Here is a 218,042-nt window from a genome sequence, read left to right as displayed (position 1 = left end):
GAAACCTCATCTGCACATGCCCTCCCATGTCAGAATACGAAGACGCCGCTGAGTAATACTCCTCAACCCCGCCCAATAATGGGCGGGGTTTGCCATAACCAATGAGAGCTCCGTTTCCGTTGTAGTTCGAACCAAGGTGATTGAGTCAGATGAAACATTATGTTGTGCGGAATGTTCATTCAAACTTGGCTGAGGTCTCTGCGGCGGCGGCTGAACGTACCCGGTACATCGACATCATTCTTCGGCACAGTGCCGACAAGGCTTCGGCGGAAATCATTGTAGAATTCTATCGCGCTTTGAACACGCTGATGGATGCACATTCCTATGTCGTCAATTTGCGCGTTCTGGCGGAGGAAAAGGTCGGGGGGCCACTCTACTGGGGTGGGCGAACGGCAATATTTTTGGGTGATTGGGAAAGCAGTTGGTGCCCGATTGGTGAACAAAGGGCCTGGGTTGCACAGGTGATGAACCTCTCTCCCAGAATACTCCTTGTCGGTGGTGCTGCGATGCTATTGGCCCAAACCAGCGATTCAGAACGAAAGGTGGCCGCCATTCACCCAAGTTTCGAGTCGGCGGCATGGGAACATGGAATAGTCAGCTGTGGACAGGCAACCTGTATTTCGGCCAACGGGCGTTTGCATAGTGCCATTACCTGCATCAGTGCCCTTCGATTGCTTGCCGAATTTGTCTCGATGGATCACGGAGAGCATCTTGCGGATGCGTTGTGCAGGTTTGTTGGCCTCAAAGAGCCAGAAAAGGCAATCGAGAGCCAGATCACCAACCGGCTAATTCGAAAAGCGAATGGGGATGAACTGGTCTCTTTCACGCTGGCGACCATGCTTGAAAATATCGAAGAGCCTTTGAAGATTTCCGAACTGTCCGAGGCGGTGGGCGCATCCACCCGCCAGCTTCAAAGAAGATATCTGTCCAAGACGGGCGCCAAGCTTTTAGACACATACAAAGAACTGCGTTTGGAACGAGCCCATAGCCTGCTGAAACACACTGATATGCCGCTTGCGGAGATTGCTACCGCGACTGGCTTTACCTCTCGTTCTGCGATGTCGCGTGCTTTCTTCAAATACTTTAAGATCAGACCGGAAGTGAGCAGGAACCAGCGATATCTCGGAAATGCGCCTGTTTAGCTTCTGATAACCGGATCATGTGTTTTCAGCGCGTTATGCAAAAATCACCAACACGCTAGGCGATCCATCCCTGGGCAACCTCATGTCGCCGTGCCAGATCCGCTGCCGTATCTTGTGCCATTTTTTTGCATTGAGTGAGGTCTGGGTAAGTTTGGGCCTGACGGGACAGCCAATTACCGCGCGCGGAAAATGAGGTCATTTGAGATGGGACAGGTCGGGCCAACTCAGAGCGCCCTGGCGCTATAGCGTAATCGGCCCTCAACAACCTGACAAAGCCGCGCGGGTGACCCATCGGGTCCGGATTGCATAGGAATCACAATTTAACATACTAACATATTAGTTGACATAAGAGGTGCGCCGCCTTAGCAACATGGGCTAAGCAGGCGGTGATGTGATGCAAGCACAAGGCGGCAAAGATGTTGTGGAAGGGGCGGCGCGCCACCGCGAGCCGCAAGGCAAGATTGTCGTGGCTCTGCGTGGCCAGCAGGCGAATGACCAACCTGCGCGTATTCCGGAAACTTCGTCTGAACCTGTTACGTGCGCTCACAGGTCTGGATTGGCGCAAATCCATGCCGGTCAGACCGTCGTCCGTTACGATCAGATCATCGAGCAAACCAAAGACGAGGTACTTGCCTTGAGGGGCGTCGCGTTTGCACCAATGCAGATCGAAGCCGTGATGTAATCTGCATGTGGCCCAGGGGAGAGGGGCAAATGGGAGATACTATTTCAAAGATGGTCGAAATGACCGGGATTGATAAGTTTTTTCCTGGCGTACACGCATTGAAATCCGTGCAGTTCGATCTTGAGCCGGGCGAAGTTCACGCACTTATGGGCGAGAATGGCGCTGGAAAGAGTACGTTGATGAAAATCCTGTCGGGCATTTACCAGCGCGACGGTGGGGTCCTGAAGATCGAAGGGCGGGAGGTCAGCCCGACAACGCCAAGAGAGGCTCAGGATCTGGGCATCGGCATCATTCATCAGGAGTTAAGCCTGATGAATGATCTGACCGTAGCGCAGAACATTTTTATCGGGCGCGAACCCCGCAAGAGCTTTGGTCGGCTGGACGAGGCCGCTCTGAACGCACAGACTGCCAGAATTTTTGCTGCGATGAACCTGAACCTAGATCCCAGGGCGTTGGTTGGGAGCCTGACCATCGCGAAACAGCAGATGGTCGAAATTGCAAAGGCTTTGTCGTTTCGATCCAAGGTTTTGATCATGGACGAGCCCACAGCGGCGTTGAATGATGCAGAGATTGCCGAACTTTTTGTCATTATCCGTCGTCTCAAGGCCGAAGACGTTGGCGTCGTTTACATCAGCCACAAGATGGACGAGCTCAAGCAAATTTCAGATCGTGTTACGGTGATGCGGGATGGCGAGTATGTTGGCACCATCGGCGCTGCCGAAACACCTATCAGCCAGATTATCGCGATGATGGTTGGCCGAGAGGTTAATGAAGAGCCTCTGGAAGTGCCTTGCCTGGGCGACGCAGAGGTATCGTTGCAGGTTACCGGGCTTAGCCGCAGCACCGAAATTCACGATGTCAGCTTCTCGGTCAAAAAGGGGGAAATTCTCGGATTTGCTGGCCTTATGGGTGCAGGACGAACCGAGGTTGCGCGCGCCATTTTCGGAGCTGACCCAAGAGACAGCGGCGAAATTCGGGTGCATGGCAAGGCGGTCTCGATCAGATCGCCCGCTGATGCGGTCAAGGCGGGGATCGGATATCTTTCAGAAGATCGTAAGCATTTCGGCCTCGCCACAGGTATGAATGTTCGGGACAACATCGCCTTGGCATCGATGGATCGCTTCACCGGTTCTGGCGGAGTTCTGAAGGACAGCGAAATCAGCGCGACTGCTAAAAGCTACATCAAACAACTGGGTATCCGAACACCTTCGGACGTTCAGGAAGTCCGGCTTTTATCGGGCGGCAACCAGCAAAAGGTCGTGATTGCCAAATGGCTTTTGCGCGACTGCGACATCCTGATTTTTGACGAACCCACCCGCGGTATCGACGTGGGCGCCAAATCCGAGATCTATAAATTGCTGGAAGAGCTTGCAGGGCAGGGAAAGACGATCATCGTAATTTCGTCTGAGCTGCCTGAGATCATGCGCCTCAGTCATCGCATCGCAGTGATGTGCGAAGGCAGGCTGACCGGAATTCTGCCCGGCGGCAAAGACACCACTCAGGAAGACATAATGCATCTGGCCACGCAACGGGCAGCGGCGATGCAGGTAACGGGGGCAGCACATTGACAACAGTATCGGATATCGAAAAGAAAAAGCCGCTCTCGGGCCTTGCGGATAGCGGCGCGTATCAAAAGCTGTTGGCTTTCGCCAGTTTGATTGTGCTGCTGATCGGGTTTTCCATCGCTTCACCCAATTTCATGCAAACATCCAATATGATCGCCATTCTTCAGGCGACATCGGTCAATGGTGTGCTGGCAGTGGCCGCGACTTTGGTCATTATTACCGGCGGTATCGATCTGTCGGTTGGAACATTGATGACGTTCTGTGCCGTGATCGCCGGCGTGGTCCTGACATATCTGGGGATGCCCCTGCTGTTGGGCGTGATAGCTGCCATTGCCGCCGGTGCGTTTTGCGGCCTGTGCTCGGGCACTTTCGTTGCCAAGATGAAAATCCCGCCCTTTATCGCCACGCTTGGCATGATGTTGATCCTCAAGGGCCTGTCGCTGGTCATCTCGGGTACGCGCCCGATCTATTTCAACGATACGCCCGGGTTCGATCAGATCTCGCGCGGGTCACTGATCGGAGAGATATTCCCCGCATTGCCGATCCCGAACGGTGTACTGATCCTGTTTCTGGTCGCTATTGCCGCTTCGTACATCCTCGGGCGTACAGTTCTGGGTCGCTACACCTTTGCGCTTGGCTCGAACGAAGAGGCCGTACGTTTGTCGGGCGTGAACACCGACATGTGGAAGATGCGCATCTATGCGTTGGCCGGAGCAATCTGCGGTGTCGCCGGTATTCTGATCGCCTCGCGATTGAATTCGGCACAACCCGCGCTGGGGCTGGGATACGAACTGGAAGCAATCGCTGCGGTGGTGATCGGCGGAACGTCTTTGTCCGGCGGGCGCGGCACCATCCTTGGTACGCTGATCGGCGCGCTGATCATGGCTGTGCTGACCAACGGCCTGCGCGTTTTGTCCGTAGCACAGGAATGGCAGACCGTCGTGACCGGCGCAATTATCATCCTGGCCGTCTACGCCGATATGGCACGACGTAGGAAGGCAGGTTGATCAAGTTCATTTGAGCAAAGACCAAAACGACCAACTGGAGGAGAAAACATGTTTTCACGTCGTTTCATTCTGGGTGCGCTGAGCGCCGCAACCCTGACAGGATCCGCCTCGATGGCGGTAGCAGAAGAAGTTTATATCCCGATGGTTTCCAAGGGCTTCCAGCATCAGTTCTGGCAAGCGGTGAAATCTGGTGCGGAACAGGCGGCCGATGAGTTCGATGTCAAGATCAGTTTCGAAGGCCCGGACAATGAAACAATGGTGGACCGCCAGATCGATATGCTGGCCGCTGCCCTGGCCAATAATCCCAAAGCGATCGGTTTTGCCGCTTTGGACAGTCAGGCTGCAATCCCGCTTTTGAAACAGGCGAATGAGAAGGGCATACCGATCATTGCATTCGACAGCGGCGTTGACAGTGATATTCCGGTTTCCACTGCTACCACCGACAATCTTGCAGCCGCTGGTCTGGCCGCGGACAAGATGGCCGAAAAACTGGGCGGGAAGGGCAAAGTGGCCGTTGTGGCACATGACCAGACCAGCCGTACCGGCATCGATCGTCGTGATGGCTTCGTCAATCGCATGGCCGAAAAGTATCCGGACATCGAGGTTGTCACGGTTCAATATGGCCAGGGTGACCATCTGAAATCGACCGAAGTCACCAAAGCGATCCTGACGGCAAACCCGGATCTGAACGGGATCTTCGGAACAAACGAGGGCTCAGCCATCGGCGTTGTAAATGGCGTACAGGAACTGGGCACCGAGGGGCTGGTCATCATTGGCTATGACAGCGGCAAGGCTCAGAAAGACGCGATCAAAAGTGGTCTTATGGCGGGTGCGATCACGCAGAATCCTGTGGGTATCGGTTACGAGACCGTGAAGGCTGCGGTTGCAGCTCTGAACGGTGAAGAGGTTCCGGAACTGATCGACACAGGTTTCTACTACTACGACGCCTCGAATATGGACGACCCAAAGATTTCGGCTGTTTTGTACGACTAAGGATATTCACCCATATCGACCAATCTGGCCCGCCTTTTCGGGTGGGCCAGACATGGATGCAGAATTTTCGAAGCATTCGGCCAACGTCCATTGCAGATGGCGTGATGCAAGAAGTGATCCAGCTTCGCAGGGCAGAAACCTCCCACCTGAAGTTGACGCGAAAGTCGCACTGAATGCAGACCCCTATTGAGATGGTGCTGTCGGGGAAGTTCTGGGCATACCGTGTTCTTCCTTGCATGGTCGGCACATGGAAGCGTATCTCTGCGAGGCATCGTTGGGTCTGCCAATTGTCAGTGTCGATCCCAAAACGGTCCGATGTGAACGCCCGCCGGCGCATGTCGGCTAACCGTCGTTGGTCTGAGGCCAACAGCTGGTTTGGGTGCGTAAAGAGATGCAGAAGATCGCAGCCAAGCGGTGCGGGTGTGATTTTGCCGGATTGACGTAGTACGTGAACGCAAAAAAACGTTATGATCCACTAATATTCTCGATCGCCTTTGCGGCAAGGAGAAGCTGAGCGTCTCACGATGAAGCGAGAGGGAGCGAGGCCCGGCCAACACTGGCTTGCGGACTACCTGACCAACACGTTCGAGGCTTGGATCAGCAACAGCCTTGTTTTGATTCTACATTTCAATTCAACTGCCAATAGGCTTGGAAACCTGGAAGTGGTTATTTGCCAGATTTTCCGGGCTTGCCAAATGGAGCGCGCAAAATGAACCAATCCGACGATCGTCGTGTGACATTACCGGCTGGAACGAAATGGGCGTTTCTTGAGGAAATTGCGTCTTTCACGTCTGATACATCGGACCCAGATCGTGTGCTCTGCGAGATTGTGAGCAGATTGAAGGCAGCGTTAAATATAGAAGACTGCAAATTGGCCATGCTTAGCGAAGGCGGGGCCTTTTACTATGAAGGCGCGTTGCAGGATTCTCAAAACGATCGGGTTATCTGGAACGGCACCCTTGTTCCGGTCTCGCATGGCTACGTCGGCGAGGTCTTGCACAGTGGAAAACCGGGGCTGTTTCGCGACACGCTGAGCGACGAAAGTTCGGATGAAACCTCGGTTTCTGTTGTGCGTGTGGTGTTACCAATAAAGGCTCTTGGCAGGGTTGTGGGGGCCTTCTCATTTCGCGCCGGTCAATCTGCGGATCTTGCAGAGGATGTTATTGACCTTGCTGAAAGCGCTGCGGCGCACTGCGCCATAGCCATCCTTGACAAGCAGATGGAACAAACGGCGCATGGCGGGATCGTCGATGCCATAAACACAATTCCAGAAGGTTTTGCCCTGTACGATTCCAGTGACCGGTTGGTTCTGGCGAACCAAACCTATCGAAAGATGCTGTATCCGGGACATGAAGATCTGGTAAAACCGGGGATGACGTTCGAGCAAGTCGTTCGAAAGGCCCTGTCACTCAACGTCATCTCGGATGCCATCGGTCGTGAAGAAGAATGGCTGGCCCAACGGCTGAAACGTCATGACAATCCTGAAGGCACCCAGATGCAAAGCCGGACCTCCGGGGGTTGGATTAAAATCAGTGAGCGTAAGACCCGAGATAACGGAACCGTCGCGATTTACAGCGATGTGACTGAACTGAAGAAAGTCGAAGCTCGTAATGCCGAGCTTGCTCAGATACCGGAAGAAAACCCGAACCCGGTAATGTGTATCAGCAGTGACGGCAAGTTGCTCTTTGCGAATAAAGCGAGTGACCCCATGCTGGATGCCTTGGGTCTAGAGGTCGGTGCGGATGTCACCGAGGAGTGGTTGGCCCGCGTCAAGACAGGGCTAAAGGAAGACAAACGGCAGGACTTTGAATGTCACGCCGATGGATTGGTCTACGCATTGCTGCTCTGGCCGGTGCCTGATGCCAAGCACGTCAACCTTTATGGGCGGGACGTCACGCAACTGAAGCAGGCAGAAAAGCGGATGCAAGAATTGGCGCGTATCCCTGAAGAGAACCCCAACCCGGTGTTGCGCATCACCGATCAGGGCAAATTGGTATATGCCAATAGGGCAAGCGCTCCATTGATCAAAGCGCTGCAGCTGAAGGTTGGCGATCGTGTAGGAACAGGTTGGCGCACGCGTGTCGCTAAAGGTTTGCACGAAGATCAACGGCAGGATTTTGAGTATGAGGCCGGTGGTCTGATCTATGCCCTTTTGCTGTGGCCCGTTCCGGAGGGTGGTTACGCGAATATTTACGGCCGCGATATTACCACTCAGAAGCAAGTCGAAAGCGAACTCCGCGTGGCGAAGGATATCGCGGAAACTGCGAACAAAACCAAAAGCACATTCCTCGCCAATATGAGTCACGAGCTTCGCACGCCATTGAATGCGATCATCGGATACAGCGAGTTGATGCTCGAGGAAGCCATTGACCAGAATGATGAGGCAAACCTGAGCGATCTTCGAAAAATTCAGTCTGCTGGTAAACACCTGCTTGCGCTGATTAACGACATTCTGGACCTGTCCAAAATCGAAGCCGGCAAGATGGAGTTCAATCTGGAAACCTTCGACGTCTTCCAGATGATCATGGACGTTAAAACCACCGTCCAACCATTGGCCGAGAAGAACGGCAATGCGCTTGAGATAGCATGTCCCGATGATATCGGCGAAATGGTCTGCGACCTGACCAAGGTGCGTCAAGCGCTGCTCAACCTGTTATCCAACGCATGCAAATTCACTGAAAACGCGATGATCACACTTTCGGTTCGTCGGTCGAATGAACCAGATCATCTGGAATTTGCGGTCACCGATCAGGGTATCGGAATGTCGCCAGAACAAGTCGACAAGGTTTTTGACGTATTCACACAGGCGGATTCCTCCACGACGCGCAACTATGGCGGTACGGGATTGGGGTTATCGATCACCAAGGTCTTCTGCGAACAATTGGGCGGCAGCATTCAATGTTCGAGCACGCTTGGCGAAGGGTCGACTTTTACAATTCTTCTTCCAGGTATCTGCCGCGATCCGTCAACCGATCTGTTGCAGGACACGGGATATTCTGAAGACGATCCTGACAGCGATCCAAATGCTCCATTGGTTCTGCTGATTGATGACGATCCGACGGTACATGACCTTTTGGGCCGGCGGTTGCGCAGGGAAGGATATCGTACGCTTGCCTCGACTAAAGGCGAGGATGCGTTGCGGCTGGCCCGAAAAGCCAAGCCCGATGCCATTACGCTGGATGTATTCATGCCCGGGATTGATGGCTGGGCCGTGCTTTCTAAACTGAAAGAGGATCCGGAACTTGCTGGCATTCCGGTCATCATGCTGACATTCGCAGAAGATCGCACCAGGGGACTGTCGCTGGGCGCCAGTGATTATCTGGGCAAACCCATAGACACGATCGAACTGCTGAACGCCCTGAAAGAACATTGTCCGGCCCTGCCGACCCATTGCGCTCTGGTCGTGGAAGATGAGGCTGCAACGCGTGAAATGCTCTGCCGCGTTTTGGGGAAGGAAGGCTGGCACGTTAAACAGGCGGTTAATGGGCTGGATGCACTTCAGCATCTTTCCAAAGCGGTGCCGGATGTCATTTTGCTGGATCTCATGATGCCCGCGATGGATGGGTTTGAGTTTCTGGCGCGGATGAGGAAAAACCCGGAATGGAAGGGCATTCCTGTCATTGTGGTCACCGCGAAAACCCTCTCAAACGATGATCGCGCGCGTCTGAATGGCTCTGTCGAGACGCTGATTAACAAGGACGGAGATGAAATTGAAACCATTCTTAATCAGTTGAACGAAGTCCTCATTGCGTCCCGATCTGCATCCGCATGGAGTCCTAAACTGTGAATGATGGCCCGGAAATCGAAGCGCAACACGAACAGGCGGTGTGGTTGGCGAATTTGCGCCAAAACCTGATCTCTCCGGTAAGCGTTATCGTCGGTCTAAGCGAAATGCTTCAAAGCGAATCCGGGTGTCAGGCGCATGAAGAGTTGACCTCGGACTTGAACAAAATTTCCCAAGCTACGACCGAACTGAACGCTTTGGTCGACCAGTTGTTGCATCCTGAGATGGCCCTGAAACTAACGGTTAGCGTTGATGAAGGCGTGAAACGGCTGCGTCACGATTTGCGTACCCCGATGAACGCGATCAAAGGCTACAGCGAGATGTTACTTGAGGATTTGGATGACCTGAATGCAGAACATCTGGCGCCGGACTTGCTTGGGCTTTTGGAGCATACCGAAAACCTTTTGCAACACATCGATAGGCTTGCGGCTTTGTCCGGCGATGACCTCAGGATGTCTGACACGCCACGGGAAACTGCGGCAATGTTTGCGAGTCTGGTTCAGAGTATGCAGCCCCTCGCACCAATCGCCGATAATGTTGCACTAACCGGCGACATTCTCGTCGTCGATGATATTGGGGCCAACCGGGATTTGCTCGCCCGCCGGTTAAAGAGGGACGGGCATCGCGCCTGGACCGCTGACAGCGGCTATACCGCTCTTGAAATGATGTCCCGACAATCGTTTGATCTGATTCTGCTTGATCTGATGATGCCGGACATCAACGGTTTTGATGTCCTGGCACGATTGAAAGAGGATGACGGCCTGCGCGATATACCCGTTATCATGATTTCGGCTCTGGACGAGATCGAAAGCGTCGCGCGCTGCATTGAGGCCGGTGCCGAGGATTACCTGCCCAAACCTTTCAATCCGATCCTGTTGCATGCCCGGATCAGCGCGGCGCTCGAGAAAAACCGGTGGCGGGAACGCGAGCGCCACTACATAGAGATGATGGAAGCGGAGAAGCAAAAGTACAAAGATCTTTTGCTTAGCATTCTGCCACAACAGATCGTGACCCGGCTGAACGACGGTGAAGCCACAATCGCCGACCGCCATAACGATGTCACGGTCCTCTTTTCCGATATCGTCGGTTTTACCGAGATGTCCGCCAAGCTGCCCCCGGCACAAGTGGTTTATTATCTAAACCGGATATTCTCGGGTTTCGACAAAACGGCGACAGAGCTTGGCGTTGAAAAAATAAAGACGATCGGCGATGCGTACATGGTCGCTGCCGGGGTGCCAGACGGTCGTGATGATCATGCTGAAGTGATCGTCGAGATGGCCCTTCGGATGCTTGATCAGGTCGAGGCGCTGAATCTCGAAGCGGACCACCCGATGCACATCAGGATTGGCGTGCATAGCGGGCCGGTGGTTGCAGGAATAATCGGGTCGCATCGTTTCCTGTACGATGTCTGGGGGGATACCGTTAATTTCGCCAGCCGCCTTGAATCAACAGGTGCGCCTGGTCGGGTACAAGTGTCCGAAGCTACCGCCGGACTGATCCGGCATCGTTTTGAAATCTCTGAACCCATCGACACAAGAGTAAAGGGCAAAGGTCAGGTCAGAACCCATTATGTCGCCCGTCGCAAAACCGCTGTGGAATAAGCGGTTCTCTATCAGGGCGCAGGTAGCAATCTTCCCATTTTTTCCAGCAAACGGCTCAGTTCAACGGGTTTGGTATCGAAGTCATCACAACCGGCTGCAAGCGCCTTTTCCCGATCGCTGGCCATCGCATGCGCGGTCAGCGCAACCACCGGGATCGAGGCCGTCTCGGGCGTTGCCTTGATACGCCGCGTAGCTTCCCAGCCATCAATTTCCGGCAGGCTCATATCCATCAAGATGATATCCGGAGATTCGCTGCCGGCCATAGAGACACCCTCTAACCCATCCCTCGCAGCAACGACCTGAAACCCTTTGCGTGTCAATCTGCGTGAAAGCATGTCGCGGTTCATTTCGTTGTCTTCTACCAACAGAACTTTAGTCAATATTTCCCCCTCGCGCCTTTGCGCGTGTTGACTGCCTGATGGTTGAGCACGCATCGCGACTTGTGTTCGAAGCGCGCCCTGCCGCCGAGGCGTGCAAACCTTACCGGTCGGTGCATTCTTTCATCAATTCAACATCGCGCAAAGAAAATTTGGAGAACCGGCGTCGCCGCACATTCCCTGGGTGTAGTGATGGGCATGATCCATAGCGTCTGGATGTCAAAACTGCTCCAGTTTCCTTCTCGCCATCGGGTAGCAATCTGGGCCTTCTGGGCGGATATCTTGCCCAGAAGACGCAGTTTCTCTCCGCTCTGGTTTGCGATGAATGCGGTCGACAATTTCAGGCCAGGCTTGGTGATATCTCGCCTTCACGGCGAGCGACAAACGCGTCGAGTTCTTCGATCCGAGCAGAATCCAACGTGGGAGACTGGTAATCCGCAAGCAGCCGTTTCGCCTTTTCCGCAGCGCGTTCGGGCATGCTTTGGCAGCCTTGGGCCTGCCATTGCTCGAACGCTTCGTAGTCCAGAACCTCAGGGGCGATAAAAGCGTCCTCGAAATGTTCCAGCGTGAAGGCGTCGCCCAGATAATGCCCGCCGGGGCCGACGCGGCGTACCGCCTCCATCGCCTGACCCAGACGGTCGAAATTCACCCCTGCCGCGTATTTCGCCATCAGCAGGTTCTGTTCGCCGTCCGCCACCAGTTTGGCGATGCAGTGCACCATGCCTGCTTCGTCCCAACCGCCTGCGTGCAGCAGGAAATTGGCGTTCGAGGTCAGCGCCGCCATATAGGATGTGGCCGATTCATAGCCCGATTGCGCATCAAATGTCTTGGACGAGGCTTGCGAGGCGGTGGTGCGCCATGGGATATTATAGCGGCGCGCCAGTTGGCCCACGATGGCGTTGATCTGGCTGACCTCGGGCATCCCCGACATCGGCGCGCCGGATTTCATCGATACGGACACGGAATACTGGCCGTAGATCGTCTTGGTGCCGGGTTTAACCAGCTGCGTATAGGCGATGGCGGCAATCGCCTCGGCGTTCAGTTGCGCAACTGTCGCCACCACATCGGCGGGCGTGTTGGCCGCGCCCAGCACGAAGGGCGAGCACAGAACCACTTGACCGGCTTCGGCATAGACCCGCAGCCCTTCCAGCATGGTGGAATCCCAGACCAGCGGTGAGTTGCCCGAGATCTGCCCCATCAGCACCGCGTTGTGGCGCAGGAACTCGTCGCCATAGACGATCCGGGCCATGGTGATGGAATCCTCAGCCCGTTCCCGCCCGGTGGTCAGGCCGAAAGTGGCCAGATCGGTGTCGACCAGATTGGTGCGGTTGATATGCAGGTGCCGCCAGGGCACGGCGATATCGGTGGGCTCGCAGGCGAAACCGGTGGCCATGTGAAAGCCGGGGCTCATCTGGATGATCTTGTTGAGCCGTTGCAGGTCCGCGAGGGTGGAAAACCGCCTTGTGCCGTCCAGATCGCGAATGTTCGGCGCGCCCTGCATCGGGCAGAAGCTGACGGTGTCGACGCCGATCTCGAAGCGGGTGTTTTCGCCCCGCCCGGTCATTTCGAACCGTTCGGGAGCCTTGGCCAGCAAGCTGTCCACCAGTTCACCGTCCAGATGAACTCGTTCGCCACGAACATCGGCGCCAGCGTCGCGCCATTGACGCAGGGCGACCTCATCGCGGAAGTCGATGCCCACCTCTTTCAGAATCCACAGCGAGGCCCGATGGATACGTTCCAGCTCATCAGCGCTGACCAGTTCGGTGGGCTTCAGCCCATAGCGGATGGTGCTGAGGCGCGGGGTGATCTCGGTCTCGCGGTGGGTCTTGCGGGCGGCGCGGCCACGACGGGCAGGACGCGGAGCGGTCATGACGGCCTCTGGCTTACCAATGCGGTGTGACGCAGCCCACCTGCATCGGTCCGGGCAAAGGTGATGGCGTTGTCGATCTCGGACAGATCGAAATGGGTGGCGGCAAAGCGCGACAGGTCCAGCGCGCCGCTTTCGATCAAGGCAAGCAGCCGTAGCAACATGTCGGGCGTGAACCAGAACGAGCCGGTCAGCGTATTACCGTTCCGCATCAGTGCAGCGGTGTCCACCGGCAGCGGCGCGGTCAGCGCGCCGACGAAGCTGGCGCAGCCATAACGGCGCAATCGGGCGATCAGGGCGGCGGTGGTTGCGGTTTCGTCGCCTCCGGCGCAGTCCAGCAGCATGTCCAGCGGGCCAGTGTCCGAGACATCGCCGATGCGCACACGGGCGGGATCAAGCGCCACCAGTTCACGCAGGATTGCATCGCGGCGGCCAAAGACCTGCACCACGCCCGCACCCATGGCTAACGCCAGCGCGACTGCGCCGGATCCGACCAGACCGGCGGCACCGTTGATGGCCAGCGTCATGCCGGGCTGAAACCCGCCACGCTCCAACCCCGCCAGCGCGGTGCCGAGCCAGCCCAAACGGCACAGGATATCGGCGGAAGCGGCGATGGAATCAGGGATCGGGGTGAAACAGGTTTCGGGGGCGTGGATCAGCTCGGCAAAGCTGCCATCGGGCCAGTCGGCCATGGCGGGTTGTGCGTCAGGCGCGACGGCAAAGCAGCCCAGAAAACCGTGATCGGCCTGCGGCAGGGTGGGGTCATTGCTGCCGGTATAGGCATCGAAATAGACGCGCTGACCGGGTTGCAACCGGTCCGAGCCCTGTTCCACCACACCCACAGCACATTGACCCGGCACGAAAGGCCGGGGCGGCGTCATCCACGCGCCCGAGGGCAGCGCCGCCATGTACGAGGCCACCAGCGCCGCCTGCATCCGCACAACGGCCCCGCCCGCGCGCAGGTCGGGCGCGGGGATGTCCTGAACCTCGAACCGGTCCGAGCCTTGGGTGATCCGCACCGCGCGCATGTCAGGCGTCCAGCGGGGCAAGGGTGGCGATCATTGCCGCCTCGGCCTCGGCCGATAAGGGGCGTAGCGGGCGGCGCACATTGCCCAGCCCGAAGCCACGGTGTTTTGCGGCCACCAGAACGCATTGCATGTAATCATGGGTCCAGATGTGCAGCAGCGAGGGCAGCATTTTTTTCCACAGCGCCAGCGCGCCGTGCAGATCGCCTTCGGCCACCAGCGCATAAAGCCGCACCGCCTCGTGCGGCATGTAATTCGCGCCGCCCCAGATGCAGCCATGCGCACCGGCCATCAACGCAAAGACAGTGGTGGTGTCACACCCGTTCAGCACCTTGCAGCCATCGCTCAGATACTGCTGATGCACGGTCATGTCGCCGCCGCTGTCCTTGATGTAGTTGAAGTTCTGCAACCCGCTCAACCGGCTGAACAGCGCGGGCGAGACCGACAGACCGGTCGCTTGCGGAATGTTGTAGCCGACGATATCGATGCCGACCTCGGCGTCGATCTCGCGGTAGAATTCGAATAGCCCGTCGTCATCCACCGGACCTTCCAGATAGGGCGGCAGGATCATCAGCGCATCGGCGCCTTGTTCCTGCGCGTGGCGTGAGCGGCGGGCGACCTCCTCCATATTCAGGGCCGAAGTCTGGCAGATCGCATTGCAGCGTCCATCGATATGAGCGATGCCCGCCTCATAGAACCGGTTGCATTCCGCTTCGGTCAGATAGGGGTGCTGGCCGGTGCCAGAACCCAGAACCAGCCCCTGCACACCCGCGTCGACATAGGCATCGATCAGGCGTTTGACCTCGTCGAAATCAATGCTGCCGTCATTGGCAAACGGGGTCTGCATGGCCAGGTTGATGCCTGCGAGATCTGCCATTCCTTGCTCTCCTGTCAGGTTTCTTTTCCGGCCCTGAGGAACCGGTACTTGGTGGTTGCCCGCACCCCGATCTCGGTGATCCAGTCGGGCAGGCCGCGATTGGGTTTGGGGCGGCTGTTCAGAATGTCGATACTGCGCGAAGTTTGTCCCAATGCAAGCTCGGCCAGCGCCTTGCCGAAACCGGTGCCGCGTGCGACGCCAGTGCCATTGCAGAAGGCGGCGCCGAACACGCGGTCGCCCAGTTCGCCAAATACCATGCCGCCGTTATGGGCCATGGTCAGCAAGCCGCCCCAACTGTGGTCGTAGCCGATATGTGACAGCTCGGGATAGCGGCGGTCAAAGGCCACCTGATGGTGTTTGCGGGCGTAATCCACGTCCGACAGATGCGATTTGAATCCACGTGCGTAGGAATAAACGTTGCGCAGAAACAGGCGGTTGTCATGGGTCAGCCGCATGGTAGTGCCGAAGCTTTCCGCCGGGATCACCCCGAACGGCCCGCGCGCGCCGACCTGTGCCAACTCGTCCGTGCTCAGCACCCGTGTCATCGAGCCATAAGTGTAGACGGGAATGGCGGTGTGATCGAAGAACCCGCATTTGGTCAGATAGGCGGCGTTGCACAGCAGCACGTGACGGGCGCGGATCACTCCGCCGGGCGTTTCGCAGACATGATGCTGGGGGGAATAAGTAATGTCAGTCACGGGCGACTTTTCATGGACGCAGACGTTTTCAGGCAGCGCCTGCATCAGCCCAGTCAGATATTTCGCCGGCTGCAGCAGCACCGTGCCCGGCGTGTGAATCGCCGAGTGGTAATGGCGCGATCCGGTGATGGCCTGAATTTCATCCTCGCTGACCCATCTGTGGTCCTTGCCGATCTGGGTCAGGGCCTGAGACATCTCCTCAAGGCAACGCTGGCCGCGCGGGGTGGCAGCAGCGTGGTATTTGCCGGACGGGTCCCAGTCACAATCGACGCCCAGCTCCTCGACCGCCGATTGCATATAGGCGATGCCTTCGGAATTGATGTGGAACTCTTCTTCGTTGCCCTTGCGGTCTTCGGCGAAGTGCTTGTTGCGGGGGTTATGCGCCAGATCGATGGCGAATCCGGCGCAGCGCCCGGCGGCATTGTCGCCAATCCGACCCGCATCCACCAGCGCGATACGGGCGTCGGTTGCCAAATCTCCCAACCGCCGCGCCGCATGCAAACCCATCCATCCGCCGCCGACCACGAGATAGTCACAGGTAATGTCAGTATCCAACGGCTGAGCGGCTGGTCGCGCCCCCAGCGCGGCGTACCAGCCGGACCGGGTTGGCTCCATATGGACAGGCAAAATGTTCATGCGGCGACACTTAGGCGATTACTCTGCAAGGCTGTAGATACTCGTTTCTAATATAGCTATAAGCATGAGTTATGTCAGGACTTCGCAAACTCCTCCCGTCACCGAATGCGCTGATCGCTTTCGAGGCTGCCGCGCGGCTCAGCAGTTTCAATCTGGCGGCGGCGGAACTGGGCATCACTCAACCAAGCGTCAGCCAGACCATCAAGGCGATGGAGGCGCAGCTGGGCGTGCAGCTGTTTGAACGCGGCAACCGGGGTGTCCGGATGACGTCGGCGGGGGCCGAGTTGATGGCTGATGTCGAACCGGCGCTGAAACAGATTGAGACCCGGCTGCGCGCGCTGGCGCGACGCAACAGTCATACGCTGACGGTGGCGGCTTCGACCTCGGTATCGGCGCAGTGGCTGCTGCCGCTGACAGCCGCCTTTCAGCGCGCGCATCCCGAGGTGCATGTGAAATTGGTCACCACCGACCGCAATATCGAACCGGGGGACGAGATCGACCTGACCATCCGGCGTGGCCCGCTGAACTGGGACCGCCCCAACAGCTGGCACCTGTCGGACGAGGTTCTGTATACGATCTGCAGCAACGCTTATCTTGAGCGAAAAGGCCCGGTGCGCGATCTGGATGATCTGGCCAATCACGACATCATCCACAATGCCGAACCGTTCCGTAATCGCATGAACTGGCAGGAATGGCTGGCCTCACAGGATCGTCCCGAGCTGCAGATCCCACAGACACTGGTGCTGGATGATTATCAGTTGGTGATTCAGGCTTGCCTTGCCGGGGAAGGCATTGCTCTGGGCTGGTCCTTTACGACCCGGGCGCTTGTCGATCAGGGCATTCTTGTGCAGCCCTTGGCACACAGCGTGCGCACAGATCATGCGTTTTATATTCTGGGGCCAAAATCGACGGAAATGTCGCGCCGCAAAGCCAACTATATTGATTGGATCAAGGCGGGCGTTAATCAGGGCTATGGCGTAATCTCAGCGACACCGGATCTGTTGCAAAGTTCCGACCAATTCGCTCCGTGCAGCGAGAGTAAGTGCGACTGACAACGGTTATCAACTAAGGCCGGTGTCCGGGAGCGCTCCGATTACAAGGGTCACATGGTTCAGACGACGAATTTCGCTTCGCTGCCATCGCCCGGAACCTTAAGAAATTGTTCAGAAATTTTCTGGCGCTGTGGCACCACGCAAAACCTGATCAGAAAGACATTCGCATCGCCATAAAATCACTGCTTCCTGTGCCTGTAAGGCTTTGATCATAAGCAATATTTGTGAACTTCGCGCGATTGACATCAATGTCAGGTTGTATTCCCGAACAACACGCTTCGCTTAAGTTTTGCAATCCGACACTGCGCAGACCGATTGACATGCCCACGCTGTTGGTATGCTATCCCCAACCATAACGTTCACAGAAATTTGCGACATCGTATCGCGGATTCAATGCAGTTAACCGACTGCAAAAAAGGGAGAAAATAATGAACAAATCATTGCTCGCGCTGGCGTTGCTGATGTCTTCAACAACGCTGGCACAGGCCGAGACTCTGCGCTGGGCCCGTGCCGGTGACGCGCTGACGCTCGACCCGCATTCGCAAAACGAAGGGCCCACGCATACCGTGCGCCATCAGATGTATGAGCCGTTGATTATTCGTGACACGACCGGCGCTTTCGAAGCTGCGCTCGCCACCGATTGGGCACCCAGCGCCGATGACCCGAATGTCTGGGTGTTCAACCTGCGCCAGGGCGTGAAGTTCCACGATGGCGCGGAATTCACCGCCGAAGACGTGGTGTTCAGCATCAATCGCGCCAAGCAGCCGAACTCGGACATGAAAGAGCTGATCAATTCGATCGTCGAGGTGCGCGCGGTCGATGACCACACGGTCGAGATTGTGACCGACGGCCCAAACCCGATCCTTCCGGCGAACCTGACGGACCTGTTCATCATGGACAAGGGCTGGACCGAGGCAAACAACACAGTCGACGTTCAGGACTTTGAAGGTGGCGAGATCACTTTTGCGACCACCAATGTGAATGGCACAGGTGCCTACAAACTGGTCAGCCGCGAGCCTGACGTAAAAACGGTTATGGAGCGGAATGAGGACTATTGGGGTCGCGATCAGTTCCCCATGGCGATCAGCGAAATCATCTATACCCCCATCCAGAACAACGCGACGCGCGTTGCGGCGATGTTGTCGGGTGAAGTGAACTTTCTTCAGGACATGCCGGTACAGGATCTTGAGCGGGTCAATGCGGCGGACGGGCTGGTTGTCAAACAGGCACCGCAGAACCGGGTGATCTTCTTCGGGATGAACCAGGGCGGGGACGATATTGAAGCCGATAATGTGGATGGCAAGAATCCTCTGGCCGATGTGCGTGTGCGTCAGGCCATGTCCAAGGCGATCAACCGCGATGCGATTCAGCAAGTGGTCATGCGCGGTCAATCACAGCCTGCCGGGATGATCGCACCACCCTTCGTGAACGGCTGGACGGCTGAGATGGACAGTGAAAGCAGCACGGATGTTGAAGGCGCAAAGGCGTTGCTGGCCGAGGCGGGCTATCCAGATGGATTCTCGATCCGGCTGGATTGCCCCAATGATCGTTACATCAACGACGAAGGCATCTGCCAGGCTGCTGTCGGCATGCTGGGTCAGATTGGCATTACCGTGAACCTGGATGCCAAACCCAAAGCGCAGCATTTCCCGCTGATCACCGATGGCAAGACCGATTTCTACATGCTGGGCTGGGGTGTTCCGACCTACGATTCGGAATACATCTTCAACTTCCTTGTCCATGGCCGTGAAAGCGACATCGGCACCTGGAACGGCACTGGCTTCGACAATGACGATCTGGACGCCAAGATCAAATCGCTGGCCTCGAACACCGATCTGGATGCCCGCAATCAGGACATCGCCGAGATCTGGCGTGTGGTGCAGGACGAACAGTTGTACATCCCGATCCACCACCAGGTGCTGAACTGGGGTATGGCTGAAAACCTGGCCATCGAGGTTGATCCCGAAGATCAGCCCATGGTGAAGCACTTCGGTCTGAACTAAGCTGAGTGGCCAGGCCCCGGAATACGGGGCCTGCCACCAAAAAAGTGGGAGCTATCATGAAACGTCTGACCACTGCCGCGCTGTTGGGCGCGCTTGCCTTACCTGTCGCAGCCGAAGAGTTCACGTTTGCCGTCACAACCGACCCGCAAACGATGGATCCTCATGCGGTTAACTCAGCCCCTGTTCTGGGTTTTCTGAACAACGTCTACGAAGGGCTTGTTCGTCGCGGCAAGGATATGACCATCGAACCCGCTCTGGCCACCAGTTGGGAAACAATCGATGGCGGCGCGGGCTGGAGATTCAAGCTGCGCGAGGGGGTGACATTTCATGACGGGTCCGAATTCAACGCTGATGACGTTATCTTTTCGTATCAGCGCGCTTCGGATGAAAGTTCGGATACTCGCAGCTGGTTCGCTCCGGTCAGCGAGGTGGTGAAGGTTGACGACTATACCGTCGATGTGATGACCACTGCGCCGAACCCGATCTTTCCGGACAGCATCGCCAACTGGATGATCATGGACAGCGGCTGGGCCGAGGCAAACGACGCCGCTCTGCCCGACAAAGAGGCCGGCAACTATGCGACCCTGAACGCCAACGGCACAGGCGCGTTCCGCGTCTCCGCGCGCGAACCGGGCCTGCGCACGGTGCTGGAACCCTTTGATGCATGGTGGGGCGATGTCGAACACAACCTGACCCGCGCCGAACTGGTGCCGATCCAGAACCCGGCGACCGCTCTGGCGGCGCTGCTTTCAGGCGATGTGGATTTCATCAACCCGGTCCCCATTCAGGACGTCGCCCGCCTGCAGGGCAACCCGGATGTGAAGGTTATTCAGGGGATCGAAGCGCGTGTGATCATGTTGGGTTTCGATCAGCAGGAAGGCGCAAGCGAGGCCGGGCAGGGCAGTTCCGATCTGTTTCTTGATCTCCGTACCCGCGAGGCTGTGGCCAAGTCGGTCAACGTACCGGCCATTCTACAAACCATCATGCGCGGCAATGCCGAAGTGGCGAGCCAGCTTGTCAGCCCCGCAATGCGCGGGTTCTCGGCTGTGAATGCAGACCCTTATGGCTATGACCCCGAAGGTGCGAAGGCGCTGCTGGCCGAGGCTGGGGCAGAGGGGGCCGAGGTCAGCTTCAAATGCTCCAACAATCGGTATCTGAACGACGAATCCGTGTGTCAGGCGATTACTGCCATGCTGACGCAGGCCGGGCTGAATGTGACGCTTGACGCGATGCCGGTGCAGAACTACTGGCCGGAACTGCGGGCCGACAATTTCGACATGTATCTGCTGGGCTGGTCGCCCGGCACCTTTGACGCCGAACATCCTGTGCGCTTTCTGGCCTCGACCCCGAACGAGGAAAAGAAGCTGGGATCATGGAACTTTGGTGGCTATTCCAACGCGCGTGTGGATGAACTGCTGCCGATGATCCAGTCCGAGATTGACGAGACCAAGCGTCAGGCCATGCTGGACGAGGTTGCAGGTATCCTGCAGGAAGAGGTCGCCTATGTGCCGCTTTACGTGCAACCGCTGGTCTGGGGCGCGCGCAGCGATATCGAGCTGACGCAACGGCCCGACAATTTCTTCCTTCTGCGGTGGGTTACGGTCAACTAAATGCTGTCATACATCATCAGGCGGGTGGCCCAGTCGGCGCTGGTTCTGTTCGTCGTGGGCCTTGTCGCCTTTTCCATGTTCCGCTTTGTCGGCGATCCCATCGACAACATGTTGGGGCAGGAGCGCACCATGGAAGACGTGGAACGCCTGCGCACCCAGTTGGGCCTGGATCAGCCATTTCCGGTGCAATATGTGAAGTTCCTGCAAGAGGCCGCGCAGGGCAATTTCGGTGTCAGCTTCCGTCAGGGTCGCCCGGTCGCCGAGATTCTGGCCGAGCGCGCTCCGGCTACGCTGGAACTGGCGATGGTATCGGCGACATTCGCCATCATATTGGGCATCGCGCTGGGCGTCTTTACCGCGATCCGACGAGACGGGTTCGCGGCGAATTTCATCATGTCGGCCTCATTGATCGGGGTATCGCTGCCCACTTTCCTGATCGGCATTCTGCTGATTTACGTCTTCTCGGTCGAACTGGGCTGGCTGCCCAGCTTCGGACGGGGCGAGGTCGTTGATCTTGGCTGGTGGAACACCGGGTTCCTGACAGCGAGCGGTCTCAAGGCGCTGATCCTGCCGTCGATCACGCTGGGCCTGTATCAGATGACCCTGAACATGCGGCTGGTACGCTCTGAAATGCTCGAGGTGTTGCGGCAGGATTATATCCGCTTTGCCCGCGCCCGCGGCCTGAGCGACCGGACCATCAACTTCCGCCACGCGCTGAAAAATACGATGGTGCCTGTTATCACCATAATCGGCCTGCAGCTGGGGGCCATCATTGCCTTCGCCATCATCACCGAGACGGTGTTTCAATGGCCCGGCCTTGGCCTTCTGTTCATCAACGCAATCCAGTTCGTGGATATCCCTGTCATGGCAGCCTACCTGATGATGATCTCGGTCATCTTCGTCACCATCAACCTAGCGGTCGACATTCTTTATGCGTTCATCGACCCGCGCCTGAGGGTCAGCGCATGAGCCGTCTGCAAACCATTCTGGATAGCGATCAGTTCTATGCCTTCCGCCGCTCACCCGTGGCTATGGTGTCGGCAACGGTGGCGTTGGTTCTCATCCTCGCCACCATCCTTGCCCCACTGATTGCGCCAACGAACCCGTTCGACCCGGCCAGCCTGAACCTGATGAATGGGTTCACCCCGCCGATGGCACCAAACGCCTTCACCGGCGAAAGCTTTTTGATGGGCACCGACGATCAGGGGCGCGATGTGTTCTCGACCATTTTGTACGGAATGCGGATCTCGCTGTTTGTGGGTGTGTCCGCGGTTCTGTTTGCGATGGTGCTGGGCATCATTCTGGGCCTGCTGTCGGGGTATTTTGGTGGTTGGACCGAAACCATCATCATGCGCACGGCAGATGTGCAACTGACCTTCCCGTCGATCCTGCTGGCCATGCTGATCTTTGGTATCGCAAAGGGCGTGACCCCGGTGGAATATCGCGATCAGATGGCAATCTGGGTGTTGATATTGGCGATTGGTCTGTCTGACTGGGTTCAGTTCGCCCGCGTCGTTCGGGGCGCAACGCTGGTAGAGAAGAACAAGGACTATGTCGCCGCCGCGCGCATCATCGGGCAAAGCCCGCTGACCATCATGCTGCGCCATATCCTGCCCAACGTGCTGTCGCCGGTATTGGTAATTGCCACCATCTCATTGGCGCTGGCGATCATCGCCGAGGCGACGCTCAGCTTTCTGGGCGTTGGGGCACCGCCCACGCAACCGTCGCTGGGCACGTTGATCCGTATCGGGCAGGGGTTCCTGTTCTCGGGCGAATGGTGGATTCTGTTCTTCCCCGCCTGCACCCTGCTGGCACTGGCGCTGAGTGTAAACCTGCTGGGCGACTGGCTGCGCGATGTTCTGAACCCGAGGCTGAAATGACCGACCCCGTTCTTTCGATCCGCAACCTGACGGTGGAGATTCCCACGCGTCACGGCATTTTCAAGCCGGTGGAGCATGTGACCTATGACCTCCTCCCCGGTGAAATCCGTGGGGTCGTGGGGGAAAGCGGTGCTGGCAAATCCATGACCGGCAACGCGGTGATCGGCCTGCTGGACCCGCCTGCGCATGTGTCCGAGGGCGAGGTCTGGCTGAACGGCCGCCGAATTGACGTGCTGGATGCTGAAGACAAGCGCAGGATTCGGGGCAAAGAGATCGGGATGATCTTTCAGGACCCGCTGACTTCGCTGAACCCGCTGTTCACCGTGGGTGAGCAGCTGGTCGAGACGATCCAGCTGCACCTTGGCCTGTCGGCGTCCGAGGCGAAAAAGCGCGCCATCGCCCTGCTGGACCGTGTGTCGATCCCCAACCCGGCAGAGCGATTCAATCAGTATCCCCATCAGTTTTCCGGCGGGATGCGTCAGCGGGTGGTGATAGCGCTGGCCTTGTGTACCGAACCCAGCGTACTGATTGCGGACGAACCTACCACGGCTTTGGACGTATCGGTGCAGGCGCAGGTACTGGATCTGATCAAGGAACTGGCCAAGGAACGGCAGGTCGGCGTGATCCTCGTGACGCACGATATGGGCGTCATTGCCGACACCACCGATACCGTGACCGTCATGTATTCCGGCCATGTGGTCGAAAGCGGCACCACCGATCAGATCCTCGGCGCGCCTACGCATGATTATACCAAATCCCTGATCGCCGCCGTGCCGCGCCCACACACACGGGTCGAACGCTTTCCGGTCGTCAGCTATGGCGAGCGGGAAAGAACCTTCAAGATCGACGATCTCGCGGCGCATTGGGACAAGACCGATCTGTCCAAATCCGGCAAGCTTCTTGAGGTCGAAAACATAACCAAGACCTTTCTGGAAAAGGGCGGCCTGCTACCGTCGCAGCGGCAATACTTTACCGCCGTCGATCAGGTCAGCTTCGACATCCGCGACGGCGAGGTATTCGGCCTTGTCGGCGAAAGCGGGTCCGGCAAGTCTACTGTCGCGCGGATGATCGGCACGCTTTATCCGGTGGACGGTGGCCGCGTGATATTTGACGGGCAGGATGTGACGGCTATGGGCACGGATGACCTGCAAGCCTATCGCCGCCAGATTCAGATGATCTTTCAGGACCCGTTCTCCAGCCTCAACCCTCGCATGAGGGTCGGAGACCTTGTAGCAGAGCCGATCCATCATCACAAAATCCTGCCCAAGCCTGCCATCGAGCCGCGCGTGCGCGAGTTGCTGGACTGGGTCGGGTTGGCCAAGGATGCCTGGCGCAAATACCCGCACGAATTCTCGGGCGGGCAGCGACAACGGATCTGCATCGCCCGCGCGCTGGCCACGCAGCCCCGGTTCCTGATCTGTGATGAGCCGACAAGCGCGCTGGATGTCTCGATTCAGGCGCAGATTCTGAACATCCTGAAGGACCTGCAGGATCACCTGGGCCTGACAATGCTGTTCATCAGCCACGACCTGCCGGTGGTGCGGCAGATGTGTGATCGCGTGGGCGTCATGCGGCAGGGCAAGCTGGTCGAGGTTCAGGAAACGGACGCGTTGTTCGCAGACCCGCAGCATCCATACACCAGAGAGCTTCTGGATTTGATGCCAAGGCTTAAGCAATTGGCGTAGCCGGGCTGCCTTAACCAGATGTAGGTCTTTTTATAGGAGCTGAATTTGAGGAGTAGGCTTCTCTTCACCAGCGCTTGCGTAATGCATGGCGAATTCTGTGAGAGGGTCCTGACCTGCTATTTGGGTTTATTCGTACCTGTGTTTGCATTTGTCAGGTTTGATTGACGAACTGACAAGTTGCGCGTCCTTGCTGATGCTCATGTCAGATGCAGTGAAGCGTCTACTGTCGCTTCAGTTTGGTGTAGTTGCACTTCCGAAAACGGCAATACACCGGATGCAACCTTTGCAAGCACATCCTTGTAAGGTCAACGTCCTGGTCAAGGGTGCTGCTTGTCAGAAGCGTAAGGTCATTTGTTTGAGGCAATCGGTGAGAAACAAGTCAATCGGGCAAATGCCAGGAGTCGAAATGCTCCAGCCCATCAAAGGTGTCGCTGTAAAAAATCATCGCACGGGTGGGAATTCCCTTGAGCAGATGCGCAGCAACCATGTGCGGAATTGACTGACGGCCCGAGAGCCATCCGCGCGAAACGAGGTTACAAGATAATAGGCATTGCCGGTGGGAATGCTCAGATCAAGCGGCGCAACGAGATGCCCTTTGCGCCGCCCTTCTTCACCAAAGGGCCGGCGGTCCATTGCCCAGCCCAACCCGCTCTGTGCTGCTTGCAACGCGTTCGAACGATTGTCCATGTCGGCTATCGGTTTCCATGGGGTTTCGCTCAGACCCGCAGCCGAGAACCATCGGTTCCATTCATTTGCATGATGGCGGCTGCGGATCAGAGGTTCCGACAACAGCTCTTCGGGTTGGGGAACCGATCCGCGTGCCGCGAGGTATTCCGGCGCGCAGACCGGTTGGATTATCTCATCGAACAGCTTGATGCAGCGCGCCTCTTGCGGAGGTTTGTCAGCATATACGATGGCCATATCTATATCACTGCCGCTGAGAGTGATCTCTTCGGGCATAGTCACGACATTGACCGTTACATTTGGGGCAGCTTCTCGCAATTGCGGCAGTTTCGGAATCAGCCACATATTGGCCAGTGATTGATACATGTGTACCGAAACCGACTGATCGCTGTTCTTGTCCGTGTACTGGGCAAATGCCGCATCAAGCGTGTCCAGAGCCTGACGCAGCGGCTCATAGAGTGCTTTGCCGTCATCCGTCGCTTCAACCAGTTGGTTGGTTCCGCGCTGCAATAGCGTTGTACCTACGAAAGCCTCCAGCGATTTTATCTGATGACTGATGGCCGAGCCTGTAACGTTGAGCTCTTGCGCGGCTTCAACATTGCGACCCAGCCGGACAACGGCTTCGAACGCACGAATGGCGGCAAAGGGTGGGATTTTCCGTGACATCTGAAAACTCGATGAAAGTCCAACGCGCTGACGGTATGGTAAATGTCCCGTTTGTCCCAGCCTTTTCCTGTCAGACACTTGCCGTGCACAGATCGAACAGGTGCTGAAGTTCGCGTGCGTTCAGGTGATCGAATTGTTCCGACAGGTGGCGAATGTCCTCTGCCCGCTTGGAGCCCAGAACCGGATCGGCCAGCATGTGGAATTTGTCGGTGATCTGCGCATCGGACAACGGCATGTCAGCATCTCCGCGTGGGGTGCGGGGGGCATCCTCGATCCGGCGACCGTCTTTCAGGGTTATCGATACCTGTGCCCAGCGTTTGTCGGTGCTGATACGGGTCATTTCCGCATCATTGATCAACCGGGTGGCACGGCTGATGCGCAGGATATCGGGGTCGCATAGCGCGTCATCTGTCAATTCAGACACACCGACCTGACCGCGCACGATCATCGCTGCCACGGGGAAGGCGATGGCATAGGTGAACTCATCCAGATTCTGCGGCTCATGCCCGGCCAAACGGGTGGCATAGTGGAAGGTGCGGATGTCCACGCTGTTCACCTGATCATGGGTGAAACCGTGCTGCTGGATCATGTCGTGAACAGAATCGAGCGACGGGTGCGCCCAGCGACAGCACGGATAGGCCTTGTAATGCGTGTGCTCGATCAGTCGCCAGCCGGAACCCAGATCGGCCCAGTAAGCTGCACCTACTTCACCTTCGCAGGTCAGAGCCGGCGCGCCGGTGAACCCCTCGGTCGCAAGATAGGCCGCCGTCACACCCGAGGGCGCGCCCCAGCCTACGCCATCACGCAGCATGGTCGGATGGTCGATGCAGCGCATCATCTGGCTGCGGGGGCCGTGATATTCACCGATGCCCGCCGCGTGGCGAATCTGTTCCGCGCTGCCGCCCAGCAATTTTGCCCCGGCGGCGGCCACGCCCACGGCTGTCCACGCGCCCGAAGTGTGATAATCGGCACAGGTTGCGTGCTGCACCAGACCCGCACGGTACGAAATCTCATAGGCGGCGGCGAGGATTTCAGCAAAGCGTTTGCCGTCGATATTCTCTCCGCTGGCTTGTGCCATGGCGATCATCGCCGGAAAGATGGCTGATCCCGCGTGCCCCTTGCAGGGGGTGGTGCCGTCATGGGCATCGATGCTGTCTACGGTGAACGCCCCGGCCATGGCCGCGCCGACGGGGCTGACCGTGCGTCCGTCCATCAGCATCCGCGCGCCGCCCGCAGCACCTATGCCAAAGATCAAGGGCGCGGTGCGGCGCGCAATTTTGGACAATTCGGTTGTCGCACCCACGGCGGCTACGCCCATCGTGTCGACAAATGACCGGCGCAGCGTCCACAGCGCGGCCTCGGGCAGGTCATCATACCGCAGATCGGCGGCGAATTGATCAAATCCAGAGGACATCAGCTCAGTTTCTCCACGGCAGATTTCATGCGCTCTATCCCTTCGATGATATTGTCTTCCGAGGTCGCAATCGACATGCGGAAAAACGGATCGCAGGAAAACCCGGGGCCGGGCACCACAACGGCCCCATGACCCATCAGATAAGCGGCCAGATCGGTTGAACTGGTCAGTTTGTTCCCGTCCGATGTGGTCCGCCCCAAAAGCGCGCCGCAATCCGGCATCAGATAGAATGCGCCGCCCGGTTTCTGTGTTTTCAACCACTCGATCTCCGCCAGTCCGGCCAGTGCCACATCCCGGCGGTGCTGATAGGTGGCGCACCAGTCACCAAGAAAATCCTGCGGGCCGGTCAGCGCAGCGATGGTGGCCGCCTGAGAGATCGAGCAAGGGCCGCCATTGGTCTGGCTGAACAGGCTGCGAATGCCGCCGGTCCACCAGTCCGGCCCGCCAGCAAAGCCGATGCGCCAGCCGGTCATGGCATAGGATTTGGAAACCCCGTTCACAGTCAGGATACGGTCACGCAGATCGGGCGCAACTGCGGCCAGCGTGGCGAATTCAGCCCCGTCAAAGATGAGGTGCTCATACAGATCATCCGAGATCACGTTGACCTGTGAGTGCCGCCGCAACACCTCTGCCAGTGCCTTCAGCTCGGCCGCCGAATAGACCGCGCCGGTTGGGTTCGACGGCGAACAGATCATCAATAGCCGCGTGCATGGGGTGATGGCTTTTTCCAGCGCCTCGGGCGTCAGCTTGAACGCGGTCGCGGCGGTGTCGACCAGAACCGGCCTGCCGCCCACGGCCTGCACCATCCCCAGATGCGACGCCCACAGGGGCACGGGCAGGATCATCTCATCGCCGGGATTCAGCACCGCCTGAATCGCCGAGGCCAGCAGAGGCTTGGCCCCGGAACAGACGATGATCTCGGAAGGTGAATAACTCAGCCCGTTGTCGCGGCGGAATTTCTCAATCACCGCTGCCTTGACTGTGCCCGTTCCGTCGGTGGGGGTATAGCGCGTATTGCCTGCGCGTATCGCGGCAATGGCGGCCTCGCATATATGGGCGGGCGTGTCGAAATCGGGCTCACCTACGGAAAAGTCGATCAGATCGGCGCCCGCCTGCCGCATCTCGAACGCTTTGTTGAACACGCCGATGATCGGCGACGGAGGCAGTGCCTCTATGAGGTTGGACAGCATCAGGATGCCTCTGCCAGATCGGCCAATGTTAGGTTGGGGCCAAGGCTGTCTGGTCCGACCAGAACATGGATGACCGCCGCCTTGCCCGAGGCCATCGCACGTTCCAGCGCTGGGGCGAATTCGGCGGTGGTTTCCACCCGTTCGCCATGGGCACCAAAGCCTTGCGCCACCACCGCGAAATCGGGGTTGGTCAGGGACGTGCCCGAGACGCGTCCGGGATGTTTGCGTTCCTGATTGGTGCGGATGGTGCCGTACATGCCGTTGTCGACAATGATGAAAATCGGGTCGAGCCCGTATTGCACCGCTGTGGCCAACTCCTGCCCATTCATCAGGAAATCGCCATCGCCCGCAATATAGACGGCGGGGGCATAAGGGCGCGCCACCTTGGCCGCCACCGCAGCCGGAACGCCCATACCCATCGCGCCCGAGATCGGGGCCAACGCCCCAAGGAACTGCCGATAGTCGTAGTGAATGTTGGGCCAGTCCGCCGCGTTGCCCGCCCCAGTGGTCATGGTGGCCCCGGCAGGCAGCGTGGTGTTGAGAACGCGCATAACCTCGGCCATATCGACCGGACCGGATTGTGCAGGCAAAGCACGCATCGCTTCATAGTCTGCACGGGCATCTTTGGGCGAATGGCGCTTGGCCACCGGCAGCAGAGCCAGAGACTTTGCAGCCTCGTTCGGGTCTGCCAGTATGGGCAGATCGGCTTGATAGAGCCGCCCCAGATCTTCGGGTCCGGGCAGGATATGGACGAGTTTACAAGCGGGCTGTGGAGCCTGAAGCAGGCTGAATTTCAACGTGGTCCCGTCATTCAGCCGCGCCCCCAGCGCGATCACCAGATCGGCGGATTTGGCATATTCATTTGGCATCGGATTGCCGCCAAAGCCCAGATTGCCGATGAAATTCGGGTGATCATGCGGGAACAGCCCCTGTCTGCGAAACCCGACGGCAACCGGCAGCCCGTGGTCCTCGGCAAAACGGATCGCTGCGGCGTGCCCTTCCTCGGTCCAGCAGGTGCCGCCCAGCAGCAGCAGTGGACGTTCGGCCCCAGCCAACAGTTCAGCCACCTGCTCCAGATCGGCAGGCGTTGGTGCGGGCGGGGTCAGTTTAACGGCAGGCAGATCGGGCGTGTCGGTCAGCTCGGCCAGCATATCTTCGGGTAAGGCCAGCGCCACCGGACCGGGCCGCCCTGACAAAGCGGTGCGGAAGGCGCGGTTGAGGTATTCGGGAATGCGCGCCGGGTCGTCGATCTCGGCCACCCATTTGACCATGTGGCCCAGATAGCGGCGATAATCGACCTCTTGAAACGCTTCCTTATCGCGATGGGCGCGCGGGATCTGTCCGATCAGCAAGATCAGAGGGGTCGAACCCTGCTGGGCCGTATGCACCCCGATCGAGGCATTGGTCACGCCGGGCCCGCGCGTCACGAAACAGACACCCGGTTTGCCCGTGGCATCCGAATAGGCCGCCGCCATGAAGGCCGCGCCGCCTTCCTGCCGCGTGGTGTAGTATTTCAGTGTGTTCGAGCAATCATGCAACGCATCCAGCGCCGCCAGATAGCTCTCACCGGGGACGCCGAATATGGCCTCGACCCCATTGACCCGCAGCATGTCGATCAGCACCTGTCCGCCTGTCCGCATCCCGATCACTCCTCTTGTTCCGTATTCGTATTTTCCACCGGCGAAGGACGCTGGAAACTGAAAAACTCACACCGGGGTTGAAGCGATTTCACCCGGATACTGATAAAGCCCGGCAAAGCAATGTGCGACCGGGCCGGTCATCTCGGCCACGTGGTCGGGCCGGATGCGGATGGTCACTTCGCCCGCTGGCATGTGAGCCCGCATCTCGGCCTGATCGGTCCGCCTCGACAGGCGCGCCGCCTGAACCGCGGCACAGGCGCCCGAGCCACAGGCCGTGGTCAGAACACCCGGGCGTTCATAGACGGAAAGCCGCATCTCGGACGCCGACAACATCTGGACGACACTCACATTGACGCTTTCGACAAAAAGCGGGTCCGCCATGATTTTCGGAGCCAATGTAGGCAGGTCCACTGTGTCCAGATCATCGGTAAAAAATACCGCATGAGGATTGCCGATGCTGACACCTATCGGATTTCGCAACGCTGCATTGCCAACCGGCAGCGCCATCATGTCCTGCGGTCCGGACAAAGGCATGGCTTGCCAGTCCTGTGTCAGCACGCCCATTTCCACCTGAACCAGATGGTCGCCCCGCCGTTCGGCGCGCAGGGGGCCGACCTGTGTTTGCAGGGAGATCTCATCCGCCGCAGCCTCTTCCAGCAACATCCAGGCCACGCAGCGTGTTGCGTTGCCGCAGGCCTGCACCTCGGTCCCGTCAATGTTGTAAATACGCAGGCTGGCACGCACATCCGGCAGGTCCGAAGGTTCCAGCACAACCAGCTCATCCGCGCCAACACCAACCTTTGGGTCACACACCCAGATAATTTCCTCTGGTGACGGGCGGTAGGGAGCGTTTCGGGCGTCAACAATCACGAAGTGGTTGTGAAGCCCCTGCATCTTTAGGAAGTCTGGCATGAAACTAGTGCTGCAGAATCTGGCTCAGGAACAATTTGGTGCGGTCGCTTTGTGGGTTATCGAAGAAGCTCACCGGGTCGTTTTCTTCGATGATTTGTCCTTCGTCCATGAAAATCACACGGTCGGCCACGGCCTTGGCAAAGCCCATCTCATGGGTGACGCAAACCATCGTCATCCCGTCGCGGGCCAGACCGACCATTGTGTCCAGAACCTCGGACACCATTTCAGGATCAAGCGCCGATGTCGGCTCGTCAAACAGCATCACCTTGGGGTTCATGCATAGGGATCGCGCAATGGCAACACGCTGCTGCTGGCCACCCGACAATTGGCCGGGATATTTGTCTGCCTGTTCGGGGATGCGCACACGTTCGAGATATTTCATCGCGGTTGCGCGCGCCTCGGCCTCGGGCACGCCGCGCACCCACATGGGCGCAGCCGTCAGGTTTTGCAGAACGGTCAGGTGTGGAAATAGGTTGAAGTGCTGGAAGACCATGCCAACCTCCATCCGCACCTTGTCGATATCTTTCATTTTGGCGTGCAGGTGCAGCCCGTCGACAATGATCTCGCCCTCCTGATGCGCCTCAAGCCAGTTGAGGGTGCGGATCATGGTGGATTTGCCTGACCCGGAGGGCCCGCAGACAACAATCTTGTCGCCTTTGTTGACGGTGAAGTTGATATCGCGCAGCGCGTGATAACTGCCATACCATTTGTTGACGCCGCGCATTTCGATGATCGGTTCAGCCATGACGCGGTCTCCTTAATGGCTTTTGGTGCGGAAATGACGCTCGATCCGGCCCTGAATCAGTTCAAGGCACATCGACAGCATCCAGTAGATCAGCGCAGCGGTGATCAGCATTTCCATGTGCTGAAACGTCTTGGTGCCCAGCGTGCGCGCCAGAAACATCAGCTCCCACACACCGATGACCGACACCAGAGAGCTGTCTTTCAGCATCGCAATGAACTGGTTGCCGGTGGGCGGGATGATCAACGGCAGAGATTGCGGCAGGATGATCCGGCGCATGGTCAGGCCGAACTTGAACCCCAGCGAGCGCGAGGCTTCCCACTGGCCCTTCGGGATCGACTGGATGCCTGCCCGGAAAATCTCGGTCATATAGGCGCCATAACACAGGGTCAGCGCCAGGATACCTGCGGGCACGGCGTCGATCACATAGCCCAGCTGGGGCAAGCCCAGATAGATCAGATAGACCTGCATCAGCAGCGGCAGGCCCCGGAAGAACGAGGTATAAAAACTGGCAATCGCAAAGGCGAAGCCGTTTGACGACAGTTTGGCTACGGCTCCGATGATCGCCAGTATAGACGCCAAGGTGATAGAAATGGCCGAGACATATAGCGTCGTGAAGACGCCCTGACTGACCATGAACCAGACCTTCGACCGGATGAAGACGAAATCCAGATCGAAGCCATAGAAGAAGGCAAGGAACAGGGCCAGCAATTGCAGCCAGACGATGGCGACCTGAAGCCGGAACTTGAGAAACCCGATCAGAACGATGTTCAGCACGAACAGAATGCCCAGCAACAGTCCGGTGGCAAAGCGCCCATAGAACCCGGAATCGGCGGGTTCATCGATTACCGTGCGCATAAGCTCGCCGATGATTGATCCCGTGGTGTCGATCAGCGCAAAGAATGCTGTTGCGACCACCAGCATGATTGCGATTACTTTGGGTTTGTGGGCCAGCGGATCGTTGACCACCGTATCAGCGTAAAGCATCACATGCCTCCTGCTTCAGATGGCCCGCACGGGTGCGGGCCAACCTGTTTTATCGTTATTTAGTAGAGGTATAGTCGACGCCGTACCACTTCTCGCTGAGTTTGGTTAGCGTGCCATCTGACCGCATTTCCGCCACGATACCGGCGAGCTTGTCATTGAGTTTCTGGTCGCCACGATCGATGGCGATGGCCAGCGGCTCATAGAATACCGGGTCACCGATCACCTTGAAGGGATAGTTATTCTTGATGCCTTCCAGAATGGCTGGCAAGGAACCGACCATACCATCCAGACGGGTGCCATCACCCAACCGCAGATCGTCCATCACAGCGGTCGAGTCCTTGTAGGATCGGATTTCGCCCGGTTCGACTTTGTAGTCAAAAGCCGGGACACCTTCGGCATCAATTGTCAGATCATGCTGCAGGTACAGTTCGAATGTGCAACTGGTGCAGGCCCCCATGACTTTGCCATTGAGCCCGTCAACCGACGTGACCGAGCTGTCATTGTGCACCGCGACAGCTGCCGGGGTATAGTAGTAGACGGCCGGAAAGCTCAGCACTTCGGCCCGCGCTTTTGTCGGTGTCATCGAGCCCACCGATACATCCCAGCGCCCGTTCCAGTTGCCTGCTGTGATGATATCCCAGGCGGGTGTCACAAACTCGACTTCGACGCCCAAGCGCTTGGCGATCTCGCGTGCGACATCGACATCAAAGCCATCCATTTCGTTGTTGTCATTCAGAAAGCTTTGCGGGGCCCAGTTTGCATCCGTCGCGACTTTGAGCGTGTTGTTCGACATGATGCGGTCCAAAGCGTCACCGGCAAAGCTCATCCCGGTGGATGCGCAAAAGGCTGCTACGGCGGTGGCGATGGTGAAAATTCGTCGTGTTTGTGTCATGCATTCCTCCCAAGCTGGATACGCGTTGGGAAATCTGCACTGCGAACGCAAATCCTCTGAGGGAAATATTTTTTGGCCTTGTGAATATTTTTCATTATCCGTCGGCCGCGCACATATCTGCAATTGCCGAAATTACGGGAGAGAGGCGACCGAAATCGGCAACGCCATTTAGCAGTTGCCGACTTGGGCCTTACCAGCTTCTAAAGCTTAAAAACTACCCTCCGTTAGAGTTTGCCAATGCCGGTTGGGCAAAGTCATTGGCGGGTGGGGTCAGGTCTTTGGCGCCAGTGCCGGGCATCAACTCGAACCCAAGGTCGAACTGGTCGAGCGTTGAGGCAAGTTGTGCCACAACCTCGGTATTGCCCTCGGATTGCGCAGTGCCGTCAGCCAGCATCTCAGTCAGCTTGCGTTCGCCTGTCATGACCTTCTCCAGATCGGCGCGGTTCAGGCTGACCGACAGATCGGCGTCTTCCGCTACCTGATCGACGATGTGGGTCAGGGTGGCGTTGCTCATCTCGACCACGATGTTCTCATCCCGGTCGGGGATCGACAGGTTGATGGTGAACTCCATATCGGCGGCCTTGGCGCTGTTGACGCGGATGGCCAGGAAATCCAGCCACATGGTGGTCTGCATCGCCTTGATGGTGTCCGGACCCGTGGTCTCGATGGTGGCGCCCTGCGGGATACCGTTGCGCAGTTCGAACGCCGCGCCCAGGAATGAGTTACGGACCGAGGGGCTCTCCTTCTGGTACCCGATCTGTTCGACCGCATCGGCCAGCAGGTCTTTGGCGGCCTGGTTCTGCGGCTCGGCATAGACCAGTTTGTTCAGAATCTCGGTCGCTTGCAGATATTTGCCTGAATCCACCAGTTCCTGACCTTTGGACAGGATCGGTTCGGCACCACCCATCATCTCGACAAACAGCGGCGCGCTGTCTTCGGGTGACAGGGGGGTCAGCGTGGTCGGGTTGGCATCCCAATAGCCGAGATAGCGGTTGATCACCGCCCGGCTGTTATGCTCGACCGAGCCGTGATAGCTGCGCGCCGCCCATTGCTGCTGCAGGCTTTCGGGCACGTCATAGACATTGTGGACCTGATTGATGGTCACACCCTTGTTGGCCAGATTCAGCACCCCGTTGTTAAGGTTGGCATAAGTGTCGCGCTGCGCCCGCATCACTTCCTGAATGCGCTCGTTGCCGTAACGGGGCCAGGAATGCGAGGCGAACATCAACTCGGCATCCTGCCCGAACTTGTACAGCGCGTCGTTGACATGCTTGGACCAGCTCAGCGCATCGCGTACCAGCGCGCCGCGCAGGGTATAGATGTTGTGAATGGTGCCGGTGATGTTTTCCGCCACCCAGAAAGCCTTGAGATCGGGGAAATAGGTGTTCATTTCCGCCGGGGCCTCGGTGCCCGGGGTGTTCTGGAAGATCATGCGCACGCCGTCAACGGTGATCTCTTCGTAATCGTCCGAGACATAGCGCGTCGGCTCGATCAGGCCCGTGGTCCCTGCCGAGATGTTCTTGCCGATGGACTGGTCCACATGGCCGTAGGGGCTGCGCGGCAGCAATACGCCGTATTGGAAAAACAGGCGGCGGTTCATCACGTTGCCGGCATAGACGTTTTCGGATACCGCATGTTCCATGAACCCTTCGGGCGCGATGACCTCGACCCCATTGGCCACGTCCTCGTCGGTGATCACCCCGCGCACACCGCCATAATGATCGGCGTGGGAATGCGAATAGACAACCGCCTTGACCGGCAGTTCACCCACGGTTTCATTCAACAGCTTCAGCGCGGCGGCGGCGGTTTCCTTGGAGGCCAGCGGGTCAAAGATAATCCAGCCGGTGTCGCCGCGAATGAAAGTGATGTTGGACAGATCAAATCCGCGCACCTGATAGATGTTGTCGTCGAGAATCTCGTACAGGCCGAAATTCATGTTCAGGATCGCCTGGCGCTGCAATGACGGGTGGATCGAGTCGAAATCGTAGCCTTCGAGCAGATAGTCATAGCTGCCGATGTCCCACGCGACAGTGCCGTCCTCGGTCTTGATCTGCCGGTAATCCGGCGTTGCAAGCAGACCTTTGCGGCTTTCTTCAAAGTCCCGTTCGTCGTCGAAGGGCAGGGCTTTGCGCTGGGCGTTCTGGAACTCGATCGTGTAATCCGATGGCAGCTTGCCCTTGGGATCAAAGTGCTGATGCCCATGATCCTGCGCAAGGGCAAGACCGGAGGACAGCGTCAGAAGGGCGGCGGTCAAGGGTAGGGTGGTTCGACGTGCCATATATAATCGGTTCCTATTATGAGGGCTTCAACAAAGTCGGCGGCGCAGACGTCGTGACGGGACGAACCACGAGGCTGAAATTCGTCCCGCCGGATGCATCGGCACCGGAAGTTGATGTGAAGTGCCGTCCTTCCGAAGCCGGATACTTGTCTGTGCGACCAATGGTCTGGCCCTCATACCCGCAGAAATTGTGTGGAGAAGTGCAAACATGTTGCCACCTGCCCGATAACCCATGTATCAACAAAGCCAACATAATGTTTTACTTGGGTTTTCCCGAGGCAGAGGGATTTTTTGGAGTGGATATTACCGAGCGCGACATTCGGATCCAGATGCAGCGCCTTCTGGATCACCCCGATTTCACAGCCAGCCTCAGACGTCGCGCCTTTCTGAGCTATATCGTCGAAGAATTCCTGGCCGGCCGTGCCGATCAGATCAAAGGTGTTTCCATCGCCATGACGGTCTTTGACCGCGACGAAAGCTTCGATCAGCAGGTTGATCCGATCGTCCGGCTCGAAGCGCGGCGATTGCGGCAGGAGATTGACACCTATTATGCCGGGCCTGGCCGGGATGACCCGGTTCGTCTGACCATCCCCAAAGGTGGCTATGCCCCGCGATTTGAAAGCGCCGCACCGCCGGCAAAGCCGACTCCACCCGCGTCTGTCGAGGCTCCGCGCCACAGCCACAGGCGTTTTCTGAAAATCGGGGTCGGTATCATGTCTGTCCTGGTGATGTGCGTTTTGGTCTGGGTTCTTCTTCTTGGGGCGCCCGTTCGTCAGCGCCTGGCTTCTGACCAATCCTTGCCGCGAGGACCTGTGGTCGCGGTGCTGCCGTTTGACACGCTGAGTGATGGACCGGGCTATTTTGCCGAAGGCATAACGCAACAACTGACCAGCGAGGTGGTTCGGTTCCGTGACCTCTGGGTTCTGCCCTTAAGCAGCGTCCGGCGACCGGGGGATAGCGGCAACACTCTTCAGGGTCTGCACTCGGACTACGGCGCGGATTACGCCCTTGAGGGAAGCGTCCTCGACAAAGGCGACACTGTGGTCCTGTCCGCCCGCCTGATCGACCTGAACAGCCAGCGGTACATCTGGGTGAACGACTATGCCGTCGGCAGCTCTCCCACCGAGATTTATGCTGCACAAGACATGGTCATACAGGATGTAATTGGAAAACTGGCCGGAAAATACGGCGTCCTTACGAAAGACGCGATGAGACTGGCCGAGCGCACCCCGCCCAGCAGTCGTGATGCGTATGATTGTGTGCTGAGTTACTACAGCTATCAGATCACGATTGATCTTGAGCGGCACCCGGAAGTGAAAGCCTGCATTCTGAGAGCTCTGGAACAGAGCCCGAACTATGCCGAGGCATGGGCGGTTTTGTCCAATCTCTACCTGCAACAGATCCGGTTTGGACTTGGAGGGGATCATCAAGAGCTTCTGACCGCCGCAGATGCGGCTGCGCGCCGTGCTTTGGAGATTGATCCGAATCTGGCCGCCGGACATCTGATGGTGGCCAACATGCGGTTTGTTCTTGGTGACATTCAGGGATTTCGACAGGCTGGCGAAGACGCCGTCGCCCTAAGCCCGAATGAGAGTTCGGTTCTTGCCCATTACGGTATGCGGCTGGCCTTTAGCGGCGCATGGGACGAGGGCCTGAGCAATGTGGACCGGGCGATCGCTTTGAACCCAGTACATCCGCACTGGTACCGGTTTCCGCGCGTGTTTTATGAGTATGATCAGGGAAACTATGAACGCGCGCTGGCTATTCTGCAGCAGATTGACATGCCAAACTTCCTCTGGACCCATTTGTGGGGCGCGGCCCTGAACGGAGAATTGGGGCACCGGCAGGCAGCACAGGTCTCTCTGAAAAAGCTTCAGGCACAGCAACCGAATATTGCAACAGAAGCGTCAGGGATTCTGTCAATCTGGCAATTGGATGATGCCTTTCAAAGGAAACTGCTGAACAGTCTTCGCAAAGCTGGCCTGAATGCCAAGGCCTGAAGGTATATCCTCTTGTCTTGTACTGAATGCTACTGCCATCGTGATGACTGTGCCCAAACTTCGCGTGGCCCGCGTCGATCTAAGCCGGGCTTTCCTTCTCGCTACGGCACGTACGGCTTACTGGCCTTCATGCAGCACTCAGATGCTGCGTCTGATGCCATCACGGTACCTTGTTGTCAGATAATCAGTTAGTAAAACTTGTCTGATGACGGACAGTCATCGACTACTTTGGCTCCAGGGCATTCCTAAGCGGTTCTTCCTTTGCTGCGGGGATGTTTGCCGGTTGGATTACGTTTGGCAGGTTGAATGATTGGGGTCTGGTTTCAGATCGAATAGCATATACGCAAGGCGTCGAGGATCGCCGCGTGCATGTTTCGGCCTGCGACCGCATCGCCAATTCGTGCCAGGTAGAACTGGCAATTCGGGTTTGTGTTCTTGAACGGATATGCGCCCTGAATCAATGCATTGTGGTCCAGCTGCCCAAGGTTTCGCGAGTGCGGCTTAAGCGCATGATATAGGTCGTCCGCCGGCCTCAGGCCATGCTCGACAACCACATGATCGACAAGGCGCACCGAGCATTCATGCGTTAAGACGTGACGCAAACTGGCGCGGATCTTGTTTCCTTCGCGGGTCAAAGAACAGAGTTCTCGGAGGCAGGTAAAGATAACTCCCCTGGCGGATAGATCGCGCAACGCGACAGCAGATGTCGTTGGGCCAAGGTCATGCAGAAGCGTTCTGTCCGGGGTTGCTATTTCGACGGCATGACCAGCGTTCGCCAGTACATCGGCCGTGACTGCGGCCGGGTGGTCGCCGACCTCGTCAAACAAAAGCACGTCTCCCGAAACGCGCGCTTCTCCTGAAAGCACCACCCAGCTTGAGACCGCTAATTCGTTACCGGGAATAGTCAACGGTTCGGGCCAGCCGCCGGTTGCGATTATGACCAGATCCGGTGCCTCGGCGAGCACATCCTCGGCTTCCGCATAAGTATTCAGACGGATGTTGACGTCGAGATTGTTGGCCTCGGAAATCAACCAATCGGCTACGCCCCGGATCTGTCTGCGCGTTAGGCCTTTGGCGGCCAGAGAGAGTTGCCCGCCAAGCCGATCCGATGCCTCGAACAAGACGACATCATGCCCCTGCAGGGCGCTGACCCGTGCGGCTTCCAGTCCGCCGGGTCCTCCTCCAACGACAACTACTTTCTGTTGAGTTTTACTTTGCTGAATAACATGGGGCAAAATCTGCTCACGCCCGGTGGCCGCGTTATGACCACATACAGCGGGCTTGCCCTGATTGACCCGGTCTACACAATAGCCAAGCCCGACACAGGGGCGAATACGTTCTTCTTCGCCACGCACGAGTTTCGATACCAGATAAGGATCGGCCATCTGCGCACGGGTCATACCCACCAAGTCGACATATCCTCCGGCAACGGCATGACGTGCCGTCGCAATGTCTGCTATGCCACCCGCATGGAGGATTGGCAGTTTGACGGCTTCACGGATACGCCCGGCCACTGTGATATGCGGGGCGGCAGGCAGACCCATGGGGCGCACCCATTCAGCAAGCCCAAGGTCATCGTAAGGTGCGCCGGCCAGAATATTGAGAAGGTCGACATGGCCGCTGCTCTCCAGCATTCGGGCGATGGAAACGCAATCTTCGCTGCTCAGTCCACCCTCGGTCAGTTCATCGCCAGTGATACGCATGGACAATATGAAATCGGGGCCAACCTCGGAACGCACGGCATCTAATACCTGAAGGGTCAGCCGCATGCGGTTTTCCAACGAGCCGCCGTAGTCGTCATCACGTAGGTTGGTGAGTGGCGATAAGAACTGACCCAGCAGGTGAGAGTGGGAAAGCAGTTCAATACCATCGAACCCGCCCTGCTTACAGCGCCGCGCCGCAGCGGCGAAATCATCGATAACGCGGTTGATATCCTCTTGTTCCATCACCTTTGGAAAAGCGCGGTGAGCGCGCTCGCGAACACCGGACGGTGCCAGAACCGGTAGCCAATGACCGTCATCCCAGGCAGTTCGTCGCCCCATATGGGTGATCTGGCACATCACCGCTGCCCCGTGCTTGTGAACGCCATCCGTGAGCTTTCGAAACCACGGGATGACACTGTCGTCGCCGGCATAAAGCTGGCCAAACACCGAGGGGCTGTCTGGGGCGATATTGGTCGACCCGCCTATCATGGTCAGGGCGACGCCACCTTTGGCCTTCTCCTCGTGATACAGGCGGTACCGGTCTCTCGGGTGACCATTTTCAACATAATTGGGCGCATGCGCGGTGCTGACGATACGGTTTCGAAGCACCAAGTGCCCGAGCTGAAATGGATCGAGTAGTGTGGCCACGAATTTTCCCTTCGCTCAAAACGACGGCACGAGAGTGGCTCCTATGGGAGCACATTGGTCAACTTGCATGTCTGAAAGCGTTTGTTGTCGAGAGCATGATACCGCCAAGAACAGAGAAAGGTTTCACTACTTCCGACATCGGTCCACAAAATGCCGACCATAAGGTTCTGTCGCAATCGTTGTCCCCGGCTGTTGGTTCAGGCGCAGCTTTGATCGTGCGTGATCGAGAACCAGGAGCAGTCTGTGTTGATCTCATTCAAGGGCGCAATGTTCCGAATATCAGGATCTTGTTCTCGGCTTTCTCATATCGCCGCTACGGAGTGTCATTTCGTGATCTGGACAATCTAATGGATTAGCTGGGACTCAAGCTGGATCACGCGGTGCTATTGGGTGCGCCGATCCTGTGATCACACCGCAAAAAAGTTTGATTTCATGAATTCAAACCGTCCGAGCAAGGCTGGGACACCCAAGTTCTTCATCCGCCGCCCGCGTTAGAGCCTGCCAGTCGTCCGAATACGCATCCGTTGATCAGGCCGGTTCCGCCGGGGTAGTTGAAGAAGAACACGCCTCCCACCAACTCTCCTGCCGCATAGAGCCCCGGAATCGGGGCAAGATCATTGTCCAGCACCTGCGCCGTGTCCGGGTCGATGCGCAGCCCGCCGAAAGTGAATGTGATGCCGCAGCCGACCTGATAGGCCTCGAACGGGCCTTCATCGATGGTGTTGGCCCAGTTGGACTTTGGCACGGTCAGACCTCTGGTGCCGCGCCCGTCTTTGACGTTGGGGTCAAAGGCCGTGGCGGTATCCACCGCTGCGTTAAAGGTCTTGACCTCATCCAGAAATCCCTGCGGATCAACGCCTTCCAGCTTTTGGGCCAACGCCTCAAGGGTTGGAGCGGTCACTTTGGTCACCCGTTTGATCCGGTATTCGTCGCGCAGCAGATGCGTGACCTTGGAATCGAACACCTGCCAGGCGAACTGTTCGGGCTGGTTCAGGATCACCCGGCCGTATTTGGCGTACGTGTAATTGCGGAAATCCGCGCCCTCGTCCACGAACCGACGACCCGTCGCGTTCACCATGATGCCCCACGGGTAGGAGTGTTTCTGGAACCCGTCGCCCACTTCCAGATCGCCGAATTCGGGGGCGTTGTAATCCCACCCGACCGCATGGCAGCCGGACCAGTTGCCATAGGTCGAGGCGCCGATCTCTATGGCCATCTTAAGGCCTTCGCCAGTGTTGAAGCGCGAGCCGCGCACCCGCGCCATCTCCCACCCCGGGCCCAGGTAACGTGTGCGCATTTCCGGACTGGCCTGAAAGCCGCCGGCGGCCACGACCACAGATCTGGCACTGATATCCTCAAGCTGACCTTGGTGGCGCACGCGGACTCCAGTGACCGCGTGACCGTCAGTCAGCAGTTTGATAGCGCGGGTCTGGTACCGGATTTCTATGCCGCTCTTGCGGGCGATGCTGGTATGAGCGTCCACCAGACCTTCGCCGCCGCCCCAGGCTTCAAGCGTCAGGCCACCCCAGAATTTGAACCGGCCATCCACCTTGAACGCCTGACGGCCATAGATCGGCATGAATCGGATACCTTTGCTGCGCATCCAGTGCATCGTTTCGCGCGAAGAGCGCACGATGCGTTCGCACAGCGCCGGATCGGTGCGGTACTGCGTGACACGGAACATGTCGTCAAAGAACTGCTCTTCGGTATAGGTGCCGAAATCGGTGATGGCGATCTGGTCCTCGGACAAATCGGGGCAAAGCGCCCTGATATCGTCGACCCCGTCATAGGCAAAGCGGATGGCACCGGCGGTAAAACGGGAATTGCCGCCGTTCTCCGCCTCAGGCGCGCATTCCAGCATCAGCACGCTGGCCCCTTTTTCCCGCGCGGCATGGGCGGCGCAGAAGGCGGCGTTTCCGGCGCCGATGATGATAGTGTCCCAGGTGGCCATGCCTATTTCCCCTCCTGCGGTGCCTTGAACAGGTCCTTGCGCAGCGTCATCAGTGCGCCGGGATCGATTTTCGCCTGAATGACGGTGGTTTGTCCGGATGCAATCGCCTGCCGCAAGGCGGGGCCCATGCCGCCGGGTCCGTCGACCCAGATGCCTGTGCCGCCGCAAAGTTCGGCAAATTTGTCAAAGCGCGGCGACTTGATTTCGGCCCCCAGCAGACGCCCGCCATAGAATTCCTGCTGATAGGCTTTCTCGGCCCCCCAGGCCTCGTTGTCCAAAACGACAATGGTGATGGGCAGATTGTGTGAAACGGCGGTCTGAATCTCGATCATCGTATAGCCCACGGCCCCGTCGCCCATCACTGCCACAACCGGGCGTTCAGGCGCGGCGGCCTTGGCCCCGATGGCAGCGGACAGGCCAAAGCCGACCAGCCCGAAATCGAGCGGTGTGATCAGCGACATCGGAGCGTAATGCGCCAGCCGGTCGGCGGCCTGAAGGCAGGTATTGCCGGTATCCAGCGTGACGATGGCGTCCTCGGGCAGCGCAACGCGTATCTCGGCCAAGGCGCGGCGGGGATGTAAGGGCAGGGTGCCGATGGAGGCTTCTTCCGCACGCTCGGCCCAGAGGCTGTCCATATCCGTGCGGAAAGCATCGCGCCACGGCGTGCAGTCGGGTTTCGGGGTCGCTTCGGCCAGTGCCTCGGCGGTCAGCCGCGCATCGCCCTGCGCCGCGATTTCGGCCGGGAAGTAGCGCCCGACAGCCGCACCCTCGACATCCACATGGGCGATCCGTGTATCAGAGCCAATGTAATCGTTGCTGTGAAAGGTCGAGTTGAAGCCCAGCCGTGCGCCCAGCACAACCATCACATCCGCCTCTTTGGTCAGACGGCTGGCCACCCGGTTGCCGCGCGGTCCGGCCTGACCGGCGAACCATGGATGCCGGTGGCGCATGACATCGGCATGGCCGGTTGAGGCCACCACCGGCACCTCCAGTTTTTCCGCCAGCGCGGTCAACGCATCCCGGCCCGCGCTCCACTTGAAACCGCCGCCTGCAAAGAGGACCGGGCGTTTGGCCGCACCCAGCAGATCGGCAATCGCGGCGACATCGTCCGGGGCGGCAGGTCCCGGACGGGCAGTGTTGACGGGTTCAGGCGCGATGGCGGGGATGTCCGCCGCGAACAGGTCGCGCGGAACATGCAGCACCACCGGACCACGGCGGCCCGTATTGGCCAGCCGGATTGCATCCTCCAACATCGGCACCAGTCGTGACGGATCGGTCACCATGACCGAGCGTTTGCTGATCGGTGCAAACAGCGCGACCTGATCGACCTCCTGAAACGTATCCTTGCATTGATCGGCGCGGGTGATCGCCCCGGCGATCACCACCATCGGGGAATAGGTCAGATGCGCCTCGGCCACGGCGGTGACGATGTTCACCACACCCGGCCCGGCCTGTGCGCCCAGAACCACACCCGGTTTGCCGGTCATCCGCGCCCAGGCATCAGCCATATGTCCCGCCGCCCGTTCATCGCGGGCCCCGACATAGGCGATGCCACCGCCCTGATACATGGCATCATAGAGTTCCAGCATCGAGCCGCCGAGCAGCCCGAAGACGGTATCGATTCCGTTCGCTTTCAGCACACGATAGACGGCTTCGCCGCCGTTGATTGTGGTCATGGTCTCAATCCTCGGATCGGGGCCGCAGGTTTTGCGGGTCATAAATGGCGTCGTGATGGACGGTGACGGAAATGTCTCGGTTCAGGATCTGCACGCTGAGGCCTTCGGGCGGTGTGCCGCGCCGCACGAACAGCCATCCCAGCGACTTGCCAACAGTATAGCCATAGCCGCCCGAGGTGGTCAGCCCGACAGGCTGGCCATTCAGCAGCACGGGTTCACCGCCATGAATATCGATGTCGTCGGCGTGGAGTTCCGCGTAGAACAGTTCCCATTCCGGGTCACGGGACAGCAGAGCTTGTTTGCCCAGAAACTCCCGACCCACGGCTGCGACGAAACGGTCCAGCCCGACATCCAGCGGTCCGACATCGGTGGTTAGCTCAGCGCTGGCACGATAGGCCTTTTCCATGCGCATTCCATTGAAGGCGTATGAGCCCAGATCGGTCAGCCCGTGCGCCGCACCCGCGTCGAACAGCGCGTCGTAAACTTCGGCAATACGGTTCAGCGGGGCGTGCAGTTCCCACCCCAACTCGCCCACAAAAGACACGCGCAGGGCATAGCAAGGCACGCCCGCGATAGCGATCTGTTGCCCCGAAAGCCACGGGAAAGCGGCGCTGGACAGGTCCGCATCGGTCAGCTGCGACAAGATACGACGCGAGGCCGGGCCGGACAGCGCCAACATCCCCCAATCGGCGCTACGGTTGATCATCCGGACGTCTTCACCGGGGCGGATATGGGATTTGATCCAGCCGAAATCCGGATTGGCGCGGGCAATCGCCGAGCCGGTGAAATAATGATTTTCGGCGATACACCAGATAGTGATCTCGGTCTCGAACCGGCCCTGTGCGGTCAGCAGGTGGTTCAGGCTGATCCGCCCGTCTTTGCGGGGAATACGGTTGGCCGACAGGCGGTCCAGCAGCGCCGCCGCATCCTTGCCGGTGATCTCGAACTGGGCAAAGGCGCACAGGTCGATCACCCCCGCCGCGGTGCGCGTGGCCTTGGCCTCTGCCATGGCGTTGGCGTGCCAGTTCTGATGCCCCCAACCTATCCGCTCAACCTCGCCCACTTTGCCGAAATAGCGCGGGCGCTCCCACCCGGCGATCTCGCCAAACACCGCGCCCTTGGCGGCCAGCCGGTCATAGAGCGGATGCCGTTTGAGTGGGCGCAGGCTTTCGAACTGTTTTCCGGGGCGGGGCGTGTCGTGGCGGCGCATGAATTCATCTTTGGTGCGCTCGACAATGAAATGATCGGTGGTGAAATCGCCATAGCGGCGCGGGTCGAGCCCGCGCGTGTTGATTTCGGCCGCGCCATGCACCATCCAGTCGGCCAGCACCTTGCCAGCCCCGCCACCCCAGGCGAGGCCGATGGACGAGCCGCAAGACAGCCAGACATTGGGTACACCCGATGGCCCCACCAGCATCCCGCCATCCGGCGTATGCGTGATCGCGCCGCGCACCACACGCTTGATGCCCAGATCGGCCAGCACCGGCATTTTGCCAAAGGCCACCATCAGGAAATCGCCTATCGAGTCATAATCGGCCTCGAACAGCTCATTTTCCGCAGCCCAGGGCGCACCTTGCGGCATCTCCCAGACGGTGGGGCAGACATGGCCTTCGTAGATGCCAATCAGGCCGGATTTTTGTTCCTGCCGGATATAGCCGCCATAGGCATTGTCGCGCATCACCGGCAGTTCCGGGCGGCCTTCGAACTCGGGCACAGTATCCGTGACGAGATAATGATGCAGGCACGACACCGAGGGGATTTTCAGCCCGAACCATTCCCCCACCTGATTGGCGTAGGACCCGGCGGCGATCACCACGTGTTCGGCCAGCACATCGCCTTTTTCGGTCGTCAGCAGCCACATATCGCCCTTGCGGCTGGCCCCTAACACCTGATTGTGCCGCTCGATTTTAGCCCCGCGCGCACGGGTCGCCGCCGCCAGCGCCATGGTGACGCCCGAGGGATCGATGTGCCCGTCCTGATAGGTGCGCACCGCCGCCTTGATATCGTCGGTTCTGTAGAACGGATTTACGCGAGCAACCTCCTCGGGCCCCACCAGATCCATCGGCAGGTCCAGCAGTTTGCCCACACCCATGATCGACTTCATCCAGTCGACCTCATCGTCGGTGGTGGCAATGCGGAACCCGCCGACCTCGTGCCAGCCGATGCTTTGACCGGTTTCCGCCTCAACGCGTTTGTAGGTCTCGATCGAGGTTTTGTTGATCCAGCCCGCGATCCGGCTGCCCACCGCATGGGCAATCTGCCCCGCCGCGTGCCAGGTCGATCCGCTGGTCAGTTCGGCCTTTTCGAACAGGATGGTGTCGGTCCAGCCGTTTTCGGCCAGTTGAAACTGCGCCGCGACACCCATGATGCCGCCGCCGATGATGGCGACACGGGTGGTGCGGGGGATGTCCGACATCAGAACGCCTCCTTCGCGGGTTTGAGAGTGGCGCGGGCGGCGAAGCGGGCGCAGGCGATTTCAATTTCGAAACCGGGCAGAATCGTTTGTTCGGCCAATTGCCCAAGCGGAGCGCTAACCATCGCAAGGGCAAGCGATCGCCCGAAGCGATAGCTCCACGCAGCCGAGGTGATCTGGCCGACGACCTTTCCATCATAATAGACCGGTTCGTCATGGATCGGGATCGCATCCGGATCATCGAACAAAAGCGAGACGATGCGGCGCGTCGCGCGGCCCGCTTTTTTCAATGCCTCTTCGCCGACAAAACCGCTGCCAAAGGCGCAAAAGCCATCCAACCCGGCCTCTTGCGGTGTGGTGCCCGGAGTCAGTTCGTGACCAAAGGCGCGGAACCCGCTATCGATGCGCAGGCTGCCGCTGGCATAAAGCCCCGCATGGGTGGCACCCGCAGCCACCAAGGCCTCATGCGCGGCCATCGCCATATCGGCGGGGATATACAGCTCATAGCCTTCTTCCCCGGTGAAGCTCAGCCGCCCAACCCAGCCACGCGCCAACCCGATCTCGACCGGGGCGAAATGAAAGCGTTTCAGATCGGGAACGGGCACGTTCGTGGTGGCCTGCAACACGTAGCGCGCTTTGGCCCCTGCCAGCCCCAGAATGGCGTAGCCGCTGGTCACATCGGTGAATTCGACGCGGAAAGTACCTTTCGTTTCGCGCATCCGCTGCATGTCGCGCGCAACCTCACCGGCACCAACGATCAGCAAATAGGTCTGCGGCCCATGGCGTTGCACGGTCAGGTCGCTTTCCACGCCACCTCGCGTGTTAAGGATTTGCGTATAGGCGATGCGTCCCACGGGGATATCCATTTGCGCCGCACAGAGCCGGTTGAGAAAAGCTGTAGCATCCGGCCCCTGCACCATGATCTTGCCAAAGGCGCTCTGGTCCAGAATGGCGGCACCTGTTCGACAAGCCTGAACTTCTTGCCCGACCTGATCGCGCCATGCGGGTATACCGAAGGTCAGTGGTAGATGCGCAGCGTCCCCACCGAAATGCACCGCGCGTTCCCAGCCGCCACGCGCCTCGAAGCGCGCCCCGGCGGCCACCAGTCCCACATGGATGGGAGAGCGGCGTTGGCCGCGCGCCGTCTCCATCGACCGGCCCGGATAGGGATTGTCGTAATGGCGGCCCAGCACTTCGGGGATGCGCGCCTCAAGCGCGCCCATCACGTTCATTTCCGGGCTGAAACGGCGGATATCGGCCTCGTTCAGCTCCATCGTCGGTTCCCCGGCGATGATCCATTCGGCCATCGCCTTGCCCGCGCCGCCCGCCAACGCGATACCGGTCGAGTTCATGCCGCCCATGAGAAACAGGCCCGGCACCTCGGGGCTTTCGCCCAGCATGAACTGGCTGTCGAGCGTGAAGCTTTCCGGCCCGTTCAGCAGCATCCGCACCTCGGCAGTTTCCAGCGCCGGAATGCGGCGCAGGGCGTTTTCCATCATCGGCATGAAGTGATCCCAATCTTCATCCAACAGATCGAATGAGAAATCGGCGGGCAGATCGCGGGTCGAAATCCCCTTGGCATGAGGTTCGAACGAGCCGACCAACAGCCCCTCGACATCGTCGCGGGCATAGAGATAGGCGTCTTGGTCGTTCAGCGTGGGCAGATGAGCGCCCTTGCCAAGCGCCTGCACCTCGGCCAGCGGTTTGGTCAGGATGTAGAAATGTTCGCAGGCATAAAGCGGCATATGCGCCCCGGCCATCTCGGCCACTTCGCGCGACCAGAGACCGGCGGCGATCACCACTTCTTCGGCCTCGATCACATGATTGCCGATCTCAACCCCGGAAATGCGCCCGTCTTTCTTTTGCAGCCCGGTAACGCGGGTGTCTTCGAAAATCTGGACCCCGCGCGCTCTTGCGCCCTTGGACAGGGCCAGCGCCACGTCCGACGGGTTGACCCGGCCATCCGCAGGCGACCAGACCGCACCGATCACATCGTCCACCGTGATCAGTGGCCACAGCTCCTGCGCGCGGGCGGCATCGACCACCTCGGCCTCCAGTCCGAAAGCACGGCCCAGCGACACCTGCCGCTTGATATTGGTCAGCCGGTCGGGGTTGGTCGCCAGTGTCAGCGAACCGGTCTGGGTCCAGCCGGTGGCCTGCCCGGTTTCACGCTCCAACTCGCCATAGAGATCAATGGAGTAGTTTATCAGCTTGGTCAGTGTTGCCGAGGGTCGCAGGCGGCGCACCAGCCCGGCGGCGTGCCATGTGGTGCCGCTGGTCAGTTTTGAGCGTTCCAGAACCACGATGTCCCGCCGCCCCTCACGCGCCAGATGATAGGCGATGGAACAGCCGATGACGCCACCGCCGATGATGACCGTGCGGGCGTGCGAGGGCAGGGTCATGGCAGCACCCTGTCACTGATCATTTCGGACAGGGTCGCGCGAAACGCTTCCAACGCTTCGTCGATCAGTTCTGGTTCATGCGCCGCCGATGTAACGCCCGAGGTGTAGGACATCATATCCACCCCGCGCGCCAGCATCCCGTCGCGATAAGCTTTGACCGTGGCTTTGGGCAGCCCGCGTATCTGCGCGGGGCCAAGGCCATCAAGACCGTTGGCGCCAAGATACAGATGAAAGACCGAGCTTTCGCCATAGGCCAGCCCCGGCACGCCCAGATCGGTCAGCGCGGCGTTCATGCCGTCGCGCATCCGCGCGGCCATTGCATCGGCTTGAGTCTGCGCCTCACCACTGGCGAGCACGGGCATCGCGGCGCAGGCCGCCGCCGCGACCAGAGGCGAGGCATTGAACGTGCCTTTGTGGCTGACCGCTGGCGCAATGCCGTCGCGAGCGGTTGTATTGTTCATCAACTCCATGATCTCGGCCCGGCCGCAGACCGCGCCGCCGGGCAGGCCGCCGGTGACGATCTTGGCCAGAGTCGTCAGGTCGGGCACGATACCATCGCGGGCCTGCCGCCCGCCCGGAGACCAGCGGAACCCGGTAATGATCTCATCGAAGATCAGAACCACACCCGCCGCCCGCGCCACGTCGTGCAGCGCCTGCAATGTCCCGGTCGGTAACGGCACACAGCCGTAATTGGCCCCGGACGCCTCGATGATGACTGTGCCGATGCGGTCATCCTGCAAGGCGTATCCCATGGCATCAGGGTCCGCCGCGCAGACATGGATCAGGTCACTCACCGCCTCCGGGACGCCCAGCGACGCGACTTGATCGGTTCCGGGTTTGGCCCCTTTCAGCGCATGGTCGTGCCAGCCGTGATAATGCCCGTCCACCCGCAATACATGGTCTTTGCGGGAGTGCGCGCGGCCCAGACGCAAGGCCAACATGGTCGCCTCGCTGCCCGAAGCAGTAAACCGCGTGCGCTCGGCGCAGGGATAAAGATGATTGACCCATTCGGCCCACTGGATCTCAGCCTCGTGACAATCGGCGCTGAAAATCGCCTGCCCGGCCTGATTTTGGATCGCCTCGACAATCGCGGGATGGCCATGGCCCAGCATCTGGCTGGCGCTGCCCATCTTGAAATCGATGTACCGCCGCCCCTCGACATCCCATTTCTCGGCCCCTTGCGCGCGGTCGATGAAGACGGGATGCGGGTCGCGATAGCGCAGTTCGTGACTGACGCCGCCGGGCAGAGCCGCCCGGGCGCGTGTGTTGAGGTCAGACTGTCTCATTCCGGTCGTCCGATCTGGGCCCGTGTGAGGCGAATGTCGAAATGGTCCCGCAGGTCGCGGTCGATGGTATCGGGGATATGCGTGGGGAAGTGGCTTTGCAGAATGTCGCGCGCTCGTTCGCGCGCCACATCGCCGATCCGCTGCCCGCCTTGTTCTTCCCAGTCGCGGGGGGCGCGGCGATCACCGATATCGGGGTAGAAATAGTCGGATTTCATCCGGCTGAACGTGTGCAACTCACCCAGATAGTGCCCCTCACCCCGACACACATCCGCGATGATATCGGCGGCGATGTTCTCGGGCGTCGCCTCGATGCCGCGAATGGTGCGCAGAATGTTGCCCAACAGGTCATTGTCGCTGACATAGGCAGCATGGCTGACGCCCAGAAGGCTGGACATCATGCCCGCCGCTTGCGTCACAATATTCGACCCGGCATGGGCGGCCATAGTCACGGCCAGCGATTTCTCGGCCCCGTATTGCGCATCCAGCCGCTTGGCATCGGTGATCCCGGCAATCGAGCTGGTGGGCAAATCCCAATGCCGCCCCATCTGCGCGGCGCCTGCCATCAGAATGGCCTGTTCGCCGCCGCCGCCGCTCATCGAACCGGTGCGCAGATCGGCCACCAGCGGTTTGGGCGCAAAGATCGCCCGTGCTTCGGGATCGACCAGCCGCGCAAAGACCAGTCCGGCCAGCGTTTCGGCCACCGCCTGCACCAGCGAGCCCGCAATTGTCGCAGGGCTGGTCGCCCCGGCCTGACCGGCGCTGATCAACTGAACCGGAAAACCCGCCCCGATCGCCAGTTCCAGCACTTCGCAGGCCTCTTCGGCAAAGCGCATCGGCGGCACCACGTGGCAGACCATGACCGTCAGAAAGGGTCGGGCGCGAAACGCAGCCTCACCGCCTGCGATGCGATAACAAAGCTGGGCAATCAGGGCGACGTTCTGCGGTTCGGTGATCGAAATCGACACATGTTTGGACGTGCCGGTCAGACAGGCATAAGCGGTGTTGAGGTCCATTGTGGTGGTATCTTCGATATCGCGCGCCACCACCGACCGGCTGAAATGGTGGATATTGTCCATCCGATCCACGATGCGCGCCGCGTCATAAAGGTCCTGCAGGGTGGAATCGCGATAATAATGCGTATCAAGATCGAACACCCCCGGAGCCGCCCCGCCGGTCGACATATGCACGCGCGCGCCTTCGATCTTCAGGTCGTGTTCGGGCCGCTGCCCGCACAGAGTAAAACCGCGTTGCGCCCCATCAATCGCCCAGCGGACCAGCGCTTCGGGAAACAGTAGCCGCCCGTCATCGGTCAGCGCGCCACCCGCCGCGATCACCTTGTCGATCATCGAAGGGGTGGCCTGACTTAGGCCAAGCGCCGCCAGCAGGGAGAATGCAGAAGCCTCGACCCGCTGTACCTCATCCAGAGCAAGCGGCTTGAACCGCCCGGCAACCACGCCCGGCCAGACCGGCGGGGCAGCATCGTCCTGAGCGGTGTCTTTCAATCGGTCTTTGCGACCGCGGCGTCGGCTGGAATGGACCATCAACTCATGAGTTTTGCTATGCGTTATTGTAGTTTTCCAGAGAGCTTTGCCATTTACAAAAGCAACTTTCTCAGCAACCAATGAGAAAAACTAATCAATAGTCCTGTGATGAAGCCCTCACTTCCCGCTTTGCGCGCCTTCGAAACCGCGGCCCGGCAGGGCAGCTTCCGCGCCGCGGCCGAGGCGCTGTCAGTCACGCCGACGGCCATCAGCCACCATATTCGCGGTCTGGAGGATCAGCTCGGTACGCAGTTGTTTGTCCGCAGCGGTCGAAATGTCACGCTGACCGAAGACGGCGAAAGGCTGGCTGAGGCCACCGCACAGGCCTTTGGAATTTTGGATGACGCGGTGCGTACGCTGCACCGCCGGTCCCGCAAAGTGGTGCGTCTGGCCGCTGGTCCGATCCTTACAGCGCGCTGGTTGATGCCACGGATCAGTGATTTCTGGGAAATCCACTCCGATACCGAGCTTGAGGTCGTGCCATCATTCGAACCCGGAACGCGCACGCATGAAAACGTTGATATCGTGATCCGTTGGGACCGCATGTCCGAAGCATCGGATGACGCGATCAAACTGCTGGAGCTCAGCCCCGTTGCCATTGCCTCTCGGTCTTTTCTGGCTGCCCATGGACCGATTGAGGATCCAAAAGATCTGCTGCACCTGCCTTTGCTGCATCAAAGGAACCATTGGGGGTGGCTGGATTGGTTTTCCGCTATGAATGTGGCGGTTTCAGACCGGCTGCGCGGTGCGATATTTCAGGACGCAAACGCTCTGTTGCGCGGCGCGGCGCAAGGGCAGGGGATCGTGATCGGCTGGTTGCCTTTGATCGATCAGGACCTTGCCGAGGGCCGGGTCGTTCGGCTGTTTGATGAGGTCATTCCCCCGACACATGGCTATTTCATTGAGGTTCGGGGAAGCCGCCCCGTGCGACGAGAGGTGCGGCAGGTTATGGAATGGCTTACGAGTTGACGCATCCCATTTGACTGTAATTAAAAGAGTTTTAGGAGCTTTGAGTTGGTCGGGCGAAAATGCGTGTTTCGGCAAGCGACGTCCAATGCCGATCATGGGCAGGCGATAGAGTGATCTCGTTCAAAGATATTTACTTCTGCAGATAATAAAAACAGACGTGTATGTTTTTTATTTGACGGGGACGTCCGGGTCATCCTAACGTAAACCAACCTCGACACCGAGGACGATTCGAAGGCCCATGACCCAGAGTAGACAACAACAAAAAAGCGAAGAGATGCGTGCCAGATTGCGGCGCGCCACCTTGCTGACGCTGATGGAGAAGGGCTTTCGCAATGCCGGGACGCCGGAAATCTGCCGTCAGGCCGGTGTCTCGCGGGGGGCGATGTTTCACCACTATCCCAACCGCAATGCGCTGCTGCTGGATGCGGCGCTTGATCTCTGGCAGGAGGTCCCCGAGCGTTTGCGTGGGCTGGTTGCTGATCTCAAGGACGGCGCATTCGACGTCGACGCCTTTGTCGACGGCGCGTGGGAGAACATGTTTGCCGATGATGTTGTTCTGCCTTCACTGGAGCTGACGCTTGCAGCGCGCAATGACGATGAACTGGCCGAACCCGTGGCCAAGGGGCTGCGCGATCTGTTCAACAGCTATTACACCATTTTGCACGACACCTTCGCCGCGCAAGGCTGGGACGAAGGTGCCATCCGCGATTGCATCAATCTGGTGCTCTGCGCGCTGCGTGGGCTCAAAGTGCAATCACTGGTCTATCACAGTCCGCAATTTGAAACCGAGATGATGGCGTCCCTCAAGAACGCTTTCAGACACGCGATCCAGGCCATGGCCGAGGACGCAAACTAGAAAAAAACAGGAGAAATATGTCAGCAATTCGGAATGTGCTGCTGGTCATTGCCGACCAGTGGCGCGGGGATTCTATTGCCGCATGGGGGCATCCGGACGTGAAAACGCCGCATCTGGACGCCTTCGCGGCCGAGGCGATGTCGTTCCGCCGGCACCACGCGCAGGCCGCGCCCTGCGGGCCGTCGCGGGCGTCGCTGCTGACCGGGCTGTACCTGATGAACCACCGGCAGGTCAGCAATGAAACTCCACTGCCCGCCTGCGTTCCGACCCTTGCGCATCTGGTAGCGGACAGCGGTCGCACGCCGGTTCTGTTCGGTTATACCGATACCCCCAACGACCCCGATAATACCGCGCAGCTGTAGCCCTGGGTCTGTCCCGGGTTCGAAACGCGCGCGGGGTTCTTCTACCATGACGGCTTTGCCGCGTGGCGCGATTGGCTGGATGGGCGGGGGGTCGTGATCGAGCAGGGCGACGATCCCGAAAGTATCTTTCTGCCCAAAGGCGGCTATGATCCGGCGCAACCCGATGCACCCTGCCAGTACCCGGCGGAATTCAGCGATACCGCCTTCATGTTTGGCGCGGCGCGGGATTACATCGTCGAGATAGGGCCGCAGCCTTGGTTCGTGAACCTCAATTGCCTGCGCCCGCATCCGCCGATGGTCGCACCCGAACCGTTCAACCGAATGTTCGACCCCGCGGACCTGTCAGTCCCGGCGCGGCCCGCTACGCCTGCCCAGGTTTCCGACAGCCACCCGTTTCTGGCCGCATCCCTCGAGGCTTACGGGTCCAAACGCTATTTCCGCGCTGATCGCCGATCTCAAGGCCAGCGGGCGGTATGATGAAACGCTGATCATCTTCACCTCGGACCATGCCGACCAGTTGGGCGACAATTGGATCTACGGGCGGCGCGGGCCGTTCCCGGGCCTGTTCCACGTGCCACTTATGATCCGAGATCCGCGCCACGCCGTCAGCCACGGCACCGTGAGCCACGCCTTCACCGAAACCATCGACATCCTGCCCACCATAGCCGAGGCTGTGGGCCAGCCTGCGCCGCATTGCGACGGTCATGCCCTGACCCCGTTCCTGCGGGGTCGCGCGCCCAAGAACTGGCGCTGGCATACGGTGTGGGAAACCGATTTCCGCGAGCTGCGCCTGAACCCGGGTTTGGCTCATCTACTGCCGGATCACGTAGACGATTGCTGTTTTACCGCGCTGATGTCGCGGGACTGGCTATACATCCATTTCCCTGCGCAGTCCGCGTTGCTGTATGACCTGAACGCGGACCCGCACTGTCATGACAATCTGGCCGGTGATCCGGCCCATGCAGCCGCCCTGGCCGCCTGCGCACAGGCGTTGCTGAGCCACCGCATCAAACACACACCCAAGCAATTGTCGGATTACTGGTTGCCCTACGCAACCGACGGCAAGGCGCAGAAAATCTGGAACACGGGAGGGGACGCGTGCTGAAGATTTCAGGCCTGACCAAGAAACTCGGGGCCTTTCAGGCGCTGAATGTCGGGCAAATCGACATACCCACCGGGCAGGTGACCGGGATTGTCGGCCCCAACGGGGCGGGCAAGACCACCCTGTTCAACACCATCGGCGGCGCGTTCCGCCCCGACAGCGGGCAGGTCACGCTGGACGGCACAGACATCACCGGCCTGCCGCCGCACAAGCTGGCCGAACAGGGGCTGGTGCGCACCTTTCAGATCAGCTGCGATCTGGGCGCGCTGACCATTCTGGAAAACCTGCTGCTGGCACGCCCCGGACAACTAGGCGAAGGCATCGCCGCCTCGCTGTTTTCCCGCGCCCGTATCCGCGCAGAAGAAGAGAAGGCCATCGAACAGGCCCGCGCCCTGCTCGAACGGGTCGATCTGTGGCGACTGGCTGATCAGTCGGCGGCGAACCTGTCGGGTGGACAGAAAAAACTGCTTGAGGTTCTGCGCGCCATGATGCTGTCGCCCAAGGTCATCCTGCTGGACGAACCCGCCGCGGGTGTTGCGCCGACGATGGAGGGCGTGCTGGCCGATTTCATCCTGTCGCTCAAGGCCGAAGGCGTCACATTCGCCATCGTCGAACACGACATGGAGATGATCGAGCGCCTGTGCGACAGCGTCTACGTGATGACCGAAGGGCGCGAGATGATGCACGGCTCGTTCGCGCAGATCACTACCGACCCACGCGTTCTGGAAGCCTATCTGGGGAGCATGGTGTGATGAGCAATCCGATCCTGACAGTCGATTCCTTACGCGCCGGTTACGGCAGCGGCGGCGATATCATCAAGGGTGCGGGGTTCACCGTGTCCGAAGGCGCGATCTCGACCATCGTGGGGCCCAACGGGGCGGGTAAGTCGACGCTGATCAAATCGCTGGTTGGCCTGCTGACGCCGCGCGCGGGCACGATCACGCTGAACGGCGCCGATGTGACCCGGCTGAACGCGCCGTCCAAGACCCGCGCCGGGTTGGGGAACGTGCCTCAGGAACACAACGTGTTCCGCAACATGTCCATCGGCGAGAACATGAGGCTGGCCTATGAGTTCATCGCCAAAACCGCCAAAGGCCTAAAAGTCGCGCGCGAGCGTGTGTTCGACATCTTCCCCGACCTTGCCCATCGCGAGGGCGACATTGCGGGCAATCTGTCCGGCGGTCAGCGGCAGATGCTGGCCTTTGGCTGCGCGCTGATGCCCGACCCGTCGCTGCTTTTGCTGGACGAACCCAGCGCCGGGCTATCCCCGAAATACGTGGCCGAGATGTTTCAGGCCGTAAAGGCCGTGAACGATGCGGGCGTTTCAATCCTGATGATCGAACAGAATGTGAAAGAGGCGATGGTGATCTCGGAAACCGCCATCGTGCTTGTCTCGGGTCAGGTCCGGGCGCAGATGCCCGCCGCCGATTTCCTCAACCATCCGGATATCCACGCGCTCTATATGGGTACGGCGGATGCCACAGCGGCGGAGTCTGTGTGATGTTGCAAATCCTGCTGAACGGCGTGGTCTCGGGGCTTTTGGTGGCCCTGCCCGCCATCGCGCTGTCGCTGACTTACGGTGTTCTGAACTTTCCCAACTTCGCCATCGGGTCGATGATCACGATGGGGGCCTATATCGCGCTGTTTTTCAACGTCGATATCGGCGCGCCGCTGCTGCTGGCCGCAGGGCTTGGGGCGGTCGGGCTGGCCTCGGTCGCGCTGCTGACGGACCGGCTGGTCTATAGGCCGCTGCGCAATTCGGACCATGTGACGCTGCTGGTGGCGTCGATGGGGGTCTATTTCGTGCTGGAAAATGTGGTGCGGTTCCTTTGGGGGTCGGACATTCGCGGCTATGACATCGCGGTGGCGCGCCCGCATCGCTGGATGGGGATGCGCGTCAATAACGAACAGATCACCATCGTCATCGTTGCCCTGCTGGCCATGGTCGCAGTGTGGTTCATCCTGATGTGCACGCCGCTGGGCCGCGCCATGCGCGCGGTGTCGGACAACCCCGATCTGGCGGGCGTGCGGGGCATCAACCGTAACTACGTCATCGCAGCGGTCTGGGCGATTTCGGGCGTGCTGGCGGGTTTTGCCGGGGTGCTGGTGGGCATGGACGGCGTGGTCGATCCGCTGATGGGCTGGAACTATATCCTGCCGGTTTTTGCCGCCGTCATTCTGGGCGGCATCGGCAACCCGCTGGGGGCTGTCGTCGGTGCGCTGCTGATCGGCGTGGCCGAAGAGCTGTCGACCCTGATCCTACCCACCACCTATCGTCAGGCCGTGGCCTTTCTGATTATCGTGCTGGTGCTGCTGCTGCGCCCGCATGGATTGTTTGGCAAAGCGAGGATCAGCAGATGATCGGCTATCTCACCGCAATTCTCATCTTCGTCATCATCTCGGCCCTGATCGGGCTGGCGCTGAACCTGCAATGGGGTCAGGCCGGGATGGTCAATTTCGGCATCTTCGGTTTCTTCGCCGTTGCCGCCTATGTCGCGGGCCTGTCGGCGCTGGCCGGGGTGCCCGCGCTGATCGCTGCCGCGCTGGCGGTGATCGTGACTGTGATCCTGTCGGCGCTGGTGGCGCTGGTCTCGGCCCGATTGCGCGAGGATTATCTGGCTATCGCCACACTCGCCTTTGCCGAGGCCGTCCGCCTGTTCCTGCTGAACGAGACCTGGCTGACCGGTGGTGCCAACGGCTTGCCCGGCATCCCCAGACCGCTGTCCGGCATTGCCTCGGGCCTGAACTATGAGTTGATGTTCCTCGCCATTTCGGTCGCGGTCTTCGCCTTGTGCTTTGTCTTTGCACAACTGCTGACGGTCTCGCCCTTCGGACGCGTGTTGCGGGCGCTGCGCGAGGATGATCTGGTCGCTTCGACATTGGGCAAGACCACGCTGTCCTTCCGCGTCCGCGCCTTTGCCGCAGGCGGGGCCATCATCGGCGCGGCGGGCAGCCTGCACAGCTTTTACTTCAGCTATATCGACCCCACACAATTCGGCGCTTTCGTTACCGCCTATGCCTTCATGGCCGTGATTGCGGGCGGGCGCGGATCGAACACCGGCCTGATGATCGGCGCTGTATCGGTGATGGTGCTGCTGGAAGGCACCCGTTTCCTGAAAGACCTCATGCCGTTTCTGGACGCAGGACAGGCCGCATCACTACGCCTGATCCTGATCGGCGTGGGCCTCATCCTTCTCTTGATCTACCGCCCGCAGGGTTTCATGCGTGAATACCGCCTGCAGGCGAAAGACGGAGAACTGTCATGAGCCGGATTTCTCCCCTCTCGGCTGACTCTCTTCCGGATGAGGCCCGCGCCGTCTTTGATGAAATGAACCGCTATGGCCCGTTCGGCAATCTGGTCGGTGCGATGGCGCATCGCCCAATGATCCTGAAGCACCTGTTCGGCATGTTGCTGGACCTGCGGGACGAGGCGGTGCTGCCCCGCCGCGCGCTGGAATTGGCGCTGGTGACGGTGTCGAAGCTGAACGAATGCACCTACTGCATCTCGCACCACGCGCCGATGCTGGAGGTTGCGGGCCTCAGCCCCGAGGGCATCGCGCGTCTGCCAGATGTCGAGGATCACCCGGAACTGGACGAGGTCGACAAGATGGTGGTGCGCTATGCCGTGGCCGTCACCACCCGCGCCAACCGGATGCGGGATGCCGAGGTCACTGACCTGCGCGCCCATTTCACCGATGCGCAGATCGTCGAGCTGACCTGGCGCATCGCGCTGTGCGGGGCGTTCAACCGCTTCAACGACGCATTGCAACTGACGCTGGAAGATGGGGTCGAGGAGGTCCCCGCCAGCACATGACCACTCAGAGGAGGACAGAGTGATGACGAAACTGATCATGAACCGCAGGCGGTTTCTGGGCACGACGGCGGCGGGACTTGCCGCCACGAGCCTGCCGCTGCCCGCGCTGGCGCAGAACGCACCGGTCAAGATTGGCATGATTTCGCCCCTGACCGGCGGCGGGGCCTCATACGGGCCCAACATCGTCAAGGCGGCGCAGGTGATCGCAGGCCAGATCAACGACGCGGGCGGCATTCTGGATGGCCGTCAGATCGAGATCATCGCCGAGGACAGCGAAACCAACCCCACCTCTGCCGTGCGCGCCGCGCGCAAGCTGCTGGACGTGGATCAGGTCAGCGCCATTGTCGGCATGTGGGGGTCCGGCCCGACGCTGGCGGTCAAGCCGCTGGCCATCGAAAAGGGCGTCTCGGTCAGCTGTCTGGGCGCGGCGGATGCGATCACCGAGGGCGACCATGGCGGGTTGATCTGGCGCTTTCAGGCCACGGGCCGCGAGTGGGGTGTACCCCCGGCCAAGGCAATGCTGGCGGCAGGCCACAAAAAGGTCGGTATCCTTGCGGTGCAGACCGCGTTCACCCAGTCGATGATCGGCCCCTTCATCGAGACCATCGAGGCCGGTGGCGGCGAAGTGGTGGTGCAGGCCGAGGTAAAGCCCGATCAGCCCAGCTTCCGTGCCGAGGTCGACAAGGTGATGGGCGAGGATGTGACCGCCGTCTTCCTGCCCGCCTATGTCACCCAGTTCACCTCGATCGCCAAGGAATGGTTCCGGGGCGGTTATGAGGCCGAGCTTTACACCCTGACCATCGCCGCCAGCGCCGGTGTTAACGGCGGCGGCAAGTTCATCGAAGCAGTCGGCACCGAGGTCGGCGAGGGTATCAACCACCTGCAGGCCACCAATGACAGCTCTTCCGCTGCTTACAAAGAGTTCGAGGGCCTGATGGGTGTCGAACCCGGCACCTTCCTGCCTTTCTCGGCCCTGTGCGCGGATTCGATGGCCGTGCACGCCGCCGTAATGGAAAAGGCAGGCACGCCGGACGCGACGGTCTATACCAAGGAAATCCTGAACATCACCAATGGCGGTGGATCAGATGTCGGCGGGGCGGTTTCGTTGCTCGAAGCTGTCCGGACCGGCAATCCAGTCAACTATACCGGCTACGGCATGGACGTAGCCTTTCATCCGGATGGCAATCTGAAAGACCGGCCTTTCGCGCACTTTGTCATCAAGGATGGTAAGGACGTCGAGCTGGGCACGATCTGAACCGGTCTGAGTCACGGCAGCCCCGAATTTCGGGGCTGTCTATCAAGCAACACCGAATTAAGCGTTCCAAATGGCTGAAAATGATAACATCACGGTTCTGGGTGCCGGGATCGTGGGGATATGCTGTGTTCTGCCCCTTGTTCAACGCGGCTTCGCAGTCACGCTGATAGATCGGGCGGCGCCCGGGCAGGCCACATCCGCCGGCAATGCGGGGATCATCTCACCATGGTCCAGTGTTCCACAGTCTCTTCCAGATATGTGGAAAAAAGTGCCCGGCTGGCTGCTTGATCCCGATGGGCCTTTGACAGTGAAACCTTCTTACCTGCCCCGATTGCTTCCCTGGGGCCTGAGGTTCTTGCGAGAAGGGCATCCCGACCGAATTGGTCCGATTTCGGGCGCGATGGATTTCCTGAACGGCGACTGCATTAGCTTATTCCGCCGCCATCTGGCGGGAACCGGTCATGAAGACCTGATTGCGGACAGTTATTATGTGCACGCCTTTCGAAACGCCGACTCTGCCAATCCTGAAACGCTGGATTACAGTATGCGCCAGTCTCGCGGCGCAGAAATCGAACGGATAGACGCAGGCGAGCTTCGCGAATTGGAGCCGCATCTGACAACTGAATTTCAAGCTGCCATTCTGATAAAGGGGCAGGCGCGGGCGGTGTCTCCGGGCCGGATCGCCACTGTTCTGGCCGAGAAGTTTCAAACCTTGGGCGGCACTATTCTGCGCGAAACTGTGCATGGTGTTGGACCCACTCCTAACGGTGATTGGCTTTACACCACCGATCAGGGCCAGAGAACGGTGGCAAAACTGGTCATTGCAATGGGCGTATGGTCTGCGGAATTTTTGCGACCATTGGGACTAAAAATCCCGATGGAATCCGAGCGTGGATATCATGTTTCATTCACCGATCCGGGCGTCACGCTGACTCATTCGGTCATGGATATGGACATGAAATTTGTCGCATCCTCGATGACCGAAGGGTTGCGCGTTGCCGGTACTGCAGAATTCGCGAGGCTTGACGCACCCGACAACCCGAAACGCCTTGAGGGTCTGGCTACACTGGCTCGTGCGTTGTTGCCCGATCTTGACGGCAGCAACATGTCCACATGGTCCGGTCAGCGGCCCAGTTTACCCGACAGCCTGCCTTGTATTGGCGAGATCGAGGGGTTTCCCGGCCTGATCGCAGCGTTTGGCCACAGCCACTATGGCTTGATGATGGCCCCAAAGACGGGCGAGTTGGTTGCGGATATCGCGGCGGGTACACCGATGAACCACGATCTGTCGGCCTTTAGGGCCGCCCGGTATCAAAGGGTGTAAGTGACATATTCCGCCCGGGAAGGGATTATCTGCAAACCCATTGCGGCAAATCGAGATCAGTGGGCGCGTCTACGCATCCCCACCCATCAAAAGTCCAGCCCAAGATCGACACAAGGATAAGAATGGGTCAGCGCCCCGGACGAAATGTAATTCACACCCGTCGCCGCCACGGCTGCTACCGTGTCGATGTTGATGTTGCCCGAGGCCTCGATGATCAGTCGACCGTCGACCAGCGCAACCGCTTCGGTCAGAATATCGGGTGACATGTTGTCCAGCAAGACGACATCGGCTCCGCCCACCTCATGCACTTCGGCCAATTGATCTAGCGTGTCCACCTCGATCTCGACCTTCATCATGTGCGAGGCGCGGGCCTTCGTCGCCTCCAGTACCGTGCGTACACCTCCTGCCGCCGCGATATGGTTGTCTTTGATCAGGATCGCGTCGGACAGGGAAAACCGATGATTGAAACCCCCGCCATGCAGAACGGCCTGTTTTTCAACGATGCGCAGACCGGGTGTGGTTTTGCGCGTGCAGGTGATGCGTGCCCTGGTGCCCTCGGTTTCCGCCACCAGTGCCGCCGTCGCAGTGGCCACACCGCACAGCCGTCCAGCAAAGTTCAACGCCACGCGCTCTCCTGACAGGATCGAGGACGCCTTGCCCCGGATCTCCATCAGCGTATCGCCCCTGGCGCAGCGCTGCCCGTCCGCAATGTGTGTCGAGATCTCCAGCGAAGGATCGACCAGCCGAAAGGCCAATGCAGCAATCTGCATTCCCGAAACCACGGCATCCGCGCGGGCGTTCAGTCGTGCGGCATAGGTTGCATCCTCGGGGATCACGGTCTGGGTTGTGATATCGCCATAGGCACCCAGATCCTCCATCAGTGCCGATCGCACCAAAGGCTCCAGGATCAGGTCGGGCAAGGCCGGATGGGTCATTCTGCGTCCTTTGCAATACGGTCCCGCAAGGCCAGAGCATCGCCCAGCATCAGGGCAGAGCGTTGGCCGGGTCCGGGATTAAGATCAGGAAAATCAGAGCGGTAATGCGTGCCGCGGCTTTCCTCGCGCAGCAGCGCGGCTGCCGCGATCAGGGTGGCGGTGGCCGTCATGTTCAGGAACAGGTCGCAGCCCGTGTGCCGGGCCTCAAGCGTTGCGATATCGGTCAGGGCATGGTGCAGACCATCCTGATCACGGACCACGCCAACAAATTTGGTCATGGTGTTGCGCAGAGCGGACAAATCGGGGTGTTGCTCGGCAGAACCATCGGGCACCAGAGCGATGTCGACTTCCGGCGCGCTCCGTTCGGAGACAATCGTCGCAATGTCTCGCGCACAGGCGCGTGCAAACACCAAAGCCTCAAGCAAACCGTTCGACGCCAGTCGGTTCGCGCCGTGCAACCCGGTCGAGGCAGCCTCGCCACAGGCCCAGAGCCCGTTCAATGAGCTTCGACCGGCCAGATCGGTTTCGACACCGCCCATGTGGTAATGCGCCGAGGCCGTCACCGGAATCGGATCGTGTACCGGGTCCACACCATGGCGTAGGCAGGCTTCGGTCACGGTCGGAAAGTTGTCCCCGATCGCGGCGCCGATGGCCTTGCGCGTGTCCAGAGCGGGACGATTGCCCAACTGCGTCTGCTGGTAGACGGCACGCGCAACGGTGTCACGCGGGGCCAGTTCGGCGTCGGGATGGATATCGGGCATGAACCGATGTCCAGTACTGTCGATCAGAGCGGCACCTTCGCCCCGCAATGCCTCGGTCGCCAGCGGCGTGGGATCTTCGCCGACGTCGATTGCGGTGGGGTGAAACTGAATGAATTCGGCATCCGCAATCCGGGCACCTGCACGGGCGGCCATGCCGATGCCTTGTCCTCGGATACGTGCAGGATTGGTGGTTTGAGCATAAAGACCTGCCGAGCCACCAGTTGCCAATACATGCGCCGACCCGCGCAACAAGACCTGAGGTCCGCCCGGTGCCTCGGCACTGGTCAGATAAACACCGCTGACCTTCTTACCATCGCTTTCCAGCCCGACCGCCAGCGCCCCTTCTATGACCTGAATTGACGGGGTCTGGCGCAGGGCGACGATCAGCGCCCGCATGATCTCGGCCCCGGCCTGATCGCCTTTGACCCGGACCACCCGCGCGGCGGAATGCGCCGCCTCGCGTGATTGGACAAAGCCCCCATCGGCAGTGCGGTCGAACCCGGTGCCCAGATCGGACAGATCAAGGATATGCTCCGGCGCGGCCTTGGTCACAAACTCGGCCACTTCGCGCAGAACCGAACCGGCCCCGGCGCGCATGGTGTCTTCTGCATGCGCCTGCGGGCTGTCTGTGCGCGCCATTGCCGCTGCGACGCCACCCTGCGCCCAGGCCGAGCTTGCTCCAAACCCAAGCGGTTCGGGTGAGATCATCACGACGGGGCAGGGGGCCAGCTTCAGCGCGGCATAAACCGCCGCCAGTCCGGCCCCGATGATCACCACACGTGGCGTCTCGACAGTCTGCATGTCGCCGATCAAATACCCAATTGGCGCGACAGATCGATCATACGCTGCACCGACAGCCTTGCTTTGCTGGCGATTTCGGCATCCACCTCGACCTGTCCGGTCATGGTGTCGAGTGCGTAGAGCACTTTTTCAAGTGTGATCTTCTTCATGTACGGGCACATGTTGCAGGGGCCGACGAAATCGACCTCGGGCAGCGCGTCGGCAATGTTCGAAGCCATCGAACATTCAGTGATCAGCAGCGCCTTTTCCGGTTTCTCATCGGTGACATATTTGATGATGCCGCTGGTGGAGCCCGAGAAATCGGCCTCGACCACAACATCCGGCGGGCATTCAGGATGCGCGATCAGACGCGTGCCCGGGTTCCATTCACGGAAATCGCGCAGGTCATTGGCACTGTACTGCTCGTGCACAATGCACGAGCCTTCCCACCAGACCACGTTTTTCTGCGGCACGTCGCGCGCGACGTTCTGCGCCAGATACTGATCGGGGGTCATGATGACAGTGTGGCTGTCCTGCGCCGCCACGATCTGTGCCGCGTTGGACGAGGTACAGCAGATGTCCGAGGCCGCTTTGACCTCGGCGGTGGTGTTTACATAGGATACGACGGGCGCGCCGGGATAGCGGCGGCGCATCTCGGCGATACCCTCAGCGGTGATCGATTCCGCCAGAGAGCACCCGGCCTCCATATCCGGCATCAGCACGATTTTCTCGGGGCTGAGGATCTTTGATGTCTCGGCCATGAAATGCACACCGCATTGGACGATCACATCCGCCTCGACCTCGGTCGCTTTGATGGCCAGTTGCAGACTGTCACCGCCAAAATCTGAAATGCCGTGGTAAATCTCGGGCGTCATATAGTTGTGACCCAGAATGACCGCATTTCGCTCGGTCTTCAGATCGTTGATCGCCTTGACGTATGGCGCGTACACCGCCCAATCCACCGGCGATACCACACGGGACATCCGGTCATAAATATCGCTCATGCTTGCGGCAAGCTCGGGCGACGGGGCAAGGTCATACTTTTCGGAGAGATGCGCGCGCTGCGCGGGAAGGTCGAACACGGGACTGTTTTTCTGCCTGATAAACGCGTGACACTCCTAATATGGGTTCTGAAGCGAATTGACCAGCACCTATCCTGGACGAATTTCCCAAAGTACGGATCGAGTTTGAAACAACTGGTTTTTTTGACCTGAATTTCAGGGTGGCCAGAGCTGTTAATGCGGTTTTGGCTGTGACGTGCGGTCTAACGGCGTTAGTAAATGCAGTAGAAAAATGAGTGAGACTTGGCGCTAGGTCACTTGCAACTCGCTTCATTATAGTATACCACGGCATACAAATAAATTTGGTCAGGTGTTCGTTACACTTTGAGCATCTGCCAGCAAGCCACAATTGCCGGAATGAGCCATGAGCCTGTACACAGAATACCTCGACGAAATTGAAACCCGCAAAGCGCAGGGCCTGCACCCCAAGCCCATTGATGACGGCGCGCTTGTCAGAGAGCTTGTTGATCAGATCAAGGATGTCGATCATCCGCATCGGGCGGAGTCGCTGAACCATTTCATCTACAACACGCTGCCGGGCACGACCAGCGCCGCCGGTGAGAAGGCACGATTCCTGAAGGAGATCGTTCTGGGCGATGCGGTGGTTGAAGAGATTTCGGTGGCCTTCGCCTTTGAATTGCTGTCGCACATGAAGGGTGGCCCTTCAGTTGAGGTACTTCTGGACCTGGCCTTGAGTGACAACGCCGAGATCGCAGCGCAGGCGGCAGAGGTTCTGAAAACGCAGGTCTTCTTGTACGATGCCGATACTGATCGCCTGAAAGAAGCCTTCAAGGCGGGCAATTCCAAGGCGCGCGAAATCCTTGAAAGCTATGCCCAGGCCGAGTTCTTCACCAAGCTGCCGGATATCGATGAAGAGATCGAAGTTGTGACCTATGTTGCCGCCGAAGGTGACATTTCGACCGATCTGCTGTCGCCGGGCAATCAGGCGCATTCGCGTGCAGACCGGGAACTGCACGGCAAGTGCTTTATTTCCGAGAAGGCGCAGCAGGAGATTGAGGCGCTGAAGTTGCAGCACCCCGGCAAGCATGTGATGCTGATTGCGGAAAAGGGGACCATGGGTGTAGGCTCGTCGCGCATGTCCGGCGTTAACAACGTGGCGTTGTGGACTGGTAAACAGGCCAGCCCTTATGTGCCCTTCGTCAACTTCGCCCCGATCGTTGCGGGCACCAACGGCATCTCGCCGATCTTCCTGACCACCGTGGGCGTAACCGGTGGCATCGGTCTTGACCTGAAAAACTGGGTCAAGAAGGTGGACGAGGATGGCAAAGCGATCCTGAACAACGACGGCAACCCGATCCTTGAAGAGAAGTATTCGGTCGCAACCGGCACCGTCCTCAAGATCAACTCCAAAAACCGCAAGCTGTTGAGCGAAGATGGAGAGGAACTGGTCGACGTATCCTCGTCCTTTACCCCGCAGAAAGTGGAGTTCATGAAGGCCGGGGGCTCGTACGCGATTGTCTTCGGCAAGAAACTTCAGACATTTGCGGCTGAAATGCTGGGAATTGAAGCGCCTTTGGTTTTCGCGCCATCCAAGGAAATCAGCCACGAAGCGCAGGGCCTGACTGCCGTTGAGAAGATCTTCAACAAAAATGCACTGGGCACAACGCCAGGCAAGACACTGCATGCTGGTTCTGATGTGCGTGTAAAGGTCAATATCGTTGGCTCGCAGGATACCACTGGCCTGATGACCATGCAGGAGCTTGAGGCGATGGCCGCCACAGTTGTGGCGCCCAGCGTTGATGGAGCCTATCAGTCGGGGTGTCACACCGCATCGGTCTGGGATGCCAAGGCACAGGCCAACACGCCGCGCCTGATGAAGTTCATGAATGATTTCGGCCTCGTCACCGGACGTGACCCGAAAGGCGTTTATCATTCGATGACGGATGTGATCCACAAGGTGCTGAACGACATCACCGTGGATGACTGGTCTGTCATCATCGGCGGCGACAGCCACACCCGTATGTCAAAAGGCGTGGCCTTTGGGGCAGACTCGGGCACCGTGGCCTTGGCGCTGGCGACCGGTGAAGCATCGATGCCGATCCCGGAATCGGTCAAAGTGACCTTCAAGGGCAAGATGGCCGGGCACATGGATTTCCGCGATGTGGTCCATGCCACACAGGCGCAGATGTTGGAACAGCATGGCGACAACGTGTTCCAGGGCCGCGTGATCGAAGTACATATCGGAACGCTGCTGGCGGATCAGGCCTTCACCTTCACCGACTGGACGGCTGAGATGAAGGCTAAGGCCTCGGTCTGTATCTCGAATGACGAGACCCTGATCGGATCGCTGGAACTGGCCAAATCGCGCATTCAGATCATGATCGACAAAGGCATGGAGCATGAAAACGGCATGCTGCAAAAGCTGATCAACATCGCTGATGCGCGCATTGCCGAGATCAAGTCGGGTGAGAAGCCGGCGCTGCGTCCGGATGACAATGCCACATACTTCGCCGAGGTTGTCGTTGATCTGGACCAGATCGACGAGCCGATGATCGCCGACCCCGATGTCAACAACGCCGATGTGTCCAAGCGATATACGCATGACACGATCCGTCCGATCTCTTATTACAATGCTGAAAAGCAGGTGGATCTGGGATTTGTCGGCTCGTGCATGGTGCATAAGGGAGACATCAAGATCGTCGCTCAGATGCTCAAGAACCTTGAGAAAGAGACTGGTAAGGTCGAGTTCAAGGCACCGCTGGTGGTCGCGGCGCCGACCTACAACATCATCGACGAATTGAAGGAAGAGGGCGACTGGGAAGTGCTCGAAAGATACTCGGGCTTCGAATTCGACGACCTGTTCCCGAAACAGAAGGCGCGTACCGAGTACGAAAACATCCTGTATCTCGAACGCCCAGGCTGCAATCTCTGCATGGGCAACCAGGAGAAAGCCGCCAAGGGTGATACGGTTCTGGCCACGTCGACCCGCCTGTTCCAAGGCCGCGTCGTGGCAGATGCACCGGACAAGAAAGGCGAGAGCCTTCTGGCATCGACCCCGGTTGTGGTATTGTCCGCCATTCTGGGACGCACACCGAAAATAGAAGAATACAAGGCTGCGGTCGAAGGCATTGACCTGACCCGCTTCGTGCCATCGGCGGTCGATCCGGCGACTTCCAATTCAGTGCATTTCTAAAGATGCCGGGCCGGTCGTCGCTCTGACGACCGGCCCGCGCGCTCGATCTTGCCTGCGCAATTCAGCGATTGTCACTGAACGGACCGGATCGAATGAATGTTGAACAGCTCCAACACAACAGACGATCCGGCGTGAAGTCGGTGCCGGGCGCTAGTTCAACCGTTCACCGGTTTCCTTCGCGAAATATGATACTTTGCTCATGTCGATGGCAAAATTCAGCACCTCACCAGCCTTGGCACTGGTTTCGGCGTGCAGCCGTGCGGTGACCTGTTTGCCGCCCAGTTCTGAGACGACATAAGTATCAGCCCCGGCGGGCTCGACCATGTCGACCATGCATTCGGCCTCCTGTACACCGGCTCCGGCACGGAAGCCGGCCTCGGCGATGTCTTCTGGGCGCAAGCCCAGGATCACATCCTTTGGCAGAGACAGATTGCGGGCGTCGTTCAACACCAAAGTCTCGCCCGAAGGCCGTGAAATGGCAATCTGCGTCGCCGAACCGTTTTGACTTGCCTGCGCCGGGATCAGGTTCATCGCGGGTGAACCCATGAAATCGGCCACAAACAGGTTGGCCGGATTGTTATAGATCTCGGCCGGGCTGCCGATCTGCTGCACGATCCCGCCTTTCAGAACGACGATCTTGGTGGCCAAAGTCATCGCCTCGATCTGGTCATGGGTCACGTAGACGATTGAGGCATCCAGCGTCTGGTGCAGCTTCTTGATCTCGGTGCGCATTTCGACCCGCAGCTTGGCGTCGAGGTTCGACAGCGGCTCGTCAAACAGGAACAGCTTGGGATCACGCACCAGCGCCCGACCCATCGCCACCCGCTGACGCTGACCACCTGACAACTGGCTGGGTCGGCGGTTCAGCAACTGCTCAATTTGCAGCAGTGAGGCGACCTGGTTCAGCTTGGCCTCCTGCGTCGCCTGATCCACACCGCGCACCTTCATGCCGAATGTGATGTTCTTGGCGACCGACATGGTCGGGTACAGAGCGTAGGATTGAAACACCATCGCGATGTCGCGATCCTTGGGGCTGACATGTGTCATGTCGTTGCCACCAATCGAAAGCGTGCCGCCTGTGATCGGTTCCAGCCCCGCAATGCAATTCAGCAGCGTGGACTTGCCGCAGCCTGAGGGGCCGACCAGCACCAGAAAATCGCCCGGATCAATCGAGATGTTGATGTCTTTCAGAATCTCGGTTGCGCCGTAGTTCTTATAGAGATTGTTGATATCAAGGATGGGAGCCATGGGTCTTATCCCTTCACTGAGCCAGCGGTCAGGCCGCGGATGAAATACTTACCGGCAACGACATAGACGAGCAGCGTCGGCAGCCCCGCGATGATCGCGGCGGCCATGTCGACGTTGTACTCTTTGACGCCGGTGGTGGAGTTTACGATGTTGTTGAGCGCCACGGTCACGGGCTGCGTCCCCGCCTGACTGAACGACACTCCGAACAGGAAGTCGTTCCAGATCTGGGTGAACTGCCAGATCACAGTCACCACGATGATCGGCAGCGACAGCGGCAGGAAGATCGACCAGAATATCCGCAGGAACCCGGCCCCATCGACACGGGCCGCCTTGGTCAGCTCGGCCGGAATGGTGACATAGTAGTTGCGGAAAAACAGCGTGGTGAAGCCCAGACCATAGATCACGTGGACAAAGATCAGGCCCGGAATGGTCCCTGCGATCCCCATCATGCCCAGAAGACGCGCCATCGGCAGCAGAACAACCTGAAACGGGATGAAGCAGCCGAATAGCATCAGCGAGAAGATGATGTTGGCCCCTTTGAACCGCCACTGTGCCACGACATAGCCATTCAGCGCACCCAGCAGGGTGGAGATGGCGACCGCAGGCACCGCGATCAAGACCGAGTTCCAGAAGTAAGGCCGCAGACCTTCGCACTGGATACCGGTACAGGCCCCGGACCATGCGGTTTTCCAGGCGTCAAAGCTGACCTCGCGCGGTAGAGAGATCAGGCTGCCGGTACGGATTTCCTCAAGACTCTTCAGCGATGTGGTCAACATCACGAACAGCGGCATCAGGTAATACAGCGCGAACAGGCCCAGCAGGACATACAGCAGCCAACGCAGGGCAATCTTGCCGGCGGCGCTTTGTGTGCGGGTTTGGGTTTGGGGCATCGACAGATCAGTCATTTTTCGCCCTCAGCTCTGAATAAAGATAGGGAACCACGATGGCAAAGACGACCAGCATCATGATCATCGCGGACGAGGCCGCCTGACCAATATCGCCGCGCGAAAACGCCATGGCGTACATATACGTGGCCGGCAAATCAGTCGCGTAACCCGGACCACCACCCGTCAGGGCGATGACAAGGTCAAAGCTTTTGATCGCAAGGTGCGCCAGCACGATGAAGGCAGACAGGAAGATGGGGGCCATCGAGGGGATGATGATCGCCGAATAGATGCGCCAGGTGGGAATTCCATCGACCTGCGCGGCCTTGATGATCTCTCCATCCACCGATCTCAGACCAGCCAGAAACAGCGCCATAACGAAGCCCGAGCTTTGCCAGATCGCGGCCATCACGATGGTGTAGATGGCGTAATCTGGGTTCACTAGCCAGTCGAACTCGAAATTGGTAAAGCCCCAGCCTTGAACCATGGATTCGATTCCGAGACCCGGGTTCAAAATCCACTTCCACGCCGTGCCGGTCACGATCATCGACAGCGCCATGGGGTACAGGTAGATCGTGCGGATCGCCCCTTCGACACGGATCTTCTGATCCAGCAGGATGGCCAGCAACAGGCCCAGCACCATCGCGATCACGATAAACAGCGCACCAAAGATATACAGGTTGTTGATCGCCGTATCCCAGCGGGGAGAGTCGAACAGGCGTTCATACTGGATGAAGCCGTTGATTTCGTATTTCGGCAGTAGTTTCGATCGGGTCAGCGACACCCATGCGGTCCATCCGATAAATCCGTAGACAAAGATCAATACGGCGATGAACGACGGTGCCAGCACCACCTTGGGCAGGTGGTTTTCCAGCCATTCGGACATTTTAGCCTCCGGGGAAAGATGCTCTGCCCCGCATTATAGGGGGCAGAGCGTGTTGGATCAGTAGCTGTTCGCCACTGCGTCCGCCAGTTGCTGAACCGCGTCAGCCGAGGACATATCCGAGTTGAAATGCGCGGTCACAACATCGGTGATCGCACCGGATTGCGCACCGCGCAGCGCCATGCCATGGGCGTAGGACGGCAGCAGCGAGCCACCTGCCGAGGTTGACCCCATATCTTCGGCCGAAAGGTTGGCGCAGATGTCAAAGTCTTCCAGACCAACATCGGTCCGCGCAGGGATCGAGCCTTTGTTCAGGTTGAACACTTTCTGGAAGTTTGGCGCGACGATCAGCTTGGCCAGCAGGTCCTGACCGGCTTTCTTGTCGTCGCCTTCCACGTCAAACATGGCAAAGCTGTCGACGTTGTACAGATAGCCGTCACCGGGGGTCGAGGCGCACAGGAAATCTTCGCCGGGTTTCTTGCCAGCCGCCAGGAATTCGCCTTTGGCCCAGTCACCCATGATCTGGAACGCCGCTTCGCCGTTCATCACCATCGCCGTGGCAAGGTTCCAGTCACGGCCCGAGAAGTTTTCATCCACGTATCCGCGCAGGGTGCGCATCTGGTCAAAGACCTGAACCATGGTGTCCGAGGTCAGCGCCTCGGGGTCCAGATCGACCAGTGCTTTCTGGAAGAACTCGGGTCCGCCAATGCCCAGAACCACGGTTTCAAAGACGGTTGCGTCCTGCCACGCCTGACCACCATGGGCCAGCGGGATCACACCAGCGGCTTGCAGTTTATCGGCGGCGGCGTTGAATTCGTCCCATGTGGTCGGCATCTCGATGCCGTTTGCGGCCAGAACGTCGGCGTTGGCCCAGATCCAGTCGACGCGGTGAACGTTAACCGGAGCCGCGCACCAGGTACCTTCGCATTGCATGTGACCAGCAATCGAGGCGGGCAGCACATCTGCCCAACCTTCGGCCTCGGCAACGCTGGAGATGTCGGCCAGAACGCCTTCTTCATACCATTCCTGAATGGCGGGGCCTTTCAACTGAACGGCAGTTGGTGCGTTGCCGGCCAGAACACGTGCGCGCAGTGCGGTCATCGCCGCATCACCGCCGCCGCCTGCAACCGGCATGTCGGTCCATGTACCGCCGTTCGAGGCGAATTCTTCCTGCAGAACGGCTACCGATTTGGCTTCACCACCCGATGTCCACCAATGCAAAACTTCAGCCTGCGGCTCGGCCACAGCGGACGACGCGGCCGCAACGGCCAGTGTCGAAACGGTGGCAAATGCAAAACGATTCATATCTTGTCTCCTCCCAAGATTGTATTTTGACTGCCGGAGCAGCGATGCCCGCAATACTGCGACTAGATCAGCGTCTGGCAACGCGGAATCCGTACTGTGCATCTTTCGAGGCCCAGTTTTTCACTGCTTTTGTTACAGCGTGTTACGTTGACATTGAATCTGTTTCCGTTCGTTACAATGGATGATGCCAGAGGTGCAAAGATTGGGAGGACATACCGCGTGAGCATTCCGCGACTTTTGGTGGTGGATGACGACCCCGAAATGCGGTCGATGATGACCCAATTCCTGCAACAGAATGGGTTCATCGCCTTGCCCGCCAGCACCGAATCCGAGGTCCGGTCACACCTGACCGCGGGCCGGATTGATCTGATCCTGCTGGATGTGATGCTGGGCGATGAGAATGGTGTCGAGATCTGCGCCCGCCTGCGCACCGAACAGGATGTGCCGATCATTCTTGTCTCGGCGCTGTCTGCCGACCATCAACGGATGGCAGGATATGAAGTCGGCGCCGACGACTATATTGCCAAGCCGTTCAACCCGCAGCTCTTGCTCGCGCGTGTTCGCGCGGTGATGCAGCGCGCCCGACGCACGCCGTCTTTGGCCTATCGCCGTCGGACCAAGAGCTTTCGGTTCAATGACTGGAGTTATGATGGCAAACGCGACGAGGTTCATTCGCCCGAAGGTTATCTGGTTTCGCTGTCGCAACGGGAAACCGCGCTGCTTAAGGTTTTGCTGGCCAACCCGCATATCCCGCTAACACGGGATGAAATTGCCGCTGCGCTGGATGTTACAGGTGAAGCAGACAAACCCGAGGCGCAGGGCCGCGCCATCGACATGCTGGTCGGTAGGCTGCGCTCGAAGATTGAGGTTAATCCGAAAGACCCGCAAATGCTGCGCACGGAACGCGGGGTCGGCTATGTCTTTGCCGCCGAGGTGTCGGTGGAAGAGGACGCATGACACCGCGCCTGCGCAGCCTGGGATGGATCTGGACTGGGGCGGCCTTTACCACCGGCCTGCTTGCTGCCGGATTATGGTTCGCCTCGGCGCGCGCATGGGATAGCTTCCTGACTCGCGCCTATGTCGCCGGATTCACCGTGTATGAGGATCTGCGCGTGGCTCAGACACCGCCGCCGGGGATCAAAATCACGCCGCTTCCACCCGAGATCTCTCGGCTGGCCGATGCCGGGGAATTCGAACAATTGCCGGGACTGTCGGATCGCAGCTTTGTGACAAACCTCTCGATCCTCACGGACAGCACTGCGCCTTTGGCTGGGCGCGAACTGACGCTTGCGGTGATGTCCGATCGGTTGGTCTATCCAGTCTCGGATATCATGTCACGCATCGATCAGACCGGACCCGAAAAGCTGGGCAACCTGACCCGGCTGTTGGCAACCTATTGCAGTGAGCCCATCCTGATCGCGCAATTCGGGCGCAGCCCCTGGCAACGGGTGGATGGCACCGATGTCTGGGGCTGCAGGGCTGCGCCCACTGATCTGCGCCTGCCCGCCATTCTGGCGGCAGTTGTGGCGCTGGCGGTCATTCTCGGATCGGTCGGCAATGTGTCCGACAGCTTCACCCGCTTTGCCACTGCTCTGCGCGACCGCAAACGCCGGGGGGGGCCGAACAGCTATGAGGCGGACGGCCCTGCGGAACTGCGCGAGATCGTTCTGGCCGTGAATGCGCATCTGGATGACGAACGGATGCAACTGGAAAAGCGCGCTACGGTTCTGTCGGGCGTCAGCCATGATCTGGGAACGCCAGCGACCCGTGTGCGCCTGCGCGCCGCGCTGATCGCCGATGATGAACTACGCGAAAAGCTTGAGGCCGATGTGGACCAGATGACCGGCATGATCGAAAGCGTGCTGACCTACACCCGCTCAGAACTCAGCGTTGAGGAACCGCAACAGATTTCGCTGACCGCCTTGGTTGAATCGCTTGTCGCCGATTACCAGGATATGGAAAAGCCGGTCACGCTGCAGAAAATCGCCCCGGTCGAGATTGAGGGCGCGCCTTCGGTTTTCATGTCCCGTCGCGGGCACGGATCTTTGACGGAAACTCGGCGAATGCTTGTTGTGGGGCGGCCAATCTCGCTTAGGCGGGCCTTGACCAACCTGATCGACAACGCGCTGAAATACGGCCGCTGCGCCGAGGTCCAACTGGAAACCGACGCCACCACTGCGACCATTATGGTGGAAGACAAAGGGGCAGATTTGTCTGTCGCGGATATCGAGTCGCTGATGGCGCCCTTCCGGCGAGGTTCGAACACAGGGTCTTCCGATGGGTTCGGTCTGGGCCTCACGATTGCCGCAACGATTGCCGAACAGCACGGAGGTGCGCTGAGTTTCGAGGTCGGAGATCAGGGCCTGCGCGCGCGCCTGCGGATCACGCGGCAATAACTCATCGACGAGACCCGCATCACCAGAAGGTCGCTGGCTCCTGATGCGCTCGCCTTGCCCCGTTGTCCCAGTTTCGTTTACTCATTGCCATGTAGGCACATTCAGAGAGACTGCCATGCAAAGGGACATTGGCCGGCCCAACGGCCCGATTGGTTTACTGATTTTAATACTGGTTTTGGTTTTCGGGGCCGTCCAAATCTACTTCTGGACCGACCGCAGTATCTGGATAGATGAAGTTTCGCAGCTTCTGAATTTTCCGCTGGACAACTTGGCCCAGGCCTTCGGCCCTTTGCCCGAGGCGCAGCAGGCAGGGCCGCCGGTATTCAACCTGCTGCTTCACTCCATCTCTGGCCTGTCAATTCACACCATGCGTCTGGTCATAATCCTGCTGACGCTGTGCGTGATCTCGGCGGCACTTGTCGGCGCTTTTGGCAAGCGCGCTCTGCCGCTGGCGGCAGGGTTGTTCGTGTTGCTGTCGCTTCCGTCATTTTTGATCAACGGCTCGATGCTGAAATTCTATGCCTTCGATGCAGCCGGGTTCGCCATCTTCGCGGCCTGGATCTACGCGAAAGACCGGAGCGCGACACTCAATTTTTGCGACATTGCGATCCTTTTGGCGGGTCTTCTTCTGGGCGTTTCGACCATAGTAGGCTCTTGTGTCGTGGTGGGTGTATTTCTGATCCTACGGCTGCTCAGGCGTCAGCTTGAGGTCAGAGAGATCACGCTGGCTGGTCTGATGATTGTGCTGGCTCTGGCCTACTATCTTCAGATTGATCATGCGACAAAAATCCAGATCACCGCATTCCCCGACGCTTATGGGGGGCTGGGATTGGAGGCGTTGTACCGGTTCGGCAACGCCGCGCAGGAGCTGTTTCAGACCAGGGGCGCAGCCATACTGCTATTGGTGTGTCTGACCGCTTTGGCCGCACTTGCGTTCTTGAAAGGGTCAGAGCAATCGCAGCTAGCGGGTCTGGTTTTGTTTGTCACCACCATTACGGCAGTCTTTCTTGGCCTGGCCGCAATTGGCAAATATCCGGCGGTCAGTTCGCGCCATCTGGTTTGGATGTTGGGGGTATTCCCCGTATTGTCCGGGGCGGTGCTCGATTGCCTTTTACGCTCCACAAGCTATCGCCGTCCCTTTGCATTTGCGGGGTTGGCTGTGCTGTGCTGCGTTTTCGCAGCGACCGGGGTGCGCGTGGTGACGAAATGGCCGCCGCGTCTTGTCGAAGGATCAGGCAGTCAGGTGATCGAAACATTGGCGGACCTGCCACCATCGCAGGTATTGCATTATTTCGGAACATTTCGTCTGATCCCGCTGATGATCGAGCGCGGCGCACCCATATCGCATCACAGCTACGCGCCATCTTTGTCGACCCAGAGCGTTGCGATTGATCCGTCTTATTTCGACCCAAAATGGAACGGGATGGACGCCGAGCGATATTCCAAAGCGATCGAGGATATGCTGCATAATGACCCTACGGCCTGGTCGAAAATGTACATCATGCTGCGGTTACGCGGCGATTTTCGCCCGCTGGCGCGGTTTGTTCTGGATGCGGCGCCCCGCGATGGCAGCACGTTTTATATTAGCTCGATCCATGCAAGCTGGCCCGGAGAACCGGGGCGGGCGACCCACGGGTTGCGACAAGTGCTTGACGAAAGGTCCTGCGACTATGAACCGGTTGGTGTTTTTAGAACGCTGCTCAGTCCCGGTTACGTCCTGATGGTCAAATGCCCGGAATCTTCCGGGCCCTGAACGCAGTGGGCAGCGATCTCATAGTTTCAGTTTCTTGAACACATTCTCTGGAATGTTGCAGATGATCGTCATGATGAGCCACCAGATCGAACGGACATAAACCACGTTTTTACCACGTTCGACTGCTGTGGCGATCTTGTCGGCAACCTCCACGGGTTGTGCCGTCAACCGCTCAGGCAAGTCCATGTTTTCCGTCATCTGCGTGGCGACAAAACCGGGCAGCACCGTCACCACATGCACACCCTTTTTTGCCAGCCGGTTCCTTAGACCTGACAGGAAGGCGGTAAACCCGGCTTTGGCCGAACCATAGATATAGTTTGTGGCGCGCCCGCGCAGACCGGCGACCGAACTGATACCGACCAGCGTGCCGGAACCACGCGTCTCGAACCGGTTGGCGAGTTCCGCCAGAATGCCCGCCGGACCTTCGTAATTCGAACGCATGACCAGGCTGGAGGCTGCTAGATCCTGTTCGTTCTGCGATTGCTCACCCATGAACCCGACGGCGCAAACCGCGATCGTTGGCAGGTCTGGCAGGCCGTCAACGAAGTCTGCAAAACCATCGGGCTGCAGCGCGTCGAACGTATGAAGTGTAACGTCGACGTTGTAGCGCGTAGTGATGTCGGCGCGATTGGGTTCCAGAGTTTCGAAATTGCGCGCCGCAAGCTGGATCGGATGGCCGAGGCTTGCGAACTTATGCGCCACCGCGAGGCCGATGTCCGAGCGTGCACCAAGAATGAGAACGGAATCTTTGCTCATAGCGCGAGCCTTTCGGATTGGGAGGATTGAAAAGTATCAGAGGCGCCGCTGTCCTTACGTTGCGCGACGAACCGCGCTACACGCGGATCACTCTCGATCAATGTCTGTGCGGTCATCCGGGCATCTTTGGCCAGATAGAAGCGGCCCCCGTAGTCGATGGTAATCTGGTCGAGCCGTTCCAGCAGCCTGAGGTTTTTGGCGGTGGCAGGAAAGTCCAGTGCCAGTGTATAGCCGAGCATGGGGAACGAAAACCTGCTGGATTGTTCGCCAAACCGTTTCAGAACAGCCAGAAATGACCCGGCGCCAGCCTCGGAAATAGCCTCAAGCAGAGCTTCGAGACCTGCTTTGGATGCCTCAAGCGGTAATGCGCATTGGAATTGCAGAAACCCTTTGCGACCGTAGACCCGGTTCCAGTTCAAAATCGCATCCAGAGGATAAAAATAGCTGTCCCAATCCACCAGGCTGTCGCCAGCCTTGCGCAGCCCGGCGCGGTAGTAGAGCGCGTTGAACGCCTTCACCGCGGGGCCTGACATGGCAAAACCCGGAAAGTCAAAGGACACACTCTTTTTTCTTTTGGGGCGCAGCGCGTACCGGTCAACATTTTCCCGAGAACCCAGCATGTCGCGCGGGGCGTGTTCGCCCAACATGACCAAAGACCGGCCCCGGTTTGCGCCGCCTTTGAGACAATCGATCCATGCGACTGAATACGGGCTTGCGTTGGAGGACTCGAAAACCTCCATCGCTTCCGACAGGTTCCGGGCTGGGATCGTGGTTTGCCTGATCCAGCCGGTCTCGACCGGTTGAAGCCGAATGGCGGCCCGCAGGATTATTCCTGTCAGCCCCATACTGCCGGGTACCCAGTCAAACAGATCAGGGTTTTGTGTACGGGATGCCCGGTGAACCTGACCGGAGGCATCAATGACATCGACCCATTCAAGAGCCGCCGCCATCGAGCCGTCACGATGATGGTTCTTGCCATGCACATCGGCGGCGATCATGCCGCCCAGGGTCACGAATTTGGTTCCCGGCGTGATCAGAGGGAACCAGCCGCGCGGCAGGAAAGAGGTGATGACATCCGCCAGCAACACACCAGCCTCTGCAACCAGAATTCCGGTTTCCGCATCGAACGAGATCATGCGGTTGAAGTGACGCATGTCGATTGTGCCACGACGGCTGATGGCGCTGTCGCCATAGGCACGCCCATTCCCGCGTGCGATGACGCCGCCTTTGGCCAGGGCCGCGGTCAGGTCGGCCTCGGATCGCGGCCTGTCAACGACCGGTGCATAGATGACCGGAAACCGACCCCAGCCGCTGAGCATCATGTGGCACGCCCCAGCGACAGCATCGCGTCGGTGAACACGTAGCGCCGGTCCAGATTGTATTTCACCACATAGCCGATGGTCAGGCCGATCACGGCACCAATCTCTCGTGCAATATCGGTTTTCCAGATCAGCCAGCTGGCCGTCTCGGAACCCCAGAAGATTGCCGTCGTGGCCAGCCCCATGATGGTATAGAGTGTGAACTTCTTGCCATGCGCTGCAGCACCCGAGGACAGATCATAGAAGATCCAGCGTTTGTCCAGAAGGTACTTTATGACCAGTCCCACAAATGTACCTGCGCCCATGGCAATGATGAAGTGGCCCAAACTTTCGCCCCAAAGCAAAACCAGCCGTTGGGTCGTCAGGTTTGCAATCGTCGCAATGACTGCGAACGCGCCATAACGCAGGACCAATCCTCCTAATGTCATAGCAGCGCACCCCAGACGGCGCAGAACAGAATGCCCAGAAAACACAGTTGGCTGGTACGGTCCTTGGCGGCAAACACGACCGGGTCGTCATGCATATGTCCTCGATGGGTGATCATGATAATGCGGGTCAGCCAATAGAGCAGGATCAGGCACACCGCCCAAAGCGCAGTAGGTGACCGGTAGAGCTCTACCACAATGGGAGAGTTGATATAGAGCGCCATCACCAGCACAGACACATAACCCGATGAGATTGCCACCTGACTGATCAGCGGCAGATCGTCGACCTGATATCCGCGACCCGCAGCCTCCATCGCGCCACGTTTGGCGGTGTCTATCAGTTCGGCCTGACGCTTGACCGAGGCCAGAGACAGGAAGAAAAACACCGAAAACGCCAACAGCCAGACCGACAGGGGTATTTCGGTTGCGTATCCACCGGCGATGATGCGTGTCGTGTACAATCCTGCCAGCATCATGATGTCGATCACGATCCGGCGCTTGATGTTCAGCGAATAGGCGGTCGTCGCGCCATAATAAAAGATCATCGCCCCCAATAGGGCGAGATTGACACTTGCGGCGATGACAATGCCAAGCGCCAGCATCCCAATTGCCATCCAAGTGCCATATGCGATCGGAATCGCCCCTGACGCAAAAGGCCGTTTGCATTTGCGCGGGTGGGCCCGGTCGGCAGCGAGATCCAGTAGATCATTTGTGACATAGGCGCTGGATGCGATCATCGAAAAGGAGATGAACGCCATCAGAGCTGCTAAAAACGTACCCCAGTCATATTGATGGGCCGCCAGCATCGGCAGAAATACCAATATGTTCTTGAGCCACTGATGCGGACGAATTGCTTTGATGTACGGCTTGATAGAGTTGGGTTGGGTTTGAAGATGATCAACCTGCGTGCCCAGATTGTCCACAGTGCTGCGCAGCGAAGCAGAGGCGTTGACGGTGATCGCACGTTCCGCCTGTGACCATACAGGAATATCGGCATGGGCATCGCCCATATAGGCGAAGCCGCCCTCGAAGTGATCCTTCAGAAACGAAGCTTTTGCAGGACCTTTAAGGTTGCGTACCCCGTCCGATCCGTAGACCTCGTCGAAAATACCCAGATGGTCGGAGACGCTCCGGGCGATGATTTCGTCACTGGCTGTTACCAGCGCCGTCTGGCCGCCCTGGTCCCGCCAATTCTTTACATAGGTTATGACCTCTGGGTCGTAGGGAAGTGTCGCCACATCCAGTGGGCCGGATTGGGCGAGGTCCTGCTTCAGCTTTGCCTTGCTTTGCATCAATGCGCCGACAGCCTGAATTGGCGTCTGCCAGTTTTTCCCCAATGCACTCCAAAAAGTCTCAAACAGAATATCGGAGCGCAACAGCGTTCCGTCCAAATCCACCACCAGAACCGGTATAGGTGTTTCACTCGTCATACGAACAATTGGCCGAAGCCCCTCAAACTATCAGTTATACAACGCAAACATATATATTTGCCTGAGTATGGATATAATACGGCGGATGTATATCTGGCGAGGCGCTATTTCACACATACGTTGTCAATGTGCCTAGTTTGCCCTGTCAGACGATCCAGGGGCACATTTTCATGAAAACTGCGAACCAATCTTTGTTTCGCCATTGAGGACAATATGGTCAACTGGCTCGATTAGTTGTGAGTGCGCGAAAAAAATTGATTGTAAGATGTATTTCGCAAATGCCCACGATAATCTGAACCAAAGAGTCACCCTTTATTGGAGTTAATGCAGTGCGATTTTTGAGTGCAGCCCTTGTTTCCCTGATCACCGTTTCATCGGTACCAAGTCTGGCTCAGGCCGAAGTTTTGCAGCGACGGGCAACCGGCGCATATATGAACAGCCTTTATGATTTGGTTCCCCCGATGATGAAATTGTTGGTTGAGGCGAATGGTGAACAGTTTTTCGCGGCTCAGGGCAGCTATGATATTACGCCGCCGGTAGCGTCGCCCAACTGGAAAGAAAACTGGATTCGGCTCGGAGTTCCGTCGTCAGGCGTCGCCAAAACCTGGCGCTCACTTGAATCGGCGAATGTCACGGATGTCATCATCGTCACGGATAACTTTTCAGGCCCGCCCGTATACGAGTCGCAAGGGTCCGACCCGGACCCGGTGGTTGGCGGTCCGATCCCCAGACCGCCGCTAGACGGTAAGGCGCTTACCTGGGGTGATGAGGTCACCGATATTATCACAGCCCATGAAGAAAACGTCACCGACACGCCGATTTATTGGATTTACGAAGGTTGGGCAGATGCCGGTCGGATTCTGGACGAAAATACCGGTGCCGGTTCGGACAAAGATTTTGCTGATTGGCGCGAAAGAACGACTACTTTGCTGAATTACACGGGCTGGTTCGACAATCTGCTGGAGCATGCCAGAGAAAGTCATCCCGAAGTGGCCTCTCGCATTCGGATGATCCCGGTCGCCCGTACAATGGTCTCGGTCATGGAAAACACACCGGCTTCAGCGCTGAAGGCCGGTGATTGGTTTATCGACGATGCACCGCACGGGAACGACACGTTGCACCTGTTGGTGGCAATGATCGTTTATTCGGCGATGTTCGAACAGGAGGCGCCAAAACCGGATGTATCGACGAAGAACATTCATAGCGCCTTCATGGACAACTACGAAGAAATCTCTGCGTATGTGTTTGAGGCTGTGCGCCCATATATTCCGTCCTGACGCCTTTACTTCGTTTTGTCAGAGCCAAAGGTAATCTCGCAACGGGATCACCTTTGGCGAATACTCAGGGGTACAAATCAGATTTGCGAGGCGCGGGTGACTCTTATCATCCTGTGGCTGGGTAAAGTATGCCATTTACTGCTTTCCAGGCCATGCCGCCCCACAGCACGTCGACGAAATGTGAGAAGCCCACGATCAGGAAGAAACCGAGCAATATGTTGAATAACCGAGGCGGAAGCTCGCCGCCCGGGTCGCTTTTCGCGTAGCCGAGGCTGAGGGCGATCAGCAGTGTAAAGATAGCGGCTGTGGTGTGGAAACTGACCCACCGGCCCCAGTCTACGGCGACGACGTAAAGAGGCAGAAACAGGAAGGCCGAGGCCACGTAGGCCCCGGTGAACATTCGGCCATCCATCAGGTGCCTGCCGATGAGGAGTATCGGAATCGCGGTTATCGCGTATAAGAATACGAAGGACAGAACGAGGGGTGAGAAAAACATCCAGAACGTTGCTGTCACATATTCCCCGAGTGGAATTTCAAGCGCTTTGATCGCTCCGGCGCAAATCTCGGCGTCAACGCCGGCTGCCAATACAGGTCGGCAGACCGTCCTATAGTCGGTCACGGTATCGAAGCTGATAGCGATGACGACGGAAGCGATGCAGGACCCTGCAAGGATCACCAGTAGTGCAACGAAGTCCCCGCGAGACATCGCAGATTTCGAAAACAGCAGATAGTAGCCGAAGGCGAAGAAGGGCGCGAAGAACAGGTTGCCTTCGTGGCACAGCACAGCAAAGCCAAACACAATGGCCGAGGAATAGATCGCGAGACGCCCGGGAGCCGGACGACTGGAGGCAAAAAGCAACAAAGCGAAAGCAAGAAACGCGATCAGTTCCTTGCGCAGCCCTCCTTGATCGTCAAGCGACCAGAAACTGATGAAAAAACCGGGTGACAGGATAAGGAGCCAGAGTGTTGCTGGCGTGTCGGATTTTCTAACCGACAGGGCAATCAGGCCTACTGTTGCCACCAAAAGCGAGATTTGTAACAGCACGACCAAAAGCACGAGGTCGATGGACAGCCCTTGAGAGACCCTTAAAAGCAGAGATCCCATAATGCCCCGACGGATCGGCGCTTCCATACTGTTGATCAGCCAGTCACCCTGTTTCCAGGAGTTTCCGCCCAGAAGGAAATCCTGATAGGCAAGCACGGCAATATAAATTGCAAAAGCCCATATCAGGAATTTGGGAACTGAATAAATGTATCTTTGCAAGAGCAACGGGCCCAATAGAACAGAAGTCGGTTATGGACGCCAAACGAATTCCCGCCCGATCGACAAAAACGCAAGTGGGCTATCGGCCCGCCCCAGACCTTCTTCGTCACGGACTCGGTAATTCAGCCCGGCGTTGACAATCCATTCGGTTTCCAATTCGTAGCTGTATACGGCGTTCAGGTCAGTGCGCTCGACGCGAGGGTCGACAGCAGTGGCTTCTGTCAGGATGTGTGTCGCACCAAGACCCAGTCGAGAAGAGGGGCCTAGCCCGAAGATATAGCCGACATCAAGAATATATGCTGTCTGAAAGACGTCATCTTCGGTTGCGACGATGTTGCGATCGAAGAACACCTGTAGTTCGTTAGCGCCAAATTCCTGCGAATAGATCAGTGTTCCAATGGGTTCTATGTCGTCGTCGCTGGTGTAGGCAAAGCCAAGGTTGGCCGAAAAGTCGCCATTTGCGACAACGAGATTTCGGCCCAGACGCAGGCGGTTGAGGCGCCCTGCGGTATCGAGCTCGGACTCGGCCGAAAAGAAAACATCACCGTTTGGCAGATCGCGCTCGGCGCCGATACTGCCGATAACGCCTTTTGTCAGAATATCCCCCAATATGTCGCGTTGTTCGTCAATATCGGTGTAGCCCAGTACCAGATCAATGCGGGTGTCTGCGGACAATTCTTGTGTCAGGCCGAAATTGATCTCTTTGGTCCGGCGGTCCGTTTGATCGGGATCATCCTCATCATATTGTTCTGCAAAGACCTCAATGCTTGCAGTTGTTCGCGGCGATAGGATAAAGCCGATCCCTGCTGTCGCGCTGACGGTTTGTTCATCAAACAGGTCGGGGTTTGTCTGGTCGATATAATCGAGATTGTATGACTCGACCTGAAAGAAATAGTTCACCAGATCCTGACGCCCGAAATCCATCTGGAACGAGAGCCCATATTCGCGCCGCGTCCCTTCACCGGTCAGGTCGTCGAAATCCGGCGGCAGATCAACGACACCTTCCTCATCGATAAAGTCCCGCAACGAGCGCAGAAAACCGATATCATAACTTAAAAAATCAGCCCCTAGCGTCAGACCGGCATTGGCACTTTCACGGCTGTAGTCGAGATCGAATATCGAATCCCCGATATCGAACTCGCTGCCTCGATCTGGCAAGTTGGACCAGCGTAACGCTGTCACTGCGTCCAAACTGAAGCTTTGAATTGGGGTTTCGCTCGAGATGCCAAAGGACAGCGGGGTTGAGATGATCGTGCCATGGCCTTCTTCCGGGAATTCGAGCCCGAGATTGCGACCAGATTCGATCCTTTGACCAATGCCGAAGGTGTAAATCGTGCCACTGGTGTCCAACGGTGCGCGCTGCGCCTCGGCGTGATGACCCGCTGTTGCCACTATACACACGGCACCAATGAATACCGCAAATCGGACAGGGTTGAGTTTCACGTCCCGGCCACTTTCTTGATTATTCAAACAGACGACGCTGCGGGATCACGATCACGTCGCCATCGATCAGCTTTGTGCTGCCTCCGGTACCGGTGCCATCCAGCATCGCATCATAGTTGAACTGATAGACGCTTTCCTTACCAGATCTGTCGGTTCGGCGCAGCATGACCCGTTTGGTGGCGGCAAAGCGCGAGAACCCTCCCATCTCACCGAAGAACTGCATCAACGTGGTCCCGCGCACTGGCGCATGACGCCCGGGCGAGCCCGCCTCTCCAATCACATATACATTGATCGTTTCGTCGGGAAGCGGCGGAATCGGTACGTTCAACGCGCCCAGCGATACAAACACGTTGGGCGTAGAAGCGAAGTTGGGAGCGAGCAGTTCGGTCAGATCGGACCTGACCTGCTCAACTGTACGCCCTCCGGCTCTGATGGTGCCCGCGAGCGGTACGTTTATCTGACCGTCAGGGGCCACAAGAATGTCGCGGTTGAGGCTCTCATCTTCAAGCACTTCGACACGCAGCGTATCGCCTGACTGAATCCGATAGCCCTGCGCCAGCGCCGGCAGCGCCAGAACGCTGATCAATGCCGAAATAAGCAATGTGAAAATTGATCTCATGTCCAAACTCTTCCATCCCTGCATTGCAGTATCGCTCGGCGCTGCGCCGAATACTCTCTATCCTGTTTCGGCGATATCTTGCCAAGCTTTCAAGTCAGTTTTCATGATTTCTTGCAGACTGTGACGTCGTTACCCTTTGTTAACCGGATCTTCCTAAACTGATCGGCGAATGACCGCTGCCCTCGTGCGCTGGGTGAAGACATTATTGTGACACAATTGTATTATTTGCTGGCGCGGTGCCCGGACAACCGCGCGCCGGGACACCTCAGGGGATGAAGTGTGAAATGATAGTCGGATTGATCTTGCTTGGAATGATGGCCGGGGGCGCGTTAAGCGTCGGTGCGCTGATTTCAGGCGCCTCATTGGGCACTGCGATCCTGATCTACGCAGCGACCGGCGGTATAGTCGGTCTGGTTTTCTGTGCCATCCTCATGTACCGTGCCCTGCTTGTCGAAGAGAACCGTGTCGAACGCGTTCCGGCCCAGCAGGTGAATTGACAATGGTCCGCGCGTCGGTCACCGGGTGACAGACAATTGCTGCAACAATTCTTGCGTCCTTTGCAACTGAGAGAAGTCGTGTTGCGCTGAAAGCGCGATAGCCCGGTTCAAAACACTTTGTGCATCCTCCCCACGCCCTGCTGCGACATAAGCCTCACCCAGATGATATTGAACCGTCGGATCGTCGGGCAATCCCTGCGCCGCAGCTTCGAGATGGCTTATCGCTTCATCCAGTTCGCCCTTTCGAAATGCAATCCAGCCATAGGTGTCTCGAAAGGCAGGTACGTCTGAACGCTGAAACCGGCGGGCGACCGCAAAGGCACGCGACAGGCTTTCGGCGTCATCGCGATGGATGCTGATCAGGCTGGCCAGATTGTTGGCAAATACTTCGATGTCAGAGTTTGATGTATAAAGCGCATCATAAGCGGCAATCGCTCCGTCGAAATCCATTTGACGTTCAAGCTGCTCAGCCCGCAGCGCCTGCGGCAACATCGCGTTGGGATTGGCGTCCGACGCAGTATCGAGCAGCTCCGTAAGCTCTGCCTCGCGCCGTTGCCGGGTCAGAAGTCGGGCCAGTTGGCGCACGGATCTAAGATCTGTCGGGTCTTGTGTCAACAAAGCTCGATAGATGGCTTCGGCCTCGTCATCCTGACCTTCGGCCTGGTGCAGCCCTGCGCGTAGATAGCGCAAAACCGGGTCGTCGGATGCGCCCTGTAACCGGCTTTCGATCAGGGCAACAGCCGCATCGGTTTTCCCGCTCTGAACCAAGGTTCTAATCAAGTCGGTCAAAACATTGAGGTCGGCCGGTTCTGCAGCGCTCAGGTCGCCCAGAAATCTGATGGCCTCGTCGATGCGGCTCTGTTGTACCAGCGCTGCTGCTTCGATTTGATCCGCAGCCGTCAGCGCGGAGGGGACGTCCTGGGCCCGGAGGCGCCAGATAAGGCGCTTCACCCGAACCCAGTTCTTCTGTCGCAATTGAAGTTCGGCCATCGCGGTCAGCAATTCGACATTGCCGGGCGCGATACCAAGTGCATCCGCCAGGACGGTTTCGGCAACGTTCAGCCTGTCATCCTCCTGCAGGAACGCAGCATAGCGCAAGGACTCGTCCGGTGCACGACCGGCGGCTTCAACCGCCAGGGCATAGCGCTCACCCGCCAGTTCCCGTGCGCCGGCGCGTTCATGGGCCTGACCCATCAGGATCAGAATGTCGGGATCGCGCGGTGCTCCGGCCTGAGCGGTGCGTAGTGTCAGAATTGCCTCTTCAGGATGATCGTCGCGGATCAGCCAGGCCGCGTGCATTTTCAGCGCCTCGGTGTGGTTCGGAGTTTCTGCCAATACCTCATCAACCAGCGCTTCGGCGGCAGGTACTTCTCCGCCGCTGATCAGCATGCGCGCCAGATTGATCTTCAGATTTGCCGTCTCTTCCGTGGCCTGAGCATCCGCCAGCAACTCGTGCATCATTTCGATGGCGGCTGCGGTTTGGCCCGCCTCGTAGTTCAGTGCCGCCAATGTGGCTTGATAGCTTTTGTTTTTGGGTTGCGCTGAAATCAGGCTGTTCAGCTCCGAACGCGCGGCCTCCGTACCCCGGGTGCGTTTGAGAAAATCGACCACTTGCAGATGTTCGTCCACGCCTGCATCGGGCGCATTTGCAAGTTGACGCAGAAATTTTTCGCCGCCTGCGATATCCTCTTGTTCCATGTGCCAGGCCAATCGCATGTTGCGTGCCAGTCGCTGGTCGGGAAAGCGATCGGTCAAGTCCCGCAACGCCTCCCCCACAGCCGCCATGTCCTGTCGGTCGGACAGAATTCGCAGTCGGGCCAGATGGAAGTCGTATTCATCGGGAAGATACGTCAACGCTGTTTCGATGCGATGCAGGGCCAGATCTGGCTTCCCGGTCGTTACCGCATGATCGATGATCAATCGCTGGGCCAGACGATCGGTGGGATGATTCACCAGCCTGTTCTGGGCGACCTGCAATGGTGTGTCCAGCGCAGCAATATCATCGGCCTCGATCCCCTCGCGATAGTCCAGTACCGCGTTTAGAAAGCGGACTTCAGCATTCTCCGCAGCCAGATCGCGCGCAGTACGACCATGGCGCAATGCGTCTTCCCATCGGTTCTGGTCCAATGACATTCTGGTCACAATGAGTCTGGCGTCCAGCCGGGCCGGCTCCTGCTCGACCACGCGCAGATATTGGTTCAGCGCTTCGCCGCTCTCACCTTGCTGTGCCAGTGTCTGCGCAAACAGGAGACGCCCCTGCGTATGAGAGCTGTCGAGCTTCAGTACATTGCGCAGCTCAAGCAACGCCCGTTCCGGGTCGCCCGCATCCAGAAGCTGAAGCGCCGAATTGTAATGCCGTTCGGCCCGTTCTTCTGAGGACTCGCATCCAGCCAGAAAAAGGGCCGCGCAAAGCGCGATGAGGGGCGGATGAAACAGATGTCTGAACATTGCTTTTCGGGTTGAGAATTCGATCAATGCGATACTGCCTAATAGCAGATGATGTTACCAGCGCTTTGGTTGCGCTTAATGTTCGCGTAAATTCACAGCTTGGTGCTTTTTGATGTTGAGCGCGCGAGGTTAGTCCTCCGTCACTCCATAGCTGCGGCGTGGATTTTTCCCTTTCCGGACAAAAAAACGGGGGCCCCCATTCGTATTTATCACCACTTACTTTATAAAACCCTCGAAATTGACAAAATCCCGGTTTACGCAGGGGGTTGATTTGGTCTCTTTGTTGTCAGGTTTGTTGGTGTTGTGCGGTTAAGAATTCGTTTGAAAATCAAGTACCATAGGACGCCCGGATTGTGTTAACGTCATGGCTGGGTTGAAGATATTGATCACTGGCGCCAGCGGGTTCATCGGACGCTACGCAGTCGATGCGGCACGGGGCGCAGGTCATGAGGTGGTGGCACTGGTGCGCTCCGAAGCGGCTGCGCCTGCCGCGTGGGCTGCTGATTCCGGTATTTCCGTGGTTGCGGTTGAATTGACGGAACCGGATGCAAAAAACAGGCTGGCGAAACGATTATCTGATGTGGGTGCGATTATTCACGCTGCGGCAATAATGAGCGGTGCAGCCGATCGTCAGATTCGCGATACACAGGCGGCAACTGAAACCGTCCTTGATGCTATTCAGATCTGCTCGTCTGCGCCTCGGTTGGTATTGGTCAGTTCTTTGTCCGTCTATGATGGATGTGCGGTGAAAGCCGGTGCACTGCTGACCGAGGATTGCCCGCTCGAACTTTCGCCTCAGATGCGTGATGCCTATTGTCAGGCCAAACTGATGCAGGAGCGGCAATCCCGCGCCGCTGCCGAAGCTCAGGGTTTCGATCTCTGGATCATGCGGCCCGGGGCGGTGTTTGGACCGGACCGTTTGTGGAATGCGCATTTAGGGCATCCCGTCGGGCCGCTGCTGATTGCGATGGAGAGTGCCGGGGAGGTCCCGGTCAGCTATGTCGTGCACACGGCGCAGGCGCTTGTGCAGGCTGCACAGACTTCGGCCAATGGGATCGAAGCGATCAACGTTTTTGATGATGACCGCCCGGATCGCGCCACCTATGTCGCAGAGTTGCGCCAGTCCGGGTGGCCACGCGTGGTTATTCCAGTCAACTGGCGTTTGTTCAGCTTCATCGGTGCCGTCTTGAGCAAGATACCGGGTTTGGCTGACAAGTTACCGGGTCTGTTGCGCCCGGCCACGTTACAGGCCCGGATGAAACCCCTGCGCTTTGACACCACCCGGCTTCATGCGCGGCTGGATATCCCACCGCAACTGTCCTTTTCCGAAGTTATGCATCAGGCCCAAATCGAAGGTCATTCGACATGAGCCAACCAGCACCAATTGCGTATCTGACCGGGGAATACCCCCGCGCCACAGACACATTTATCCAGCGCGAAATCTTCGCCCTGCGTGCGCAGGGGATTGAGGTCGAGACCTGTTCGATCCGTAAAACGGGCGCCGAGCACCACGTGGGGCCCGAACAACAGCAGGAATTCCAGAAGACCTTCTATGTGATCGCCGCGGCGAAATCTCCGCTGCACCTGATCCAGTGCCACCTGAAGGCACTGATGCGGGCGCCAAGTCGATACTTTTCGGCCTTTGGGTTGGCGTTGAAGACCCGTCCGGCAGGGTCGAAGAGATTGCTGTATCAACTGTTCTATTTTGCAGAGGCTGCGGTACTGGCCGAGCATTTGCGCCAGCGCAAAGTGCGCCATCTTCACAATCATATCGCAACGGCCACCTGTACGGTCGCAATGCTGACCAGCCGGATCAGCGGTATTCCTTTCAGTTTCACAATCCACGGGCCGGATATCTTTTTCGAACCGAAACACTGGCGCATCGATGCCAAGATCGCGGAAGCCCGGTTTGTGGCCTGTATCAGTGATTTCTGCCGCAGCCAGTGCATGATCTTTTCGGATCCCCAGCATTGGAAGAAGCTCAATATCATTCATTGCGGTATCGATCCCGAGAAGTATCAAGCGACCAGCACCACTGATCCTGACAGGCCTCATCTGGTCTTTGTCGGTCGGTTGGCTGGAGTGAAGGGCGTGCCGATCCTGCTTGAGGCACTGTCGCGGCTTGAACAGGACGTGCCCGGATTGCGTGCGACACTGATCGGGGATGGGCCAGAACGCGCAGACCTTGAAGATCAGGCGAAACGCCTGAAACTGGATGGGGTGGTGCATTTCGCCGGATACAAATCGCAAAGCGAGGTGGCCGAGATTTTGACCGGGGCCGACGCGCTGGTCCTGCCCAGTTTTGCCGAGGGTGTCCCGGTGACGCTGATGGAGGCGATGGCCAGTGGACTGCCAGTTCTGGCGACTCGCGTTGGCGGCATTTCGGAACTGGTCGAAGATGGCGTCAGCGGCTATCTGGTGCCGCCCGGCAATGTCGATGCGTTGACCGAACGCCTGCGTGATTTGCTGAGCAATCCCGATTTGCGCGCCCGTATGGGTCAGGCGGGCCGGGCCAAGGTGACCGCCGAATTTAACCAGAAAACCGAGGCGGAGCGTCTGGCGCAACTTATCCAGCCAGAGTGTCAGGGGGTGCGGAATGCCGAATGATACCCTGATCCCGGCAATCGGTCTGGTCCTGATTGGCCGAAACGAAGGCGAGCGTCTGGTCCGTTGCCTGGCTTCGATTCCCGATGAAGTGTCCGCCGTGGTCTACGTGGATTCGAACTCTTCCGATGACAGCGTACAGCAGGCCCGCAATGCCGGGGCACATGTGGTTGAGCTGGACCTGTCCCGCCCGTTCACCGCAGCGCGGGCACGCAACGCCGGATATACTGCATTAAAGGCGATGGGTGTGCCACTAGACTTTGTTCAGTTTGTTGATGGCGATTGCGCCATCGTCGATGGCTGGGTCGCTGCCGCGTCTGAGGCGCTGGCCGCCGATCCCGGGCTTGGCATCGTGACAGGTTGGAGGGCTGAGATTCACCCCGACGCAAGCGTCTATAATGCGCTTTGCGATTTCGAATGGCACCGCCCGGCGGGTTCGATCCTGACCTGCGGTGGCGACATGATGGTGCGGGTTCCGGCCTTTGACGGGGTCGGCGGCTTTGATGACACCGTCATCGCGGCCGAGGATGACGAATTCTGCGTGCGCATTCGCAAAGCGGGTTGGAAAATCGAACGCCTGCCCCTGGACATGACCCGTCACGACGCTGCCATGATGCGTTTTTCTCAATGGTGGAAGCGGGCCGTTCGCACCGGGCATGGCTTTGCCCAGGTGGGTGATCTGCACGCCGACTATTTCACGCGAGAGCGCAAACGGGGCTGGTTCTATGGTGCGGTCTTGCCAACCGTAGCGGTTATCGGGTTGATCGTATATCCATGGATTATTCTGGCCGTTCTGGGCGTCTACGCGATGTCCTATCTGCGGACTGCGCAGGGGCTTATGCGGGATGGCCTGCCACGTCCTACAGCGATGCGGCAAGCCGTGTTGCTGACCCTGTCCAAACTTCCCAACGTTATCGGTATGCTGACATACCTGTGGCGCCGCAAGCGAGCGGCGCCGATGAAAATCATCGAGTATAAGTAGTCATTCGTGTTGAAAAGAATATGTCTCAGAACCCAATTCGCGTCGGCCTAATCGGAGCCGGATACATCGCAACCTGGCACGCAAACGCGCTGCGGGCCAGCAAAGGCGTTGATCTTACGGCAATCTGCGATGTGTCGCCCGCTGCGGCGTCGGATTTCGCCGGAACCTATGGAATTCAGTCCTTCACCTCGATCGAAGAGATGGCGGCCGCCAATATCTGCGACGCGGTCCATATCCTGACCCCACCGCATATCCATGCAGATCTGGCACAGCGCTGCCTTCAGGCGGGCTTCCATGTGATGGTGGAGAAACCCTTTGCGTTGTCGCATGCCGATTGCAGCGCTGTCGCGGCTGCAGCAGAAGAGGCCGGGCGGCAGATTGCCGTCTGCCACAACTTTTTGGGTGTCCCGTCATATGAGCAGCTGAAACAAGCCTGCCGGTCTGGAGCGTTGGGCAGGATCAACAGCGCCGAGTTCAACTGGCGCTTTCCCCTGGCACCTCTGCGATCCGGTCCCTATGGCCTGTGGATGTTACAAGAGGCACGCAATCTGCTTTTTGAACTGGGGCCGCATCTTTATGCCTTTGCCGTGGATCTGTTTGGTGAGCTCAGCGATTTCAGACTGGAAGCAGGCAAGCCCGTCACTCTGCAAGGGGGGCAGGTCCGCCCGCAAAGCTGGCAGATCCGGGCGCGGGCCGGTCATGTCGATCTGACGTTCAATCTCGAATTGGTTGAAACCATGGATGACCGGTCTGTCGTAGTGCATGGATCCTCGGCGATGGCGCGGCTGGATTATGCTGCAGACACGCTGACGATCCGACGCGAGAACACATCCGACATCGTCGTAAACCCATTCCGTCAACAGATGGGGCTGGCGGGTCAGCATTTGCGAGAGGGTGTGGTCAACGGCGTGAGACAACTGACATCGTTGAACCGCAAATCCCCCTATGCGCTGAGTTTTCTGGGGGCGTTTGGTGCGTTTTACGATGCGATCCGCACCAACAACCGGGTGGACGACCGTTTTTCGGCCGCTGCTGCCGGGGCCGTCATCGGAGCCATTGAACAAACCGCCGAATTGATACCGGATAAATTCACCGCGAAGCCTGCCCCGGTCGTGCCTGCTGCAGCATTGAAGCCTACGGTTATGGTGATCGGGGGCACTGGTTTCATCGGTCGCTATCTGACACGCGCATTGGTCAAAAGCGGACGTCAGGTGCGGGTCCTCAGCCGTGGACGGCATGGGCCTTTCGCCGACATTGCTGATCAGGTCGAAACTGTCGCTGTTTCGTTGCGGGATAAAGAGGCGCTGACCGCTGCCATGGATGGGATCGAGGTCGTCTATAACCTGGCCAAATCCATGGACAGTACCTGGGAAGGGTGCCTTGAAAACGACGTCGGCGTGGCTGTGCGCGTGGCGGAGGCGGCGCAAGAGGCCGGGGTCAAGCGGTTGATCTACACCGGAACCATTGCCTCATATGACATGTCCGATCCAGCGCGCACGATCACAGAAGACACCGGATTTGGCGAGGATATGAGCGACCGCAACCTCTATGCCCGCTCAAAGGCGGAATGCGAGAAGCGACTGCTTGAAATGCACCGGACTCAGGACCTGCCTCTGGTAATTGCGCGGCCCGGCATTGTCATCGGTGAGGGCGGGCCGCTGCAACATTGGGGCATCGGGCGCTGGCATGGGGCCGGGGCGGTGCGGATCTGGGGAGACGGGAACAACATCCTGCCCTTTGTCCTGATCGAAGATATCTCGGATGCTCTGATCGCAATGATCGACAATGAGGCTGCCGTGGGACAGTCATTTAATCTGATTGGTGAGCCGATGATGAGTGCGCGGGATTATTTTGACGCGATACATGAGGCTTTGGACGCGCGGATCGAGGTCAAAAAAGGCGCTTTCTGGATCTTCTACCTGTCGGGCAGCATCAAATACCTGCTCAAACGCTATGTCGTCGGGCTGCGTGATTTGAAGAACCAGTCCTATAGCGATTGGAAATCCCGAGGCCATCTGTCACCTTTCAGCAATGCCCGCACCAAAGAGGTTCTGGGTTGGAAGCCCGAAGCGGATCGGGATGAATTTGTCCGCAAGGGCATCACCCAGGCCAATCTGTTCGGCTTTTAGGATGTGGTGGAGTCAGACCATGGCTGAACCGACATGAAGTTCATAAGCCAGCGCATATCCGGGCTGATGTCCGACCGCGACAGTCTGCGGCGCAAGATCATGGCGTCGGCCGCGTTATCGACAATGGTCTTCGTGATGCAGGTAATGGCGCGGATCGTCTCAACCATCGTGCTGACCCGCATTCTGACGCCCGAGATATTCGGGGTCTTCGCCGTCGTCATGACCTTCATCTTCGTGCTCGAGATGTTTTCCGATCTGGGCGTGCGCTCGCTGATCCTGACCCGCGAGGGCGAATTGGATGACGGGTTTCTGCGCTCCTGCTGGACGGCACAGATTCTGCGCGGAGTTCTGATCTTGCTGGTCTGTATCCTGCTGGCGTTTGGCATATCGTGGGGGCAGGAGGCAGAGTGGTTCGATCCAAAGTCAAGCTATGGTGACCCGACGCTTCCATTTGCAATCGCTGCCATCGGTGGGTTTTCCATCATCAGCGGTTTTGCCTCACCAGCCAAGTTTGTCTATGAACGCGAAATGAAGTTCCGTCAGGTCAGCAAAGAGACGCTGATCAGAGTGGTTCTGACAACGGTCATAACAATAGGTCTGGCCTTCTGGCTGCGTAATATCTGGGCGCTGGTTCTGGGCAATCTCGCAGGCGCCGTTATCATGGTTACGCTTAGCTATGCGATGTTTGCCGGTCCTGCGATGCGACTGAGCTGGAGCATTGATGATTTCCGGGTGATCACCGAGCGCGGCAAATGGATTATTGGTCATTCGGCTTTGTCCGCCGTCACCGTAATGGCTGACCGCTTTGTTTTAGGCTTTGCGATGTCGGCAAGCTCGTTTGGATTCTATTATATCGCCCGTCAGATTGTGGATCTAGTCGAGACGTTCCTGAACACCGTACACGCTCAGATGGGTTTGCAGGTGTTTACCGAACTGCACAAAGACGGTGAAGAGGCGTCCCTGCGCCGCCGCTATTATCGTTACCGTATTTTGTTTGACAGTTTGGCGATGTTCGGAGCCGGAGCCCTGATGACTTTTGCTCCGACATTGGTGGGTATTATTTATGATGACCGTTACGCGGATGTGGCGGGCATGATCCAGATTCTGGCCGTGGGTCTGATCCTGATTGGCCCGCGCCTGTTGCGCGAGGCTTATAGCGCACAACGGCGATTCCGCGAAATGACAGTCCTCAGCCTCGTGAGTGCCGCAACGATCTGGATCGGGCTGTTTATTGCGATTTGGGGTTTTGGATCAACGACGCTGGCGTTGTTCGTTGTCGCGCTGCATCGCATCCCAGAGGTTACCATGCTTTTGGTTATGGGGCGCCGGGAAGGCTGGGTGTCCCTGCTGCATGAAGTCCGGCTGATGCCGTTGGTGCTTGTCGGAGCAGCGGTGGGCTGGGGAATGGCCGAGCTTTGGGCCGCAGTCACATAATGTTGGCCGAAGGCATTGATCTCTGGTCAATACCTTCGGCGCGTTTGTCACTTATCCCCTGAAAATGTCCAATTGCTTTCGCACATGTCTCTGAGACTATGCTTCGCCTCGAATCCAAGGACCTCGCGCGCCCGATCTGTTGCTGCATAGGAAATTGGCGGGTCGCCGGGGCGACGATCCACGATGCAATTGGGGATTTTGCGATTGATCACGTCCGAATAGGTATTCAGCACCTCGAGGACCGAGTTTCCGCGCCCGGTGCCGAGATTGACGAGATGGTTTTCTTTCTGATTCAGAAGTGCATCAAGGCTCAGCACGTGACCGCTGGCCAGATCAAGGACGTGGATATAGTCGCGGATGCAGGTGCCGTCGGGGGTGTCGTAATCGCCGCCGAAGATGGAAAGAGCCTCGATTTCGCCGCGCGCGACACGGGCGATCACCGGAACCAGATTGCCGGGTGGCTGCGACGGGTCTTCCCCGATCAGCCCGGATGGGTGGGCCCCGACGGGGTTGAAATACCGCAATATTCCGGTTTTGACATTTGGATGTGCCTTGGCGACGCGGAATAAAAACTCCTCTCCGAACAGCTTGGTGGCACCATAGCAACTGTCCGGTGCGCAGGGGCTGATTTCGGTCAAGGGCATTTGCGCGGCGCTGCCATAGACCGCAGCCGACGACGAGAAGACGATATTATCGACGCCGCTGGTCTGCATGGCGTCAACGATATTGATCAGACCCAAGCAATTGGAATTGTAATAGCCGACGGGATCGGCCTCGCTGTCTGGGACGGATTTCAGTGCGGCGAAGTGCACTACGGCATCGAAATCATTGCCATCAAACGCGGTATTGATGGCATCTCGGTCGCGAATATCTGCTTCGATGACCGGCACGGTTTTGCCGGTGATTTGGGACAGCCGGTCCGGCACGTCACGGCGGGCGTTCTCGAAATTATCCAATATGGTGACCGCGTAACCGGCATCCACAAGGGCTGCATAGGTGTGCGAGCCGATGAACCCGGCGCCGCCGGTGAGAAGTATGTGCTTTGTCATGATCTGCTATTTTGCAGGAACAGTGCGAGAGAACCAGCCATCGCAATTTTCCATATCAACCTTCGCAACAATAATTCGTATCCTATCTGATTGTCCTCAGTCTCGTAGTGCCTTCTTTGGGTGGAAGAACCACGCATGTCACTGCAACTACAGCTAGAATCCAGCGTGGACACTGTGCCACAGGTAACGACAACTGCAACAGGAATCTAGCATGGACACCAAGTCCCTGCTACGAGTCATTTACGTGCACAACCCGCGCCGTCCGGTGGCAGTTGTTCCATCTTTAAGAGATTTTGATTTAGGCCCCGAGAAGGAGATGGGCAGAGAACCGTTGCCCAGATTTTTGGACATGAATGAAGAAACCGACCAACCGATGAAGATCGCGATTTACGTCTCATCTTGGCCGCCCGGACGTGTTGCGTCCGGAATTGTCACTTATACGTCTCAGCTTGTGTCCTCGCTCCGGGCATTTGGTCATGAAGTATATATTTTGACGCCTGACGCGGGTGATAAAGACCCGTATACGATTGACCTGCAGGAAGTTCAAATTCCCTTAATCTCAAGAGTTTGGCAGAAGATTCAGTCGAAGCTGACTGCGCGACCCTACGATGCGTTGCGGCACTCGGCCAAGATCGCGCTGGCCATTCGAAAGCTGGTGGCTGAAAAAGGGGTCGAGGTTTTCGAGATCGAGGAATCCTTTGGTATGGGTGCCGAAGTTGCGATGATGAACATCGTTCCCGTATCGGTGCGTCTACATGGCCCATTTGTCCTGACCGGTGGTTTCAACGACGCAATGTCTGCGTTGTCCATCAATGATGGGCGCGCGAAGTATGAAGGGCTAGCCATCAAATCGGCGCATTATGTGACGGCGAACTGTAACGACACGCTGAATACAATTCGTAATCACTACGATTTGGGGATTGAGAACAGCACCATTATTCCGACGCCAATTATTTCGGCATCGGAAAATGAAACCTGGGATGTTGATCGGTGTGACAAGAACAAGATGCTTTTCGTCGGACGTTTTGACAGCATCAAGGGGGGTGATCTGGTTCTGCGGACCTTTGCGCGGCTTGCCGAGGCGAACCCCGAACTGACCTTGACCTTCATCGGTCCGGACCAAGGTATCCAAACCGAGAGCGGCATTGTCTATTTTGAAGAGTTCTTCGAGCAGAACTTCACACCGGAGTTGCGCGATCGTGTCGATTACCGTGGGCAAATGACTCATTCCGAGCTGATGAGTCTGAGAACAAGCCACTACCTGACCCTGATCGCGGCCCAGTACGATACGATGGGGTATATGTTGCTGGAACCCATGTCTCTGGGCTGTCCGCTGGTTACCACGGCGGTGGGTGGCATTCCCGAAGTCATCGAAGATGAGCGAAACGGTCTTTTGATCCCCAGTCAGGACCTTGAGGCGATGGTTGCGGCCTGTCAGCGCCTGTTGGATGATCCGGACCTCGCTGCGCGTCTTGGGCGGCAGGCCTGGGCGGATTGCAGCGAACTTTATAGTCCCGATGCAGTCGCGACCAAAACCGTTGAAGGATACAAGGCTGCCATCCGTGCCTTTAAAAGTTGACGCAGATTTCAACCCGACCTGAAGAACTCATTTGAACGTAGGAACTTGCACATGGAAAAGACCCAGACGTTGATCATCGGGGCCGGCATTAGCGGCTTATCCACTGCTGCGGCCCTTGGCGATGCCGACTACCTCGTCATTGATGCGGACAGCGCCATTGGCGGCTATTGCAAAACCATCAAGAAGGATGGGTTTGTCTGGGACTATTCCGGTCATTTCTTCCACTTCAAGAACCCGGAAATCGAAGCCTGGTTGCGTGAACGGATGCAGGGCCAGCAGATTATCACCTGCGAAAAGAAGTCCTTTATCGCCTATGGCGGTGACTGGGTTGATTTTCCATTTCAGAAGAACATCCACCAATTGCCCAAGGCGGATTTCATCGACTGCCTGCATGATCTGTATTTTGCCAAACCGAACGAGCAGGCAGAGGGCAGCTTTCTGGACATGATCTATGGCCGTTTTGGTAAAAGCATCAGCGAAAAATTCCTGGTTCCGTATAACGAGAAGCTTTACGCCTGCGACCTCAGTTCGCTCGACAAAGACGCCATGGGGCGGTTCTTTCCGCATGCGGATGTGGACGACATCATCCGCAATATGAAGACGCCCGACAATCAGAGTTATAACGCCACATTCACCTATCCCGAAGGCGGTGCCATAGAATACGTGAATGCCATCGCCAGCGCGGTAAAACCTGAAGCGATCTGTCTGGACGAAGCGCTGGTCGGGATTGACCTTGATCGCAAGGTGGCGCGCACAACACGCCGTGAAATTGGCTTTGACCGGCTGGTGTCGTCCGCGCCGTTCAACCATCTGGCCAGGATTGCCGGTCTGGAACATCAGGAAGAGGCGTTTACCTGGAACAAGGTGCTGGTCTTCAACCTGGGTTTCGACCGGAAGGGGCCGCGCGATGTGCATTGGGTTTACTACCCGGATCGCGAGCGAGTGTTCTACCGCGTTGGGTTCTACGACAACATTTTCGACGCCGACCGGATGAGCCTTTATGTTGAAGTCGGCCTGACAAGCGATGCAGAGGTTGACGTAGAAGCCACCCGCGCCCGCGTGCTTGATGACCTGGCCCGCGAAGGTCTGATTGATGACCATGAGTTGGTGGCTTATCACGCCTTGGTGATGGACCCGGCCTATGTCCATATCAACCAGCAGGCCAAATCCGAGGTTGAGCGCCTGAACAAGGTCCTCAATGATCGTGGTGTCTATTCCATCGGACGGTACGGAGGTTGGACCTATTGCTCGATCGAGGACAATATGATCGAAGCGCGGGAACTGGTTGCCTCATGGCAAGCGGACTGAACCTTTGGTATCGCGGTGGCTTCCAACTCACCGCGCCACGCGCTTGTTACGAAAGGCGTAGCGGGATGCGCTTTTTGCCGGTGATTTTGTTCAATATCTTCCGTTTCAAAGAGATTGGCTCCAGAAACTCGGTGTCCTGATCAAACAGGCGTCCGGTGAGCATCGGATCATGCCACAATGCCAGTTGCACGCCCCATTTGGCGGCCTGTGCCGGTTCGATGCCATCGGGTATGCCCATCCGGGTTTTCAGCGCGCCGGGGATCCAGTCATTGATGACGATATCCGGAAAACGATCGGCAAGATCGGCCACCAGTGATTTGGTCAATGTTTGCGCGGCCCCTTTGGTTACCGAATAGGCCGCGGCTGTAGGCGCTGGTGCGATATGTGCAAAGGTGCTGAGGTTGACGATCCGGCCATAGCCACGCTCGACCATGCCGGGCAGGACTGCGTGGCAGCAATAGAAAACGCCGCCCAGATTGATGTTGACCGATTGCATGAAGCTTTCCGGAGTTTCATCAAGGATGTCCCGGCGTGGATAAACAGCTGCGTTGTTGATCAGGATGGTAGGTACGCCTGAGGCGGCTGTGATTTCTTCGAATGCCCGTGCGACGGCCTCTGGGTCTGAAACATCGGCCGTGACGGGCATGAACCCATCCCCCAACTCGGTCGCAAGGGCCGACAACTGTTCGGGGTTGCGACCGATGCCCGCGACACGGATGTTTTCTGCAATCAGAGTGCGACACAGTTCTCGTCCCAATCCCGCGCCGGCTCCTGTGACGACGGCAATACCTTCGCGAATTCGCTGGCTTGTATCTGTCATGACGCCTCCGTGGGTTGTTTAGACTGGCTTGTCCGATCAGCAATGATGTCTGCGACCCGCAATGCATTGGCGGCGATGGTCAGGCTTGGATTGACCCCCATGGATGTCGGCATGAATGAGCCATCGGCGACATAGAGGTTCTGTAAATCATGGGCCTTGCAATCGGGGTCGAGCACTGACGTGGCGGGATCGTTTCCAAAGCGCAATGTCCCCAACGGATGACCTACATTGACGATAGGCTTGATTGACAGAAACATCATCCGCCACCGGCCGATTGCACGCCGGATGGCCCGCCGCAGTCCGGTTTGACGGGTGAAAACGTCGCGTGCGACTGTATATTTGAATGTAAAGACTTCGGGATCTTCCTGATTCAGCAGCACCCGGTTTTCGCGGACGGGGAAGTCCTCCATCTGGGCCACGAACACATCGGCGTTTCCGAACATCTTGGCGGCCAAAAGGGCGGGAATGTTCAGAAGGCGCCGCAGCTTTGCGTATTTGGCAAAGCGTGAGCGTTCGAGCTGCATGAGCAAAAAACGCAGGATCGTTCCGTAATCCGCCTCGTATCCCATGGATTGCGTCAGGCCCATGCGCTCGCCTTTGACGACATAAAAATCTCGGGTAGATACCGCCCGGCTTCTGCCGATGGGCTTTGCTCCGCGTCGCGGCCAGACAGCAAAGAAATTATCGATATGGAACATCAAACCGCGCCCCACCCAATCGCTTGAATTGGCACATCCTGTTGCCGATTGGTCGGTGGACCGCAGCAACAGCGTGGGTGAGCCGAATGAGCCTGCAGCCAAAACGTAGGTCCGGGCGCGCAGAGTGTGTGACACATCACCATGGCGCACCCGGACGCCGGTGATCTGTCCGGGCTGATCTTCTGCCAGCGCTTCGACATCGCATTCGGTGATCAATGCGGCGCGGCCGCTGGCCAGCGCCGGTTCAACGCCGGCTGAGCGGCCATCCATCTTGCAGGCGCGCGGGCATTTGCCGCCAAGGCAGTTGGTACACCTCTCGAGCCCTTTCCGTGCGATATGCGAGTAATACGGGTGCAGACCCCGATCACGGAAATCGCTCATCATCGCTGCTTCTTCGGGAGTGAATTCAGGCGGTGGGCGCAGTTTGTCCGACGGTATGTCCGAGAGCGGATCGTCGCCGCCATGCACATAGAGTAGGTCCTCGGCCTGATCGAAATAGGGAAGAAAGGCGTCAAACCCAACGGGCCAACCGCCGGTCGGGTGCGCAATGCCGGGTGCTTCGTCCAGATCGTGCGGTTCGGGACGCTCCAGTGCCGCCGCATAAAAAACGGATGAGCCGCCAACCCCGCTGCCCAATGGCGCAAAATAGCGCGTAATTGTACCGCCATCATGTGCTTCAACCGGTTTCGGCCAGAATCCCCGCAGACGGCGCGCAAACGGGTCGACAATATCGGGAGTATAGGACTGACGCTCGCTCCGATAACCCGCCACGCCTTTCTCCAGAAACAGAACCGACAGTCCGCGCTCTGTCAGACGCCGTCCGGCCATGCCACCCCCCATACCGGCTCCGATGACGATCACATCCCACGATTGCGACTGCGCTTCTGCCGGAGTTATCACCCGAACCCTCCTTTCGCCGAGTTGCTAAGGGCCTGAGGTTTGCATGATTGACGCATTATGCTTCCAGTCAAATATATCTCCACCTTGCACCTCATTATCGACCCCGGCTCCAAGCGGAGTCTCTGCGGGTGCGGACGGACAGGCTGACAGCGACATAGACCCCGAATCCAACCGGGTCTGTCACGGCAAGGCGCAACAGATGCCCAGCTGTAAGTGGGGCTTTGCCTTCCTGGTCCAGAATGCCCGGATATAAACGCGCAAGCTCGGCCACGCCCGCATCCTGCCTGCGCCGAACGCGCACAAGTGCCTGAAATCCTTCGACCAGCGGCCAGGAGTATGGGGCCGCAACCGGCAGCCGTTCATCTGGCGTAAATTGCAGTCTTACAAAGGTGTCGTCCGAGATGATCTGCGGAAAATCCTCCCAACGTGCGCGGCCCGCCGCATTGACAGCAAACAGCCCGGCACCGGGCACGCCCTCTGTCATAAAGGGCAATCGGGTCCAGATCCTGCCATAGGCCCGTGTAATCCAGCTTTGCGCCGGGCTGACCTTCAGGTCACCGCTGGAATAGGCCGGTTCAGGACGGTCCAGTACCTTTGCCAGCGCGTCCAACAACAATGGTGACATGACGACATCCGCATCCAGATAAACCCGCGTGCCACCCGTCGCCGCAGCGTCGGCGCGGTTGAGCGCCGCGGGTTTGCCACCTTCCTCTGAATCCAGAACCACCAGATACCAATCCCGCTGCGCAAAACGCTGCGCATAGCTGCGGGCAATATCTGCTGTCCTGTCTGTGCAGGCATTGGCCGACACGATCACCTCGGCCCGGCGTGCGGTGACCTGTGCCAATACGGCTTCGAGGCAAGGGCCGATATAGGCTTCTTCGTTGTTCGCAGGAATGATGACCGAAATCTCATACATGGTTCAACGTGCCAGATTTTCGGCCCAGGGCATGGGCGCAACAGGATCGAAGCGGGTTTGCATTTTAACTGCGCCGCCGAATTCTCCGGCATTTTGCAAGGCCAGGGTGACTTCGTTCATATGCAGTGACAGGTCGGAGGACAGACGGCAGGGCCGGTCTTCGTTGATTGCATCCCGCATCTCGACCACGCCCAGGGCAAAGTTCATTGATGCAGCCCCCTTGCGCCCAAGTTTTTCGTGGGTCGGCCCCTTGAATTTAAGACGCCGGGCCAGTGGTGCATTGACCAGCCTGCGGCGCATCGAAAAGCGTCGGCGCAAGCGGACCGGTGCGGCGTTGTTCCAGCACTCATCCATCTCGATCACACCCGTATCGCCGATGATCCGAAGTTCGTGGTTATGTCTGGCCAAAATGGAACAGGTGAGCCGTGCCACCACGCCGCTTTCGAAAAAGAGCGTCCCGACCGAAAAATCCGGTGCTGCCCCGGCGGTCACATCGGACACATCTGCCAGCGCCGCCGAAGCCGCGACAACCGTGCGGACCGGGCCGAACATGGGCAATAACCACGCCAGGTAATAGCCTGCATGTTCCAGGGTACATCCCACTTCGAACTCGTCTTTGGCCGGCCACGGCGCGCCGCTTTCCGAGAACCATTTTTGATAGGGGGCTTGCGAGATAAAATCGTCATCCATCTCGGCATAGATCAGGCGGGTTTTGCCGATTACACCGGCACGCAATCCGGCCCAGATCGTTTGCGGGGCTTCGCCAAGAAAGCTGCAGGGCGCCGAGGCAAGGCGCAGCCCGCGCTCAGCGGCAAGATCAGCCAGCACCTGGGCCTGATCCATCTCCATCGCCAGCGGCTTTTCGGAATAGACGTGAAGCCCGGCTTCCAGGCCCTTACGCGAAACATCGTAATGCGCGGACGGATTGGTCAGGTTGAGCAGAATATCATCTGGTTTCGCCAGATTCAGCAATGCCTCAAAACTGTCCATCGCGGGCAGTGACCAGTAGGTACAGAACTGAGACAGCCGCTCGGGATTGCGATCATAGCACCCGGCAATCTCGATTTCAGGATAGAGCTTGAGGGAGCGCAGATACAAATCCGCGACATATCCGGTACCAATAATCAACAACCTGGGCATAAAGAGAATGGTCTCTTATTCGACGGGCGGGAACTCATAAACAACGAATACTGTAATATGGGCAGAATTGCGGATGTGCCACTGTAAATTGGCCGATGCCCTGCAAATCGTTCAGGCATTGCGCAGGATGACCCTGTTCTGACCGGAGACTCGGTGAATTCACCCCGTAGAACGCCAAGCTTCATTGTCGCAAAACAAGAGACTTTCCGGCCGAAGCGATCCTATTGATCCCAATCATGTGTTTGTCAGGCGTGGTTGGATATGTCACATTGAGAAATGGGGAGAATACCCCCATTTTTCTGTTAGAAGATCTTGATCCCCACCTTGCTCTGCCGCTGCAGAAGCTGGCCGGTAATTCGAGTTGCGTTATTGTTAAGATAGGAAAAGAAGATGGCGATCTATCAAATTGATCCCGAGCGTCTGAGTATCAGTGTCGAAAACGCCCGTGCGGCGGCGGCCCCATTTGCCGAGGAATATCAGAGCGGCGAACCCTACAACCATATTTGTATTGATAATTTTCTTCCCGAAGAGGTACTGCGCCGGGTCCAGAAAGACGTGGCCACGCTTGAAGAAAGCGAAGACAGTGACACGTTCGAGCGGGCGCAAGAGAACCTGAAAACCCAGTACAATCCCGAAAGACTGCCGGTCTATTCGCGCGAGCTGTTCCATGCTTTCAACTCCCGCCCGTTTATCCTGTTTCTCGAGGAGATGACTGGTATCAAAGGGTTGATCCCCGATCCCTACTATATCGGCGCAGGTATTCACCGAGTAAAAAACGGCGGCCATCTGGATATCCATGCGGATTTCAATCTGCACAAGCAGATGGTCGTCGAACGGCGTCTGAATGTGCTGATTTATCTGAATGACGACTGGCGCGCGGAATGGGGTGGTTCGTTCGAGATCTGGAGCAACGATATGAGCACTAAGGTCAAGAGCTTTGCGCCAACCTTCAACCGCATGTGCTGCTTCTCGACCGGATCGAACACGTTCCACGGAAACCCTGAAAAAGTGAATCACCCCAACGGTGAGCCGCGTCAGTCCATCGCGCTCTATTATTACACCGCGACCTGGGATCCCAGCCGCAAGGCGCATTCGACAATTTTCAAGCCGCGCCCCGGCACTGAAGACCAGTTTGATCGCCAATCGCGCCGGCAGGAAGTTCTTGAGAACTGGTTGCCGCCGGTTGTTTACCGCAGGGTCTATCCGCGTCTGGCACGTTTGGGATTCTGAGGAACACCAATCGCGCCCGATGCCAACAGCTCGGGCGCGCGACAGGTTGAAAAGATCGGATCCATGCAAGGCAATATCCAGGAAACGTCACTCGCCGAGCCTGAGCAGGCGCTTGTGATCTCAGCGACAGTACCGGACTGGTCCCGCGAAGAAGTGCGGCAATTCTGGGATCCTGGCTACAAGCTTTTGCGCGCGATACGGCGGTATCAGGCGGCCAAGGCACGGGGTGGCCCGATTGGGTGGTTGTTCAGCAAATACTGGACCCTTGTACATCGGTTCTGGTCGGTGATCACACAATCCGAGATTCATCTGAATACACATATCGAAGGTGGGCTTCGATTGCCGCACCCGACCGGCATTATCATCCATCCCAGCGCTCGGATTGGTCCGAACTGTATGATATTTCATCAGGTTACGCTGGTTTCAACTGTTGTTCTCGGAGGGCATGTGGACCTTGGGGCAGGTGCCAAGATCATCGGGCCGCTTACAATTGAAGATCACGTGACGGTGGGCGCCAACAGCGTCGTCACCCGTGATGTCGAAAGTGGTGCGACCGTTGCAGGTGCCCCCGCGAGAAGACTGAACACCTAGGTGTTGCTCTGCCTGGGTCGTCGTCTGTTGTTCGGCCTCTCTGTTTGAACAGACTCCGCATCTTGTGCCTGCCCGCGGGGTTTCCGCACATGAGCCGTACGGGTCGGATTCGGCTGGGGGACAGTTTCGTCAGGCTCGTCGGCCTCGACCTGATCGGTCACTGTGGATTTGGCCAAAAGCATACCCGCCATAATCCAAGTCAAGTTGTTGATGGATGCGTTGGGTATCAAGTCCACAAGATTGATACTCATCATCAGGGCAATACCATTCGTCACGAATACGTCGGGTGAGCCGATACATTTTTTGCGTCTTGCCCAAAGCCGGAGAAGGGGGAAAGTCAGCAGCCCGAATATGCAAATATACCCAAACCACCCCAGCACCCCGATGATAAGAACCCAATAGCCGTCCGGGACTGTCAGAACGCGGCCGGTGTCCGGATCCATGTTCCGATTGCGGTTCCAGAATGCCCAACCGGTGAGCGGCTTTTCTGCGGCGCGTTCCAGCAGCATGCTCTCATTTTCAAAGCGAAAGCCCAGAGATTGGGCGCGTTCCGCCTGAATCATTCCAGCGTAGCCGAGAAGCCGCTCAACGGGTATTGCGTCCGCTGCGCGCAAGATCGGATAAGTTAGCAGAAATACCGCGCAGACCAGCATAACCCACCGCTGCAAGCGGGAACTTGCAAACAACACGATGGGTGCGAACAGGGCGGCAAACACAACCGCACCGACTGTTTTGCAAAGAATGAGTATGGCGAACAGATACACGAGAATGCCGAACTTGTGCCCCCGATCATTGCCCAGAGACCCCCTCAACAGCGCGGCAGTTGCCAGAAGAGACATCATGACAAAAAATGCCACCAACAACCCATGGCCAAGAAACACAGTAGGCCGAAAGCCGCCAAATCGGACTTGTTGTGAGAAGAGCTGAGGAAAAAATCCATAAACCCAGTTGTTGAGCTGCGGACTCAGCCGGACTTCGAGCAAGATCGGGACCGAGTAAATCAATCCGATGACCATGTAGAGCGTCAGGAATTCTCTTTTATTGTCGGGTGTTGAGAGAAGGTTGAAGCCCAGAATAAAAGGGATCAGGATAAGCACATGCTTCAGAAATTCTGAAATCGCGTCGCGGGCAGTCATGCCCGGTAGTACGACAGGTCCGGCAAAAACCGGTTCCAGATTGCCCAAAGCGGCGACAATCGGGCTGAGCAGGAACCCCAGCATCAAGATCGAAACCAGACGGGATTGCGGAAAAAACCTGATTTTCTGATCCACCATGGTCAGGCACAGGACCAGTGCAGCCAAACTGGGGACTGTGTGTTTGTCCAGCGTCGGTATCAGCGGCAAATCAAAATATGTGTCTGGGGGCAAAACGACGTAGCCGCCCAATATCGAGATCAGCAAAGCGCGTGACGCCGGAAGTTTCTTGAACAAAACGACCATGATGATCGGCCAGGCCATCAACATCAGATAGGCGAATGAATTGGGCATATATCAGGTCGCGGTGTTAGCAGGGTTAGGTGTTGGGTATCACGTCAGCAACGATTTTGTCCCGAGCGTATCAATCCGGCAAGATGGTTGTTTGCCCTAATGCCAGCCCGGTAGGCCGGTAATTGGACACTACATCCCAGACGATCTGTTGCATTAAATATGCGGCTTCGGGGCCTGGGTCGTCAGCAGATGTACCGTCGGCTTTGATCAATACATGCGGCAATCCGATCGGCGAGGTTTGGTACAACACCGCGTAATGGGTCAGTGCGATCAGATAGGCGCCATAATCGCTCAGGTGGATCGTGTCGGTGAACAGATCGCTTCGGTCGGCAATCGGTCCGACGCCGCGACGGTGCTCAACTTCACGCACGAAACGCGCCATGACCTGCCCGGCGGGGATGACATAGACCGGGGCCGGTGTTTCCTCATAACCCAAAGCAACCCGAAGGATGCCATTGAGCCAATAGCGCTCAAGATCCTTGTCGATCCGCTCCAGCCAGCCTTCCGTGTCGTCCAGATTGTGCCATGTCTCATAAAAGAAGATGCGCATGTCCGGATTGGACTGGCGGCCAAGATGAATCCATTTGTGCAGGTATTTTGCGCTATTGAAATATTTGATGGCGGCCCGGATTTCGACCATCTCGGTCAGGATCAGCGTGTTGTATTCGCCAGATGAGAGCGCCTGTTTTGCATCCTCATATTCAGGTCGGGCGTTTCTCAGTTCAAACCCGTTGATGGTTTCTACGGGGGCCCAATGCGCCCGCAACGGCGTACCCCAGCCCAATTGGCTACTGTAATCGTGCCCCTCTCCTGCCAGTTGCTTCAGCATTTCAGGGATGTCAGGGCCGACCAGACTGTGCCCCAGATGGAAAACCTTCTGAGGAAGAGCGGGGGCAGGACCAGGCTTGTCATAGAGCGCCTCGAATGTTGCGGCCTCGATTGGCCTTGCACCGTTGAGGCCAAAAACACCGGCAAGGGCGGCGGCGGCCACCCGGATTCGACCGGGAATATACCGCCTGATCACGAAACACTCTCTGGGCTGAAAAGCGATATGGCTGGCATGTAGTCAATTGCCGCGAAGCTGATGATTTTATCACCGAGAGCCTGGCTCATCAGTCTGAGCTCCAGCCTGGTTGTGCGATCACCAATGGTCAGCGCAATGGGGCTGTCGGGTTGCAAGGGGTGCAGGATTTCGACGTCCTTAAATTCGATCATTTGCCCAATCAGTGGGTAGAGCGCTTTGTAAATGCTCTCTTTCATGCAGAAAATCTGTTTTGCCAGATGGCCCCGACGCGCTGTGTTCTGGGCGTTCAGCCATGCCCGTTCAGACGGGGTGCAGATCACCTCTTCAAGGTCGAGGTCCAGCGGTTGGTCAGCCTCGATATCAATACCGATACTGCATTCGCGGCCTTTGCGAGCAACGATTGCGATGCAGATGTCATCGCAATGAGTGATCGACCCGATCACGCCGTCAGGCCAGACGGGACTGCGATCCTCAGCCATCGGGATTGCGACGGGGCTGAGGTTTAGTTCTCTCATCGCCTGTCGCGCGGCGCTGCGTCCGGCGGAAAATTCCAATCGACGCGTTTCGACCGCGCGTTTCATTGCGGGAATTTCCCCGGGCAATAATGCAGCGCCCGAAGCTTTGGGATCGGTCACCCCGATACCTATCTCCGGGCCGAGCATCTTGTGAAGCTCGGCCTTTATCGCTGTAAACCTGTTCACGCCGACCGTCTGCGCGCCCGCATCTCGCGCCTGCGCGCCATGGCATCGCCGCGGCTGCTGGCTTTTTCTGGCGACGGCTGCGTCGGGCTTGCTTCGGCAGGTTTGGAGCCTGATTTCTTTTCGACCGTTTCGGCAAGGGCGGCCAGCGTCGGGCACCGGAAGATATCCGTAATGCTGAGCCCCGGCACATTCAGTTCCGTACGAATTTCACGGTGCGCCTGTACCGCCAGCAAGGAATGCCCGCCCAGATCGAAGAAATTGTCCCGCCCGCTGATGTCTGAAACACCCAGAATCCGTGACCAGATCGCCGCAATTTTCTGTGTGGCGGAACCGCCCGAGGCCGGCTCAGATACGGTGGGTTCGGTACGCGGTTTCTGTGCTGCAGGTGCAGGCAGGGCCTTGCGATCTACTTTCCGGTTCGGTGTCAGCGGGAAGCTGTCCAGCGTTACAAAATGCGTTGGCACCATGTAGTCCGGCAGTTGCGCCGCCAGCGCCTGACGCAATGCCTTTTCATCCACAGCGTGATCGACGGTCATATAAGCCGCGAGTTGCACCAGATTGGGCGTATCCTCGCGCGCGATGACAACCGACTGCCGTACACCGGCTTGCGCGTCCAGCAGGCTTTCGATCTCGCCCAACTCGATACGATATCCACGCAGCTTGATCTGGTGATCCGCGCGGCCCAGGAAATCGAGCCGTCCGTCCGTCCGCCAGCGCACCAGATCGCCGGTGCGATAGAGCCGCGCCCCGGGGGTGTCTGAGAATGGATCGGGCACGAAACGCTCGGCCGTCAGGTCTTCGCGCTGCCAATAGCCGCGTGTCACGCCTGCGCCTCCGATATAAAGCTCTCCGGCCACGCCGATGGGGGCGGGACGGTTGCTTTCGTCCAGCACATAGACCTGTGTGTTTGCAATTGGGGTTCCGACATTGACCACGCCGTCCGCAGCGGTTGCGGTCTCGGTTGTCGACCAGATCGTTGTTTCTGTGGGCCCGTACATGTTTTCGATATGTGCAGGGGACAGTTTGTTGATCTGCTTGACCAGCGAGCCGGGCAGGGCCTCACCGCCGATCATCATGTGCTTGATCTTGGACAGGGCAAACCGCGCCTCGTCGCTCATCAGGATCATCTGTGCCATGCTCGGGGTACATTGCAGATGGCTGACCTTATGGCGAATGATCTGGGCGGCGATGGAATAGTCATCCTCGGCCAGTTCCGTATCCTGATTTGACATGCGAAGAACTTCGGCCAATGGTTTCAGCCCTTCCATGACCTGATCCACCGAGATGCCATAGTCGATCAGGCAGGCGATCTCATCGACGCCGATCCGCTTCAGCTCTTCGACCCGGTTCAGGCAATCCCCGACGGTGCCGAACAGGCCGGAATCCTCGAAGTAGCGCAGAAAGGCGAAATCGAGGATGCCTTCCAGTTCCTCGTCGGACAGGCTGCCCAGATCCAGTTGGAACGGGTTCGACACACCTTTCGGTTTCTTGAAGGCCGGGAACGCCCAGGCATATTGCTTGATCAGCCCGGCGGCCGAGCGCAGGTAATCCTTCATCGGCTCGCGGGCGACTTCGCGCACTTCTTCCCGGTCCTGACCCACATAGGTATGCAACATCAGGGTTACTTTGTGATCATCAGGGTCATGTCCCGCTTCACGCAACGCGGCATGATAGATGCCGATCTTGTCGGCGACTTCCTGCACGCTTTGGCCCAGCAGGTGGGTCAGCACGTTGGCCCCGATGGCCCCGGCTTCGCGCCAGGTATCCGGGTTGCCAGCAGTGGTGACCCAGATCGGCAGTTTTTTGGAGACCGGGCGCGGCTGCGTCACGACGCCATGCATGTCGCCGGATTTGGTTGGAAATTCAACTGTTTCCCCGGCCCAGAGCTGGCGCAGCGTTCCGATTGCCTCCAGCATGGCAGGTTTGTTTTCGGGCGGTGTATTTTCGGGCCGCAGAACGAAATCGTCCGGCTGCCAGCCAGAGGCGATGGCAAGGCCCGCGCGCCCGTTGGTCAAGTTGTCGATCACCGCCCATTCCTCGGCAATGCGCGCCGTGTGGTGGAGCGGAGCGACACAGCTGCCCGCGCGCACGCCAATATTTTCGGTCACAGCAGCAACGGCTGCGCCTGTGACCGACGGGTTGGGGTAGGGGCCGCCAAAGGCGTGGAAATGACGTTCGGGCGTCCAGACAGCGCAGAACCCGTTCTGATCCCCGAATTTCGCGCCTTCCAGCAGTAATTTGTACTTGTCGCGCCCAACACCATCGTCATTGCCCCAGTAGAACAGGCTGAACTCCATCCCTTTGCCGGTGATGGATTTTCCGGGGGCCGAGTCGCCTGCGACCAAGGCGCGGTTTTCATCATCGCTGAGAACGATCTTGAAGCCGCGCGCGAGGGTCCAGAACAACTCGAGTACCGAAATATCGAAGGACAGGCTGGTCACCGCCAGCCAAACCCCGACCGGATCATGGCTGATGCGGTCGTCCATACCGGTGAAGAAGTTCGACACATTGCGATGTTCTACCATCACGCCCTTGGGCCGCCCGGTCGAACCAGAGGTGTAGATCAGATAGGCGAGGTTGTCTGAAGTCACACCGCTGGCGACATTGTCGGTCGCAGCCGTTCCCAGCCGCGGGTCCGTATCCAGCAGCAGAGCCTGTGCGGTGTGTTCCGGTAACTCGGGTGCCAAGGCGGATTCGGTCAACAATACCTTCGCGCCGCTGTCTTCAAGATAGAGCGCGGTCCGATCGGCGGGATAGGCTGGGTCCATCGGTACATAGGCCCCGCCTGCTTTCAGGATACCCAATGCGCCGATCAACAGCAGTGGCGAGCGTTTGACATGCAGGCCCACGAGCGTGTCCGGACCAACCCCCATCTCACGCAGAATATGTGCGACCTGGTTGGCCCGTGCATTCAGTTCGGCGTAAGTGAAGCTGAGGTTTTCAAAGACCAGTGCTGGCGCATCGGGAGTGCGTTCAACCTGGGCTTCGAATTGCTGGTGAACGCAGGCGACGTCATCATAGGTGATAGATGTATTGTTCCAATCCTGCAGGATTTGTGCGCGTTCCGTATCGGGCAGAATGGGAAGCTCGGCAATTGGCAGGCTCGTCTTGGCCGGATCTGTCAGCGATACAAGCAGATTCTCGATACGTGCTGCAAACAAGCGCAGCGCAGCTTCGGAGACATGTCCACTGTCGGCAAACAGCACTGCCTGACCATCAGACGTGGCCAGCGTCAGGCTTGTGCCTGGAACAAGACCTTCCGAAACATCATCAGACAGCCCGACCACAGGTGTTTGCAGTGCCGCCGCACCGGGCAGGCGCGCCGGCAGATCATGGGCGAACGGACCAAGCGCCTGAGCTTGTGTAATTGTCTGATCAAACTCGTCCTGCGCCGCTGAGAAAGTCTTGTCCGCAGCAAAGCGCACCGGAACCCAGCCGTTGAGATAGGGGGATGCGCTGTTCAGACGGAGCGCCAGATCGAGGGTGAAAGCATCCCCAAGGCGTGCCATCAGAGCCGCTAATGCTGCCTTGGCTGTCACATCTTCAAGCCCATCCGGCGCATGCAGCGCTTGCGACCGGGGGGCACCGGACGGCATCGCCGCATTGATCAGCGGAATGTCGACCTCTTGCAACGTTTCCAGACGGGCGCGCCATTGTGGTTCGGATTTCAGCGTGTCAGCAATCGATTGATTGATCGCGGTCGCCTGTTCTGCGGTCAATGCAGGCAGTGCGCTGCCGCCATTCAAAATACCATCAGTCGGCGCAGGGGCGCCCATGCCATTTCGCAGATCGCTGATCTTAATTGCGCCCTCACCGGTGGCGACGGTCACACTTTCTGCGCTGCTGGCCAGAATGGTGCCGGGCTCGGCATCGGTTGGCTGTTCACTCACCTTGGCCGCGCCGACCAGCCAGAGCTGACCATCGCGCTCGACCTTCGGGCGACACAACGGGTTCCAATAGTCTCCGTGATCCAATGCGCGCACCAAAGCGGCCAATTCATGCGCCGGTTTTGCGAAGTCCAGCCGGGCCGCCGCCTCAGGGCGGTCATTCTTTGCAAAATAGCTGCGCTGCGACAGATCTTGCGGAGCCGGAGGTTGATCCGCTTCAAGCGCCCGGATGACCTCGGCAAAGCTTTCGATGGCCGCACCATAGCATTTGGTGTTCAATGTCAGGGCGGTTTCATTGTTGCTGATATCAAACAGGTTTTGGGCAACGATCCCGCCCTCATCCACGCCGCCCGAGATCATGTGCCAGGTGATCCCGTGTTGTGTTTCCCCATTCAGAATGGCCCATACCGGCGCGTTAAGCCCTGCATAGCGCGGAAGCGGACCGTCGTGGAAATTGACGGCGCCTTTGGCAGCTTTGTTCAGCAACGTTTCTGGTAGCAGATCGAGATTTGCGATGCTCAGCAGCCAATCAAACGAAACCCCTTCAACCCGGTCTGACAATCCTGCGCCAGGTGCATGAAGAGGCAAGGAGTGAGTCTTGGCCCAGGCTTCCACATCGGAATTCCGTGTGGCTACGCCCTGAATGCTGTGCCCCGCCTCCAGCAGCATTTCCCCGCACTGAATGACAAGGGATTCATGGCCGACAAGAAAAGTGCTGAAAGGCATCTTCATTCTCCAATAACAGGCCTGGCCTGAGCATCCGGATTGCGCTTGCGCCACGGCGCGCGCATACATGCGGACAGGTCATGCCAGGCAAGAGTACGCAAAAAATGGGGCGGCACACCGGTGCGCCTGCGTGTTATTAAGCAGCGCAGCCAGTGCAGAAAGCCACCTGTCAAATGTACGCAGGTGGTGCAAGCGGCGTAAAAGGCGCCATGGTTTTTAACGAAATAGTACAGGCGCGAGTCAAACCAATAAGTCGGCACCCGGTTCCAGTTCTTCATGCCGGTTGAAACAGACCCGATATGCATCACCTCGCTGACGCGTACATAATCGGTGCGATACCCCGCGCGCGCCGCGCGCAGGCAGAGATCGGTTTCTTCGAAATACAGAAAAAACGTCTCATCAAAGAGACCGATCTCATCCAGAACGCGTTGCCGCATCATCAGGCTGGCACCGGCCAGCCAGTCAACGGGTCGCGTCTCGGACGGGATCGGAATGGGTACGATCCGGTTTTTGAACAACCGGGTGACGGGGCCAAAGTTGATGCTGCTTTCAAACTCGCTTGCAACCGAAGGAAAGCGGAAGCTGGTCAGGTGGGGCTCGTCGTCGTCGCCGAATATGTAGCTGCCCGCAAACCCGGCTTCGGGTGTGGTTTCAAGATGCTCCAGCAAAATGCGAATGGCATCCGGGGCGGGGAAGGCATCAGAATTCAGGATGTAGACGTAATCGGGCCGCGTTCCGTCCGAAAGCCCCGCGCGCATACCTACATTGTTGCCAGCGCCAAAGCCGCCGTTATGCCCTGACTGAATGACCCGAACGCGATTGTCCTGATCCCAGCCTCGTTCCTGAACGCGCGCCGCGATGGCTTCGAATGATCCATCCTGCGAGTCGTTGTCTACAACGATGATCTCTCCGGGGATCCCCTCCATGGCCTTTTTTGCCGCCTCGACCGACCGCAACGTCATGTCCGCGGTTTTATAGTTCAGAATTACGGTCAGAAGTACAGGATCAGGCATGGCTATTCCGCTGCCTCTTGCAGAGTGGGTCGCGGGCGCAAAATTTGGCGTTCTGCATTTTCAAGGCAGGATTTCATCTGCGCTGCCAGCACCCGCACATTCGGCTCCAGCACCATCGAGTCGTGATCACCAGGCACCTCGAACACCTCGATATTCGGGGCCCAGGGTGTCCAGTCATTGTCATGAGTCAGATAGTAGCGTTCGTGGTGAACCAGCTTCCCGGGCGCAACCTCCCATTTTCCGACCAGCGGTGGCCTGAACAGGGTTAGTGGGCCGTCCCAGGCATTTAGGGGATAGCTGTTCACGCTTTCCATGAACGCAGCTTCGATCTCGGTATCGTGGAACTGTTGGCCGGTCTCGGCGATCTCACCCTTGGGCTGACGCTTTTGAATTTCCCAGGCGATCCGGTTTTTTGCCCATTGAATCGGATAGCTTGCGCCTTTGTTCTTCAGCTCCTGCAACTGGATTACCAGACGATCCCGTCGCGTCAGCGGGTGGCGAACGGGCAAGGGAGTGTCCAGCATCACCAGCGCTGCAATCTCTTCACCGGCTTCGGTCAACTGACGCGCGATCTCGTAGGCGGTGATACCACCGCCCGAGAAGCCGCCCAGCATATAGGGACCGGTCGGCTGTACCTGCCGCATCTCGGCGATGTAGTCTCTGGCCGCTTCGCGCAGATCACGGTGCGGTTCTTCATCCCCATAAAGACCGCGTGCCTGCAGCCCATAGAAGGGACGGTCGGTACCCACCAGATGCGCCAGATGGCGCAGGTTCAGGACATTGCCGAACATGCCCGCCACCAGGAAGAACGGTGTCTTCGGACCACCTTCGCCGGAATGCATCGGAACCAGATGGGTAAAGCGACGTTCCGGTGTGGCCGGAGTTGCTGTTGTCGGCGCATCGCCTTCGCCTCCATCCTTCGGCACACCACGGGCGGCGATCAGGTCGGCGCATGTGCGGATGGTGGGTGCCTCGAACAGGACAGAGATCGGGAAATCAACGTTATAGGCTTTGCGGATTTGCGCAAACAGGCGCACCGCGATCAGGGAATGACCGCCCAGGTCGAAGAAACTGTCTTCGACGCCGATCTCGTCGACGCCCAGAAGCTCTTGCCAGAATCCGGCCAGACGGCGCTCGATGTCATTTTCCGGTGCAACATAATCCGAATCCAGCTCGGGCCGTTGGAATTTCTGATCTGCGCTTTCGGTGGATGCCCCGCTGTCGGCGGCCTGCGCGATCAGCCCCTCCAGATCCAGAGAGGACAGGATGATCTGACATTGTTCGCTGGCCAGCGCTTTGAAGAACAGACCGGGCCCTTCCGTCGCTGGAATACCCTGAGACAGGTTGTGCCGCAGCCGCTCTTCGGCTGGAGACAGCGGTGGCGGGGCGTCGACCTCGGATGTGACCACAGGGGCGCTTTCGGTGAAGGCGAAATCCACCGCGTCCTCCATCCGGCGGATCGAGAAGCCCTCAACCTCGATACAGATCGTGCCGTCCGGGGCGGTAATGGTGACATCAAAGCTGGCGGTTTCGCCTTCGGCCCGGTTGTCGCCCGCATTGCGGACCCAACTGACGATCTGCGCGGGTAGCGGTGCGAACACGCGCACGGATCGATATGACACCGGCACCCATAGATGCGAGGCCTGATATCCCGTGATCAACTGCATCGCCCAGCCTGTGGCCAGATCCATCAACGCCGGATGCAGGTGATAGCCCGCGTCGATATCCGTCTGCAGTCCCTCGGGCAAAGCCAGATGAGCCAGACCTTCATCCTGCCCCAGAGCCGTCGAGGTCAAAACCCGCCAGCGCGGGCCGAAATTCAGATGTGCTTCTTGCAGGGACCGCAAGCGACCCGTGCCTTCGGCCTGATGGGCCGGGCCACAGCGGGCGGCAATAGCATCCACATCCAGCGGTGCAGGCGCAATCAGCGGCAGCAGCGACAGGCTGGCCTGAGCATTCAGTTCAAACGCTTCATTCGATCCGCTTTCGACCGTCAGATCATAACCCACGTCGCTGCGCGGCAGGCGCAGACGAACTTGCTGATCTTCACTGTCCGACACCGCAAGGGGGCGCAGGAAATAAAGATCGCGGATTTCAAACGGTCCGGTTTCACCCTGCACCCGCAAGGCCTCGGACGCCAGTTCCAGATACCCGGTGCCGGGGACCAGCGCATGCCCCGCCTTGGTCCGGTGATCATTCAGGAACCAGCGTTCATGGGCATTATAGGTCGCGCTCAGCAGTCGGTTGCCCGCGTCATCAAAGCTTGCCTGATCCAGCATGGGGACATCCGCCGAGGTGACAGGTGCGGGTTCAGCGGATCCGGTTCGGGCCTCCATCGCGTCGGCGGCCATGCCGACATCGGCCCAGATGCCCCAGTTGACGGACAGAACCCGCGTTTTGTCACCCGCGCGGGCGCGGGCATAGGCATTCAGATAGTCATTGGCGGCCACATAATCGACCTGACCTACAGGCGCCGTCGCAGTTGAACTGGACGAGAACAGAACAAGCCAATCAAGGGCGCCGTCCGGGAAAATCTGGTCGATAACCTGCGTGCCATGGATCTTGGGCGTAAAGACGTCTTCGATCTCCATCATGGTTTTGGTCATGATCGGAGCGTCATCAATCAGACCCGCCGCATGGATCACACCGTTGATCTGGCCAAATTCCTGTGTAGCGCTTTCCACGCAACGGCGCATCTCTTCCACATTGCTGACATCGACCGACATCGAAAGCACTTTACCGCCGGTCGCTTCCAGCTTTTCGATGGCGCGGATACGACGGGCGGTCTTGTCCTGTGGGGCCGAGTTGTTCAGCACGGTGGCCCATTGGTCCCGTGGCGGCAATTCACCGCGCGCAAGCAGGACGATATTTGCATTCACCTTCGTAATCAGCGCCTCGGCAAGCGTCAGGCCGATGCCGCCAAAACCGCCGGTGACCAGATAGGTGCCACCATCGCGCAGGGGCAGGTCATCCAGAGACGGCTCTGCCAGAGCCTGCGGGCGATACCCCTGTTCAAACCGCTTGCCCGCACGTATCGCCGCTGTGAACGAGGCGGGCGGGGCCAGCAGGTCTTCCAGCACCTGATCCGTCAGGCCATCCGGCAATGCAGGGGCGCGTCGTTTGCCCGCGTTTTGCGGCAAATCGATATCCAGCAGCGCACAGGTCAGGCCAGGGAATTCACGCGGGATCACGCGAGTCGGGCCGGTGACAGTTGCTTTTTCCGGATAAGGCAGCGCCTCATCACGGACCTGTAATGCGCCCGAGCTGAGGACATGGAGATGCAAAGGCATCGGCAGGTCTTCATCCCCGATGGCCTGCGCCAGGAAGAACAGGCTGTAGAAACCTTGCTCCAGATTGCGGTGAAAGAAGCTGCCACCGGGGCGGAAGGTCTCGGCCTGTGTCAGAAGCCAGCCATGCACAATCCGGGTCGGGATGCGTTCCTGCGCGACCAGATCGCGGATCAGCGCATCATAGCTTTCGCGTCCGCGTTCCGGGGCAAGTTGATAGTGATCCTCGCTGATGCGTGCAAAAGCATCACCGGTCGTGACCGAGACAACCTTATGTCCTGCCTGTCGCAAGCGCGCAGTCAAATCGGCACAAAGCCCGGCCTCATCCGCAAAGATCAGCCAACTTTCCTGCGCGGCATCCGACAGATCACCGGTAACATCGACGTCGCAGGCCGCGTATTTCGGTGTCCACGCAACGCGGTATCCCCAATCGGCGCTGTCTTCGGTCCGCATCAGCCATTGGCTGGCCGTATCGGCCTGTGTTTTACCGGGTTCGATGAAATAGGGCGAGCGCTGGAATGCATACGTGGGCAGAGGCACCCGGTTGCGGCGCGCCTCGCCCCAGATCTGTTCCCAGTCAAACGTGCCGCCCAAAGCCCAGATCCGGCCCAGCATGGCCATGAAATAGGCATCGTCAGCCACATCATCATTCGGATGCCGCAGGCTGCTGATCACCTGATTGGCGTCCACCTTGTCATGCTGGCCGGTCAGCGAGGCCAGCGCCTTGCCCGGGCCGACCTCGATGAAGATACGCTCGGGGTTTTCGGACAGCGTGGTGATGCAGTCGGCAAAATGCACGGTGTTGCGCAGATGGCCGACCCAATATTCGGGATCCGTGGCCTCGGCCTCGGTGATCCAGTCACCACTGCGGTTTGAAGGGAAGGGGATCTGCGGCGCCTTCAACTCGATCGAGCGCAGATAGTCGCCGAATTCCTGCAGGATCGGCTCAAGCATCCTCGAATGCGCGGCGATATCGATTGGGATACGCTGACAATCGACACCCTGATTGCGCAGGCGCTCCTCCAGATCATCCAGAGCGGCTTGAGGTCCGGTGGCAACGCTGAGGCTGGGGGCGTTGACGGCGCCCAGATCGAGGTCATCGCCCAGAAGCGGCCTCAGATCGTCGGCGGGCAGGGGCACGCTCAGCATGCCGCCAGCAGGAACCGTATCGAACAGGCACCCGCGCAGATGCACCAGACCGATACAATCCTCGAACGACATCACACCGGCGACACAGGCGGCAGTGTTTTCACCCATCGAATGGCCGACCAGCGCGGTGGGGGTGACGCCCCATTCCATCCAAAGCTGCGCCAGCGCATATTCTGTGATCATGATTAGCGGCAGCTGCACCGAGGGTGTTTTCAGCCGCTCATCTGCCGCCTCTTCCTGACCCTGTTCTGGCAACCAGATCGCACGGATGTCGTAGTCAAGCTTGGCCTGCAGAATATCCAGACCGCGGTCCATCCAGTCGGCAAAGACCGGCTCAGTTTCATAGAGGTCCCGTGCCATTCCAGCATACTGCGCCCCACCGCCAGGGAACATGAAAACATGCTCGGGCGCGTCCGAGATCACCGTATGGGTGAACACCCGACGCGGATCGTTTTCCTCCAGAATGGCCGCAGCCTCTGCGTGGGTTTCAGCAACGATCACACGACGCTTTTCAAACCCGCGCCGCCCGTTCTTCAGTGTCCAGGCGATGTCTGCCAGATCCTGATCGGAATTGCTCCGCAGATGTTCGGCCAGCGCCGCGCTGTTGGCATCCAGTGCTTTCTTGCCGCGCGCAGAGAGCGTGAGGATTTGAAACGGCCAGTCCGAAGGCTCGGATGCAGCCCGCTCGGGCGCTTCTTCCAGAATGGCATGTGCATTGGTCCCGCCAACGCCCAGAGAATTGACCCCTGCACGGCGCGGGCCTTTGTGCGATACCCAATCGGTCAGCGTGTCATTCACTCGGAACGGGCTGTTTTCGAAATCAATCGCCGGGTTCGGCTTTTCGTACCCGAGGCTGGGCGGAATCTGCCTGTGATGCAGTGCCAGCGAGGTTTTGATCAGGCTGGCGACCCCGGCGGCGGTATCCAGATGGCCGATATTGGTCTTGACCGAACCCAACCGGCAGAAACCGGTCTCTTCCGTGGTTTCCGAAAACGCCTGCGTCAGGGCGGCCACTTCAATTGGGTCACCCAGATAGGTGCCTGTGCCGTGGCATTCGATATAGTCCACCGTGTCGGCCTGTACATCGGCCATGATATGAGCTTCGGAAATCGCCGCGGCTTGGCCATCGACAGACGGCGCTAAATATCCGGCTTTGGCAGCACCGTCATTGTTGATCGCCGTGCCGCGGATCACGCCCCAGATATGATCCCCATCCTCAATCGCGTCGGACAGACGGCGCAGGACAACGGCGCCCGCGCCCGATCCGAATACAGTGCCTTGCGCCCGATGGTCGAAAGCATGGCAGTGGCCATCCGGCGACAGCACTTCGCCCTCTTTATAGACATAACCCCTGTTGTGGGGCAGCTCGATCGTGACCCCTCCGGCAATTGCCATGTCGCACTCGCCGGTCAGCAAGGCCTGCGCTGCATAATGGGTTGCAACCAACGAGGTCGAACACGCGGTCTGCACATTCACGCTCGGCCCTTTGAGGTCGAGGATATGGCTTAGCCGGGTCGACAGGAAGTCCTTGTCATTTCCGGTATGGCGCAGCAGGAACATGCCCACATCGTCGACCAGATCCCGGTTCGAACAGACGTTAAAATAGAAATAGCTGCCCATACCGCATCCGGCAAAGACGCCGATGGGACCGGTGAAGTTTTCAGGCGGATGGCCAGCGTTTTCCAGCGCCTCCCAGGCCACCTCCAGAAACTGGCGGTGCTGCGGATCCATGATGGCGGCTTCTTTGGGCGACAGCCCGAAAAACTCGGCGTCGAACTCTTCGAACCGATTCAGGGGCGCGGCAAACGGCACATAGTCCGGCCGTTCGAGCAGATGCGGGGTTTCGCCATTGGCAAGAAGCTGCTCTCTGCTGAGTTGGCGGATCGATTCAACCCCCTCGCGCAGATTGGACCAATAGGTTTCAATCGAAGACGCGCCGGGCAGATGTGCGGCCATGCCAACGATTGCGATGTCGCCGTCCCTGGCAGAAATACTCACTGTAGAACCATCCATTAATAAACCGGTTTGAGTTTATGACCCGCTGTGGGGATTGCCAAACGAAAGTGGTAGGCTTGTGCGGAATTTTCGGGCCTCTGCTGCACGCGCCCCCCATCATTGTGGTGCATGGGCTTTATAACACTAAGAAAATGCTGAGTTTGAACCTCGGGTCCAGAAATTTCAGGATTGGCGAGCACTCATTGATGGTTTCCAAATGCTCTACAATCTGAGGTAGGAAAGCGTATTGCGCCAGTCCGGAATGGCCATAGACTGGCGCGGTGCAACCGCGCTGTAGTTGGGAGTATCCGCTTAGATACCAGTGGCGCGAACGACTACGCCAACTGTCGAATACAGAATGCCCAGATCGGTTTTGAGATTCAGATTTCTGGCGTAAGAAGTGTCGAAATCGGCGCGGCTTGCAAAGGAACTGGCATTGCGTTCGGACACTTGCCAGGAACCAGTCATGCCGGGACGCAGCGAGAAATATGCCTCGCCCGGATACAGCTTCTGCTGTTCGGGAAGCATCGGGCGCGGTCCGACCAGGCTCATTTCTCCGATCAGAACGTTCCACAGCTGCGGCAATTCATCCAGAGAGGTCTTGCGAAGCGCATGGCCAAAAGGTGTAATCCGGGGATCGCTCCTCAGTTTTTGCGTTTCGTCCCATTCGCGGCGCGCTGCCGGGTTTTCAGACAGATAATCTTCCAGCATCAACTGTGCATTCGGAACCATCGAGCGCAATTTCCACATCTTGAAAATCCGACCGTCGCGGCCGACGCGGGATTGCGCATAAAACGGGTTCGATCCATCGCGCGCGATGAGAAGTGCCAGCACCAGAACGACAGGTGCCACAATTGGCACGGACATCACGACGATCACCAGATCAAACAAACGTTTGAACACACTGCGATAGATCTGCGTGGTAGTGTTGGCTGTCCGACCGGTCTGAATAACAGAACCACAGGTTCTGGCATCGGCGCGAATGTTCGTATCTTGAATAGACATATCAACCTTTAACCTTAAGCCAAATCTGGCTTCACCATTACGCTGCAATCCGTGGGGCGAAAAATATCCCCGTACAATTCGGACTGCCACAGACACGATATACTACGAAACTGTGCCTCAAGTACGTGAACAAGTTTATACAGTTTTTAGCGGCATCTCAAAGTGTGAATCTGGTCTGGATGACATTTTTTCGCCTTATTTGCAGCACAATTGAGTACTTTCTCTGCCATTGTTCCTTGCAGCCCTTACGCAAACAATTCTGAGTTGAGGTTCAGTTCTTTGCTCTGCCTATGCGCAATCGCTCAACAAAAAATTGCTCTTTAGCTCCGGGCTCGAATCAGCCGTTGCAGGCTGATTCGCGTTGTTGGTTGTCGTGCGACGAAAGCCTGCCAATTCTGGCAGGCTCTGCACTGATCGTGAGGTGATTTTATGTCAGGCGAGGCGCTGACGCTGGCGTTGACGCATCAGGCCAAACCCAGCCAGGCCACCAATCAGCAACAGGGCTGTTGACGGCAGCGGGACCGCAGCAATCGTCACGCTTGAGACCACGAAATCATCATTGTTGCCGAATGCCGCAACGGAAAATCTGCGGGCGATTGTGTTGTCGCCGAAAAAGAACGTTCTGTCATTGGTATATTCGCCGTCACGGCCATCTCCACGCACATCAATCCAGGCGTCGTCGTCATCGCGTCGCCACCCCGACCTGTCCTCCCGATAGGCTGTGAAACTGGCGAATGTGACCGACACCAGCTCAACCGCGGAATCGAAGGTGAATGTCAGCCAGTCATCGCCATAAAGACCATCAAGCCGTGTGTTGTCATCGAGCGAGCCGTTATCAACGCCAATCCCGTTACGATGCCCTGTGATGGTCGAGAACAGACCACCATAGACGGTTGAGCCAGACCAGACAGAACCCGAAACGCCACCTTCATCGAAAGTTGCAGCGCGTGAACCTACACGGTCGAGGTCGCCACCGTTGGCGCCAGTAAAGTCCAGAGTTACAGGAGTGGCATTCGATGCGGTCGCGATACACGCGACGGCAGATGCAATAGCTAGAAGCTTTCTAAGCATGGCGGGCACTGACCTAAACCAGATAAATCGATAACACTGGCCCGAACTTGTCAGAAAGTAGTCTCAGTTACCAACCAAAACTTTGAATTTTGACAAAAAAGTGTCCTTAGGTAAGACGCATCGCATATTGAGTGCACGATCACAGCCTTTATTGCCGTATTGTTTCAGAAAACGCCCCAATAGTTCGATGACGGCGAGCATATCGAATAGGATTGTCGCACCCGGATGACCTCATGTCTTTTCAGCCGTTATTTCAGAAGAAGCTCAAGATATTCGCCATAGGTGGATTTTGCGAACAGTTGCGCGCGCTCGGCCAGGGCCTCGTCATCAATCCAGCCATTGGCCCAGGCAATCTCATCGAGGCTCCCGGTTTGCATGCCTTGCCGGTCGGTCAGGGTGCGTACAAAATTGCTGGCATCCAGCAGTGATCCATGCGTGCCCGTATCCAGCCACGCAAAGCCCCTACCCATGGTCTGAACGTCCAGCCGCCCTTCGGCCAGATAGGTTTCGAGCAGCGAAGTAATCTCAAGCTCACCGCGCGCGGAGGGTTGAACTTGTCGGGCGCGCGCAGGTGCATCCGCATCCAGAAAATACAATCCCGTAACCGCATAATGCGACGGCGGCACCTTGGGTTTTTCGATGATGGCGCGCGCTTTGTTTCCATCGAAATCGACAACGCCATAGCGTTCGGGATCAGCCACGCGATAAGCGAATACCGTGCCGCCCTGATCCTGCGCATCGGCAAGACGCAAAAGGTCGGGCAGGCCATGACCGAAGAAGATATTGTCACCCAAGATCATCGCGGATGGCGCACCGGCCAGAAACTCTTCGGCCAGAATATAGGCTTGCGCCAGACCATCAGGAGAGGGCTGCGTGATCCAGGTCAGGGACAGGCCATATTGACTGCCATCGCCCAACAGACGCTGAAACTGATCCTGATCCTGAGGTGTGGTGATGATTGCGATCTCGCGGATATCGGACAGCATCAGGACACTGAGCGGATAGAAGATCATCGGCTTGTCATAGATCGGCAGCAATTGCTTTGAGACCGCCATGGTGATCGGGTAAAGCCGTGTGCCGGATCCTCCGGCAAGAATAATACCTTTGCGCTGCATAGCTTATCCTCTCAAAATTCAGCCCCCTGCGGACTTCAGTTCGGCCAGAACATTGTTTAGGCCAACTTTCCAATTGGGGCGCGAGATCTTATGTATGTCCATCAACCGCGAACAATCGAGCCGCGAATTCAGCGGCCTTGCCGCCGTGGTCGGGTAATCCGTGGTCGGGATATCATCGATCTGAGTGGTCAGACCCGCTTGCGACACAATCTCACGTGCGAAATCAGCCCAACTGACATCTGGCGCGCCCGAGTATTGAAACACGCCGCCTTCGGTTGCGGGGCCGGCCTTGGCTATCGCCAATAGCGTCTCGGCGATGTCGGCGGCGGGTGTCGGGCCCCCGATCTGGTCTGCCACGATGGTCAGCGTGTCCCGGGTTTCCGTCAACCGCAGGATGGTTTTCACAAAGTTCTTCCCATGAGCGGAAAACACCCAGCTTGTACGCAGAATGGCGTGCCAACCTCCGGCTTCGGCGATCTGGCGTTCCCCGTCGAGTTTGGTGCGGCCATATATCCCCAATGGGCCGGTCCGGTCTTCGATGGCGCGCGGGGCATCATCTGATCCGTCGAATACATAGTCGGTCGAGATGTGCAGGAAAGGCAGGCTGCGTGTTGCTGCCGCCCGTGCCATGGCCCCCGGCGCATCCCCATTGACCAGTTGAGCCAGATCGGGTTCGTCTTCGGCCTGATCGACCGCCGTATAGGCGGCAGCATTGATGATCACGTCTGCGTCTGTAGAGAAAATCGTTTCGGCACAGCCCCTTGGGTCGGACAAATCAGCCCCGGACCGATCCAACGCTTCCAGTGTAATACCTTGGGCGAGCGACCGTCTGCGCAGCTCGGATGCCACTTGACCGTTATAGCCGAAGACGAGTGCCTTCATCGCGCCATCCCGAGCCGTTCGCCCACGCCGCTGCGGGATTGCAAGGCATTGAGCCATGCGTCGTTGTCCAGATACCACTGCACGGTCTGCTCAAGACCTGTCTCGGGTGTGTAGGAAGGGCGCCAATTCAGCTCTTCCCGAATGCGTGTCGGATCAATGGCATAGCGGCGGTCGTGACCAGGGCGGTCAGTGACGAAAGTGATCAGATCGGCATAAGGTGCATGGCCCGGTTTCAACCGGTCCAGAATGGCGCAGAGCATCCGGACCAGATCGAGATTTGTCATCTCATTCTCGCCGCCGATATTGTAACTGCGGCCCAGTTCGCCTTTTTCCAGCACCAACAACAGCGCCTCGGCATGGTCTTCGACATGCAGCCAGTCGCGAATGTTGTCACCCGCCCCGTAAATCGGGATCGGTTTGCCGGACAGTGCATTCAGGATCACCACGGGGATCAGTTTTTCCGGAAACTGATAGGGGCCGTAATTGTTCGAGCAATTGGTCAGCACGACAGGCAGACCGTAGGTCTCGCGCCAGGCCCGGACCAGGTGATCCGAGCCCGCCTTTGACGCCGAATAGGGCGAGTTGGGCTGATAGGGGCTGTCTTCGGTGAAAAATCCGGCCTCGCCCAAAGAGCCAAAGACTTCGTCGGTTGAGATATGGTGAAACCGGAACGTCTCAGGGCGGCCTGCATCCATCCAATAGGCGCGGGCCGCTTCCAGCAACACATATGTCCCGGTCACATTGGTGTCGATAAAGGCTGCAGGACCGTCGATCGATCGGTCAACATGGCTTTCGGCGGCCAGATGCATGATCGCGTCGGGCTGATGTTTGCGCAGGATTTCAGACATCGCTGCGGCATCCCGGATATCCGCATGTTCAAACACGTAGTCAGGCGACTCTGATACGGAAGCGACGTTATCCAGACAGGCCGCGTAGGTGAGGGTGTCGACATTCACGATCGAATGCCTATCGGCAATCGCGCGTCGAATAACAGCAGAGCCGATAAAACCCGCGCCGCCCGTGACCAAAATCTTCATTAACCATCCTCAATCGTAAACGGGGACTCAATGTCTCTTAAAAATGGGGCCGCATTATCTTTATCTGATATTTTTGGTTCGGCCATGTCGAGGGGCCAATTAATTCCGATATCGGGATCATCCCACCGAATGGCGCCTTCTGTTTCCGGCGCGTAAGTGTCCGAACATTTATAAACGATCTCTGTATCCGGCTCCAATGTCATGAATCCATGTGCGAAGCCTGCGGGAACCAGCAGCATCCGGCCGTTTTCAAAGCTGAGTTCTGCGCCGACCCAACGACCAAAACTCGGCGACCCCTTGCGAATATCGACGGCCACGTCAAAAAGCCGCCCGCGACCGCAGCGCACCAGTTTGGCCTGCGCGCGCGGCGGGGCCTGAAAGTGCAGGCCCCGCACCGTACCTGCGGTACCGGACAGCGAATGGTTGTCCTGTACGAACACCGTTTCGATGCCATAGCCGACAAAGCTGTCGCGGTTGTAGGTTTCTTCAAAAAAACCACGATGATCGCCAAAACGCCGGGGCGTGATCAGTTGAATCTCGGGGATATCAAGAGGTTTTATGTCCATTATTCCAAACTTCTCGTTCCACGGTTCTGAAGGTCGCCACTCAGTATTGCAGAGACAGTTGTTTGTACCGTCCGGGTTTTTGTCAATGACTTAAAGGTGATGTGCCGGCTGCCGTGGCGCCTGGGGGCGGCGGAACAAATCGGGGCAATTCGGGTAAAATGTCTCGGGTGGCTGCGTCTAGGCGCGTCTTGGCTTGTGCCATCGCCTCGCCCCCGGTGCCCTCGATCGGTGTAATTAGGCGGATCAGGGCGCTGTCGTTGCGCCGGTTGAGAACTTTGCCCTTCAGCAGCTGCAGTTTCGCCCGAAAGCCGGATGCCGTGCGCTGGCCTTGTTGCTCGAACCAGTAATAGACAAGCATGCGGGTCTCGCCCTGCTGGATGATCGCCTGATTCAAGGTAAAGGTCTGATCGCCGGCGATCAGCGCATCGACCTGTTCCAGTTGGGCAATCTCCCAACCGCCACCCGGCAAGCAGACCTCGGGAGAGTGAACGCCTCCCTGGCTCTGATCCGCGTACCACGCCATGAACAGATCGACAGGATTCAGATCTCCTGGTCGCCGCAACTCTGCCGAATAATAATCATCGGCTGCGAGAACCTGTGCGACTGCTGGATCGAGAACGCGGGCCGGGCCGCTTTGCCAGTCATTGATACGGTCTGGGAACAGCGCAAACGGGTCGCGCGCAATGGGGGTCGTGGTGTCGCGCGAAGGGAGGGCTGACCAGAGGATCGCCACTGCCACGGACATCGCCGCGCACCCAATCAGCGCGGCTGAGGGCTGAATATGTCGTATCCGGGCCGCCTGCAGCAGCAGCCCGCTTGTGTCCAGATCCAGTGCTTCGACCAAACCCATCTTGTCACGCCGCAGAAACAGCATCAGCCACGCCAGTGCGAACAGTAGCAGGATGCAGGCGACGAAGATCACCCAGCCTTCGAAGAAATGAGAAAACCCTTCGACATACTCTATGCCATACGTGTTTACGATCAGCCCGGCCAAGGCGATGCGGACCGAGTTCATGAAAACCGTGATCGGTGCGGCGGCCAGTAACAGCACGGCTTTGTGCCAGGTCGGCCCACGATACAGCACCGCAAAAATGTAGGAAAAGCTCAGGATCGGAAACAGATACCGCAGCCCGGAACAGGCCTCGGCCACATGCAGCTTGTAGACCCCGAGATCAATGATGTTGCCTTCAAGAAACACCGGTACGTGCAGGAGCCGCAGAAAGTAAACGCCAAGTTCCGACGAAACCCCCTGCAAATATGTTGAAACCCCGTAATAAAGGCCGACGGGCAGAGGCAGCATATAAATCAGATGCACGACCGGCGGCCAGAAGTTGCGCCCGCGCTGCCATCCAAAGCTGATCAGTAATATGGCTCCGACCCACAGGATCATCGCATAGGCTACAATATCGCCGATCTGGATCAGCTTTCCTGCAATTGCCAGGCACAGGGAAAACACAAACAGGATCACACCCGGTTTGCGGTCGGGCAGCGGACCGGTGATGACCGGCACCGTTTTGAGTTGTCTCAGAAACAGCAGCGCAGACAATACCGGGATGAGCGGTCCGTGACTGTATTCGGGCAGGCTCCAGGCGTCGAACAGTTCATCGATGCCGTCCTGAAACAGGATGAACGAGGCAACCGTCATCACGATCAGCCAGAACATACCCCAGCCCGACAGGGACGAAAGGCCCGTGCTGATGCCGTTGGTTGATTGGGGAACCGATACTTTCTCCAATGCTCTGGGGCCTCTGTGATGAAACAAACAACTGATTAAACCTGCGGGCGCAGTGTAGCGAAAACGGCTGAAAAAGCCACGCGCTTTTGTCTGGCGGTGCTCACCTCATGGTGAGATCTGGTGCGAAGTATTTGCCAGATGAGCCAAAATCCGGACAGTTTATTCCGACCATCGCCGGATCAGCTTTAAGGTGAAAACCGCCCCAACGCGGCAGCCAGTGTTTGTTGCAGAATCTTCAACTTGCCGGAAAACCCCGCGATCTTGGTCGGGGTCTTGCCGCTCTTGGGATAGCTGCGTGACACCGGAACCTCGGTGACACGCAGCCCTAGCTGCCCGGCGCGCACACTGAGGTAGAACAATAGCTCATAAGCGTTGAACACATCACGGAACGGCTGCACGGCTGGATTGAGCAGATAGCGCGCGGAATAGGCGCGATAGCCGTTTGTTGTGTCGGTCAGCTTCGAGCCCGATGCCAGACTCAGCATCGGCGCGTGGATCATGCGATTTGCCATCGTGCGTTCAAGCGGCGTGTTTGCATGGGCACCATCCGGATGATAGCGCGAGCCCTGAACATAGTCGTAACCCTCCGACATTTTCTGCAGGAACAAGTGAACCGCATCCATGCCGTCCTTCCCGTTCCCATCCACGGTCACGATGCTTTGGTACCCTTGCTTCAACGCCCACGCATAAGCCATGCGAAGTTGAGCGCTGAGTTTTCCGGGCCCGGTTTTGGTCAATCTTGCGCGTACGCCCACGTCCCGCAGGAAATCCTCTTCCAGCGAGCCGTCGGTAGATCCGCCATCGGCAATAATGATATCAATCGGGTGGTTTAGCGCGGCAAGATTGCGCAACTGCCCTTGAATCCGTTCACCCTCGTTCAGGACAGGTATCACCAGCACAGCGTCATGCTGTTTCGGGCTCAACTCTAGGCTATCGAAGTCCGGCACCTGCCAGCTCGCGTCATCAACGGTGGCAAGCGATGGCGCAGCGTCCTGATATTCGGTGTCGGTATTGGGGGACATCCAATCATTCTCCAGATGTTGATTGGGGCTGATCGTCGCGTTGAAAAACCCAGTGTTTTGAAAGTAAAAAATTGGCGGTGAAAGACACACCGACCGCCAGGCTCAAGATCACCATAGGCGCCGTTTGTGCAGGAAGCAGGGCGGCCAATACCCAGACCGCCGCGGCCCGGACCGCCATAGTGACGCCTAGCGCGCCCAGATAGCGCAATCGCCGCGAGCCGGCGCCTTTCGCCTTTTGCCCGGCAAAGGCCCAAAGATCGAGAACGACAAAGTTAAAGATCGCACCGCAGGCCACACCGATCACGGCGGCCAGTTCAATCGGGACACCAATCGCCAACACGCTGCGCGCGGCGGCCAGATCGACGATCAGACCAAGCGCCACAGTGGCGCCGTATCGCAGGAACTCATGCCGATTCCGTGACATGGCCGTTTCCGTCCGCAAGGATATATCGAAAGTCCGCTTGCTTCAGCGCATCGTGCTGCGTGCGCAGATGGGAAAACAGATCATAAATATTGTCGATCTTGCCACCCAGCACAGACGTGACCCGACCGCCGCGTGGTTCTTCGTGGACAAGAATTGGGCGTCCGTCGTCAACTTCATTCTTTACCAGAACCGTTTTGACATCATAGATCGACTCTCCGCCCGAAATGCCCCCAACGCAAGGCAGATACCGGGACGCGTCCAGAACCATGTGTCGAAGGCGACTTTCAGGCTCAAGCCGGGCGAAAGCGTCGTAGGGTGAAACCGGTCTTGATTGATCCGTCCAACTGACATGCGGAGTGTAACGCACATGGGTCAGCGAATACTTTCCTGCTGCTGGATAGGGCATGAGCGAAAAGAACGGCCCATCCATCACCGTGACCGCATAGCCCTGCATCTCGTCGGGCGGATCAACGAGGGCAAGCTCTGTCATTTCGTGTTTAAGACGCGCCTGAGGCAGACCGGATTGACGGAGCACATGGTTGATCTGGGCATAGGTAACGTTGAAGACGTGGTCTGCAAGAATTTCGCTGCCATCCGACAAATGAACGACCGCCGCTTGTGCATCTGAGTTGTCGTCGATGGACAAGACCTCGGTCCCAAGCCGCAAATCGAGATTGAGCGCATCCATCCGGGACGCCAGTTGATTGGCCAGGACAGAGTAGTCAAAGGCAAACTCATCCGCGCGAAAAACCGCCTCGATCCGGTCGTCATCGAACATTGCGGTTTCCTGACGGGATGCCAATGCAATCGGGGCCTTCATATTCTCGAACATTTTGCGAAAGCGATTGGCGGACACTTTCGAACGTTGACGCGCCACGGCATAGAGCATCTGGAAATCAGATACGATCGCATCGGGAAAATCACTGGCGAAACGATGGCACAGCTTGCGCGATTTCAACGCGGTCAGCATCGAGCGGGGGTAATGAAAGCCCGAGTGCAAGCGCGCCTGATTGACCCGCGATGCGCGCGTCATGATCTCGGATCCTGCCTCGACCAGAACGACATCCCGCGTAGTTGAGCGTAGGAACAGGGCCAGGCAACAACCATAGAACCCGCCGCCGATCACCAGATACTTGACGCGTCGCGGCGATGTCACGACGCACCACCCGCCGAACGCTTCTGTATCAATGGGGTGGGCGCGAGGGCATCTTGCCGATCCTCAAGCTCTTCGGTGCCATCGGTATCGACATTGAGCGCATTCGACACGCTTTCAAACAGATCAACCGAGCTCCGCTCGGCCACCAGATAATCGATTGTACGACCGCGTATGATTTCCATCGCTTTGCGCAAGGTGATGCAAATCGCAAACAGAGCGGCCCCCAGAAAAGAGAGCATACCCGAAATCGACAGCGACAAGGTGGTCCAGCCTTCTGCGATATCCGTTTTGGTCAGGTATATGACCACCACATAGATCGCAAAAAACACTGCGCTGACAAACATGAAGGCAGAAAACAGGGCCACCGCGCTTAACAGCGAGGGGCCCGCTTCGGTCACCATTCGCAGAAGCAGGTCAGACCGGCTGGTCATGCGCGCCGTCCAGGTGGATTCGTGAACTGTTACGGCATCTTTGACGTCAGGCGCGCGCCGAAGCACCGTCAGTGAGTTGTCGCGAGGCGGGAAGCGCAGGGCCAGCACGGGGTTTGCATCGTTAAGCAGGCGGTTCAGGGCCGTACGCGGTATCGTGATGGTCTGCATGTCGCGGGTGCTGGCCTGAAATCCGCTGGCACGGCCAAGAATTGCGATGAAAGGTTCGGCCATCACCATGGCCTTGCGCTGACCCAAGACAACAGCGTTGCGGTCCTGTGCTTCGTCGATCATTGCGGGAATATCGAAGCTGTTCACCTCGTTCACCGATGTGATGATCACAAAGTCTCCGATTGCCTCCGAGGCGGCAATGACCCGGCGTTGACTGTTGTCCAACCCGCGTACCACCGACAGATAGCGCACGTTCGGGACCGTGACCAACGCCTCTTCCAAGGTGGTATCGTATCCGGTTTCGTTGACGACGAGTATTTCCCAATAGCGGTAACTGTTCTTCAACATTTCCGCAGTCGCCGCGATTTGCGAAACCGCAATGTCGGGGGCGTAGGCGTCTGTGAAGCATACAGAAATCAGTATGTCGTCGCGCAGCTTTGGTCCGCTCATGGGTCACCTCCGCTGATGCGACGAGCCGCCGACAGGTTTCTCAGACCGGTATCCAGGCCAGCCAGCCCATCCTCGGGACGACGCATTTCTATCGAAACCGCGCGTTGGTATCCAACTGTGTGCAGGGTGTGCAGCACCAGTGCCGCATCTTCCGGGCTTGCAGGTGCGGGGGCGAGAAAAGGTTCGCTGATGTGGACATGGCTGAGCATCGGGCTCGCCGTAGTCAACTGATCCTTGACCCGATCAAATGTGCCGGTCAGCAGCGTCGCACCAACGTCGAAATTCAGCATGATTGCAGCATGATCAGCGCGTTTCACGAAATCAAGCGTTTCATCGGGCGTTATCAGGAAATTGGTGTCATATTCGGCGGGGTTGCACTCCATCGCTATTCTTGTGCCCGCAGCTGCGGCGGCGTCAGCGAGCGGTCTCAGAATTTCGATGGCTTTGTCGACAGCAGCGTCCGATTGCATCTCCGGCGGTCGCTGGCGCTGTTTGGGTGAGCCCATCACAAGATTGGGTATTTCGAGCCGTCCTGCCAAAGTGATTGCGCGTTTCAATCCCCGTTCAAAGGCCACTCGTCCAGTATCTTCGCCGAATAAATCGGCGCCTTCGACGCCGAAAAGCAGAGACTGCATCGAAACGAGTGTCAGCCCGAAATCTTCAAGCTCGGCCCGGACTGACGTGATCTCAGCATCGGTTGGCTCGAACGGGTCGTCTGCAGTGTTGAACAGCAGGCCAGGGGCGATCTCTAGCCCAGTAATGCCCTCAGCCTGTAGCCTGGCATAGGCATCGTGGCGATCATCTGCGGTCCAGGCGATATTTGAAACGGCATATTGCATTGCTCAACCTTCCATCGAGGCTGAGAAGAAGCTGGTCAGTGCCGCCAATACGTCGTCGCCGGAGCGATTGTATGAGCCGTTTTGGCCGAAAAGCCCGGCGTGTTGAGTGCGCATGTCTTCCTGGTGAAGCTTCCCGGCAGTTTCGGGCATGTCCCGTCCGACGAGGGCACGGTGCACTTCGGACGCCATAAGCGGCTCTGGCGCAAGGTGCAGAACGTCCAGACCGGCATCCAGCGCACGATCGATATCTGTTTTCAGCCGCGCCATTTCATAGAACTGATAAGTGGTTTGGCGATTGTGGAACATGACGGCGTTGATGCCGAGTTTATCCGCTTCCACCGTCAGCGCTGCACGATCTGGCAGTTCCGCCAATGCTGCGCGGTCGATCACGTACATGCCAAGCGTATCATCAGTGGAATAGATGGCGCTGAGCGGTGACACCAGCGAGGCTGGAAGCTGGGTTTCCAGCTTTTCATAAGCGGCCGGGTTCAACATGGTTGGTAAGGGATTCATCAGGTCGAAGATAAAGTTCTTCATCAGACCGGGCCCGAACAGGGCAGGCAAGCGGGCGATCAGGCATTGTTGGAAATGGGCCTGGCAGGCTTGTTCCAGCCTTCTGCGATTAACGCCATAGGCAACGCTTTCCTGATATTTCGCATTGGCCTCGGAATAGCCGCCATCGAAGCGGTCCAGCACTGCAATCGTCGAGATCAGTACGAATCTGCGGGCCCGCATCCGTGAAAGCGACGCGATCAGGGCGTCGATGCGTTGCGCGTCGCGGTCCGGATATCTGTTGGCCTCAAACATCGAGCCGGGCGCCGCAGCGCAATAAAGCGTATCAAAGCGCTGATCTTCGGCGTTCTGCACGGTGCGAGAGTTGAAACCACGCGCGTCCGGCAGTGCCCGCGCGAGGGTTGATCCGACAAAGCCCGAATGCCCCAGAATGCCGATATCAGATTGTAACGCCATGGCCAGTTGGTCTCCAATCGGCTTCATACTCATAACTTACACTGCGGGCGAACCGCGGTGACACATAATACATCAGGACCCGGTAATCTCGGACCAGCCTGTCGGCTGTCTTTTGGGTCCCGCTGACGATGATGCCGAAACAATCGGGCATCGTCACAAGTGGAGTAAGCCCCGGTTCCGGTTCTGTCAAAGAGAAAGAACAGGGCAACAAACCCGTCCAATCGGTGTTTTATTAGGGTTTCGGCCAGGCTGGCTAAGTAAGAATTTTGGCCTTGGCGGCGTTCACACTGAATGCGCCCCGACTCATTAACAGCACTATCTCTTCACAATCGCGGGTTGCGGGCATTATTGTTTCCGTTTCTCATTGATCAGTCATAATTGATTTTGAATATTTTTCAGCGGCTCTGCCCGCAATGCAGGCTTCAAACCGGCTATCATCTCAGGCGATACTTCCTGCTGAGGGTGACAGAGAGCCCGTCTTTATCAAGTGAAGGCCTCGCTTCGTCCGGGGCCCGATCAGAGTATTTTTCACACCAAAACCCTGCAATAATTGAGATAACGTTCGCTTTGCTCAAACCCGCGTTGTGCTATGATGTGAGGTGACGGAATTTTGAGACGCTGGCCGGGGGATTCGGGTTGGTGATCTGCAACCCAATCTCCTTAGGATGGCAGATCTTGTAAGCGTTGCTCGTAAAACCGCTTAAGTTGTGGCCTAAATCACATGCGTTTGCTACGACAGGGTGTAAATAAAGTGTAGTAGTAGTTTAGAGTGCAGCGCTAACAGGCCTGAATTCCCGAACCATGCTGGGGATACCCGAGGGTTCAGACATGTCGGTGCAAGTAAATGAGTACGAGGATTTGAATATTCGTCCCACCCATACACCAAGCGACACCTCAAGTTCGCTTGATATTTATACCGCTCATTTCGGGTTGACCGAGCGGCCTTTTTCCTTGCTGCCCGATCCGGATTTCATTTTCTGGTCACAGGCCCATCTGCAGGCCTACACGATGCTGGAATATGGCATCCTGACACGCGCGCCGATCACCCTGATTACCGGTGATGTGGGGGCCGGCAAGACAACGCTGCTGCACCATCTTCTGAAAAGCGTCGGAAGCGATGTGAAGATCGGCCTGATCTCGAACGCCCATGGTGATCGTGGTGAGTTGTTGCGCTGGGTTTTGATGGCGCTGGATCAGCCTGCGCCTGCAGATGACACCTATGTTGATCTCTTTGCCAAGTTCCAGGCTCATCTGATCGAGGAATATGCCAAGGGGCACCGGGTGATCCTGATTTTTGACGAGGCGCAAAATCTGACCTCGGAATCTCTGGAAGAGCTCCGGATGTTCACCAACATCAATTCGAACAAGGACGAATTGCTGCAATTGGTTCTGGTTGGACAGCCCGAGCTTCAGGAAATCATCCGACAGCCAGAGATGCGCCAGTTTGCACAACGCGTGGCGTCGAGTTTCCATTTGAAAGCGATGGACCGGAAAACAGTGCGCAAATACGTGGCGCACAGGCTGGAAGTGGCCGGGGCCGAGCGCAACTTTTTCAGCCCGGCCGCGACGGATCTGATCTACGAGTCGACAAAGGGTGTACCGCGTCTGGTCAATCAGCTTTGCGATCTGTCTATGGTCTATGCCTTTACCCGCGGTCGCAAACGCGTGGTGCGGCATACGGTGGAAATGGTCCTGAGCGATGGCGCTTTTTTCGCCGCCAGTTTGAATTCAGATAATGACGGTCTGACATCATGATGAACGATATTCGGTTCTACCTATCTTTGGTTTGGCGCAGGCTCTATTTCATTGTCCCGATTGTTGTGTTCTGCACGCTTGGTGGCATCTATACAGCGTTCACTCTGCCACCGGTTTACAAAGCTCAGTCCCGGTTGGTTGTAGAATCTGCACAGATCCCCGGTGATCTGGCTTCGACAACCGTACAGGCCAGTGTCATTGAGATCCTTCAGGTCATCCAGCAACGGGTGATGGCGCGGGCCAATCTGTTAGATTTGTCGAGCCGCTTTGCGGTTCATTCCGATCAGCCAGATATGACGTCAGACGAAATCGTATGGGACATGGAAGAGCGGATTGAGCTTCAGTTACCCTTCGATACCCGAAATCAGGCTGCATTGGTAACGGTGTCATTTGCGGCATCGGATGCAGAAGTATCGGCTCAGGTCACCAATGAACTGGTTACGCAGTTTCTGCAGGAAAATGTGGCGATGCGCACAGGTGTTGCAGCGCAGACTCTTGACTTCTTTGTGCAGGAAGTCGCCCGTCTGGATGGTGAGTTGGCAGAGCAGGGCAGCAAGATCCTTGAATTCAAGGAAGCGCATAAAGACGCTTTGCCCGACAGTCTCACCTATAGCCGCGAACGGCAGTCATCATTGCAGGAACGGATATTGCAATTGGATCGCGAATTGTCGGGCCTGCGCGACCGCCGCTCCCGGCTTGTAGAAATTTACGAACGGACCGGGCGCTCGGATCTGGCCGGAGAGAGCCTGACACCGGAACAGCGTCGCCTGCGGCAGTTGCAGGATGAACGTGCCTCGGCTTTGGTCATCTATTCTCCGGATCATCCGCGCATTCGATCTCTGGACGGTCAGATTGCAGCTTTGGAGGCGGCGAATATCCAACTTGGTCTCGGCACGGAAACAGCGCCCAATTTCACGGCCTTCGAACTCCAGGTCTCTGATATCGATGGTCAGATCGATTTCATCGAGGCGCAGAAGACCGACATCAATGCCGAGTTGGAAGCTCTGGCCCGATCCATTGAAGCAACGCCGACCAATGCGATTGCCCTGGGCACGCTTGAGCGGGATTATGATAATCTGCGACTGCAATACACGCAGGCGACGGCCAGCCTTGCCGAGGCGCGTACCGGTGATCAGATCGAGGCGCAGTCCCGTGGGCAGCGCATCACAGTGACCGAGCACGCGGTGGTGCCGACGTTCCCGGCCGAACCCAGCCGAAAAAAGGTTGCGGCTGCTGGCATGGCCGCCGGTTTGGCGCTGGCTGGTGGGCTGTTTGTATTGCTTGAGGTCCTCAATTCGACGGTGCGCAGACCGGTAGATATATCCGCGCGTCTCGGGGTGCCTGTATTTGGAACGGTGCCCTATATGTGGACGAGACACGAAATAGCTATCCGACGCGGCAAGATTGTTGCTGGGCTGTGTCTTCCGATCGCGGGGGTAGTTGCGGCTATGTACTTCATTCACCTATACTACTTGCCACTTGATCTTGTTCTCGAAAAAGTTGCTGAAAAGCTTGGCGCGACAGATTTGCTCGATCGGTTGAATCTGGGATAACGGGACGCGAAGGTTATGGAACGTATTCAAACCGCCATTCAGAAAGCCCGAGAAGCGCGACGGGTCTCGGATTCAGATGAGAAGGCGCAGACGCCTGCGCCTGTCCCGGTGGAGGCTTTAAAGCCCGAGATGCCCTCTGCTTTGTTCAAGGAAAAGCTGTGGGCAGACCTGCCGAAATACGAGTTGAAGCCGAAGCAGTTGAAGCGCGCGCGAATATATGGTCACGAGGCAACCACAGACTCTGCACCCTTTGATGTTTTGCGTACGCGTATGATGCATCAGATGCAAAGCAATAACTGGCGCCGGGTCGCGATTACTTCGCCCGGTTCTGCCTGCGGCAAGACAACGCTGTGCCTGAATCTGGCCTTTAGTATTGCGCGACAACGGAATGCGCGGTCGATGCTGATTGATCTCGACTTGCGTCGCCCATCAATCCACAAGTTGTTGCAGGCGGGTGAATATCACTTTGCTAACGCGTTGGAAGAAGAAAGCCAGCCCGAAGATCATATGATCTGTTATCAGGAAAAGCTGGCTTTTGCGTTGAACAGCCACCCGGTCCCGGACTCTGCCGAGCTACTCCAGGACAAAGATGCGGCTCATGTCATTGACCGGATGGAAGAGCGGTATCAACCCGACATTATGCTGTTCGACACGCCACCCATGCTGGCTTGCGACGATACATATGCTTTTCTCGATCAGATTGACTGCGTGCTTCTGGTAGCCGCCTCTGAGGGTACCACAGCGGACGAGCTGGAGAAGTGCAAGGAAGAGATTTCGGCGCGTTGCAACCTCTTGGGTGTGGTGTTGAATAAATGCCGCTATCTCGAGAAACTGGACAAATACGGCTACTGACGAATTTGCCTGCAGATTCCGGTGCAGGCCCGGCCTGCGCAAGGCAACATGTCATTTGGCGCGATATTCACCGCGCCAAGCGCGCCCGCAGGGCCTGTGCAATTAGTTTTGGCAATATGGCTATGCACCGTCCATAGCGTGCCGCCAGACGGCCCGGATTGCTGACCATGCGCCAGACCCATTCCAGGGCCAGTTTGCGAACCCAGGACGGGGCCCGCGTCTGGCTGCCTGCAATGAAATCAAGCCCAGCCCCAATCGAGACAAAACCACAGGTCGGGGCGAGCAGCGCACCACGTGCCGCAAGCATTTCCTGCTTTGGTGCGCCAAGGGCCAGAAAACACAGGCGCGCACCTTCTGCATGGATGGTTTCAAGGTAAGTGGCAACTTCGGGTCCGTTGGGGTCAAGCCCAAAAGGAGGCGCGATCTTTGTCACCACGTGTAGCCCGGGATTGTCCTTTTCCAATTGCTCCGCTGCACGATCCAACGTGTCCTGGGTCGCGCCGAGCAGCGCGACGGGTATGTCATGTTCGGTTGCCAGCCGCGCAAGCGGGGCGATCAGATCCGAACCGGGCATCAGTTCGATGGGTCGCCCTGCCAGACGTGACAGCCACACAATGGGATTGCCATCAGCGACGATGTGACTGTGCGCAACATAGGCTGATCGAAATTCGGGCATCTGACGCATCTTCACGATGTGATCTAGATTCAATGTGGCCAGCGTAAAGCCCTGCCTCCGATCCCAGCAACTGACGATACTTTCGAATAGCCCGGTTCTTGTGGGCTGACTGATCAGCGACAGAAACTCCGGGCCCTGCGCTGTTTGTTGCGTCGCAATGTCAGTTTCGGAATTCACAAACACTATTCCACTCTTATTGAACCAATGACCTTTGATGGCTCAGCAATGAGTTGTTGTCTATTGTTAGTTGCTGGCTTTTGCCGGGTCGGCCAAAGATGCGTTTATTGTTCCGGCGGTTTTTGCAAAGCGATTCCAAATTGCCACGCAGTGGGCGCTAAAATAACCAGCAATTGAAAAGCCGAGACAGATTTCCCGTGATGAACAATGTATTGCCGCCAATTTTCATGAAGAATCTATGAAAAAATTAATGAAAATTGGGCGACATTGGGTGTCAATTGGCCTGTGCGCGCAGAAAATCGGTCATTTTGAGCATAATCTCGGCGGAAAATTGGGCGCTCTCGGCAATGTCCCGCTTGCGTGAATAGCTTTCAGTATTTCTGGGTTGTGGGCAATTTGCCCCCTGAGTATGCCATTGTTCAGGGATGGTGAACTAGTACTTCGTTGCGTTTAAACGACCATGATTCTCGGGGGTTACAGACCGCTGGGCACAATAGGACTATGTGTGAGAGATGGCTTGCAGCTGGGCACCAGCCTCTAAAACAATGACTGCGATTCCGCAGTCATTAGCTATTTCTTATCAAAAGAGTACTCAGAATGGACACAATTCCGCCGTGGATATGTTCATTTGCCAGAGTCCCGCCGCACTTTCGCCTTTGTGTCTCCGTACCCCGTAAATCGCCACCACATCAATTGGAGCCAAATCTGGCTTTAGTTACCTGCACCAAGGATAACGTCATGAGCAGTATTGATCTTCGGAACTTCGGGATCCCGAACCAAGGTATGGGTTTCGTAACAGAATACTACGTTTTGCCGGAGTGGGTTTCCAGCTTGAGTGAAATCGACTTCGAAAGAACACCTGATGCGGTCGAGATCTCGACAGAGCTGAACACCGAATGGTCTGAAGACGCCTTTTGGGAAGGTGGCCCTGAGGATTCCTTTGCCGCGCGATATACCGGCAACCTTAATGTGATTGAGAGTGGTCTTTACACAATCCATCTGACGTCGGATGACGGTTCGGCTCTTTATATCGATGGTGAGTTGGTTATTAACAATGACGGTAACCACTACGCTCAGCTGGTCCCTGTCACGCTGGACCTGAGTGCGGGTTCGCATGAGATTGAAATCCGTTATTTTGAGAACGGCGGTGCACAAACGCTGAAGCTGGAGTGGTCAGGGCCCGATACTGACAATGAACTTCAGCTGATCGACTCCAGTGTTGTGGACTATTCCTCTTTGGCGGAGACTGAAGGGTCTGAAGAAGGCGCCGGCGAGGTCTTGGCCAGCGCAGAATCTGCGCCTGAAGCCACGGCTGAAGCGACGATCAATCAGGGCCTCGAAGCCAGATTTGTTCGGATCCAGCGTGGGGATACAAGTCTGGACCAGATCAATTTTGATGCTGATTCGATATCGGAACAGATCCTGACCGAGGTGAACTTTAAAAAGGGCAAAGAGGCGTGGTGGGACGATGGTCCAAGCAGCCGCTTCGCTGCTGAGATAACGGGCCAGCTAAACGTCGAAACTGCGGGTGAATACACGATTTACCTGAAATCGGATGATGGTTCTGCTTTGTATCTTGATGGCGAACAGATCATCGACAATGACGGGCGTCACGGGACCACAGAAATCCAGCAGACTGTGTATTTGTCCGAGGGCTCGCATGATCTTGAGCTTTTGTATTTCGAATATACAGGTGCACAGACGCTCAGGCTGTTCTGGAGCGGTCCGGATACCGATGGAGACAAACGCATAATTCGGGGCGACAGCCTGAGCCATGGCGAGCCTGTTACTGATACTACAGGCGATCAGGACGGAACCGACGCCACGGACGGCACCGATACCACAGACGATACGGATCAGGGCGGTCAGGACGGTACTGACACGACGGACGGAACCGATACCACGGATAATACGGATCAAGATGGGCACGACGGCGGTGACACCACGGATGACACCGATACTACGGACGGGACGGATCATGGTGGCAACGACGGTACCGACACCACAGATGATCAGTCATCTCAAAGCCGAGGCCTTGCCGCGCAGTATTTCGTATTGCCTACCGCGGCGTGGAGCCTCGCGGATATCGATTTTGATGCGACGCCAGACGCAACAGGCTCTGTATCAGAACTGAACTTCCAAAGCTCCAATGATCCCTTCTGGGAGAGCGGTGTGCAGGATGAGTTCGCGGCGCGTTATTTTGGCACACTGAATGTGGCAGCGGCCGGAACTTACACGATTTATCTGACGTCTGATGATGGCTCTGCGCTTTATCTGAATGGTGAGCAGGTTATCAACAATGACGGCGCCCATGCTGGCGTAACCGTCCCGGTCACACTTGATCTGGAAGCGGGCGAACACGACATCGAAATCCGGTATTTCGAGATTTGGGGCGAACAGGTCCTCAGATTGGAATGGAGCGGTCCTGATACAAACGGGGCGACCGAAGTTATCTCGGGCGACAGTCTGACGCATCCGGCAAACGGCGCGGATGATACGGATCATTCCGGGCACGACGGTACCGATACTACTGATGATACCGATCAAAGTGGGCAGGATGATACCGATACCACCGACGGCACCGATACGACGGATGGGACTGATCACGGCGGTCACGATGGTACTGACACCACGGACGGCACCGACTCCACTGATGGGACTGATCACGGCGGACACGACGGTACTGACACCACGGACGGTACTGACTCCACTGATGGGACTGATCACGGCGGGCACGATGGTACTGACACCACGGACGGCACCGATGATACCACCGATGGCACCGACAACGGCAGTCAGGATGGTACTGACACCACAGACGGCACCGACACCACTGATGGTACGGACCACGGCGGGCATGATGGCGGAACTGATACCACGGATGACACCGACAACGGTGGGCAGGATGATACTGACGGCACCGACACCACGGACAACACCGACAGCGGTGGGCATGGCGGTCACGGTGGCGGTGGCGAAGTGGACCACGGTGGCGCCAATATACCGGGTACCATCCCGGAACCGACCAGCCCGGAAGAATATGATGCTTTCGTTGCGGCGGTGATGGCCGAACCGAATGCGCCATCTCATGGTGGCGATATGAACATGGCTATGGAACGCGACCAATTGATGGAACTCGTTGATCGCTCCGAGGCAACACATGTGGCGGTTTCTGATGGCGATTGGTTTGATCCAAACACCTGGCATGAAGGACGCATACCGGATGCTGGGGCCAAAGTGCTGATCCCAAAAAACATCGCGGTGCAATATAATGGCGAAAGTGATGCGTCACTGTTTACGGTTCGTGTTGATGGTGAGCTTTCATTCGCAACCGATATTGACAGCCGCATGGTCGTCGACACGTTGATTGTCGATTCATCAGGTCGGCTTGAAATCGGGACTGCCGAGAACCCGATTGCGGCGGATGTGAATGTGGACATTGTCATTGCCAACAATGGCGATATCGACGTCAACTGGGACCCGGCGCTGCTGTCTCGTGGAGTGATTTCTCGCGGTCAGGTCGAAATCCATGGTACGGAGAAAGACGCATTTCTGCGTGTCTCCGAGGCGCCGATGGCCGGGGATTCAGCCCTGAGCCTGTCTGAGGTACCAGACGGCTGGCAAGTGGGCGACAAGCTGGTCCTAACCGGTACGCATAAGACCGGTCACACAAACACTGCCGAACTCTATATCGAAAGCCAGGACGAAGAAATAACGATCACGGCGATCAACGGCAACCAGATCACCTTTGAGCCTCCTTTGGAGTATGACCACGATACGCCGCGCGAGGACCTGTTTGCCTATGTCGCAAACATGTCGCGCAACATTACGATCTCCAGCGAGGATGGCGACGCGACTGAAACGCACCACCGCGGGCATGTTATGTTCATGCATAATGATGATGTCGATGTGCGGTACGCTGCGTTTGAAGATCTGGGTCGGACAGACAAATCCACCCCCGCCGCGCTGAGCGCAGCCGATCTGCCGGTTGTGGAGCCTGACAGCAATGTTCAGGCGCGCTATCCGCTTCACTTCCACAGAACCGGTACGGCTGATCAGGCGAATCCGGCAATGGCCGTTGGCAACGCTATCGATGGTTCACCGGGATGGGGTGCCGTACAGCATTCCAGCAATGCCAACTTCACCGATAACGTAGCGTTTGACATTTTCGGCGCCGCATTTGTGGCGGAAGCTGGGGATGAAACCGGCGTTTGGCTCAGAAACATGGCGATCAACGTCGAAGGTACCAATTGGGGTGACTGGGAAGTCAAAGACGGCGCACGCGTTGCCGCCCAAGATACAGGCCATACCGGAGATGGTTTCTTCTTCGCCGGACGTCTGGTGGAAGCGGCCGAGAACGTCGCGGCGAACACCAATAACGGCTTTGTCTGGATGCACCGCAACAGCAAAGAGAATCCTCTGGTCGAAAACCTGGATCATCCTGAGATCGGGTATGGGGGGTCAGACGAGATCCTGAACAACTATGCGCCGATCCAGGGTTTCCGTGATAATGAGGCCTTTGGCACAAATACTGGTATCATCGTTATCAAAGACGCGCCGTGGCAGGAGACGCATGAGATCAGATCAGTGTTTGACGGGTTCCTGAACTGGGAAACCGCGACGGGTGTAAATCTGAGTTACACATCACATTACACGCTGATAGATTTCGATCTGGTCAACACGGTTGATCGGGTTGGCGATGTCCATCACTATGGGGTGATTTTGGGCAGCAACACCACTGATATGGTGTTCAATGGTCTGCGTGTTGAAGGCTTTGACGTTGGTGTTGACATGGAATGGGATCCACATTGGACCGTTCCGGATGAAGACATCGCACACGTACTGATTGACTATGAGGGCATCAACAACAGAACCGATCTTTTTGGTTTCAATCCCAATCAGCATCAGTTGTTGACATCAGAAGACCTCACGCCAGGCCGGATGGAGTTCATCCACAATGGCGACACCAGCCTTGCAGTGGGTGAAAGCTTCAGTTTTGACGGGATTAAGACGGACTCAATCGGAACCCGCGACCGAGTGTTGTCGCAGGACCCGCTGGAGCTCGGTTTCTATGAGCATATCATCTACATCATCTCGGAAGAGGGGTATTATTCCACGCCAGATGGACGGAACGTCATTCTGATCGACGATTTCCTTGCCGATCGCGCGACCGGTGAATTGACCCGTATCACTCATGTTGTGACGTTGGAAATGACCCATGAAGAGTTGGCGAATAACTGGATGATCAACAACTATGCAAACGGTGCCAGATATAATGGCGTGATCGATCTGGGAGGATCGGCTCCGGATGCACGGGACGACAATTTCTCAACAAGCGTGAGTCAGGGAATCCTGGTTGATGTACTGGCCAATGATTCAGATGCCGAAGATGATATTCTGAATGTCAGTGGTTTTACCGACCCTGATAATGGCGATGTCTACATGCAGGAAGACGGTCGTTTGCTGTATCAGCCGAATATTGGCTTCGAGGGCACAGATAGCTTCGATTACTGGGTGGCGGACTCGTCCGGGCAACTGACTGAAGCAACCGTAACTGTGGAAGTCTTTGATATGTGACGTCTGCTACGTCGAGCACGGGCTTAGCTTCCCGGCTCCCATGAGCATACCAGCCCACCGTTAGAAATAACGGTGGGTTTTGGGTTGCTGAGAAAATACTCATGATAGGGTCTCATGCCGGAAAAAGCCGCCAATTAACTTCGGCGCCATAGCCATTGCATGAATGGATGCCGGGATCGTTTGACGGGCCGAGCGCATGCCTGGTTCAAATAGCTCCTCGGAATTTCGCAATTCAAGATAGTAACATTTGAATCGCGCCATTGTCCCTGACTTGCGGCCAAATCTTGCCCGCTGTGACAAACACTGACACAACAGACGCGAGTTGATTGATAGCCTGATCAGTTGACAAAAAAAGTCAGCGATATGGTGTTTTTCGATGTGCCCGTCAGTACGGTACGATCCGACAGGAAGGCGCGAGGGAGGTGAGTGCCATTTTTTACCCGTCAAAGCGATACAGCAGGTATCTTGTTGTTGAAAGCTCGCATTGCATCATCGAAGGTAAGCCGACTGATTTTCCAAAGACAAAAAGTGAATTTCACGAGCTAAGATTATGAGTAATACCGGCGCACATAGTCAGCCTATCTACACAGGCGTTATCGCGACAAACTCCCCCGACTATATCGAAGCCGTTTTCGCATGCTACGATGCCGGACATACCGTTGTTCCGCTAACAGGTAATTCCATTGAGTTGCCCCGGCAAATAAAGCTTCAGGACGTGATCACACCGTCATCTACGAGCGGGTGGTTGCAACGTCCGCTACCTGAGAATGCGCCGGAGGCAATAGCGCAGATCACCTTCACATCGGGTACTGAAGGCAAACCCAAGGGCGTCGCGATTCCGCACCGTTCGCTCATGGATACGGTTGAACGTCTGAATGCAATCATGCGGGTAGATGAAACTATCCGAGAATACATTGGAGTACCAGTGTATTACTCCTTCGGATTTGGCCGCTGTCGAGCTGCCTGCAAAGCCGGAGGCAGGGCTTACATCCCCAAGGATGGATTCAGCCTGGTCGAGTTTGCGGCATTTTTGCGCGATGGATCGGTTAATGCGCTCTCGGCGGTGCCCACATTATTGAGACTGGTTTTGCGCAATCCCGAGCTTTTTCAAGATTGCCGTAATAATCTCCGCTGGATCGAGATTGGCAGTCAGTACATGGCATCAACGGAAAAAGCTGCTTTGTGCGCACTGTTCCCAAAGGCCAGAATCGTGATGCATTATGGTATGACCGAAGCGTCACGCACCACGCTTCAGGTGATTTCCGAAACACCTGACGATGCGCTCGACAGTGTTGGGCAAACATATGGGAGTACCGAAGTCAGAATAGGAGATGATGGACGTATTCAGATACGAGGCCCACATGTGGCTTCCTATTACCTGGTTGATGAGGAAGAGCATTCACTGACGGACTTGGAGGGTTGGTTTCGGTCCAATGACATTGGTGAAATTCGCGACGGGCAACTGTGGTTCAAGGGTCGTGCCGACGACATTATCAATGTTTCCGGAGTAAAAGTTGCGGCAGAGATGATTGAGCAGAAGCTTCATGCGCAGATTTCTGACCCTGAACGTGTAGCAGTCACCAGCATCACTGATCCCTTACGTGGTGAGAAAGTATTCGTAGCGGTAGAACGGGCCGCGGACATTGATCTGATTGATTTGGAGCGGGTCGCAGGTGCTGTTCTTGCAGGTGTTCATCCAGCGTTCAAGGGCGCTCTGACGGTTGAACGGGTCTCAGATATTCCGCGTACAGCGACCAATAAAGTGCGTCGCAATGCACTGCGTCGTCAGGTGGCCGAGGCCACGAAAACAGCTGCTCCTGCAGTATCAAGCGCTTTAGACACTGACAAACGTCGCAGTCAGATGGACCGGGTGATCGCAGCATTCCAGCATCAATTTCCACGCGCAGAAATCGCGCCGGAATCGACACTGGAAACCTTGGGAGGTACGTCGCTTGATTATGTCGAGTTGACACTGGAACTCGAGCGAATTCTGGATCACGACCCGGGTGACTGGCACAGTTCGACATTGCGTGATCTCTGCACGGATGAAGGTTCCGGGCGATGGCAACTGCGATTTGATCAGATGGCGGCGCGCGCGGCGTGCGCGGTGCTTGTGGTGCTGGCCCATGTCATCGGGGACACCCCGATGGGAGGATTGAAACTGGCGCAGGAACATTCTCTTCGCCTCTTCAATGACTTTGCAAATTACTTCAAAATGCCGCTCTTTGCATTCGTGTCCGGGTGGTCCTTCGCTTTGCTCAATACGGCATCCATGCGGCCAAAGGACTTTGCAGTTTCAACCATTAAGACACTCGTCATCCCGACCGTTCTTACAATGGTCGCTTTTGCCGCGTTGATCAGTCAGATTGGCCGCAGTACCGGAGCCGCGGCTCCGGGGTTAGAACAGATTTTTTTGAATCCATACGAACATTTCTGGTTCATTCAAACGCTGGTTCTTCTTGTATTTGCGACTTACGTAGGAATGCGGTTACCTGGCCATGGGTCGACTTATTTCCTTGTTTCGCTTGTCGTTTTACCGATCGCGACACCCTCGTTGTTTGCAACTCCTTTCCTTTCGATAAATGGAATTCTGATACTGGGACCATTTTTTGCCCTTGGCATTCTGTTGAGCGCCTATATCGACCGGACAGTTGCATATCCATTGTTAACGATTGTGGGCGTCGGCAGTTTGTCGTTGCTTGCGATTGTTGGTGCTGCATTGATCTACCGCGACACCGGCAGCGTCCTTTTGATGCCCCATCTAGCGGGTTTTCTTGTTGGGTTGCCTCTGGTGTTCTTGTGTCTGCTATGTTCAGCATATCTGCCCTGGATCAAACGGATCGCGCCCTATACGTTCTATATCTACCTCTGGCACGTCTTCGCGACATCAGCCACACGGCGCGCGCTTTATGCGTTCGGGATCGAAGACATTGCTATTAATGTAGTTGCAGGTGTCGCGGCCGGTCTGGCGTGTCCGATCATTGCCTGCTTAATATTGAAGCGCCTCAATCTCTTTGCGATCTTTACCGGACGCTGGTGAGGGGCAGATCACACGAGCTCTGCATATCAAGGCTGGAACTGATCGAATATATTTCGATTTTTTAGAGCAAGGGCTTTGAAGGGATCATGCCCCTGTGCAATTGGAGATTGCTTGCATCCGTCGGCCGCAGGGATCAATCTGAATACTAATTGTGGTGATATGTCACGCACTGCCTATAGTAATGTTGCGGAGGTGTTTATTCGGTGTTGCTGCCACCTTTTCGAATTATCACACCTGACAGGAGGTTATCGAATTCACGAGGCTACCGTTTGCGTCTTTGGCGGTAAAATCTTCCGAGGGACGCATTTAAGCCGATATAGACCATCTAATTGGACCTTGGAAAAAATTTCTTGAACGCTTGCAACACATCAAACGAACTCATCCTGTTGCCTGTGCTGAAGGCGCATCGTGGCGACGGTGGCGGGTTGGTATTGACGCAGAAATATCTTGATGGCGCGACTGAATATGCCAAGCATTGGGACGGTCAGGTAACCACACTCGCCGAAGTTTCTCTGACTGCTTCGACCGATATGGATCATGTTGAGGTGCATAACGATCTAAGCCACCAAACCCGGATCGAAGAGCGACCGAAAGCACTTGATAATCTGATCCAACGTATTGGTGGCGCAGGTTGCGTGGTCGGATTTCTCGATCCGAGCCAGGCAGAGTTGACGCGCCGGTGCCATTCTGCCGGAATACCGCTGGTTCATGTCTGTGAATACACGTTGCGCACCGAATATCAGATCATTGAGGCGACGCGGATCAATCGGCTGGTCAAATTGCGCCGCAAGCATTGGGTCCGGAATGCCGAGCGCATACGCAGGAGCTTGCTCGGCCTGCTGGCGGGTCTGCAGTGCAATGGCGTACCGATCTATGATGCCTACAGACCCGTGCGGGAAGATGCGTTTCTGTTCTTCGACAATCGCGTCAGACAGTCCGATGTCGCGACCGATGAAGACTTGAAGAAGAAAGCGGCAAGATTGCGCGAAGATGCACCGCTTCGACTGATCTTCGGGGGGCGGTTTGTGCCAATGAAAGGTGTGTTGCATCTTCCTCGCGTTGCACATGCGCTGATGAAACGTGGCGTCGATTTTCAGCTCGACATCCATGGGTCTGGCCCAGATGAACAACCGCTTCGCGCGGCCATCCGGCGCTATGGCATCGAAGACCATGTGACGATCCATCCGCCGGTTGATTTTCTTTCAGGCTGGGTTCCGCTGTTGAAGAACACGCCGGATTTGTTCGTCAGTTGCCACCCGCAAGGCGATCCGTCGAGCACTTATACCGAGGTGATGTCCTGCGGTGTGCCGATCGCAGGTTTTGCGAACGAGGCGTTCGAGGGCATCGTATCGCATTCCGGCAGCGGATTTCTTGCGCCGTTGGGAGAAGCGGAAAAGCTGGCAGATCAGATCGCGAAACTTGATCGCAATCGCCAACTGCTGATTGATGCGGCCCGAACAGGGCGTGACTTTGCCCGGGAGCACTGTTTCGAAGCGACGTTCCGGCGGCGTACGGAGCATTTTGCAGAAGCGGCGAGTGCCTGGCAGCGCAAGATGGCTCTCAATTCGGCAAATGACTGACGGTGCCAGGGGCATAGCTTAAGCGCTACCAAGCTGGTCTCATGAATTGCCCAGTTCAACTATCCGGCATGGGGATCGTTCGAAAGTCACCTTCCAACCACGCAAAACGGGTCGTCATCGGTTCGGCTACGTGCTGTCGGATCAGGTTGAGAAGCGTGTTGTGCAGCAGCCGGGTGGTTGTATGTGGATAGACATCGGTCGTGAACAGCGACACGGTTCGCGCAAAGCTTTTGCCGGGAAACGGCAGCGCGCGCGTATCTTTGTGGAACCGACGCGCGCGAAAATAGCTGGCGGCGGTCGTGATTGCCCAACCACTGCCTTCGGCGACCAGCCCGATGATGGACTGATTGCACTCAAGCTCGAACCGGTTGGGCAGGTTGATCTTGCTTCGGGTCAGCTGGCTTTCGATCAGCTTGCCAATGTTGTGATCGCGAGAGTATCGCAGCAGCGGCAACGTGGCCTCGGAATCAAGCAAATCTTCAACCGGGCCTTCAAACGAATGCGGCAGGATCAGGATGAACGGGTCCCTGAGCAACGGAAACTCCATCAACCCTTCGACATGATCCGAAGGTCGTGCCGCTACCCCGGCATCCAGTTTTTGTGATTGAAGCTTGTCGATGATTTCATGACTGGGGCGGGTGAACTGACGAAAGTTGCATCGCGGCAGCGAAGCTGAAAGTTGTCGGAAAAGCTCTGGCACCACACGAATATCCAAATCATCGAACAGCCCCAGTCTTAGATCTGTTGCATGTTGCCAACTGCCCGAGCGCAGCTCGGCCTCGCCGCGCTTCAAGGCTATCAACCCTTCCTGTACATGGCGCTGGAACACCGTTCCCGCCGGGGTCAGGCTCATCGGTCTCCGACCGTGATCCACCAGCCTGACATCCAGTGCTTTTTCCAGACTTTTCAGATGGTTGGATACGGTGCTAATTGACAGGCCGGTCTCTGCCGAGACTTTCTGAATTGACCCAAGTTTGGAGATCAGCTGGAACACCTCCAGCCATCTGAGGCTGAGTGATTTCTGTGGCATCCAGACGCTCCTTATCTCTCGCTCATTTGGAGAAAGCGAAACAGAGTTTCGGTTTTATCGCAACAGGATTTTTATTTCTCGATTCCGCCTGCTTCCGATTAAGGTTTTCTCACTGATCCGGAGTTCGACGTGTCATCGCAGTCGGACAGACGGGACCAGCAGGGAGAAAATAGTCAAAATGATCAAAAGAAAACTGCTCACCACGGCCTTTGCCGGGATTGCTGCGCTGACTGCCTCGCAGGCGGCGGCGTTGGATGAAATCACGGTCGCATATTTCCTGGAATGGCCGATGCCGTTCCAATATGCCAAGGCAAATGGCACTTACGAGGAAGAGCTTGGCGTCAAGATCAACTGGGTGTCGTTCGACACCGGCACCGCGATGTCTGCTGCCATGGCATCGGGCGACGTGCAAATCGCGGTCAGCCAGGGCGTGCCACCTTTCGTAGTCACCACCTCGGCGGGCCAGGATATCCAGATTGTGGATGTGGCTGTCAGCTATTCGGACAACGACAACTGTGTTGTCGCCGAAGCGCTGGAGATCGATAAGGACAGTGCCAGTGAACTGGCCGGCAAGAAGGTCGGTGTTCCGATCGGTACGGCGGCGCATTATGGCTTCCTGTCCCAGATGGCGCATTTCGGAGTTGATACCAGCACACTGGAAATCGTCGACATGGCCCCGGCTGACGGTGCGGCGGCCTTTGCGCAGGGTAACCTGGATATGGTTTGTGGCTGGGGCGGTGCGCTGCGTCGCATGACCGAGCACGGCAACATCCTGTTGACCGGCGCGGAAAAGGAAGAGATCGGCATTCTGGTCTTTGACGTTACCAGCGCGCCGTCCGGCTTTATCGAAGAACAGCCGGAGTTGCTGTCCAAGTTCCTGAAAGTCACCGCAGATGCAAATGCCAAATGGAATGCCGGTGATGCCAAGGACGAGATGTTGCCGGTGATCGCCAAGGATGCGGGCATGGACCCGGCAGATGCCGAGGCCACAATCGCGACCTTCACCTTCCCGTCGGTTGATGAACAGCTGTCTGAAAAGTGGCTGGGTGGCGGTGCTCAGGAGTTCATGAAAGGTGTGGCCAACGTGTTCGTTGACGCAGGCAGCATTGAGGCGGCACTGGATTCCTATGATGGTGCGGTGAATGCCGATCCGCTGACCGCGGCCCAATCCGCTGCAACCAACTAAATCGCTGAAAAAACAGCGTGGTAGACCGGCTCGATCATCGGGCCGGTCCTCTCATAATAAAAACAGGAAGGAAATGCGATGTCCGGATTGGACATAAAGAAGGTGTCGATGCGCTTTGACCTGCCCAATGGTGCGTCAGTGCAAGCCCTCAAGGACGTTTCGCTTAGCCTCAAAGAGGGTGAGTTGATGTCCGTGCTGGGCCCGTCGGGGTGCGGCAAGACAACTTTGCTGAACATTCTGGCCGGGTTTCTTGCACCGACCTCGGGCACCGTTGAACTTAACGGTCACGTTGTCACTGGCCCCGATGCCGAACGCGGAATGGTTTTTCAGAAGGGCGCGCTGTTTGAGTGGATGAACGTGCGCGACAATGTGGAATTCGGCCCCCGCATGAAAGGCATGCCCAGAGCCCAGCGGGAAAAGATATCGGACCACTTGCTGGAAGTCGTGGGTCTGCAGGACTTCAAGGAAAAGGCGGTTTACGAACTGTCCGGCGGTATGCAGCAGCGTGTTGCGCTGGCCCGCTGTCTGGCCAACGAGCCGGATGTCATTCTGATGGACGAACCTTTGGGCGCTTTGGATGCGCTGACACGCGAAAAGATGCAGGGTCTGGTGCTGAAGCTCTGGAAAGAGACGGGCAAGACCATCATCCTCATCACCCACTCGGTTGAAGAGGCCCTGTTGCTGGGCGAACGCCTGATCGTAATGGCGCCTCGACCCGGGCGGATCCACAAGGAATACAATCTTCCTTTTGCGGAACGCGGCGTGAATGCGGACCTGCGTGACGTCAAGAAATCCGAAGGCTTCGCCGAAAAACGCGACGAAATCCTGTCGATGATCTGGGAAATGGAAGAAGAGATCATGGGGCGGACGGAGCAGGTCGCATGATTGTCCTTCTTTTCTATATCGGTCTCTTTGCCGGCGCATTCTTCATCGTGTACGCCTTGCGGCGTGGCCTGCATGCGCGTCAGGACTTCACCAGCCTCAAGACGGTAACCTTCGGGGATGAAAGCGCTGTTCGCGCGGACAGGGCGGCCTCGATCATCTCGGTGGTGGTGATCTTTCTGATCTGGGGGGCTTTCACCGGCTCGAAGATCATGCCGATCCACGTACCGGGGCCATTTGTTGGCGAGACGCAGTTCACTTATACGCTGGAACATCCCGACGGCAGCACCGATGATGCGACGGTGTTCGTGCGCGTTCCGGCCTTCGGCGAAGAGGCGGAAGATTTCGAGGTTGAGCCTGGCAGCGGCTTTGCCAAGGATGTGGCCTTTGCAGCACCCGCAGGCCGGTCCTCGACAATTCTGTTCGACAAGAATGATGAGGTGACCCGCAAGGATGGTGCCAAGATCATTGCGATCAATGGTGCACCGATAGGCCCGGATGACACAATTGACACGGGTAATGGTGAAGTTCGGCTAACCGGCAAGGGCGCGATCAGTTTTACGCCCAAACAGGGCCTTCAGATGAACCCGATCTGGCTGCCCGCACCGGAAACGGTTGTCGCGCGGTTCTTTGAAATCGCAAGCGAGGGATATCAGAACTTCTCGCTGTGGCAGCATCTGGGCTGGTCATTGCTGCGCGTGATCGCCGGGTTTGTCGCCGGTGCGCTGGTCGGGATACCGCTGGGCTATGCGATGGGCCTGTCCGGCTGGTTCCGTGGCTGGTTCGATCCGATCGTCGAATTCATGCGTCCGGTGCCACCCCTGGCGCTGATCCCGCTGGTCATCATCTGGTTTGGTATCTGGGAGACCGGCAAGATCGTCCTGCTGTTCCTGGCGGCGCTTTGGATCATGACCATCGCTGCGCGTGCAGGGGTTTCCGGGGTGAATATCTCGAAAATCCATGCAGCCTATTCGCTTGGGGCCTCCAAGTGGCAGATCATGCGTTATGTCATCGTGCCCAATTCGCTGCCCGAGATTTTCACGGGCGCCCGGGTGGCTATGGGCGTTTGCTGGGGTACGGTTGTTGCTGCTGAACTGGTGGCAGCCCAGAAAGGCGCCGGGATGATGATCATCGCTGCGTCCAAGTTCCAGCTGACTGATATCGTGATCATGGGGATCGTTCTGATCGGTGTGATTGGCTATGGCATCGATATCCTGATGCGCAAGGCTGAAAACTGGCTGGTGCCGTGGAAAGGCCGCAGCTGATCTGTCGGATCACAGCATAGATGCGGCTCCCGAATAATTTCGGGGGCCGTTCAGTAATCGGATACCAGCAGAAATTCCGGTGCGGTGTCTTCTTCGATGCTTGCAAAGCGCGGGATCGGGTCTTCGAATACGTTGTCCGTGCGGTCATCGTTCACGGTCGAGACCTCACCAATCAGACAATCGCCCTGCTCGGCCCAGAAGGCATGCCAGATGCCTGGCATCAGGGTGACACTCTGACCCGGTTTCAGGCGCAGAAATTCACCGGGTTTTATGGTGATCTGGCACCCGTCGCTGGGAACAACGACCGGCGTTTCACGGTCGATACCACCGTCAGAATCCGAGGCATAAATCTCCATCACCAAATCACCACCACCACGATTGATGATGTCTTCAGCCTTCAGGATATGCCGGTGCATGGGCGAGAGTTGCTTTTCGCGCGAGATCAACAGTTTCTCGGCGTAAAGCATGCCGCGCCCTTGGTTCAGATCCTTCACATCTCCGTTGCGCAGGGTGAACAGAAACAGGCCCAGCTCGTCGAACCGGCCTTGGCCATAGTCGGTGATATCCCAGCCCAGACCCCGGTCACGGATACCCGCTGCCTCGTCACTACGCATTTGCTCGGGTGACCACTCGGCAAAGGGTGGCAAAACAGCTCCAAACGAGTGGATAAAGGCTTGTGCCTCAGCCTTGATGCGGTTGATGTCGGATCGTTTCATGGTCTCGTGCCTGTCAAATTTCATGCGCCCAGGGCGGGTTTGCCCCGGCACGGGATACGGTTATGGCAGCCACCTGTGCGCCCAGTTCCAGCGCTGCTTTCAAGTCATTCGCCGGGAGGGATCGCAGTGCCGTTTTGCTGAGATGTCCGGCCCGGTCCAGTTGAGCAAGAACGCCAGCGTTGAAGGTATCGCCCGCACCAACGGTATCGATGACATCGACCTTTTGAGCCGGGGCCGAGACCACTGAACCATCAGCAAGATAACCCGTTGCGCCATCACCGCCGCGAGTGATGATCACTACCGAGGGTCCGGCTTGCAGCAACAGAGGTATCTTCTCGGCATGAGTTTCCGGGCCGGGGATGATCCAGTCGAGATCCTCGTCCGAGACTTTGACGATATCGGCCTGCGCGATCATCCGGTTCAGCCGGGTGCGATAGCGTGTCTGGTCCTTGATGAAGCCCGGCCGAATGTTCGGGTCCAGCATCACTGCACGGTCTGCACCGTGACGCTCCAGCAGCGCCGCATAGGCGTCTGCACAGGGCTCGCAGGCCAAGCTGATCCCGCCGAAATACAGTGCCGAGATCCCGGGCAGCTGATCCGGCATGTCTTCGGGCCGCAACATCCGGCCCGCCGAGTTTTCGTCGACAAAGCTATATGTCGCGTGACCGTCCTGAAGCTGCACAAAGGCCAATGTCGTCGGGCGATCCGAGCGGATGGTATGGCTGGTTGACACATGGCTGATCTGCAATGTGGCGGTCAGTTGTTCCCCGAACATATCGTTCGAAAGGCCGCTCAGAAGCCCGACTTGAGCCCCTAATCGCCCCAACGCAATCGCGGTGTTGAAGATGGCCCCGCCGGAATGCGGTACAAACCCGTGTTCGCCTGAAACGGTCGGGGCGGCAATCATGTCGATCAGGGCTTCTCCGCAGCACAGGATCATCCTGCTGTCCTTTCCTTTGGCAGATCCATCGGGACCCTATTGCTCAAGCGCATTCTGGCAGAAATTGTTAGCGCCAACAATGCCGCACTCTTCCTGTTCCGAGACATAGACGTTTATCCCCTGACGCAAAGCATTAAACCGACCGCCCGCATTGAAGGCACGCAGGAAATCCTGTCCGAATAGCCAGCGGTTCTTTTCGGCAACGCCGCCAACCAGAAACACGCCGCCCGTTGGAACCAGAGCCACCGACAGATCCCCAATGATCGCACCGAGATGTTCGGTAAACATGCGCGCGGCTTTGACGGCGCAAGGATCCGTGCCATCCTGCGCGTCCTGCAGGATGTCCTTTGCGGACCGCACAGCGGGTTCGGCCAATCCGTGCGCCATCCCGATAGCCTGATACAGAACCGGCAGGCCCGTGCCGCTCAGGAACATCTCGGCCTCCATCACGAGGCTGTCGTCGAAAAAGCATTCCGGTACGATGCGCCGGGCGGCCTCGAAGATTTCGACCTCATCGCGATGCCGTGGCGACAGACCCATATGTCCGCCTTCGCCCGAGGCCGTGTGGAAATGCCCTTCGGACCAAATCAAAGCGCCGACGCCCAGTCCGGTCCCTGGTCCCACAACCAAACGGGTTCCCATCGGAGGTGTGCGTTCCCCTTGCAGAACCTCAACATGATCACCGGTGATTTCGGCCACCGACCATGCAGCCGCAGTGAAATCGTTGATCACGAAGGTATGGTGCGCACCGGTGGCCTGGGCGAGTTCATCTTCGGTCAGCACCAGATTGGCATTGGTAAGGCGAATGGCACCATCCTTTACCGGACCGGCACCTGCGGCAACCACGGCGCGCGGATCGGTGCCGATTTCATCACGCAGGCTGTGCAATGCCTCTTGTAAATCGGACAGTGTACCTGTCGGGTGTTTTTGCAGATCCGTCAGTTCTCCGTTGGTGACGACGCCCAACCGCGTGTTGGTGCCGCCGATATCCGCCACAAGGTTCCAATGGGCGTGCACATGGCTTTGGGGTCTGACCCATGGCGCAGGGTGCGACTGATCGGTCAGGATGGTCATAAGCTCTGAGTTCTGAGAATTTAGGAAAACACCTGTGATCGGCATACTCTGTCGAAGCGCGTCTTGCACCGCATCCAGCTCACGCCTCAATTCAGTCGGGGCATCACCATCCAGCGTGACCATTAGCGGCAGGTCATGGGAATAACCCTGTTTAGTGAGGAGATTTGGCAAGTCTTGCGCCGCAAGGTCATACCAGTCCACCGGTTCAGCGATGATGGCAAGATCGTGCTGCCACGCATCTGGCAGATGGGTGACACATTCGCCGAGCAGTGATGCAGGATAGGAGCCGCCGATGATCGCTTCCCGTACGTGGTTCAGTTCTGTGCCAATATTGGTCACGCCAAAACTGCGCATTGCTTGCACCGCATGGCCATGGGCCAGCAACTGGAGATGCAGGCTTCGCGTGTTGCTGCGTTGGTCATTTCCTTGGCAAGGGCAGGGGCCAATGGTTGCGACGCTGAACAAAAGCTCACCGGTCCGGGCCACGACTGTTTCGGCGAAATCAGCAAAGCGTTTGGCGATGTCCCGATTGCGCCATCCGCCAAGATCTTCCAGTGCGGCGGGCAAAGTTTCATGCCCGAGCGTTATGCAGGGCCGCAGCCCGTGTTCCAGTACCAGATCAATCTGCTGCGCAAGGCGATCCAGGGCCTCGGTGTCCAGAGAGTGCCCATCCGGCTGAATCTGGTTCCAGTGAATGTGCAAGCGATAGCTGTCGAATCCGCGTGCTATCTGCGCAGGTTCGACCGCACCAAACAGGAATCCATCGGGAAAGTCTGAACGGGTGTATTTCATCATTGCAACCTGTGGGGCGTGACCTGCGCATGCCACCTAGCAGGTTATGTTAGCGTTATCTACCCTTATGATTAAGGCTGTCGGCGCGTTTGGAACACAACGTCGCAACCGTCGATCCGGATGTCCTGCCAGACGACAGGGTCTGCATTGTAGTTGATCAGAACCTCATGGGATGCTGTCTCGCGCCGCCGCAAACCCGGCGGCATCTGTACCATGAGTAGATTTGTCTGCGTCGCTGCCATGGCGATGATTCTGTCCCAAAGAGGCTCATCCGGGAAACCGCCCAGATACCAGAAGTTGGCATCCCCCTTTAGAACCGCCTCGCCGTTGGTAAAACTCAGCAGGTCGGGTGCGTTTCCAGACAGGCGCTCGGCCCAATGAATAATTGCGCCGCCGCCCTGAACCGGGCGTTCGGTGCCGGGGGGCAGGGTCTCGACCAGATCGACCGAACAATTCAACGCCGACAGGCCGGGGCGACCGAGATCAGGAATGCGGAATTCGGGCGTGATAGCGCCGGTGCGCGGGCCGAGGATTGCGAGTTTGGCTTTGCGCAGTTCCTGTTGCAACTCCTCGCAGATACTCGCAAGACCGGGCGCCAGGATCAGGTTATACCCCTCGGGCAGCGGATCTGACGCAGAGAGAATATCCACGGAAAGTCCAGCGCGCCGCAGCGCCTGATAGGCCGAAAACACAAGGCGGAAATATCCAAATCCCGCGCCCTGAGGTTGCGTCTCCCACGCCCAGTCCGAGGCATAGTCGAACAGGATCGCCACAGGCGCGCGTGCGGGGACAATCTCTCCAAGCTCGGCCAATTCATCGGCGGTCTGTCTGGCCTCGGCCAGAGCGGGGGCATCGTCGCCCCACGGGGTCAGAAGGCCCGCATGCATCTGTTCTTGCCCGAACGGCGCCTGCCGCCAGCGGAAATAGCTGACAACTTCCGCGCCATGCGCCACCGCTTCAAGTGACCAGAGGCGTACCATGCCGGGCAGCGGGGCAGGGTTGTAGGGTGCCCAGTTCACCGGGCCCGGCTGTTGTTCCATCACCCAAGAACGTCCACGGCCAACCGCGCGGTAGAGGTCGTGGTGAAACGCCTGCATATCCGGATCGCCCTGCTGCAGGAAAGCTGACTTGTGGGCGTCATCAGCCTCAAGCCGGTCGGACAGAAAGCCAATCGGATAACTGTCCCACGTGGCGATATCGAGGTCCTTGCCGACCTCGAAGTGATCAAACTCCAACACCCGGCCCATATAATTGTGCAACAACGGCGCATCAGTCAGCGGGCGCAGCGCATCGACCTGTGCTTTGTTGAAGGCGACAACCTGATCCGAACTGAACCTGCGGAAGGCCAGAACATGAGATGGGTTGGGTTCCGTAACTGTCAAATTGGGCAGGTCGATCTGGTCAAAGCTGTTATATTCCATCGACCAGAACACATTGCCCCAAGCCTCATTCAGCGCCTGAACCGTCCCATAACGCTCCTTCAGCCAGCCCCGAAAGGCCTGCAGCGCCACGGGGCTGTAGCTGAGCGCCGTTTCGTGACAGCCATATTCATTATCGATCTGCCACGCGGCGACATGTGGATTGCGCCCATAGCGTTCACCCATGATCCGCGCGATCCGCACGCTTTCAGCAACATAGCCTTCATGGCTGAAACAGTAGTGCCTGCGCGATCCGAACTTGCGCGGGTTGTCTTGATCGTCAAAGGCCAGCATGTCGGGGTGCTTATCCAGCATCCAGCGGGGTGGCGTCGCTGTGGGAGTGCCCATAACAACCTTCAACCCGGCTGCACCGAGCACTTCAACCGCGCGATCTAGCCAGTCGAATTGCAGATCGTCGGGCGTTGGCTCCAGCCGACTCCAGGCGAATTCGCCGATACGAACCCATTTCAGGCCTGCCCGCACCATACGCTCTGCGTCTTCGGACCACTGTGTTTCGGGCCAGTGCTCCGGATAATAGCATACGCCAAGTTCGGGTTTCATAAGCGGACCTTATGTTCCATTTGTCCCTGCGCAACGTTTCGCGCGCAAAGGGTCATACCGTTGGTTGGGTTTGAACTCAGGACGTCCTCGTCCAGCCCTTGTCGGGCTGAGGTGCAGAACAGAGTGGTCAGGTCATCGCCTCCGAATGCGGGGCAAGACGTGTGGAGGGCGTAGAAACCGACTGCGCGTAGAAACTGCCCGTTCGCGTTATAAGCGGCCACACGGCTGGCACCCCATTGGGCGATCCAGATATTGCCTTGTGCATCCACGACCGCACCATCAGGGTTCAGACCTTCTTGCGTGAGGTCGAGAAAGACAGCTGTGCCCCCTTCGGGCCATCCGGTTTGCGCGTTCAACTGCCATCGCATGACCTGTTTCGCGACTGTGTCGCAAAAATAGCCACACGACCGATCGGGCGCAAAGCTGATCGCGTTCGAGATTGTGATGTCCCCGACCAAACGCCTCAGCTCTCCCTGCCAGTAGCGATAGATCGATCCGGCGCCGGGCTCGGCCTGCTTGCCCATGGTGCCAATCCAGAACCCGCCCCATGGGTCAGCGCGCCCGTCATTAGAACGCGTGATCGTGTTGTCCGCCTCAAGCGGCGCTACCAGTTCTTTCTCGCCGGTTTCCAGTCCAAACCGCCAGAGCCCGGTTTCAGACGCAATCAGCAGCGTGTCGCGATCAACCCAGCCTGCGGCCGAGACATGCTCATCAAACTGCCAGACCTGTCTGTTGTCCCGCTCACGCGACATCAGGCGTTTGCCGATAATGTCGAACCAGAACAATTGCCGTCGTTCGGGGTGCCATAACGGCCCTTCACCCAGTTCACAGGGGCGATCGTCAAAGATCTGGCTCATGCGGTGGCCTCGTCATAGGCCGCGACGATCTGGCGGGCGCGTTCGGAGATATCCCCGACCGACATGCCGGGTTTATATAGCGCGGACCCGATGCCAAACCCATCTGCGCTGGCCTTTATCCAGTCCCTGAAGTTCTCAGGCCCCGCCCCGCCAACCGCAAACACCCGGGTTCCGGCAGGCAAGATCGGCCGCATCGCGGCAAGACCCGAGGGCCCGGCCATGGACCCCGGAAACAGCTTCAGACCGCTCGCACCGGCCTTAAGCGCCGAAAAGGCCTCGGACGGGGTGAACACGCCGGGCCAGCTTTGAAGACCAAGACTGCGGGTGTGAGAGATGACGTCGACGTCGCAATTGGGTGAAACGATCAGCTGACCTCCGACCGCGGCCACGGCGTCGACTTCATCCTGCTTCAGGACAGTACCAGCGCCGATCAGGGCGTTCTCGCCATATTCGCGCGCCAGAACGCCGATACTTTCCAACGGGCCGGGCGAGTTCAACGGCACTTCGATCCGGTCGATCCCGGCGTCGATCAGCGCACGTCCGACGGCGGCGGCTTCGGGCGGGGTCAAACCGCGCAGGATTGCAATGATGGGCCGGCTCATGCGGTTTCCTTCGTCAGCGACCGGGCCTGTTGCAAACCTGCAAGTGTAGCGGTTGTGGCATCTGCTTTTTCAACCATCGCGCCTTGTTGCTTAAGCGCTGCGGCATAGGCGTTGGTCATATCTTCTGATCCGACAATGGCCAGTTGCTGACCCAACCAATAGGGCCGTGTCGCTGCAAGTTCCGCGCCGATCAACAGGCCGGACAATCGCGCCCGCGCAACTGACTTGCTTTGTCCATGCAACAGGTCGGCGGCGCGAAGCCCGAACAGGCGCGCAGCAAGCTGTTCCGGTTTGGACAGGGCATCAGCGACCGCTTCGCCAAAGCTATTGTCATCCCATCCGTCCCCGACCGAGTGCCGCAGGACCGATTGCCCGCACAGCAGGTCGAACATCTCGCCCGTCATGAAGGTGCGGAAACTGATCACTTCTCCGGCGCTGATCTGCACCCATTTGGTATGGGTGCCGGGCAAACAGATGACGCCGTCCCAATTTGGACGCCCGGCCAGATAGCCAGCAATCTGTGTTTCTTCACCGCGCATGACGTCCGCAGGGTCGGTTTGTTTCAGGCCGGGTACGACAAAGGCGCGAATACGGGGGTCTGTATTGGGGACGCGGATCGGAGATGTTGGCACCGGGGTCGAAGGGACAGTGACATAGGGTGCCTCGACCCAGCCTTGCCTGGCTCCGACCATGCCGCAGGTGATCACATCCACAGGAGCGGCAGGGAGCCAGGGTTCAATCAGCGCCATCAAAGCCGCTTGAAAGTCGCCGCCGGCTGTTTTGGACATGCCATCCTGTGATTGAGCATGGTCCAGAATGCGGTCATTCTGCATGGCCCAGGCCCTCAGGCGGGATGTTCCCCAATCAACTGCGATCCAATCCGTGTTCATATTGTCATCCCGTTGTCACCACACCGCCATCAACCACCATGCACTGGCCGGTCATTGCATGGCTGGCCTTTGACGCAAGAAACAGCGTCGGTGCAACCATGTCTTCGGGTGTGAGGTGTTCTTTCAGGCATTGTCGTTCCAGATGCGCGGCCAGATCTTCGGGTGTGGCCCACATGTCCAACTGCTTCTGGGTCAGCACCCAGCCCGGGGCCAGCGCATTCACCCGGATGTTCTGCGGTCCCAGTTCGCGCGCTAGTGACCGGGTCATGCCGGTGATCCCCGCATTCGAGGTCGTGTAAATCGGATAGCCGGAATTGCCCATCATATAGCTGATCGAGCTGAAATTGATGATCGACCCGCCCTGATCCATCTGCCGGGCAGCTTCCTGACAGGCGAAGTAATAGGCTTTGAGGTTCACCTCAATCATCCAGTCCCAGAACTCAGAGGTGGTTTCTTTTAGCCCGTGGCGTTTGTCATTGGCCGCGTTGTTGACCAGCACGTTCAGCGGACCATGCGCTTCGGCAGCCTTTTGCATGGTGGCGTGCAGTAGTTCGATGTCCGTCATGTCACCCTGCAGGAACAGCGGAGCGCGGCCATGCTTGTCGCGCATTTCGTCGACAAAGGCACTGGCGTCGGAACGGCCGATGAAGGCGACATTGGCTCCTTGCGCCATGAACCCATCGGTCAGCGCGGCCCCAACGCCCGAGCCACCGCCGGTGATATAGACCGAAGCGCCGTTCAGATCGTGGAATGTAGCGGGCTGTGTCATCAATGGCTCTCTCTGGTGACAAGGCGGGTATCTTTGCCGACAAGAAAATCAAGGTCAGCCCCCTGATCGGCTTGCAAAACGTGATCGATATACAGTTTCGCGTAGCCGCGCGTGTAGTGCGGTTGGTCCGGTTGCCATTCAGCACGGCGGACGTCCAGTTCCTTTTGATCCACCAGCAACTCCAGCTCGCCTTTGCTGGCAGAAACACGGATGCGGTCGCCAGTTTTGACCAGCGCCAGTGGGCCGCCTGCCTGCGCCTCGGGGCTGACATGCAGGATGACGGTGCCGAAGGCGGTGCCCGACATGCGCGCGTCCGAGATGCGGATCATGTCGCGCACACCATCTTTCACCAGCTTGGCCGGGATCGGCATGTTGCCGACCTCGGGCATGCCGGGATAGCCTTTGGGGCCGCAGCCCTTGAGCACCAGAATGGTATTGGCCGTCACTGGCAAGTCGTCACGGTCGATATTGGCCTTCAGGTCTTCGATATTCTCGAAGACGTAAGCCTCGGCCTCGGTTTCTAGAAGCGCGTCGGTGGCGGCCGAGGGTTTCACGATGGCCCCGTTCGGTGCCAGATTGCCGCGCAGAACGCGCAGCCCGGCGGCGGGTTTTACCGGGTCATTGAACGGGCGGATGACGTCGGTGTTGAAACACTCGGCCCCCTCGTAATGGGCCGAAATATCCTTGTTCAGCACCGTTTTTGCGGGACGCAGGAAGGGTTTGAGTTCGTTCAGCACAACCGGCACACCGCCTGCATAGCAGAAATCCTCCATCAGGTATTTGCCCGAGGGCATGCAGTTCACCAGCAGCGGGATATCGGACCCAATCTCGAAATCCTTCAGCGTCAGATCCACGCCCACGCGACCCGCCAGCGCCAGCAGATGCACTACCGCATTGGTCGACCCTCCAACGGCGGCATTGGTCAGGATGGCGTTTTCGAACGCCTCCTTGGTCAGAATGTCCGAGGGCTTGAGGTCTTCGTCCACCATCTCGACAATCCGCTTGCCGGTCAGATGCGCCAGAGCCATGCGGCGGGCATCAACGGCGGGCAGGGCGGCATTGGTTGGCAGGCTCATGCCCATCGCCTCGACCAGCGAGGCCATGGTGGACGCGGTGCCCATGGTCATGCAGACCCCGGCGCTGCGCGACATGCCGGATTCGGCGTTCATGAAATCCTGCAGGGTCATCTCTCCGGCCCGGACGGCCTCGGAGAACTTCCACACATCGGTGCCTGAACCGATATCCTGACCGCGATATTTGCCGTTCAGCATCGGACCGGAACTGACCACGATCGAGGGTAGATCGACAGAGGCCGCGCCCATCAACTGCCCCGGCGTGGTCTTGTCACACCCGCCCAGCAGAACCACGCCGTCGATGCCATAGGCGCGGATGGATTCCTCGACATCCATCGCAAGCAAGTTTCGGAACAGCATGGCGGTGGGCTTCATCTGCGTTTCGCCCAGCGACATGACCGGGAATTCGACCGGGAAGCCCCCGGCCTCCCATACACCGCGTTTGACGCCTTCGGCGAGGTCACGCAGGCCCGAATTGCAAGGGGTCAGTTCCGACCATGTGTTGCAGATGCCGATGACCGGACGGCCATCGAAAGCGTGGTCAGGGAAACCCTGGTTTTTCATCCATGACCGATGGATGAACCCGTCCTTGTCGAGCTTTCCGTACCAGTGCTGTGAGCGGCGTTTTGTCATTTTGGCGGGGCTTTTCGTGGCTGCGGTTGGAAGTGAGTATTTGTGAAAAGATGAAGATCAGGCGGCGCGCGCCGGGCGGCACCAGTCGGGCAGCCAGTCTGCATGGGCGGTCAGAAGATCACTCACCAGATTGCGGATCTGGCGCAGGTCAAGTTCGGCGGCAGTGTGCGGGTCCATCATGGCGGCGTGATAAACGAATTCCGGGTTCTGGTCGACCAAAGCACGAACCGTCAGTTCCTGCACATTGATCTGGCTGCGCATCAGGGCGATCAGTTGTGGCGGGATGTCTGTGACCACCGACGGCTGTACCCCGTTGCCATCGATCAGACAGGGGGTTTCCACCGCCGCGCCCATGGGCAGTTGCGGGATTTGCCCGGTATTGGGCAGGTTGCCATAGGCCACGTAAGGCGTATCCGTCACGATGGCATTCATCAGGTCGGCGGCAAATTCATGGCTGCGAGTGACCTCGATATCACGGCCATCGGTCAGGGTCTTGGCCTGTTCTTTCCAGCTTGCAACCTGTTCCTCGCACCGGGTTGGATATTCGTCCAGCGGGATCGAGAATTGCTCGATCAGATCGGCACGTCCGTCCTTGATGAACCACGGCACGTATTCGGCCAGATGTTCCGAGCTTTCGGTGCAGAAATAACCCAGATGATCCATCACCTCATAACGTACTTTGTTGGGGCAACGCGGCATCAGAAGGGGTGGCTTGGGCAGGTGCCCGCTGGCATAGCCGCGCCGCAGGGCGGGGTAAAGATCGCGGCCCTCATGGTCTAAACGCAGGAAAAATGCGACGTGGTTGACGCCAGCGACCTTGTAGCGGATCTCGTCTTTGGGCAGGTCCAAGTCATGGGCCAGTTCCTCGACTGTGTTCTGGACGGAATGGCACAGGCCTACCTGCTTCAAGGCCGGAAACCGTTCCTCCAGTGCCCATGTGTTTATCGCCATGGGGTTCACATATTGCAGTAAGGTCGCATTGGGGCATAGTTGCATCATGTCCTGCGCCACATCCCAAAGCACCGGAACCGTGCGCAGCCCGCGCATGATGCCGCCAACGCCCAGCGTATCGGCAATGGTCTGGCGCAACCCGTATTGCTTGGGGATCTCGAAATCGGTCACCGTACAGGGCCTGTAGCCGCCAATCTGGAAGGCGGTGATGACGAAATCCGCCCCTTCCAGCGCCGCGCGTCGGTCCGTGTGGGTAGAAACCGTCGCGCCAGTGCCAACCGAGCGGATCATGGCGCGGGCCACCGCCTCGCTTTCGGCAAGGCGCTGCGCATCGATATCCATCAGCGCAAAGTGGCTGTTGGCAAGGGCCGGGGTCAGCAGTGCATCGCCCACGATATTCTGCATGAAGATCGTCGAACCTGCACCGACAAAGGCGATCTTGGTCATAGGGCATACCTTTGGCTTGACGTTATTTTACGGCACCGAGGGTCAGGCCTGCGATGAAATGTTTCTGCATCAGGAAGAACATGGCCACCGGCGGCAGAGCTGCGACGATTGAACCGGCGCTCATCAACTGATAGGCGGCGCGGAATTGCGCATTAAAGCTAGTGATCCCGGCCGTCACTGGCTGGCTTTCGGCGCCCTGGGTCAGCACGACGGCCCAGAAATAGTCGTTCCAGATGAAGGTAAAGATCAACACACTGAGCGCCGCAATGGCAGGCTTCATCAGCGGCAGAACCACATACCAGAAGATGCGCCATTCGCTGATCCCTTCCACCCGCGCGGCCTCGATCAATTCAAAAGGCAGGGCGCGGATGAAGTTGCGCATGAACAGGGTGCAGAATCCGGTCTGGAACGCGATGTGGAACAGCACCAGACCGGTTTTGGTGTTGTAGAGGCCCAGTTCCAGCGTCAGATCGCGTACCGGCACCATAAGGATCTGGAAGGGCACGAAATTGCCCGCGACGAACATGAAGAAGATCCACAGGTTCGATTTGAACTTGTAGATGCCCAGGGCAAACCCGGTCATACAACTGAGCGCAACGGCTCCGATCACGGTCGGTATGGTGATCAGGAACGAGTTCAGCAGGTACCGCGGCATGTCCGAGTTGAAAAAGACCTGCCCATAGTTGAACGCGCCTTCAAAACTGGAGGGCATCCCCCAATAGTTGGCGTTTGTAAAGTCTGCCGCGGGTTTGACCGAGAACAGGGCGACCGCCAGCAGCGGGCCCAGCCACAGCAACAGAGCGAGCGGCAGCATTGCCTGATAGGTGATCTGCGCCGCGCGGGGTTGTTTTTCGATGGGTGTGGGAAACATCTCAGTGCCCCTTCTCTTCACGGTACATCGACCACAGGAAATAGGCGATGAAGCAGAGCATGATGAGGAACAGGATCACCGCGATGGCCGCGCCGTATCCCATGCGGAAACCGTATTCCGAAAGCGCCACTTCGAACATGTAATAGGCCAGCACGCGGGACGACCCGAACGGCCCGCCCTGGGTCATGATCGAGATCAGGTCGAACGACCGCAGCGCGCCGATGATGGTCACGACGAAAGCGATGAAGGTGGCTGGGCGCAGTTGCGGCAGGATGATGTGCCACAGCATCCGCCAGCCTTTGGCGCCATCCAGACGTCCAGCCTCGATCTGTTCGGGGTCCACCGCGTTCAGGCCGGTGAGATACAGGATCATGCAATACGCCGTTTGCGGCCAGAGGCCCGCGAAGATGATGCCATAGGTCACGAACCTTTCGTCGCCCAGCACATTCAATGGTCCGAGACCAAAGAAACCAAGGAACTCGTTCAGCAGGCCAAAGGTCGGGTCGTAGAACCACGTAAACACAAGACCGACAACGACCTGAGAGATTACGAATGGAAAGAAGAACAACGACTTGTACAGGCGAATGCCCCACACCGTCTGGTTCAGGAACAGCGCGATGAACAGACCCGCCGGGATCGCGGCCAGATAAAGGATCAGCCAGATCAGGTTGTTTTTCAGCGAAATATAGAAGGCATCCTGATCGATCCATTCCCAATACAGGTCTTCGTAGTTGCGGAACCCCACATATTCGGCCGCGCCCAGACCGTCCCACTCGTAAAGCGACAGGTTGAAAGACTGGAAAACCGGGATGATCACATAGACCATAAAGAACAGCAGACCGGGGGCCAGAAACAGCCAGGGCGCGATGCGCTGTTGGTTGCGGTGGAACCAGCTTTCCTGTTCTGGAGCGTCTGCGGCAATGGTCATGGCGGCATTCCGACTGAGGGGTGGCGGGCTGAAGCCCGCCCTACGTTTTTGGTCTGGTATAGGCCGGGCTTCAGCCCGGCCCTGTTCGTTTAGTTGTCGTAGATACGCTGTCGCGCGCGCTCCAGCTTGGCCAGGATACGGTCAGCATTGTCAGGCTTGACCATGAACTCCTGAAACCCTTCCATCGACGCCTTGGCCATTTCCGCAGGCGCGTCACGGTCCCAGAACTGGGCGACGCCGCCCGGGCTGTTCGACGACAGCATGGTAAAGCCCTGCTGCAGGAACTTGTCATCATCCACCGCCGATTGCGCATTCACCGGCAACTGGCCGAGATTTGCGCCATTGTTGATCTCGGTCTGTTCGTCCGCCGAAACAATAAAACGCAGGAACTCACGCGCGGCTTCCTTGTTTGAGGCATTGGCCGGAATGTGGAACGTGTCCGTCGGCGCATCTTCGGCCAGTTCGACATCGGGGTTGATGGCAACGAACTGATAGAAATCCAGTTGGTCATCACTCAAACCCGCCTCACGCAGAGGCGCCACCGCGAAGTTGCCCATCAGATAAGCGGCGGCTTCGCCGTTGACCATGAAGGGCAGAGCCTCTTGCCAGCTATAGGTCTGATGGTTGTCGATGAACGCGCCCATATCGATCAGCTGTTTCCAGTTGGCGAAGGTCTGCTTGACGCGATCATCCTCCCAACTGATTTCGCCATTGGCGAGCTGGTTGTGGAAGTCGAACCCGTTGGTGCGCATGTTCAGGTAGTCGAACCAGCCGCCAGCGGTCCACAGGAACTTGGTCCCGATGGTATAGCAGGCACGGCCGGAATCGACGATCTTCTGACAGTTGGCCAGTTCCTCTTCCCAGGTGGTCGGCTCGCTCAGGCCCAGCTCGTCAAAGATGTCTTTGCGATAGTATACTCCCCACTGGTAATAGGTATAAGGCACGCCCCATTGCTTACCGTCGATGGTCATCGCCCCCTTGGTCGAGGCCAGATTGTCGGCAATTGCAGGCTCGGCCCACAGGTCGGATACATCTTCGAACAGTCCTGCCTCGACATAAGGCTTCATCCGGTTGGCAGCGTACCAGGTCGCCACATCGGGGGTGTCGGCAGTCAGAAAGTTGCGGATTTGCGTCTTGTAGGCCTCACGGTCGATTACCGTGGTCTCGATGGCCAGATCTGGGTGCTGTTGCTGGAACCGCTCGATCATCGCCTCCATCGTCGCGCGCGGCGCCGGGTTCGATGTGTCGAGGAAAATACGCAGCTCGCCGGTCAGCTCGGCGGATGCCGGGACGGCAAGCGCGACGCTCATGGCCAGAGCAGCCGTCGTACGCTTGAAGATGGAATGCATGGTTTCCTCCCTTTTGCTTCCATTCTGGTTTATGTAGTTTCAAATAATGAAACCTTGTTTTATATATTGAAAACTACACATCGACTCAGCTAGTCTTGTCAAGACTAACGTGGCCACGCCACGTGAAACCGGAGGAGCACAGGCACCCGTGTCAGGTGACGGAACAATAGGAAAAGCATGTGATGTGCTGGATCAGGTGGCGTCGTTCAAACGCCCGGTGCGCTTTGGCGAATTGCTGGAAAGCAGTGCATTTCCGAAGGCAACACTTTATCGCTTTCTGCAGTCGCTGACCAATCAGGGCATGCTGAGCTATGACCCCGAACGTCAGAGTTATTCGCCGGGAATGCGGCTGGTCCGCCTCGCGCATTCGGCCTGGACCCAGAACTCGCTGGCTCCTATCGCGCGGCCATTTCTGGATGCGCTGAGCGAAGAGACCGGAGAGACTGTGCATTTGGCGCAGCTCGATTCGGGGCAGGTGCTGTATGTTGATAAGCGCAATGCGCAGCGACCGATCGAGATGTATTCCGAGGCCGGGAAAGTGGGGCCCGCATATTGCACGGGTGTCGGAAAGGCGATGATGGCCTTTTTGGAAGACGACCCGCTGCAAAAAACGATCTCACAGCAAAGTTTTCATCGGTTCACCGACAAAACGCTGACCTCGGAAGAGGCGCTGCGGACCGATCTGGCGCTGATCCGGGGCCGGGGTTACGCGGTGGACGATGAAGAACATGAGCCCGGCATCATCTGCGTGGCCTGCCCGATCCTGACCCCCGGCGGTCGTGTGCTGGGCGCGCTGTCGGTGACCGGTTCAACCAGTCGGATGAATTTCGAACAGCTGGAATCATGGGTACCTCGTGTCCGACAAGTTGCCGAGAAAATCGGTGGCGAAGCGCAGGCATGGCGGTTTCCCGAAAGCCAGAAGAACAGGATACAAGCGACATGACAGGTGTAACGCTGAAAAACGCGATCAAGCGCTATGGACAGACTCAGGTCATTCACGGGATTGATCTGCAGATCGAAGATGGTGAGTTCTGTGTTTTCGTTGGTCCTTCGGGTTGCGGCAAATCCACGTTATTACGGATGATCGCGGGGCTAGAGGAAACTTCGGACGGAGAGATTCATATCGGGGCGCGTGATGTCACGCATATGGACCCGGCCAAGCGCGGGGTGGCGATGGTGTTCCAGACCTATGCGCTCTATCCGCATATGACGGTCGCCGAAAACATGGGCTTTGGCCTGCGGATGAACGGTGTCGCGAAGGCCGAGATTGAACAGAAGGTTCAGGATGCATCGGGCATTCTGAAGCTGGACCAGTATCTGAAACGCAAGCCCAAAGCGCTATCCGGTGGGCAGCGGCAACGAGTGGCCATCGGTCGCGCCATCGTGCGCGGGCCCGAAGTGTTCCTGTTCGATGAGCCGCTTTCGAACCTCGACGCGGAATTGCGGGTCGAGATGCGGGTTGAAATCGCGCGCCTGCACAATGAAATCGGCGCGACGATGATCTACGTGACGCATGATCAGGTTGAGGCGATGACCATGGCCGACAAGATCGTCGTGCTGCGCGATGGTCGAATCGAACAGGTCGGTGCTCCGATGGATCTGTATCGTAACCCCGACAACAGGTTTGTCGCCGGTTTTATCGGGTCGCCTGCGATGAATTTCCTGGAATGCGATGTGATTGACGGCACCGTGCGCCACCCTGCCTTGTCCGAGGCAATCCCGGTTACCAGCAGCGTGCCGCCAGATGCTTCAAAGGTCACGCTGGGCATTCGGCCCGAACACATACAGGTGGATCGCACCGGCGATACCTGTACGGTCGACCTGACCGAAGCGCTTGGGGGCGTTTCGTACTCCTATCTGTTGACGCCCAGTGGCGACAAACTGATCGTTGAAGAGCGCGAAGACCAACGCAGCAAGACCGGGGAACGCATTGGCATCTCATTCCGTCCGGAACGTGCCATGCTGTTTGATCCGGAGACCGGTCAACGGTTGCGCTGAATTACCAGCCACAACTTCTTCAAATGGTACTGTGCCGGAAGAGTGTGAAAATCTATTGATAGATTTTGTATCCAATATCCGATACTGGAGAATCGTGCGCCTGTTCAATGGAGACCCCACGATGCCAAGCAACATTTTCACCGGTACAATGCCCGCCCTGATGACCCCTTGCACACCCGGTCGCGAGCCGGATTTCGATGCGCTGGTCCGCAAAGGGCAAGAGATGATCGCGGCCGGGATGTCGGCCGTTGTCTATTGCGGCTCGATGGGGGACTGGCCGCTGCTGACCGATGCGCAGCGGATGGAAGGGGTTGAGCGCCTCATTGATGCGGGCCTGCCTGTCGTTGTAGGAACCGGAGCGATCAATACAAAATCCGCAGTGGCCCATGCCGCCCATGCGCAGAAGATGGGCGCGGCGGGGCTGATGGTGATCCCACGTGTTCTGTCGCGTGGCAGCTCTCCGACAGCGCAGAAGAACCATTTCGAAGCGATCCTCGAGGCAGCGCCGGATGTGCCCGCGATCATCTATAACAGCCCGTATTATGGTTTTGCCACACGGGCCGATCTGTTCTTTGCCCTGCGCGCCGAGCATTCAAATCTGGTCGGCTTCAAGGAGTTCGGCGGCAAGGCTGATCTGCGCTATGCCGCCGAGAACATCACCAGCCAGGATGATCAGGTCACGCTGATGGTCGGCGTTGATACCGAGGTTTTCCACGGTTTCGTCAACTGCGGCGCAACCGGTTCGATCACGGGGATTGGAACTGCGTTGCCGCGCGAGGCGCTTTTGCTGGCCGCGCTCTCTCAGAAAGCCGCCACAGGTCACGCCGAAGCCCGCCAGCGCGCGCAGGAACTGACCGAGGCAATCCATGTTCTGTCCAGCTTTGATGAAGGCCCGGATCTTGTGTTGTATTACAAGCATCTGCTGGTTTTGAACGGTGAGGATGAATATCGTCTGCACTTCAATGAATCCGACGCGCTGACCGACGCGCAGCGAAACTATTGCGAACAGCAATATGACCTCTTCCGCAACTGGTTCTCCGATTGGTCGAAGCAGGGCGGAGTGATCGCCGAATGCATGTAATCGACAGCCACACCGGGGGTGAGCCGACACGGGTCATTCTGGATGGCGCCCCTGATCTGGGACCCGGGCCGCTGGCTGTCCGGGCGCGGCGGCTGGCTACCGAGCATGAAGGATTCTATCGCTCGGTCATGCTGGAACCGCGCGGGCAACCGGCCATGGTCGGTGCATTGCTGGTTGAGCCGACGGACCCTTCTTGCGTGACGGGCGTGATCTATTTCGATGTAGACGCTGTGCTGGGCATGTGTGGGCACGGCACCATCGGTATGACCGTGACGCTGGCGCATATGGGGCGGATCGGTGTCGGAGAGCATCGCATCGAAACACCAGCCGGTGTCGTGACGGTCGAACTGCATGACGCCAATACGGTCACCGTGACAAATATCGAAAGCCGTCGAGTGCGGCAGAGCGTGTCGCTGGACGTGCCCGGCCACGGATCGATAACCGGAGATATCGCCTATGGCGGCAACTGGTTCTTCATTGTCGATCCCAGCCCGATCCCGGTGATGCCTGGGAATATCGATGCGCTGACCGAATTGTCGATTGCGATCCGCGAATCCTCAATCGCCGCCGGGGCAGGGGGCGAGGAGGGCGAGCCTGTGGACCACGTGATCCTGCAGGGCCATTCCTCCAGCGGCGCGCATAGCCGCAACTTTGTACTGTGCCCGGACGACAACTATGACCGCTCGCCCTGCGGGACGGGCAGTTCAGCGCGGCTGGCGTGTCTGGCCGCGGATGGTCTGCTGAAGCCCGGGTGCGAGATCGTGCAGGAAAGCGTGATTGGCAGTTCCTATCGTATGTCTTATCAATCAGGCCCGAATGGCGGCGTGATACCGCAGATCACCGGACAGGCCTATGTCATGTCCGAAGCCAAGCTGATCTTTGATCCACAAGACCCGTTTCGCACAGGGATCGAAACATGACTGAAGTGACCATCATCGGGGCTGGGGTGATCGGCATCACCACCGCTCTGGAGTTGCAGCGCCGGGGGCATCAGGTCCGCGTGTTGGACCGAAAAGGCGTTGCTGCCGAAACCTCGGCGGGTAACGCGGGGGCCTTTGCCTTCACCGAAGTCGAGCCGCTGGCCACGCCCGGCATCATGCGCAAAGCGCCCAAATGGCTGCTTGATCCGCTGGGGCCGCTTTCGATACCGCCGTCTTATGCCCTGAAGATTGCGCCATGGATGTACCGGTTCTGGCGCGCCAGCAGCCGAAGCCGGTATGAGAGCCTGCTGAATGCACAGGCGCAACTTATGGACTTGTCGTCGGCCGCGCTCGAGCGGCTGATCTCTTCGGTTGACGGCGAGGGGATGATGCAGCGCGACGGGCAAATGCAGTTGTATGAAAGCGAGGCGGATTTCCGCGCCAGCCTGCCCACATGGGAGCTGCGCCGCCGCCATGGGATCGAATTTGAACTGCTGGAAAGCACCGCTGCGATTGCCGAGAAACAACCTGGTCTCAGCCCGCGTTTCACCCATGCGGGATTCACACCGAACTGGTTGAATACGGTGGACCCCAAAGCCTGGGTCGAGCATCTGGCGAAGGCGTTCCGGGATCGTGGCGGGCAGATCGAACAATGCGACATCCGCGCTCTGGAGGCTCGTGAAGATGGTGTTGGGATCGTCCATGCTGACGGCAAGATCACGACCCCCCGCGCCATCATCGCTGCCGGCGCATGGTCGCATCATCTGACAAGGACGCTGGGTGATCACATCCCGCTTGAGACCGAGCGTGGATACAATACGACCCTGCCAGAGGGCGCTTTTGACTTGCGGATGCATCTGACCTTCTCGCGCCACGGTTTTGTTGCCACCCGGATCAACGGCGGGGTTCGCATTGGCGGTGCGGTCGAACTCGGCGGTCTGAAATTGCCTCCGAACTATAAACGCGCGGATATTCTGCTGCAAAAGGCGACGCAGTTTTTGCCGGGCCTCAAAACCGAAGGCGGCAAGCAGTGGATGGGCTTCCGGCCTTCGATGCCGGACAGCATTCCGGTGATCGGGCAATCGGCAAAGTCTGCGAATGTGATCTACGCCTTTGGTCATGGGCATCTCGGGCTGACCCAATCGGCCGGAACGGCGGAATTGATCGGCGCGTTGATCGACGATCAGACGCCTGCGATTTCTTTGCAGCCGTACTCCGCCAATCGTTTTTGAGGGAGGTGCCATGCGTAGCTTCATGCTGAACAAACCGCGTAAGGGTTCATTCCCGCACTCTAATCCGCAGAGCAACACCCGGGGCGCATGACATGGGACCCAAGCGCGCCATAATCCGGCAAAGCCTGCCCGAAGTAATCGCCAGTGATCTGCGCGAACGGATACTGAGCGGCGATCTGTCCGAAGGTGAAACTATCCGACAAGAGGCGCTGGCCGAAGAGTACGATGTGTCTCGCATGCCTGTACGTGAGGCTCTGAAGCAGTTGGATGCCGAGGGGCTGGTCGTGTTGACCAATAATCGTGGCGCCTCGGTCACTGAACATTCGCTGAATGAGATCGCCGAGATTTTCGACCTGCGGGTCCTGCTTGAGGTGGATCTGTTCCGCCGCGCCATTCCCGCCATGACCACCGTGGAATTTGCCGAATGCAAGGACATCTTGCAGCAGATGGAGGCCTCGTATGACGCCAATGATGTTGGCCAATGGGGGGCGCTGAACCATCGTTTTCATGCGGCGCTTTACGCTGCAGCGGGGCGTAGCCTGACCAATGATCTGCTGTACCGCGTGTCACTGCAATCTGATCGCTATGTCCGCATGCATTTGAGCGTGAACCAGCAGCGCAGCGCGGCGCGCAAAGAACATCGGGAGCTGTTGCAACTGGCGCAGGCCGGTCAGACAGATGCGGCCTGCGCTTTGCTTGCGGCGCATATCGGGCGAACCAAGGAAGAACTCATTACTCTGATGACAGCCCGTCGCGCCGCAGGGTCTCAGCCCTCCTGAGTGAACATCAGGCGCGCTGTGACGGGAACGGTGCGGGTGATGCTGGGCAATTGTGCCAGTTCCATCAGCTTGTCGACGCCGGGGGTCACGCCAGCATCTTCGGTGCTGATAAAGACCATGTCATTGGTCGAAACCATGACGGACTTCTCGCTGACGCGCAGGATGAACAGATCGGTGTAGAAATCGACATCGGTGCCGACCAGGGAAAGTTTGGCATCCACCTCCATCACGGTGGTCTCACCCACGGCCAGTTTCGAGACCGCGTCCATGTCGATCCCTGCTGTCAGGGTCGCGGTGGCCGCTTTGCGGAATACATGTTCGATCATCCGTTCGTTGCGAATATCGATATTGGTCTCGACCGAGGACAGGTCGATGTCGATCTCGACCTTGCCGTCTTCGGTGACATGGCCCGAGAGGTTCGAGAAGGAGTTGACCTCGCCCACATCCTCGATTTTCACTGTGCCATAAGCCAGATGCGAGGCATCCGGGTTTAATGACCAATTGGCTGCAAGTACCGGCGTTGCAATAATTGCCGACGCAATCGTGAATGTTCTCAACAGAAATTTCATTTCATTCCTCCAAAGTCTGTGTCAGTTCAGACCAAGCGGGCCCGGTCCCATATCTAACAAACACAGGTAAGTCGCGTTTTATTCGATGAGTGTTGAAATGAGTTCCGAACAAGCCGTGCGCGGCGCAATCCAGGCACATTCGAAACGGGTCTGGCGGTTCGGGCTTGCTTTGTCGGGGGCGTCGGATATCGCGGATGATCTGTTGCAGGCCACGGCGCTGCGGGCGCTGGAGAAGCACCATCAGGTGACGTCCTATGACCGGTTGGACAGTTGGTTGATGACTATCTGCCGCTCGATCTGGCTGAACGAAATCCGGGCGCGTTCGGTTCGCAAAGCGCAGGCGCTGTCGGTAACACCTGAATGTGAACTGGTCGCATCCGGACCCGATTCAGAAACGAATATTTTCGCTGCTCAGGTGTTTACTCAAGTGATGCAACTGCCAGAGGCTCAACGTGAGACAGTAATGCTTGTGTTTGTTGAAGGATACAGCTACCGCGAAGCTGCTGCCATGCTGGACGTTCCCATCGGTACGATCATGAGTCGATTGTCCAATGCCCGGCAGAAACTGAAATCCGTGATGCTTCACGACGCAGGTGGCATCGCTCGACGGAGTGGCAGATGAAGTTTTCAGACGAGACGCTTCTGGCCTATCTGGAAGGCAATCTGGACGAGTCCGAGGCTCGGGCCATCGAAGATGCGCTGGCCGATGACCCGGAGCTCGAATTCCGACTGATGGCGCTGGATCCGTTTGCCGCAGCGGTTCAAAAGGCGTTTGAGGGGCTTCCCGCCGAGGCACCTGAAATCGAATTGCCCGCGCCCACGGTAACGCAGACGTCTTCGGGTCCGCTACGCTTGCTGGCCGTGGCAGCTTCGGTGTCGGTTATCGCAGTTTCGGCAACCTTCTGGGCCACGCGACCGGCCGAGCTGGGCTGGGCGGAACAGGCCGCGATCTATCAGTCCCTTTATGTGCCGGAAACCATTGCGTCTCTGGATAATTCGCCCCAGGCGCTGGATGCACAGTTTGCCCGGGCCGAGGCCGAACTGGGGCGGTCGCTGAACCGCGATGTGCTGGAAACGCTGCCCGGGCTTGACCTGAAGCGGGCTCAGGTATTGTCATTCAACGGCAAGCCTTTGATTCAGATCGTTTTTGCCGATGCGCAGGGACGCCCCTTTGCGTTCTGTATTATCCGTCAGGGTGGCGACGCTCCTGCCAAGGATGTAAATCTTGCCGTGCTCAGCGGTCTGGCGACAGCCACCTGGGCGGGCGACGGCTATGGCTATATGCTGCTGGGCAATAATCCGCAGACCGATCTGAACAGCGAGCTGAGCATCCTGACCGATATCTTCACGGGGTGATCGGGCGGAATACCTCTTGTGAACCGCGCCAAATGGTCGAAGAATAATGGCCATGACGCCGAAACCCCTGACGCCGGATACGGATGAAGAGGCCCCCGAAGAGGGGCCTCGCAGCATCTACGACACCGATCCACCCGAGGAAGAGGATCTGTGGTTTCTTCCCCCTACGGACGAGGAAGACCCGGAAGACCTGCTGACCCCGGGGCTAAGGCCTCAGCAGAACCTGCTTTTCGATGTAAGAGACTGGCGCGCAGCACAGTCCAAGCTTTCGGCTGAACTTGCGGATCTCGCCCTGACCTTCGGGGCGCTGGATGAACGATTGCGTGCGGGCCCGGCGGGGTGGGGGCATCGGTTGGCGTTGATGGAGGTCTCGGATCTGGGCTGGTGGACCGGCGACCGGATCGGCGTTGATCGCCTTGCGCTTTGGACTGGCCTGCGGATCGGTTCGACAAGCGATGACGTGCAGGCCCTTTATCGGGCAGGCTGGGCGGTACGGCGTTTGACTTCGGGGGCAACCCCTTCGGAAGGTGGGTGGGAGGCCGGGCTTACCGCTTTCCTCGACCGTCAGGCGCAGGGGATCGAGGAAGTGCCAGAATCGGTTGCCGATTTGGCCGAGGTTATGCGCAGCGCCGATGGTGTCCATCCGGTGACCCAGGCTGCGATTGGATTTCACGCATGGCGCGCGTTTTCACCGGGCATCGGTCAGGACACCGAGGCCGCCATTGTCGCGAACCGTCATGCCGCCTCGATGGGCCGGGGCGGGGCCGTGTTCATGCCGCTGGCTTTGTCCGGACCAGGTGCGCTGCGCGGGGCTGGTACTGTCGAAGAAAAACTGTCGGCCTGGGTGGGCGGCGCAGGTCAGGCCGCGCTTGCGGCCCTGCTTCATCTGGATCGGATAAGCGCCTGGGAGGCGCGCGCGCGCGAAGCAACATCCGATCTGAGCGGCCGCACGCCACCCGTCCTGATCGACGTATTGACCGCCTGGCCGATGGTTTCTGCACCGCTGGCCGAAGAGCTGACGAAATCCTCGCGCGCCGCCGTTCAGCGCAACCTGATCACATTCACCAAAAGAGGCCTGATCCGAGAGGTGACAGGGCAGGGACGTTACCGAGTTTGGACCGCAGATTTGTGACCGCCCGACCCGCAGGGTCAAGCGGCCCGAGTCGTCAGAACCAGCGGCCAACTGCTATAAGTGTCGGTGGCACGGCTGCCGCGTCTGATGTCACTGACATGATCTGACAGGTGACCTGAGTCTCTGACGGTATGTCGAAGCCAACGAACCGGGAAAGCGCTCCGCCATTGCCGCTCAGAGCAGGTGTGGTGCCGCTGGCAAAGGCCATCGGGAAATCCCAGGTTGTGGTTGAGCTTGTGTACAGGGCCCCTGCGGTGACGGTGCATGTCACTGCGCTCATGGTAACCGAACAAATCTGGGTTCCATCGGCAAAGCGTACATAATCCCCACCCGCCGTGCTGCCGCGTTCGATCGCGGCACCGCCGGGGGTTCCTCCGCTTTCGGATACGGTGCCCAGCAGATTACCGGGCCCATAGCCATAATCTGCACGCATCAGGCGACCCGGGCTGGTGTCTTCGGCACTGTTCTGCACCGCCGCGCCGCTTGCCATGCCGGTCGCGGCATCAATCCGCAGCGCATCCGTCCAACTGCCGCCATCCGGAGATACCTTGATTGAGAAATCGGTGCTACCGGACAGACCCATCTCGGCATGGCCGGTCCAGTTTGATTGAAACAGCAGCGACGCGGTGTCCCCCGCACCCGCCTTGTTGATCTTCAACTGATGCCCGGCGCCTTCATGGGTCAGCAGTGTGGCGGGGCTGCGCACGGCCAGTCGGTTGGTGCTGTCAGAGTTGGTTGTAACGCCCACACCGGTCAGGTTCTGAGTGCTTATGGGCGGATCGATCCATGCGGCCCCGTCCCATACTTTGATCTGGCTCGAACTCTGATCCCAAACGCGCCACCCGGTGTCCGGCGTCACAAAATGCCAGGCGTTATCAACCCATGCCGCCAGCTGGCCTGCATGTCCGTTCCAATCTCCGGTCGGGGCAGCGCCCAGGGCATGGACTTCTCCCTGATCCGGAACAACGGGCGGTGTTGTTGCGTTCAGCGAAGAAACACTCAGTTGAACGGCCAGATCCAGCGCGAGCAAGGCCTCGTTATGGGTGACATGTTTCTGGGCCTGCGCGGGTTGCAGATAGGGCAGGTTCAATCGGGGTGAGTTCTGTGGCACGGGCGTCCTCCTGTGGCTGTCGGTCCGACGATGATTGCGCGCCACACTGCCGTGATCCGCGTGAATCTCGCCTGACCGGGCCGAGCGCCCGATTTGTCGGTTGTTAACGAAGACTGCCGTTAATCGCGGGCATAGATATCTTCATAGCGAATGATATCGTCCTCACCCAGATAGGTCCCGGTCTGTACCTCGATCAATACCATCGGAACCTTGCCCGGATTGACCATCCGATGTACGGCCCCCAGCGGCACATAGACCGACTGGTTTTCGGAAACCAACTGCACCTTGTCATCAATGGTGACCTCAGCCGTTCCTTCCACAACGATCCAGTGTTCCGACCGGTGGTGATGCGATTGCAGGCTGAGCGAAGCGCCGGGATGAACGTGGATGCGTTTGACCTGAAACCGGTCGCCAATCACAAGGCTCTCAAACCAGCCCCATGGGCGGTGATCAACAGGCAGAGATTCCGCTTGCTTCGCGCCTTTGGCCTTCAACGCCACAACCGCCTGCTTGACGTCCTGCGCCCGGTCCATGCTGGCCACGAGAACCGCGTCAGGCATTGCAACGGTGATCACATTCTCAAGCCCCATTGCGACAACTTCCTGCGCCGGGGATTCTGAACGTACCAGCACATTGCGGCAATCGATGGCGGTCACTTCGCCCGAGGTTGCGACGCCATCGGCATCGGGATTGCTCAACTCCTGCACTGCAGACCAGCTGCCCACATCGGACCACCCGGCGGCATAGGGAATGACGCTCAGATTGTCGGCTTTTTCCATCACTGCGTAGTCGATTGAGATGTCTTCGACCGTCGCCCAAGCTTCTGGGTCAAGCCTCAGGAACCCCAAATCGGTCTGCGCCTGCTCAACCGCAGAGCGGACCGGGGCCAGCAGGGTGGGCGCATGTTGTTCAATCGCTTTCAGGATGTCCTGCACGGCAAACAGGAAGATACCCGAGTTCCAAAGATAGCTGCCCTCGGCCACCATCGCCTTGGCATTCTTCAAATCGGGTTTCTCGACAAATCGGTCCAAGGGAACGGCCGCGCCGGTGGCGTCAGGTGTATGACGCAACTTGAGATAGCCATAACCGGTCTCGGGCCGGTCGGGGGCGATGCCGAAAGTTACCAGATCGCCACGCTCGACGATTGCGCGGGTGCCCTCGGCCACGGCCGCGTGAAACGCCGAAGCGTCGGGGATCACATGATCCGATGGGGCCACAAGCATCACCGCCTCCGGGTCGACTGATGCAAGATGTAGCGCGGCGGCCAGAACAGCAGGGGCGGTATTGCGCCCCTCGGGTTCGATCAGGATGGGGCCAGGATCAATGCCAATGGCCATCAGCTGTTCGGGCACCACAAAGCGAAAGGCTTCGTTGGTCAGAATCAACGGCTTGCCATAAGGGGCGTCATCAGGGCCGCACAGTCGATTGGCGCATTGCTGCAACAGACTGCTTTCACCAATCAGCGATACAAACTGCTTGGGATAGCTTTTGCGTGACAACGGCCAAAGCCGTGTACCAGAGCCGCCACACAGGATGACCGGATAGACCTTGCTCATGATGGCTGCTCCCTCAGACCGGATCTTGTTATTGGGCTGCCCGGTCCGAAGCAACGATGTCGTGCAGATATCCGCTCAGATCGTCCCGCAAATCGTCACGATCCAGCGCAAACGAGACGGTTGCCTGTAGGAAGCCCGCTTTTGACCCGCAGTCGAACCGTCGGCCATCGAACTTGTAGCCAAAAACCGGTACACCGTTGGTGATATCTTCGGCAATTGCGTCGGTCAGCTGGATTTCCCCGCCGCTGCCCGTTTTCTTCTGGTTCAGGTTGTACAGAACCGATGGGCGCAGGATATAGCGACCGATCACTGCAAGGTTCGAAGGCGCCTCTTCGGGTTTTGGTTTTTCCACCATGCCCCGCGCCCTGACGACGGTGCCGACATTTTCGCCGGTATCCAGAACTCCGTAAGAGCTCGTCTTCTCGTTCGGAACTTCCATCGCAGCCACCATATTGCCGCCGGATTCCTCATAGGCTTCGACCATCTGTTGCAGGCAGGGTTTGTCTGCAGCGATCACGTCGTCGGGCAGCATGACGGCAAAGGGTTCATCCCCGATCAGGCGCCGTGCGCACCATACCGCATGACCCAGCCCCAGCGCCTTGTGTTGCCGGATATAGGCGATCGCACCGCTTTCCATGTTGGTCTTGTTCAGAACGTCAAGAAGTTCGTCCTTGCCCTTTGCTTTCAGATCCTGTTCCAGCACCAGATTGTGGTCGAAATAATCCTCAAGCGCAGATTTACCGCGCGAGGTCACGAAGATGAATTCCTTGATCCCGGCCGCGCGGGCTTCGTCGATGGCATATTGGACCAAAGGGCGGTCAACCAATGTCATGATTTCTTTTGGCACCGATTTGGTCGCCGGCAGAAAGCGCGTACCCATTCCTGCAACCGGGAAAATCGCCTTGGTGACCTTGCGTGTCATGTTACCTCTCAAATTCGATGCTTTGCCGGCAGGTCGTATCAGCGCCGGCGCCTCCACATAAATCTTAAATCCGTATCAATCAATCGCCCCAGGCAGGAACAGCGTGGGCCGGTTAAAACTTGCCATCAACATCAGGCCAGAGTCAAAAGCAAACCAGACCAGCAGAAAAGCGACACCCCCGACCTGAGACAGAATCGGGGGCACTCAGGGCGTCAGCCGTTGGCCATGATGGTTTCAAGCGAGTCATGTTCAGCGACGAAATGATCCGGCGCGACTTCGCTGAGTTGCGGGACATAATCCGCCTGACCCGTCGATAAACGGCTGGGTAAGAACCGCAGCGCTGCCTTCGGGTCCATTGGTGAGGGCAATTCTCCCGGCAATTTAAGCCTTTGACGGCTGCGTTCGACATCCGGATCGGGAATAGGTACAGCCGAGATCAGCGACTTGGTGTAGGGGTGGATTGGATCTGAACAGATCACCTCACCATCGCCCAACTCGACGATGCGACCCAGATACAGAACCATGATCCGGTTCGAGATCGCCCGTACAACCGACAAATCATGGCTGATGAAGATCATCGAAAGGCCGAATTCCTGTTGCAATTCTCGCAACAATTCGACGATTTGGGCTTGAATGGACACGTCAAGCGCCGAAACCGCCTCGTCACAGATGATCAGTTTTGGCTTGTTGATCATCGCGCGGGCGATTCCGACCCGCTGGTTCTGACCACCAGACAGCTCGTGCGGATAGCGGTTGATCATGTTGGCGTTCAGACCGACCCGCTCCATCATTTCCGCCACCATCTGCTTGCGCTCGCGCTCGGTCAGGTCAGGGCGATAGGTCTTCAGGGGTTCGGCAATCGAGGCCGAGATCGTCATGCGTGGGTCGAGACTGGCCAGAGGGTCCTGGAACACGATCTGCAGGTCTTTGCGATACTTGTTCAGCTCGGCCCGTTTCAGTCCGACAATCGGATTTCCCAACCAGCTGACATTGCCTGCGCTGGGTTCGATCAATTGCAGCACAGCCCGCGCCAGCGTGGATTTGCCGCATCCGGATTCGCCTACGACGCCCAAGGTTTCACCTTTGCGAATGTCAAAACTGACGCCATCGACCGCTTTCAATGCCACCTTTCGCCCGAACAACCCGCCCGAGATTTGAATGGGGAAGTGAACTTTGACGTCATCGACCTTCAGCAGTGGCTCATCAACCACGGGCAGTGCCTTCGGCGCGTCACCCGCATCAATGCGCGGCATGGCTTCCAACAAGGTGCGGGTATAGTCATGTCGTGGCGCGCTAAAAATATCGCGCGTGTCGCCAGATTCGACAAATTCACCCATGCGCATGACCTGAATACGGTCGCACATCCGCGCCACCACACCCATGTCATGTGTGATCAGGGCAATGGCAGTGCCTTCATCCTTTTGCAGGCGCACCATGAGGTCCAGAATGTCGGCCTGAACGGTGACATCCAGTGCAGTTGTCGGTTCATCCGCGATCAACAGCTTGGGATTGCACAGCATCGACATGGCAATCATCACCCGTTGACGCATTCCACCCGACAGCTCGTGCGGGTACTGATCCAGACGGCGCGCCGCCTCGGGGATGCGCACGCGGTTCAGCCAGTCCAAGCAGCGTTGACGCGCGGCAGAACCCTGCAGACCCTCATGAATCTGCAACACTTCGCGCATCTGCTGACCAACGCGCAAATGCGGCGTCAGGGCGGTCAGGGGATCCTGAAAGATCATCCCTACATCTGCACCGCGAATGCGGTTCAGCGCGTTGATCGGAAGGTTCAGGATTTCCTTGCCGTTCAACATGGCCGAGCCCGAGGCGTGTCCGGCAGGCGGCAGCAAGCCCATTGCGGCCATGAAGGTCTGGCTTTTGCCCGACCCGCTTTCGCCCACGATGCCAAGGCATTCGCTAGGGTTGATGTCGAAACTGATGCCTTTGACGGCCTCGACCACACCATCGGGGGTGTCGAACTGGACGCTCAGGTCCTTGACGGAGAACAAACTCATATCAGCGATCCTTCGGGTCCAGTGCGTCACGCAAACCATCACCGATGAAGAACATCGTGATGATGATGGTGACGTAGAATGTCAGCGGGTACAGCAGTTGCCACAAGGTGCCGTAACTCATCGTACCGGCCCCTTCGGCAATCAGACGACCCAGCGAGGTGTAGGGTTCCGAGATCCCGAGACCGAGGAACGAGATGAAGCTTTCGGTCAGGATCATCTCGGGCACCAGTAACGAGGCATATACGATCACCACGCCCAGAAGATTGGGCAGGATGTGGCGGTACATGATGGTGAACTCGCTGACACCGGCGGCACGCGCGGCCTCAATGAACTCGCGGTTCTTCAGGGTCAGGGTCTGCCCCCGAACGATCCGCGCCATGGTCAGCCAGCCCACCGCACCAAGGGCAATGAACAGCATGAAGAAGGACCGTCCTGCGACAACCAGCAGCAGGATGATGACCAATGTCGCCGGGATCGCCAGCAGAATGTCAACGAAACGCATCATCACGCTATCGGTGCGCCCGCCGATATAGCCAGCCGCGATGCCGTAGCATGTGCCCACGATCAGCGCCGTCGCAGCCCCGATCAGACCCACCAGCAGCGAAGTGGTGGTCGCCTGAATAACGCGGCTGTAAAGATCGCGCCCCAGATCATCGACGCCGAAAAAGTGACCGGTCTCGATTGAGGGCATGCCCATGCCGCGCACATCCCCCATGACGTTCCAGTCGATCTCTTCATTGTTCCAGACGGCAAAATACGGACCAAAGATCGTAAACAACACGATCATAGCCAGGATGAAGACACTCGCCATTGCCGCTTTGTTGCGGACAAAACGAATCCGCGCATCCTGCCAAAGCGACCGCCCCTGAATGACCGTGTAGTCGGTGATGTCTTCCGCCAGATGGGCGGCTTTTTGTGATTTTCCAAGCATCGCCAGCCCCTCAATAACGGATTTTCGGATCGAACCAGGCATAGGCCAGGTCGGTCAGCAGGTTCACGATTACGGTTAGTGCGCCATAGAGGATCGTGACCCCCAACAGCACCGCATAGTCGCGCGACAGGGCCGAGCCGACATAAGCCTGCCCCAAACCGCCGGTCGAGAAATAAATGTCCACGAAAACCGATCCGGTCAGTACATAAACAAAGACCGGGCCCAGATAGGACACCACCGGCAGCAGCGTAGGTTTCAGCGCATGACGCCAGATCACGGTTCTGGTCGGCAATCCCTTGGCCCGTGCGGTGCGGATGAAGTTCGAGTTCAGAACCTCCAGCATCGATGACCGGGTGATCCGCGCGATCGAGCCCATGTAGGACGTAGCCAGCGCGATCACCGGCATCACCAGATACTGCCACTGACCGCCGTGCCAGCCGCCGCCCGGCAGCCAACCCAGCCACAGGGTGAAGGTCAGGATCAGGATCGGGCCCATGATGAAGTTCGGCAATGCCTGCGCGGCAATCCCAAGACCGACGGCAATGTAGTCGATCCAGGTATTATGTCTGATAGCAGCCGCTATGCCCAGGCTGACACCCACGGCGGTCGCAAACAGAAACGACAAAGATCCGTAGGTCAGCGAGATCGGAAAACCCTGAGCAATGATGTCGTTCACGTCCCGATCTTTGAACTTGAAGGACGGTCCGAAATCAAAATGCACGACGATGTTGTAAAGATAGTCCCACAGCTGCTTCCACAGCGGTTGGTCCAACCCATAGCGCGCCTCGATATTGGCCAGAACCTGCGGTGGCAATGGCCGTTCCGAGGTAAATGGCCCGCCGGGCGCAACATGCATGAGAAAGAAACAGGCGACGATCAGCAACAGGATCGTCGGAATTGCGACCAGCAGTCGCCGAACACTATAGGCAAGCATTATTCTGCCCCCATGTTTATTGGCTCTGCCCCGGGCGTTCCCGGGGCAGAGCGCGGTTCAATGACGATTATTCGGCGAGCTTATAGAGGTTCTTCGAGTACCAGTTCTGCTCGACATTATTGACCGGCCAATTCCCCACATCGCTGTCCATCATGTAGACACCGGCATAGTGGTAGATCGGGATCACAGGGGTCTCTTGCGCGATGATGCGCTCAACCTCGGTATAGAGCGGCGCCGGATCGTCTGAGGTTTTGGCCTCGGCCAGCAGCTCATCAACGCGGGCATTGTTGTACTTGCCGTCATTGTAACCAGAATCCGACTGCAGCAGATCAAGGAAGGTGGAGGCCTCGTTATAGTCGCCACACCAGGCGCCACGGGCCAGATCGAAGTTTTGGTTGCCGCGTTCTTCAAGGAAGACTTTCCATTCCATGTTGGCCAGTTCGACCTGCACGCCCAGTTTCTGCTTCCACATTTGGCTCAGTGCCACGGCGACCTTCTTGTGGTCTTCCGAGGTGTTGTAGACCATCTCAAAGCTCAGCGGGTTGTCGGGGCCATAGCCTGCTTCGGCCAGCAGTTCTTTCGCCAATTCGTCGCGCTCGGCCTGGCTCATCGACGCCATCTCGACGGTTGGAACGGTGAAGCCTGCTGTGGCTTCGGGGGCGAAGGTGTAGGCTTGGGGTTGACCACCGGCCATCACTTTCTCGGTGACGATTGCCCGGTCTACGGCTAGTGAAAGCGCCTGACGGACATTGGGGTCCTTGAACGCTTCGGGGCCGCCTTCGGACAGGTTGAAGGTGTAGTAATAGTTGCACAGGCGCGGGAAGCTGATGGCTTCTACCGGATGCTCTTCCTTCAGACGCGGATACTGACCAGCCGGAATTTCAGTACGGTCCAGTTCGCCGGCCAGATAGCGGGTCAGAGCGACGTTTTCATCGTTGATGACCAGCGCGACCACTTTATCGACGATGGTGTTGTCATTGTCCCAATACATCTCGTTCCGTTCACGCACCGAGCGTTCCTGCGGCAGATGCTCGGTCAGGACATATGCGCCGTTCGAGACGATGTTTTCGGGCTTGGTCCATGCATCGCCGAACTCTTCGATCACTTTCTGCGGGGCAGGGAAGGTCGTCGAATGTGTGGTCATTTGCGGGAAGTAGGGCAGCGGCGCGCTCAGGCGGACTTCCAGCGTCTTGTCGTCGATGGCCTTGACGCCCAGATCGTCGACGGATGCGTTGCCAGCAATGATCTCCGCCGCATTCTCGATCGACATCAATTCCATGAACCATGCGTAGGGCGAAGACAGTCCCGGATCGACGGCACGTTTCCAGGCAAAGACGAAATCACTTGCAGTAACCGGATCGCCATTCGACCATTTCGCATTGTCGCGCAGCGTGAAAGTGTAGACATCCTTGCTGTCGTTGACCTCGAAACCAGTGGCGACACCGGGGACCAGATTGCCTTCTTCATCCTGGTTCATGAGACCTTCGAACAGGTCGCGCACGATCTCGGCACCCGAGACATCTTCGACAACCTGCGGATCGACCGAGCTGTGCTCGTCCAGTATGCGATAGGTAAAAGTCTGATCATCGGCCAGCGCTTCCCCGGTTTCCGGGTGCGTACCAGCGGCGATTGCAGCGCCCGCGATGATAGTAGAGGACAACAACCCCGCCAGCGAGGTTCGGATTATTCTGTTCATGTGTTTACTCCCATTTTCTTGGCAACCAGTGCCCACGCGAAAGGTGTCGCGGGGTCGACTACCCTTGTGTTTCCGCTATCTGCTGCAGTGTTGCTTTGATCTGAATCGCGAAAAGGGCCGGAAATTGCGGGCCTCGCACGGCAGGGGATGTCGGAAATTCAACTGCGAAAGTTGTCTTTCACTGCCGCAAAACGTGCCAGTTTTTAGGCAAAGGTAAAGAGTTTTAAGGCTGTCGTGTGCTCAAAGATCGAATGAAACCGTAACGGGCAGCGCCCTCGAAATAAAATTTTGAAACATCTCGCTACCATGACATTTTCGTGAAGAACAACATATCGAATAGCGTGAATGAGTTGTGCAAAATACCCGCCGATGGCGAATCAGTGGCGGGTTCAGGGCTTCAGGTGGGCTTTCATTTGCGCCTCGGGGAAACAGGTGGGTGGCTGGCCGGTCGCCTCCTGCCAGCGCCCGATTGAGCGGCGGGTTTTGTAACCGGGCAATCCATCGACGCCACCCACATCGTGCCCTTGCCGGACCAGAGCCTGTTGCATTCGGGCAATATCCGAGCGGTAGAGCCCGCCGACCTTGCCCCAGCGTCCGCTGAAATCCCCGACGCCGTATTGGATACGATCCCCGACATGACCGACGAACAGTGCATAGAGGTCGCTCGTGTTGTAATCCTTCAGCACGTAGAAATTCGGCGTCACGATGAAGGCCGGACCATTCCGACCAGCTGGCATCATCAGGTAGCCTTCGGCGGGCATTTCATGTGCAGGAAATGGTCGGCCAGAGACACGCGTGATGCCCATCGCGGCCCAGTCGCGGATCGGCCGACCCCGATCCGGCCCCTCCAACGCGCACGAGACATCGCGTGGTACGTTCACTTCAAAGCCCCAGTCGCGGCCAGCGACCCAGCCATGTCGTGCCAGGTAGTTGCCGATGGAGGCTATGGTATCTGCTTCGGAATTCCAGATATCGGCGCGTCCATCGCCGTTCCCGTCGATTGCATAGGTCAGAAAGCTGGTTGGCATGAATTGTGGCTGCCCTAGGGCGCCCGCCCAACTGCTATTCAAAACGGGCGTGTGCCCTGCCTCGGCTATCTGCAAGGCCGCTATCAATTCGCCGGTGAAATAGTCGGCGCGCGTGCTCATGAACCCTTTGGTGCCCAGAACCTGAAAGGCATTGTGGCGGATCGGCACCTGCCCATAGCCGCTTTCGCGCCCCCAGATGGCTAGAATGATGCGGGCGGGCACCCCGGATTTTGCCTCGACCCGCGCGAGGGTGTCCGCATGACGCCGCGCCATTTTGCGGCCCACCGAAGTCGCACCTTGCACCGACCCCGCATTGAAATAGCGCCCGGGCGAGCCGAATTCAGCCTGCCGCTGTACCTTCGGCAACTTCTTTTTGCCTCCGAGGGGCACCAAGTCAGGCAAATCCCAGTTCAACGAAACGTCTTCAAAGGCTTGCTGAAAGGTGCGCTGTGAAACGCCCTTTGCTTTGGCTTGCGGCCAGATGGTCTGCTGCAGCCAGTCCCGGAACTGGCGTTCAACCGCTGCGCGATCCTGCGCGAGCGTAGTCGTTGCAAGCAATGTCAGGCAGAGAATGGCAAGAACCCGTAGCATCTCTACCGGTCTCGCGTGCGCGACCTTTTATGTCAACAGGCGCAATTGGATGCCTGTACCCGAAAAAAACTTGAGAAATTCACTGACTCTGCCGATAGTTGCGGAGAACCCAGCCGCAAGAGGACCAACAAGCGTGAGCATTTTTCGGATGTCCACTGCGTCGGCGCAAGTTCTTGCGGCGCTTGCCGTCCTGCTTGTATCGGCCCAGACCGCCGGGGCGAGCGACAGTTTCATGGATCCGCAAGGTCCGATTGCAGCGGTACAACGAACGCACCTGCTGCGTGCGACGGCTCTGATCCTGATCGCGGTGGTCCCGGTTCTGGTTCTGGTGCCGCTTATTGCGCTGCGTTACCGCCGCCACAAGGGGGGGAAAGCGGCCTACACCCCGCATTGGGATTTCTCGGCGAAGCTGGAGTTTCTGATGTGGGGCGTGCCGGTTGTGATCGTGGCGATCCTGTCTTTCTATCTTTGGAAGGCAACGCACCGTCTTGATCCCTATAGCGCCCCGTTCGGTGAAGAACCTGCCCTGCGCGTGCAGGTCGTCGGTCTGGATTGGAAATGGCTGTTCATCTATCCCGATCTGGGTATCGCCAGCGTCGGAGAGTTGGGCATCCCGGTCAGACAGCAGGTGGCGATGACACTGACCTCCGATACCGTGATGCAATCCTTCATGATCCCGGCCTTGGCAGGCCAGATATATGCTATGCCCGGCATGACGACGCAGTTGCATGTGGTGGCGGACATGCCCGAAACGATGCAGGGCGAGAATACGCAGTATAACGGGCGCGGTTTTACCAAACAGAAATTTCAGGCGGTCGCCATGCAACCAGATGAATTCAACACCTGGGTCGACAACGTCCGCAGGAACGGCATTCTTCTTGACCCGCCGACCTATCAAACACTCGCGATGCGCACCGACCGGGATGAGGTTCAGGCCGCGCTCGGCACCGCTCAGATGCCCGAAGATGCACTTTATTTCAAACTGGATGACGGTGACCTGTTCCACAACATCCTTCGAAGGTATCACAGCGGAAAGCCACTGCCACTGAACAAACAGCCCGGCACGACAGCGTTCGGGCAGGAGGTGAGCCAATGACATCCGCCGATACCGGATTCTTTGGCCGCCTGAGCTGGGATGCGTTCCCCATTACCGGGCTCATCCAGAACCCCAACGCAAATGAGATCGTGGCCAACGCAGCCGCTGGCATTGTTGTTGTCAGTGTCGTGGCCGTCGTTGGCATTCTGACATGGTTCCGCCTTTGGGGGCCATTGTGGCGCGACTGGCTGACCAGCGCGGATCACAAGAAGATCGGCATCATGTATATCGTCTTTGCCATCGTCATGCTGGCGCGCGGCGTGCTTGAGGGCGTGGTGATGCGGGCCCAACAGGCAGCGGGGCCGGGGGATGGGTTTCTTGAAGCCGAACATTTTGCCGAACTGTTCAGTACCCATGGCACCATCATGGTGTTCTTTGTCGCCGTGCCCTTCGTTTTTGGCGTCGCGAATTATGTGATCCCGCTGATGATCGGTGCGCGCGACGTGGCGTTTCCGGTGATGAACCAAATCGGTCTTGGCCTAACCGTTTCCGCCGGCATGATGTTGATGGTGTCGCTGGTGGTGGGAGAGTTCTCGACCGGAGGCTGGACAGCCTATCCGCCCTATACCGGGGCCGCCTTCAATCCGGGGGTGGGGCCGGATTACTGGATATGGGCCATCGTGGTCTCGGGCGTCGGCACCACTCTGACTGGCATCAATTTCGCCGTCACCATCTACAAGCTGCGTGCGCCGGGGATGAAGTTCATGCGGCTGCCGATGTATTGCTGGACGATCATCTGCAGCTCGATCCTGATCATTTTTGCCATGCCGCCGCTGGGTGTCGCGGCGCTGTTGCTGGCCGCCGACCGCTATCTGGATTTCCACTTCTTCACCAATGATCTGGGCGGCAACATGATGAACTATGCCAACCTGTTCTGGTTATTCGGCCACCCCGAGGTCTATCTGCTGGTGCTGCCCGCCTATGGCATCTATTCCGAAGTCTTCGCCACCTTCTCGGCCAAGCGCCTCTATGGCTACAACTCGCTGGTCATCGCCACGATGTCGATTGCGGTCATGTCTTTCACGGTCTGGTTGCACCACTTCTTCACCATGGGCCAAAGCGCGTTGATCAATGCGGTGTTTGGTATCGCCACGATGCTGATCGCCATCCCGACCGGGGTGAAGGTCTATGACTGGATGGCAACGCTCTATCGCGGGCGCATCCGGTTCTCAGTGCCGATGCTCTATGGTCTGGCCTTCCTGATGCTGTTCGTGATCGGCGGTCTCAGCGGTGTGATCCTGGCTAATCCGACCGTCGACTATCAGGTCCACAACACGCTGTTCCTTGTGGCGCATTTCCACAACGCTCTGCTGCCGGGCGTTCTGTTCGGCCTGCTGGCTGCCTATAACTATTGGTTTCCCAAGGCATTTGGCTTTCGCCTGAACGAATTCTGGGGCCGCGTTTCGGTTTTCTGCTGGACCGTCGGCTTCCTGCTGACCTTCATGCCGCTTTATTTCGTGGGCCTGATGGGCATGCCACGCCGGTCGTTCAGTTGGGAGGACCCAAGCTTTCACCCCTATATGATCACCGCCGTGATCGGCGCGCTGGTGATCACCTGCGGGTTGTTCTCGGTCCTGATCCAGCTTTGGGTCAGCATCCGCGATCGCGATCAGGCACGCGCGCCGGTGGGCGACCCGTGGGATGGGCGCACGCTGGAATGGTCGATCTCGTCGCCGCCGCCGCCCTATAACTTCGCCATCATCCCCAACGTCACCGAACGCGATGACTTTGCCGCCACTAAGGAACGCGGCGACGCCTATCCCGCGCCAGACGCCTATGAAGATATCGAGATGCCGCGCAATACAGGGATTGGCTTTATCTTGTGTGTATTCAGCGGTGTCTGGATGTTTGCTCTGGTCTGGTGGATCTGGTGGCTGGCCGTGCTGATGACGGTGCTCATGATCCTCGCCGTTATCGTCTGGAGCTTTGATACCAGCACCGAGATCATCATTCCCGCCGAAGAGGTCCGAAAGGAACACGAAGCCTGGCTGGCGCTGGTCCGCAGCACACCCGCCGTGGATCGCGACCACGAAAGTGCCCCCGAAAACCGCGGCCTTGCCCGCCCGGACATGGAGACGATGACATGAGGCGCGCACCATCATACAGCTATCCGGGCATCAATCTGGGCGAGGATCACGCCAGCGCGCACAAGGCGACCGAGATCGTGACCTTCGGCTTCTGGGTATTCCTGATGAGCGATCTGGTCTATTTCGGCCTGATGTTCGCGATCTACATCACCATGATCGACGCGCAGGCCGGTGGGCCGGGGCCGCATGAGTTGTTCGATCTGAAGAGCATTTTCGCCCAGACCCTGATCCTGCTGACCAGCAGCCTGACCGTGGGATTGGCCATGCTGGCGTTGAAATACAACCTGCCCCGATGGCGCATCGTGCTTTGGTTTGGCGTTACTCTGGTGCTGGGGCTCAGCTTTCTGGTGCTGGAAGTCCGCGACTTCATGAACATGGCCGCGCTCGGCGGGGTCCCGCAGCGCAGCGGCTTTCTATCGGCATTCTTCGGTCTGGTTCCGTTGCATGGGCTGCATGTGGCGGCCGGATGCTTGTGGCTGATCGTGTTGGGCATCCAATTGCGCGTGATGGGTCTGACCGACCTACTGATGTCGCGTATGGTGCGGCTGGCGCTGTTCTGGCACTTCCTCGATCTGATCTGGATCGGCATCATCACCATCGTGTATTTCGGAGGGCTGTCTTATGGATAAACGCACCGAGATGCACCGGCGCGAGCGTCGTCGCTATGTCATCGGCTATGGCGGCTCGCTGCTGCTGACCTTGTTGGTTTTCGGCATCGCCTATCACTTCGGTATCCGGACCACCGGCGTCTATTTGACCATCGCCCTGCTGGGACTGGCGCAATTGCTCGTGCAACTGATTTATTTCCTGCATATCGACCGACGCCGCAGCAGCCGCGAGGATCTGGATCTGATCCTGTTCTCGACTCTGGTATTGCTGATCATCATCGGCGGAACCGTCTGGATTCTGGGGAATTTGGCCATGCGGATGCATATGCCGATGATGTGAGCCAAGAATGACGGTAGCGGTATGATACTTCAACACTAACGGGTCAGAAACAGGCCCAGCCACAACGCAAACCAGCACAGAACAAGGCTGAGGATGATGTTCCCCGTCGCCAGTGCGATGGTCCGTTCCCGATGTAGTTGAAGGGACTGATAGGCGAAGCTCGAGAAGGTGGTGAACCCCCCACAGAAACCGAATACCAGACGCTTTTCTTCTTCACCCATCTCGGTCGGGCCGCCCAGATAACCGATCCAGAGGCCAAGTAGCAGGCTGCCGACAACATTCACAATCAATGTGGAAAAGGGAAGGTCATGTGTCACCCGAAGAGCCAGCCAATGACGCAAGACTGCGCCCATCCCACCGCCCAGGGCAAATATGGCGTGCAGATAGAGATCGCTCATTCGGCGCCCTCCTGCGGCGGCAGGCGGCGGCCCAATGCTTCGCCCAATATGGCGGCACCCAGACCCACCGCGATTTCCGCTGCGATGGCGACCAGCACCAGTCCGCTGCCGGTTTCGGCCAACCTCTCCAACTCGGCGACAAAGGAAGAGAATGTGGACAAGCCACCGCAGAACCCGACCGCACCAAGATGCAGCACATGCGCGTGAACGCGGTGGCGTATGGCATAAAGCCAGCCGAGGACGAAGCAGGCCACCACATTGATGCCGAAGGTTGCTGTCAGAAACGGCGCGCCGGGTATTTCCAGCGCAAACAGCTCTCGCAACAGCGATCCTGCGGCGCCACCGACAAACACCGCGATGTACATCAGAGCGCGCTGCCTGAACTGAGAGGTTGGTCGTGACACTGCGGCTGATCCTGCTCTGACCCCTGCATTATCTGGCATACAGATCGTATCAATGCGCTTCAAGCAAGCGCGATGAAGCATTCGTTATGAAATCGCCGGGTACAAAGGCTTGCACTGAAAGGTCAAAATGTTCCACGGTCGCGGCAATGCACAGGCCAAGGCCGTCGCTACGGCACCACCCAGGGAGATCAGATATGATTGTTCGCAGACTTTATTATGTTCTTAGCTTACTGTGTCTGCCTCTGACCGTGGTTTTGGGATTTTTCTGGCCTCCCGCGCATTGGCTGCTGGTCATTCTGGTGCCATATGCGGTGATCGGCCTATATGATTTGCTCACGACCAAGCATAACGTGCTGAACAACTATCCGGTTCTTGGCCATTTCCGCTATATGCTGGAATTTGTCAGCCCTGAGATTCGTCAGTATTTTGTGGAAACCAACGAAAGCGGCCGGCCTTTCAACCGTATCATTCGCAGTCTGGTCTATTCGCGGGCCAAGGGGCAGGTCGATACGCAGGCCTTCGGCACACAATACGATATCCTGACCGTTGGCTATCACCGCGCCAATCACTCGCTTGCGCCCAAGCACGTGCCCGAAAGCGAAGAGAGGGTGATGCTGGGCGGTCCGCAATGTGACAAACCCTATAACGCCTCGCGCCTGAACGTGTCCGCGATGAGCTTTGGCGCGCTTAGCGCCAATGCGATCCGAGCGCTGAACGGGGGCGCGAAGGATGGCGGATTTGCGCATAACACCGGCGAGGGCGGGCTGTCTCCGCACCATCTGGCCGAAGGCGGGGACATTATCTGGCAGATCGGGACAGGTTATTTTGGATGTCGAACACCCGAGGGTGGTTTTGACAAGGACAAGTTTGCCGAGAAAGCCCAAAAAGACGTTGTGATGGCGATAGAGATCAAGCTCTCGCAGGGGGCCAAGCCGTCTCATGGTGGTGTGCTGCCCGCAGCGAAGGTAGACGAGGAAATTGCCGAAATCCGAGGGGTGCCTGTGCATCAGGACGTGATCTCTCCGCCCACGCATTCGGCATTTGACGGGCCGACCGGGCTGATGCAGTTCGTACAGCACCTGCGGGAGATGTCAGGCGGCAAACCGGTGGGATTCAAGCTGTGTATTGGCAAACCGTCCGAGTTCATGGCGATCTGCAAGGCGATGCTGGAAACCGGCATCCTGCCCGATTTCATTACCATTGACGGCTCGGAAGGTGGCACCGGCGCAGCCCCGGTCGAATTCACCAACCGTCTGGGTATGCCGTTGAATGAGGCCTTGATTTTCGTGAACAACTGCCTGCGTGGGGTGGGTTTGCGCGACAAGATCCGTGTGATCTGCTCGGGTAAGGTGGCGACCGGGTTTGATTTGGTCGAAAAACTCGCTCTGGGCGCGGATATGTGTAACGCCGCGCGGGCGATGATGTTTGCAATCGGCTGCATTCAGGCTTTGCACTGCAATACCAACCGCTGCCCTTCGGGCGTTGCGACGCAGGATCCGATCCGCGGCCGTGCCGTCAATGTGCCACAGAAACGGCAACGTGTTCGCCGTTATCACGATTCAACACTGGAAAGCTTCCGCGAGATTCTGGGCGCGATGGGCAAAGAGAAGGTTTCTGATCTGCGCCCCGCAGACATCCGCCGCCGCACAGCAGACGAGCGTGAACGCTCCTATGCCGATCTCTACAGTTTTCTGGATGACGGCGCGTTGCTGGGTGATGTCATCCCAGAGGAGTTCGCGGCGGACTGGAAAGCAGCGTCAGCCAGTCAATTCTAGGCTCAGCTGGGGGTGTCGCGCGGGTTGTTCACGGCGTGGGTGTGTATCCGGCGCACACTCCATTCCACCGCATCGCGCATGGTGTCCCCCAATGCCTCGTCGAATGCCAGAACCAGATCGGGGGTCTGATCGCTGGCGGCAACGAAGTTTTCTTCGAACGATGCCGAAGCGATAATCTTGTCGCTATATTCGTCGATGATCTTGATATTGAGCCGTACATGGACTTGTACGGTTTTTGTACCGTTCTCGTCGGCAATCACATGACCCTGAAACTCTCGCAGATCAGGTGCGATGACATAGTCTGCCCGCAATCCTACCGTCGACCGCCCGACCGCCGCGACCTTGCCCGAGTTTTCGTAGCTTTCCACCAGCAGGGTCTGCACAAGTATCGGTGCCCGGTCAGCCCAGCGGGCGCGGGGCAGGTATTGTACCTGCAGCGGCGTGGGTTGCACCGCGATCTGGTCGGTGTTGACGGCAGCCGTTGCAATGGGTTCCTGAACTACGATCTGTTTCTGAACCCGTGGCAGTGACCCGGAGAATGTGCTTTTGGGCGTCAGCAGGTACAGGTCATTCGGCTTGGATGCCTGACGCAGCGTGTCCAGTCCGGTACACGCGGCAAGCGACGCAAGAACCAGACTCGCAAAAATTGGGCGTATCATTGGCGGAACTCCGATGCTTGGGTGCCCAGCAGGAAACGGGCCGGGTCACGCTCGACCTTGTCGACCAGCCGATCGAGGCTGATGACCAGACGTTGCGATTCCTCGATGAAGCGGACGAATTGCGGCAAACCCACCCGCAGAAAGTCGGAGACCTGACGGCGGTTATCCTGAACGATCCCGTCGATGGTGCCCAAAAGATCCGAGGCGGACTGCGATGCGCTAAGAATGTCATCCGAAATCTTGTCGATCTTTTCGGTGATGTTCGACACGGTCGACGCCACCTGATTGGCCGCGTTGCGCACATCCGCTGCGACCGAGGCGATGTCTTCATCCATCACCCGGTTGGCCGAGTCGAAGGCCCGCTCGGCCGAGGCCAGCGCTGCCTTGGCCGTGTCCATGGCGGAATTGATCGAAGCAAGTGTGGTGTTTGCATTTGCGAAGGTCTCGGTGACCGTACCCAATGTGATGCTGCCCTCCTCGGACAACACGGTCAGATGATCGGCCAGCCTTGATCCGCGTTCGATAAAGGGCCGGATGTCATCGGTCATCACGGTCTGGGCCGTCTCTAGCGTGCCGTTCGCCGTCTCCAGTGCGGATTTGGCGGATTCTGAGGCGTCTTTGATGCTGTTCAGCGTATCCGTTCCAGTGGTGAGCGTTGTTTCGGCAGTGTCAGCCAGCGTGTCCAGCCGTTTGGTGAAATCCCCGATTTCCTTTGCGGCGCTGCCCAGATCGCTGGACAGGCTTTCGAAATCCGAAAGCGTCTTGTCTAGTCGCCCCGAGGCCGATGCCAGATTGCCCAGAATGTCGGACACCGCTTTGCGGTTCTTTTCATCCACGACCGAATTGAGGTCTTCCAGCAGCGTCAGCGCCCTGTCCAGAACTTTGGGCGCGCCCTCAAGCAATGACTGGATGGAACTGCGTTTGCTTTGAATGACACTGTTTTGCGGCAGCCGTTCCGCGTTAGCAGAGCCGCCTGACAGCTCGACATAAGCCACGCCCGTCACGCCAAGCGACTGAAGCTGTGCGATGGTTTCTTTGGTGACAGGAATATCCGCATCCACCTCAAGCCGGACGCGCACTTTTGACGGATCGTCATCATCCAATTGCAGCGAAATGACCTGTCCCACCGGCAGGCCGTTATAGTTTACGCCACCCGCAGCGGACAGGCCCGCCACGTTGTCGAACAGCACATCGTAATAGGCGTATTGCCGGGTCACCTCGAACTTGGCCAGCCACAGGAAAAAGCCGAAGGCCCCCAGAATACCGGCAAGGGTGAACGCACCGATCAGGATATAATTCGCTCGGGTCTCCATCGCCTCTACCTGTTTTGCCCCTTCTCTTGCGCCGCGCGGGCACGGGGACCTGTGAAATATTCCTGCACCCAAGGATGGTCGACCTTGGTCATGTCTTCAATCGGACCTTCAACCAGCACGCGTTTTTCCGCAAGTACCGCGACGCGATCACAAATGGCGTAAAGGCTGTCCAGATCATGGGTAACCATGAACACGGTCAATCCCAGCGCCTGCTGCAACTCTCCGATCAGATCATCATAGGCGGCGGCACCGATAGGGTCCAACCCGGCGGTGGGTTCGTCCAGAAAAACGATCTCGGGGTCCAGCGACAACGCCCGCGCCAGCGCGGCCCGTTTGCGCATCCCGCCCGACAGCTCCGAAGGGAATTTGCTGCAACTCAGCTGCGGCAGGCCGACCAAGCTGATCTTCAGCCCGCCCAATGCCTCCATCAGGTTTTCGCTGATGCCGGTATGTTCGCGCAGCGGGGCCATCACATTTTGCAACACGGTCAGCGAGGAAAACAGCGCGCCATCCTGAAACGCCACACCCCAGCTTTTTTCGATCCGCTGGCGGTCGGCCTCGGGGCCATTCAGAACATCGACGCCCAGAACCTCGATACTGCCCGCTTTGGGTTTGTTCAGTCCGACAATCGTGCGCAACAGCACCGATTTGCCGGTGCCGGATCCACCAACGACGCCCAGAACCTCACCCCGCCAGACGTCGAGGTTGAGGTTGTCATGCACGACCTGCTCGCCGAATTGGTTGGTCAGGTTGCGCACACGAATGACAGCTTCGCGTTGTGCATCGCTTTGAGGTTTGTCCTGTAGGGCGGTACCGTCCATCTCAGACCCCCAACTCGGAAAAGAAGATCGAGAACAACGCGTCGATGGCGATCACCATGAAGATCGACTGCACAACGGACGCGGTGGTACGCTGGCCGACACTTTCGGACGACCCTTTGACCTGCATCGCTTGCCAGCAGGCGATGACCCCGATCACCAGCGCGAAAAACGGGGCTTTGATCATCCCGATGGCCAGTTGCCAGACACCGGTGTTTTCCTTCAACCGGGTCAGGAACATGCCCGGACTGACCCCAAGGTCAATCCAGCTCATCAATGCGCCGCCGATCAGACCCGCCATATCGGCCACAAAACCAAGAATGGGCAGCATGATCAGCAAGGCCACAACACGCGGGATCACCAGCACCTCGATAGGATCGAGGCCCAAGGTGCGCATCGCGTCGATCTCTTCCTGCACTTTCATCGACCCGATTGAGGCGGTGAAGGCCGAGCCCGAGCGACCTGCGACGATAATCGCGGTCAGCAGGATGCCCAATTCGCGCAGGATCGAGATCGAGATCAGTTCGACCACGAAAATCTCGGCCCCGAACTGTTTCAACTGGGTCGCGCCCTGAAAGGCCAGAACCACGCCGATCAGAAAGCCCATCAACGTCACGATGGGCAGCGCCTTGAATCCAACCTGCTCCATCTGCGAGACCAGCGCGGCGCGGCGCAGCCGCCAGGGCATAATCAGCGTGCGCACCAGACGGTGAAGTGTAAGCCCGAGAAATCCGAGAATAGAAAGTGAATCCTGCCACCCGCCCGCCGTGCGTTCTCCGATCCGGGCGACCCAATTCACAAAACCCGTAGGCGGCGCCTGAGCACCAACCTTCTCGGGGATGTTATGCGACACCGTCTCGATCAACGAGGAATGGGCGGGTTTTAGTCCTTCGAAGCGGATATTTGTGCCGTTTGCGCCCAGACGTCGCGCCAGATTAGCCACCAGCCATGCGCCGCCTGTATCCAGCGCCTGCAGCCCAGACATGTCCATTACAGCGTCTTGCCCGCTGGCCCGGATTGCGGCGAAATCGCTTTCGATTGTGTCCAACTGTTGCGTGCGAAGATCACCCGAAATCCGAATGCAAAGACCGGTCGCGTCGGCTTCAGTGGTGATCGTGGGACGAGTCATGGCGGTATGTGATGTCAATCCGGCTGCGGCTGCAATGGCTTTGTTCAACCAAGCCGGGATTTCGCGCACGGCAATAGCGCTGGTGTTACAGTGGCTTCCAGTCAGAAAGCGCTTGCTTGGTCGGTTAACGCCAGAGGTAATCTGCCGTAAATCGTACCCTTATTTCGGAGGAAGCACTTTTGAGCGGCGCAGAAATGTTCCTTGGGTCATTCGTGCAGGTTGCCTGAGCAGAGCGTTGGCTGATCGTGCCGTCAGCTATCGACCACTGCACGATTAGACAAGGCCCTACACCTGCGCCTGAACTGGTGTTACCCATAGGCGCAGGGGAGGATAGAATTGAACATCACCGAACAACGCATCAAGGCGATGACGTCGGCCGGATTGAATCTGATCGGCCAGGCCTTGTCGATTTACGATAGTCGACTGCGCTTGGTGCTGTGCAACGCACGCTTTCAGGAAATGTTTGATTTGTCGGACGATCTGGTTCAGCCCGGTGCCAGCTTTCACGACACAATCCATTTTCTGGCCAGCCGTGGTGAATACGGTGATGACGAGGATGTGGACGGCATGGTGGCCCAGCGTGTCGAACAAGCTTTGGCGTTCGAGCCGCATTACATTGAACGGACGCGCCCGAACGGGCAGGTGATCTCGGTCGAAGGGGCGCCATTGCCAACCGGCGGATGGGTTGCGGTCTATACCGACATCACCCGTACAAAGCAGGCCGAAGACCTGCTGCGCGCCCGGTCCGAAGAGTTGTCGGAACAACTGTTGGACCGTGCCGAGGAGCTGTCTGCAACAAACCGTAAACTGGCCGCCACGATCACCGCGCTTGAAGAGGCCAAGCGCCAGCTGACCGAAATCGAAGCCCGCACCCGAATGACGACCGAGATGATGCCTGCCCATATCGCGCATCTCGATGCCAATGGACGGTATGATTACTCCAACCGGCGTCTCAGCTCGGTCATGCCGGGGCGACCGTCCGAGATATTGGGGCTTCATATTTCCGAGGCGTTGGGCCAATCGGCGTATGACCGTGTCAAACCGCATCTGGAGCGGGCCTATGGCGGGCACCCTTCGGTCTTTGAGTTCACTGAAGATCAGGATGCCCGTCGCATCCGGGTATCTTTTACACCGGACAAGGCGGGTGGTGTCTATGTCATGTCGGTGGACATCACCGAAGAGACCCAGGCCCGGGTCGCATTGCAGCAAACCCGACGCCGGGCCATGGCCGCTCAGATGACCAGCGGGCTGGCCCATGATTTTTCGAACCTTCTGACCATCATTCTGGGGATGCAGGCGCGTTTGACTAAAATGGACCTGCCAGATGAGGCCCGGCAACTTGTTGCCGCGACGCAAACCACCGCACGCAGGGGCGGACAGTTGCTGAACCGCATCGCTGATATGACCGGCAACCGGACATTGCAGCCGAAGGCCACCGATATGCGCGGTCTGCTCGAGGATCTGCGGGTTCTGGCCACCCCATCACTGCCGCGCGGGATGGGGTTGTCGGTGGTGAATACTCTGCCCGACAAACCGTTGATGCTTGATCCGGGCATGTTGCAGGATGCGTTGCTGAATCTAGTGCTCAACGCCCGTGACGCGTGTGGTAATTCCGGCCAGATCACAATCAGCGCCCATGCGATCGGTACGATCTGGGCCGAGATTACGGTTTCCGACACTGGCCCGGGCTTTTCTTCTGAAGCGCTCGACAAGGCTTTGAACCCTTTTTTCACCACCAAGGGCAGTGATGGTTCAGGGTTGGGCCTGCCGATGGTATATGACACGGTGAAACTCGCCGGGGGGGACCTGAGCCTGCGCAATACACCGTCCGGCGCGTCAGTGGTCATGCGTTTGCCGTACCGGCCCGCACCCCCGGCCCAGACCGGCCTTGTGCTGCTTGTCGAGGACAATGATGACCTGCGCGATCAGTTCCGCGAGATGCTGGTCGAGCTCGGCTATTCTGTCGTCGAGGCCAGTTCTGCCGACGAGGCGCTGGAATTGACGGCGGATATCGACGCGATATCGCTGGTGGTGTCCGATATCCGGCTGGAGGGCGAGGCAACCGGTATCGACCTTGTGGACCGGGTCAAAGGCACGCTGCCTTGCATATTGATGACCTCTCTGCCGCAATCCGATCCTTTGCACAATCAGGCGTTGACCCGGGCACCCGTCCTGCGCAAACCCTTTACACAGGCGCAATTATCGGCGCTGATCTGTACCGAGGCAGCTTAGATGACAAACCCTTTGGTCACCATTCTGGATGATGAGCCGGAAATTCGACGAATTCTGACCGATGCGCTTGAGGAGGCCGGGTTCAGGACGCAAAGCTTTTCGCGCGCTCGCGAATTCGAAGCCTCGCTCAAGCGCGTGACGCCGGATGTTTGCCTAGTCGATCTGTCTCTGCCCGATACCGATGGTCTGGCCTTGGTGCATCGTCTGGCGCTGGAACAGGGAGCGGCGGTGATCATCATCTCGGGCCGGGCGCAAGTGCAGGACCGAGTGACCGGGTTGGAGCTTGGCGCCGACGACTACATCACCAAGCCTTTTGACCCCGCCGAGGTTGTCGCACGCATCCGCGCACGCCTGCGGTCGTCAGGCCCTGCCGTTCAAAGTTCGGAAGTCGCCGAGTTCAATGGCTGGACGGCCCAGTTCGACCGCTATGTTCTGATCGATGCCGATGGTGCCGAAACGCCTTTCAGCCATGCCGAAGGTGAAGTATTGCGCCTGTTCCTGGAAAGCCCCAAACGCCTGATCAGCCGGGCGCGCATGCAAGAGATGCTGGGCGGCGGAGCGGGCGACAGCTTTGACCGCGCAATGGACGTCCGCATTTCACGGTTGCGGACGAAACTGGGTGAAGACCCAAAAAAGCCGCGCCTTATCAAGACGATTTACGGGGCAGGATATATCTTCCTCGGTGATGTGAGCTGGCAGTGAATTCTGGACAACGTTGCTTTCCCGACCATGTCGCCATTGCAGCGCCTATTCCCGCAATGCCTGTTCCTTCACCTTCAGGACCGGCTGAATCAAGTAGTCCAGAACCGATTTTTTGCCCGAAAGAATGTCGACCTCCGCGATCATCCCGGGAATGATCTCGACCGCTATCCCGCCTGAATCCAGCATTGTGTCCGAGGTTTGAATCTCAACCACAAAGACCTCTTCCTCGTTTCGTTCCGAGCGCGTGATAGTGTCTGCCCCGATGCGGATAATCTCTCCGTCAAGACTGCCGTAGCGTGCGAAATCATAGGCAGTGATCTTGATTTTGACCGGCTGCCCCGCATGCAGAAACGCGATGTCACCGGGTTTGACATAGGCCTCGACCAGAAGCCGATCGTCCAGAGGCACAAGTTCGATCAGTTCCTCACCACTGCGTGCAAGCCCACCTATGGTGGTGCGATGGATGCGGTTCACGATCCCCCGGACCGGGGCCCGTATCTGCGCGCGTGAAGCACGATCCCGCAATGAGGGCAGGGCAGGTTGCAGGGCGGCTAGTTCCGCAGTGACCAACGCCAGATCGGTCAAGGCGGCGCTGCGGAAGCGGTTGCGTGTGGCATGGATCTTGTCACCGATCTCATCGAGCCCGGCTTTCAAGCGACTGATCACTGCTTCGGCCCGGACCTTGCGACCCTTCCATTCCGCTTCACTGCGGCGAAGGGAAAGAAGTGTGGTCACGGGCTCCATCCGCTGTTCTACAAGGGGGACCATCATCGCGCGCTCTTCGGTCAGAACATTCAGGGTTTCGACCGCCGTGACCTGATCAACCAGACCCTCTTCATACTCCCGTTGCCGTTGTTCGCGTTGCCGGTGCAGAATTGCGATCTCAGCGGCCAATTCGGCTTGTCGTCCCTGATACAACGCAGTTTCCGAGCGTACGACACCCGGCGCACCGTTCAGGAGCTCGGCATCGAACTTCAGGTCCGTTCCATCGATTTCAGCCTGTAGCCGCTGGGCCCGCGCCATCAATCCATAGGCGCGCTGTTGTTCCTGGCTCAATTCACGCTCTATCTGGTTGGTGTCCAGTTCCATCAACAACGTGCCCGCATCCACGACAAGGCCCTCACGCACGTGCAATGCGCGCAGCACGCCCGGTTCGGTGGCTTCGATCACCTGCACATCTCCTGATGGTACGATGCGACCATCTGCCCGCACGACATCGTCCAGTACCGTGAAATGGGCCCACAACGCTGCGCTGATCAGGCAAGCGAATATCAGTATCAGCAGAAGCGATCCCCGCAACGGTGCGCGCCCGCGCATTTCGCGCGCGAGGCGCTCAAGATCAGGATGCCGCGACATTCAAATGCCTCCCAGCCTTGCGCACATGTTGCGTCAGCAGGTTCTTGGGGCCATCGATGCCAACCTTGCCATTCTCGATTACTATTACGCGATCGACTAACTCCAGCAGGCTCGTGCGATGCGTGACAATAACCATCGTTTCCTGCTGCAGCGCCGCTTTCAGGCGCTGGATGATTGCAGACTCGGATTTGACATCCATCGCGCTGGTCGGTTCATCCAACCACAACACAGGTGGTCGTCCGATCAGCGCGCGCGCCAAGGCAATTGCTTGTCGTTGTCCGCCCGACAAGCCTTCACCGCGTTCAGCGATCTGCAAATCGTAGCCTTGAGGATGTCGCGAGACAAAACCATCGACACCCGCCAACTTGGCTGCCCTGTCCAAATCCTCATCCCGAGGTCTGATACAACCGCTTGCTATATTGTCCCGAAGTGTCCCTGAAAACAGCCAGACATCCTGTAGAACCGACCCAACATTGCGGCGCAGATCTCCAGGGTCGATCTGGCGGATATCCAGACCGTCCAGCATCACCGACCCGACCCGCGGTTGATAGAGCCCAAGCATCAGCCGCGTTATCGTGCTTTTGCCCGACCCGATCTGCCCGAGGATAGCCACTTTCTCGCCCGGCTCAATGGTGAAAGAAACGCCTTGTAAAGCATCGCCGACTTGATCCGGATATGCGAAATGAACGTTGTTGAAAGTAATGCGCCCTTTGAATTCAGAGCGGTTGATCCAGTTTCGGCCATGGGGCCGTTCATTTTCTGCCTGCATCAGCGTGTTCAGATTGCGATATGCGCTTCGTGCCTGATTGACCCGTGTGAGCGTTTGCGCCAATTGCCCCAGCGGTGCCAACGCGCGCCCGGTCAACAGAACCGACGCCACAAGCGCACCCATGCTTGTCTGTCCGTCTGCAATCAGAAACACCCCGTAGAAGACGACCAGAACCTGGGCAGCCTGCTGCGTGAAACCGGTTAGGTTCAATGCAAATTGTGTTATGGCGCGGCTGCGTGAACCGTGATTTGATTGTCGCCTGATTGCGTCCTCCCAACGCGAACGCATATGTCGTGAGGCCGCGGTGGTCTTTAGTGTCTCAAGGCCCGTCAATGCTTCGACAAGCACGGCCTGTTTCGATTGACCGTCAGAGAAACTCTGCGCTGCTAATCTGGACAACCAGGGCTGTATCGCGATTCCGGCACCCAGGACGACCGGGATAGCCATGGCGGGGATCCATGCAAGCGATCCTCCGACCATATATATGGTGAAAACAAAGATCGCGATGAATGGAAGATCAACCAGCGCAACCAGCGTTGCTGAGGTAAAAAACTCGCGCAGAGTTTCGAATTCGCGCACCGTATTGCTGGTCGCACCTGTCGAGCCCGACCGTCCGGCCATTCGCATGTTGATCAGTTGATCGAACACCCGCCGACCCATCAACAAATCCGCGCGTTCTCCGGCGCGATCAATGAAACCGGCGCGCAGGAGTTTCAACAGGAAGTCAAAAATCAGCGCCAGGCCAACGCCGAAGGTCAATGCGACCAGTGACGCCATTGCTTCGCTTGGAAGAACCCGGTCATAGACGACCATGATGAAAACCGAGGTCGACAGCCCAAGAAGATTGGCCAAAGCTGCGGCCATCGCGACCTGCGCATAAGTCCAGCGGCTCGCGGCGAGCGCGGACCAGAACCAGTGTTTTCCGTCAGGTTGACTCTCGGATTCCTCTCGACCTTGATAAGCGCGGCGAAAGAGCATCGCGTAGCCGGTATATCTTTCGGAAAATGCGCTTTCGGCAACTTCACCGATTCCGTCACCCAGATCAGGATCATAGATCAGCAGAGCGCCGCTGTCTGTCCGGCCATGATAAACCACAGCCTGGTCATTTTCTAACAATAGAATCGCCGGAAACAACGCATCGTCGAGATTTCGTAGTTTCATTTCACCAAACCCCACCTGCAACCCCGCCCCTTGGGCCGCCACGATTGCATCGCGTATGCCCAGCTCGCCGGCGGTGCCGGATTGCGCCGCATGAATAGCGGCCAGCGTCAAGGGCCGTTCGAGCGTTGTTGCGACATTCAGCAGACATGCTTCCAGGGCCGCGATAGATCTGGGCTGACGTTTCATGGCGTCCCTCCCCAGCTCTCTGGGCCAAGCTCAAACAGGTCGAGTATATCTCCCGTCAGGCTTAGAACTGCATAGTTGGTCAGAAAGAAGCTCTGCTCTGCAAAGATCAACCGTTCTTGCGCGTTCACATAATCCCGCTGTGCGTCGAGTATCTCGATCAGGCTGCGTCGACCGATGGTGAACTGGGTGCGTGCGGCCGCAACACTTTCTGCATTGGCCTGCACCGCAAGCCGGGCTTCGCGCAGGCGGTCGGCACCGGCTTTTTGATCTGATCGGATAAACGCCAGTTCGCGCCCGATTTCCCGGACCAACGCCTCGCGTTCTGCCTCGACCTGTTTCATCTGCTCATGGGCAGCCGCGATCGCGGCGCGGCGCTGACCGGTGCTGTCCAGTTCATAGTTGACCGACACATCCACACCGAAATCCGTATCCGTGAGATCATCGTGATTGGCAAAAGCGGCGAGACGTATGTCGGGTTTGCGACGGGCTTGCGCGGCCACCCAATCGGCGCGCGACGCAACCAATGCCGCATCGGCGCGCCTGACCTGAGGGCTGTCCAGCACAATCTCTGTGTCACTGCGGTTCAGGTCAGGCGCAGGAAGGGCTGGAGGAAGAGACCCGGCAGGAATACCAATTACTTCTTGAAACCGGGCTTCGGCACGATCCACGCGTGACCTTGCATCAGCCAATCGCGTGCGCGCATCCGCGGCGCGGGATTGTGCCGTCAGAATATCCGCTTGTGAGCCGACGCCACTGCTGACCCGTTCAGATAGCTGCTGCTCGATTTCCTCATGGACCTCGACATTGCGCCGCGCGATCTCATAGATTTTGCGCTGATCCAGAACCACGACGTAGGTTTCGATTGCTGACAAAGCAGTCGCCGCTGCGGTCTGCAGCTGATCTCCAAAGCTTTCCAGCACCCGCGCGCGTGCCGCCGTCAGAGCGTTGGTGGCGACACCTCCGTCATATACCAGCTGCGATATCCGCAAATAGGGCGTGAGATTTTGGGTGTCGGAGGATCTGCGTACCGATCCCGCATTCAGGCCCAGCGAAACCTGCGGCAGGAATTCCCCTTGCGCCGCGTCCCGATTGGCTTCGGCAATTCCCATGCGTGACGCGCTTCGCGCCAGCGCAGGACTGTTCTGTACCGCTCCGCGAATACGCTTTCCAAAGCCACTTTGCACCAGGGTCGCCGTAGGCTCAATCGCGCCGGCACCAGTCGATCCATTGGCAAAGGATCTGGAGACAGGTACCAAATCCGGGGGCTGCGAGCAGGCAGCAATTGTTACAACCAATACAAGCAAATATGCGGGCCTTAGACCGAATTTAATCTTATGCATGGGTCACCTGATTTTCATGATATGGGCGACTCATGTCCTGACCAATTGCCGAGAGAAAGCCGCTCAGTTCAGTGTCAGGTTCTTGGATTTTCATACGCCTCTTGCTTTGTGCAGAAGCCAGCCATTCACAATGTGACAGCGAAACCTGATGCGCATGGATCAGTTGCAACACCCTGCTCGGAAGCGGGGCATTTTTCTCAGCGCATTGGCTCAGTCGTTCAGGATCGATCATCAGCAGAGCAGGCAATGATGAGGGTGTATCACCCTGTGTGAACTGAACAAACAGATCATGTGATTGCATATGCTCGCAGAGTATTCGCGTCTCGCGTGCTGCGGCCTCGCGCATTCGGAAGAATTCGAGCAAATTCAGCAATTCGGGTGAAAGATCGCCTTCTGGACTATAGAATGGCGTATCCGCCGGATCATTCGTCACATGATCCGGAGTTTCGTTTACCAGAAGTCGGCATTGTTTTGCTCCGACAAGCTCGGCCCTGAATGGGAAGCAGCGAAGTGCCGATGGCACATAGCTCGCCAGCCATCTGCCATTGTCAGACACAAAGGGTATCGGACGCCTTGCAATCATCGAAAACAGAGCCACCGGCTCGATGCTGCCAGCGACTGACCTGAAGGCGATCGGAAAAGCGGCGGCGACGCGCAAAACCTCGGTATTGACGATGGTGCAGGCCATCAGATTTTTGGCAAAATCGTACGATGTGAACCGCCGCCAAAATCGGTTTCTGTGTCTCTCGAAGGTGACTGGGACGTAACAGGTGCTATCCATGACTTGGTCATCCATTTGAGCGAATTGTGCCGGGGTCACGCGCTTGCGCCGGTTGGATCCGAGAGCAGGATGTTATCTGCGTGAAGGCCGCTTAGGTCGCCGAGACCGTCAATCTGTGCCAACGCCTCGACAGTCGCCTCATCGGGTGCTGAATAGTCGACTTTAACCAGAACACTGTCGGTGCCGTCGGTTGCCAGCAGATAAATCTCATCGCCTGCCTGTGCACCGCTGAGAGTTTCCGCGGCAGTTGCGATGGTATCTGTGTTCAGATCCGTCAATGCAGATTGCAGCCCGATGAAACCCGTATCCTGCCCGATTACGTCGCCAAGACTCAGTGTTTCGATATCCGAGCCTGTCCCGCGCAATGTGCCGACATCAAGTCCGGTGAACATGAACGCATCTGTCACCTCGGCGGCTGGCCCCAGAGTGAAACCAGTAATTGTGTCCGTCCCGTTGACCGCTGGATCCGCTTCGAAAACCACAACACCACGACCTGTGCCAGAAATGTCGATCGCGTCGTCGCCACCTCCACCCCTTATGACATCGTCAACAAAGCTTCCGGTCAGCGCGTCGGCTCCATCTGCACCGAGATGATACTCAGCTGGACCACCGTCCGATGTGGTGAGGGACAGGATGATCGGCTGAGAGGCATCCTGCACTGTCATCGTGAATGAAATGACGTGTTCCGACAAATCATCAAAACTTGTTGTAGCCCCGGAAAATCTGACTGAGGAGGCATCAAGCGAATTGACGGCGAGGATGAATGAACTTCCGTTCGCGATCGCCGAGTTGGTGTCGTAGGTGACAACCGCCGGGTCAAAACTGAGTTCTGCTGAAAAGGTAATGCCGTCGGAATTATCACGATCCGGATCTGCATAGACCTGGAAGGTGACTGTGGATCCGCTTCGACCTGCCTCGACAATCGTGTAGGCAGCGGGCTCATGTGCAACAGTCTGCTGGCTTGCGGGTACCGGATCTTGCCCGGCCGCGACCGAGGCTTGAGCTTCGAAATCCAGGCTGTCTCCGGACTCCAGCGAGGTAAACTGCGATGACGGAACATTTACGGACCAGCTGCCATCTGCAGCAACGGTTGCACTGCCAGCCGGTGAGCCATTTAATGTAACCGTCACCGTCTGACCCACGCTCAATCCGGCTGAGACGCCAGTGATCACGATGCCACTGCTGGCCAGATCGCTCTGCGAGACGGCTCCGTTGGTGCCGATGTTGCTCATGGTTAGGATCGGCTGGAAATCTGTGGTCAAAGTCGTCGTCGCGTCACTCGCCGCATTTCCGGCGACATCTTCAACGGATGCGGTGATCGTAAAGTCTGTGGCATCCGTCAAAGCGCTGAGATCGGTCGAAGGAATTGTCGCTGCCCAAATGCCATTGGTCACTGTGGCGCTATAGTCCTGTCCGTTCAGGTTGATGGTGACGGTCTGATTGTTCTCGGCATTTGTCGTGCCCGTGATCTGCAGATCCGAGCCCCGTTCCAAAACATCAAGCACCCCGCCAACCGGAAGCGCATCAATCGACAAAGTGGGAGCACTGAGATCGGTATCAAAACTGCTGCTTGTGCTGGCGCTGTTTCCTGCAGCATCCGAAACAGAGGCGTGGACCTGGTATGTTTCGTCATCCTGCAACGAGTTCAGATCACCCGAGGCGGCGGTAAAGCTCCAGGATCCGCCGCTTACCGTCGTCGTGCCGCTAGCCTCGACTGAACCGTCAGGGCGTCGGATCTCGACCGTGACCTGTGTGCCGTTGGCGGCGTCTGAAGTACCTGCGACGGTCAGGCCGGTTGCAAGTTCTGCCCCATTCAGAACCGATCCTCCGGACAGCGTTGTGATCGCCAGAGATGGCGCCGTGAAATCGGTGTCAAAGCTGCCAGACGCTTGTATCGCAGGGTTGCCCGCCGCGTCATCAACATTTGCCGTTACAGTGATGGTCTCTCCATCAGACAATGCTCCGAGATCGGCGGCCGGGATAGTGACGCTCCAGGCACCACCCGAAGCGGTTCCGGCGTAGCTTTGCCCTTCGAATGTAAGCGTAACCATCTGATCGTTCTCGGCAGAGGTGGAGCCGGTGATGACCAGATCGGATCCTTGTTCGGCGGCATTCATCACCGCACCAGTCGAGAATGTATCGATGCTTAGCGTAGGGGCGGTCGCGTCCTTGGAAAGCCCGACGCTGGCCTGTGGCGCGTTGAGCCCGTCGGCGTCGCTGACATCGGCAGTCAGCGTGAAAGTTCCGCCATCGGCCAAGGCGACAAGGTCTGCGCTGTCTATTGTCACGCTCCAACCCCCGCCGGACACCGGAGCGGTATAGGTTTCGCCGCCCAGAGTGACCGTGACAGTCTGGCCGTCAGTCACATTCCCGACCGTGCCGCTCACCTCCAGATCGGAGCCCGCATCGACGGCGTTCAAAACATCTCCGACCGGGAGAACGTTGATGGCAATCGATGGACCGGACAGGTCAACGGGAACGGAGACCGATACAGGTATTGCAGGGTTTCCTGCCGTGTCGTTCACGGCCACCGTTATGGTGGCAGGCGTGCCGGTCGACAGGCTCGCAAGATCGGCGCTGGGGACTGTTGCGCTCCAGCCACCGCCGGAAACAGTGCCCGTATAGCTTTGCCCATTGAAGGTGACTGTAATCTGCTGACCGTCTTCGGCGTCCGAAGTGCCATTCAGGACAAGGTCGCTGCCTATGTCGACCAAATCAATCGAACCCCCTGCAACCGGGTTGAGTGTCAGTGTTGGCGCGCTGAAATCAGTTTCGAAGCTTTCATTTGCCTGTGCGACCGGATTGCCGGCGCGGTCAGAGACATCTGCGCTGACTGTGACAGTTGTCGCTTCTGACAGAGCAGCGAGATCTGCCGCGGGCACCGAAACGCTCCAACCTCCGTTCAAGACATCTCCGGTATAGTCCTGACTGTTTATTGTGACAGTGACGGTCTGGCCATTCTCGGCATCGGTCGTGCCTGAGATGATAAGATCAGTGCCCTGTTCGGCCGCGTTCAGCACGGAACCATGAGACAATGCGTCGATGGACAATGTGGGTGGTACCGTGTCGATATCAAACTGGACTTCTTCGACCGACAGTTCCAAACCATCCCCATCCAGATGCCGGACCGTCACAGTCGATTGGCCCTGCGCCAATGCTTCGGCCTCGGCCTGAGTCAGGGATACGCTCCAACTGCCATCGGCAGCGGGCGTGGCGGTTTTGGTCAGCGCGTCGATCGACACCTCGACCGATGTCGTTCCGTCAGGCGCAACGGACTGTGTGCTGAGATTGCTGAGCGCATTCGATTGCAACTCCGCCAGATTGAGGGTTGGCAGTCGCGGTTCCGGCGGTGAGACCGAGGGTGAATTATCCCCGCCATTTTCGTCGCTGCCATCGTCATCATCTCCGCCGCCGCCTCCTCCGGCGCCTGCAGCGGCCCCTGCAATGCCCAAACCGCCCAAGGCGAGACCGGCGGTACTGATGCCGCCTCCAGTAGCGGCCACGCCTGCGCCCGCTGCTTCGGTGGCAGCGAACTGTGCGACGTCCATCGCCACCTCATCAGCAATCATGATCGAACCGTTATCAAGGATCTGGATGTTTTCGGCATCCACAACCAGTGTGCGCCCGTCGGTCAGTTTCAGTTGAACGTCCCCATTTGGCAGCAACTTGGCCGAGCGTACCCCGGCAATGGCTTCGGCAAACTGAAAGGATTCGAGTGCCTCGCTCGTGGCTTGCGCCAGCGCGGGCAAAGCCATCAGCGTCGAACCCAGGCCACCAAGCAACCCGCGCCCGACCCGGCGCTGAAGCTTTTTGTCGAACCAGGATCTTGCACCGTCGCCGCGCTGTGATGCCTGTGCATTCTGGACGTTGTTCGAATCGTTGTCTTTGGTCATCTTCCCCTCACAATCGGTGGTCGTCTGCTGTCAGGTGACAGACGGTAACCCGCCGGGTCTTACTGGTGATCCCATCGTGACAGTTGCTGCGCAGGACGGGAAAACTTGAATAAAACTGAAGCTGAAGTCCTTGTTTTCACCACATTCCTGCTCTGGTTTCGCGCCGGAGCATCGGGTCATTCTGATCGCAGTGCCGGTGATGGCCTTGGGGGTGAACAACGATGATGCTTCAGTTTGAAAGAGTGGTTGCAACGGGGACCGCAGCGCTCGATTCAGGTATCGGCGATCTGGCTTTAAAAACGTTTAACGGCGAAACGTATCTCTACAGTACGACCGGGCCGGGCGGTGGGATCGCGGCGTGGCAATTGACCGAAATCGGTGCGCCCGTCTTGCAGGATCAGCATTATTTTGGGGCATCCATCGAATATCAGGTCGGGCGCAGCGGCACGATTGTGACGCTGGGCAGTGAGACGCAACTGGTGCTGGATGTGAATACCGCTACGGGGCTGGTAGGTTATGATCTGAACAGTGATGGAACGATCGGCGGGTTGCTGGAAACTGGCGGGCTTTCAGGCGGTGGTGATATATCGGCGACAATACAAGCCACCATCGGCGACAACAATTTTCTAACCCTGGCACATGAGGATAACGGCCAGATCGGGACCTATCGTGTCAATGGCGATGGCTCGTTGACTGTGACGGGTCTGACCTCGGGGCGTGCGGATGCAATGCAGGCCGTGGAATCCGGATCGAATCATTTCGTAATCACGGCAGAGACCGCCACCGGTACGATTCGAAGCTTTGCGGTTGATCCCGGCACCGGTGCTCTGACTCTCACGGATGGGGCGATCAGCCTGACAACGCTGGGCATCGGCTCTCCGACCGCGATTGAATCGGTTCAGGCCTATGGTGAAACATGGGTGATTGTGGCTGGCGCGGGCAGCAATTCACTAAGCGTCATGACGGTCGGCAGCGATGGCCGGCTGAGCCCAACCGACCACGTCCTTGATACGCTGCATACCCGGTTCGGTTCCGTGCAGGATCTCTCGGTCATCAAGGTTGACGGGCGCGTGTTTGTCGTTGCCGGAGGCGGCGATGATGGCATCACTCTATTTACCATGACCCAAGATGGCCAACTGATCCATATGGACAGCTTTGAGGATACCGTCACAAGCGCGTTGCAGAATGTCGAAACGTTGGGCGTTGCGCATATCGGAGACGATCTGCAGATTTTCGCGGCATCCCAGCAGGAGGCCGGTCTTACTCAACTAAGCGTTTCGGTCGCTAATCTGGGCGTGGTCGATCAGGGTTACGGGACGATCAGCGGCACCTCGGGCGACGATATGCTCAAAGGTGGTTTTCTTGATACAAGCCTGTTTGGCGGGGCAGGAAATGACATTCTGATCAGCGGAACCAGCGCTACAATTATGACCGGGGGCGACGGGGCAGATATTTTTGTGATGCGCGAAAGCAGCGGGCTAACAACGATCACGGATTTTGAGGCCGGTGTCGACCGGCTCGAACTTACGGATTTTCCGTTTCTGCGCTCTCCGCTCCAGTTGGACTTTACCGCAACAGGGCAGGGGACGCGGATATCGTTTCGCGATGAAACGATCGAGGTGATCTCGGATCAGGGCACTCCACTCACCAGCGCAGATATTTTTGGTGCCGGGTTCGACGGGCCGGATCATATTCCAACTGATCTGGGCAGTGGGCCCGGCAACAACGCGTCGGAAGGTGTCACGGGTCCTGTCACCATCGGTCCAAACGGCCCGAACCCCGCGTTGTCGGATGCAGAGATCAGGTTCACCCCTGACGGCGGCGCGACCGTTGTGGCGCAGGCGGATGATCTGGGCGTATTCGATCTGGATATTCCGGACGGTTCGTTTCCCGGTGCGCTGGATATTGTAAAATCCTATTCAAACGCGAGCGGAGAGGTCACCGCGCTGGACGCGCTGCAGGTTCTGCGCATTTCGGTTGGGCTGGACCCCACATGGGGACCCGCAACGCCAGAGAACCTGATCGCGGCAGATATCACTCAGGATGGAAGGGTTAACGCATTGGACGCGCTGGCCATTCTGCAAAACGCCGTTGATCTGCCCACGTCGCATGAGGCGGAATGGGTCTTTATTGACGCAGACGCTGATTTGTCCGGGATCTCCGAAAACAATGTCGCCTATGAGACCGGCGCAGACATCACCATCGTCGACGGCGCCTTCGCCGTCGACATGACTTCGATTTTGCTCGGGAATGTCGAGGGGCCGTGACCTGCTATTCCCGGAATGCGCGATAGAAATAATCGGCCAGCGGCTTCACCAGATAAGAGAGTGGCGTGCGCTCATCCGTCTTGATCATTGCCTCAACCGGCATGCCCGGCAGCAGTTCCTGACCGTTCAGGCGTTCGATTTGTCCGTCATTCGGCTGGACTTCGGCGCGATAAAAGGTAAAGCCGGTGGTCTCATCGGTGAATGTATCTGCTGAGACATTGACCACATGGCCATCGATTTCAGGCGTTTCGCGTTGATTGAACGCAGTAAAGCGCAACGCAACGTCCTGCCCGCGATGCAGCTGGTCCACATGCAGGGCATCCACCCGCGCAGCCACCAGCAGGGGCGTGTCTTGCGGAACCACATACATCATCGGTTCACCGGGCTGAATGACCGATTGGATCGCAAAGACCTGGCTGTCATAAACCGTGCCCGCCACGGGTGCGCGGATATCCAGACGCGACAACCTCTCGGTCAAGGACAGGCGTCGTTCTGCCAGTTCGGCGGCGCGGGATTGTACATCCCGCAACTCTGCGATCGCCTCTTCGCGACGGGTCGCCCTCAATTGAACAATCTGAATCTCAGTTGTGGAAATCTGGCCGTTTAGGCGGGCGACGGTCGACTCCAGCCGTCCAATTTGACCATTCAGATCCGCCTGTTCCCGTTGCAGGGCCGAAACACGGCTGGCCTGAGTCAATCCACGTTCCAGCAGTCCTTCCTGATCAACCAGCTCTTTGCTGATCAGATCGACCTGTGTGCGCAGCGCAGCCAGCTGCGCTTCGGTGCCTTCGATTTCGTCCTCGATCTGGTTTTTTTGCTTGCCCAACTGCTCAATCTGCTGGGTCAGCGTGTCCAGACGAGCCTCGAACAAACGCCGCTGGCCAGCAAGAAGATCTTCGTCGATGAGTTCCGCTTTTTGTAGCTCTGCCAAACGCCCATCCAGTTCGTTTGCATCAGCGCCATCGCGTTCCGCCTCAAGCCTGGTTTTGCGTGCCAGAAGCTCAAAAAGCTGCGCTTCTACGATTGTCTTCTCAGATGCCAGAAACGTGTCATCCAGACGCAAAAGCAATTGCCCGCGGGTCACGTCGTCGCCATCGCGGACAAAAATTTCGCCCACCACGCCGCCATCGGGATGTTCAATCACCTGACGGTTGCTTTGCACCTCGATCACACCTTGCGAGATGATCGCGCCCGCCAGTTCGGTCCGGATGCTCCAGACACCGAGACCCAGCACAAGGATGACCAGAGCCAAAATCCCCACCATTGCCGGGGTCGTAATGCTCCAGGCTGCCTTTTTATCCTCTTTGGACATTACTCACCCACCTTGTTCAGATGCCGTTTGATGACATTGGCATTCTGCACCATCGAGCTAAGAACCTCATCGCGCTTGCCGGATTTCACGATCTGGCCTTTCTCGACAACCACCAGGTCATCGCATTCCGAAATCGCCTGCGGTCTGTGGGTCATGATGATGACGGATTTGCCCTCGGCCTTGAATTCGCGCACAGCGTTGTTCAACGCCAGAGTCCCGTCCGCGTCGAGGGCAGAGTTGGGTTCGTCCAGGATCAACAGCACCGGATTACCGTAGAGGGCCCGCGCCAGAGCGATACGCTGTTTCTGACCCCCCGAAAGCTGGCTGTCATTGCCTTCAAGGAAAGTGTCATAGCCTTTCTCGAGGCTTAGAATAAGTTCATGCGCGTTTGCCGTTTTGGCCGCTGCGACCACGGCCTCGGGGTCCGGGGATTGCGACATCCGCGCGATGTTTTCGGCAACAGTGCCGTTGAACAGGGTAACCTCTTGCGGAAGATAGCCAATGTGACGCCCCAGATCGTCGGGGTCGTATTGCTCCAAAGTGGCCGCATCCAGGCGAATCTCGCCCGCTGCAGGAGTCCAAAGTCCCAGCAGCGCTTTGGCAAGCGTTGTCTTGCCCGAGCCGCTCTTCCCGATGACACCCAGTGCATGGCCCGGCTCGAGATTCAACGTCGCATTACGCAACGTTGGAACTTTTGAGCCCGGCGGAATGACGGTCAGCCCCTTGGCGACTAGATGGGCTTTCGGCATGGGCAATTTGGTGCGGGCTGTCTCGGGCGGTGTTGAGTCGAGGAACTTGTTCAGGCTGATCCACGCGGTGCGCGCCCGTTCGATCATCGCCCATTGGCCGACCGCCATTTCGACCGGTGCTAATGCGCGGCCCAGAAGGATGGTGCCCGCGATCATTGCGCCGGGGGTCATCTCATTGCGCAGAACCAGCAACGCACCAAGCGCAAGCATCGCGGATTGCAGGAAAAGTCGCAGCGATTTGGTCAGCGACGTAAAGCTGCCCGTCCAATCGCTGGCCGAGATCGACTGAGTCAACGCCTCGCCACGCTGCTTCATCCAACGCTGGCCAACATCCCCTTGCATACCTTGCGAACGTACAACTTCGGCTGCTTGGCGGGCGTGCTCTGAAAACGCGTTTGCCCGGGCCGCCGCGCTTTGCGCTTCGGCCACTTTACGATGGGTCAGCGCCTGGTTCAGCAGCGCAATCACCACCAAAAGCGTTCCGCCGCCTACAGCGAGCCATCCCAAAAGCGGATGAAACAGAAAGATCGCGGCAAGGAAAAGGGGCGTCCAGGGCATGTCCATGACGGCCAGCAACACAGGCGACGCACAAAGTGACCGGATCGATTCAAGGTCACGCAATGCAGTGGCAGGGGCTGAGCGGAATTGCGGAAACAGCGCCCGCCGCATGGTTCCTTCAAAGACCCGCTCATCCAGCGAAGACTGGAACCGCGCCCCGAACCGGGCAACGATACGTCCCCGCGCATAGTCGAGCATGGCCATAAGCCCATAAAGAAGCGCAACCAGCAAAAACAGCGCCGCCAATGTCTCGACCGAGCGTGATCCCAGCACGCGGTCATAGACCTGCAGCATGAACAAGGGTCCGGTCAGCATCAACAGGTTCACAAAGACGCTGAACAGGAAAGCCAGTGCCAGAAAGCTTCTGCCCTGACCCATAACTTTGCGCAGCTCATGGCGTTGTGCGGCGCTTGGTGGATTTCTGAAACTCACTAAATCTGGTCCCTACTTACTGACAGGCAAAACACGCAATGTGCTGACGTGGCCCGGACTGACGCTTTACTATATCTATGTCAAAATCCGCGAACAACGGGCGTTTCGAAGAGGCGCGCGTGTTTCGGCGGGGATCGCACAGTTTTGATTGCTCCAGCGGCATGAATACGCCGAGCCCGTAAATTTGCGCAGGATTATTACATCCAGACATAACAGGTTTCTTAGCCATTGTCGTTAATCACACCGCCTTTGGCTTGTCGGCCTCTGAAAGCCAGTCAAACAGCACCCGCGCCCGGTCCGAAGCCTGATTGTGCAGGACAACAAAGAAATCCAGCGGAGAAGAGACCGTTTCAGGTATCAGTTGGACCAGTTTGCCGGATTCAACCAACTCAGCCGTCAGGCCCTCCCACCCCAGCACAGCGCCCATGTCGTCCTGCGCGGCCTGCAACGCGATGACATAGTTGTTGACGCGATGTGCGGCTTTCAGTTGCGCCGACTGCCCCAACGCCCGCAGCCATTCCTGCCAGTTGGTCCATCCGCTATCTGCAGCCTCAAGATAAATCAAAGGGATATTCGCCACATCTGCAGGGGTGTCAATCTGATGCTGCTCGGCAAAGCGGGGGCTGCCGAGTGCCATGATCTGGTCATGGAACAGGGCGCGGCACGGCCCTGAATTCTGATGCATGTGGCCATAATGAATGCTCAAATCGCAGTCCCTGGTGCTGGCATCCTGATCGCTGACCATCTGCGCAACCGAAATATGAGGATGGCTTTTCCAGAACTGCGCCAGTCGCGGGGTAAGCCACAAAGAACTAACGGCGGTGGTAGAGCGGATCGTCACGGCGTTACGCCCGCGATGCGCGCGCAACTGATCCAATGCTTCTCCGATACCCTCAAAACCCCGTTGAAGCGCAACCAGCAAATACGCGCCACCTTCGGTCAGTTCGACCCCGCGATGAAAACGGTGGAACAGAGTATGCTGCAGTTCCTGCTCAAGTGCCTTGATCTGATGGCTTACAGCAGCTGGTGTCACGTTCAACTCTTTCGCTGCGTCCTTGAAGCTGACATTGCGGGCGGCAGCCTCAAAGCTCAGAAGCGATGTCATGGGGGGCAGGTTATAGGGACGTTTGGGCAACTTATCCTCGCATGAAAGATCGATTTTATGCTGCAATGCGGCAGAAATTATCAGTATAGGGTTAGATCAGATAACTCAGGGTGATTTTTTTTACAATTGTATGACGCGTAAATTCCACAGTATGCGCAGGCAAATACCTACGCCTAGCGAAAAGCGACTCAGCCCATGACCCAGACACCTGTCCTGCAGGACTCCCTTCATGCGACGCGACAGTCATTTGATAAGATCCCCGTTGTCGATCTTGCCCCTCTGATCGACGGCAGCGACCCGCAGAAAGTGGCGTCCGATATCCGCTGGGCGCTGTCGAATGCCGGCTTCATGTATGTCCGGAACCACAGCGTTGCCGCCGAGGTGGTGGATCGGGCGTTTGAGCGTACTCGGGCATTTTTCGATTTGCCAGCCGAAGACAAGATGAAGCTGCATATCGCGCATTCCGGCGAAGCGCTGCGTGGCTATATTGAACCGTTCGGTGAAAACACCGATCCGGGCAAGACCAAGGACCTGAAGGAATGCTTCGATATCGGCCCCGAAGCCGCATCGTCGGGTCCGTTCTTTGGCCCCAACCAATGGCCGGAAGAGGCGCTGGCTCCCGGATTCCGCGATGCGGTCTACGGCTATCACGAAGAAATGAAACGTCTGGCAATGATCCTGCTGTCCGGCATTGCCCGCAGCCTTGACCTGGCGCCTGATTTCTTCGGGTCCAGGCTGCAGAATCCCATCAGCATCCAGCGACTGCTGCATTATCCGCCCCAGACAGGGCAAGTGGAGGAAAGTATCATCGGAATCGGCGCTCATACCGACTATGGCAACCTGACCATTCTGGCGCAGGACGATGTGGGTGGTCTGCAGGTAATGAACCGCGACGGGCAGTGGATCGAGGGTACACCGATCCC

At 57.9% G+C, this 218,042-nt stretch carries 166 protein-coding genes (1 of these 166 only partly in view); 68 read left to right on the top strand and 98 right to left on the bottom strand.

Annotation, left to right across the window (positions count from 1 at the left end; genetic code table 11):
• Positions 1-149 precede the first annotated feature (149 nt).
• The 7 genes from ACR0K9_RS11015 to ACR0K9_RS10985 all read left to right on the top strand — a co-directional run bounded on the left by ACR0K9_RS11015 (position 150) and on the right by ACR0K9_RS10985 (position 10,774).
• Positions 150-1,142 (top strand): helix-turn-helix domain-containing protein, encoded by a 993-nt coding sequence (locus ACR0K9_RS11015; protein ID WP_480823123.1) that lies wholly within the window; start codon positions 150-152, stop codon positions 1,140-1,142.
• 394 nt (positions 1,143-1,536) lie between these two features.
• Complete coding sequence (locus tag ACR0K9_RS11010; RefSeq protein WP_480823122.1) at positions 1,537-1,824, top strand: hypothetical protein; 288 nt, start codon at positions 1,537-1,539, stop codon at positions 1,822-1,824.
• 59 nt (positions 1,825-1,883) lie between these two features.
• Complete coding sequence (locus ACR0K9_RS11005; RefSeq protein WP_480713389.1) at positions 1,884-3,392, top strand: sugar ABC transporter ATP-binding protein; 1,509 nt, start codon at positions 1,884-1,886, stop codon at positions 3,390-3,392.
• A complete protein-coding gene (locus ACR0K9_RS11000) occupies positions 3,389-4,396 on the top strand; it encodes an ABC transporter permease (protein ID WP_480535973.1) in 1,008 nt (335 codons plus the stop codon). The genes ACR0K9_RS11005 and ACR0K9_RS11000 overlap by 4 nt, the downstream gene beginning before the upstream one ends.
• 48 nt (positions 4,397-4,444) lie before the next feature.
• Positions 4,445-5,389: a substrate-binding domain-containing protein gene (locus tag ACR0K9_RS10995; RefSeq protein ID WP_480535974.1), complete on the top strand. Its 945-nt coding sequence runs from the start codon at positions 4,445-4,447 to the stop codon at positions 5,387-5,389.
• Between the two features lie 709 nt (positions 5,390-6,098).
• Complete coding sequence (locus tag ACR0K9_RS10990; RefSeq protein ID WP_480823120.1) at positions 6,099-9,176, top strand: response regulator; 3,078 nt, start codon at positions 6,099-6,101, stop codon at positions 9,174-9,176.
• The gene (locus ACR0K9_RS10985) at positions 9,173-10,774 is read left to right on the top strand and encodes an adenylate/guanylate cyclase domain-containing protein (protein WP_480823118.1); all 1,602 of its coding nucleotides are present in this window, start codon (positions 9,173-9,175) and stop codon (positions 10,772-10,774) included. The genes ACR0K9_RS10990 and ACR0K9_RS10985 overlap by 4 nt, the downstream gene beginning before the upstream one ends.
• An 11-nt stretch (positions 10,775-10,785) precedes the next feature.
• On the opposite strand, the gene ACR0K9_RS10980 is transcribed toward ACR0K9_RS10985, so the two are convergent.
• From ACR0K9_RS10980 to ACR0K9_RS10960, 5 genes are all read right to left on the bottom strand, one after another.
• Positions 10,786-11,154 (bottom strand): response regulator, encoded by a 369-nt coding sequence (locus tag ACR0K9_RS10980; RefSeq protein ID WP_480823116.1) that lies wholly within the window; start codon positions 11,152-11,154, stop codon positions 10,786-10,788.
• A 337-nt stretch (positions 11,155-11,491) separates the two neighbouring features.
• Complete coding sequence (locus ACR0K9_RS10975; RefSeq protein WP_480823114.1) at positions 11,492-13,021, bottom strand: trimethylamine methyltransferase family protein; 1,530 nt, start codon at positions 13,019-13,021, stop codon at positions 11,492-11,494.
• Positions 13,018-14,067, bottom strand: coding sequence for a zinc-binding dehydrogenase (locus ACR0K9_RS10970; protein ID WP_480823112.1), 1,050 nt, complete (start codon positions 14,065-14,067; stop codon positions 13,018-13,020). The genes ACR0K9_RS10975 and ACR0K9_RS10970 overlap by 4 nt, the downstream gene beginning before the upstream one ends.
• Entirely contained in the window at positions 14,048-14,920 is an 873-nt protein-coding gene (locus tag ACR0K9_RS10965) for a dihydrodipicolinate synthase family protein (protein WP_480823110.1), read from the bottom strand. The genes ACR0K9_RS10970 and ACR0K9_RS10965 overlap by 20 nt, the downstream gene beginning before the upstream one ends.
• Positions 14,921-14,934: 14 nt before the next feature.
• Positions 14,935-16,254 carry an NAD(P)/FAD-dependent oxidoreductase gene (locus ACR0K9_RS10960; RefSeq protein WP_480823108.1) on the bottom strand — a complete coding sequence of 440 codons (1,320 nt, stop codon included), beginning with the start codon at positions 16,252-16,254 and terminating at the stop codon, positions 14,935-14,937.
• Positions 16,255-16,325: 71 nt separating this feature from the next.
• Here ACR0K9_RS10960 and ACR0K9_RS10955 point away from each other — a divergent pair, with 71 nt between their 5' ends.
• From ACR0K9_RS10955 to ACR0K9_RS10930, 6 genes are all read left to right on the top strand, one after another.
• A complete protein-coding gene (locus tag ACR0K9_RS10955) occupies positions 16,326-17,306 on the top strand; it encodes a LysR substrate-binding domain-containing protein (RefSeq protein ID WP_480823106.1) in 981 nt (326 codons plus the stop codon).
• Between the two features lie 428 nt (positions 17,307-17,734).
• Positions 17,735-19,309, top strand: coding sequence for an ABC transporter substrate-binding protein (locus ACR0K9_RS10950; RefSeq protein ID WP_480823104.1), 1,575 nt, complete (start codon positions 17,735-17,737; stop codon positions 19,307-19,309).
• A gap of 56 nt (positions 19,310-19,365) precedes the next feature.
• Positions 19,366-20,919 (top strand): ABC transporter substrate-binding protein, encoded by a 1,554-nt coding sequence (locus ACR0K9_RS10945; protein WP_480823102.1) that lies wholly within the window; start codon positions 19,366-19,368, stop codon positions 20,917-20,919.
• Positions 20,920-21,888 (top strand): ABC transporter permease, encoded by a 969-nt coding sequence (locus ACR0K9_RS10940; RefSeq protein ID WP_480823100.1) that lies wholly within the window; start codon positions 20,920-20,922, stop codon positions 21,886-21,888.
• Positions 21,885-22,799, top strand: coding sequence for an ABC transporter permease (locus ACR0K9_RS10935; protein WP_480536104.1), 915 nt, complete (start codon positions 21,885-21,887; stop codon positions 22,797-22,799). Before ACR0K9_RS10940 ends, ACR0K9_RS10935 begins: the two co-directional genes overlap by 4 nt.
• Positions 22,796-24,484, top strand: coding sequence for an ABC transporter ATP-binding protein (locus ACR0K9_RS10930; RefSeq protein ID WP_480823098.1), 1,689 nt, complete (start codon positions 22,796-22,798; stop codon positions 24,482-24,484). The genes ACR0K9_RS10935 and ACR0K9_RS10930 overlap by 4 nt, the downstream gene beginning before the upstream one ends.
• Positions 24,485-24,925: 441 nt before the next feature.
• Here ACR0K9_RS10930 and ACR0K9_RS10925 read toward each other — a convergent pair whose 3' ends face one another.
• From ACR0K9_RS10925 to ACR0K9_RS10885, 9 genes are all read right to left on the bottom strand, one after another.
• Positions 24,926-25,834, bottom strand: a complete 909-nt coding sequence (locus ACR0K9_RS10925) for a LysR substrate-binding domain-containing protein (protein WP_480823096.1) — start codon at positions 25,832-25,834, stop codon at positions 24,926-24,928.
• 70 nt (positions 25,835-25,904) lie between these two features.
• Positions 25,905-27,248 carry an MmgE/PrpD family protein gene (locus ACR0K9_RS10920; RefSeq protein WP_480823094.1) on the bottom strand — a complete coding sequence of 448 codons (1,344 nt, stop codon included), beginning with the start codon at positions 27,246-27,248 and terminating at the stop codon, positions 25,905-25,907.
• Positions 27,248-28,438, bottom strand: a complete 1,191-nt coding sequence (locus ACR0K9_RS10915; protein ID WP_480823092.1) for a pyridoxal phosphate-dependent aminotransferase — start codon at positions 28,436-28,438, stop codon at positions 27,248-27,250. Before ACR0K9_RS10915 ends, ACR0K9_RS10920 begins: the two co-directional genes overlap by 1 nt.
• Positions 28,438-30,078 carry a thiamine pyrophosphate-dependent enzyme gene (locus ACR0K9_RS10910; RefSeq protein ID WP_480823090.1) on the bottom strand — a complete coding sequence of 547 codons (1,641 nt, stop codon included), beginning with the start codon at positions 30,076-30,078 and terminating at the stop codon, positions 28,438-28,440. The genes ACR0K9_RS10915 and ACR0K9_RS10910 overlap by 1 nt, the downstream gene beginning before the upstream one ends.
• Before the next feature lie 66 nt (positions 30,079-30,144).
• Positions 30,145-30,990, bottom strand: a complete 846-nt coding sequence (gene dapF / locus ACR0K9_RS10905; RefSeq protein ID WP_480823088.1) for a diaminopimelate epimerase — start codon at positions 30,988-30,990, stop codon at positions 30,145-30,147.
• Between the two features lie 4 nt (positions 30,991-30,994).
• The gene (locus tag ACR0K9_RS10900) at positions 30,995-31,735 is read right to left on the bottom strand and encodes an amino acid ABC transporter ATP-binding protein (protein WP_480823086.1); all 741 of its coding nucleotides are present in this window, start codon (positions 31,733-31,735) and stop codon (positions 30,995-30,997) included.
• A 12-nt stretch (positions 31,736-31,747) separates the two neighbouring features.
• Entirely contained in the window at positions 31,748-32,719 is a 972-nt protein-coding gene (locus ACR0K9_RS10895) for an amino acid ABC transporter permease (protein WP_480823084.1), read from the bottom strand.
• A 55-nt stretch (positions 32,720-32,774) separates the two neighbouring features.
• Entirely contained in the window at positions 32,775-33,611 is an 837-nt protein-coding gene (locus ACR0K9_RS10890; RefSeq protein WP_480823082.1) for a transporter substrate-binding domain-containing protein, read from the bottom strand.
• Between the two features lie 214 nt (positions 33,612-33,825).
• Positions 33,826-35,889, bottom strand: a complete 2,064-nt coding sequence (locus ACR0K9_RS10885; protein ID WP_480823080.1) for an alkyl/aryl-sulfatase — start codon at positions 35,887-35,889, stop codon at positions 33,826-33,828.
• Between the two features lie 296 nt (positions 35,890-36,185).
• Between ACR0K9_RS10885 and ACR0K9_RS10880 the strand changes: the two genes are divergently transcribed.
• A complete protein-coding gene (locus ACR0K9_RS10880) occupies positions 36,186-37,889 on the top strand; it encodes a tetratricopeptide repeat protein (protein WP_480823078.1) in 1,704 nt (567 codons plus the stop codon).
• 323 nt (positions 37,890-38,212) lie between these two features.
• On the opposite strand, the gene ACR0K9_RS10875 is transcribed toward ACR0K9_RS10880, so the two are convergent.
• The 7 genes from ACR0K9_RS10875 to ACR0K9_RS10845 all read right to left on the bottom strand — a co-directional run bounded on the left by ACR0K9_RS10875 (position 38,213) and on the right by ACR0K9_RS10845 (position 51,509).
• A complete protein-coding gene (locus ACR0K9_RS10875) occupies positions 38,213-40,240 on the bottom strand; it encodes an oxidoreductase (protein WP_480823076.1) in 2,028 nt (675 codons plus the stop codon).
• Between the two features lie 475 nt (positions 40,241-40,715).
• Positions 40,716-42,191 carry an FAD-dependent tricarballylate dehydrogenase TcuA gene (gene tcuA, locus ACR0K9_RS10870; protein WP_480823074.1) on the bottom strand — a complete coding sequence of 492 codons (1,476 nt, stop codon included), beginning with the start codon at positions 42,189-42,191 and terminating at the stop codon, positions 40,716-40,718.
• A gap of 2 nt (positions 42,192-42,193) precedes the next feature.
• Positions 42,194-43,867, bottom strand: a complete 1,674-nt coding sequence (locus tag ACR0K9_RS10865; RefSeq protein WP_480823072.1) for a thiamine pyrophosphate-binding protein — start codon at positions 43,865-43,867, stop codon at positions 42,194-42,196.
• 4 nt (positions 43,868-43,871) lie between these two features.
• Positions 43,872-46,283, bottom strand: coding sequence for an FAD-dependent oxidoreductase (locus ACR0K9_RS10860; RefSeq protein WP_480823070.1), 2,412 nt, complete (start codon positions 46,281-46,283; stop codon positions 43,872-43,874).
• Positions 46,283-48,682: a GcvT family protein gene (locus tag ACR0K9_RS10855; protein ID WP_480823068.1), complete on the bottom strand. Its 2,400-nt coding sequence runs from the start codon at positions 48,680-48,682 to the stop codon at positions 46,283-46,285. The genes ACR0K9_RS10860 and ACR0K9_RS10855 overlap by 1 nt, the downstream gene beginning before the upstream one ends.
• Positions 48,679-49,968, bottom strand: coding sequence for an aspartate aminotransferase family protein (locus ACR0K9_RS10850; RefSeq protein WP_480823066.1), 1,290 nt, complete (start codon positions 49,966-49,968; stop codon positions 48,679-48,681). The genes ACR0K9_RS10855 and ACR0K9_RS10850 overlap by 4 nt, the downstream gene beginning before the upstream one ends.
• Positions 49,965-51,509 carry a trimethylamine methyltransferase family protein gene (locus ACR0K9_RS10845; protein WP_480823064.1) on the bottom strand — a complete coding sequence of 515 codons (1,545 nt, stop codon included), beginning with the start codon at positions 51,507-51,509 and terminating at the stop codon, positions 49,965-49,967. Before ACR0K9_RS10845 ends, ACR0K9_RS10850 begins: the two co-directional genes overlap by 4 nt.
• Positions 51,510-51,617: 108 nt before the next feature.
• On the opposite strand from ACR0K9_RS10845, the gene ACR0K9_RS10840 reads away from it, so the two are divergent.
• From ACR0K9_RS10840 to ACR0K9_RS10785, 12 genes are all read left to right on the top strand, one after another.
• On the top strand, positions 51,618-52,478 hold the full coding sequence (locus tag ACR0K9_RS10840) for a LysR family transcriptional regulator (RefSeq protein ID WP_480536001.1): 861 nt from the start codon (positions 51,618-51,620) through the stop codon (positions 52,476-52,478).
• A 274-nt stretch (positions 52,479-52,752) separates the two neighbouring features.
• The gene (locus tag ACR0K9_RS10835; protein WP_480823062.1) at positions 52,753-53,334 is read left to right on the top strand and encodes a TetR/AcrR family transcriptional regulator; all 582 of its coding nucleotides are present in this window, start codon (positions 52,753-52,755) and stop codon (positions 53,332-53,334) included.
• Positions 53,335-53,351: 17 nt separating this feature from the next.
• A complete protein-coding gene (locus ACR0K9_RS10830) occupies positions 53,352-53,696 on the top strand; it encodes a sulfatase-like hydrolase/transferase (protein WP_480823060.1) in 345 nt (114 codons plus the stop codon).
• A 93-nt stretch (positions 53,697-53,789) separates the two neighbouring features.
• Complete coding sequence (locus ACR0K9_RS10825; protein WP_480823058.1) at positions 53,790-54,173, top strand: hypothetical protein; 384 nt, start codon at positions 53,790-53,792, stop codon at positions 54,171-54,173.
• Positions 54,064-54,801, top strand: a complete 738-nt coding sequence (locus ACR0K9_RS10820) for a sulfatase-like hydrolase/transferase (protein ID WP_480823131.1) — start codon at positions 54,064-54,066, stop codon at positions 54,799-54,801. The genes ACR0K9_RS10825 and ACR0K9_RS10820 overlap by 110 nt, the downstream gene beginning before the upstream one ends.
• A complete protein-coding gene (locus tag ACR0K9_RS10815; RefSeq protein WP_480823056.1) occupies positions 54,795-55,550 on the top strand; it encodes an ABC transporter ATP-binding protein in 756 nt (251 codons plus the stop codon). Before ACR0K9_RS10820 ends, ACR0K9_RS10815 begins: the two co-directional genes overlap by 7 nt.
• A complete protein-coding gene (locus ACR0K9_RS10810; protein WP_480823054.1) occupies positions 55,550-56,299 on the top strand; it encodes an ABC transporter ATP-binding protein in 750 nt (249 codons plus the stop codon). The genes ACR0K9_RS10815 and ACR0K9_RS10810 overlap by 1 nt, the downstream gene beginning before the upstream one ends.
• Positions 56,299-57,159 carry a branched-chain amino acid ABC transporter permease gene (locus ACR0K9_RS10805; protein WP_480823052.1) on the top strand — a complete coding sequence of 287 codons (861 nt, stop codon included), beginning with the start codon at positions 56,299-56,301 and terminating at the stop codon, positions 57,157-57,159. The genes ACR0K9_RS10810 and ACR0K9_RS10805 overlap by 1 nt, the downstream gene beginning before the upstream one ends.
• Entirely contained in the window at positions 57,156-58,064 is a 909-nt protein-coding gene (locus ACR0K9_RS10800; protein WP_480823050.1) for a branched-chain amino acid ABC transporter permease, read from the top strand. Before ACR0K9_RS10805 ends, ACR0K9_RS10800 begins: the two co-directional genes overlap by 4 nt.
• Positions 58,061-58,612, top strand: coding sequence for a carboxymuconolactone decarboxylase family protein (locus tag ACR0K9_RS10795; RefSeq protein ID WP_480823048.1), 552 nt, complete (start codon positions 58,061-58,063; stop codon positions 58,610-58,612). Before ACR0K9_RS10800 ends, ACR0K9_RS10795 begins: the two co-directional genes overlap by 4 nt.
• 22 nt (positions 58,613-58,634) lie before the next feature.
• Complete coding sequence (locus ACR0K9_RS10790; protein WP_480823046.1) at positions 58,635-59,867, top strand: ABC transporter substrate-binding protein; 1,233 nt, start codon at positions 58,635-58,637, stop codon at positions 59,865-59,867.
• A 70-nt stretch (positions 59,868-59,937) separates the two neighbouring features.
• Positions 59,938-61,191: an NAD(P)/FAD-dependent oxidoreductase gene (locus ACR0K9_RS10785; protein WP_480823044.1), complete on the top strand. Its 1,254-nt coding sequence runs from the start codon at positions 59,938-59,940 to the stop codon at positions 61,189-61,191.
• An 86-nt stretch (positions 61,192-61,277) separates the two neighbouring features.
• Here ACR0K9_RS10785 and nadC read toward each other — a convergent pair whose 3' ends face one another.
• From nadC to nadA, 3 genes are read right to left on the bottom strand one after another with little or no spacing between them, the layout of a single operon-like run.
• Positions 61,278-62,126, bottom strand: coding sequence for a carboxylating nicotinate-nucleotide diphosphorylase (gene nadC / locus ACR0K9_RS10780; protein ID WP_480823042.1), 849 nt, complete (start codon positions 62,124-62,126; stop codon positions 61,278-61,280).
• Positions 62,123-63,688, bottom strand: a complete 1,566-nt coding sequence (locus ACR0K9_RS10775; RefSeq protein ID WP_480823040.1) for an L-aspartate oxidase — start codon at positions 63,686-63,688, stop codon at positions 62,123-62,125. The genes nadC and ACR0K9_RS10775 overlap by 4 nt, the downstream gene beginning before the upstream one ends.
• A gap of 8 nt (positions 63,689-63,696) precedes the next feature.
• Positions 63,697-64,749 carry a quinolinate synthase NadA gene (gene nadA / locus ACR0K9_RS10770; RefSeq protein ID WP_480823038.1) on the bottom strand — a complete coding sequence of 351 codons (1,053 nt, stop codon included), beginning with the start codon at positions 64,747-64,749 and terminating at the stop codon, positions 63,697-63,699.
• 343 nt (positions 64,750-65,092) lie between these two features.
• Between nadA and ACR0K9_RS10765 the strand changes: the two genes are divergently transcribed.
• The gene (locus tag ACR0K9_RS10765; protein WP_480823036.1) at positions 65,093-67,882 is read left to right on the top strand and encodes a bifunctional aconitate hydratase 2/2-methylisocitrate dehydratase; all 2,790 of its coding nucleotides are present in this window, start codon (positions 65,093-65,095) and stop codon (positions 67,880-67,882) included.
• 150 nt (positions 67,883-68,032) lie between these two features.
• Here the strand turns inward: ACR0K9_RS10765 and ACR0K9_RS10760 are convergent, their stop codons facing one another.
• From ACR0K9_RS10760 to ACR0K9_RS10745, 4 genes are read right to left on the bottom strand one after another with little or no spacing between them, the layout of a single operon-like run.
• A complete protein-coding gene (locus ACR0K9_RS10760; RefSeq protein ID WP_480536018.1) occupies positions 68,033-69,130 on the bottom strand; it encodes an ABC transporter ATP-binding protein in 1,098 nt (365 codons plus the stop codon).
• Between the two features lie 5 nt (positions 69,131-69,135).
• Entirely contained in the window at positions 69,136-70,035 is a 900-nt protein-coding gene (locus tag ACR0K9_RS10755; RefSeq protein WP_480823034.1) for a carbohydrate ABC transporter permease, read from the bottom strand.
• Positions 70,028-70,900, bottom strand: coding sequence for a carbohydrate ABC transporter permease (locus ACR0K9_RS10750; protein ID WP_480823032.1), 873 nt, complete (start codon positions 70,898-70,900; stop codon positions 70,028-70,030). Before ACR0K9_RS10750 ends, ACR0K9_RS10755 begins: the two co-directional genes overlap by 8 nt.
• 57 nt (positions 70,901-70,957) lie before the next feature.
• Positions 70,958-72,202, bottom strand: a complete 1,245-nt coding sequence (locus ACR0K9_RS10745) for an ABC transporter substrate-binding protein (protein WP_480823029.1) — start codon at positions 72,200-72,202, stop codon at positions 70,958-70,960.
• 219 nt (positions 72,203-72,421) lie between these two features.
• Here ACR0K9_RS10745 and ACR0K9_RS10740 point away from each other — a divergent pair, with 219 nt between their 5' ends.
• From ACR0K9_RS10740 to ACR0K9_RS10730, 3 genes are all read left to right on the top strand, one after another.
• Positions 72,422-73,159, top strand: a complete 738-nt coding sequence (locus ACR0K9_RS10740; protein WP_480823027.1) for a response regulator transcription factor — start codon at positions 72,422-72,424, stop codon at positions 73,157-73,159.
• Positions 73,156-74,598 (top strand): sensor histidine kinase, encoded by a 1,443-nt coding sequence (locus ACR0K9_RS10735; RefSeq protein WP_480823025.1) that lies wholly within the window; start codon positions 73,156-73,158, stop codon positions 74,596-74,598. The genes ACR0K9_RS10740 and ACR0K9_RS10735 overlap by 4 nt, the downstream gene beginning before the upstream one ends.
• A 115-nt stretch (positions 74,599-74,713) precedes the next feature.
• Complete coding sequence (locus tag ACR0K9_RS10730; RefSeq protein ID WP_480823023.1) at positions 74,714-76,351, top strand: hypothetical protein; 1,638 nt, start codon at positions 74,714-74,716, stop codon at positions 76,349-76,351.
• Positions 76,352-76,369: 18 nt separating this feature from the next.
• Here ACR0K9_RS10730 and ACR0K9_RS10725 read toward each other — a convergent pair whose 3' ends face one another.
• The 4 genes from ACR0K9_RS10725 to ACR0K9_RS10710 are packed head-to-tail and all read right to left on the bottom strand — an operon-like array spanning position 76,370 to position 80,281.
• Entirely contained in the window at positions 76,370-77,107 is a 738-nt protein-coding gene (locus ACR0K9_RS10725) for an SDR family oxidoreductase (RefSeq protein WP_480823021.1), read from the bottom strand.
• Positions 77,104-78,429 (bottom strand): FAD-binding oxidoreductase, encoded by a 1,326-nt coding sequence (locus tag ACR0K9_RS10720; RefSeq protein WP_480823019.1) that lies wholly within the window; start codon positions 78,427-78,429, stop codon positions 77,104-77,106. Before ACR0K9_RS10720 ends, ACR0K9_RS10725 begins: the two co-directional genes overlap by 4 nt.
• Complete coding sequence (locus ACR0K9_RS10715; protein WP_480823017.1) at positions 78,426-78,854, bottom strand: GtrA family protein; 429 nt, start codon at positions 78,852-78,854, stop codon at positions 78,426-78,428. The genes ACR0K9_RS10720 and ACR0K9_RS10715 overlap by 4 nt, the downstream gene beginning before the upstream one ends.
• Positions 78,851-80,281, bottom strand: a complete 1,431-nt coding sequence (locus tag ACR0K9_RS10710; protein ID WP_480823015.1) for a UbiA family prenyltransferase — start codon at positions 80,279-80,281, stop codon at positions 78,851-78,853. The genes ACR0K9_RS10715 and ACR0K9_RS10710 overlap by 4 nt, the downstream gene beginning before the upstream one ends.
• Positions 80,282-80,742: 461 nt before the next feature.
• Here ACR0K9_RS10710 and ACR0K9_RS10705 point away from each other — a divergent pair, with 461 nt between their 5' ends.
• Positions 80,743-81,558, top strand: a complete 816-nt coding sequence (locus ACR0K9_RS10705; protein ID WP_480823013.1) for a hypothetical protein — start codon at positions 80,743-80,745, stop codon at positions 81,556-81,558.
• Positions 81,559-81,664: 106 nt separating this feature from the next.
• Here ACR0K9_RS10705 and ACR0K9_RS10700 read toward each other — a convergent pair whose 3' ends face one another.
• The 3 genes from ACR0K9_RS10700 to ACR0K9_RS10690 are packed head-to-tail and all read right to left on the bottom strand — an operon-like array spanning position 81,665 to position 84,884.
• Entirely contained in the window at positions 81,665-82,822 is a 1,158-nt protein-coding gene (locus tag ACR0K9_RS10700) for a hypothetical protein (protein ID WP_480823011.1), read from the bottom strand.
• A 30-nt stretch (positions 82,823-82,852) separates the two neighbouring features.
• Positions 82,853-84,265: a porin family protein gene (locus ACR0K9_RS10695; RefSeq protein WP_480823009.1), complete on the bottom strand. Its 1,413-nt coding sequence runs from the start codon at positions 84,263-84,265 to the stop codon at positions 82,853-82,855.
• Between the two features lie 19 nt (positions 84,266-84,284).
• Positions 84,285-84,884 carry a polysaccharide biosynthesis/export family protein gene (locus ACR0K9_RS10690; RefSeq protein WP_480536454.1) on the bottom strand — a complete coding sequence of 200 codons (600 nt, stop codon included), beginning with the start codon at positions 84,882-84,884 and terminating at the stop codon, positions 84,285-84,287.
• A gap of 284 nt (positions 84,885-85,168) precedes the next feature.
• Between ACR0K9_RS10690 and ACR0K9_RS10685 the strand changes: the two genes are divergently transcribed.
• On the top strand, positions 85,169-85,381 hold the full coding sequence (locus ACR0K9_RS10685; RefSeq protein WP_480823007.1) for a hypothetical protein: 213 nt from the start codon (positions 85,169-85,171) through the stop codon (positions 85,379-85,381).
• Positions 85,382-85,399: 18 nt separating this feature from the next.
• Here ACR0K9_RS10685 and ACR0K9_RS10680 read toward each other — a convergent pair whose 3' ends face one another.
• Positions 85,400-87,829, bottom strand: a complete 2,430-nt coding sequence (locus ACR0K9_RS10680; RefSeq protein ID WP_480823005.1) for a tetratricopeptide repeat protein — start codon at positions 87,827-87,829, stop codon at positions 85,400-85,402.
• Positions 87,830-88,193: 364 nt separating this feature from the next.
• Here ACR0K9_RS10680 and ACR0K9_RS10675 point away from each other — a divergent pair, with 364 nt between their 5' ends.
• The 5 genes from ACR0K9_RS10675 to ACR0K9_RS10655 are packed head-to-tail and all read left to right on the top strand — an operon-like array spanning position 88,194 to position 94,978.
• Positions 88,194-89,198: an NAD-dependent epimerase/dehydratase family protein gene (locus ACR0K9_RS10675; RefSeq protein ID WP_480823003.1), complete on the top strand. Its 1,005-nt coding sequence runs from the start codon at positions 88,194-88,196 to the stop codon at positions 89,196-89,198.
• The gene (locus ACR0K9_RS10670; protein WP_480823002.1) at positions 89,195-90,436 is read left to right on the top strand and encodes a glycosyltransferase; all 1,242 of its coding nucleotides are present in this window, start codon (positions 89,195-89,197) and stop codon (positions 90,434-90,436) included. The genes ACR0K9_RS10675 and ACR0K9_RS10670 overlap by 4 nt, the downstream gene beginning before the upstream one ends.
• On the top strand, positions 90,426-91,415 hold the full coding sequence (locus tag ACR0K9_RS10665) for a glycosyltransferase family 2 protein (protein WP_480823000.1): 990 nt from the start codon (positions 90,426-90,428) through the stop codon (positions 91,413-91,415). Before ACR0K9_RS10670 ends, ACR0K9_RS10665 begins: the two co-directional genes overlap by 11 nt.
• 20 nt (positions 91,416-91,435) lie before the next feature.
• Positions 91,436-93,544, top strand: a complete 2,109-nt coding sequence (locus ACR0K9_RS10660; protein WP_480822998.1) for an NAD-dependent epimerase/dehydratase family protein — start codon at positions 91,436-91,438, stop codon at positions 93,542-93,544.
• Positions 93,545-93,577: 33 nt separating this feature from the next.
• Positions 93,578-94,978, top strand: coding sequence for an oligosaccharide flippase family protein (locus ACR0K9_RS10655; protein WP_480822996.1), 1,401 nt, complete (start codon positions 93,578-93,580; stop codon positions 94,976-94,978).
• 47 nt (positions 94,979-95,025) lie between these two features.
• Here the strand turns inward: ACR0K9_RS10655 and galE are convergent, their stop codons facing one another.
• On the bottom strand, positions 95,026-96,027 hold the full coding sequence (gene galE, locus ACR0K9_RS10650; protein WP_480822994.1) for a UDP-glucose 4-epimerase GalE: 1,002 nt from the start codon (positions 96,025-96,027) through the stop codon (positions 95,026-95,028).
• A gap of 211 nt (positions 96,028-96,238) precedes the next feature.
• Here galE and ACR0K9_RS10645 point away from each other — a divergent pair, with 211 nt between their 5' ends.
• Together ACR0K9_RS10645 and ACR0K9_RS10640 are read left to right on the top strand one after the other, a co-directional pair.
• The gene (locus tag ACR0K9_RS10645; protein ID WP_480822992.1) at positions 96,239-97,606 is read left to right on the top strand and encodes a glycosyltransferase family 4 protein; all 1,368 of its coding nucleotides are present in this window, start codon (positions 96,239-96,241) and stop codon (positions 97,604-97,606) included.
• Positions 97,607-97,657: 51 nt separating this feature from the next.
• Positions 97,658-98,914 carry a protoporphyrinogen/coproporphyrinogen oxidase gene (locus ACR0K9_RS10640; protein ID WP_480822990.1) on the top strand — a complete coding sequence of 419 codons (1,257 nt, stop codon included), beginning with the start codon at positions 97,658-97,660 and terminating at the stop codon, positions 98,912-98,914.
• Positions 98,915-98,960: 46 nt separating this feature from the next.
• On the opposite strand, the gene ACR0K9_RS10635 is transcribed toward ACR0K9_RS10640, so the two are convergent.
• From ACR0K9_RS10635 to ACR0K9_RS10620, 4 genes are all read right to left on the bottom strand, one after another.
• Entirely contained in the window at positions 98,961-99,734 is a 774-nt protein-coding gene (locus ACR0K9_RS10635) for an SDR family oxidoreductase (protein ID WP_480822988.1), read from the bottom strand.
• Entirely contained in the window at positions 99,731-101,332 is a 1,602-nt protein-coding gene (locus ACR0K9_RS10630; RefSeq protein WP_480822986.1) for a GMC oxidoreductase, read from the bottom strand. Before ACR0K9_RS10630 ends, ACR0K9_RS10635 begins: the two co-directional genes overlap by 4 nt.
• 94 nt (positions 101,333-101,426) lie before the next feature.
• On the bottom strand, positions 101,427-102,251 hold the full coding sequence (locus ACR0K9_RS10625; protein WP_480822984.1) for a glycosyltransferase family 2 protein: 825 nt from the start codon (positions 102,249-102,251) through the stop codon (positions 101,427-101,429).
• A 3-nt stretch (positions 102,252-102,254) separates the two neighbouring features.
• Complete coding sequence (locus tag ACR0K9_RS10620; RefSeq protein WP_480822982.1) at positions 102,255-103,391, bottom strand: Gfo/Idh/MocA family protein; 1,137 nt, start codon at positions 103,389-103,391, stop codon at positions 102,255-102,257.
• Positions 103,392-103,781: 390 nt separating this feature from the next.
• On the opposite strand from ACR0K9_RS10620, the gene ACR0K9_RS10615 reads away from it, so the two are divergent.
• Together ACR0K9_RS10615 and ACR0K9_RS10610 are read left to right on the top strand one after the other, a co-directional pair.
• Positions 103,782-104,621: a 2OG-Fe(II) oxygenase gene (locus tag ACR0K9_RS10615; protein ID WP_480536435.1), complete on the top strand. Its 840-nt coding sequence runs from the start codon at positions 103,782-103,784 to the stop codon at positions 104,619-104,621.
• A 63-nt stretch (positions 104,622-104,684) separates the two neighbouring features.
• Entirely contained in the window at positions 104,685-105,212 is a 528-nt protein-coding gene (locus ACR0K9_RS10610; RefSeq protein ID WP_480822980.1) for a serine O-acetyltransferase, read from the top strand.
• Here the strand turns inward: ACR0K9_RS10610 and ACR0K9_RS10605 are convergent.
• From ACR0K9_RS10605 to ACR0K9_RS10515, 19 genes are all read right to left on the bottom strand, one after another.
• Entirely contained in the window at positions 105,209-106,699 is a 1,491-nt protein-coding gene (locus tag ACR0K9_RS10605) for a hypothetical protein (RefSeq protein WP_480822978.1), read from the bottom strand. The two genes, ACR0K9_RS10610 and ACR0K9_RS10605, sit on opposite strands and share 4 nt — an antisense overlap.
• A 70-nt stretch (positions 106,700-106,769) precedes the next feature.
• Positions 106,770-107,723, bottom strand: a complete 954-nt coding sequence (locus ACR0K9_RS10600; protein ID WP_480822976.1) for a hypothetical protein — start codon at positions 107,721-107,723, stop codon at positions 106,770-106,772.
• Positions 107,720-108,424 (bottom strand): 4'-phosphopantetheinyl transferase family protein, encoded by a 705-nt coding sequence (locus ACR0K9_RS10595; RefSeq protein WP_480822974.1) that lies wholly within the window; start codon positions 108,422-108,424, stop codon positions 107,720-107,722. Before ACR0K9_RS10595 ends, ACR0K9_RS10600 begins: the two co-directional genes overlap by 4 nt.
• The gene (locus tag ACR0K9_RS10590) at positions 108,421-113,037 is read right to left on the bottom strand and encodes a MupA/Atu3671 family FMN-dependent luciferase-like monooxygenase (protein WP_480822972.1); all 4,617 of its coding nucleotides are present in this window, start codon (positions 113,035-113,037) and stop codon (positions 108,421-108,423) included. The genes ACR0K9_RS10595 and ACR0K9_RS10590 overlap by 4 nt, the downstream gene beginning before the upstream one ends.
• Before the next feature lie 2 nt (positions 113,038-113,039).
• Positions 113,040-114,050, bottom strand: coding sequence for a glycosyltransferase family 2 protein (locus ACR0K9_RS10585; RefSeq protein ID WP_480822970.1), 1,011 nt, complete (start codon positions 114,048-114,050; stop codon positions 113,040-113,042).
• 2 nt (positions 114,051-114,052) lie between these two features.
• Positions 114,053-120,499 carry a type I polyketide synthase gene (locus tag ACR0K9_RS10580; protein WP_480822968.1) on the bottom strand — a complete coding sequence of 2,149 codons (6,447 nt, stop codon included), beginning with the start codon at positions 120,497-120,499 and terminating at the stop codon, positions 114,053-114,055.
• Between the two features lie 294 nt (positions 120,500-120,793).
• Entirely contained in the window at positions 120,794-121,486 is a 693-nt protein-coding gene (locus tag ACR0K9_RS10575; protein WP_480822966.1) for a sugar transferase, read from the bottom strand.
• 432 nt (positions 121,487-121,918) lie between these two features.
• Positions 121,919-122,557, bottom strand: coding sequence for a VPLPA-CTERM sorting domain-containing protein (locus ACR0K9_RS10570; RefSeq protein ID WP_480822964.1), 639 nt, complete (start codon positions 122,555-122,557; stop codon positions 121,919-121,921).
• Positions 122,558-122,805: 248 nt separating this feature from the next.
• Entirely contained in the window at positions 122,806-123,672 is an 867-nt protein-coding gene (gene rfbA, locus ACR0K9_RS10565; protein WP_480822962.1) for a glucose-1-phosphate thymidylyltransferase RfbA, read from the bottom strand.
• 18 nt (positions 123,673-123,690) lie between these two features.
• The gene (gene rfbD / locus ACR0K9_RS10560; RefSeq protein WP_480822960.1) at positions 123,691-124,554 is read right to left on the bottom strand and encodes a dTDP-4-dehydrorhamnose reductase; all 864 of its coding nucleotides are present in this window, start codon (positions 124,552-124,554) and stop codon (positions 123,691-123,693) included.
• A complete protein-coding gene (gene rfbB, locus ACR0K9_RS10555; RefSeq protein ID WP_480822958.1) occupies positions 124,551-125,591 on the bottom strand; it encodes a dTDP-glucose 4,6-dehydratase in 1,041 nt (346 codons plus the stop codon). The genes rfbD and rfbB overlap by 4 nt, the downstream gene beginning before the upstream one ends.
• The gene (gene rfbC, locus ACR0K9_RS10550) at positions 125,591-126,157 is read right to left on the bottom strand and encodes a dTDP-4-dehydrorhamnose 3,5-epimerase (protein WP_480822956.1); all 567 of its coding nucleotides are present in this window, start codon (positions 126,155-126,157) and stop codon (positions 125,591-125,593) included. Before rfbC ends, rfbB begins: the two co-directional genes overlap by 1 nt.
• 82 nt (positions 126,158-126,239) lie before the next feature.
• Positions 126,240-127,892, bottom strand: a complete 1,653-nt coding sequence (gene xrtD, locus ACR0K9_RS10545; RefSeq protein WP_480822954.1) for a VPLPA-CTERM-specific exosortase XrtD — start codon at positions 127,890-127,892, stop codon at positions 126,240-126,242.
• A 185-nt stretch (positions 127,893-128,077) separates the two neighbouring features.
• Positions 128,078-128,914, bottom strand: a complete 837-nt coding sequence (locus tag ACR0K9_RS10540) for a glycosyltransferase family 2 protein (protein WP_480822952.1) — start codon at positions 128,912-128,914, stop codon at positions 128,078-128,080.
• 4 nt (positions 128,915-128,918) lie between these two features.
• Positions 128,919-129,338, bottom strand: a complete 420-nt coding sequence (locus tag ACR0K9_RS10535; RefSeq protein ID WP_480822950.1) for a GtrA family protein — start codon at positions 129,336-129,338, stop codon at positions 128,919-128,921.
• Positions 129,319-130,494 (bottom strand): FAD-dependent oxidoreductase, encoded by a 1,176-nt coding sequence (locus tag ACR0K9_RS10530; protein WP_480822948.1) that lies wholly within the window; start codon positions 130,492-130,494, stop codon positions 129,319-129,321. The genes ACR0K9_RS10535 and ACR0K9_RS10530 overlap by 20 nt, the downstream gene beginning before the upstream one ends.
• Positions 130,491-131,543: a hypothetical protein gene (locus ACR0K9_RS10525; protein ID WP_480822946.1), complete on the bottom strand. Its 1,053-nt coding sequence runs from the start codon at positions 131,541-131,543 to the stop codon at positions 130,491-130,493. Before ACR0K9_RS10525 ends, ACR0K9_RS10530 begins: the two co-directional genes overlap by 4 nt.
• A complete protein-coding gene (locus ACR0K9_RS10520) occupies positions 131,540-132,382 on the bottom strand; it encodes a sugar phosphate isomerase/epimerase family protein (RefSeq protein WP_480822944.1) in 843 nt (280 codons plus the stop codon). Before ACR0K9_RS10520 ends, ACR0K9_RS10525 begins: the two co-directional genes overlap by 4 nt.
• 3 nt (positions 132,383-132,385) lie before the next feature.
• Positions 132,386-133,351, bottom strand: coding sequence for an NAD-dependent epimerase/dehydratase family protein (locus ACR0K9_RS10515; protein WP_480822942.1), 966 nt, complete (start codon positions 133,349-133,351; stop codon positions 132,386-132,388).
• Positions 133,352-134,179: 828 nt separating this feature from the next.
• Here ACR0K9_RS10515 and ACR0K9_RS10510 point away from each other — a divergent pair.
• The 3 genes from ACR0K9_RS10510 to ACR0K9_RS10500 all read left to right on the top strand — a co-directional run bounded on the left by ACR0K9_RS10510 (position 134,180) and on the right by ACR0K9_RS10500 (position 137,511).
• A complete protein-coding gene (locus ACR0K9_RS10510) occupies positions 134,180-135,106 on the top strand; it encodes an ExeA family protein (protein WP_480531369.1) in 927 nt (308 codons plus the stop codon).
• Positions 135,103-136,659: a GumC family protein gene (locus tag ACR0K9_RS10505; protein ID WP_480822940.1), complete on the top strand. Its 1,557-nt coding sequence runs from the start codon at positions 135,103-135,105 to the stop codon at positions 136,657-136,659. The genes ACR0K9_RS10510 and ACR0K9_RS10505 overlap by 4 nt, the downstream gene beginning before the upstream one ends.
• A 141-nt stretch (positions 136,660-136,800) precedes the next feature.
• A complete protein-coding gene (locus ACR0K9_RS10500; protein ID WP_480822938.1) occupies positions 136,801-137,511 on the top strand; it encodes a CpsD/CapB family tyrosine-protein kinase in 711 nt (236 codons plus the stop codon).
• Positions 137,512-137,578: 67 nt separating this feature from the next.
• Here the strand turns inward: ACR0K9_RS10500 and ACR0K9_RS10495 are convergent, their stop codons facing one another.
• A complete protein-coding gene (locus ACR0K9_RS10495; RefSeq protein ID WP_480822936.1) occupies positions 137,579-138,370 on the bottom strand; it encodes a WecB/TagA/CpsF family glycosyltransferase in 792 nt (263 codons plus the stop codon).
• 732 nt (positions 138,371-139,102) lie between these two features.
• Here ACR0K9_RS10495 and ACR0K9_RS10490 point away from each other — a divergent pair.
• From ACR0K9_RS10490 to ACR0K9_RS10480, 3 genes are all read left to right on the top strand, one after another.
• Positions 139,103-143,941: a PA14 domain-containing protein gene (locus tag ACR0K9_RS10490; RefSeq protein ID WP_480822934.1), complete on the top strand. Its 4,839-nt coding sequence runs from the start codon at positions 139,103-139,105 to the stop codon at positions 143,939-143,941.
• A gap of 550 nt (positions 143,942-144,491) precedes the next feature.
• Complete coding sequence (locus tag ACR0K9_RS10485; protein ID WP_480822932.1) at positions 144,492-146,981, top strand: AMP-binding protein; 2,490 nt, start codon at positions 144,492-144,494, stop codon at positions 146,979-146,981.
• 725 nt (positions 146,982-147,706) lie between these two features.
• Entirely contained in the window at positions 147,707-148,561 is an 855-nt protein-coding gene (locus tag ACR0K9_RS10480) for a glycosyltransferase (RefSeq protein ID WP_480822930.1), read from the top strand.
• Positions 148,562-148,616: 55 nt separating this feature from the next.
• Here the strand turns inward: ACR0K9_RS10480 and ACR0K9_RS10475 are convergent, their stop codons facing one another.
• The gene (locus ACR0K9_RS10475) at positions 148,617-149,591 is read right to left on the bottom strand and encodes a LysR family transcriptional regulator (protein ID WP_480531355.1); all 975 of its coding nucleotides are present in this window, start codon (positions 149,589-149,591) and stop codon (positions 148,617-148,619) included.
• 178 nt (positions 149,592-149,769) lie between these two features.
• Between ACR0K9_RS10475 and ACR0K9_RS10470 the strand changes: the two genes are divergently transcribed.
• The 3 genes from ACR0K9_RS10470 to ACR0K9_RS10460 all read left to right on the top strand — a co-directional run bounded on the left by ACR0K9_RS10470 (position 149,770) and on the right by ACR0K9_RS10460 (position 152,924).
• The gene (locus ACR0K9_RS10470; RefSeq protein WP_480531353.1) at positions 149,770-150,777 is read left to right on the top strand and encodes a taurine ABC transporter substrate-binding protein; all 1,008 of its coding nucleotides are present in this window, start codon (positions 149,770-149,772) and stop codon (positions 150,775-150,777) included.
• A 78-nt stretch (positions 150,778-150,855) separates the two neighbouring features.
• On the top strand, positions 150,856-151,662 hold the full coding sequence (locus tag ACR0K9_RS10465) for a taurine ABC transporter ATP-binding protein (protein ID WP_480531351.1): 807 nt from the start codon (positions 150,856-150,858) through the stop codon (positions 151,660-151,662).
• Positions 151,659-152,924, top strand: coding sequence for an ABC transporter permease (locus ACR0K9_RS10460; protein ID WP_480531349.1), 1,266 nt, complete (start codon positions 151,659-151,661; stop codon positions 152,922-152,924). The genes ACR0K9_RS10465 and ACR0K9_RS10460 overlap by 4 nt, the downstream gene beginning before the upstream one ends.
• A 50-nt stretch (positions 152,925-152,974) precedes the next feature.
• Here the strand turns inward: ACR0K9_RS10460 and ACR0K9_RS10455 are convergent, their stop codons facing one another.
• The 13 genes from ACR0K9_RS10455 to ACR0K9_RS10395 all read right to left on the bottom strand — a co-directional run bounded on the left by ACR0K9_RS10455 (position 152,975) and on the right by ACR0K9_RS10395 (position 167,795).
• Complete coding sequence (locus ACR0K9_RS10455; RefSeq protein ID WP_480822928.1) at positions 152,975-153,640, bottom strand: D-lyxose/D-mannose family sugar isomerase; 666 nt, start codon at positions 153,638-153,640, stop codon at positions 152,975-152,977.
• A 13-nt stretch (positions 153,641-153,653) separates the two neighbouring features.
• Positions 153,654-154,580 carry a carbohydrate kinase family protein gene (locus tag ACR0K9_RS10450; RefSeq protein WP_480822926.1) on the bottom strand — a complete coding sequence of 309 codons (927 nt, stop codon included), beginning with the start codon at positions 154,578-154,580 and terminating at the stop codon, positions 153,654-153,656.
• A gap of 36 nt (positions 154,581-154,616) precedes the next feature.
• Positions 154,617-156,446, bottom strand: coding sequence for a family 1 glycosylhydrolase (locus ACR0K9_RS10445; protein WP_480822924.1), 1,830 nt, complete (start codon positions 156,444-156,446; stop codon positions 154,617-154,619).
• Between the two features lie 71 nt (positions 156,447-156,517).
• Entirely contained in the window at positions 156,518-158,425 is a 1,908-nt protein-coding gene (locus ACR0K9_RS10440) for a beta-galactosidase (RefSeq protein ID WP_480822922.1), read from the bottom strand.
• Positions 158,422-159,282 (bottom strand): SMP-30/gluconolactonase/LRE family protein, encoded by an 861-nt coding sequence (locus tag ACR0K9_RS10435; protein WP_480822920.1) that lies wholly within the window; start codon positions 159,280-159,282, stop codon positions 158,422-158,424. The genes ACR0K9_RS10440 and ACR0K9_RS10435 overlap by 4 nt, the downstream gene beginning before the upstream one ends.
• Complete coding sequence (locus ACR0K9_RS10430; protein ID WP_480822918.1) at positions 159,279-159,884, bottom strand: 2-dehydro-3-deoxy-6-phosphogalactonate aldolase; 606 nt, start codon at positions 159,882-159,884, stop codon at positions 159,279-159,281. The genes ACR0K9_RS10435 and ACR0K9_RS10430 overlap by 4 nt, the downstream gene beginning before the upstream one ends.
• The gene (locus tag ACR0K9_RS10425; RefSeq protein ID WP_480822916.1) at positions 159,881-160,774 is read right to left on the bottom strand and encodes a 2-dehydro-3-deoxygalactonokinase; all 894 of its coding nucleotides are present in this window, start codon (positions 160,772-160,774) and stop codon (positions 159,881-159,883) included. The genes ACR0K9_RS10430 and ACR0K9_RS10425 overlap by 4 nt, the downstream gene beginning before the upstream one ends.
• A 4-nt stretch (positions 160,775-160,778) precedes the next feature.
• Entirely contained in the window at positions 160,779-161,543 is a 765-nt protein-coding gene (locus ACR0K9_RS10420) for an SDR family NAD(P)-dependent oxidoreductase (protein ID WP_480822914.1), read from the bottom strand.
• Complete coding sequence (locus tag ACR0K9_RS10415) at positions 161,543-163,249, bottom strand: IlvD/Edd family dehydratase (RefSeq protein ID WP_480822912.1); 1,707 nt, start codon at positions 163,247-163,249, stop codon at positions 161,543-161,545. The genes ACR0K9_RS10420 and ACR0K9_RS10415 overlap by 1 nt, the downstream gene beginning before the upstream one ends.
• Before the next feature lie 57 nt (positions 163,250-163,306).
• Entirely contained in the window at positions 163,307-164,647 is a 1,341-nt protein-coding gene (gene melA, locus ACR0K9_RS10410) for an alpha-galactosidase (protein ID WP_480822910.1), read from the bottom strand.
• A 22-nt stretch (positions 164,648-164,669) separates the two neighbouring features.
• Positions 164,670-165,518 carry a carbohydrate ABC transporter permease gene (locus ACR0K9_RS10405; protein WP_480531327.1) on the bottom strand — a complete coding sequence of 283 codons (849 nt, stop codon included), beginning with the start codon at positions 165,516-165,518 and terminating at the stop codon, positions 164,670-164,672.
• A gap of 1 nt (position 165,519) precedes the next feature.
• Positions 165,520-166,446 (bottom strand): carbohydrate ABC transporter permease, encoded by a 927-nt coding sequence (locus tag ACR0K9_RS10400; RefSeq protein WP_480822908.1) that lies wholly within the window; start codon positions 166,444-166,446, stop codon positions 165,520-165,522.
• A gap of 89 nt (positions 166,447-166,535) precedes the next feature.
• Positions 166,536-167,795, bottom strand: a complete 1,260-nt coding sequence (locus ACR0K9_RS10395; protein ID WP_480822906.1) for an ABC transporter substrate-binding protein — start codon at positions 167,793-167,795, stop codon at positions 166,536-166,538.
• Between the two features lie 148 nt (positions 167,796-167,943).
• On the opposite strand from ACR0K9_RS10395, the gene ACR0K9_RS10390 reads away from it, so the two are divergent.
• From ACR0K9_RS10390 to ACR0K9_RS10365, 6 genes are all read left to right on the top strand, one after another.
• Positions 167,944-168,738 (top strand): IclR family transcriptional regulator, encoded by a 795-nt coding sequence (locus ACR0K9_RS10390; RefSeq protein ID WP_480822904.1) that lies wholly within the window; start codon positions 167,944-167,946, stop codon positions 168,736-168,738.
• Positions 168,735-169,793: an ABC transporter ATP-binding protein gene (locus ACR0K9_RS10385; RefSeq protein ID WP_480822902.1), complete on the top strand. Its 1,059-nt coding sequence runs from the start codon at positions 168,735-168,737 to the stop codon at positions 169,791-169,793. Before ACR0K9_RS10390 ends, ACR0K9_RS10385 begins: the two co-directional genes overlap by 4 nt.
• A 121-nt stretch (positions 169,794-169,914) precedes the next feature.
• Positions 169,915-170,874 carry a dihydrodipicolinate synthase family protein gene (locus tag ACR0K9_RS10380; protein WP_480822900.1) on the top strand — a complete coding sequence of 320 codons (960 nt, stop codon included), beginning with the start codon at positions 169,915-169,917 and terminating at the stop codon, positions 170,872-170,874.
• Positions 170,865-171,794 (top strand): 4-hydroxyproline epimerase, encoded by a 930-nt coding sequence (locus tag ACR0K9_RS10375; protein WP_480822898.1) that lies wholly within the window; start codon positions 170,865-170,867, stop codon positions 171,792-171,794. The genes ACR0K9_RS10380 and ACR0K9_RS10375 overlap by 10 nt, the downstream gene beginning before the upstream one ends.
• Positions 171,791-173,026 carry an NAD(P)/FAD-dependent oxidoreductase gene (locus ACR0K9_RS10370; RefSeq protein WP_480822896.1) on the top strand — a complete coding sequence of 412 codons (1,236 nt, stop codon included), beginning with the start codon at positions 171,791-171,793 and terminating at the stop codon, positions 173,024-173,026. The genes ACR0K9_RS10375 and ACR0K9_RS10370 overlap by 4 nt, the downstream gene beginning before the upstream one ends.
• A 92-nt stretch (positions 173,027-173,118) precedes the next feature.
• Positions 173,119-173,805: a GntR family transcriptional regulator gene (locus ACR0K9_RS10365; protein ID WP_480822894.1), complete on the top strand. Its 687-nt coding sequence runs from the start codon at positions 173,119-173,121 to the stop codon at positions 173,803-173,805.
• On the opposite strand, the gene ACR0K9_RS10360 is transcribed toward ACR0K9_RS10365, so the two are convergent.
• A complete protein-coding gene (locus tag ACR0K9_RS10360) occupies positions 173,793-174,374 on the bottom strand; it encodes a YceI family protein (RefSeq protein WP_480822892.1) in 582 nt (193 codons plus the stop codon). The genes ACR0K9_RS10365 and ACR0K9_RS10360 overlap by 13 nt on opposite strands.
• 97 nt (positions 174,375-174,471) lie before the next feature.
• Here ACR0K9_RS10360 and ACR0K9_RS10355 point away from each other — a divergent pair, with 97 nt between their 5' ends.
• Genes ACR0K9_RS10355 through ACR0K9_RS10345 form a run of 3 tightly spaced genes read left to right on the top strand, consistent with a single transcriptional unit; the run spans position 174,472 to position 176,862 of the window.
• A complete protein-coding gene (locus tag ACR0K9_RS10355) occupies positions 174,472-174,996 on the top strand; it encodes an RNA polymerase sigma factor (protein ID WP_480531308.1) in 525 nt (174 codons plus the stop codon).
• Positions 174,993-175,730 carry an anti-sigma factor family protein gene (locus tag ACR0K9_RS10350; RefSeq protein ID WP_480531306.1) on the top strand — a complete coding sequence of 246 codons (738 nt, stop codon included), beginning with the start codon at positions 174,993-174,995 and terminating at the stop codon, positions 175,728-175,730. The genes ACR0K9_RS10355 and ACR0K9_RS10350 overlap by 4 nt, the downstream gene beginning before the upstream one ends.
• A gap of 52 nt (positions 175,731-175,782) precedes the next feature.
• A complete protein-coding gene (locus tag ACR0K9_RS10345) occupies positions 175,783-176,862 on the top strand; it encodes a helix-turn-helix domain-containing protein (protein WP_480822890.1) in 1,080 nt (359 codons plus the stop codon).
• 34 nt (positions 176,863-176,896) lie between these two features.
• Here ACR0K9_RS10345 and ACR0K9_RS10340 read toward each other — a convergent pair whose 3' ends face one another.
• The 8 genes from ACR0K9_RS10340 to ACR0K9_RS10305 all read right to left on the bottom strand — a co-directional run bounded on the left by ACR0K9_RS10340 (position 176,897) and on the right by ACR0K9_RS10305 (position 187,649).
• On the bottom strand, positions 176,897-177,973 hold the full coding sequence (locus tag ACR0K9_RS10340) for a DUF2793 domain-containing protein (RefSeq protein WP_480822888.1): 1,077 nt from the start codon (positions 177,971-177,973) through the stop codon (positions 176,897-176,899).
• 119 nt (positions 177,974-178,092) lie between these two features.
• A complete protein-coding gene (locus ACR0K9_RS10335; RefSeq protein WP_480822886.1) occupies positions 178,093-179,529 on the bottom strand; it encodes a mannose-1-phosphate guanylyltransferase/mannose-6-phosphate isomerase in 1,437 nt (478 codons plus the stop codon).
• Positions 179,530-179,557: 28 nt separating this feature from the next.
• A complete protein-coding gene (galU, locus tag ACR0K9_RS10330) occupies positions 179,558-180,451 on the bottom strand; it encodes a UTP--glucose-1-phosphate uridylyltransferase GalU (protein WP_480822884.1) in 894 nt (297 codons plus the stop codon).
• Positions 180,452-180,663: 212 nt separating this feature from the next.
• Positions 180,664-182,469, bottom strand: coding sequence for an ABC transporter ATP-binding protein (locus ACR0K9_RS10325; protein ID WP_480822882.1), 1,806 nt, complete (start codon positions 182,467-182,469; stop codon positions 180,664-180,666).
• Between the two features lies 1 nt (position 182,470).
• On the bottom strand, positions 182,471-183,400 hold the full coding sequence (locus ACR0K9_RS10320; protein ID WP_480822880.1) for an ABC transporter permease subunit: 930 nt from the start codon (positions 183,398-183,400) through the stop codon (positions 182,471-182,473).
• A 10-nt stretch (positions 183,401-183,410) separates the two neighbouring features.
• Positions 183,411-184,334: an oligopeptide ABC transporter permease OppB gene (gene oppB / locus ACR0K9_RS10315; protein WP_480822878.1), complete on the bottom strand. Its 924-nt coding sequence runs from the start codon at positions 184,332-184,334 to the stop codon at positions 183,411-183,413.
• A 67-nt stretch (positions 184,335-184,401) separates the two neighbouring features.
• The gene (locus ACR0K9_RS10310) at positions 184,402-186,030 is read right to left on the bottom strand and encodes a peptide ABC transporter substrate-binding protein (protein WP_480822876.1); all 1,629 of its coding nucleotides are present in this window, start codon (positions 186,028-186,030) and stop codon (positions 184,402-184,404) included.
• Positions 186,031-186,419: 389 nt separating this feature from the next.
• Positions 186,420-187,649, bottom strand: a complete 1,230-nt coding sequence (locus ACR0K9_RS10305; protein ID WP_480822874.1) for a lytic murein transglycosylase — start codon at positions 187,647-187,649, stop codon at positions 186,420-186,422.
• Between the two features lie 133 nt (positions 187,650-187,782).
• On the opposite strand from ACR0K9_RS10305, the gene ACR0K9_RS10300 reads away from it, so the two are divergent.
• Genes ACR0K9_RS10300 through ACR0K9_RS10285 form a run of 4 tightly spaced genes read left to right on the top strand, consistent with a single transcriptional unit; the run spans position 187,783 to position 191,780 of the window.
• Positions 187,783-188,745 carry a cytochrome ubiquinol oxidase subunit II gene (locus ACR0K9_RS10300; RefSeq protein WP_480822872.1) on the top strand — a complete coding sequence of 321 codons (963 nt, stop codon included), beginning with the start codon at positions 187,783-187,785 and terminating at the stop codon, positions 188,743-188,745.
• Entirely contained in the window at positions 188,742-190,832 is a 2,091-nt protein-coding gene (locus ACR0K9_RS10295; protein WP_480822870.1) for a cbb3-type cytochrome c oxidase subunit I, read from the top strand. Before ACR0K9_RS10300 ends, ACR0K9_RS10295 begins: the two co-directional genes overlap by 4 nt.
• Positions 190,829-191,461: a cytochrome c oxidase subunit 3 gene (locus ACR0K9_RS10290; RefSeq protein ID WP_480822868.1), complete on the top strand. Its 633-nt coding sequence runs from the start codon at positions 190,829-190,831 to the stop codon at positions 191,459-191,461. Before ACR0K9_RS10295 ends, ACR0K9_RS10290 begins: the two co-directional genes overlap by 4 nt.
• On the top strand, positions 191,454-191,780 hold the full coding sequence (locus tag ACR0K9_RS10285) for a cytochrome o ubiquinol oxidase subunit IV (protein WP_480531280.1): 327 nt from the start codon (positions 191,454-191,456) through the stop codon (positions 191,778-191,780). Before ACR0K9_RS10290 ends, ACR0K9_RS10285 begins: the two co-directional genes overlap by 8 nt.
• Positions 191,781-191,815: 35 nt before the next feature.
• On the opposite strand, the gene crcB is transcribed toward ACR0K9_RS10285, so the two are convergent.
• Together crcB and ACR0K9_RS10275 are read right to left on the bottom strand one after the other, a co-directional pair.
• Positions 191,816-192,178: a fluoride efflux transporter CrcB gene (gene crcB, locus ACR0K9_RS10280; protein ID WP_480822866.1), complete on the bottom strand. Its 363-nt coding sequence runs from the start codon at positions 192,176-192,178 to the stop codon at positions 191,816-191,818.
• Positions 192,175-192,582, bottom strand: a complete 408-nt coding sequence (locus ACR0K9_RS10275) for a fluoride efflux transporter FluC (RefSeq protein WP_480822864.1) — start codon at positions 192,580-192,582, stop codon at positions 192,175-192,177. The genes crcB and ACR0K9_RS10275 overlap by 4 nt, the downstream gene beginning before the upstream one ends.
• Positions 192,583-192,776: 194 nt before the next feature.
• On the opposite strand from ACR0K9_RS10275, the gene ACR0K9_RS10270 reads away from it, so the two are divergent.
• Positions 192,777-194,357, top strand: coding sequence for an FMN-binding glutamate synthase family protein (locus tag ACR0K9_RS10270; RefSeq protein ID WP_480822862.1), 1,581 nt, complete (start codon positions 192,777-192,779; stop codon positions 194,355-194,357).
• Between the two features lie 2 nt (positions 194,358-194,359).
• On the opposite strand, the gene ACR0K9_RS10265 is transcribed toward ACR0K9_RS10270, so the two are convergent.
• Genes ACR0K9_RS10265 through ACR0K9_RS10250 form a run of 4 tightly spaced genes read right to left on the bottom strand, consistent with a single transcriptional unit; the run spans position 194,360 to position 198,276 of the window.
• Positions 194,360-195,016 (bottom strand): ABC-type transport auxiliary lipoprotein family protein, encoded by a 657-nt coding sequence (locus tag ACR0K9_RS10265; RefSeq protein WP_480822860.1) that lies wholly within the window; start codon positions 195,014-195,016, stop codon positions 194,360-194,362.
• A complete protein-coding gene (locus ACR0K9_RS10260; RefSeq protein WP_480822858.1) occupies positions 195,013-196,329 on the bottom strand; it encodes an MlaD family protein in 1,317 nt (438 codons plus the stop codon). The genes ACR0K9_RS10265 and ACR0K9_RS10260 overlap by 4 nt, the downstream gene beginning before the upstream one ends.
• 5 nt (positions 196,330-196,334) lie before the next feature.
• Entirely contained in the window at positions 196,335-197,150 is an 816-nt protein-coding gene (locus tag ACR0K9_RS10255) for an ABC transporter ATP-binding protein (RefSeq protein WP_480822856.1), read from the bottom strand.
• A 1-nt stretch (position 197,151) separates the two neighbouring features.
• Positions 197,152-198,276: an MlaE family lipid ABC transporter permease subunit gene (locus ACR0K9_RS10250; RefSeq protein ID WP_480822854.1), complete on the bottom strand. Its 1,125-nt coding sequence runs from the start codon at positions 198,274-198,276 to the stop codon at positions 197,152-197,154.
• A 366-nt stretch (positions 198,277-198,642) separates the two neighbouring features.
• Between ACR0K9_RS10250 and ACR0K9_RS10245 the strand changes: the two genes are divergently transcribed.
• Positions 198,643-200,508 carry a PAS-domain containing protein gene (locus ACR0K9_RS10245; protein WP_480823129.1) on the top strand — a complete coding sequence of 622 codons (1,866 nt, stop codon included), beginning with the start codon at positions 198,643-198,645 and terminating at the stop codon, positions 200,506-200,508.
• Positions 200,509-201,210: a response regulator transcription factor gene (locus ACR0K9_RS10240; RefSeq protein WP_480531260.1), complete on the top strand. Its 702-nt coding sequence runs from the start codon at positions 200,509-200,511 to the stop codon at positions 201,208-201,210.
• Between the two features lie 45 nt (positions 201,211-201,255).
• Here the strand turns inward: ACR0K9_RS10240 and ACR0K9_RS10235 are convergent, their stop codons facing one another.
• From ACR0K9_RS10235 to ACR0K9_RS10215, 5 genes are read right to left on the bottom strand one after another with little or no spacing between them, the layout of a single operon-like run.
• Positions 201,256-202,566 carry an HlyD family type I secretion periplasmic adaptor subunit gene (locus tag ACR0K9_RS10235; RefSeq protein ID WP_480822852.1) on the bottom strand — a complete coding sequence of 437 codons (1,311 nt, stop codon included), beginning with the start codon at positions 202,564-202,566 and terminating at the stop codon, positions 201,256-201,258.
• Positions 202,550-204,682: a type I secretion system permease/ATPase gene (locus tag ACR0K9_RS10230; RefSeq protein WP_480822850.1), complete on the bottom strand. Its 2,133-nt coding sequence runs from the start codon at positions 204,680-204,682 to the stop codon at positions 202,550-202,552. Before ACR0K9_RS10230 ends, ACR0K9_RS10235 begins: the two co-directional genes overlap by 17 nt.
• The gene (locus ACR0K9_RS10225; protein WP_480822848.1) at positions 204,679-206,022 is read right to left on the bottom strand and encodes a TolC family protein; all 1,344 of its coding nucleotides are present in this window, start codon (positions 206,020-206,022) and stop codon (positions 204,679-204,681) included. Before ACR0K9_RS10225 ends, ACR0K9_RS10230 begins: the two co-directional genes overlap by 4 nt.
• Entirely contained in the window at positions 206,015-206,842 is an 828-nt protein-coding gene (locus ACR0K9_RS10220; protein WP_480822846.1) for a SapC family protein, read from the bottom strand. The genes ACR0K9_RS10225 and ACR0K9_RS10220 overlap by 8 nt, the downstream gene beginning before the upstream one ends.
• Positions 206,839-210,696: an adhesin gene (locus ACR0K9_RS10215; protein WP_480822844.1), complete on the bottom strand. Its 3,858-nt coding sequence runs from the start codon at positions 210,694-210,696 to the stop codon at positions 206,839-206,841. The genes ACR0K9_RS10220 and ACR0K9_RS10215 overlap by 4 nt, the downstream gene beginning before the upstream one ends.
• A 221-nt stretch (positions 210,697-210,917) precedes the next feature.
• On the opposite strand from ACR0K9_RS10215, the gene ACR0K9_RS10210 reads away from it, so the two are divergent.
• Complete coding sequence (locus tag ACR0K9_RS10210) at positions 210,918-212,963, top strand: dockerin type I domain-containing protein (protein ID WP_480822842.1); 2,046 nt, start codon at positions 210,918-210,920, stop codon at positions 212,961-212,963.
• Between the two features lie 4 nt (positions 212,964-212,967).
• Here the strand turns inward: ACR0K9_RS10210 and ACR0K9_RS10205 are convergent, their stop codons facing one another.
• From ACR0K9_RS10205 to ACR0K9_RS10195, 3 genes are all read right to left on the bottom strand, one after another.
• Positions 212,968-214,275: an HlyD family type I secretion periplasmic adaptor subunit gene (locus ACR0K9_RS10205; protein WP_480822840.1), complete on the bottom strand. Its 1,308-nt coding sequence runs from the start codon at positions 214,273-214,275 to the stop codon at positions 212,968-212,970.
• Entirely contained in the window at positions 214,275-215,960 is a 1,686-nt protein-coding gene (locus tag ACR0K9_RS10200; RefSeq protein ID WP_480823127.1) for a type I secretion system permease/ATPase, read from the bottom strand. Before ACR0K9_RS10200 ends, ACR0K9_RS10205 begins: the two co-directional genes overlap by 1 nt.
• Positions 215,961-216,252: 292 nt before the next feature.
• Positions 216,253-217,119: a LysR substrate-binding domain-containing protein gene (locus ACR0K9_RS10195; RefSeq protein WP_480531244.1), complete on the bottom strand. Its 867-nt coding sequence runs from the start codon at positions 217,117-217,119 to the stop codon at positions 216,253-216,255.
• Positions 217,120-217,314: 195 nt separating this feature from the next.
• On the opposite strand from ACR0K9_RS10195, the gene ACR0K9_RS10190 reads away from it, so the two are divergent.
• Positions 217,315-218,042, top strand: the 5' portion of a protein-coding gene (locus tag ACR0K9_RS10190) for an isopenicillin N synthase family dioxygenase (RefSeq protein WP_480822838.1). Its footprint extends 271 nt past the window's final position; 728 of the gene's 999 nt are visible here — the first part of the coding sequence; its start codon is at positions 217,315-217,317; its stop codon lies beyond the right edge, outside the window.

Source organism: Ruegeria sp. L12, from assembly GCF_056531745.1.
The sequence above is the reverse complement of the archived record's forward strand: the minus strand, read 5'-3'. Positions and strand labels throughout refer to the sequence as shown.

Bases quoted from the DNA above. Each gene is read 5' to 3' on its own strand.
- galE (WP_480822994.1), bottom strand. From the start codon at position 96,027: ATGACAAAGCACATACTTCTCACCGGCGGCGCCGGGTTCATCGGCTCG.
- ACR0K9_RS11005 (WP_480713389.1), top strand. From the start codon at position 1,884: ATGACCGGGATTGATAAGTTTTTTCCTGGCGTACACGCATTGAAATCC.
- ACR0K9_RS10675 (WP_480823003.1), top strand. From the start codon at position 88,194: ATGGCTGGGTTGAAGATATTGATCACTGGCGCCAGCGGGTTCATCGGA.
- ACR0K9_RS10850 (WP_480823066.1), bottom strand. From the start codon at position 49,968: ATGAGACAGTCTGACCTCAACACACGCGCCCGGGCGGCTCTGCCCGGC.
- ACR0K9_RS10485 (WP_480822932.1), top strand. From the start codon at position 144,492: ATGAGTAATACCGGCGCACATAGTCAGCCTATCTACACAGGCGTTATC.
- ACR0K9_RS10250 (WP_480822854.1), bottom strand. From the start codon at position 198,276: ATGACTCGTCCCACGATCACCACTGAAGCCGACGCGACCGGTCTTTGC.
- ACR0K9_RS10730 (WP_480823023.1), top strand. From the start codon at position 74,714: ATGCAAAGGGACATTGGCCGGCCCAACGGCCCGATTGGTTTACTGATT.
- ACR0K9_RS10375 (WP_480822898.1), top strand. From the start codon at position 170,865: ATGCATGTAATCGACAGCCACACCGGGGGTGAGCCGACACGGGTCATT.
- ACR0K9_RS10755 (WP_480823034.1), bottom strand. From the start codon at position 70,035: ATGACTGATCTGTCGATGCCCCAAACCCAAACCCGCACACAAAGCGCC.
- ACR0K9_RS10200 (WP_480823127.1), bottom strand. From the start codon at position 215,960: ATGGGTCAGGGCAGAAGCTTTCTGGCACTGGCTTTCCTGTTCAGCGTC.
- ACR0K9_RS10720 (WP_480823019.1), bottom strand. From the start codon at position 78,429: ATGATGCTCAGCGGCTGGGGTCGGTTTCCGGTCATCTATGCACCGGTC.
- ACR0K9_RS10285 (WP_480531280.1), top strand. From the start codon at position 191,454: ATGGATAAACGCACCGAGATGCACCGGCGCGAGCGTCGTCGCTATGTC.
- ACR0K9_RS10570 (WP_480822964.1), bottom strand. From the start codon at position 122,557: ATGCTTAGAAAGCTTCTAGCTATTGCATCTGCCGTCGCGTGTATCGCG.
- ACR0K9_RS10860 (WP_480823070.1), bottom strand. From the start codon at position 46,283: ATGTCGGACATCCCCCGCACCACCCGTGTCGCCATCATCGGCGGCGGC.
- rfbA (WP_480822962.1), bottom strand. From the start codon at position 123,672: ATGCAGCGCAAAGGTATTATTCTTGCCGGAGGATCCGGCACACGGCTT.
- ACR0K9_RS10760 (WP_480536018.1), bottom strand. From the start codon at position 69,130: ATGGCTCCCATCCTTGATATCAACAATCTCTATAAGAACTACGGCGCA.
- ACR0K9_RS10455 (WP_480822928.1), bottom strand. From the start codon at position 153,640: ATGAAACGATCCGACATCAACCGCATCAAGGCTGAGGCACAAGCCTTT.
- ACR0K9_RS10240 (WP_480531260.1), top strand. From the start codon at position 200,509: ATGACAAACCCTTTGGTCACCATTCTGGATGATGAGCCGGAAATTCGA.
- ACR0K9_RS10265 (WP_480822860.1), bottom strand. From the start codon at position 195,016: ATGATACGCCCAATTTTTGCGAGTCTGGTTCTTGCGTCGCTTGCCGCG.
- ACR0K9_RS10785 (WP_480823044.1), top strand. From the start codon at position 59,938: ATGGCTGAAAATGATAACATCACGGTTCTGGGTGCCGGGATCGTGGGG.
- ACR0K9_RS10290 (WP_480822868.1), top strand. From the start codon at position 190,829: ATGAGGCGCGCACCATCATACAGCTATCCGGGCATCAATCTGGGCGAG.
- ACR0K9_RS10925 (WP_480823096.1), bottom strand. From the start codon at position 25,834: ATGTCACGGAAAATCCCACCCTTTGCCGCCATTCGTGCGTTCGAAGCC.
- ACR0K9_RS10205 (WP_480822840.1), bottom strand. From the start codon at position 214,275: ATGTCCAAAGAGGATAAAAAGGCAGCCTGGAGCATTACGACCCCGGCA.
- ACR0K9_RS10635 (WP_480822988.1), bottom strand. From the start codon at position 99,734: ATGACAGATACAAGCCAGCGAATTCGCGAAGGTATTGCCGTCGTCACA.
- crcB (WP_480822866.1), bottom strand. From the start codon at position 192,178: ATGAGCGATCTCTATCTGCACGCCATATTTGCCCTGGGCGGTGGGATG.
- ACR0K9_RS10520 (WP_480822944.1), bottom strand. From the start codon at position 132,382: ATGCAATATGCCGTTTCAAATATCGCCTGGACCGCAGATGATCGCCAC.
- ACR0K9_RS10415 (WP_480822912.1), bottom strand. From the start codon at position 163,249: ATGACAAAACGCCGCTCACAGCACTGGTACGGAAAGCTCGACAAGGAC.
- ACR0K9_RS10660 (WP_480822998.1), top strand. From the start codon at position 91,436: ATGTCTCAGAACCCAATTCGCGTCGGCCTAATCGGAGCCGGATACATC.
- ACR0K9_RS10940 (WP_480823100.1), top strand. From the start codon at position 20,920: ATGCTGTCATACATCATCAGGCGGGTGGCCCAGTCGGCGCTGGTTCTG.
- ACR0K9_RS10745 (WP_480823029.1), bottom strand. From the start codon at position 72,202: ATGAATCGTTTTGCATTTGCCACCGTTTCGACACTGGCCGTTGCGGCC.
- ACR0K9_RS10425 (WP_480822916.1), bottom strand. From the start codon at position 160,774: ATGAACACGGATTGGATCGCAGTTGATTGGGGAACATCCCGCCTGAGG.
- rfbB (WP_480822958.1), bottom strand. From the start codon at position 125,591: ATGAAGATTTTGGTCACGGGCGGCGCGGGTTTTATCGGCTCTGCTGTT.
- ACR0K9_RS10920 (WP_480823094.1), bottom strand. From the start codon at position 27,248: ATGTCCTCTGGATTTGATCAATTCGCCGCCGATCTGCGGTATGATGAC.
- ACR0K9_RS10195 (WP_480531244.1), bottom strand. From the start codon at position 217,119: ATGACATCGCTTCTGAGCTTTGAGGCTGCCGCCCGCAATGTCAGCTTC.
- ACR0K9_RS10715 (WP_480823017.1), bottom strand. From the start codon at position 78,854: ATGACATTAGGAGGATTGGTCCTGCGTTATGGCGCGTTCGCAGTCATT.
- ACR0K9_RS10440 (WP_480822922.1), bottom strand. From the start codon at position 158,425: ATGAAACCCGAACTTGGCGTATGCTATTATCCGGAGCACTGGCCCGAA.
- ACR0K9_RS10235 (WP_480822852.1), bottom strand. From the start codon at position 202,566: ATGTCGCGGCATCCTGATCTTGAGCGCCTCGCGCGCGAAATGCGCGGG.
- ACR0K9_RS10360 (WP_480822892.1), bottom strand. From the start codon at position 174,374: ATGAAATTTCTGTTGAGAACATTCACGATTGCGTCGGCAATTATTGCA.
- ACR0K9_RS10230 (WP_480822850.1), bottom strand. From the start codon at position 204,682: ATGAAACGTCAGCCCAGATCTATCGCGGCCCTGGAAGCATGTCTGCTG.
- ACR0K9_RS10490 (WP_480822934.1), top strand. From the start codon at position 139,103: ATGAGCAGTATTGATCTTCGGAACTTCGGGATCCCGAACCAAGGTATG.
- ACR0K9_RS10370 (WP_480822896.1), top strand. From the start codon at position 171,791: ATGACTGAAGTGACCATCATCGGGGCTGGGGTGATCGGCATCACCACC.
- ACR0K9_RS10335 (WP_480822886.1), bottom strand. From the start codon at position 179,529: ATGAGCAAGGTCTATCCGGTCATCCTGTGTGGCGGCTCTGGTACACGG.
- ACR0K9_RS10840 (WP_480536001.1), top strand. From the start codon at position 51,618: ATGAAGCCCTCACTTCCCGCTTTGCGCGCCTTCGAAACCGCGGCCCGG.
- ACR0K9_RS10910 (WP_480823090.1), bottom strand. From the start codon at position 30,078: ATGCGGACAGGCGGACAGGTGCTGATCGACATGCTGCGGGTCAATGGG.
- ACR0K9_RS10380 (WP_480822900.1), top strand. From the start codon at position 169,915: ATGCCAAGCAACATTTTCACCGGTACAATGCCCGCCCTGATGACCCCT.
- ACR0K9_RS10915 (WP_480823092.1), bottom strand. From the start codon at position 28,438: ATGCTGTCCAACCTCATAGAGGCACTGCCTCCGTCGCCGATCATCGGC.
- ACR0K9_RS10305 (WP_480822874.1), bottom strand. From the start codon at position 187,649: ATGCTACGGGTTCTTGCCATTCTCTGCCTGACATTGCTTGCAACGACT.
- ACR0K9_RS10900 (WP_480823086.1), bottom strand. From the start codon at position 31,735: ATGGCTGAACCGATCATCGAAATGCGCGGCGTCAACAAATGGTATGGC.
- oppB (WP_480822878.1), bottom strand. From the start codon at position 184,334: ATGCTTGCCTATAGTGTTCGGCGACTGCTGGTCGCAATTCCGACGATC.
- ACR0K9_RS10445 (WP_480822924.1), bottom strand. From the start codon at position 156,446: ATGAAATACACCCGTTCAGACTTTCCCGATGGATTCCTGTTTGGTGCG.
- ACR0K9_RS10625 (WP_480822984.1), bottom strand. From the start codon at position 102,251: ATGTATGAGATTTCGGTCATCATTCCTGCGAACAACGAAGAAGCCTAT.
- ACR0K9_RS10295 (WP_480822870.1), top strand. From the start codon at position 188,742: ATGACATCCGCCGATACCGGATTCTTTGGCCGCCTGAGCTGGGATGCG.
- nadC (WP_480823042.1), bottom strand. From the start codon at position 62,126: ATGACCCATCCGGCCTTGCCCGACCTGATCCTGGAGCCTTTGGTGCGA.
- ACR0K9_RS10215 (WP_480822844.1), bottom strand. From the start codon at position 210,696: ATGACCAAAGACAACGATTCGAACAACGTCCAGAATGCACAGGCATCA.
- ACR0K9_RS11010 (WP_480823122.1), top strand. From the start codon at position 1,537: ATGCAAGCACAAGGCGGCAAAGATGTTGTGGAAGGGGCGGCGCGCCAC.
- ACR0K9_RS10885 (WP_480823080.1), bottom strand. From the start codon at position 35,889: ATGGCACGTCGAACCACCCTACCCTTGACCGCCGCCCTTCTGACGCTG.
- ACR0K9_RS10705 (WP_480823013.1), top strand. From the start codon at position 80,743: ATGATGAAATTGTTGGTTGAGGCGAATGGTGAACAGTTTTTCGCGGCT.
- ACR0K9_RS10945 (WP_480823102.1), top strand. From the start codon at position 19,366: ATGAAACGTCTGACCACTGCCGCGCTGTTGGGCGCGCTTGCCTTACCT.
- ACR0K9_RS10865 (WP_480823072.1), bottom strand. From the start codon at position 43,867: ATGACCACAATCAACGGCGGCGAAGCCGTCTATCGTGTGCTGAAAGCG.
- ACR0K9_RS10895 (WP_480823084.1), bottom strand. From the start codon at position 32,719: ATGCTTTACGCTGATACGGTGGTCAACGATCCGCTGGCCCACAAACCC.
- ACR0K9_RS10475 (WP_480531355.1), bottom strand. From the start codon at position 149,591: ATGCCACAGAAATCACTCAGCCTCAGATGGCTGGAGGTGTTCCAGCTG.
- ACR0K9_RS10775 (WP_480823040.1), bottom strand. From the start codon at position 63,688: ATGCAGACTGTCGAGACGCCACGTGTGGTGATCATCGGGGCCGGACTG.
- ACR0K9_RS10505 (WP_480822940.1), top strand. From the start codon at position 135,103: ATGATGAACGATATTCGGTTCTACCTATCTTTGGTTTGGCGCAGGCTC.
- dapF (WP_480823088.1), bottom strand. From the start codon at position 30,990: ATGCCAGACTTCCTAAAGATGCAGGGGCTTCACAACCACTTCGTGATT.
- ACR0K9_RS10765 (WP_480823036.1), top strand. From the start codon at position 65,093: ATGAGCCTGTACACAGAATACCTCGACGAAATTGAAACCCGCAAAGCG.
- ACR0K9_RS10575 (WP_480822966.1), bottom strand. From the start codon at position 121,486: ATGTCTATTCAAGATACGAACATTCGCGCCGATGCCAGAACCTGTGGT.
- ACR0K9_RS10420 (WP_480822914.1), bottom strand. From the start codon at position 161,543: ATGACACAGCCCGCTACATTCCACGATCTGAACGGCGCTTCGGTCTAT.
- ACR0K9_RS10950 (WP_480823104.1), top strand. From the start codon at position 17,735: ATGAACAAATCATTGCTCGCGCTGGCGTTGCTGATGTCTTCAACAACG.
- ACR0K9_RS10800 (WP_480823050.1), top strand. From the start codon at position 57,156: ATGATCGGCTATCTCACCGCAATTCTCATCTTCGTCATCATCTCGGCC.
- rfbD (WP_480822960.1), bottom strand. From the start codon at position 124,554: ATGAAGGCACTCGTCTTCGGCTATAACGGTCAAGTGGCATCCGAGCTG.
- ACR0K9_RS10640 (WP_480822990.1), top strand. From the start codon at position 97,658: ATGGAAAAGACCCAGACGTTGATCATCGGGGCCGGCATTAGCGGCTTA.
- ACR0K9_RS10990 (WP_480823120.1), top strand. From the start codon at position 6,099: ATGAACCAATCCGACGATCGTCGTGTGACATTACCGGCTGGAACGAAA.
- ACR0K9_RS10270 (WP_480822862.1), top strand. From the start codon at position 192,777: ATGATTGTTCGCAGACTTTATTATGTTCTTAGCTTACTGTGTCTGCCT.
- ACR0K9_RS10845 (WP_480823064.1), bottom strand. From the start codon at position 51,509: ATGGTCCATTCCAGCCGACGCCGCGGTCGCAAAGACCGATTGAAAGAC.
- ACR0K9_RS10325 (WP_480822882.1), bottom strand. From the start codon at position 182,469: ATGAGTTTGTTCTCCGTCAAGGACCTGAGCGTCCAGTTCGACACCCCC.
- ACR0K9_RS10585 (WP_480822970.1), bottom strand. From the start codon at position 114,050: ATGCCTGATCCTGTACTTCTGACCGTAATTCTGAACTATAAAACCGCG.
- ACR0K9_RS10670 (WP_480823002.1), top strand. From the start codon at position 89,195: ATGAGCCAACCAGCACCAATTGCGTATCTGACCGGGGAATACCCCCGC.
- ACR0K9_RS10450 (WP_480822926.1), bottom strand. From the start codon at position 154,580: ATGATCCTGTGCTGCGGAGAAGCCCTGATCGACATGATTGCCGCCCCG.
- ACR0K9_RS10255 (WP_480822856.1), bottom strand. From the start codon at position 197,150: ATGGACGGTACCGCCCTACAGGACAAACCTCAAAGCGATGCACAACGC.
- ACR0K9_RS10835 (WP_480823062.1), top strand. From the start codon at position 52,753: ATGCGTGCCAGATTGCGGCGCGCCACCTTGCTGACGCTGATGGAGAAG.
- ACR0K9_RS10805 (WP_480823052.1), top strand. From the start codon at position 56,299: ATGTTGCAAATCCTGCTGAACGGCGTGGTCTCGGGGCTTTTGGTGGCC.
- melA (WP_480822910.1), bottom strand. From the start codon at position 164,647: ATGACCAAGATCGCCTTTGTCGGTGCAGGTTCGACGATCTTCATGCAG.
- ACR0K9_RS10225 (WP_480822848.1), bottom strand. From the start codon at position 206,022: ATGCATAAGATTAAATTCGGTCTAAGGCCCGCATATTTGCTTGTATTG.
- ACR0K9_RS10465 (WP_480531351.1), top strand. From the start codon at position 150,856: ATGTCCGGATTGGACATAAAGAAGGTGTCGATGCGCTTTGACCTGCCC.
- ACR0K9_RS10430 (WP_480822918.1), bottom strand. From the start codon at position 159,884: ATGAGCCGGCCCATCATTGCAATCCTGCGCGGTTTGACCCCGCCCGAA.
- ACR0K9_RS10590 (WP_480822972.1), bottom strand. From the start codon at position 113,037: ATGCCTTTCAGCACTTTTCTTGTCGGCCATGAATCCCTTGTCATTCAG.
- ACR0K9_RS11015 (WP_480823123.1), top strand. From the start codon at position 150: ATGAAACATTATGTTGTGCGGAATGTTCATTCAAACTTGGCTGAGGTC.
- ACR0K9_RS10395 (WP_480822906.1), bottom strand. From the start codon at position 167,795: ATGCATTCCATCTTCAAGCGTACGACGGCTGCTCTGGCCATGAGCGTC.
- ACR0K9_RS10605 (WP_480822978.1), bottom strand. From the start codon at position 106,699: ATGCCCAATTCATTCGCCTATCTGATGTTGATGGCCTGGCCGATCATC.
- ACR0K9_RS10890 (WP_480823082.1), bottom strand. From the start codon at position 33,611: ATGACACAAACACGACGAATTTTCACCATCGCCACCGCCGTAGCAGCC.
- ACR0K9_RS10470 (WP_480531353.1), top strand. From the start codon at position 149,770: ATGATCAAAAGAAAACTGCTCACCACGGCCTTTGCCGGGATTGCTGCG.
- ACR0K9_RS10400 (WP_480822908.1), bottom strand. From the start codon at position 166,446: ATGACCATTGCCGCAGACGCTCCAGAACAGGAAAGCTGGTTCCACCGC.
- ACR0K9_RS10810 (WP_480823054.1), top strand. From the start codon at position 55,550: ATGAGCAATCCGATCCTGACAGTCGATTCCTTACGCGCCGGTTACGGC.
- ACR0K9_RS10710 (WP_480823015.1), bottom strand. From the start codon at position 80,281: ATGACGAGTGAAACACCTATACCGGTTCTGGTGGTGGATTTGGACGGA.
- ACR0K9_RS10385 (WP_480822902.1), top strand. From the start codon at position 168,735: ATGACAGGTGTAACGCTGAAAAACGCGATCAAGCGCTATGGACAGACT.
- galU (WP_480822884.1), bottom strand. From the start codon at position 180,451: ATGACACGCAAGGTCACCAAGGCGATTTTCCCGGTTGCAGGAATGGGT.
- ACR0K9_RS10365 (WP_480822894.1), top strand. From the start codon at position 173,119: ATGGGACCCAAGCGCGCCATAATCCGGCAAAGCCTGCCCGAAGTAATC.
- ACR0K9_RS10515 (WP_480822942.1), bottom strand. From the start codon at position 133,351: ATGGCGTTACAATCTGATATCGGCATTCTGGGGCATTCGGGCTTTGTC.
- ACR0K9_RS10665 (WP_480823000.1), top strand. From the start codon at position 90,426: ATGCCGAATGATACCCTGATCCCGGCAATCGGTCTGGTCCTGATTGGC.
- ACR0K9_RS10830 (WP_480823060.1), top strand. From the start codon at position 53,352: ATGTCAGCAATTCGGAATGTGCTGCTGGTCATTGCCGACCAGTGGCGC.
- ACR0K9_RS10245 (WP_480823129.1), top strand. From the start codon at position 198,643: ATGACGTCGGCCGGATTGAATCTGATCGGCCAGGCCTTGTCGATTTAC.
- ACR0K9_RS10935 (WP_480536104.1), top strand. From the start codon at position 21,885: ATGAGCCGTCTGCAAACCATTCTGGATAGCGATCAGTTCTATGCCTTC.
- ACR0K9_RS10690 (WP_480536454.1), bottom strand. From the start codon at position 84,884: ATGAGATCAATTTTCACATTGCTTATTTCGGCATTGATCAGCGTTCTG.
- ACR0K9_RS10405 (WP_480531327.1), bottom strand. From the start codon at position 165,518: ATGTTTCCCACACCCATCGAAAAACAACCCCGCGCGGCGCAGATCACC.
- ACR0K9_RS10580 (WP_480822968.1), bottom strand. From the start codon at position 120,499: ATGGATGGTTCTACAGTGAGTATTTCTGCCAGGGACGGCGACATCGCA.
- ACR0K9_RS10930 (WP_480823098.1), top strand. From the start codon at position 22,796: ATGACCGACCCCGTTCTTTCGATCCGCAACCTGACGGTGGAGATTCCC.
- ACR0K9_RS10655 (WP_480822996.1), top strand. From the start codon at position 93,578: ATGAAGTTCATAAGCCAGCGCATATCCGGGCTGATGTCCGACCGCGAC.
- ACR0K9_RS10795 (WP_480823048.1), top strand. From the start codon at position 58,061: ATGAGCCGGATTTCTCCCCTCTCGGCTGACTCTCTTCCGGATGAGGCC.
- ACR0K9_RS10725 (WP_480823021.1), bottom strand. From the start codon at position 77,107: ATGAGCAAAGATTCCGTTCTCATTCTTGGTGCACGCTCGGACATCGGC.
- ACR0K9_RS10525 (WP_480822946.1), bottom strand. From the start codon at position 131,543: ATGAGCGGACCAAAGCTGCGCGACGACATACTGATTTCTGTATGCTTC.
- ACR0K9_RS10435 (WP_480822920.1), bottom strand. From the start codon at position 159,282: ATGAGCCAGATCTTTGACGATCGCCCCTGTGAACTGGGTGAAGGGCCG.
- ACR0K9_RS10620 (WP_480822982.1), bottom strand. From the start codon at position 103,391: ATGCCCAGGTTGTTGATTATTGGTACCGGATATGTCGCGGATTTGTAT.
- ACR0K9_RS10975 (WP_480823114.1), bottom strand. From the start codon at position 13,021: ATGACCGCTCCGCGTCCTGCCCGTCGTGGCCGCGCCGCCCGCAAGACC.
- ACR0K9_RS10345 (WP_480822890.1), top strand. From the start codon at position 175,783: ATGACGCCGAAACCCCTGACGCCGGATACGGATGAAGAGGCCCCCGAA.
- ACR0K9_RS10685 (WP_480823007.1), top strand. From the start codon at position 85,169: ATGATAGTCGGATTGATCTTGCTTGGAATGATGGCCGGGGGCGCGTTA.
- ACR0K9_RS10855 (WP_480823068.1), bottom strand. From the start codon at position 48,682: ATGACCCTGCCCTCGCACGCCCGCACGGTCATCATCGGCGGTGGCGTC.
- ACR0K9_RS10790 (WP_480823046.1), top strand. From the start codon at position 58,635: ATGACGAAACTGATCATGAACCGCAGGCGGTTTCTGGGCACGACGGCG.
- ACR0K9_RS10645 (WP_480822992.1), top strand. From the start codon at position 96,239: ATGGACACCAAGTCCCTGCTACGAGTCATTTACGTGCACAACCCGCGC.
- ACR0K9_RS10680 (WP_480823005.1), bottom strand. From the start codon at position 87,829: ATGTTCAGACATCTGTTTCATCCGCCCCTCATCGCGCTTTGCGCGGCC.
- ACR0K9_RS10750 (WP_480823032.1), bottom strand. From the start codon at position 70,900: ATGTCCGAATGGCTGGAAAACCACCTGCCCAAGGTGGTGCTGGCACCG.
- ACR0K9_RS10735 (WP_480823025.1), top strand. From the start codon at position 73,156: ATGACACCGCGCCTGCGCAGCCTGGGATGGATCTGGACTGGGGCGGCC.
- ACR0K9_RS10310 (WP_480822876.1), bottom strand. From the start codon at position 186,030: ATGAACAGAATAATCCGAACCTCGCTGGCGGGGTTGTTGTCCTCTACT.
- ACR0K9_RS10955 (WP_480823106.1), top strand. From the start codon at position 16,326: ATGTCAGGACTTCGCAAACTCCTCCCGTCACCGAATGCGCTGATCGCT.
- tcuA (WP_480823074.1), bottom strand. From the start codon at position 42,191: ATGGCCACCTGGGACACTATCATCATCGGCGCCGGAAACGCCGCCTTC.
- ACR0K9_RS10460 (WP_480531349.1), top strand. From the start codon at position 151,659: ATGATTGTCCTTCTTTTCTATATCGGTCTCTTTGCCGGCGCATTCTTC.
- ACR0K9_RS10540 (WP_480822952.1), bottom strand. From the start codon at position 128,914: ATGTCCCCCAATACCGACACCGAATATCAGGACGCTGCGCCATCGCTT.
- rfbC (WP_480822956.1), bottom strand. From the start codon at position 126,157: ATGGACATAAAACCTCTTGATATCCCCGAGATTCAACTGATCACGCCC.
- ACR0K9_RS10320 (WP_480822880.1), bottom strand. From the start codon at position 183,400: ATGCTTGGAAAATCACAAAAAGCCGCCCATCTGGCGGAAGACATCACC.
- ACR0K9_RS10535 (WP_480822950.1), bottom strand. From the start codon at position 129,338: ATGTCACGGAATCGGCATGAGTTCCTGCGATACGGCGCCACTGTGGCG.
- ACR0K9_RS10965 (WP_480823110.1), bottom strand. From the start codon at position 14,920: ATGGCAGATCTCGCAGGCATCAACCTGGCCATGCAGACCCCGTTTGCC.
- ACR0K9_RS10260 (WP_480822858.1), bottom strand. From the start codon at position 196,329: ATGGAGACCCGAGCGAATTATATCCTGATCGGTGCGTTCACCCTTGCC.
- ACR0K9_RS10210 (WP_480822842.1), top strand. From the start codon at position 210,918: ATGATGCTTCAGTTTGAAAGAGTGGTTGCAACGGGGACCGCAGCGCTC.
- ACR0K9_RS10615 (WP_480536435.1), top strand. From the start codon at position 103,782: ATGGCGATCTATCAAATTGATCCCGAGCGTCTGAGTATCAGTGTCGAA.
- ACR0K9_RS10610 (WP_480822980.1), top strand. From the start codon at position 104,685: ATGCAAGGCAATATCCAGGAAACGTCACTCGCCGAGCCTGAGCAGGCG.
- ACR0K9_RS10355 (WP_480531308.1), top strand. From the start codon at position 174,472: ATGAGTTCCGAACAAGCCGTGCGCGGCGCAATCCAGGCACATTCGAAA.
- ACR0K9_RS10960 (WP_480823108.1), bottom strand. From the start codon at position 16,254: ATGAACATTTTGCCTGTCCATATGGAGCCAACCCGGTCCGGCTGGTAC.
- ACR0K9_RS10995 (WP_480535974.1), top strand. From the start codon at position 4,445: ATGTTTTCACGTCGTTTCATTCTGGGTGCGCTGAGCGCCGCAACCCTG.
- ACR0K9_RS10510 (WP_480531369.1), top strand. From the start codon at position 134,180: ATGTCGGTGCAAGTAAATGAGTACGAGGATTTGAATATTCGTCCCACC.
- ACR0K9_RS10350 (WP_480531306.1), top strand. From the start codon at position 174,993: ATGAAGTTTTCAGACGAGACGCTTCTGGCCTATCTGGAAGGCAATCTG.